This is a genomic window from Saccharopolyspora sp. NPDC049426, from assembly GCF_040676935.1.
Lineage (GTDB): Bacteria > Actinomycetota > Actinomycetes > Mycobacteriales > Pseudonocardiaceae > Saccharopolyspora.
The window spans coordinates 1-227,909 of the sequence record NZ_JBFAPZ010000002.1 but is presented as its reverse complement, the minus strand read 5'-3'; the positions used below and the strand labels follow the sequence as shown (position 1 = coordinate 227,909).

The following is a 227,909-nucleotide window of genomic DNA, read 5'->3' as shown; positions in this document are numbered from 1 at the left end:
ACTCGTCGTAGGCCTCCAGCGAGGCGTCCAGCCGGTGTCCGACGGTCGAGCTCCAGTTCAGCCGCCGGTAGCAGTCGCCGGCTTGCATGCCGAGCAGGAACCGCTCGGCTCGCGGGATCGCGCCGTCGGCGAAGTCGCGCGGGACGGGGCCGTGCAGTTCGGTGAACGACATCCCGAGCACGAACCGGATCGACCAGTTCGACGCGAAGGTCACCACCCCGGCATCGGCGAACAGCCGCCCCTCGCGTTCGTCGAGCAGCACGATGTCGTCGGGCACCTGCGAGGCCGCGAACCGCAGCGGCGGCTCGCCCAGCGAGTCGTCGTCGCCGAAGCGGAAGCGGCGCGCAACACCGAGTCGCGCGTTCTCCCAGTGGAATTCGCGGTCGTCGCACGGTGTCAGGGTCATCGCCGGGTCGGTGGCGGCGGCTTCGGTGAGCAGGTGCAGCAGCGCGTCCCAGGACGCCGCTCGCATGTGCTCGAGCTCCACGTGCCGATTCGGGTCGCGGCCGAGGATCGCCGCGCGCTCGGCGAGCTCGGTCTCGTAGGCCTCGTTGAAGTCCAGGACCGCGCCGCCCCACTCGCCCGCCGCCGTCCGGTGGACGCGCGGTGCGGGCTCGACGTTGACGCTGTAGCGGTAGTGGTCGCCCTCCAGCGGCCACGGGAACCGCCGCACTCGCGCTGGCAGGATCATCGGAACGCCTCCACGTCGGCGCGAAAACCCAGGTAGGAACCCCGGAATCGGGACACGTGGGAGTAGATGTGCAGCAGTCGGCCGCACCCGCCGCAGGCCGTGCGCTCCCCCGCCGACGCCTTCACCTCGGTGTCGGCGGCGCAGTGCGCGCAGTGCACCACCACCCGTTCCCGGGTGGTGATCCGGCACCGGATCTCCTCGTCCACGGCACCGGCCGAGAGCGCCTGCGAGCGCAGGGCCAGCACGTCGGCTTCGGGTCCGGCCAGCATCAAACGCCACCCGACCCGCGCCTCCCGCAGCTGCGCGGCCAGGGAGTCGGCTGCGGTCGCGACGTCGCCGGCCTGGAACGTCCACACAGGATGATCGATCGAGCGGACCCAGCCGCGGGTGATCTCCAGCGCCTCGTCGCCGATTCCGAGGATCGCGAACCACCGGCCCGACGGATCGGCCTCGACCCGCTCCGGCCACGCGGGCAGGCTGGTGCGCGCACCGGCCGCCATCCGCTCGTCGGTCATCGCGTCCCCCCGCCCCCGAGTACACAAAGGCCGGGCGCGGGTGTCAACCGCGCCCGGCCCAGGTCACGGTGTCACTGGACCGCCCAGTACCCGAACGCCTTGTAATCCGGGGACGGGCCGAACGAGGTCAGCCCGGCCAGGCGGACGGTCAGCTCGCTGCTGGTCACCAGGTGCGCCGGGATCGTGATGACGGTTTCCGACCAGCCCTTCGCCTCCGGCTTGAGCCAGTGCTTGCCGAGGTCGGTGCCGTCGACCAACACCCGCACGTCCCGCGCTCCCGTGTACAGCCCGGGTTTGGGGCCGGTGGAGTCGTGCCGGGCGATGAGCCGGACCTCCTCCCCGGGAACCAGGTTGCGCAGCGTGAACTCCTCCTCGCCGACGATGTGCCTGGCGCTGTCGACGACCTCGTGCCCACCGGTTTCGAGCGTGCGGGCCTCGGTGAGCGGCTGGAAGCCCGCTCGCGAGGTGTGCACCTCGTGGTCGTGGTCGGACTCCGAGGTCATCGACCCGACGTTGACGTGGTCCCGGATGGTGCCGCGGAACGGACGCATCGGCACGTCACCGGTGTCGATCAGGCTCCAATCGGCCTTGTACACCGTCATCACCGGCAGCGAGAGAACCGGCGCCCCCAGGACGCCCGCGTCGGCGAGGTGCTCCAGCTGCACCCCGTTGGGCATGCGGTCGTAGATGGCGATGTAGTCGGGGCGGTCGTCGGGCGACATCGCGCGCAGTTCCTCGTAGAGCGCGCCCATGCCGTGCAGCGCGGGTTTGGCGAGGCCGTTGGTCGTCAGTCCCACGAGGTCCACCGTCGGGTGCCCGCCCAGGTAGGCGGCGGCGCCGACGTCGTGCACGCCCAACCGCGCGCCTTCCGGCAGGTTGCCCTTGGTCCACGCGGCCAGGGCGACGACGCGCTCCCGGATGCCGCCGGAGTCCTGCACCGCGTTGTGCACCCAGGTCGGCACCGACAGGGCCGTGAACAGCCCGGCCACCGCCAGCAGCGCCACCGGGGCCTTGTCGCCGAGCCGCAGCCGCTTGCCGACCTCGACCAGGCCGATGACGGCGGCGAGCACGAACAGCGGCAGGAACGGCTGCAGGTAGCGGACCTGCTGCCACAGCGCGGTTCCCATCATGGAGATCGCGCCGAGCGCCAGCAGCGTTCCGATGCCGATCGTCCAGCCGACCCACCGACGCGTCCCGCCGTCGCGGACCAGCACGGCCACGCCGAGCGCGGCCAGCAGCAGCGCGCCGGGGAAGGCGAAGTCCTGCCGGTTGAGCCCGGCGAGGATCTCCATGAACGCCGAGAAGTTGTCCGCGGTCTTGCCCGCGAGTTCGCCGAGGCTCAGGTTCGGCATGCTCAGGTGCGACTTGGCCTGCGAGCCGTTCGGCGAGGAGTGCCCGGTGGTGACCAGGTAGAACAGCAGCTGCGCGGCGATCACGGCAAACGGCAGAGCGCACCAGGCGACCGAGGCGATCCGGGCGGCGAGGTTCCGCCCGCGACGCGCGCTGAGGGCCATCATCAGCGGCGGCACCAGCAGCAGGAACACCAGGGCTTCCAGCCGGCACAGGGCGGCCAGCGACACCAGCACCGGGGTGAACCTGAAGGCTCCGCTCGGCGCCTCGCGCACCAGCATCAGCAGCGTCGCGACCAGCAGCAACGAGGTGATCGAGACTTCCATGCCGCTGGAGGCGCCCCACAGCAGCGGTCCGCTGAGCGCGACGAGCACGCCCGCCCACACCCCCGCGACGGGACCGGCGACGCGGCGGCCCAGCCGCACCACGCCACCTGCGGTGAGCGCGTGGCAGACCACGCCGAACAGGACGGCGGCGGGCATCAGCAGACCGCCGTGCATCCCGAGGAAGTGCAGCGCACCCAGAACCAGCACGTAGAGCAGGCTGCTGGCGCCGGTGCTGATCGGGTCGCCGTCGTTGTACCGCAGGAACTCGCCCTGCCCGATCTGCTTGCCGTACTGGAGGTGGATGTAGGTGTCGTCCAGCGGCGGGATGTAGTGGCCGCCGTTGTAGTGGACGTTCACCAGCACGAAGCCCAGTCCGGCCACCGCCGCCAGCAGCGGCACCGCCCACAGGGCGATCCGGTCCACTCGCCACCGGGGCGCGGGGATGTTCCCTCGTCGTGTCGGCTCCGATAACTCAGGTTCGACGAGGTCGTTCGTCACGCTCAACCCAACGGGTCCTTCCAGAAAAAGTGTTCCGCGCCCTGCTCACTGGCGGGCGGGCCGCGTGATCGACTATAGATGGGCGTTTTCGCCCTTTTCACCGGGCCATCTGCTCCGGTCAGCGCTCGGTGGTCGACGCCCAGGTGTCGACGGCGTCGACGAGGCTTTCCGTCCAGGCGTGAAGGATTCGGCGGCCTTCGGATCCGCTGGCGCCGAGCGGGTCACCGAGGACGCCGTTGTCGCTGACCGCGGCGGTGCCCCCGTCGCGGAGCCGGTCGATCAGCTCCGGCAGCGGTGCGGTGTTGCCGGGTTCGGCCCGTTCCAGGTGCACGGCGTGCGGCCGGAGGGCGAGCATCACCGAGGTCTCGGTGCGTCCGGCGTGGCTGTCGTCGGCCGGTCCGGTCGGTGACCAGGCCAGCGCCCGGCGGCCTTCGGAGCGCAGCGTGCGCACCGCGTTGCGCACGGGTGCGGCGTTGCCGCCGTGGCAGGAGACGAGCACCACGCCCGCGAACGCGTCGGCCGAGCGGCCGAGCTCGGTGAGCAGCATTTCGGTGGCGGTCTGCCCGATGGACAGGGTGCCGGGGAACGCAGCGTGCTCTCCGCTGGAGCCGTAGGCCACGGCGGGGGCGATGACGACGGGCCGCTGTTCGGCGAGGCGCTCGCACAGCGCGCCGGCGATGTCGGTGTCCACGGTGCACGGCAGGTGCGGGCCGTGCTGCTCGGTGGCGCCGACGGGGATGGCGAGCAACCGGGGTTCGCGCAGCTCGGGCCAGGTGGTCTCGCCGAGGTTCACGCCGGGTCCCCGTTGACCGGCACGCTGCTGCGCCCGCCTCGGTCGGTGAGCACCGGCCGCAGCGCGATCGTGCTGCGTTCGCGCAGGGCGCCGCGCAGCACACCGCAGCCGTAGGCGGCGTCGTCGGCGACGCGGGCGAGGGCGTGCCGGACCGGGTCGAGCTCGCCCTTCTCGGCGAGGTGGCGGGCGGCGACGAGGGCGAGCACGACGCGTCCGCGCTTGGTCAGCAGCAGCGGCGGGATCGCCAGCGGCGCCCAGGAGCGTCCGATGGCATCACCGAGGAGCCTTGCCGCACCGAGGTTCCCGCGCCCGGCGAGCTTGATCGAATCGGTCGCGGGAATGCCGAGGGCGCCGAGCTTGCGGCTGAGCATGACGGCCGCCGCGCCGGTGACGGCCAGGGCGGCCCCGGGTCGGCCGAGTGCGATCAGCAGCCAGGTCAGCACGCTCCACAGCGAGATCCGCACGGGCGCGACGTGTTCGCCGTGGCGGCGTCCGAGCGGCCCGGCCGAGCAGCCGTAGCCGTAGCGCTGCCGCAGCAGCGCGGGCCAGCTGGGGCGCGGGGCGTGTTCGACGATCGCGGCGGGTTCGTAGCGGGCCTGGTGCCGGGCGGTGAGCCGCCACACGAGGTCGACGTCCTCGCCGAAGCGCATGGTCTCGTCGAAACCCCCGAATTCGTCGAGGGTTTCGGTGCGGATCAGCAGCGCGGCGGTGGGGACGTAGCTGATGCGGCTGCCGGGCAGCACGGGCCCGGGTTGGGGGCCGAGGTCCAGCGGTGAGCGGGTCCGCTCGTAGCGCTCCAGCGCCGAACCACCGGGTGTGCTGCGCACTCTCGGCGCCACCGCGGCGACGTCGGGTGCTTCGAAGTGGCGCAGCAGCGGGTCCAGCCAACCAGGCTGCGGGAGGGTGTCGGCGTCGAGGAAGGCCACCAGCGGTGTCGTGACCAGGCGTCGTCCGGCGTTGCGCGCGGCGGCCGGACCGCGCGCGGTGTCGTGGCGGACGGCGGCACCCGGGATCGGTGCCGGGGAGCCGTCGTCGACGACGATGACGCGCAGGCCCTCCAGGGCCGCGAGCAGCGCGGTGGGGTTCTCGCCGCGGACGGGGATGACGACGGTGACGTCATCGGGTCCCAGGGTCGCCGTGTCGTGCTCGGGGTGCACCAGACCGGTGCGAACGAGCCGCTGCGCCAGCGACCTCCCGCTGGTCACGGGCTTACCGGCGAGCCACTCGTCGAGGAGTTCGCCGCCGCGCGCGGTCAGCCGCATGATGCGGTACGGGGAGCCGCCGGCGACGGTCAGCCCGTCGTCCCAGCGCTGCAGGCTCGGATCGGCCACCAGTCTCACGCCGTGAAGCCTCCGTCCGCGTGGACGACGGTGCCGGTGATCGCCGAGGCGCGTTCGTCGCAGAGCCAGCACACGGCGGCGGCGACCTCCTCGGGTTCCAGCAGTCGTTCGACGACCTGGTGCCCGGCGAACTCCTCCACGTCGTCGAGATCGTAGTAGGCGGCGGTCGCGGTGAGCATGTCGGTGCGGGTCGAGCCGGGCGACACCGCGGTGGCGTTGATGCCGGTTCCGCGCAGGTCGGTGGCCAGTCCGCGGATCAGCCCGACCACCGCGTGCTTGGCCGCGTTGTAGCCGGCCAGGTGGTGCAGGCCCCGGTGCGCCGCGGCCGAGGCGAGCGCGACGAACCGCCCGGCACGGGGTTCGGGGCGGCGCAGCATCGCCGGGACCGCGGCGCGGGCCAGGTTGGACACGCCCCGGACGTCGATGTCGAAGAGCAGGTCCAGCTCGGTGTCGGTGGTCTCCCACAACGGCGACCCACCGGCCATCACGGCCGCCGCGGCGACGGCGGCGTCGAGCCCGCCGAACTCGGCCTCGGCCACCTGGACGGCTTCGGCCAGCGCGGCGGCGTCGCGGACGTCGGCGACGACCTCGCGCACCGACTCCGGGTGCTCGTCGGCGAGTCGGCGCAGTTCATCGCGGGTGCCGAGCGGGTAGGCCACGCCGGGCAGGTCGGCGCACACGTCGAGCGCGACGACCCGCCAGCCCTCGCCGACGAGTTGCCGCACGACCGCGGCCCCCACTCCCCTGGCGGCGCCGGTGACGATCGCGACCCGGTTCACGGCCGCGCCCCGTATCCGTGGCGTCGCAGGTAGGCCAGCAGTTCGTCGGCGGCCTCGGCCGCGCTCAGCGGGCCGATGACGGTCGGCGGGGTGCGCTCGACCAGCGCGCCGGTCAGCTCCAGCACCCGGTGGTGGGCGCTGTCCCCGCTGGGCGCGAGGTGTTCGCGGGCTCGCGGGCGCCGGGGCCGAGTGCTGACGACGTCGGCGCAGGTGGGAGCCGGTTTCCACGGCAGGATTTCGATCTCGGCGTCCTGCGCCGCCAGCACGGCGGGCAGCGCGGCGCGTCGAAGCCGCAGTCCGCCTTCGACGGAGACCACGGCGGGACCGGGCAGGCGCAGGACCTCGCGGGCGCCTCGGTCCAGCCGGCGATGGACCAGCAGCCGGTCGCCGTCGAGTTCGAGGTGGACCGCACCGAGCGCCTGGGCGGCGCCCAGGCGCGCGGCGAGGAACGCCGGGGTCGCGCCGGTTCCGCCGTCGGAGGACCTGTCACCGCAGAGCACCAGGTCCGGCACCTCCGGCAAGGCGGCGGCCAGCGCCGCGGCGGTGGATCCGTTGTGCGCCAGCGCGTTCGGGTCCAGCGGGGTGCTGACGTCGACGCGGGTGGCGCGGTCCGCTCCGGCCGCCAGGGCCTCGCGCAGCCCCTCCTCCGCTTCCGCCGGGCCGGCGGTGATGGCGTGGACCTGGCCGCCGGTGAGCTCGGCGAGCCGCAGCGCGTGTTCCAGCGCGGCGTGTTCGGCCGCGCTCTCGCCCCGGTGCCCGCCGGCCAGGGCGCCGGTGAGCGGGTCGACCTCGACCCGCTGCCAGGATCGGCTCAGTGCCACGGCGATGCGCATGTGCTCAACCCTTCCGGAACACGACGCCGTGGCCGCCGTCGGGATAGGTCCAGCTGATGGCTCCGGCGTTGTTGCAGATCTGGTAGCAGGTGCCGCACTCGAAGCACTGCTCGTAGTTGAACAGGATGCCACCGTCGCCGGTGGGCACGAACAGCTTCGCCGGGCAGGCCGCCACGCACGCCTTGGTGGTGCAGGACCGGCAGACCTCGGTGTCGACGGTGATGTGCGCCCGCTCGCCGACGTCGAAGTCCACGGTGTCCATCCGGTCGTCGAACGAGATGTCTCGGTACATGGTCGTTTCTCCTCAGCCGAAGGTGCGCAGTCCGGTCCAGGCGTCCGCGGCCAGCTTCCGCAGTCGGACGCCGTGACGGGCGGCGGTAGCGCGGAAGAGCTTGCCCAGACCGGGTTTCGGTTCAGGGTTGCCGACGGTGAACACGCCCTGGGCGAAGTCGCACAGCAGTTTCGGGTACTGCTGCTGAACCCGGTCCGACAGCACCAGGCCGGGCGCGCGTTGCAGCCGCTTGTGGTCGGCGAGCACGAAGTTGCCCTCCAGCCGTTCGCGGTAGCCGTCGAGCCCGCCGCCGTTCTCGATGGACTCGGCGGCGGTGCGCCCGGCGGCGAGACCGGATCCGATGGCGAAGTTGACCCCCTCCAGCCAGATCCCGGCCGCCAGGCACATCGCGGCGGCGTCACCGGTGACGAGCATCCCCGGCGTGGACAGCGGCGGCATGCTGCGGTACCCGCCTTCCGGGATGAGGTGCGCGGAGTACTCCTTGAGCTCCGCGCCGCGCAGGTAGGGGGCGATCGCCGGGTGCGCCTTGAGGTCGGCGAGCACCTCCTCCGGGCGCCTGCCCGAGGCGGCGAGCCCGGTGAGCGAGAGGACGACGCCGACGCTGACGGTGTCGCGGTTGGTGTAGAGGAACCCGCCGCCGGGGATGCCCCCGGTGCAGCCGAGGATCTCGAAGTCCGCGCCGTGGTCGCCGGTGAGCGCGAAGCGCTCCTCGATGGCTTTCCGCGGCAGCGCCAGGGTTTCCTTGACGCCGAGCGTCTGGTGCTCGGGGTCGGTCGCGGGCAGCAGTCCGGCCTGCTTGGCGAGGAACGAGTTGACGCCGTCGGCGGCGATGACCACGCGCGCCCGGATGTCGCCGTCGGGGCGATCGGTGCGCACGCCGACGATCCGGCCGTCCTCGCGGATCACGTCGGTGGCCACCGTGGAGGTGACCAGCCGCGCTCCGGCGTCGACGGCCTTGCCCGCCAGCCACGAGTCGAAGTCGGCGCGGAAGGTCGTCATGCCGTTGTAGGGGGCGTTGCCCCAGTCCTCGGTGCGGAAGTCGACGGTGAGCGCCTGGCGATCGGTGAGCATCATGGTGCTGCGGCGGGTCACCCAGCGCTGCACCGGCACTTCGCGCCACCACTCAGGCAGCACCTCGTCGAGCACCCGGCCGTAGACGACTCCGCCGTAGACGTTCTTGGAGCCGGGGAACGGACCGCGTTCGAGCAGGATGACGCTGCGCCCGGCTCGGGCGAGTTCCAGTGCGGCGGCCGATCCGGCGGGACCGGCGCCGACCACGACGGTGTCGACTTCAGGCATCTCGTCTCCGGCGGTCGAGTTCGCGCAGGACTTCGGGGGCGTCGGCGATGATGCCGAGGTCGGCCATCGCGGTCATCGGGCAGGACGGGTCGGTGTTGATGCTGACCACGTGCTCGGGTCTTCCCAGGCCACCGGTGTGCTGCGCAGCGCCGGAGATGCCGAGGGCCACGTAGAGCTCGGGGTCGACGACGACGCCGGTGGTGCCGATCTGCCGGTCGTGCCCGGCCCACCCGGCGTCGGTGATCACCCGGGTCGCTCCGGCGGAGGCGCCGAGCCAGGCGGCGACCTCGGTCAGCGTGCACATCACGGCCGTGCCGTCCTCGCCTTGCCGCACCAGACCGGCTCCGCCGCCGAGGATGCGTTCGGCTTCGGTGAGCTCGACCGTCTCCGGTTCGGGCTCGCGGAGCTCGACCGGTTCGGCGTCGAGCACCTCAGCCGGTGTGACGTCGATGGTCACGGGTTCCGGTGGCGGGATCGGGTGGCCGACGCCGCGCACTCCGGGGGTCAGCGTCACCACCACGGGACCGGTGAAGCGGACCTGGACCTCCAGGGCGTCGTCCACTCTGGACAGATCGGCGGTGTCGGTGCCGCAGCGGGTCGCTCCAGCGTGCAGCGGACGGCCGGTGCCGAACGCCAGCCGGGGCGCGAGGTCGCGCCCGTCGGGCGAGGCGGGCAGCAGCACCACCCGCACCGCGTCGAGCAGCGGCCCCAGCGTCGCGGCCAGCGAACCGGGCCCGACCTGGGCGGTCTCGGCGGTCCACGTGCTGCGGGCGGTGCGGAGCCCCTTGGCGGCGCGGGCGGTTCCGGTGCCGGCGAGCAGGACCGCTCCCCCGGCCTCGGCGACGGTCTCGTCGGCCCCGCCGGGCAGTGCGCCGTCGCGGACGACGACCACGGCCAGCACCTCGGGCAGCGCGTTCAAAGTTCCACCGCCACTCGATGTCCCTCGATCACGGCCGCGTGCGCGCGCCGCGGTGCCAGGCAGTCGCCCGCGCGGTGCACCGGGAACGGCGCGTCGCGCAGCTCGTGCCACAGCTCGTCGACCGGGCTCTGGTGCACCGCGCACACCACCCAGTCGAAGGCGTGCTCGCCCATCTCACCGGTGGTGTGCTTGAGGATCTGCAGCGACACCCGCTCGCCCTCGGCGGAGGCCGCCATGACGACCTCGTCGGTGCGCTGCCCGATGCCCTTGGCGTGCGCGCGGATGTTGAAGGTCTCCATGTCCAGCGTGACGCCGAGGTCCTGGCAGACGACCATGCCCGGGGTGCTGATCTGCACCCGGCACCCCCGGTCGGCCAGCAGTTCGGCGACCGAGGCCGCCTGGTGGAAGCCGAGTTCGTCGACGATCAGCACGTCGCCCTCGGGCGCGGCGTCCCCGGCGAGCACGTCGCGGACGTCGACCACGCGCGGCAGATCGCCCGCCCACCACGGTGATTGCGGTCGGGCTCCGGTGGCCAGCACGACCGCGTCGGGGCGTTCCTCGCGGAGCAGCCGCGCGGTGGCCTCGGTCCCGGTCTTGATGTCCACGCCGTGGCGCTGGCACTCGGCGCGCAGGTTCCGCACGACGTCGAGGAATTCGGCTCGTCCCGGCACGCTCGCCGCCTGCGCGACCTGCCCGCCGGTCTCGGCCGCCCGCTCGAACAGCGTCACGTGGTGGCCGCGTTCGGCCGCCGTGGACGCGGCCTGCAAGCCGGCCGGGCCACCACCGACCACCAGCACGCGGCTGCGCCTGCGCGGCATCGGCAGGGCGGTGGACTCCTTGCCGGTGCGGGGGTTCTCGATGCAGCCCAGCCAGCGGTTGAGGCCCATCCGGCCGACGCACTCCTGGTTGCAGGACAGGCAGGTCCGGATGTCGGTGGCGTGCCCCGACCGGGCCTTGGCCGCGAAGTCGGCGTCGGCGATCTGGCCGCGCACCACGCCCACCAGGTCGCAGTGGCCCTCCTCCAGCGCGCGTTCGGCCTGCAGCGGGTCCTTGATGCGGCCGACGCCGACGACCGGCAGGTCGACGGCCTGGCGGATGGCGTTGGAGATGAACAGCGCGTACCCGGGCGGGATCGCCATCGACGCCTCGATCATGTACAGCGTCGAGGTGGCCACGCCGATCGAGGTGTTGATGTAGTCCACCTCGCCGGTCGCCTCGACCATCTTGGCGACCTCGACGGCCTCGTCGATGGTGGTGCCGCCCTCGATCAGCTCGTCGCCGCAGATCCGCACGCCCAGCGCCCGGTCGGGTCCGATGGATTCGCGGACGGCGCCGATGATCTCCAGCAGGATGCGGGCCCGGCGGGCCAGCGATCCGCCGTACTCGTCGGTGCGCTTGTTGGTGGCCGGGGACAGGAAGCCGCGCACGATCGACGAGTGCGAGCACTGCAGCTCCACGCCGTCGAACCCGCCTTCGGCGCAGTGCGCGGCGACCGTGCCGTACCCGGCGACGACCTCGGCGATCTCGCGGGTGTCGATGGCCTTGGGGACCTCGCGGAACATCGGGTCGGGCACCGCCGAGGGCGCCCACACCGGCAGCCGCGAGTACATCGACGACGCCTGTCCGCCGTTGTGGTTGAGCTGCGCGAAGATCGGGGTGCCGTGGGCGTGCACGGCCTCGGTGATGCGCCGGTAGCCGGAGATCACCGACGGGTCGAAGCCGTGGATGAGCTTCTCGTACGGCCAGTCGGTGGGGTGGGTCGAGTGCTCCTCGGTGATCACCAGACCGGCACCGCCCTCGGCGCGCGCCGCGTAGTAGGCGGCGTGCTGCTCGGTGGGGTGGCCGTCGCGCGCGTAGTTGGTCAGGTGCGCGGAGAACACGATGCGGTTGCGCACCGTCACCGGCCCCAGCCGCAGCGGGGAGAACAGGTAGCGGCTCATCGCAGATCTCCCGCCGCTCGACGGCCTTCCAGGATCGCCTCGTGCACGGTGCGGGGCGCGACGCAGTCGCCGATCCGCACGCCGTCGAGCCGCTGGTCCGGCAGCCGGTGTCCGCAGTGGACTACGGTGGTGGCCGGGCGTTCCCGGATTTCGGCGGTGTGGACGTCCTCCAGGACCACGTGATCGGCCCGCACCTCGCGCAGCAGGGACCGCTTCTCCAACGCCACCCCGGCCCGCTGCAGGCGCGCGTTGGCGTCGGCGAGGTCGCCGGTCAGCGCGAGCTGCGTGCCCACGACCTGGTCCTGCGTCACGATCGCGGTCTCCACGCCCCGGCCCGCCAGCAGTTCGGCCACCCCGACGCCGACGAAGTCCCCGACCGGGTCGTGCACCAGCACCGGCCCCTCGGGCGTCTCCCCGCTGAGAACCTCGACCACGTCGAGCACCACACCCCCGTCGACCTTGAAACCCCAGGGTCCCGGCACGGATCCGGTCGCCACCACGACCTGGCGCCCGGCCACGTCCTCCGGACCGGCCTCGACCCCGAGCCGCACCTGGACGCCGAGCCGCCGGACCTCCCCCTCCAACCACTCGACCAACCGCGCCACACGCTCCCGACCGGCGACTTCGGCCGCAGTGCGCACCATCCCGCCAACCCGGTCCTCGCGCTCGACGACCTCCACGCTCCACCCCCGCATGGCCAACACCCGAGCGGCTTCCAACCCCGCGGGCCCACCACCCACCACCAACACCGACCCCGGCTCCACCCCAGAACCAACCCGAACCCCAGTCGAGCCCAGGCCCCCGATTTCAGTGGAAATCAGGGGTTCGTCGGTCTCGTGGCCTGCGGACGGGTTGACGATGCAGGTGACGATGGGGTTGCGGTTGTCGCGGACGTTGCACTTCTGGTTGCACAGCACGCAGGGGCGGACCGGTGTGCCGTCGCGGACCTCTGCGACGAGGTCGGGATCGGCGATCTGCGCTCGGGTCATCTCGACCAAATCGGCCACGCCGTCGTCGAGGGCTCGCTGAGCCTGTTCCGGTTCGACGACGCTGCCTTGGAGGACGACCGGAGTTCCCCCGGCGGCTTCGCGGATCCCCCTGCAGAGATCGATGTTGAAGCCGGGCTCGGTGTGCAGGTCGGGGCGGGTGGCGGAGGTGCCCATCGCCGATCCGCGGACGACCGCCAGGTAGTCGACCGCGTCGCGGACCGACTCGACGACCCCGACCGCGGCCTCCGGCGTGATGCCGGCCCACGGGGCGAGCTCGTCGCAGGACAACCGCAGTCCGACCACGCCTTCCCCGACGGCCTCGCGGACCGCTGCGAGGACCTCGCGCAGCAGGCGGGTGCGGTCGGTGCCGTAGTCGTCGGAGCGCTGGTTGGTCAGCCCGGACAGGAACTGCCGCAGCAGCGAGTACTGGCCGGCGTTGAGCTCGACCCCTTGCAGTCCGCTGCGCATCGCCTCGCGCGATGCCGAGGCGAAACCCGCCACCAGCGCGTCGATCTCGTCCTGCTCCAGCTCCATCGGCATCTCGCGGCTGGCGACGTCGGGCACCCGGGAAGGTGCCCACAGCACGCGCTGCGAGAACGCCGAGGAGCCCTGCGACCCGGAGTGCCCGAGTCCGGCGAGCACCACCGTCCCGTGCGGACGGCACGCCTCGGCCACGGCGGCCCAGCCCGGCCCGCAGTTCGACGCCAGCGGAGCGCGTTCGTAGGGCCAGTCCGAGTCGTGCGCGCTCGCGATCTCGGTGACCAGCACACCGGCTCCACCGGCGGCGCGCGCCGCGTAGTAGCCGACGTGCCGGTCCGAGATGTCCCGATCACGACCGAGGTTGGTCTCGTGCGGTCCGAACAGGACCCGCGACGGTGCGGTGCTCCGGCCGAGCCGGACGGGATCGACGAGGTTCACAACCCGCTCACCAGCGGAGACGAGTCGCAGGGCTTCGCCGGAACGGCGGGCATGCCGAGCCCGACCTTGCGCCGCGAGGTGCGCGAGTGGTCCTGCGTCGCCTTCGGCAGCTCGCTCTTGTCCACGATGGATAGCGCGGACTGCCCGTACCCCTGCACGCACTCGGGATCGGGTCCGTCCAGCGGCAGCCCGGTGAAGAACTTGGCCGCCATGCAACCGCCCTGGCAGGAGTCGTAGTGCGCGCACGACGCGCACGCCCCCGCCGACTGCGGTTGCCGGAGATCGTTGAACAGCTCCGATTCCCGCCACACGCGCGCGAAACCGCCCTCGTCGCGGACGTTTCCGCCCTTGAACACGTCGTGGATGGCGAACGGGCACGCGTAGACGTCGCCGACCGGGTCGATCAGGCACACCACCCGGCCCGCGCCGCACAGGTTCAGACCCGGCAGCGGAGTCGATCCCAGCGCGTTGAGGTGGAAGAACGAGTCACCGGTGAGCACCTGGTCGCCGCGGGCGACCAACCAGCCGTAGATCTGCCGCTGCTGCGCGTCGGAGGGGTGCAGCTCGTCCCACACGTCGGCGCCGCGCCCGGACGGCCGCAGCCGGGTGATGCGCAGCTGCGCGCCGAACCCGTCGGCGATGACCTTGAAGTCGTCGAGCTGGTCGACGTTCTGGCTGGTCATCACCACGGAGATCTTGAAGTCGCGCATGCCCGCGTCGGAGAGGTTCTGCAGCGCGGTCATCGCCATGTCGAACGATCCGGGCCCGCGCACCGCGTCGTTGACCTCGCGGGTCGCGCCGTCGAGGGAGATCTGCACGTCGACGTAGTCGGTGGCGGCCAGACGGCGCGCGCGTTCGGCGTCGATGCGCAGCCCGTTGGTGGAGAACTTGACCCCGACCTGGTGATCGATGGCGTAGTCGAGGAGTTCCCAGAAGTCGGGTCGCACGGTAGGTTCACCGCCGCCGACGTTGACGTAGAAGACCTGCATGCGTTGCAGCTCGTCGATGACCGCCTTCATCTCGGCGGTGGAGAGCTCGTTCGGGTCCCGCCGCCCGGAGGACGACAGGCAGTGCTCGCAGGCGAGGTTGCAGGCGTAGGTCCATTCCCACGTCAGGCAGATGGGGGCGTCGAGTCCGCCCTTGAACTGCTCGACAAGGGCGGGAACCGGTGCTGTGGTGGTCATCCAGGCTCACTTCCAACGGGACTTCGTCGTCGGCATTGGGTGGCGACTGTTCTTCTCAACGCGGCGAAGCCGCCGTCTCAGGTGTGGGATTCGGCCCGCACCGCCCAGCAGAACGATGGACGGTCGTCACTCTTGCGGGCGGATCATGTCGGAGGCTGCGAGAGAGGCGAGTGCCGTGCGGAACTGCGGGCGGCGCGGCTCGGGGATGCCCGCCAGCGCGTCTTCGACGCTGGCGTGGTCGCCGAGCCGCTGCACGAGTTCCACCAGTTCAGGAACTTTCAGGAACGACAGCTTCCGGTTGCCGAAGTGGTACGCGAGCGCCCCGAAGGGTTCGGGGCGCAACGCGACCTGCGGATTCAACCGGTAGCCGCGGCTGATGTCGAACTCCGCGGCGGTCATGATCAGTAGACCCCGCACATCCCGTCGATGGAGACTTCCTCGACCAGGAGTTCCTCCTCGACGACGGGCTCGTTGCCGGTGCTCTGTTCGATCTGCTGGTCAGCCATGCGATGCTCCTCACAGTGTCGAGCTACCATCGACACGGTATTTGCACCGAGTGCATTTTTACAAGACCTGGAGCGAGATCCGTTGCGGCATGACACATCTGGAGTACAGCGATCCGGTGGGCGCCGAAAGGTCACCACCGCAGCGGAACTGGAACAGGTCGCCTTCGACCTCTTCGACGAGCAGGGCTTCGAACGCACCACGGTCACCGACATCGCGGCCGCCGCGGGCATCGCGCGGCGCACGTTCTTCCACTACTTCCCGTCGAAGAACGACATCCCGTGGGGCGACTTCGACGCAGGCCTGGAGCGGATGCGCGCCGAGTTCCGCGCGCTGCCGAGCGACCTCCCGCTGATGGACGCGGTGCGGCACTGCCTGGTGGAGTTCAACCGGGTCCCGGACGAGCAGGCCCCCGACCACCGCAGGCGGATGCGACTGATCCTGGGAGTGCCCGCGCTGCAAGCGCATTCGACACTGCGATTCGAGGCGTGGCGCGAGGTGGTGGCCGAATACGTCGGCCACCGCCTCGGCCAGTCGTCAACCGCGCTGACCCCGCAGACCATCGCGCACGCGACGCTGGGCGTGGCGCTGTCGGCGTATCAGCACTGGCTGGATCATCCCGAGCAGAGCCTCTCGTCCCTGCTCGACACGGCGATGCGCGAACTCGCGCTCGCGCACGCCGCTCAGTAGTCGTCAATCCATGCGGCGAAGCCGCATTCTCTTTCACCACCTGAGGCGCTGGCACCGCGGCGGGTTCTGAGCGCCTTCGTGGCGAGTAGGCCGAGACGCCGCGTATTGGACATGCACGAGGAGCGGCGCACGGAGTCCACGAAGGCGCTCAGGTTCCGCTACCCGCACCGCCGAGCAGAACAACCACTACCAGGTTTCTCAGTAGTCGGCTTCGGTGTAGCGGATCAGCCCGCGCAAGTTCTTGCCCGCCATCATGTCGGCGTAGCCGGTGTTGATGTCCTCCAGCTTGTACTCGGTGGTGATCAGCTCGTCGAGCTTGAGGGTGCCGTTGCGGTAGTGCTCCAGCAGCCGCGGGATCTGGGTGCGCGGGCTGACTCCGCCGAAGATCGCGCCCTGCAACCGCTTCTGCAGCAGGGTGAGCTCGAACAGGCTCACCTGGGCGTCGATCTGGTCGGCGCGGCCCATGCCGGTGACCACGACCTGACCGCCCTTCTTGGTCATCGACAACGCCGGCTGCAGGTGCTCACCGGTGGTCTCGCCGATGCAGATCAGCACGCTGTCGGCCAGCTGACCCCAGGTCAGCTCCCCGACCGCTTCGTGCGCTTCGGCCATCGAGGCGAAGGAGTGCGTGGCCCCGAGCTCCTCGGCCTTGGTCCGCTTGAACTCCACCGGGTCCACCGCCACGACGTAACGCGCACCCGCCGCCGCGGCTCCCTGCACGGCGTTGATGCCGACGCCGCCGCAGCCCACGACGACCACCGTGTCACCGGTGCGCGTCTCGCCGATCTCGGTGGCGGTCCCCCAGCCGGTCGACACGCCGCAGCCCAGCAGCGCGGCCTTCTCCAGCGGGATGTCCTTCTCGATGGTGAGCACCGACGCCTGGTTGACCGTCACGTACGGCGCGAAGGTGCCCAGCAGGCACATCGGGGCGGCGGGGCTTCCCTGGTAGGAGATGCGGTGACCACCGGAGATCGCCTCACCGGAGAGCAGGCCCGCGCCCGCGTCGCAGAGGTTCTGCATCCCCTTCGCGCACGCACGACATCTGCCGCAGCCCGGGATGAAGGTCAGGACCACGTGGTCGCCTTCCTCGATCCCGGTGACCCCGGCACCCACCTGGGTGACCACACCCGCACCTTCGTGCCCACCTACGGCGGGGTAGATCGCCATCGGGGTGGCGCCGGTCCGCAGGTGCTCATCCGAGTGGCACAGGCCGGAGGCCGCGAGCCTCACCTGCACTTCGCCCTCGATCGGATCGCCCAGTTCGATCTCTTCGACTTCCCAGTCCTTGCCCGGCTCGTGCAGGATCGCGGCCTTCGTCTTCATAACCACTCCTCGTCGAGTGCGGAAGCACATGCGCATCTGAGAATGAGAACTCGGTCACACCGAAGTCAATGCCGCGATCGAACGATCAGCAGCGGCGCCGGTGTGTGGTGGATCAGCTTGTGGCTGGTCGAGCCCAGGTGGGCGCCTGCGACACCACCACGTCCGTGCGCGCCCACGACCACCAGTTGTGCCTCGGTCGAGTGGTTGATCAGCGCCGCCACCGGGGAACCGCGCCCCACGATCCGCTCGACCTCGACGCCGGGGAACCGCTCCCGCCAGCCGGCCATGACCTCGGCGAGGAAGCGCTGCTCCTGCTCCGCGACCTCCTCGCTCGGCAGCCTGCTGCGCAGCCACTTCAGGTCGATTCCGACGATCTCCCAGGTGTGGACCACGTGCAGCGGTTCGCCGAGCGTGTCGGCCAGCCGGAACGCCTGCGCGAGCACCGGCGCGGCGGATTCGGCGTCGTCAACGCCGACCACGACCGGGCCGGCGGTCGGGAACGTGGGCGGATCTCCCACGTCGGGCACCACCACGACCGAGCCGACAGCGTGCGCGGCGACCTTGACCGCGACCGCACCCGCCAGCAGGCCGGTGAACCCGCCGAAGCCCCGGTCACCCACCACTACCAACTCGGCGGCGGCCGACTCGGCGAGGAGCACCCGCTCGGGTGAACCCGGGATTGCTGCGGTAGTCACCTTTGCGTCCGGCTGCTTGGCCTCAACGTATTCGGCTGCGTCAGCGAGCCAGTGCGCCACCTGGGTACGGACGTGGTCCGCGCCAGCGTGAGCCATGGGGTCCGCGTAGACGATCCGCAGCTCGCAGCCCCTTCGCACAGCTTCTCGCGCCGCCCACGCGGCGGCGTTGCGCGCGACGGCCGAACCGTCGACTCCCACCACGACGTTCATCATGGCCTCCTTGGTCGTCCCCTCCCAGGGTCGTCGACCGGGGCCCGGCGCGCCTCCCGGATCAGATCGGCAGGCGGCCCGGCACGAGCAGTTCGGTGTTGCGGTCGGTGTGGGCGCCGAGCTGGCTCAGGTCGGTGTGCGGGTCGTTGAACGACAGCTCCCGGTACAGCGCGGCGAGCCCGGCGGGAGAGCGGTCGTCGTAGTCGGCCTGGTACGGGCTGTCGGCCTCGATCAAGGTCGTGAACAGCGACAACGTGCCGTCGCGGTTGTCGGCGATCTCGATGGTCCTGGCCAGCTGCGGGAAGTCGACGTGCGACGCGGTGTTGATCTCCCAGAAGCCGCGTTCGGGCTCGTCGGCGGCGTGCGGGGTGATGGTGTTGCGGTGGGTGTGGCCGTTGACCCAGGCCAGCACGTTGGGGAACCGCTGGAGCAGCCGGACCACGCGGTCCCCGCCCACGCGGGCCTCGCCGGGCGAGCGGAAGTCGGGCCACAGGGCGGTCATCGTGTCCGAGGTGTGGTGGCTGAACAGCACGAACAGCTCGTCGGTGCCGTGCCGGGACTGCTTGCGGCCGAGCTCGTCGTAGTGGGTGGAGCTGCCCCGGGTCAGCACGTCCTGCAGCCACCGGTACTGGGTCAGCCCGAGCGAGCCCTCGGCCAGACCGGCGGTGTTGGTGCTGTCCATGGCGATTCCGGTGATGCCCGGGGCGATGCGGAAGGTGTAGTACGGCTTGGGGTCCGCGGCGTCGAACCCGTGGCCGATCGGGCCCGGCCCGGTGTTGGCCTCGTCGAGGTGGGCGGTGATGAACTGCTCGGTGGTGAAGGGGTGCCGCCGCTCGTCGGGCGTCACGGTCTGCACGACGGTGTTGCCGCCGAGCACCATCTGGCCCGATGCCTCGCGCGTGCCGTGCAGCATCTGGGCGACGGCGGCCGCCTCCCGCTCATCCCGCCCGATGATCTTGCGGTCGCCGGTGTACCAGTCGTTGACGCGCGGGATGACCTGGTCGGCGAGGGTTCCCATGACGCTGTTGTCGTGGTTGCCGAACACCGCGTACCAGGGGATGTCCAGACCGGGACTGGCGAAGGGCCGGAGCGCGTCGGTGAGCAGCCCGGGAAGCACGGGGAACCCGGCTTCGCGGAAGCGGTCCTCGACGCCGCCCTCGGGGTGCCAGTACAGCGGGTCGCCCGAGTCCTGGACCCCTTCGTAGTGGGCGGCGCCGGTGTTCTGCGCGATCCGCCCTCCGTTGAGGACGGCGAAGTACCAGTCGAGCTCCGCGAACTCGTGGTTGTCGGTGCTGTCACCGGTGGTGATCATGAAGGCCATCGGCGCCCCGGTGACCGGGCCGGTGCGCAGCTCGTTGACCCGCTGCACCAGGTGCGCGGCGGCCAGCGCGCCCAGCGTCTCCTGTGGCCGGAAAGCCCCACCGGCCAGCGGGTGCAGGTACTCGAAGCGAGCCGGGCTCTGCGCGTCGGTGACGTGCATGTCGGTGAACTGGGTGAACGCGGTGATCGGAACCCGCCGGTCGATCCGGCCCGGGTCGGCCACGGCGAGTTCGGTGCGCACGACCTGCGGCCAGCCCGGTCCGGCGATCAGCCGCCGGTAGCCCTCGCCGGCAGCGGGTTGCGCGGCCACCTCCAAGGTCGTTCGAGCTGGTCGGGCGCTCGCGGAAGCGGAGCCGATGCCCAGTGCCATGCCCGTGATGCCCGCGGCCAGCATGAAGCCGCGTCTGTTCAAGTCCGCCATACCCAGTCCTCTGATCGCGCCGGAACTGATCAGAAAATCTTTCATGTTTAGCGGATGTGGAACACCTCAGTTCAGGTGAAAGCCCGGGAAACACCACTCGAACGGCCCAACCGAGATCGCAGAAACGAGCCGACGCAGCCGCGAGCCGTCAACGGGTTTCCGACACGTCTTCGGCGACCACGCCGCGCGGACGTGTCGGAGTCGTGCCGCACCGCCGGGCGAACGGAGCCCGGCCTCCTACCCCAAGACGCCGGTCGGCAGCACGGCGTGGACGCCCCAGGTCTGGTTGGCGATCTGGGTGATGCGCATGTCGACCGTCGCGCTCGCCAGCGCCAGCGCCGCGCCCCGGTCGAGGGCCTGCTCGATCTGCAGCCAGTCGACCATCGCGCTCAACGCGGTGGCGGTGGCCTCGTTGAGGTCGGCGTCGAAACCGAACGTGACCAGACCGGAGGGGGTTTCGGCGTGGATGCCGGGAACCGGGCGGTCCACGACCAGATCGAGCCGCACCCGGGTCGTCATGCCGCACTCGATGGCCGTGCCCCCGACCTCGCCGTCGCCCTGCCGGGCGTGGCCGTCGCCGAGCAGCAGCATCGCGTCCGGAACCGTGACCGGCAGGTACAGGGTCGAGCCGGCGACGAGCTCGCGGCAGTCGATGTTGCCACCGCCTTCGGGGCGCGGCGGGATGGTCGAGTGCTCACCGGGCTCCTCCGGCGGCATGCCGACCACGCCGAGGAACGGCGCGAGCCGCACGGTGTGCCCGTGCTGGTCGGTGCCGGTCCGGCCGTCGAGCTCCCACAGCAACCAGGTCCGCTCGGCGTCGTCCACGCGCAGCCGGCGCATCAGCCAGTCGTCCTTGCCCGCGGTCGCCGTCCACCCCCACTCGACCGGGGTGAGCTCCTCGAAGTGCACGGCCAGCACCATCCCGGGCTTGGCGCCGCGCACGGCGATCGGGCCGGTCAGGCAATGCCCCCGCCGCTCGGCGAACATGACGGGCTGCTGCTCCCCCGGCACCTCGTGGCGCCGCAGGAACCCGCTGGAATCCAGCGACTCCACCGTCACGACGTCCCCGGCCTCCACGGTGAGCACCGGCGCGGTGTCCCGGCTGAACACGTCGACGACGCTGCCCGCCTCGGCCCGAACCTCGAAAGAACCCACCACGACCTCCGCCCCTGGAACTCCCATCACCCAACCAGGACGGACGCTCCTGGCCAAGTGAGGGAACCCACGTCAGCGATGCGTCACGTCGAGGGCGGCCCGGATGATGGTGCTGGTGTCGAGACCGTGGTGGCGGTAGACGTCTTCGAGAGATCCGGACTGGCCGAAGCCGGTCACGCCCAAGTGGACTGCCTGAATCCGGTTGACACCGGCCAGGAACGCCAGCGCGTGCGGGTGTCCATCCAGGACGGTGACCATCGGACGCGCCCGATCCGCCGGGAAGACCTGGTCCAGCACGCCCCGGTCCGCATCGCCCCGATGAGCCCGGAACAGCAGGTCCGCGCTGGTCACGCACACGACGTCGGCGCCGACCCCCTGGTCGGCCAGCCGGTCGGCCGCGGCCAACGTCTCGGTCATCAGCGCACCCATGCCCACCAGCGTCACCTGCGGGTCGGGGTCGCGCCGCAGCGCGTAGGCGCCTCCGACGACCTGCCTGCGGCGGCGTTCGCGGGCCGCCGGATCGGAGGGCACCGACGCCAGCGACTGATCCACCGGACGCGTCGACAACCGCAGGTAGGACGAGGACCCACCGGTCTTGCCGAGCTGCGACATGGCCTCCAGCAGGCACCACTCGGCGTCGACGGCGAACGCGGGTTCGTAGCTCGTCACGCCGGGCTGCTCCAACCCGATCGAGGGCGTGCCGACCGACTGGTGCGCCCCGCCCTCGGGCGCCAGGCTCACCCCGGACGGCGTCCCGACCAGGATCGACTGCCCGCCGCCGTACACGCCGAACGACCACGGCTCCAGCGCGCGCCCCAGGAAGCAGTCGTAGACCACGCCGATCGGCAGCAGCGGCTGACCCCACCGGCTCCAGGTCGAGCCGAGCTCGCCGAGCAGGCTGACTAGGTTGGTCTCGGCGATGCCCAGTTCGATGTGCTGGCCAGCGGGCCGTTCCCGCCAGTGCAGGATGGTCTCGGCGTCGTCGGCGAACCAGTCGACGCGCTCGGACGGGGACCACACGCCGACCTTGTTCAGCCAGCCCCCGAGGTTGGTGGTCGAGCTGACGTCGGGTGCCAGCGTCACGATCCGCTCGGCCGCCTCCGGCGACTCGCGGGTCAGGTCCAGCAGCGTGCGCCCCAGCGCCGCCTGCGTCGTGGTCGTCCCGCTCGGCGTGCGCCCGATGTCGGTGGGCAGCTTCGGCGGCTTGACGCGGGCGCGTTCGCGGCGGCTCAACCGGGAAGCCGTTTCCGCGCAGCGCTTCCCGGCCGGGCTGTCGTCGGCGAAGCGGTGCCACGGGTCGTCGAGGTCGGCGCCGACCTGACCGGCCAGCTGCCGCATCTGCTCCTCGCCGAGCAGCGAACCGTGGTTCTGCGGGTGCCCCTCGGTCGCCAGGCCGTAGCCCTTGATGGTGTAGGCGAAGATGACCGTGGGCCGGGTGTCGTCGATGGACTTGAACGCCGAGTCCAGCGCGTCCAGGTCGTGCCCGCCCAGGTTGCGGATGGCCACCGCCAGCGTCTCGTCGTCCACATCGGACAGCAGTCGCTCGATCGCGTCGTCGCCGGAGGGAATTCGCTCCCGCAGCTGCTGCGGGGTGCAGCGCAGCAGGCGCTGGTACTCGGGGTTGCTCATGCCGTCGATGCGTTCGCGCAGCGCCGCGCCGCCGGGACGGGTGAACAGCTCCTCCAGCACCTGGCCGTACTTGAGGGTGATGACCTGCCAGCCCGCCGCGGTGAACATGCCCTGCAGCCGGTTCGCGGCGATGTTGGGCACGACGCGGTCCAGCGACTGCCGGTTGAGGTCGACGATCCAGACCACCTCGCCCAGGTCGGCGACGGTCGGGTCGAGGATCGCCTCCCAGCAGGCGCCCTCGTCGAGCTCGGCGTCGCCGAGCAGCGAGTACTGGCGTCCGGTGCCCGCCCCTCCGCCGTGGGTGTCGACGTAGCGGCGGGCCACCGCGCCCCAGATCGGCGCGGTGGCACCGATGCCGACCGAGCCGGTGGAGTAGTCGGCCGGGTCGGGGTCCTTGGTGCGGCTCGGGTAGCTCTGCACCCCGCCGTACTCGCGCAGCGTGGTCAGGTGCTCCTCGTCGAGCGAGCCGAGCAGGTAGTTGATCGCGTGCAGCACCGGCGAGGCGTGCGGTTTGACCGACACGCGGTCGGCGGCGGTGAGGTGTTCGAAGTACAGCGCGGTCATGATCGAGACCATCGAGGCGCAGGACGCCTGGTGCCCGCCGACCTTGAGCCCGGAGCTGTTCGGTCGCACCCTGTTGGCGTGGTCGATCATCGCGGTCGCCAGCCACAGCACCCGCTGCTCGACCTCACGCAGATCCGCCGTCTCGGCGCGCACCGGTACCAGGCTCGTCATCACGCCTCCTCGCGTTGCCACATTGCACTGAGAAGAACACCAAGACAAGAATCACTGCACAAGACCCGGTCGGCGAATCGAGCAATCTGCTCACCGAGCCGGGCCGGAACGACCGACGAGGTGAACAGATTGCCCACCGCCGAGCCGCTCGACGACATCGACATCCGGCTGCTGCTGGCCCTGCGCGAGGAACCGCGGGCGACCGTGGTCGCGCTGGCCGAGCGAGTCGGGCTGTCCCGCAACACGGTTCAGGCGAGGCTGGCGAAGCTGGAACCGAAACTCGGTTCGTTCGAACGCCGCATCGACCCGGCGACCCTGGGCTACCCGCTGACCGCGTTCATCACCGTCCAGGTCACCCAGCAGCACCTCGACCGGCTGGCCGGTGCGCTGGCCGAGATCCCGGAGGTGGTGGAGGTTTTCGGGCTCACCGGCGACTCGGACCTGCTGGTGCGCGTGGTCGCCACCGACGCCGACCAGCTGTACCGCATCGCGGGGCGCGTCCTCGACACCCCGGGCGTGGAGCGCACCAGCTTCTCGCTGGCCATGCGCACCCTCGTCGACTTTCGCCTGACCCCGCTACTCGCGGACAAGCTCCGCCCGGACGCCCAGTAGCCGGACCGGGCGGTCCAGCGGGAAGCGGTCCAGCGCCTGCTGGGCCGCGACGTCGATGGGCTCGAAGGCCCTGGTGGGTTCGGCGAGCGTGACGCCGTGGGTGTGGGTGGCGAAGCGGGAGTCGCGGACCTTGACCACCACCCGGCGGGCCAGCGTGTCGTCGGCGGCCAGGTCCTCGGAGACCTGGCGGGACAGGCGGGTGATCTCGGCGCGCATCGGCTCGACCTCGCGCAGGTCGCGCTGGAAGGTGACCTCGCGACCGTGCGAGCGGGCGCGGAACGGCTCGTCGCTGACCGGCGTGGAGTCGTAGCCGTGCGCGAGCGCCACCAGCCATGGCCCGATGTTGGGGCCGAACTCGCCCGCCAGGTCCGCCATCGGCGTGCGGGCCAGCTCGGACACGGTGGCGATGCCCCGGGCGGCGAGCTTCTTGGCGGTCTTGGCGCCCACCCCTTGCAGCGCGTCGGTGGGCTTGTCGGCCATCACCTCGACCCAGTTGGTCACGTCCAGCCGGAACACCCCGGCGGGTTTTCCCATGCCGGAGGCCAGTTTCGCGCGCAGCTTGTTGTCACCGATGCCGATCGAGCAGTTCAGCGCGGTGCGCTCGCGGACGTAGCGCTGGACGTAGCGGGCGGTGGCGACGGCGTCCTCGGTGTCGACGAGCATGAACGCCTCGTCCCACCCGATGACCTCCAGGACTCCGCCCAGCTCGCCGAGCGCGGTCATCACGTCGGCGGAGGCGGCCAGGTAGGTCTCGCGGTCGGCGGGCAGGAACACCGCCTCCGGGCATCGCGCCGCCGCCGTGCGCAGCGGCGTTCCCGACTTCACGCCCTGGGCGCGGGCCTCGTAGGAGGCGCCCGCGACCACGCCGCGTTCGGTCGGGTCACCCGAGCCCCCGACCAGCACCGGCTTGCCGACCAGGTCGGGATGCCGCAGCAGCTCCACGGCGACGATGAACTGGTCGAGATCGATGTGCAGCACCACCCGTTCCACGCCGGTCAGCATCGTCGGAAACGCCCGCTCGCGCCAGGTCCCGCGCCGATGCGCGAGACTGTCGCGGTGAGCAAGCGAAGCGCCGGAATCCTGCTGTACCGCCCCGACGGCCCGAAGCTGCTGATCGTCCACCCCGGCGGTCCGTTCTTCAAGAACAAGGACGAGGGCGCCTGGAGCCTGCCCAAGGGCGAGTACGAACCCGGCGAGGACCCGAAGGCCGCGGCCCTGCGCGAGTTCACCGAGGAGACCGGCATGGCCCTGCCGGACCACGACCTGGTCGCCCTGGGCGAGGTGAAGCTGCGCAGCGGCAAGGTCATCCAGGCGTGGGCCGCCGAGGGCGACTTCGACGTGGAAGCCTTGCGCAGCAACACCTTCGACCTCGAATGGCCACCCCGCTCCGGCCGCCGCCAAACCTTCCCGGAGGTCGACCGAGCCCTCTGGTGCGACGCCGACACGGCCCGCACCAAGCTCAACCCCGCCCAAACCCCCTTCGTCGACCGCCTCCTCGCCCACCTCACCCCGTAACCCCGAGCCCTCGGCGACCCCACTGGCCCCGCCCCGAAACCCGGATTACTCCGGTAATCAGGCCCCCGATTACGGCGGTATTCCGCGTCCCGATTACGGCGGTAATCCGCGTCCCGATTACGGCGGTATTCGGCGTCCCGATTACGGCGGTAATCCGCGTCCGGTCTTCGGGTCGGGTCTCAAGCACGAGGCCCCGCCCGGAAGATCCGGACGGGGCCTCACGAGCCGAGGCTCACGCTTCCAGCGACTTGTCCCGCGTCTCGCGGCTGGCCAGCAGGGCGAGCAGGGTGACCGCGCCGGCCACCGCCAGGTAGACGCCGACCCAGCCCAGTCCGTAGGAACCGGCCAGCCAGGTGGCGATGTAGGGCGCGACCGAGGCGCCCAGCAGGCTGGCCAGGTTGTAGGACACCGAGGCGCCGGTGTAGCGCACCGCGGTCGGGAACAGCTCGGGCAGCAGCGCGCCCATCGGGCCGAAGGTCATGCCCATCAGACCGAGGCCGACCACCAGGAACAGCACCGTGGCCGTGGTCGAGTGGGTGCCGAACCACGGGCCCATGAGCAGGCCGAACACGATGATCGCGATGGTGGTGATCACCAGCGTGGGACGCCGGCCGTAGCGGTCGGCCAGCAGCCCGGCCACCGGCACCGTCAGGCCGAAGAACACCACGCCGACCAGCAGCATCACCAGGAACGTCGAGCGCTCGTAGCCCAGGCCGGAGGCGGAGGTGCCGTAGGACAGCGAGAAGACGGTCATCAGGTAGAACAGCACGTAGGTCGCCAGCATGATGAGCGTGCCCAGCACCAGCGCCTTGAGGTCGGTGCGGAAGACCTGCACGAACGGCACCTTGGCCCGCTCGTTGTTCTCCAGCACCTTCGCGAACGCCGGGGTCTCGTTCAGGCTCAGCCGCACCCACAGGCCGACGATCACCAGCACCGCCGACACCAGGAACGGGATCCGCCAGCCCCACGAGGCGAACGCGGCGTCGGACATGACGCCGGAGAGGATCAGGAACAGGCCGTTGGCGAAGAAGAACCCGATCGGCGCGCCCAGCTGCGGGAACGTCCCGAACAGCGCCCGCTTGCGCGGCGGCGCGTTCTCGGTGGCCAGCAACGCCGCGCCACCCCACTCGCCGCCCAGGCCCAGGCCCTGCCCGAACCGGCACAGCGCCAGCAGCAGCGGCGCCACGATGCCGATCTGCGCATAACCGGGCAGCAGACCGATCAGGACCGTCGAGATGCCCATGGTCAGCAGCGACGCCACCAGCGTCGCCTTGCGGCCGATGCGGTCGCCGAAGTGGCCGAACAGCGCCGAGCCCACCGGCCGGGCGACGAAGGCGATGCCGAAGGTCGCCAGCGAGTTCAGCGTGGCCGCCGTCTCGTCACCCGCGGGGAAGAACAGCTTCGGGAAGATCAGCACCGCGGCCGTGGCGTAGACGTAGAAGTCGTAGAACTCGATCGAGGTGCCTACGAGGCTGGCGAGCACGACCTGTCGGGTCGAATTGCGTGGGGTTTTGGACCCCGGGTCCCCAGAACCCCGCACCTGCGGGGTGTGGCCGACAGCCATTGCGCCGAACCTCCTGATTAACACGAACGGACGAACGACACCCTAAACCTTCGGCGACCACGTCCCGAGACGGGGTTCCCGCATGCTGGACGTTCAGGAGGCGAGGAACTCCATGATCAGCGCGGTCACCCGCGCCGGGTTGTCCTCCTGCACGAGGTGTCCGGCCTGTGGGATCCACTCCAGCCGGGCGTGCGGGATGCGCCGCGCCAGCTCACCGGCCCGATCCGCCGGGAGCCAGGAGTCCTGCTCGCCCCAGCCGATGAGCACCGGGCACTCCAGGTCGCCGTAGCGGTCCTCGACCTCGCGGGTGTAGCGCTCATCGGCCTGGGCGATCTGCCGGTAGAAGGCGGGCTGCCCGTCCTCGCCGAGCCACGGCGCCACCATCCGGTCCACCACGTCGGGCCTCAGCTCGCGGTGCGCGGCGGTGGCCAGGTAACCGCGCACCAACGACTCGTGCAGGTGCGGCGGCAGCGCGGCGAAGACCTCGGCGTTGGCGTTGACCAGGCGGAAGAACTCCGAGCCCCAGGGCCGGACGCTCACCGCGTCCAGCAGCGCCAGCCGCCGGTACCTCACCCCGTCCAGCAGGGCGCTGCGCAGCGACACCGCGCCGCCGAAGTCGTGGGCGATCACCGAAGGCTCGTTGAGCCCGCAGTGCCGCAGCCACCCGGTGAACACCTCCTGCTGAGCGGCCAGCGACACGTCCTGCCCCTCGAACTTCGCCGAGCTCCCGTAGCCGGGCATGTCCCACAGGTACACCCGGTACCGAGCGCTCAGCGCGTTGGCCACGTCCCGCCACACGAAGGAGGAGAAGGGAGTTCCGTGCATGAGCACGACGGTCTCCCCCTCCCCGAAGCTGTCCCACCGCACCTTCCCGTGCGGCGACTCGTACACCTCGGCGAGTTCCCAGCTCATCAAGACCTCCGCAGTCATCGCACTGCACGCCCAGGGCTATTCGAATTTCGCGCGAAATTCGAGTCCGAACTTCGCCGTTCGAATTTCGCGCGAAATTCGAATCCGGGCCTCGACCCACGCCTCAGACGACCGCTTCCTCTTCGTCAGGTGTGTCGTCCCCGCGGACCGGCAGGGTCCCGAAGGCCGCCGGCGGCTCCTGCCAGTACGTCGCCGCGGCGCCCTCTCGGATGGCCTGCCACACGCGTTCGGGCGTGGTCGGCATGTCGATGTGGCGCACGCCCAGGTGCTTGACGGCGTCCACCACCGCGTTCTGCACCGCAGGGGTGGAGCCGACCGTCGCCGACTCACCGATCCCCTTGGCGCCCAGCGGGTTCAGCGGTGTCGGCGTCTCGGTGTTGGACACCTCGAAGGACGGCAGGTCCGCCGCCGAGGGGATCGCGTAATCGGCCAGGGTCGCGGTCTCCGGGTTGCCGTCGGCGTCGAAGGTGACCTCCTCCCACAGCGCCTGGGCGATGCCCTGCGCGGCGCCGCCGTGCTGCTGGCCGCGCACCAGCATCGGATTGAGGACCCGGCCGCAGTCGTCGACGGCGATGTGCCGCAGCGGCGTGACCTGCCCGGTCTCCACGTCGACCTCGACGACCGAGACGTGCCCGCCGAACGGGAACGTCGCCCCGCCCGGGGCGAAGTCGACGTTGGCCGCCAGCCGCTCGCCCTCCTGCGCTGCGGCCTCGACCAGCTCGGCCCAGGCCACGGTCGCGCTCGGCACGCCGACCACGCCCAGGCCACCGCCATCGGTCACCTCGATGTCGTCCACGTCGGCCTCCAGCTTCGAGGCCGCGATCTCCTTGGCCCGCCGCAGCACCTCCGTGCCCGCCTCGCGCACGGCGCTCCCGCCGATCTGCAGCGAGCGGGAGCCGCCGGTGCCACCGCCGCGCGGCACCTCGGCCGTGTCGGACTGCACGAACTCGATCTCGTCCATCGGGATGCCGAGCGTGTCGTTGACGATCATCGCGAACGCCGTCGCGTGCCCCTGTCCGTGCGCGGAGGTGCCGACACGGATGCGGGCACCGTCGGCGTGCACCTCGACCTCGGCGTACTCACCGGCACCGCCACCGGTGATCTCGACGTAGGCGCTGACGCCGATGCCCAGCAGCCTGTGCTCCCCGGCCTCGATGCGGCGGGCCTGCTCGGCGCGCAGCTCCTCGTAACCGGCCAGCCGCAACGCCTCGTCGAACGGCACCGCGTACTCGCCGCTGTCGTAGGTGGCCCCGGTCAGCGTCTTGTAGGGGAAGCTCTCCGGCACCAGGAAGTTCTTGCGCCGCAACGCGACCGGGTCCACGCCCAGTTCCGCGGCGGCGAGGTCCATCATCCGCTCCACCATCGCCGCCGCCTCGGGCCTCCCGGCGCCGCGGAAGGCCCCGACGGGCGTGGTGTTGGTCAACGAGGCGATGCCGTCGTAGCTGATCTTCGGGATGTCGTAGACGGCCTGCGCCATGGTCCGCGTCGGGCCCAGCGCCAGCGATCCGCCGAAACCGGCGTAGGCGCCGCAGTCCCCGACGACCCGGCAGCGCATCCCGACGATCGAGCCGTCGCGGCGCAGTCCCAGCTCCGCGTACTGCACCTGGCCGCGTCCGTGCGGCATGCCCTGCATGTTCTCCGAACGGCCCTCGACCCAGCGGACCGGGCGACCCAGCTTCAGGGCGAGCCCGACGGCCACCACGTGCTCGGAGATCGCCCCGGCCTTGCCGCCGAAACCGCCGCCGACGTGCGGCGAGATCACCCGCACGCGGTCGGCGTCGAACCCGAACGCCTTGGCCAGACCACCGCGCACGCCGTGCGGCATCTGGGTCGAGACGTGCACGGTGATGTCGTGGTCCGCGTCGGGCCCGCCCGGTTCCACCGCCACGGCGTTGCCCTCCAGCGGGACGACGGCGACGCGCTGGTTCTCGATGCGGGCGCGCACCACCACGTCCGCGCCGTCGAGCACCGAGTCCCCCGCTCCGTCGCGGTATCCGGCGGCGATGTTCGATCCGAGGTCGGGGAACTGCCGCTCGGCGTCGTCGTCCAACGCGCGTTCCAGGTCGGCGACCACCGGCAGTTCGCGGTAGTCGACGTCGACGAGCTCGATCGCGTCGGCGACGGCCGCGGCCGACTCGCCCACGATGACCACGACCGGTTCTCCGACGAAGCGCACCCGGTCGGTGGCCAGCGGCGGCCGAACGACCTTCGGGTTCACCTCCACGAACGGCGCCGGCACCGGGAGGTCCAGGTCGGCAGCGGTGTAGGCACCGACGATGCCCGGCGCCTCGGCGGCGGCGGACGTGTCGATCTCGGCGATCTCGGCGTGCGCGACGTGGGAGCGCACGAAACCGATGTGCAGCAGCCCTTCCACCCCGAGGTTGCCGATGTAGGTGCCCCGGCCGCGCAGCAGATCCGGATCTTCGACGCGCTGAACCTCGGTCCCCAGCAATGAACCCACCATGCGAAAAACCCTATCCCTCCGGACGAACACCGGCAGCGGTCGAAAACCGCGGCGCCGACAGGTGATCAACCGAGCAAGCGGAAGGAAAATTCCCGACTCGCAACATCGATTGACCAGCCTTGTTCGCGTGGGTAGCTTTTCACAACCTCACAAAAACTTTCACACACGTGAAAACTTCCGCCTCTTGCATCACCTCTAGGCACAAGGGAGTGCCCGATGGGAACCAAGGTCGCGAGCGCCAACGCCGACCCCTACCTCCTCACCGCAGACGGCATCAAGGAGCCGCCCACCGGATGGGCCGGTAGCCTGCGCTATCTCGGCCCCGGACTGATCGTCAGCGCCTCGATCGTCGGATCAGGCGAACTCATCGCCACCACCGCCCTCGGCGCGAAGGTGGGATTCGTCCTGCTGTGGATGGTGATCCTGTCCACCGCCGTGAAGGTCGCCGTGCAGGCCGAACTCGCCCGCTGGACCATCCTCACCGGCAAACCGGCGCTGACCGGTTTCAACGAAGTACCGCCCAAGATCGGCCGGATCGGCTGGATCAACGTGCTGTGGATCCTCATGGCGCTGTCGAAGTTCCTGCAGATCGGGGGCATCGTCGGCGGCACCGCCTCGGCCCTGAGCATGCTGATCCCGGTCGGCGGCGAACCGCTGAGCGCCACCTCGCTGGGCGTGTGGACGGTCATCGTCGTGGCCGGCAGCATCGCGCTGCTGTACTCCAACAGCTACAACCTGATCGAACGCGGCGCGTTCGCGCTGGTCGTGGTGTTCTCGATCGCCACCGTGGTCATCGCGCTGGGACTGCCGTTCACGCCGTTCAGCTACGGCGGCGACGACGTGCTCAGCGGCCTGACCTTCACCATCCCGGCAGGCGCCATCGGAGCCGCGGTGGCGATGTTCGGCATCACCGGCGTCGGCGCCGACGAGATCACCTTCTACACCTACTGGTGCGTGGAGAAGGGCTACGCCCGCTGGGTCGGCCCGAACGACGGCAGCCCGGAGTGGAAGGCGCGCGCGCAGGGCTGGATCCGCGTGATGTACAAGGACGTCTTCGTCTCCTGGATCATCTACACGGTCGGCACGCTGGCGTTCTTCATCATGGGCGCGGCAGTGCTCAACCCGCAGGGCCTGGTGCTCGAGGGCAACGAGATGATCACCACCCTGTCGCAGATGTACACCGACGTGATCGGCGAGTGGGCGGCCATCGGCTTCCTGATCGGCGCGATCGCGGTGCTCGGTTCCACCCTGTGGGCGTCGATCCCCAGCTGGTCGCGGATGTACACCAACGTGCTGGCCACGCTCGGCGTGCTCGACTGGAACAACCCGGTGGCCCGCGAGAAGTGGGTCCGCGGGTTCATCGTGGTGCTGCCGATCCTGTGGGGCGCGACGTACCTGTCGATCTCCTCCCCGGTGGTGATGGTGCAGATCGGCGGCGTGGCCACCGGCATCTTCCTGCCCGCGGTGGTGATCGCGACCTTGTACCTGCGCAAGACCCAGGTCGACCCGGAACTGCACGGCGGGCGCTGGTTCAACCTCGTCCTGCTGGTCAGCAGCATCGCCATCACGCTGCTGGGCATCTACAGCCTGCTCAACGTCTTCGGCGTCGAGTTCGGCTGACGAATTCGCTGGACACGGCGGTGACAATGATCGGGTGTCCACGGATGTGAAGGTCGTTCGCGTGGCGGTGGACGAACCGTTCGTCCGAGCTCTGCTGCGCGAGTACACCGACGAGATGGCCAGCCGCTACTACGACCGCCCGGCCACCGAGGCCGAAGTGGACGAGGCGATCGCCGAGGACCCCAACGACGGGTTGCACCCGCCGACCGGGGTCTTCCTGGTCGCCCGCGAGGGACCGGACGTCCTCGGGTGCGCGGGGATCCGCGAGCTGACGCCCGGCGTCGCCGAGCTCAAGCGGATGTACGTCCGGCCGGGGCTCCGGGCACGAGGGCTGGGTGGCGTGCTGCTCGACGCGGTCGAGGAGCACGCCACCGCTCTCGGTTACCACGCGATCCGGCTGGACACCCGCTCCGATCTGGTCGAAGCCCGTCGGCTGTACGCCAAGCGCGGTTACGTCGAAATCCCGGCTTACAACGACGCCCCCTACGCCTCACACTGGTTCGAGAAGCACCTGTGGAGAGGATGAGTGTTGGGCAACGCTTTCGACGCCGTGACCATCGATGACCTGCGCGCGCGGGGTGGTCTCAAATGGACGCTGCACGGCGACGCGATCGGGGCGTTCGTCGCGGAGATGGACTTCGGCACGGCACCGGCCGTGCTGGACGCCCTGCACTCCGGCGTCGATTCGCTCAACTTCGGCTACCAGCCGCCCCGCCTGGCCGCCGAGATGTCCCGGGCCTGCGCCGAGTACCAGGCCGCGCACCACGACTGGCGGCCGTCCCCCGACCGCGTGCACGCGATCCCCGACGTGATCCGCGCGCTGAGGCTCACCATCGAGCACTTCAGCACCCCCGGCAGCAAGGTCATCCTGCCCACGCCGGCCTACATGCCGTTCCTGAAGGTCCCCGGCGGGATGGACCGCGAGCTGATCACCGTTCCGATGGCCCGGGACGGGGACGGGTTCGTGTTCGACCTCGACGCGCTGGACGCCGCGTTCGAGGCGGGAGGGAACCTGCTGATCCTGTGCAATCCGTACAACCCGCTGGGCAGGGTGTTCACCCAGGACGAGCTGACGGCGGTCTGCGAGGTCGTGGACCGCAACGGCGGCCGGGTGTTCTCCGACGAGATCCACGCCCCGCTGGTCTACCGGGGACATCGGCACGTCCCGTACGCGTCCCTGTCGGACACCGCCGCCGACCACACGATCACCGCGACCTCGGCGTCCAAGGCGTGGAACCTGCCGGGCCTGAAGTGCGCGCAGCTGATCGTCTCCAACGACGCCGACGCGGCAGTGCTGGACGCGTTGGGCGCGCACGTCACCGACGGGGCCTCCAACCTCGGGCTCATCGCCAACACCGCCGCCTACGACTCGGGGCAGCCGTGGCTCGACGAGGTGCTGGACTACCTCGACGGCAACCGACGGGCCATCACCTCCCTGCTGGCCGAACACCTGCCGGAGGTTGGCTACCTGCACCCCGAGGGCACCTACCTGGCGTGGCTGGACTTCCGCGCGCTCGAACTCGGCGACCACCCCGGTGAGTTCTTCCGCGAGAACGCGGGCGTCGTGCTCACCGACGGCCCCGCGTGCGGTGAGGAGGGACGCGGTCACGCGCGCCTCAACTTCGCCACCCCGCGCCCGATCCTCGAACGCATCGTCCTGAACCTCGCCGAAGCCGTGCGGAACCGCTGACCACGGGGCACCGGGTGGCTCTGGTCTGAACCGACCGGACGAATCGGACATCGGCCCGGCGCCACCGGAGTTTTCGCCGAAGGGTCGTTCCGGCTTCACCCTCGCCTTACCCCGCGAGGAACCGCCGGGCTCACGATGATCAGGTGCACAACGCGATGACCACCGGGCTCCCCGGCTCGCGACGAGTACGCAGCCTCGCGGTCCTCGGCGACTCCGTCGCCGCGGGCATGGGAGACCCGGTTCCGGGCGGCCGGTGGCGGGGTTTCGCGCCGCTGCTCGCCGACGCGGTCGAGGCCACCCGCTTCACCAACCTGGCCACCAGCGGTGCCCGCGTCGCCGAGGTCTGGCACACCCAGCTGCCCGACGCGCTGCGCGCGGCACCCGACGCGGCGATCGTGATGATCGGCATGAACGACACGATGCGCTCGGATTTCAACGCCCAGCTGCTGTGGCAGCAGCTCAACCACGTGATGTGCTCGCTGGTCGCAGCGGGCGCGGCGGTGGTGACCATCCGGTACCACGATCACGCCAGGGTGTTCCGGCTGCCGGGGCCGCTGCGGCGGTTGCTGAACCGGCGCATCGACGCCCTCAACCGCATCCTCACCTCGGTGGCCGAAGCCCACGGAGCGGCGATCGTGGACCTGGACCGGTTGCCCGGCGCCTACCACCCCACCGCGTGGAGCGTGGACCGGCTGCACCCCTCCGAACTGGGGCACCGGATGCTGGCGGCGGCCTTCGCGGCGGGCCTGGCCGAGCAGGGCGTGCCCGTGCCCGCGGAGGTGTCGCTGACCTGCTCGGGCGGTGTGCCGGTGACGCGCCTGGACCACGTCCGGTGGCTGCTGATCAAGGGAGTGCCGTGGGTGGCGAGCAGGACCCGGGACCTGACCCGGTATTCCCTGGTCTCGCTGCTGCGGGCGATCTTCCGCAGGTCCCCGCGAACCGACGTCGCGGGCGTGCCCGCCCACATCTGCCCGCCTACCGACCCGCCTCGGGCGTGGCCGGCCGGGTGAGCCCGTGACGCCCGGCCGTCAGCCGGGCGGGCGGCTGTCCCGGCAGCCGCAGCGTGGCGACGCTGCCCTCCGGAACCTCCACCTCGAACTCCCAGCTGTCATCACGCCGCCGCCAGGCCACCCCGGCGTGCCCTGCGGGGTGACGTGGCGGACGTCGGCCCAGGTGACGCGTTCGTCCTGCACCGGGGCGATGTCGAAGGTCAGCCTGGGCTGGTGGAGCGCAACCCGCCGACGCGCTGCTGGATCCAGGCAGAGGCCGCGCCGAGGAAGTGGTGGTTGTGCGAGCGAGCGGTGTCGTCCCACGCCTCCATCAGGGTTTCCATTCCCAGCCGGTGCCAGATCCCCCAGTCGGGGCGGTCGGGCCGGGTCGCCACGGTCACCGCGAGGTCGGCGCGGCCCACGTCGGCCAGCACCCCGAGCAGGTGCTTGGCGGCCACGGCCCCGCAGTCGAGGTGCCCGTGGGTGCGCCCCTCGATGTCGTCGACGAGACCGGCGCCCACGGCTCCGGCGACGTAGGCCGGAACGGCGCCGAAGGCGAGCGGCAGCACGTTCATCGACTGCCGGAACCCGGCCTCGGGTGAGCGGTCCGATCAGCGCGCACGGATCGCTGAACCGATCCTTCGAATCTCATGCTAACGATCTACGGCCCGCTCCGGTTCGGAATATCAGGTGACTGTCCACGTCCGGCGACCCGGCCCCGAAACACCCTGGCGACCTGTGGATTCGTCCATCGTGGCCACTCAATGGTGCTGCATTTCAAGTGGTTTCGCGGAGTGACGATCGAACTCGCCCGATCGTGCGTCGATTTTCGGTCGCTTTTTCGTTCGACCGCACGGCACAATGGGTACACCAGTTCGAAATGAACTTGTTCCTTGAGAACTTCACAGTGGGAAACCAACGCCCGGACCGCTCCGGGGTCGAGCGAGGACGACCGTCCCACCGCTCATCGCACACCGCTCAACGAGAGGAGCGCAGCCGTGTCTTCTTCACCTTCCCAGAACCCGTCTTCGGCAATCCGTCCACGACGCGGAGTTCGCGCGGGATCTTGTACTTCGCCAGCCGCGTGGCCAGGAACTCCCGCAGTTCGTCCAACGTCGGCTCACCACCCGATTCGCACACCACGTACGCGCACCCGACCTCGCCCCACGTGGGGTCGGGCACTCCGATCACCGCCACCTCGATCACCGAGGGATGGGCGAAGATCGCGTTCTCCACCTCGGCGGGATACACGTTCTCGCCACCGGAGATGAACATGTCCTTGACCCTGTCCACGACGTAGAGGTGGCCTTCTTCGTCCAGCTTCGCCACGTCCCCGGAGCGGAACCACCCGTCATCGGTGCGCGATGCCGCGGTGGCCTCGGGCTTGCGCCAGTAACCCGGACTCACGTTGGGCCCCTTGATCAGCACCTCGCCCGGTTCACCGGGTGCCGTGTCGCTGCCGTCGTCGCGCACGACCCGGACGCTGGTGAACATGGTCGGCACGCCTGCCGACCCGACCTTGCGCGTGCTCTCGCTCGCCTCCAGAAAGGTTGCGCCCGGGGCTGTTTCGGTCATCCCGTAGCCCTGGCAGAACACCAGGCCGCGTTCCTGGAAGGTGCGGATGAGCGCATCCGGCACGGCCGCGCCACCGGTCATCACCGTCCGCACCGACGACAGGTCCGCCTCCGCCCACCGGGGAGACCCGGCCATCCCGGCGAACATGGTGGTCACGCCGAACAGCAGGGTGATCCGCCTCCGCTCGATCAGGTCGAAGGCCCGGTCCACGTCCCAACCCGGCGTGATCACCGCGCACCCGCCCTTGAGCAGCGTCGGCAGCAGGCACTGGTCCAGCGCGGCCACGTGGAACAGCGGAGCGCTGACCAGGGTTCGCTCCTCGCTGGTGATGTCCACGCACACCAGCAGGTTGTAGGCGTTCCACACCAGGTTGGCGTGGCTGAGCATGGCACCCTTGGGCTGCCCGGTGGTGCCGGAGGTGTAGAGGATCAGCGCGACCGCATCGCCGCTGACCGGCACGTCCGCGGGCGCGGTGTCGCCCTCGCTCAGCCACGTCTCGTAATCGAGCTCTCCGCGCTCGGGATCCTCCAGCGCGACGACCACGCCCGGCGGGTCGGCGATCGACCGCACGACCTCGCGCGATCCGGGGCCGTAGACCAGCACCTCGGCTCCGGAATCGTCGAGCATGTAGGCGATCTCGGGTGGTGCGAGCCGGAAGTTCAGGGGCACGAAGATCGCGCCGAGCTGGTGGGTCGCGAACATCGTCTCGACGAACGAGGGGTGGTTGGTGCCGAGGTAGGCGACCCGGCTCCCGGGACGCACCCCGGCGGCGCGCAACCGGTCCGCCACCCGGGCGACCCGGTCAGCCAGCTCCGCGTAGGTCAGGGACCGCTCGCCGAACACCACGGCGGTGCGGCCCGGTGTCATCCGGGCGCGACGGGTGATCCAGCTGCCGATGCCTTCGTGCTCGCTCACGTCGTCCCCTCCGCAGCGGTTCCGGCCTCGGGTCCCGCCCGAGCGTCACCCGGGGAGAACGGCCTGGCGGAGCCAACATAGGTCGGCGTTCGAGCCCGGTCAAAGCACGGTTTTCGCCCCTCGGAAGCTCCCGGACGAGCTCATCGGCGGCGGTTCGTGCCGCGCGTCGGTGTCGCGTCGGTCGGATCTTCGGGCCACGGGTGCTTCGGGTAGCGGCCGCGAAGCTCTGCCCGCACCTGCGGATAACCGTTCTGCCAGAACGACTCGAGGTCGCCGGTGACCGCGGCCGGGCGTCCAGCGGGCGACAGCAGGTGCAGCACCACCGGAACCGCCCCGTCGGCGATGCGCGGCGCCTGCCGCCAGCCGAAGACCTCCTGCAGCTTGACGGGCAGAGCGGGTTGCTCGGCGCTGTAGTCGACCCGGATGTGCGATCCGGTGGGCACTTCGATGCGGTCGGGAGCCAACTCGTCCAAGCGGCCGGCCTGCGACCACGGGATCAGCCGCCGCAGCGCCTCCGCTGCGGGAAGCCGCAGGTCCGCACGTCGGCGCGCCTGGGACAGCTCCGGCTCCAGCCACTGGTCGGCCACGGCGAGCAGGGATTCGTCGTCGGTGGCCGGCCAGGGCTCGCCGAGAGCCCCGTGCAGGAAGGCCAGGCGCTGCCGCAACCGGTGGGCGTCGTCGCTCCAGCGGAGGAGACCGAGGGATTCCGCTCGCAGCCCGTCGAGCAGCGCTTCGCGGACCCGCGCCGGATCGGGGTCGCGCAGCGGGCGGGTGGCCAACGCGATCGCGCCGAGCCGGTCCACGCGGACCGCGCGCACGTCCCCGTCCACCCATGCGATCTCGTCGTCGCTGGTGAGCAGTGCCGGCGCGGCGCGGCGGGCGAGTTCCTCGTCCGCGCTCGCGGCGAGCCGGATGACCCCGGCGGAACGCCCGGGCGAGCGGTCGGCGACGGCCACCGCGAGCCATTCCGATCCGCGCAGCCCGGAGCCCGCCGGTAGTTCGACGGCCGTGCCCGAGGCCATCAGGTAGGTGGCCGAGTCCTCCCCGCGACGCCGCGCCAACCGCTCCGGCTGGGCCAGCGCCACCACCAACGCCTCGTCCCCACCACGACGAGGTGTGCCGGGCACTTGGGACGCGAGCCTGCGGGCCTCCTCGCGCCACCGCTTCGCGCCGGGCCCACCGCCGCGCAGCGTCGACAGCGCGCCGGCCACGTCGGTCTCGCCGGTCAGGCTGTCGTTGTCGAGCAGCGCGACGACTTCCGCCGCGAGTTCGCCGCCCGCGCTGTCGGCGCCGTCGAGCAGCGCTCGGGCCAGCCGCGGGTGCAGGCCGAACCCGGCCATCTTCCGGCCCCGTTCGGTGACGGTTCCGGTCTCGTCGAGCGCCCCGAGCCCCCGCAGCACCTCACGACCGGCGGCCAGGGCCCCGCTCGGGGGCGTGTCCCACCACGCCAGCGCCGAGCCGTCGGGAGTGCCCCAGCAGGCCAGTTCCAGCGCCAGTCGGGTGAGCTCGGCGGTGCGGATCTCCGGTTCGGGATAGGCGGGAAGCGTCGAGTGCTCGTGCTCCGGCCAGCAGCGGTACACCAGGCCGGGGCCCTGCCTGCCGGCCCGACCCGCGCGCTGCTCGGCGACAGCGGCTGACACGCGCACGGTCGCCAGGCCGGACAAGCCGCGCCGGGTGTCCATCCGGGAGACCCGGGCGAGCCCGGAATCGACCACGGCGCGCACTCCCGGCACGGTCAGGCTGGATTCGGCCACCGCGGTGGCCAGCACGACTCGTCGCCGCTCTCCCCGCCGCAGTGCGCTGTCCTGCTGGGCGTGCGCCAACCGGCCGTGCAGCGGCATCAAGTCCACATCGGACAGGTCGGCGAGCTGGTCGGCGACGCGGCGGATCTCCCCGGCACCCGGCAGGAAAACGAGCACGTCACCGTCCTGTTCGGACAGAGCCGTGCGGGTCGCGCGGGACACCACCGACTCGGTCCGCTCCCCGCGCCGCGGCGGCAGGTACGTCACCTCAACCGGGTGCGTGCGGGCACGGGCGTGCAGCACCGGTGCACCGTCGAGCAGGTCGGCCACGCGCTCGGCGGCCACGGTCGCCGAGGTGGCCAGCACCTTCAGATCCGGACGCAGCCCTTCGCGGGCGTCCAGCAGCAGCGCGAGCAGCAGGTCCGCGTCCAGGTGGCGTTCGTGGCACTCGTCGAGCACCACCACGTCCACCCCGGACAGCTCCGGGTCGGCCTGCAGGCGACGCACAAGCAGTCCCGAGGTCACCACCTCGACGACCGTGTCCTTGCCGCGCCGCCTGTCACCGCGCACCGAGTAGCCGACGCGTCGGCCCACCTGCTCGCCCAGGAGTTCGGCCATCCTCCCGGCCGCGGCGCGAGTGGCGAGCCTGCGCGGTTCGGCGACGACGACCCGCAGCCCGGCCTCGGCCAGCGCCAACGGCACGAGCGTGGTCTTGCCGGTTCCGGGCGGTGCGACGAGAACGGCGGTGCCGTGCCCGGTCAGCGCGGAGGTGACCTCACCCAGGACCGGGCGGACCGGGAGATCGGGGAACTCCATCAACGCGCCGGTCTCAGACGAGTTCGTCGTCTTCGGGGTTGTGCTTGAAGATCGTCTTACCTCGCAGCACCGTGCGCAGGCAGCGCGGCATCGTCGCCTGCGGCGAGAGGTCCGGCAGCGGCGGCACACCGGAACGCGGATCGGTCGACCAGCGCTGGACGCGTGAATCGGTCCCTGCCACCACGAGCTCACCGGCGTCCCACACCGCGTAGGTGGCGGGCGCACCGGGCACCAGCGTGCCGGTCACGCCGTCGTCCACACCGGCGGCGCGCCAGCCGCCCCGCGTGTGGGCGGTGAACGCGGCGCGCGGCGAGATGCCGAAACCATCGGTGCGGTGGTTGACCGCGGCCTGCACCGAACGCCACGGGTCCACCGGGGTCACCGGTGCGTCCGAGCCCAGCGCCAGCAGCACGCCGTTGGCGGCCAGCTGGGAGAACGGGTTCAGCTGAGCGCCCCGGGGAAGCCCGAGCCTGCGGGCGTACATGTCGCCGGTGCCGCCCCAGGAGGCGTCGAAACCGGGCTGCACCGACGCGACGACGCCGAACGAACCGAGCTCGGCGGCCTGGCCCTCGTCGATCATCTCCAGGTGCTCCAGCCGGTGCCGCATGCTCGCCAGCGCGGGCACGCCGACGATCTCGGCGGCCTTGCGGAACCCGGCGCACACCTCGGCGACCCCGGCGTCACCGATGACGTGGAACCCGGCCTGCAGGCCGGCCCGCGTGCAGGTCACCAGGTGCTCGGCGACCGCATCGGCATCGAGGTAGAGCACACCGGCGGTGCTCGGGTCGTCGGTGTAGGCCTCGCGCAGCGCGGCGGTGCGAGAACCGACGGCGCCGTCGACGAACAGGTCACCGGCCAGGCCCCGAGCACCGAGGCCGCGAGCGCGTTCGACGGCACCGAGCTCGCCCCAGTACCCGACGACCTCCGGCACACCGCCCTGCTCGGACAGCGCCAGCAGTTCGACCAGATCGTCCGCCCCGGAGATGTCCGGTCCCGCGCATTCGTGGACGCAGGCGACACCTCGGGCGGCGGCCTGCTGCAGGAACGCCAACTGCGCTTCCTTGCGCTGCCCCGAACCGAGCGCGTCACGGGCGGCGCGACGCACGTGGTGGTGGGCGACGCGGGTCAGCGGCCCTTCGTCGCTCCAGCCCTCGGCACTGCGCGCCAGCGGCGCGAGGTTGACCAGCGCGTTGGACACCAACGCGGAATGCACGTCGATGCGGGAGAGGTACACCGGGGCACCACCGGAAGCGGTGTCGATCTCCTCGCGTGTCGGAGGTCGGCGCTCGGGCCACCAGGTCTCGTCCCACCCGTGGCCCCACACCAGCGCGCCCGGGTATTCGGCCACGTGGTCGCGCAACGCGTGCAGGAACTCGGTCAGCGAGGCACAACCGGTCAGGTCCAGCCCGCGCAGCAGCAGTCCGGTGGAGGTGGCGTGCACGTGGGCGTCGACGAAGGCGGGCGCGACGAACGCGCCTTCGAGGTCGATGACCTCGGCATCGGAGTGCAGCGCACGGCCGACCTCGTCGGCGCCGAGCCACGAGATGACGCCATCGGTGACGGCCATCGCGGTGGCGGCGGCGTCGGCGGGCGAGTGGATTCGGCCGCCGAGCAACAACGTGGTCTCGGGCATGTCCTTCGTGCTTTCCGCGTTCCGGGGGCTCAACTGCGCAGTTCGCTCTCGTCCGGGCGGCTCAAAGGCACCCGATCCCGTGATCGAACTCAGCCCCCGATCCGCCCCGGCAACGATCGTTCTGACGAGCTTACCCGCACTAAACACCCGGCCTTGAACCTGTCGCGCTTAGCGCGAACGCGAAGCTCAGGCTCACCGCGGCCGATCGGCGCTCGCACAGCGCGTCAGCGCTGCGGGGGCTCGTCGAGGCGTTCCGCGCGCGCCGACTGCGGCGGCAGGATGATCGGCGTGCCCGCGGCGGGCCCGGAAGACGCGGAACCGTCGTCCTCGTCGATGACCTCGCCGTCGATGAAGTCGCCCGGACGGCCACCGGAGCGGTTGAACCGCTGCTGGTGCAGCCACACCTGGTCCTGCATCTGCTTGGCCCGCTTCTCGGCCGCGCGCATCATGCGCTTGCGCACCAGCGCCCTGGTCGGCGGCAGGAGCAGCAGGAGACCCGCGACGTCGCTGAGGAATCCGGGCAGCACGATCAGCAGCCCACCGGCGGCGATGAGCATGCCGTCGGAGATCTCGCGGTCGGCGGGCCTGCGCATCCGGGCCGCCTCGCGGACCTCGCCCAGGGTGCGGCGCCCTTCCCTGCGCAGCAACCAGCTGCCCAGGACCGCGGCCAGCACCAGCAGGCCGATGGTGGGCAGCAGCCCGATCGCCTGACCCAACGCGACCAGCACGGCGAGTTCGGCGACTCCGGCGACGAGGAGCAGCACGAGGATGGGCACCCAGGACCTCCAGTGGTAAAGCCTTCTCCCCCGCCCAACGAACGGGGGGCTGAAAATTCTCCCATCCCGCATCGGAACATTTCGGGCGAACCTCGGATCCTGCGCGGTAGCTCCGATGGCGACCGTCGCAACACCGTGTAATGGGCCACAGGCTGCGGCTCCGGGGGCTCGCGAACCCCGTCGCCCTCCCTGTTCGAAGGCCGCCGCCGCGCATGACGTGCGACACGAGCGTGGGAACCGGCGCTCAACACGGCGGTGCTGATCAGCCGTCGTCGACAACTTCGTAGACTGCCTGGTGATGCGGGCGCACAAGTCGAAATCGCTCATCCTCCTGCTCGCGGGCTGCCTGGTGGCACTCGTGGTGTTGATCAGCGATCAGTACCTCCCGGGTCTGCCGATGCAGCCCAAGCAACTACCGGCCGCCGTGGTGACGGTCGGTGACTCAACGCTGTCCGGGGAGGGCGGCGGCAACTACGTCGCGGGCACCAACGGCGAGGACGACAACTGGTGCCACCGCTCCACCGCCGCTCCGGTGAACCAGCTGCGACTGCCACCGGACGTGACGCGGATCAACCTGGCCTGCTCGGGCGCCCGCACCGAATCGCTGCGGGCCGAGCCCGAGTACGTGGGCGTGGAGAAGTCGCAGACGGCGCACCTGGCGGAGTTGGCGCAGCGCTACCGCATCACCGACGTGGTGGTGCAGATCGGCGCGAACGACGATCCGGGCTTCTCCGAGGTCGTCAACCAGTGCGTGGAGGCGTGGGCGCGCCGTGCCCCGGAGGGGTGCTCGACTCGGCTGGACGACGGCCTGTGGGAGAAGCGCATCGACCTGATGCAGCCGAAGGCGCTGGCGGTGGTGGGCGACATCCGCGCGGCGATGGACCGCGCCGGCTACACGCCCGGCAGCTACCAGCTGATCCTGCAGTCCTACGCCTCGCCGGTCGCGCCGGAGGTGCGGCCGGAGCTGCAGGGCCTGTCCGGCTGCCCGTTCCAGACCAGCGACCTCGCGTGGATCCGGGACGTCGGTGTGCCGCAGCTCTCCGCCGGGCTGGCCGAGGTGGCTCGCGAGGCGAACGCCCGGTTCCTGGACCTCTCCCGCGCCGGCGCGGGCCACGAGGCGTGCACCGGTGATCCGAAGGCCGCGAACGGCGAGTGGTTCACCCGGCTCACGGTCGACTGGGAGGCGCTGAAGGACGAGCAGCGCGCACCGCACGCGATGCAGGAGTCCTTCCACGCCAACGCGACCGGTCACGCCCAGCTGGCCCGCTGCCTCGGCCAGTTCATGGCCACCACCGAGCCCGGCGCCACCTGCCTGCCGGACGAACGCGGAAACCTCAACGCCGTCCCGCTGTCCGACGCCCACCGCTGACGGCTCAGATCGCGGGCGGCCGGTTCTCAAACGGCGTCGACAGCACGACCGTGGTGCGCGTGGAGACCTTGGCGGCTTCGCGGATCTGGCGCAGCAGTTCCTCCAGCCCCAGCGGCGAGGCCACCCGGACCTGGAGGATGTAGGACTCGTCGCCGGCGACCGAGTAGCAGGACTCGATCTCCGGCAGGTGCTGCAGCCGCTGCGGGTAGTCGTCCGGCGCGGCCGGATCGATCGGCGTCAGCGAGATGAACGCGGTCAGCGGCAGACCGATCTGCTCACCGTCCACTTTGGCCGTGTAGCCCTGCAGCGCGCCGCGCTGCTCCAAGCGCCGGACGCGCTGGTGCACGGCCGAGACGCTCAGCCCGACGCGCTCGGCCAGTTCGGTGAAGCTGCACCTGCCGTCGCGCGCGAGCTCTCGCAGAATCGCCCGGTCGGTGGCTTCCAGAGCGCCCGGGCCGGTTGTCCTCTCGCTCACGCCGGCAGCACCACCAGCTCGTGCGGCTGGTTGTTCACGCTCTCCACGCCGTCGTCGGTGACGATCACGATGTCCTCGATCCGCGCGCCCCAGTGGCCCTGCTGGTAGATGCCGGGTTCGACGCTGAATGCCATTCCCGCTTCGAGGACCAGCTGGTTGCCGCCGACGATGTAGGGCTCCTCGTGCACGTCGAGCCCGATGCCGTGACCGGTGCGGTGCACGAAGTTCTCACCGAACCCGGCCGCGGCGATCGGCTCGCGGGCGGCGGCGTCGATGGACTCGGCGGTGACGCCGGGACGGACGGCTTCGACGGCGGCCCGCTGCGCGGCCTGCAGCACCGCGTAGGTCTCGCGCACGCCCGGTTGCGTCGGCTCGCCGATGGAGTAGGTGCGGGTGCAGTCGGAGTTGTAGCCGCTGGCGATCGGCCCGCCGATGTCGATGACGACCACGTCGCCGCGCTCGATGACCCGGTCCGACACCGAGTGGTGCGGGCTGGCGCCGTTGGCGGCGGAACCGACGATGATGAAGGCGGCCTCGGTGTGGCCCTCGGCGAGGATGGCCTCGCCGATGTCGGCGCCGACCTCGGCTTCGGTTCGGCCGGGCTTGAGGAACTCGGCCATCCGCGCGTGCACGCGGTCGATCGCCGCGCCGGCGTCGCGCAGCGCCTGAAGTTCGGCGGCGTCCTTGCGCATCCGCAGCTCGCGCAGCACCGGGGAGGCCAGCACCTGCTCGGCGCCGGGCAGCTTGGCGCGCAGCGGGAGGGTGTGCAGCGCGGGCATCCCGTCGGCCAGCGCGACCCGCGAGGGCGTGCCCAACAGGTCGGCCACCATGCCGTGCGAGTCCTGCCCGTCGACCCAGGTCACGACCTCGATGCCGAGGTCGTCCAGCGGGACGTCGGCGTATCCGGGCGCTTCGAGCTTGGGCACCACCAGGGCGGGTGAGCCCTGGGCCGGCAGCACCAGGCAGGTCAGCCGCTCGTGCGACTCTCCCCCTGCACCCAGCAGGTACTGCAGGTCGGATCCGGGCGTGATCAGCAGCGCGTCCAGGTCGGACGCTGCTGCGGTCTGCGCGGCACGGGTCAGGCGAGCCGCGAGCACGGCGGGATCCTGCTTCAGCGAGACAGTGGCCATGGTCCAAGCCTAATCCCGCAGCAAGACGGCACCGACCGCACGGTCCAGGCGTGCCGCGCCCGCGGGGAACCGCCGAGCCGTGCCCGGCGGTTCCCCCGGCGGCCGTCACGGGGCGAGATCGAAGACCTCCAGCTCGACCTGCGCTCCGGCACCGTCGGCGAAGGCCGAGATCCGGTCGCTTCCCTCGTCGGGGAACACGAGGTCGGTCAGCACGGCGCGGCCACCGGCGGCGAACACCTCGACGCAGCTGCGGTCGGCGATGATCCGCAGCTCGACGGCGTCACCGCCGACGGCCAGCGGTGTGCTGTGGCGGGCCGGGAACTCGGCGCTGACCTGCGCGCTCCCGGATCCGGTCCGGTCGACGAACAGCTCCCCGGCCGCGACGTCGTAGCCGACCCGGGTCCGCCCGCCCGGCCCGGCGAAGACGTCCAGGCCCACGGTCGACGCCGCGCCGAGCTGGAACCGGGCGACGACGTCGACCGCGCTCCCCCGGAACTCAGCGCCGCCGCTCTCGGTGAGCGGACCGCTCCAGAACCGCCGGTTCGCGCGCACTCCCGCGATTTCCTCGACGGGCTGCTGCACGAGCAGCACCTCACCGCCGGCACCGGTGGTGAGGCTCAGCTCGCGCGGCGTGCTCATCGTTCCCCGCCACGGGTCGGTGGGGATCTTGTCGGCGTAGGCCCAGTTGCTGGTCCAGCCCAGCCACAACCGGCGGCCGTCGGGCACGTCGGAGAACGACTGCGGGGCGTAGAAGTCCGCGCCCCGGTCGACCCAGCGAACCTCCTCGGGCGAGCCGTCCGCGGTGAACCGGGCGCCGTCGAAATCGCCGGTGAAGTACTGGGTCGCCGATCCACCGGCGGGTCCGCCCGGGTTGATGCTGACGACGAGGACCCACCTGGTGCGGGCGGGATCGCCGTCAACGGGCAGTTCGAACAGGTCGGGGCACTCCCACACACCGCCGTGCGAGCCGTGTTCGACGCCGAACTCGCTGCGCTGCTCCCAGTCCCGGAGGTTCGCCGACCCGTAGATCTGGATGCGGTCGCCCGCGGCGACCAGCAGCACCCAGCGGCCGGTGCCCTCGTGCCAGAAGACCTTGGGATCGCGGAAGTCCGCGATGCCGGGGTTCGGGATCACCGGGTTGTCGGCGTGCTTGGTCCAGGTGCGGCCGCGATCGGTGCTGTAGGCGATGCTCTGCTGCTGGCTCTCACCGGCGCTGGTGTAGATCGCCACCAGACCTGGCCGTCCGCCGAAGAACCCGCTGGTGTCGTGGTGGTCGACCACGGCGCTGCCGGAGTAGGCGGCGCCGAGCTCATCGGGTTCCAGCGCGACGGGTAACTCCTCCCAGCGCACCAGATCGGTGCTCACCGCATGCGCCCAGGACATGTTGCCCCACTGGTCGCCGTGCGGGTTGTGCTGGCAGAACAGGTGGTACTCGCCCTCGAAGAACACCAGGCCGTTGGGATCGTTGATCCAGTTGCGGGCGGGTGCGAAGCGCACCGCCGGGCGCCAGTGCGGAGTCCCCTCGGCACTGGCCCGGCCGGGCGTGGTCAGGCCTCCGAGCGCACCCAAGCCCAGCAGGGCTCCGGTACCGGCGAGGAATCGGCGACGTGGCGATGCGGTTCGGATGTGCTGGCGTGGCTGCACTGGCGCTCCTTTGCTCCCAGTTTCCGGTGACCTTCGAAAGCCGCGGACCGATGAGCCGGTCAGGCCGGGGTCTTGTCCAGGTCCTGCTCCAGCAGCGCGGCGAGCTCGTCGAGCGAGGTCTGGTCGGCGCAGGTCAGCTCGACCTCTTCGCCGTGGTGCGCGCCGAGGCCCATCACGCCCAGGACGCTGGCGGCGTCAACGGGTTCACCGGCCACGCCGTCGACGACCTTCGCGATCCGCACGGATTCGGTCTGGGCGGCAGCGGTTTGGGCGAACAGGGCGGCAGGGCGGGCGTGCAGGCCGACGGAGGCGGCGATGCGGACGCGGCGTTGCATGCGGGGTTCCTCTCGGAAGTGGTTGCGGTGAGGTGTTCTTCGCGGGTTCAGGCGGCGACTGCTGCGCCCTGACCGGTGGTCGGCCCGGCAGCGGGTTCGCCCGACGGTCGGCCGATCTGCTTGGCCACCAGCACCGCGGCGGCGGAGACCACGACGCCGACCACGATCGCCGCGAGGTACGGCAGCGGGTTGCCCACCAGCGGCGTCACGAAGATGCCGCCGTGCGGGGCGCGCAGCGTGGCGCCGAAGCTCATCGACAGCGCGCCCGTGGTGGCCGCGCCGATCACGGTGGAGGGGATGATCCGCAGCGGGTCGGCCGCGGCGAAGGGGATCGCGCCTTCGGTGATGAACGAGGCGCCGAGCAGCCACGCGGTGCGCCCGTTGGCCCGCTCCGCCGGGGTGAACAGACGGCCGCGCACGGCCGAGGCCAGCGCGAGCGCCAGCGGCGGAACCATGCCGGCCGCCATCACCGCGGCCATGATCTCCAGCGACGTCGTGCCGCCGATGCTCAGACCGCCGACGGCGAAGGTGTAGGCGACCTTGTTGATCGGCCCGCCCATGTCGAAGGCGATCATCGCGCCGAGCAGTGCGCCCAGCAGTGCCGCGTTGGCCCCGGAGAGCCCGGTGAGCCAGCCGGTGAGCGCCGTCATGGCCAGCGCGATCGGCTTGCCGACGACCACGAACATCAGCGCACCGACCACCAGCGTGCCCACCAGCGGCAGCACCACGACGGGCATGATCCCGGCGAGGCCGCGCGGGACCTTGATCGCCTTGAGCCCGGCGATCACGGCACCGGCGAGAAGTCCGGCGACCAGTCCGCCGAGGAATCCGGCGCCGACGGTCACGGCGATCGCTCCGCCGACGAATCCGGGTGCGATGGCGGGCCGGTCGGCGATGGCGAAGGCGATGAACCCGGCCAGCACCGGAACCAGGAACTCGAAGGCCGCGGACCCGATCTGGTTGGCCAGCGCCGCCCAGGAGATCAGGCTCGCCGGGTCGAACTGGTCGGTGACCGGTGGCGCGTCGGTGATCTGGTACCCGCCGAGCGCGAAGCTCAGCGCGATCAGCAGACCGCCTGCGGCGACGAACGGGATCATGTAGCTGACGCCGGTCATCAACCACTGCCGCAACCGGCTGCCGAATCCGGCGCTCGCGGTGACCTTGCTGTCCAGCGCGGGTTCGGTGTCGGCAGGTCGCCCCGGCTCGGCGACGTGCCGCCGGGCGGCGTCCGCGGCTCGTTCCAGCAGCGCGGAGGCGTCGTTGATGGCCTGCTTGACGGGGACCTCGATGACGGGTTTGCCCGCGAAGCGCTCCCGGTCCTGCACGCCGACGTCAACGGCGAAGATCACCGCGTCGGCGGCCTGGATGTCCTCTGCGGACAGCGGGGTCGACCCGGCCGAGCCCTGGGTCTCGACCTTCAGCTCGTCGCCTGCGTCCGCGGCGGCCTGTTCGAGCGCCTCGGCCGCCATGTAGGTGTGCGCGATCCCGGTCGGGCAGGCGGTGATGGCCACGTACTTCATGGCGAGACCTCCTCGCGGATGTAGGCGGCCAGTTCCGCCGGATCGGTGGCTTCGGTCAGCGTCTTCTTGAACTCCGCGCGCACCAGTCGCCGGGCGAGTGCGGCGAGCACGGTCATGTGCTGCTCGCCGCCGCCCTCCGGTGCGGCGATCAGGAAGATCAGCTTGGCGGGGCCGTCCTCGGCCCCGAAGTCGACACCGGCGCTGCTGCGGCCGAAGGCCAGCGACGGCGTGGTCACCGCCGCCGAGCGGCAGTGCGGGATGCCGATGCCGCCTTCCAGCCCGGTGGGCATCTGCGCCTCGCGGGCGTCGATGTCGGCCAGGAAGGTGTCCAGGTCGGTGACCCGGCCGGCCTCGACCAGGCGTTGCGCCAGTTCGCGGACCACGGCTTTCCGGTCCGCGCCGGGCACTTCCAGCTCGACGAGGTTCTGGGTGATCAGTTCGGTAGTCATGCGGCCACTCCGCTGAGGCTCACTGTTGCGTCCACTGTGCCCACCCGCACCCGCTGCGGGTGGATGTCGTCCAGGCCGGGCATGCGGCTTCCCGCGAGCCCGACCGCGGCCGTGCCGTAGGCGACGGCGCTGCGCAGCGCCGCGGCCCCGGTTGCGCTCGCGCGCAGGAATCCGGCGAGCATTGCGTCTCCGGCTCCGACGGTGCTGCGCACCTCGGCGGCGTCGCTCGTCGCGTGCCAAGCGCCGGCTCCGCTCACCAGCACCGCGCCGAGCCCGCCGAGGCTGACCAGCACGGTGCCCACCCCACCGGCCCGCAACCGGTGGGCGACGTCGAGCACGTCCCCTAGGTCGCGCAGCGGGTCACCCGCCAGTTCGGCGAGTTCGGCGAGGTTGGGTTTGATCAGGTCGGGTGCCGCCTGGCAGGCCAGTTCCAGGGGAAGCCCGGAGGCGTCCACGGCGACCCGGGTGCCCGCGGCCCGAGCCGAGCCGACGATGCGGGCGTGCAGGTCCTGCGGGCATCCGTCGGGCAGGCTTCCGCAGGTCACCAGCCATTCGGCCCGCCCGGCGAGCTCGATCACCGAGGTTTCCAGCGCAGCCAGCTCGGACTCGCTGAGCCGCGGGCCGGGCTCGTTGAACTTGCTGGTGGTCCCGTCGGCTTCCACGACCGCGATGTTGCTGCGGGTGGGCGCGTGCACCGGGACCTCGACCACCGGGACCGCTTCGGGTGCGAGCAGTTCGGCGAGCCGCGCCCCTTCGGCGCCGCCGGAGGGCAGCACCGCCAGGGTGGGCACTCCTGCCGCGGCCAACGCGCGGGCGACGTTCACGCCCTTGCCGCCGGGGTCCAAGTGCACCTGCTTCGCGCGGTGCACGGCGCCGGGCACGACCTGATCGACCTGAACGGTGCGGTCGAGGCTGGGGTTGGGGGTCACGGTCACGATCACGCCAGCACCACCTCCGCCTCGGTGGCCTTGAGCTCGTCGACGGCGGCGACGTCCAGGCCATCGTCGGTGATGACCAGGTCGATCTCGGAGAGCTCGGCGAAGCGGCTGAACTGGTCGTCGCCGTACTTGCTGTGGTCGGCCAGCAGCACCCGCTTGCGGCTGGCGGCGACCATCGCCGACTTCACCGCAGACTCGGCGGGGTCCGGCGTGGTGCAGCCCCGCGCCGCGGAGAAGCCGTTGGTGCCGAAGAACCCGACGTCCACCGTCAGCAGCCGCAGCACGTCCAGGGCCCAGGATTCGACGGTGGCCAGGGTCGTGCCGCGCACCCGACCGCCGAGCAGGTGCACGTTGAAACCGTTCCTGGTGGCCAGCTGGTTCGCCGCGGGCAGCGAGTTGGTCACCACGGTCAGCTCGCGATCGGTGGGCAGCAGCCCGGCGAGCCTGGCGGTGGTGGTCCCGGCGTCGAGCAGCACGGTTCCGCGTGCGGGCACCTGGTCCAGGGCCGCCTTGGCGATGCGCTCCTTCTTCTCCGCGTTGGTCTGGTCCCGCAGCGAGACCTCGGGTTCGAAGTCGAGCCGGTCGATGGCGATGGCCCCGCCGTAGACGCGTCGCAGCAGTCCCTGCCGTTCCAGCGCGGCGAGGTCGCGGCGGATCGTTTCGGGTGCCACCTCGAACTCGGCCGCCGCGACGGTGACGTCGATGCGTCCGTCGCGTCGTGCCTGCTGCGCCAGCAGCTGCTGGCGCTCCGCCCCGTACATGCCCGTTTTCCTCCGGTTGTTGTTTGGTGTTGCCTGATTGTGCCTCTTGTTGTCATATTGTCAAGGCTTCGAGAAACACGAGGGAAACCTCGGCACGGTAGGGAGTGGTGCATGTCCACGCTGCGGGGAGTCGGTGTCAGCCCCGGCCGAGCGGCCGGCCCGGTCTTGTTTGTTCATGACCGGTTGCCCGAGCCCGATCGCGGGCCCGAGCCCGCCGACGCGACGGCTGAGGCCGCGCGGATCCGTCCCGCCGCGCAGGCGGTCGCCCGGCATCTGCAGAAGCGGGCGGCGGCGACCGACGGCGAGGGCCGGTCCGTCCTGGAGGTGACGGCCGCGATGGCCACCGACCCAGGTCTGATCTCGGCCGCCGAGCAGGCCGCCACCAGTCGGCGGCTGCCCGCCGCCCGCGCGGTTTTCGAAGCCGCCGAGCAGTTCTCGGACGCACTGGCGGCGGCGGGCGGCTACCTGGCCGAACGCGTCCGGGACGTCCAGGACGTGCGGGACCGGATCGTCGCGGAGCTGTCCGGGACCGCCGCGCCAGGAGTGCCCGAACCCACCGCGCCGAGCGTGCTGATCTCGCGAGACCTGGCCCCGGCCGACACCGCCGATCTCGATCCCTCGATGGTGCTGGCCCTGGTGACCGAGGAGGGCGGCCCGACCAGCCACACCGCGATCCTGGCCAGGGCGCTGGGAATCCCCGCCGTGGTCGCCGCGCGCGGTGCGCTGGCGTCGGGGGCCGCCGGTGCGCGCGTGGACGGAGCGGCAGGCACGGTCGAGCTCGTCGCCGAGACCGTCACCGCCGAGGCGGCCACCCGATCCGAAACCCGGTGGCGCGGATCGGGCAGGACCGCCGACGGCCATCCGGTGAAGCTGCTGGCCAACGTCGGCTCTCCGGCCGATGCCACGAACGCGGTCGAAGCGGGCGCGGAGGGCTCGGGGCTGTTCCGCACCGAGTTCTGCTTCCTGGACGCCACGACCGAACCATCCGCCGAGGCCCAACGCGAGTCCTACGCCGAGGTGCTGCGCCCCTTCGCCGGAAAGCCCGTCGTGGTGCGCACTCTCGACGCGGGCGCGGACAAACCGCTGCCGTTCCTCGACATCGCCGCCGAACCCAATCCCGCGCTGGGCGTGCGGGGACTCCGCGTCGCCTTCGACCGCCAGGGCGTGCTGGACCGGCAGCTCGCCGCGATCGTGGCCGCCACCGAGGACACCGGCGCCGAGGTGTCGGTGATGGCGCCCATGGTGGCGACCCCTGCCGAGGCGGCGTGGTTCGCCGAGCGCGCCCGCGCCGCCGGGGCCGGTCGCATCGGGGTCATGGTGGAAACCCCGGCCGCCGCGCTGTGCGCCGAGGAGCTGCTGGCCGAAGTGGACTTCGCCAGCATCGGCACCAACGACCTCACCCAGTACACCTGCGCCGCGGATCGCATGACCGGCGCGCTGGCCGCTCTCAACGACCCGTGGCAGCCCGCGCTGCTCCGGCTGATCGCCCTGCTGGGCGACGCATCCGCGTCGCAGGGCAAGCCGGTGGGCGTGTGCGGCGAGGCGGCGGCCGACCCGCTGCTGGCGGGTGTCCTGGTCGGTCTGGGGGTCAGCAGCCTGTCGATGACCTCGGCGGCGCTGCCCGCGGTGGGCGAAGCGCTGGCCGGGCGTTCGCTGCCGGAGTGGCGCGCCGCCGCCGAGCGCGCGGTGTCCGCGCCCGACCGCGTCCAGGCCCGCGAACGAGCCCGAGCCGCCCTGGAGGGCTGAGCGGATCGGCAGGTCGGGCGCGTGGTGCGGGCCGGACATGACAAGCTGGGCGCGTGACCGGACCTCTCATGCTCGTCGATTCGGCCGGGTTGTGGTTTCGCTCGTTCTACGCGCTGCCCGACTCGCTGACCGCCCCTGATGGCACGCCGGTGAACTCGGTGCGCGGCTTCTGCGACATGCTGGCGAAGCTGATCACCGATCGCCGGCCGTCACGGCTGGTGGCCTGCTTGGACAACGATTGGCGCCCGCAGTTCCGGGTCGACGCGCTGCCGTCGTACAAGACGCACCGGGTGGCCGTGGAGGACCCGGAGGCGGAGGAGGTGCCCGACACGCTCTCGCCGCAGATCCCGGTGATCCTGGAGGTCCTCGACGCTGCGGGCATCACCACCGCCGAGGCGGAGGGCTTCGAGGCCGACGACGTCATCGGCGCGCTGGCCGACCGCGAGCGCACCGACCCGGTGGAGGTCGTCACCGGCGACCGGGACCTGTTCCAGCTGGTCCGCGCCGAACCGCAGGTGCGGGTGATCTACATCGGAGCGGGCCTGGCCAAGGCCCAGGACTTCGGCCCCGGCGAACTCGCCGAGAAGTACGCGCTGTCCGAGGAGCGGGCCGGTGCGGACTACGCGGAGATGGCGGTGCTGCGCGGAGACCCCTCCGACGGGCTGCCCGGCGTGGCGGGCATCGGCGAGAAGACCGCGGCGAAGCTGATCACCCAGTTCGGGTCCCTCGACGACCTGCTGCGTGCCGCCGCCGACGGCGACGCCCGGCTGACCTCGCGGATCCGCACCAAGCTCGCCGAGTCCGCCGAGTACCTGGCGGCGGCCCCGGCCGTGGTCAACGTGGTCAGGAACGCGCCGGTCGTCATGGACCGCGAGTCCGACGTCGTGCCCGCCGACCCGGACCTCGACCGGCTGCGCGCGCTCCAGTCCACCTGGGGTCTCGGAGCCAGCATCGACCGCCTCATCGCAGCCCTCGAACGCTAGGCACGGCACCGGGTTTGACGAGCGCGGTAGGGGAATCCTCGCCGAACCCGCCGCGTCCAGCGCGTCAGACTCAGAACCGGTTGCGCCCCGGTCGTTTCCACTCCGCTCGAAGCTCGAAACCGGACTAGAAGCCGGTGCCGCACCACGGTGGGCGCTGCAGCGCGAACAGCAGGTCGGCGTTGGTCAACGCCTGCGGATCGTGGACCTGGACGAGTCCGGCCGTGGCGAGGGTCGAGGCCGGCTGATCACCCAGGTGCAGCGTCGCCAGCACCGCGGCGTCCAGCGTCAGCTGGGGAGCGTCGTCGCAGGTCGTGGCCCCGTCCGGGCTGATGCGGTAGCAGCCGGTGTTGGCGGGCCGGAACTCGTCGAGAACCTCCAGGACCACCGGCTCCCCGCGACCGTAGGTGCGGGCCTGGAGAGCGGCGAGGACGTCGACGAGGCGGACCCACAGGTCGTCGCGCACTCCCGTGGTGCGGCAGGCGCGGCGGTCGGTCAGCCACCACTCGACCGGCTCGTCCACCGGGCGGTCGAAACCCGCGACGGTCGTCACGAGGTCGATGTCGAGCAGGAAGCGCCACAACTCGGTCGCCGCGAGATCGTCGGCCGCCACCAGGTCCCACACGTCCACTGTGGAGGACTCACCGCGCGGCTGGAACACGACGAAGCCGTCATCCGTCCCGGAATCGTCGGCGTGCACCGCGACCGCCTGGCTCTTGTTCATCAAAGCGCTCCGGCCCGGCCACCAGCCGTCGGGGCGGTGCATCCAGCCCGCCCGATCCCGCGCGCACCTCCGGTAGAGGGCAGGCATCAGCTGCGCCGCCTGCTCCTGCGAGACCAGGCGGACCCGGCCGCCCCGCGGAACCGAGCGGCGCATCCGCGCCCGCGAGCGGTCGATCTCGACGTTCCGAACCCGGGTGGCGACGCCGTAACCGAAGCGCTCGTAGATCCCGGCCTCGCTGGCGTGCAACATCGCCACGACCTCACCGCGCCGGGCCGCGTCGTCGAGCTGGAACCGCATCATCCCGGTCAGCAGGCCACGCCGGGTCGAATCCGCTCGCACCGCCGCCCCGGTCACCGCCGCCGCAGGCAGCTCGGCACCGCCGGGAACCGTCAGCGAACTGGTCATCGACAAGGCCGTGCCCGCCAGCTCGCCGTCGAGGAACGCGCCGAGCACCCGGCCCGGTTCCATGCACTCCGAGGTCGACGCCCACTGCTCGTCATCGGCCAGCGGGAACAGCAGAGCCCGCCGGAACAGCTCGTTGGCGTCGCGGTACTCCGACTCGGACAGCACCCGAACTTCGGTTTCACCCACGTCAGGATCGTCCCCGACCCCGACCGAGCAGTCCACCGATTACTTCGGGTGCCCGACCTCGTAGACGCCCTCGTCGTTCTTCACCGCGACCGTGACGACCTTGTCGGCGCCGTTGATCTGAACCTGGCAGTCGAACCGGTGCCCGAGTTCGACCGGTTCACCGTCCGGGCAGGACACCGCGCCGACGCCGGCGATGTTGTAGGAGCCCTTGAGCGTCTGCGTGACGCCCTTCTCCACGCTGGCCGCGTCGAACACCGAGCGCACGAAGAACCCGGGAGCGGCGAAACCCAGCACCAGCACCACGGCGAGCACCACCAGCACGCCCGAGCCGCCGAGGATCCACGGCAGCACCGACCGCTTCTGCTTCTGCGGCACCTGCGGGAAGCCGAAACCGCTCGGCGACGGGTAGTACGGCTGCGGCTGGCCGTAGCCGTAGCCGTACGGCTGCGCGTACTGGGGCTGCTGGATCGGCTGCTGCTGCACCGGTTGCGCGGGGTACGGCTGACCCGCGTAGCCACCCGGCTGCGGATGGCCCGGCTGCATCCCAGGCCCCTGCGGTTGCCCCCACTGGGGGTAACCCCCTGGTGGGCCGTAGGGGGACGACATCTACACCTCCGGATGAACTCAGCTGGCGCGGCCGACTTCCAGTGATCCAACCACAGCCGGGTCACACACCACCGGCGGCCACCACGCCCCGGCGGATCGCGGTGACGGCCTTCGCCGCCGAGGCACCGACCTGCTCCTTGGTGCCCACCACGTCGCGGATCTGGTCCAGCAGGTCGATCACCTGGCGGCACCAGCGCACGAAGTCACCGGCGGAGAGCTCGTGGCCGCTGGACTCGGCGGCGGTGAGCACCTTCTCCAGCGACTCGCCGCGCGCCCACCGGAACACCGGCCACGCGAACCCCGCATCGGGCTCGCGGGTGCGGTCGAGCTTGTGACGACGTTCGTCGTCCTCCAGCTCCGCCCACAACTGCCAGGTCGAGGTCAGCGCATCGGTGATCGGCCCGGCCGGGACCTGCGGAGCGGGCCCTTCCCGCCGCGACTCGTAGACCAGCGAGGACACCACGGCCGCCAGCTCGGCCGGGCCGAGCCCCTTCCAGGTCCCCACCCGCAGGCACTCGGCAGCCAGCAGATCGGACTCGCTGTAGAGCCGGGACAGCCGCCGACCGTGCTCGGTGACCTGCCCCGCCTGCGTCTCCACCGCGTCCTCGTCGTCACCGGGCTTGCCGTCCGGGGCGGGCAGGTAGTCGCGCTCGGTCAGCAGCGCCACGATCCGGTCGAACGAGCGGGCCAGCGAGTGCGTGGTGCTGTTGACCTTCCGACGCAGGTTCTCGTTCTCGCCGCGCAACCGCTCGTAGCGCTCCGCCCAGCGGGCGTGCGCCTCCCGCTCGTCGCAGCCGTGGCACGGGTGCGCCTTCAACGCGCGCCGCAGGCTCGCCAGCTCGGCGTCGTCGGTGGCGTCCGAACGCTTCCGGCCGCGACCGCCCGAGGAGCTCAACCCCGTGCTGCGCAGCGACGACGCCAGATCCCGGCGGGACTTCGGCGAGCGGGTGTCGACGTGCTTGGGCAGCTTGAGCTTGCCCAGCGCCTCCACCGGCGAGGTGAAGTCGGCGACCGACAGGCGGCCCGACCAGCGATCCTCGGTCACCACCAGCGGACGCGGCTCGCCCATCGGCTCCAGACCGGGGTCGATCACCACCGCCAGCCCGGACCGGCGCCCCGCGGGCACCGAGATCACATCGCCCTTGCGCAGCTTCTCCAGCGACTTGGCCGCCTCGGCGCGCCGCGACTGCCGGTTCTGCCTGGCCAGCGCCTTCTCCCGCTCCGAGATCCGGCGCCGCAGGTCGAAGTACTCGGCGAAGTCGCCCAGGTGGCACTCCATCGCGTCGGTGTAGCCCGTCAGGGCCTCCGCGTTGCGATCGACCCGACGCGAGAGGCCCACCACCGACCGGTCGGCCTGGAACTGCGCGAACGACTGCTCCAGCAGGTCCCGCGCCGAGTCCTGACCGACGCGCTGCACCAGGTTGACCGCCATGTTGTAGCCGGGCCGGAACGACGAGCGCAGCGGATACGTGCGCGTCGAGGCCAGACCCGCCACCTGCTTGGGATCCACGCCGGGCTGCCAGACCACCACCGCGTGGCCCTCGATGTCGATGCCCCGCCGCCCGGCACGGCCGGTGAGCTGCGTGTACTCCCCCGGGCTGAGATCCACGTGCGACTCGCCGTTGAACTTCACCAGCCGTTCCAGCACGACCGTGCGGGCAGGCATGTTGATGCCCAGCGCCAGCGTCTCGGTCGCGAACACGGCCTTGACCAGGCCGCGCACGAACAGCTCCTCGACGGTCTCCTTGAACGCGGGCAGCAGCCCGGCGTGGTGCGCGGCCACGCCCCGCTCCAACGCCTCCCGCCACTCCCAGAAGCCCAGCACGCCCAGGTCGGCGTCGGGCAGGTTCGCGGTCCGCGCGTCGATGACCTCGCGGATCTCCTCGACCTCGGACTCGGAGGTCAGGCGCAACCCGGCCCGCACGCACTGGGCCACCGCCTGATCGCAGCCGTTGCGGCTGAAGATGAACACGATCGCCGGCAGCAGCCCCGCGGCGTCGAGGCTGGTCAGCATCTCCAGCCGGGACGGGGGCGAGAACCGGGGTGGACGCGGTCCCTTGCGCTTGTTCGGCGGGCCACCGCGGCGGCCCCCGTAAGGCATGTGGGTGCGCGCCAGCTGCTGGGTGTGCCGCAGCAGCTGCGGGTTCATCGTCAGCTCGTGGTCATCGGTCTCACCGCCGAACAGGTCGAACATCCGGGGCCCGACCTGCATGTGCTGCCACAGCGGCACCGGCCGGTGCTCGTCGACCACGACCGTGGTCTCACCGCGCACCTCCTGCAGCCACTCGCCGAACTCCTCGGCGTTGCTGACCGTCGCCGACAGGCTCGCGAGCTGCACGTAGTCCGGCAGGTGCAGGATCACCTCTTCCCACACCGCGCCCCGGAACCGGTCGGCCAGGTAGTGGACCTCGTCCATCACCACGTAGCCGAGCTGGTCCAGCCCCCGCGAACCCGCGTAGAGCATGTTGCGCAGCACCTCGGTGGTCATCACGACCACCTGCGCGTCACCGTTGATCGAGGTGTCGCCGGTCAGCAGCCCCACCGCGTCGTTGCCGTACCGCTCGCACAGATCGGCGAACTTCTGGTTGGACAACGCCTTGATCGGCGTGGTGTAGAAGCAGCGGCGCCCCTCCGACAGCGCCAGGTGCACGGCGAACTCGCCCACCACGGTCTTGCCCGCACCGGTCGGCGCGCACACCAGCACGCTTCTCCCGGTCTCCAGCGCCTGACATCCGGTCAGCTGGAAGGGGTCTAGTTCGAAGGACAGCTCCGCGACGAAATCGGCCAGTTTCGGATGGGCACTGCGGCGGGAATGCGCCGCGTACGCGTCGGCCGGCGAGAGCTTGGTCGGGTTGGAACGGCTGGCAGCCACGCACCAAGGTTTTCACATCACCCCGACCGGTGTCTCACAACGCTCGCTTCGGAGCCCCCGCGAGCCGCGCTGCCGCGAGCCGCCGGACCACCATCGACGCTCAGACCGCGGCACCGCCCCGCGCGGGGGAGCCTGGCACGTCCTCCGGCGAGGGCCCCGCGACGCCGCTCAACGACGCGCTCGAGGCGTGGCGCGCGGAGTCCAGGGGCCTGCCACCCGCACCGCCGGGCAAGACGGAGTGAGCCAGATGTTCACACGTGCTGTGCGACACACGCCACGCTGAGCGCACCCGGCGCGCAGCGGATCGTCAGGGGCAACCGGGCCTGGGGTTCGCCGTCGGCGTAGGCCAGCCAGCCGTTGTCCCCGCCCAACCGGACCGACTTGGCGCGCAGCGTCGTCACCGCAGGGTGGTCGACGTGGCGCCCGGTGCGCAGCCTCGGCAGGATCCGCACCAGCTCCCGGCGCGGCACCCTGCCGACCACGGTCACGTCGAACAGACCGTCGTCATCGACGGCGTCGGGGCAGATCGGGATACCACCGCCGTACCAGCCGGTGTTGCCCACCGCGATCAGCGTGGCCTCGACGTCGAGCACTCCGCGCTCCGTCTCCAACCGCACCGGCCGGGCCCGCAACCCCAGCAGCTCCCGCACCAGCGCGAGGTCGTAGCGGCGTTGTCCGCGCGGCCAGCGCATCCGGTTCGCCCTGGCGTTGACCTGCGCGTCGAAGCCGGCGCACAGCACCGTCGCGAACCACCCGGTGCCCGCGACCTTGCCGAGGTCGACGCGCCGCCGCGCGCCGGCGGAGATGGCCTTGGCCGCAGCGCGCGCGGCCGCCACCGGCTCGCGCGGGATGCCCAGGCTCCGAGCGAGGTCGTTGCCGGTGCCCGCCGGGATGATCGCCAGCGAGGTCGACGACTCCGCGCACGCTTGCACGGCCAGGTGCGCGATGCCGTCCCCGCCGACCACGGCCAGCACGTCGGCCCGGTCCTCCACCGCGCGCCGCACGGCGGATTCGGTTCCCCGCGCGTCGGTGGCGATGACGGTCCGCACCTCGCACACAGCACGAAGGTGGTCGGTGAGTTCACCGACCACCTTCGCGGAAAGACCACCACCGGCCGCGGGGTTGATCACCAGGACGCAACGCATGAGGATTCATCTAATCCCACTCGCGTCCCCGTTGGCCAGCGTTCGACGGGTTGTGACCGTCAGGTGATGTCGTCGTGCTTCTGCGGCGCCGACGGTGTCGTGTCCAGCTTGGACGCGAACGGATCGATCTCGGACGCCTCGTCGAGGCCGACGCCGGCCAGGCCCTCGGCCTCCATCTTCTTGGCCTTGCGCCGGTCGTGCGAACGGCAGATCAGCGCAGCGAACAAGAACAGCAGCGACAGCGCCGCCGACAGCGCCAGCATCGAGAACGGATCCTGCCCGGGCGTGGCGATCGCGGCGAACACGAACAGCGCGAACACCAGCCCCCGCCACCACCTGCGCAGCTTCTCGTAGGTGACGACACCCGCGCGGTTGAGCATCACCAGGATCAGCGGGAGCTCGAAGCTCACACCGAAGATCACCAGCAGCAGCAGCATGAAGTTGATGTACTTGCCACCGGTGAGCGCGGTGAAGAACGCCTCGCCGCCGAAGCCCGCCATGAAGCTCAGCGCCTCGGGAACAATGAAGTACGCCAGAACCGCGCCCGCGACGAACAGGATCGTCGCGAAGAACACGAAGGTCCGGGCGAACTTGCGCTCCTGGGTGTAGAGCCCGGGCGTGATGAACGCCCACAGCTGGTACAGCCACACCGGGCTGAACAGGATCGCGCCGACCGACAGACCCACCTTCATGCGCAGCATGAAGATCTCGAACGGCTCGGTCTGCAACAGCTGGCAGGTCCCGTTCGGGCTCAGCCGCTGCTCCACGGGAAGCGCGCAGTACGGCCCGAGCAAGACGTCACCGAGCGTCGGCCAGCCGAACGGCGCGGTGGAAAACCAGATGAACCCGAGGATGGCTCCGATGACCACTGCCGTCATCGCCACCCCGAGCCGGTAACGCAGCTCGAAGAGGTGATCGATGATCGTCATGGTGCCGTCGGGGTTGTGCCTGCGTCCCCACCGACGGCGATCATTGCGGAACGGGTTCAGGCGACGCAGTGGACTGTCACCCACTTCGCTAGCCCCGTCCTCAGTCAGTTCTTCTGTTCGTTCTGCTGCTTGTCCTCGGCCGGCGAGGTCGCCGGCGGAGCGCTCGGCTCACCGGCGGTCAGCTCCGGCTTCTGCTCCTTCTCCGCCTGGGTCTTCTTCGCGGCCTCTTCATCGGCCTTCATGCCTCGTGCCTCAGCCTTGAACACCCGAGCGGACTGCCCCAGAGAACGGGCCATCTGCGGGAGCTTGGTGGCGCCGAAGAGCAGCACCAGAACCAAGACGATGAGGACCAGCTCCCAGCCACCTGGCAAACCCATCCGTACACAACCTTTCGTGATGTCCCTGCTAGGCGTTAATGGTACGCGGGGCAGGGGTCGGCAAATAGGGCCGTTTCTGCTTCTCGTCAACCGCGACGGCGCTGCGAGAGCGCCACCTTGAGGCCCGCTACCCGCGCTTTGACCATTCCGCTGCGGTCAGCGAGATCGTGGGCCGCCCCCCGCTGCACGCGCCGAAAGCGACGCACCTCCATCAAGGTCCTGACCAGCAGGAACACCAGCAGGACGAGGCCAACGGCCAGCAGCACGAGAGTCCACACGAACGGCACGTTGTTCACCGTATCGGGCTCAGGTGGACGGAAGGTGACGGGTCCGCCTCAACGCGGCGTGGGCTCGTTGACGCACGTCATCTCCCAGCTCCCCGGGGCTGAGCACCGCGACCTGGCCACCGAGTCCGAGCAGCAGCCTGGTCATCCACGCGCTGTCGGCGTAGCGCATCCGCACCCGAGCCCGGCCGCCTGGGAGTTCTTCGACCTCGTCGACCTGGTAGTACTCGGCGACCCACCGGGCGTCCGGTTCCAGTTCGATCTCGGCCACCCGCTGGTCGGGCGCGGGTTGGAACAGACCTGCGGAAACGTCCATCGGCTCGGCTTCGGACGGCGGCACGGCGGGCTCGTCGAGCAGCTGGGCGGCATCGATGCGGTCCAGCCGGAACATCCGGACGCCGTGCGCGTTGCGGCACCACGCCTCCAGGTAGCTGCGGCCGTCGACCAGCAGCAACCGCATCGGGTCGACCGTTCGCTCGCTGATCTCGTCGCGCGATGCCGTGTAGTAACGGATGCGCAACGCTTTGCCGCCGGTGACGGCGGATTGGACCGTTCGGCGCACCTGCGAGTCGACCGACTCCTCCGCGCCGAGTCCGATCACCACTCCGGACGGGCGGGCCTGGCCGACCGCGTTCTCCACCTTCGCCAGCGTGCGCTGCACCGCGGCGGAGTCGGGGACGCCCGGGGTGTCGGCGAGCGCCCGCAGCGCCACCAGCAGCGACGTCGCCTCGGAGGCGGTCAGCCGCAGCGGCCGCCGCATGCCGGCGTCGTAGGTGACGGTGATCGAGTCGCTCTCGAAGGACAGGTCGATCAGATCACCGGGCCCGTAGCCGGGCAGCCCGCACATCCACAGCAGCTCCAGGTCCTTGCGGAGCTGCTGCGGGGTGACCCCGAAGTCGGCGGCGGCGTCGGCGATGGGGATGCCGGGGCGGCTGAGCAGGTAGGGAACCAGGGCCAGCAGCCTGGGCAGGCGTTGCGTCGCGCTGGTCATCGCCGCCCCTCCCCCGCCGCGTCCAGGTGGATCTCGTTGACCGCCTTGCGCAGGGTGTCCGGCTGCAGGACGACGACGTCGGGCCCGTACCCGGCGAGCCAGCTCGCCGCGGACTCCGGGTACTTCACGTCCAGCTCCAGCACCTCGCCGGGGTCGCCGTCGAGTTCCCTGCGCTCGACCACCTTCCCGATGCGCCGCACGCCGTGCGCGCGACCGTCGGCGACCCACACGCGGGACGGAGTCGGCGGCGGTGGCTCCCGCTGCTCGCCTGCGACCATCCGCAGCAGGTCGACCTCCTGCGGCCGCTGCACGACTCCGCTCTTGCCGACCGCGCTGACCTGGCCCTGGATGCGGGAGAGCCGGAAGCAGCGCGGCGCCTGCCGGTCGCGGTCGTGGCCGACGACGTACCAGCGCCCGCGCCAGGACACCACGCCCCACGGCTCGACGGTGCGGTGCCGGACCTCGGCGCTGCTGGGCCGCCGGTAGTCGAACTCCACGACGCGGCCGGACTGCACCGCCGAGTGCAGCGTGCCGAAGGCGGGTTCGCTGGTGCGCACCTTCGGTTCGACCGCGGCCGAGGCGCGTTCGTCCACGTCGACGCCGGCGGCGCGGAGCTTGAGCAGCGCGCCCTGGGCCGCGGAGGTGAACTCCGGGGAGTCCCACAGCCGGACGGCCAGCGCGACGGCGGCGGCTTCGTCGGGTTCGAGGTCGATGTCGCCCAGCTCGTAGTCGCGCCGGGCGATGCGGTACCCGTCGGCGCCGTCGAACGCCGAGTTCCGGCCGGTCTCCAGCGGGATCCCCAGGTCTCGCAGCTCGGCCTTGTCCCGCTCGAAGGTCCGGAAGAACGCCTCGTCGGAGGGCGCGTCCGCGTACCCCGCGACGATATGACGGATCCGCTCTGCGGTGAGGTACTGGCGGGTCGACAGCAGGCAGAGCACCAAGTTCACCAAGCGTTCAGCACGCACAGTGGCCACCCCGAAACTCTAGCGCCAAAGTATTCGATCATGAGTTCGGGTATCGGCGTGTCTTCGCAGAACACCCATTCGATCGACGATCGGTTTCGGCCGGAACTGAACCCATCGCTGATGCGAAAGCCGTTCACCAACCGTTCGCGTTCCTACCCTGAGGACATGCCTGCTCTGATGATCACCGGTGCCTCGCGCGGCATCGGCGCCGCCACCGCCCGCCTCGCCGCCGCCGAGGGCCACCGGCTGGCCCTGCTGGCCCGCGACACCGACGCCCTGTCCGACCTGGTCGAGGAACTGGGCTCGGACACGGCCGTGGCGCTGCCCTGCGACGTCACCGACTACACGAGCCTGACCGACGCCGTCGCCACGACCGAGCAGCGCTACGGCGCCGTGGACGCGGTCCTGGCCAACGCCGGGATGAGCGTGCCGACCTCGTTCCTCGGCAACGACGGCGCCGAGCCCGAGCAGTGGCGCGACATGGTGCTCACCAACGTCTACGGCGCGGCCATCACCGCCCGCGCCGCCCTCCCCGCTCTGGTGCGCAGCAGGGGCCACCTCGTGCTCACCGGCTCCAACGCAGGTCGAGGGATCCGGCCGGGCAACCTCTACTCCGCCACCAAGTGGGCGGTCACCGGCATGGCGCAGAACATCCGAGCGGAGTGCGTGGGCACCGGGGTCAGGGTCACCCTCGTGCAACCGGGCATGGTCGAGACGGACATGACCGCTGACCGCACGGACGTCCCGAAGCTGATCCCGGAGGACATCGCCAGGGGCGTCCTCTACGCCCTGGCCCAACCCGGCACGGTCGACGTCAACGAGCTGACGATCCGCCCGACGGGCCAAGCGCCCCACAGCTGAAGCCGGGACGGCGCTGCGGCCGAGCACGCGCCCGCAGCGCCGTCCAGCTCCTGCTGAAGTTCTGGGGCCGAACGGCCTACAGCGAGTTGATCAGCCGCTCGACCCGCTCGTCGACAGCCCTGAACGGGTCCTTGCACAGGACGGTCCGCTGGGCCTGATCGTTGAGCTTCAGGTGCACCCAGTCGACGGTGAAGTCCCGCCCCGCGGCCTGAGCAGCGGCGATGAAGTCACCGCGCAGCTTGGCCCGGGTGCTCTGCGGCGGAGTGTCCTTGGCGGCCTCGATCTCGCCGTCCTCGGTCGCCCGATCCACCAGGTCCTTGCGCTGCAGCATGTCGAACAGCCCGCGTCCGCGCCGGATGTCGTGGTAGGCGAGGTCGAGCTGCGCGATGCGCGGGCTGGACAGCTCCAGACCGTGCTTGTTGCGGTAGCGCTCCAGCAGGCGGAGCTTGATCGCCCAGTCGACCTCGCGGTCGATCAGCGAGTAGTCCTCCTGCTCGACGGCGTCGAGCGTGCGGCCCCACAGCTCCAGGATGCGCTCGGACATCGGGTCCGAGCCTCGCCGCGCGACGTGGTCGACGGCCCGGCTGTGGTACTCGCGCTGGATGTCCAGCGCCGAGGCCTCCCGGCCGCCCGCCAGCCGCACCGTGCGGCGTCCGGTGAGGTCGTGGCTGATCTCGCGGATCGCCCGGATCGGGTTGTCCAGGCTGAAGTCCCGGAACTGCACCCCCTGCTCGACCATCTCCAGCACCAGGTTGGCCGCCCCGACCTTGAGCAGGGTGGTCACCTCGGACATGTTGGAGTCGCCGACGATGACGTGCAGCCGCCGGTAGCGCTCGGCGTCGGCGTGCGGTTCGTCGCGGGTGTTGATGATCGGACGGGACCGCGTGGTGGCGCTGGAGACGCCCTCCCAGATGTGCTCGGCTCGCTGGGAGAGGCAGTACACGGCGCCGCGCGGGGTCTGCAGGACCTTCCCGGCACCGCAGATGAGCTGGCGCGTCACCAGGAACGGCAGCAGCACGTCGGCGATGCGGGAGAACTCGCCGGAACGTCCGACCAGGTAGTTCTCGTGGCAGCCGTAGGAGTTGCCCGCTGAGTCGGTGTTGTTCTTGAACAGGAAGATGTCCCCGCCGATGCCCTCGTCGGAGAGCCGGCGTTCGGCATCGATGAGCAGGTCTTCGAGGATGCGCTCACCGGCCTTGTCGTGCGTGACCAGCTGGGTGAGGTCGTCGCACTCGGCGGTGGCGTACTCGGGGTGGGAACCCACGTCGAGGTAGAGGCGGGCACCGTTGCGCAGGAAGACGTTCGACGACCTTCCCCACGACACGACCCGCCGGAACAGGTACCTGGCCACCTCGTCCGGGGACAGTCTGCGCTGCCCGTGGAACGTGCAGGTGACCCCGAACTCGGTTTCGATGCCGAAGATCCGCCTCTGCATGACTCCACACTAGGCGCAAAACCGCCCCCGCGGCGGTCCGCCGTTCGGGCAAGTGTCGAAATGAGTTCGGCTGATTTTGGTAGCAGGCGGTCACCCACCCCGTTGCGCACGCACCCGCACGGAGCAGCCCGAATCGCCGTACGTCCGTACGATTTTCCCGGGATGTGGGCCAGTTGTCCCACCGCGAACGACATCGCTCCCGCACCCGAGGCGGGTGCGGGAGCGATTGAGCTCTCGGGCGGTCACTTGCCCGGCGGGGTTTCCTCGCCGTCCTCGGACTTGGCGGAGTCCTCGGTCGCCGCCGGCAGCAGGGCCGTGAGCGCGGCGCCCTGGATGCGGCGGAACGTCCGGTTGGGACGGGCGCGGTCGAGGACCGCGACCTCCAGGGCCTTGGTGCCCAGTTCCCGCGCGGCGTCCCCACTGGACGAAAGTCCCTTGACGGCGACCCGGATGGCGTCGCCCAATTCCATTCCATCGCTGAAGGAATCCTTCAGCGAGCTGGTGATCGTGTCCGCCTGACCGCCCATCACCACGTACTGCGGCTCGTCCACGATGGACCCGTCGTAGGTGAGCCGGTACAGCTGGTCGGACTCGGCGGTCGCGCCGACCTCCGCCACGCAGATCTCGACCTCGAACGGCTTGATCTGCTCGGTGAAGATCGCGCCCAGGTGCTGGGCGTAGGTGTTGGCCAGCGATCGCCCGGTCACGTCGCGCCGGTCGTAGGAGTAACCGCGCACGTCGGCGATGCGCACGCCGGCGACCCGCAGCGCCTCGAACTCGCTGTAGCGGCCCACCGCGGCGAAACCGATGCGGTCGTAGATCTCGGAGACCTTGTGCAAGGTCGGAGACGGGTTCTCGGCGACGAACAGCACCCCACCGGCGTACTTGAGCACCACCACGCTGCGGCCCCGGGCGATGCCCTTGCGGGCCAGCTCGGAACGCTCCCGCATCAACTGCTCGGGGGAGGTGTAGAACGGCATCGTCACGGCTTCTGCACTCCTGAATCTGCTCGCTGTGGCAGGCGGGATCGTGGGGACGGCGCTGGTCAGCCGCCCGGGTTCTCCAGACGTCCGTTGACCACGGCGGTGGCGATCTCGGAGGTCCGCTCCTCGGTCAGCCGCACCGCGCCCTCGGCCGCGGTGATGGTGATGACCGACGGGTAGATCCGCCGGGACACGTCCGGACCACCGGTGGCGCTGTCGTCGTCCGCCGCGTCGTAGAGCGCTTCCACCGCGGCGCGCGCGGCGGTGTCCAGGTCGGCGTCCGGGTCGAAGCGCTTCTTCAGCGCCGACTTGGCGAACTGCGAGCCGGAACCGACCGCGTGGTAGCCGCCGGCCTCGTTGTAACGACCGCCGACGACGTCGTAGGACACGATCCGGCCTGCGCGGTCGGGGTCTTCGGCGTCGGTGTCATAGCCGGCGAACAGCGGCACGACCGCCAGGCCCTGCATCGCCGCGGACAGGTTGCCGCGCAGCATCGTGGCCAGCTTGTTGGACTTGCCGTCCAGCGACAGCGAGATGCCTTCGAGCTTCTCGTAGTGCTCCAGCTCGACCGCGTAGAGCTTCACGAGTTCCTGCGCGACACCGGCCGTTCCGGCGATGCCCACCGCCGAGTAGGCGTCGGTGACGAAGAGCTTCTCCATGTCCCGCTGCGCGATGACGTTGCCCATCGTCGCCCGGCGGTCACCGGCCAGCAGCACCCCGCCGCGGAAGGTCACCGCGACGATCGTGGTGCCGTGCGGCGCCTGCACCGCGCCCTCGGGCGTCTTGCGCCCGCCCGGCAGCAGTTCCGGTGCGGCGGCTTGGAGGAAGTCGGTGAACGACGAGGATCCGGGGGTCAAGTAGGCGGCGGGAAGCGCCTGCCCGGGGAACTGGGCCGAGCTCTGGTCCATCAGCGACATCGTCTCCGTTCTCACAGGAGTCCTGCGACAAGGTGCACTTTAGTCATGATCGAGTGCGCAGCGAGCGGCACCGGGCCGGTGTTTCTCCGACCCGGTGGCCGGTTCTCGCAGGATCACCGCCAGGGCGCACCGGCGGCCGGGGGCCTACTGGCCGCCCTTCTGCACGTAGGCGCGCACGAAGTCCTCGGCGTTCTCCTCCAGGACGTCGTCGATCTCGTCCAGGATGGCGTCGACGTCCTCGCCGAGCTTTTCGCGACGTTCCTGACCGGCGGCCTCCGGTTCGTTCTCTTCTTCGCCGTCGCCGCCGCCCTGCCGCTGAGCCTTCTCCTGAGACATCTCGCCTCCCGGTGGGTTGAAGTCCCGAACTCCCCCGGAATCGGGGGCGTCCTGCCTTGAACACTACCTATCCGACCACTCGTTCGCCCACGCCCAGCCGGGCGTCTTTGACGATCTTTCCGACTACCTGACGTGCGCGGAACGAGGTCGTAGCGGGTCACCCCTTCGTCAGCGAGTCGACCAGTTCCTCGGCGCTGTTGCTGGCTTCCAGCAGGGCGCCGACGTGGGCCTTGGTGCCGCGCAGCGGTTCCAACGTCGGGATGCGCACCAGGGATTCCCGGCCGAGGTCGAAGATGACCGAGTCCCAGGACGCGGCGGCGACCTCCGACGGGTAGCGCTCCAGGCAGCGGCCGCGGAAGTAGGCGCGGGTGTCCTCCGGCGGAGCGGCGACGGCTTCCTGCACCTCTTCCTCGCTGATCAGGCGTTTCATCGAACCCCGGGTGACCAGCCGGTTGTAGAGGCCCTTGTCCAGCCGCACGTCGGAGTACTGCAGGTCGATCATGTGCAGCCGGGGCGAGGCCCAGCCCAGGCCGTCGCGGCTGCGGTAGCTCTCCATCAGCCGCAGCTTGGCCGGCCAGTCGAGCCTGTCGGCGCAGGACATGGGGTCGTTGCCGAGCATGTCGAGCACCTCGCCCCAGGTGTTGAGCACGTCGCGCGAGGCCCGCTCGGCGCCGTGGGCGTCGAGGAACTCCGAGGCCCGCTCGTGGTAGGCGCGCTGGAGGTCCACACCGGTGAACCGGCGACCGTCGGCGAGCTCCACGGACTGCTTGAGGGTGGGGTCGTGGCTGATCAGGTGCACCGCCTGCACCGGGTCGGCCAGCTTGAGGTCGTCGAACCGCACCCCGCCCTCGATCATGTCCAGCACCAGCGCAGCGGTGCCGAGCTTGAGGTAGGTCGAGGTCTCGGCGAGGTTGGCGTCGCCGATGATGACGTGCAGCCGCCGGTACTTGTCGGCGTCGGCGTGCGGTTCGTCGCGGGTGTTGATGATGCCGCGCTTGAGGGTGGTCTCCAGCCCGACCTCGACCTCGATGTAGTCGGAGCGCTGGGAGAGCTGGAAACCGGCCTTCTCACCCGACTGGCCGATGCCGACCCGGCCGGACCCGCACATCACCTGCCGGGAGGCGAAGAACGGCGTCAGGCCGCCGATCACCGAGGTGAACGGGGTGTTGCGGGCCATCAGGTAGTTCTCGTGGGTGCCGTAGCTGGCGCCCTTGCCGTCGACGTTGTTCTTGTAGAGCTGTATGGGCGCGGTGCCGGGGACGCTGGCCGCGCGCAACGCGGCCTCCTCCATCACGCGTTCGCCGGCCTTGTCCCAGATGACCGCGTCGCGCGGGTTGGTGACCTCGGGCGCGGAGTACTCGGGGTGCGCGTGGTCGACGTAGAGCCGCGCGCCGTTGGTGAGGATGACGTTGGCCGCGCCGAGGTCGTCGCCGTCCGAACCGTTGGACTGCTGCGCCGCCGAGCTCAGGTCGAACCCGCGCGCATCGCGCAGCGGCGACTCGACCTCGTAGTCCCAGCGAGCCCGTCTGGCTCTCGGGATCTCCGCCGCCGCCGCGTACGCAAGCACGATGTGGGTGGAGGTCAGCACCGGATTGGCGCTGGAATCGCCAGGTACGACGATGCCGTACTCCACCTCGGTTCCCATGATCCGCCGCATACCTCGCAGAGTACGGGGTATCGGCGGCGGAGCAGAGTGCTTGAAGCCACAGGTTCGCCAATCGTGCCTTCCCGCGCTGCGCCGACCGGGTGGCACGATCGTGGTGTGGGCACAGGTGAGGAGCAGGTCGCGCTGTACGACGCGGCCGGGCGTGTCGTGGGCCGAGCGTCGAGGAGCGAGATGCGCGAGAGGGGACTGCGGCACGCGGCGACGGCCGTGCTGCTGCTCTCGGGCGATGAGCAGCGCATCTACGTGCACCGCCGCACCGACACCAAGGACGTCTACCCCGGCCTGCACGACTGCACCTCCGGAGGCGTGGTCGTCGCCGGCGAGGACCCGTTCGACGCCGCCCGCCGGGAGCTGGCCGAGGAGCTCGGCGTTCGCACCGAACCGGAGTTCCTGTTCCGCGAGGTCTTCGAGCAGAGCACCGTCCGCTACCACGGTTTCGTGTTCCAGGCGCGCTGGGACGGACCCGTGGTGCACCAGCCCGAGGAGGTCGCCGAGGGCTGGTGGATGCCCGTCACCGAGCTGCGCGAGCGCCTCGAGGACCCGCTGTGGCCCTTCGTGCCGGACGGCCGTCAGTTAACCCGGCGATGGCTGCGGGAGCGCGCTGCGCGCTCCTGAGCGGCTCTCAGTGCCACGGCAGCTGGGAGCGCTCGCCCCAGTAGGTCGCCGCGTCCGTGGCCAGCGACTTGAGGGTGGCCAGGTCCTGGTCGCCGAGCTCGACGCGCAGGGCCGCGAGGTTGGTCTCCAGCTGTTCGACGCTGGCCGGGCCGAGCAGCACCACGTCCGCCCACGGCTGGGCCAGGGCGTGGGCGACGGCGATGGCGTCCGGCCCGACGGAGTGGCGCGAGGCGATGGCGGCGAACTCGTCCGGCGGTTTCAGCGCCAGCCGGCCGTTGGCCATGGTCTCCTTGAGCAGCACCCGCCACCCGCCGGTGTGCACCTCGTTGAGAGTGCGGCCGACCGAGGGCTCGGCCGTGTTCCAGGTGGACTGCACGGCGCTGAACAGCTGCGTCCCGCCGATCTCCAGCTCCCAGGCCCGTTCGATGGTCTCGGGCTGCGCGGCGCCGCTGGTGGAGAAGCCGAGCCGCACTCCGGCGTCGCGGATGCGCGCCAGCTCGTGCTGCAGCTCCAGGTCCTCGAACAGCGGGCTGTCACCGGTCAGCGAGTGCACCTGGTAGAGGTCGATGCGATCGCCCAGCAGCGTGCGGGTCTCCGCCCACTGGGCGCGCAACCGCTCCAGCGAGTGCTCCTTGACCTCGTGGACCTCGGTCTCGATGCGCCACTCGGCGACGTAGGCGTAGCCCCACTTGCTGGAGACGGTGACGTCCTCGTGGCCCCGCTCCCCCAGCCAGTCGGCCAGGAACTGCTCGGCGCTGCCGTAGGAGCGGGCGGTGTCGACCCATCGGATGCCGTGGGCGTAGGCGGCGTCCAGGACGGAGCGGGTGCGCTCCTTCATGGCCTGGGCCGTGCGCTGCTGGGGCAGCACGTCGGCGCGGCCGACGTTGATGTAGGCGGGCCGGCCCAGCGCGGCCAGCCCGAGTCCCAGCCGCTGCACCGGGTTCTGCGCGGGGATCATGTCCAGCAACGTATCCCGCCGCGAAGTCGCCCGCACGAGCTCGGGGCCGCCATCCCGGAAGGAGGGATGGCGGCCCCGGATCACCGTCGTCTCGACGACCGTTCGACCACGCGTGCGAGCGCGGCGCCTGTTCTACAGGTACTGGCCGGTGTTGGTGGCGGTGTCGATCGCTCGGCCGGATTCCTGGTTCTTGCCGCTGACCAGGGTGCGGATGTAGACGATCCGCTCGCCCTTCTTGCCGGAGATGCGGGCCCAGTCGTCCGGGTTGGTGGTGTTGGGCAGGTCCTCGTTCTCGGCGAACTCGTCGATGATGGCGTCCTGCAGGTGCTGCACCCGCAGGCCCGGCTGGTTGGTCTCCAGCACCGACTTGATCGCCGCCTTCTTGGCCCTGTCCACGATGTTCTGGATCATCGCGCCGGAGTTGAAGTCCTTGAAGTACAGGACTTCCTTGTCCCCGTTGGCGTAGGTGACCTCCAGGAACCGGTTCTCGTCGGTTTCGGCGTACATCCGCTCCACCGTGGCCTGGATCATCGCGTCCAGGCACGCGGCGTTGTCGCCGCCGAACTCCTTGAGGTCCTCCTCGTGGATCGGCAGTTCGGTGGTGAGGTACTTGGAGAAGATGTCCTTGGCCGATTCGGCGTCCGGACGCTCGATCTTGATCTTCACGTCGAGCCGGCCGGGGCGCAGGATCGCCGGGTCGATCATGTCCTCGCGGTTGGAGGCACCGATGACGATGACGTTCTCCAGGCCTTCCACACCATCGATCTCGCTCAGCAGCTGCGGGACGATGGTGGTCTCCACGTCGGAGGACACACCGCTGCCGCGGGTCCGGAAGATCGAGTCCATCTCGTCGAAGAACACGATCACCGGCGTGCCCTCGGAGGCCTTCTCCCGAGCGCGCTGGAAGATCATCCGGATGTGCCGTTCGGTCTCGCCGACGAACTTGTTGAGCAGCTCGGGGCCCTTGATGTTCAGGAAGTAGGACTTCGCCTGACCATCCTCGTCGCCTCGCGCCGCGGCCACCTTCTTGGCCAGGGAGTTCGCCACCGCCTTGGCGATGAGCGTCTTCCCGCAGCCCGGTGGCCCGTAGAGCAGGACGCCCTTCGGCGGGCGCAGCTGGTACTGCACGTAGAGCTCGGAGTGCAGGAACGGCAGCTCCACGGCGTCGCGGATCTGCTCGATCTGCCCGGCCAGGCCACCGATGTCGCGGTAGCCGACGTCCGGCACCTCCTCGAGGGTGAGGTCCTCGACCTCGGCCTTGGGCACCACGTCGTAGGCGTAGCCGGCCTTGCTGTCGACCAGCAGCGAATCGCCGGACTTCAGCCCGGAATCGGCCAGGGGCTCGGTCAGCCACACGACGCGTTCCTCGTCGGTGTGCCCCATCACCAGCGCGCGCGGGCTCTCGCCCTCGGCGTAGGACAGGACCTCCCGGAAGGTGCACACCTCACCGGTCTGCTCGAACGCACCCGCCTCGACCACCGTCAGGGCCTCGTTGAGGCGCACCGACTGCCCCAACCGCAGGTCCCCGGTCTCGACGTTCGGCGACACCGCCACCCGCATCTTGCGACCGGAGGTGAATACGTCGACCGTGCTGTCCTCGTAGGCGTGCAAGAACACGCCGTACCCGCTCGGGGGCTGGGCGAGGCGGTCGACCTCCTCGCGCAGTGCCATCAGCTGGCCCCGCGCTTCCTTCAGGGTCTCGGTGAGTTTGGCGTTCCGTTCGGTGAGCTGGCTCACTCTCTCGGATGCCTCGGCCAGCCGCTTTTCCAGCAAGCGGGCCTGCTGAGGGGACTCGTTGAGCCTGCGGCGAAGCAGTGCGACCTCGTCTTCGAGAAGACGGATCTGGCTGCGGAGCTCCGCGGAGCCCGCACCCTGCTCGCCGTCGCCCTCCTCAGGCCGGCTGCCGGGACGGTCGTGCTGCATATCGGCACCCTCCTCCCGTGCTCGTACCACCACGGTACCGGCGATCACCGACGACGGCGGCGTCGTGAGGTGTCCGCCGGATCGCCCAGCGTGCCACAGAAATCTCCGAATACACACGGTCTAAAGACGTTTGTCCCCGGCGCGTTGCATCCTGGCTGGTCGAGGCGGATACGGTGGGTTGTCGATCATGGTCCGTTCGATACTCCCGGACGACCTTCCGACACCCCTGCGGAATCGCCGCGACCACGGGTTTTTCCGTTGCGCCACAGCGGTCGTGTGCGCTCTGCGATCATTCGGGTCAACGACTCCGGCAACCGGGTGGCATTTTCGTCGGGAGCCGCCGCACTTCTCCCATCATTTGGAACAACCTCGGGTGTCCGGACATTCCGGACTCCGTCGAAGCGGTCACCGAGGTTGTAATCCGGATACTCCGCACCCGCGGGTCCAAAGGCTCTGGTCTACTTACCGCCGCTAGCGCACAACCGGCGTCGAATGCCGCAAGAGCACTCCTGGGAGGAGTCCATGACCTATCCGCCGCAGCAGCCTGGACAGGGCGGGTGGGGGCAACAACCCACGGGGAACGGATTCCCACCTCAGCCTTCCGGCGCCCCGCAGCAGCAGCCCAACTGGTACGGCAACCAGCACACCGGTTGGGGCCAGCAGGGCCCGGAGCAGGGACAACCCGGCCAGATGCACCCGGGTCAGCCGCAGCCCGCGCAGCCGCAGCAGGCCGGTCAGCCGATGCCACCGCAGTGGGGCAGCGAGTACGGCCCCGGCTCGTGGTTGAAGGAGCCCGGGGGCTTCGGCGACGTCGAACCGCCGGCACCGCAGAAGTCGAAGCTGCCGGTGGTCCTCGGGATCGTCGCGGCCGTGCTGGTGCTCGCCGGAGCGGGCGTCGGCGTCTACTTCTGGCTCGGCAGCGGGCCGGGCGAACCGCGTCCGGTGGCCCAAGAGGTCGTGGCCAAGGTCAACGCGGGCGACTTCGGCACCGTCGGCGAGCTGTTCTGCGAGTCCAACAAGACCCAGCTCGACACCGCCATCGGCCAGCTCAAGCAGTGGAAGTTCGACGTCCGGCTCGGCGAGGTCACCCGCAACGGCGACAAGGCTTCGGCGGATCTCACCGGAACCTACGAGGCCGACGGGGCGTCCCAGCCGGTGGATCAGACGATGGGCCTGGTCGTCGAGAACGGCGAGTGGAAGGTCTGCGACCTCGGCCAGTAGCCGGGGCGCATCGAGGGGAACAACAGAAAAGATTCAGGGGGAGCACCAGTGACGTACCCACCGCAGCAGCCGCCCGGCCAGGGCGGATGGGGGCAGCAGCCCGGTGGCCAGTACCCGCAGCAGCCCGGCGGGCAGTTCCCGCCGAGCGGCGGGCAGCAGTACCCGCAGCAGCCCGGCGGGCAGTTCCCGCCGAGCGGCGGGCAGCAGTACCCGCAGCAGCCGCAGCCCGGCTACCAGCAGCAGCCGTACCCGAGCCCGTACGGCCAGCCCGGCTACGGGCCGCCGCCGAAGAAGAAGTCCCCGCTGCCCTGGGTCCTGGGCGGCGTCGGCGGCCTCGTCGTCATCGGCGTGATCATCGCGCTCGTCCTCGCCTTCACCGGCGGACCGGGCGATCCTCGCCCGGTCGCGCAGCAGGCCGTGGACATGATGAACGCCAAGGACTTCTCCGGGGTGCAGAGCCTCACCTGCGACAAGTCGAGCAAGAAGCTGCAGGACATGGTCGACATGATGGAGGGCAAGGGATCCCAGTTCGAGGAGCTCAAGGGCTTGGGCGTTCCGGACGCCGAGATCCAGAAGTTGATCGAGGACCTCGAGGTGAAGTTCGCCCTGGGCGCGGTCACCGACAACGGCGATGACACCGCCACCGCGCACTTCAACGGCACCATGTCCCTCCACGTGGAGGTCATGGGCCAGCAGATGAATCAGGACGTGCCGATCAACGAGACGAACCAGATGATCGTCGAGGACGGCGAGTGGAAGCTCTGCTGACCGCGCGCTCGATGGTGATCACCGTCCGCTGACCGAGGACAGGAGAACGGGCCCGTACCGGAAGTTCGGTGCGGGCCCGTTCTCCTGTCGTGTCAGCCCTTGCTGGGGCGGCGCTGGACGCGCGGTGGGGTGACGCCGTCGGCGAGGCGGCGGCTGGTGAGCAGGAACGCCGTGTGGGCGACCATGCGGTGTTCGGGGCGGACGGCCATGCCCACCACGTGCCACGGGCGCAGCAGCGTCTCCCACGCCTGCGGCTCGGTCCAGTTCTGCTGCTCGCGGATCGCCTCGGTGACGCGGGAGAGCTGGGTCGTGGTGGCCACGTAGACGATCAGCACGCCGCCGGGGTTGAGCTTCTCCTTGACCAGCTCCAGCACGTCCCAGGGCGCCAGCATGTCCAGCACGATGCGGTCGACGGGCTCGCCGTCGTACTCCAGCAGGTCGCCGAGCCGCAGGTCCCAGTTCTCCGGGATCTCGCCGAAGAAGCGCTTGACGTTGCGCTCGGCGTGCTCGTGGTGGTCCTCGCGCACCTCGTAGGAGGTGACGCTGCCCTCCGGGCCGACCGCGCGCAGCAGCGAGCAGCTCAGCGCGCCGGATCCGGCACCGGCCTCCAGCACCTTCGCGCCGGGCCGGATGTCGCCCCACATCAGGATCTGGGCGGCGTCCTTCGGGTAGATGACCTGGGCGCCGCGCGGCATGGACAGCACGTAGTCGGCCAGCAGCGGGCGCAGCGCCAGGAACGAGGTTCCGCCCGCGGAGACCACCACCGAGCCCTCCGGCTGCCCGATCAGGTCGTCGTGCGCGAGCGCGCCGCGGTGGGTGTGGTACTCCCCTCCCTTTTCCAGCACGACCGTGTACTTGCGCCCCTTGGGGTCGGTCAACTGGACCCGGTCGCCGGGCTGGAACTCACCGCTGACGGTGCTGCTCAACTGCTGCCTACCTTCTCCACGCTCGCCTGACGTGCTCGATGCACGGCGAACCATCGTCGCAGATGGGCAGGCCTCTACCCCCGGCGGGAGCGCAGTGCCGAGCGCAGGTCCTCGCGGCGGAGGACTCCGCTGGGCCTGCCCTCCTCGTCGATGACCAGGAACTGCCAGGCGAGCACCGCCTGGACCCGCTCCAGCACGGCGTCCGGGGACTCGCTGTCCAGCAGGATCGTGTCCGCCTCGACCGGTTCCGCAGCGCGCTCGGCGGGTTCGTGTGGCGCGTGCGTGGCCAGCCGCTCGGCGGCGGTCTGGTCGAGCAGGCCGACCGCGATGCCGTCGGCGCGGACCAGCACGACGCCACGTCCGGCTGCGGCCATCAGCGCGTCGGCGACCGGGCTCTCGGCGGGCAGTTGCAGCACCGGGCGCACCAGGTCCGACAGCTCCAGGCCGCTCGGCCACCGGCGGCGCTGCTCGGCCTGGTGCTCGGCGCTGGCCCCGGCCACGACGAACCAGGCCATCAGCACGCACACGCCGAGCCGCAACCACTGGTCATCGGCTCCGCTGAACAACCCGATCAAGGCGTAGACCAGCAGTGCGACGGCGACGGCTCCGGCACCCACGACACCGGCGGTGGTGCCCGCGACGCGACGACCGGTGATCCGCCACAGCAGCGCGCGCAGCATCCGCCCGCCGTCCAGCGGCAGGCCCGGCAGCAGGTTGAACACGCCGACGGCCAGGTTGGCCACGCAGGTCTGGGCGACCAGCAGCCAGACCGCGCCGCCCGGCGTCATGGCGTACCAGGCGATGCCGGTCGCGCCCGCCAGCACCAGCGACACCGCCGGCCCTGCGGCGGCGATCAGCCCTTCCTGCGCGGGCTTGGGCGGCGTGCGGGAGATCTCGGAGAGCCCGCCGAGCAGGAACAGCCGCACCCGGCGCACCGGCAGGCCCATCCGCAGCGCGACGATGCAGTGGCCGAGTTCGTGCAGCAGCACCGAGGCCGCCAGCAGCACCGTGAACACCGCCGCCAGCACCGCGCTCTCCCACACCCCGGCGCCGGGCAGGATGCGGCCGACCATCGGCGTGTAGAGCAGCACGATGAGCGCGGCGCCGAGCCACCACGAGGTGGACAGCAGCACCGGAACTCCGGCCACCCGGCACAACAGAAGCCCCCCGTCGTTGAGCCTGGGCCGGACGGGCGAGGAAGCGGGCGGCGGCATGTGCGAAGGGTAGTAGGTCGGAGGTAAGAGAGCTGTTACGCCCGGGTGCGAGAGCGGAGTTCTCGCGGATTTCGCGACCACGCCCCTCCCGTGCCGATCTCCTGTCAGGGGGTTTCGTTAGGGTCAGTGCTCATGGCTGAGACCGCGCAGCAGGAACCCGAGCAGGCGACCCGCCGGCGTCCGGCGCTTTCGCCGTCGCGGGCCGGGGATTTCAAGCAGTGCCCGCTGCTCTACCGCTTCCGCGCGGTGGACCGGCTGCCGGAGAAGGCCACTCGCGCGCAGGTGCGCGGCACGGTGGTGCACTCGGTGCTGGAACGCCTCTACGGCCTGCCCACCGAGCAGCGCGACAGGCAGAAGGCCGGAGACCTGCTGGCGCCGGCGTGGGAGGAGATCCTCGCCGAGCAGCCGGAGCTGGCCGAGCTCTTCGAGGGCCCGGACGATCCGGAGCTGGCCAAGTGGCTGAAGTCGGCGAGCGGGCTGCTCGACGCCTACTTCGAGATGGAGGACCCGCAGCGCTTGCAGCCGGAGGCGTGCGAGCTGCGGGTGGAGACCGAGCTCCCCTCCGGCGTGCTGCTGCGCGGCTTCATCGACCGGGTGGACGTCGCACCGACCGGTGAAATCCGCTTGGTGGACTACAAGACCGGCAACGCGCCGCGCGAGATCGGCGAAGCCAAGGCGATGTTCCAGATGAAGTTCTACGCCTTGGTGCTGTGGCGGTTGCGCGGCGAGATCCCCCGCCAGCTGCTGCTGATGTACCTGGCGAACAAGCAGAAGCTCGCCTACGCCCCCGACGAGGACGAATTGCGCCGCTTCGAGCGGACTCTCGAAGCGATCTGGCAGGCGATCCTGCGCGCGGGCAAGACCGGGGACTTCCGGCCGAATCCGAGCAAGCTCTGCGACTACTGCGATCACAAAGCCCTCTGCCCGGCCTTCGGCGGAACCCCGCCGCCCTACCCGGGCTGGCCGGAAGACCCCGCGACGAACGAAGAGTCCATCCTGGACCGCACCGACTGAGGGCAACGGAGAAACGCCTGCGACCCACCGTCAGGCAAGCGCCGCAGGCGCTTTCTCCTCACCTCACCTGAGCAACTCGCACCTCCGCGGGTTCTCAGACGTCTTCTCGGGAGGACAGCCGTAGCGCCGTGTATTGGTTCATACACAAGTCTCGGATCCCGGAGCGAGAAGGCGTCTGAGGTTCCGCTTCTGGCACCGCCAAGCAGGAAGATCACGGAGTGATCAGTCCTCATACGGGTCGTAGTTCGCCGCGGTGCCGAAGTCACCGGCCTGGCTCGGGTCGATCACCGCGAAGCGAGCGCCGGTGGGGTCCCGCAGGACCGCCATGCGGCCGATGCTGGAGTCGTACGGATCGACCCGGACGCGACCGCCGTTGGCGATGGCGGTGCGGACCAGCTCGTCCGTGCCGATCTCGTCGTCCACGCCCAGGTACAGCAGCCAGTGCGGCTGCGTGGACTCGGTGATGAAGTCGCGGATCATGCTGACCCGCGCCAGCACCGACTCCTCGCCCAGGTACCAGACCGAGTAGTCCGAGCGGTGCTCGGTTCCGAACTGCTCCGCGGTGTAGCCGAAGAGCTCCTGGAAGAAGTTGTCGGCGGTCTGCGCCTTGATGGTGACCAGCTCGGCCCACATCAGGGTGCCCGGCAGGCCGACGTCGAACTGCCAGGACTCCTCCGGCTCCAGCAGGCCGAACTCCGCGTCGGAGGGGCCGACCAGCACGGCCTTGCGGCCCACCTTGGGCACCGAGTTCAGCGGAACGGTCTGCACCGCGCCGTGCTCCTCGGCCTCGGCGACCTTCTCGGCGCAGTCCGCTGCCGCGAGGTAGATCCGCCACATCGACTGGTCACCGGAGGCCGCGCGCAGGCTGGCCACCGGGAACCCGTCGCGCAGGGCGATGATGTGCTCCCCGGAAGCCGGGTCGGAGTGGGTCTCGTACTCCCAGTCGAACAGGTTCGCGTAGAACTCCCGCGCCTTGTCCAGGTTGGTGGTGATCAGCTCGATCCAGCAGGGCATGCCTGCGTAGAGCTGCCACTGCGGAGGCGTCTTCCCCGGGACCACTACTGCCATGTGCGTGCCAACCCCCATCGGCGTCGTCCAAGATCGTCACGTTCGAAACTACGCCTCAGGTGTGACAACCGCGGAGGCGCCGGACCAACTCGCCCTCACCTCGCCCAGCCTCTCTCGGCGAGGGCGAGGTGAACACGATCGGGAGAGCGGTTCGCCCGAATGGAGCACCACGAGGCGGTTCTGGTCCGAACGATCACCGTCGGTTCGGACCAGAACCGCCCGTCAGAGTCGGCAGGCCCGGATGTCCGAGGACAGGATCGCCTTCGCCCCCACGGCCGCGAGGCGGTCCATGATCGCCGGGGCCTCCTTGCGGGAGACCATGGCGCGGACCGCGACCCACCGCTCATCGGCCAGCGGTGCCATGGTCGGCGACTCCAGACCCGGGGTCATCTTCGTGGCGTCGTCGAGCAGGTCCTTCGGGCAGTTGTAGTCCAGCATCACGTACTGCTGCGCGAACACCACGCCCTGCAGCCGCGCGATCAGCTGGTTCTTCGCCTGCTCCTGGTCGGAGTCGCGGCGCTCGAGGACCACGGCCTCGGACTTGCAGATCGGGTCGCCGAAGGCCACCAGACCGTGCTGGCGCAGGGTGCGGCCCGAGCCGACGACGTCGGCGATCGCGTCGGCGACGCCGAGCTGGATGGAGATCTCCACCGCGCCGTCCAGCCGGATCACCTCGGCCGTCACCCCGTACCGGGCCAGGTCGTCGGAGACCAGCCGCGGGTAGGAGGTGGCGATCCGCTTGCCCTGCAGGTCGGCCACGTTCCACTCACCGGCACTGGCGGGCGCCGCGTAGCGGAAGGTCGATCCGCCGAAGCCCAGCGCCAGCCGCTCGTCGACCGGAGCCCCGGAGTCCAGCGCCAGATCGCGGCCGGTCAGGCCGAGGTCGAGCTCGCCGGAGCCGACGTAGATGGCGATGTCCTTCGGCCGGAGGAAGAAGAACTCGACCTCGTTGGCGTTGTCGATCACGGTCAGGTCCCGCTGCTCATGGCGCTGCCGGTACCCGGCTTCCGCGAGCATCTCGGACGCGGGACCGGCAAGCGTGCCCTTGTTGGGCACTGCAACGCGCAGCATTGAACCTGTTCTCCTCGTGTTCGGTGTTGATCTACAGGTAGCGGTAGACGTCCTCTAGGGACAGTCCGCGACCCAGCATGATGACCTGCAGCCGGTAGAGCAGCTGCGAGATCTCCTCGGCGAGTTCCTCGTCGGACTCGTGCTCAGCGGCCAGCCAGACTTCGCCGGCCTCCTCCAGGACCTTCTTGCCCTGGGCGTGCACACCGGATTCGAGCGCGGCCACCGTCGAGGAGCCCTCGGGGCGGGTCCGGGCACGTTCCTGCAGCTCGGCGAACAACTCGTCGAAGGTCTTCACAGTCCTCGATCCTTGCATCCGTCCTGGGCGGGTTCACACCGGACCCGTCCGTTTGCGGGCTCGATCACGGCCGATCAGCGGAAGCCGGTGGTGGCTTCCAGGACCGCGCCGAGCGTGTCCTTGATCATCGCAAGCGCGGCCCCGTGCGGGCCGGAGCGGCCTCCGGAGACCGCGATCTGGCCGGCGTCACCGCAGTCGTAGCGCACCGCCTTCTCCGGTCCGCGCAGCGCGCCGAGCGCGGAGGCCTCCGGCTCGGCCGACAACGCCACCCGGACCACGCCGGGCTCGTCGCGCACCGCATCGGCGACCTGCCGCAGCCGATGACCTGCGGGAACGGCTGGCAGCGGAGGTGCGATCGGCTCGGCGGAGACCCGGGTCTCCGCCGGGTCCCAGCCCCACAGCAGCGCGCTGAGCAGCCGGAGCTTGGTCGCCGCATCGCCTCCGGAGAGGTCGTTGCTCGGGTCGGCCTCGGCGATGCCCGCGCGCTGCGCTTCGGCGACGGCGCCGTCCAGGTCCGCGCCGTCGGCGAGCCGGTCGAGGACGAAGGTGGCGGTGCCGTTCACGCAGCCGGAGACCGCGCGCACGTCGAAGCCCCGCAGCACCGATCGGGCCAGGTCACCGGCGGGCATCGCGGCGCCCGTGGCGCCCGAGACGCGCACCGACCGGCCGGCGGCGTCCGCCGCCTCGGTGAGCTCCTTCCAGTGCGTGAGCAGGTGCGACTTGGTCGCGGTGACCACGTGGGCACCCGCGTTGAGCGCCTGCAGCGCCTCCCGTGCCGCACGGCCGTCGCCGTCGGAAGGAACCGCCTGGGCGAACACCCGCGCACCGGTGCGCTCCAGCAGCTCGGGCAGATCGGTGAGCGGACCCCACTCCCCCGCTTCGCGTTGGCGTTCCCGGCCGCGCACGGCCACCACCCGCAGGTCCAGGCCGTGCTGCCGACCGCGTTCGGCGACGAGGTCGGCGTAGGCCCGGCCGACCGGCCCGTGACCGGCCAGCACGATCGGGACCGGCTCGCTCACGCGGCCGGTGCGAGCAGCTCGCCCAGCGCCGCGACGTCGACCTCGGCCAGCGAGTCGCGCAGCGTGCGGCGGGGGCCAGGCGACAGCGGCACCTCGCACGGGATCGCCAGCACCGCGCAGCCCGCGGCTTCGGCGGAGGCCACGCCGGTGGGCGAGTCCTCGACCGCGACGCAGTCCGCGGGGTCGACGCCGAGCAGGCGAGCGGCCTTGAGGTAGGGCTCGGGATCGGGCTTGTTCTTGCCGTCGACCTCGTCGCCGCAGACGGTGACGTCGAAGGAGTCGTGACCCAGGGTGTCCAGCGCCAGGTCGGTGAGCGGGCGGATCGTGGAGGTCACCAGCGCCGTGCGCAGCCCCAGCTCCTTGGCGCGGAGCAGCGCCTCCTCGGCTCCCGGCCGCCACGGCAGGCCCTCGCCGAACAGCTCGGTCATGCGGCGCGCGACCCAGCTGGCGGCACCCGCGATCTCGGAGTTCCCGTCGGGCAGGCCCAGGTCGACGAGCAGCAGGCGCATGCTGCGGGTCATGTTGGAGCCGACCATGTCCTCGCGGGTCCGCTGCGAGAGTCGTCCGCCTCGATGCGCCGCGTAGTCGTCGAGCGCGATGGTCCAGAGCTTCTCGGAATCGACGAGCGTGCCGTCCATGTCGAACAGCACGGCGGCGGGCTGAGCCACGCGAACACTCCGTTCAATGAGGTGGAAGGACCACCTTCAGTACACACGACCATCTGTACCGATTCCTACCCAAAGTGTCCGAAGACTCCTCAGATGACGTTGCGGTGTTGCAGGTAGCGGAACATGAGGATGCCGGGCAGCACCGGGATCCAGTAGGTGAGCAGCCGCGACAGCAGCACGGCGGCGACGGCCGCGGTGGGCGGGACGCCCATGGCGCCCAGGCCGGCGAACAGGACGGCCTCGACCGCGCCGATCCCACCGGGCGAGGGCACCAGGTGGCCCAGGGTGTTGCCGACGACGAACACGATGGTCACCGCTGTCCAGGAGAAGTTCGGGTGCAGCGCGGCCAACGACGTCGCCAGCCCGAGCCCGGACACCACCAGGTAGCCGAGCGCCCCGCCGAACAGCTGCAGCGCGCGCACCGGGTGCCGCAGCGTCTCCAGCAGCTCCCGGCTCACCTCCCGCACCGACGGCATGATCCGGCGCCGCCCCGGCGGCGACAGCAGCACCAGCACCGCCACCAGCACCGCGGCCGCGACGCCGACCATCAGCTGCCAGCCGGGCAGCGACAGGTTCGTGAAGGTGCCCGACAGCCCGACCGCGAACACCCCGATCACCGACACCACGAACGCCACCGCCCCGGTCCCGGCCTGGTTGAGCAGCGTCACCCCCACGGCCAGCGGCCTGCGCAGCCCGAGTCGTTCCAGGTAGACGACGTTGATCCCGAAGAACCCGGCACCGCCCGGGGTGGTGCGCCCGGTGAACGCGGCGGCGATCTGGACCTGCAGGGTCAGCCAGAACGGCAGCGGGATCCGGCTGGAGCCCTGCACCGAGATCGACGAGAGCACCACGGCGGCGAAGCCGGTCACGACCGCCACCGCCAGCCAGCCCCAGTTCGCGTGGCGCAGCGCCCCGATCACGTCCCGGGTGTTCGACAGCTCGGGGATCAGCAGGTAGACGGCCGCACCGACCAGCAGCAGGCTCAGCACGGTGGTCGGTCGCACGGGTGAGCGGAAACCGGGGATGGGCAGGCCGAGCCGGTCGGCGAGGGTCTCGCGCAGCTCGGCGAGGAAGTACCGGCCGCGCTGGGCCTGCGCGCGGATCCGGCGCGGCAGCGCCAGCGGCACCACGCTGCCCAGCGCCGTGGCCAGCGATTCGACGGGTAGTGCGGCGATCGCGCTGGTCACAGCCCTTTCGGTGCCGACGGTGGCGGCCACCGACACCAGCGCTTCGGCCAGGTCCTGAGCGCAGCGGGCGTCGTCGGCGCCGGGATGGCTGAAGGTGAACGACAGCAGCCACGGCCGTCCGCGCTCGTCCACCAGGATGTTCTTGGCCCGCAGGTCGTGGTGCGCGATGCGGGCCTCGGCCAGCAGCGCGACCTGCTCCCACACGCCCGCCAGCAGCTCGTCGTCGATCTCCTCCGGCGACAGCTCCGTCAGCCGCCGCCCGGGAACCTCCCGCATCACCAGCAGCGCAGGTGCGTAGGGGACGTCACCGGCCAGGACGACCTCGGGAGTGCGCACTCCGGCGCGGGCGGCGAGCAACGCCGCGTACGCCTCGTGCTCGACCTCGTGGTGCGGGGTGGACAGGCTCGGTTCGTCCTGCACGTCGAGCAGCATCAGCAGGCGCTTGAGCTTGTACCAGGCGCCGGCTCGGCGGCTGAGCCTGCGCACCACCTTGACCCGCAGCGGCGGCCCGTCCACGGTGTCCACCGCGAACTCGCGCGGTTGCAGCAGCCGGTGCCGGAGCGCGCTGATCGACACCGGCGCCAGCCCCGCCTGTTCGAGCTCGTCGAAGATGACCAGCTCCGAGACCTTCCGCCCCGGAGCGCCCCACACCAGGTGGCACAGCAGCCCGACGCCCCAGCCGAGCAGCGCCCCGCCGACCGCGCCCAGCGGCAGTTGCAGGTCCAGGTGCACGACCGCGACCCCGGTCAGCACGACCAGGCCCCAGCCCAGGTAGCGCGCGAACCGGCCGAAGTACGGGGTGGCGACCACGGCCAGCACGGTCACCACCGCGACCTGCTCGGACGGGAAGGGGCGACCGCCGGGCCCCTCCAGCAGCTGGTGCATGAGCATCGCGATCAGCCAGGTCAGCGCACCGGAGCCGCCGCACAGCAGCGCCACCCGGATCCAGCCCACGTAGGAGGTCGCCACGACCACGCCGACGATGCCCGCCCAGGAGCCGATCCAGGTCAACACCACCCAAAAGGGGTCGGCGACGCGCGGGAGGGCGATCAGCTGTTGGTGAACAGCGATCTCCACCGGGTTCGCCGGGATCAGCACCAGCAGCGCGCTCAGCACGAGCAGACCTGCGACCAGGCTGAGTTTGCCCAGGTCACCGGGGTGGCGGCCGATGGACAGCCGCAGACGCGAACGCGGGGACACACCGGTTCCCCCACTAGGCGCTGACGGACTCCGCTCCACGGGCACCTGCTCCACACAGACTGGTCAGACAAGCCTCGGACCAGCAGGAGGAACCGTCAAACCGGCACCTCCGCACAGGCCGGGCACGTGATCATGAAATAGGCGAGGAGGTAGCGCTCGGGGAGGGCGTAGGTCGTAGGCTTGCGCAGTGACCGATCGCGAACAGACGCCCGAACCGAACGCCGACCTGCCGCGGTTGACGGACCCGATCGTGGTCTGCGCGTTCGAAGGATGGAACGACGCCGGGGACGCAGCCAGCTCCGCGATCGAGCACCTGCAGCTCATCTGGGACGCCGAGTCGCTCAGCGAGCTCGACCCGGACCCGTACTACGACTTCCAGGTCACGCGGCCGACGGTCAAGCTCGTCGACGGCGTCACCCGGCAGGTCACCTGGCCGACGACCCGGCTGACGGTGTGCCGCCCGCCGGGTGCCGAGCACGACGTGATCCTGGTGCACGGCATCGAGCCGAACATGCGGTGGCGGGCCTTCTCCGCAGAGCTGGTCGAGAAGATCGAGAAGCTCGGGGCGCGCACGGTGGTGACCTTGGGGGCGCTGCTCGCCGACGCGCCGCACACGCGACCGGTCCCGGTCAGCGGCACGGCCTACGACGAGGACTCGGCGGCGACGTTCGGCCTGGAGCGCACCCGCTACGAGGGTCCGACCGGGATCGTGGGGATCTTCCAGGACGCGTGCGTGCAAGCGGGCATCCCGGCGATCTCGTTCTGGGCGGCGGTGCCCCACTACGTCTCGCAGCCGCCCTCGCCGAAGGCGACGCTGGCGCTGCTGCACCGCGTCGAGGAGGCGCTGGACGTGGAGGTTCCGCTGGGCAACCTGCCGGACCAGGCCGAGGAGTGGGAGGAAACGGTCAGCGAGATGGCCGAGGAGGACGAGGACGTGCGCAACTACGTCCGCGCCCTCGAGGAGCGCGGTGACGCCGAGGTCCGGCTGACCGAGGCCAGCGGCGACGCGATCGCCGCCGAGTTCGAGCGCTACCTGCGCCGCCGGGGACCGGGAGGCAAGGGCCCGCTCGGGCCCGGACCGGGCTGAGCGACTGATTCACGGACGGTCGACCGCGATCACCCCGATCGCGGTCGACCGTTCCATCTCAGGCGGCGGAGCACTCGGCGATGAAGGCGTCGGCGGCGTTCGGGTCCAGGAACCACGAGGCCATGTCGTCGGGGTTGGCGAAGCCGTCGGCGAAGCGCTCGCCGACCGCGGGCAGCTTCGCGGCCGCCCCGAAGATGTCGAGCACGTGCGGGGGCGGCGGCTGCAGGGCGGCGTTGGCCCAGAACGTGACGTGCTGGGCGAAGTCCCAGTAGCTGTCGAACGTGCGCTGCATCCAGCCCCGGTCGAAAGCGCCGTCACCGCGGGCGAGGATGCTCTCCAGGTAGATCTGCGCGCTCTGGCAGGCGGCGTTGGAGCCCTGCCCGGTGACCGGGTCGTTGAGCACCACGCTGTCGCCGAGACCGAGCACCAGGCGACCCGAGGGCAGCTGCCCGATCGGCTTGCTGACGGTCGGCGTCACCGCGCCGGCCAGGGTGCCGCCCTCGTCGGTGAGTTCGGCGTCGGCGAACCGCTCGTGCTCCCACGGGCAGTGCTCGCGCAGCAGGCCGAGCATCCGCTCCCACTGCCGCTGCGGCTCGGGCCGGTCGCCGAAGGCGTCCAGCGGACCACCGGGAACGCCTTCCAGCAGCAGGATTTCGCAGGCGCCGTCGAGCGTGTGCCCGGGGTAGCTGATGACCTCGCCGATGCCGGCGAGCGCGTTGAAGCGGGCGGCGGAGGAGTCGTCCGGGTCGCTGGAGTTGTGCGCGCCGCGCACGTAGGCGACCGAGAGCTCGCGCTGCGGTGCGGTGTAGGGCGAGCGCCGCGCGTCGCGCTCGAACAGCGAACCGAGCTCGCCCTGGCCGGCCGCGACCACGACGAGGTCGAAGTCGGGCGCCATCTCGTCCAGGTCGGCCACCGAGAGCCGACGGTGGTCGATCGTGCCACCGCGCTCGGCGAACAGTTCGAGCCAGGCGGGCATCTTCACGCGCTGGTCGATCGACAGCGCGTAGTCCTTCAGGGGCGCCATCCAATCGATGACCCGATCCCCTCCCGGGTTCACGACCGACACGCGCAGACCGGTGAGCCGGGGCGCGGTGTCGTCCCACAGGCCCAGTCCGTGCCGCCTCTCGATCTCCAGCGTCCGGTAGTACATCGACTGCGTCGACATGACGCGTCCGCTCCGGATCTGCTCCGGCGTCCGAGCCGAGATCAACGTGACGTCGTAGCGCTCGGCCTGCAGCGTGAGCGCCAGCTGCAGCCCCGCCTGCCCGGCTCCGACGATCAGGACTCTCCGCATGCGTCCCCGGCCACCTCTCGAGTGCCCCCACCTTCGGAAACTTGGGCCCACGGCGACATTTGGGACGAACGTCGTCGCTCCCCGTGATGACGCGACGATCAAATCAAACCCGTTCAGACCCTGTCCACGGACGCCGGAACCTCGTGCTGCTCAAGCGCAGATCAGCGCTCCCGCGCTGTTCAATTTCCGTTTTTTGCCAGAGCGGCGCCGGAACGCGAAGAAGGGTGACCGGGAGCCCTCGACGGACTTCCCGATCACCCTTCGCTGATGTCGCAGGAGGTTAGAGCTCAACTCCGAGCAGGGCGTCCACCGCCGTGCGGATCAGGGCCGGTGCGCCCTGATCATCACCGCCGGTCACCAGCGCCGACTCCACCCAGGCGTCGACCGCGCGGAGCGCGCCCGAGGTGTCCAGGTCGTCGGACAGCGCGGCGCGCAACCCCGCGATCGCCTCGGCCGCCGCCGGACCCGAGGTCAGCGCGACAGCGTCCCGCCAGCGGGCCAACCGCGCGGCGCCGGCCGTGAGCGCATCCGCGGTCCAGGAGCGGTCCTGGCGGTAGTGGCCGTCCAGCAGCGCCAGCCGGATCGCCATCGGATCCACCCGGTCCCCGCGCAGCCGCGAGACGAACACCAGGTTCCCGCGCGACTTGGACATCTTCTCGCCGTCCAGCCCGATCATGCCGGAGTGCACGTAGTGTTTGGCGAACGGGAAGTCGCCGGAGAGCGCCTCGGCGTGCGCGGCGCTGAACTCGTGGTGCGGGAAGATCAGGTCCGAGCCACCGCCCTGCACGTCGAACCCGAGCCCGAGGCGGTTCAGCGCGATCACCGAGCACTCCAGGTGCCACCCGGGACGACCCGCGCCCAGCTCGGAGTCCCAGGACGGCTCGCCCGGCCGGGCCATCCGCCACAGCAGCGCGTCCAGCGGGTGTTCCTTGCCCGGCCGGTCCGGGTCTCCGCCGCGCTCGGCGAAGAAGGTGTTCATGGTGGCCTCGTCGTAGTTCGACTCGGAGCCGAACCTGCCGGTGGCCTGGTGCCGGAAGTAGATGTCCGGGTACTCGCCGTCATCGGCCCGGTAGGCGGCACCGGAGGCCAGCAGCTTCCCCACGGCCTCGACGATCTCCGGGATGGACTCCACGGCGCCGATGAAGTCCGCGGGAGGCAGCACCCGCAGTGCCTCCATGTCCTCCCGGAACAGCGCGGTCTCGCGCATCGCCAGGACGACCCAGTCCTCGTTGTCCCGCTCGGCCCGCTCCAGCAGCGGGTCGTCGATGTCGGTGACGTTCTGCACGTAGTGGACCTGGTGACCGTTGTCCAGCCACACCCGGTGGATCAGGTCGAACGCCAGGTAGGTCGCGGCGTGGCCGAGGTGCGTGGCGTCGTACGGGGTGATGCCGCAGACGTACATCCGCGCTTCGGGCCCGGGTTCGGTGGGCCTGACCTCACCGGCGGAGGTGTCGAACAGCTGAAGTGGACGTGGGGTGCCTTCCACCTCGGGGACGGAAACCGATGACCAGGGTTGCATGCATCCGACCTTAAACGTCCCCGTCGACCCGGTGCCGCCATGTGGACCATCGCCCGTATCACATCCTGGGATGGTCAAGACCTTTTCGGGAGTCACCCCGAACTTCCCGCCTTCGGAAATCAAATTCCGATTCACGTCGAATATCCCGATTTCTTGATCAATTTCACCCGGTGGACAAACGGACTTTGGCGGCCTAAAAATCGATACACCAAGTCGGAGGTAAAAGTGGATCAGACTCCTCCGAAAATGGGGTTCTTCCAGGTGAAGGCCAGCCCGGAAGATCAAAAAAGCGCTGCGTCGACCACGTCGAGCCCGTAAATCGCAATCGGATCTTCACCTGAACGGGTGGACACCAGAAAAACGGCTCGTATGATCGATCTTCGTCGAACGGGAGCTGAACGAATTCCCAAAAGAATCGGTGGACCGGAACCCGGCCATTTCGAGCCATTCGTCGAACCCAGTTCGATCCAAGCCGGTTTCGACCCATCCGGATCCGCGCAGCAGGTGGAGGCGATCGGTGACTTCAGTACGCGTGGAACGGCTCTACAAGATCTTCGGTCCGCAGCCGGCCGAGCAGGTCCGCCGACTGGAGGGCGGCGCCGACGCGGCAGACCTCCCCGCCGGGACCACGGCGGCGGTCGTCGACGCCTCCTTCTCCGTTCAGGAGGGTGAGACCTTCGTCGTGATGGGCCTGTCCGGTTCGGGCAAGTCGACCCTGATCCGGATGCTCAACGGGCTGCTCACGCCCACGTCCGGCCAGGTGTTCGTCGACGACACCGGCATCACCGGGATGTCGCCCCGGGACGTGCGAACCATGCGCCAGGAGAAGATGAGCATGGTCTTCCAGCACTTCGCGCTGTTCCCGCACCGCACCGTGCTGGACAACGCCGGCTACGGGCTCAAGATCCGCGGGGCGAGTGCGGACGAGATCTCCAAGCGAGCCCGCGAGGCGCTGGGCATGGTCGGGCTCGACGGCTGGGAGGAGCGCTACCCGGCCCAGCTCTCCGGGGGCATGCGGCAGCGCGTCGGACTGGCACGCGCGCTGGCCGCGCAGACCGACGTGCTGCTGATGGACGAGGCATTTAGCGCGCTGGACCCGCTGATCAAGCGCGAGATGCAGGACCAGCTGCTCGACCTCAACGCCGAGCTCGGCAAGACCATCATCTTCATCACCCACGACCTCAACGAGGCGATGCGCCTCGGCGACCGCATCGCGGTGATGCGGGCGGGCCGGATCGTGCAGATCGGCGATTCGGAGCAGATCCTGCGCGAACCCGCGGATGACTACGTGGCCAAGTTCGTGCAGGACGTCGACCGGAGCCGGGTGCTCACCGCCGCTTCGGTGGCCGATCCCAACGTCAACGCCCCGGACGGCGTCCAACCCGTCGAAGCGAACACCCCGTTGAAGGACCTGTTCGCCAGGATCGGCGAGAGCGGACCGCTGCCCGTGGTGGACGCGAAGCGACAGGTGATCGGGGCGGTGACACCGCAGGCGGTGTTCGCCGCGCTGAGCCACCAGGCCGATCTCGAGGAGGCCTGAGATGACCGCGCTGTTCCCGACCCAGTTCCAGCTGCCGCGGGTGCCCATCGGTGACTGGTTCAGCACCGCCGTCGAGTGGCTCAACGACAACATCGGGCCGTTGTTCGACTTCATCGACCTGCTGGTCAAGTCCGCGGTCGCGGGCCTGAGCTTCGCGCTGACCTGGCTGCCGGACCTGGTGATGGTGCTGGTGTTCACCGCCCTGGCGCTGTGGCTGCGCAGCTGGCGCTTCGCCCTGTTCAGCCTCATCGGGTTCGGGCTGATGGTCAGCATCGAGGAGTTCGAACCGGCGATGGAGACGCTGAGCCTGGTGCTGGTCTCCAGCGTGCTGGCGGTGCTCATCGGCATCCCGGTCGGGATCCTGGCCGCGCGCAACCGGCACGTGAGCAACGTGGTGCGGCCGGTGCTGGACCTGATGCAGACCTTGCCCGCGTTCGTCTACCTGGTCCCGGTGATCGTGTTCTTCAACATCGGCGTGGTGCCCGGCGTGGTCGCCACGGTGATCTTCTCGCTGCCGCCCGGTGTGCGGCTCACCGAGCTGGGCATCCGGCAGGTCGACACCGAGGTGGTCGAGGCCGGTGAGGCCTTCGGCGCACCCACCCGGCAGATCCTCACCGGGATCCAGTTGCCCCTGGCCATGCCGTCGATCATGGCCGGCATCAACCAGGTGATCATGCTGTCGCTGTCGATGGTGGTCATCGCCGGCATGGTCGGCGCTCCTGGACTGGGCACCAACATCTACGAGGCGGTGACCCGCGTCCAGCTCGGCCAGGGCTTCGAGGCCGGGCTGGCGGTGGTGATCCTCGCGGTCTACTTGGACCGGATCACCGCGGTGCTGTCGGACCGCTCGCCGGTCGCGCGAGCGGAACGCAAAGCGGCGAAGACCGGTTGAGCCGGTCGCCGCGGAAAGGCAGGTTGTCAATGTTGCGCACGAGATCGAGACGGCTGGTGGCGATTCTGGCCGCGCTCGCCGCGCTGATGATGGTCGCCGCCGGATGCGGTGGCCGGGAGGCGCAGACCGGTCAGGAAGCCAAGCAGATCAACATCGGCTACATCGCGTGGGACGAGGACATCGCCGTCACCTACCTCTACAAGGAGCTGCTGGAACGGCGCGGCTACAAGGTCAACGCGACCGAGCTGGAGGCGGGGCCGATCTACGCCGGGCTGGCCCAGGGCAACCCGGACCTGTTCCTCGACGCGTGGCTGCCGGCCACCCACGAGGACTACTGGAAGCAGTACGGACCGCAGCTGGAAGACCTGGGCGTCTGGTACAACCAGGCCACGCTCAACATCGCCGTCCCCAACTACATGACCGATGTCAACTCCATCGCCGACCTCAAGGGGAAGGGCGCTGAGCTCAACGGCACGATCACCGGCATCGACCCGGGCGCCGGGCTGAGCCGAACCACCAAGGAAGCGCTGCCCGCCTACGGGCTCCAGGGCGAGTTCAACCTGCAGACCTCCTCGACGACCGCGATGCTCGCCGCGCTGCAGAAGGCGACCGACGAGAAGCAGCCGATCGTCGTGACGCTGTGGCACCCGCACTGGGCCTACGCCCGCTACCCCATCAAGGACCTGCAGGACCCGCAGGGCGCGATGGGCCAGGCCGAGGAGATCCACGCCATCGGGCGCAAGAACTTCAGCCAGGACTTCCCCGAGGTCACCGAGATGGTCAAGAAGTTCAAGCTGACCGACCAGCAGCTGGCCAGCTTGGAGAACGAGATCAACAACGCGGCCAAGGGCCAGGAGCAGCAGGCCGCCAAGAAGTGGGCCGACGCCAACCCGGACGTGATCAAGTCGTTCGCCGGCTGATTGCCTCCGCGCGAAGTGGGACGCCTCAGCGTGGAGGCGTCCCACTTCGCGGATTACTCATCGGACGCGACGCTCAACGACGGCGCTTGGTCCGGAGGTAGTCACCGACGACCGCCGCACCGAGCCCGTCGGAATCCGGGGCGAGGACCCGGCCTCCGCCGCGCTTGGCGACGACGTCGACGAACGCGGCGAGGCTGGGGTCCTCCCCCAGCATGAACACGCTCAGGGTGGTGCCCAACCGCTGCAACGCGTCCACTTCGGACAACGTGACGCTGAGCGTGTGCGCACTGGGCGGGTACTGGAAGACCGCTTCACCATCCGGTTCCAGGTGCGCGGTGGGTTCGCCGTCGGTGATCACCAGCACCACCGGCTGCGCGTCCGAGTTCCTGCGCAGGTGCCGGCCCGCCAGCAGCAGCGCGTGGTGCAGGTTCGTGCCCTGCTCCCACACGCCTTCCAACGCAGCGAGCTCGCCGACGTCCACAGTGGACGCGTAGCGGCCGAAGGTGACCAGCTGCAGGGCGTCCGAGCGGAACCGCGTCGCGACCAGGTGGTGCAGCGCCAGGGCGGTGCGCTTCATCGGCACCCACCGGCCGTCCTGCACCATCGACCACGAGGTGTCCACGCACAGCACCACCGCCGAGCGGGACCGCTGCTCGGTCTCGGAGACCTCCAGGTCGGAGATGTCGAGCATCGGCGAGGTCTCGCGCTCGGCCGCGCGGCGCAGCACCGCGTTGCGGACCGTGCGGACCGCGTCCCAGGGCTCCGCGTCGCCGTAGGTCCACGGCCGAGTCGTGCCGGTCAGCTCACCGGCAGCGCCCGCGCGGTCGGTGTCGCGCTCTCCCCTGCGGGTCCGCAGCTGCGAGACCACCGACCGCAGCGCGTTCTCGCCGAGCCTGCGCATCGCGCGGGGGCTCAGCCGCAGGCTGCCGTCCGGTGCGCGCTGCAGCAGCCCCTGGTCGCGCAGCTGACGCTCGATGTCGGACAGGCGCTGGGCGTCGACCACGGCCTGCGGGCCGAGCTGGCGCTGGAGGGCCTCCAGGTCGATGTCCTCCAGGCTCGCGCCCGGGTAGGACTGACCCAGCTGCTCGGCCAGTCGGTCCATCTCGCCCAGTTCGGCCATCGCCGCGGTGGCCTCGGCCATGCCCATCGGCTGGTCGCCGCGGAAGCGCGCTCGGCCGTTCCAGTCCTCGCCGGGCCGCAGTCCCTGCAGCTGGCGGTCGATCTGCTGCAACGCCTGCGCGACGCGGGGATCGCCGAAAGCCTGCTGGGACAACGCCATCAGCTCGTTGCGCTGCTGCTCGCTCATCGAGTTGAGCATCCGCTGCGCGGCCGCCGACCGCGCTGCCAAAGCGTCGATCAGCTCGTCGACGTTGCGCGGGTTCTCCGGGAAGAACTCGCCGTGCCGGCCCATGAACTCGTCGAACTTCGACTGGATGTCCTCATCACCGCGGGCGTGCGCGGCGAGCAGGTTCGACAGGTCGTCGAGCATCTCGCGCACCCGCTCGACGTCCTCCGGTGAGACCTGCTGCATGGCCTCCTTCATGCCCGCGAAGCGCTGTTCGAGGACTTCGGTGCCCAGCATCTGCCGGATCTCCTCGAACGTCTCGCGGGCTTCGGAGGAACGCCAGTCGTACTCCGACAGCTCGTTGACCTGACCTGCCACGTCGGGCGGCAGGGCGCTCAGCTGCAGTTCGCGGAACCGGGCGTCCTCGCTCGTATCTGCCGCCAGCGCCAATCGCTCCTGTTCCAGGGCGCTCTCCAGCAGCCTGCGAACTTCGGAGATCGTGCCGTCCAGCCGGTGCCTGCGCTGCATCTCGCTGCGGCGCTGCCACAACCGCCGGGTCAGCTCGTCCAGGCCCGCCGAATCCCGGGTGCCGGTGCGCAGCAGCTCCTCCAGCGCCGAGCGCGGAGAGGCCCCCTCCATCACGTCACGGCCGATCTGGTCGAGCGCCTCGCGCAGGTCGACCGGTGGCTGCAGCGGGTCCGGCCCGCCGTGCCACGCCGAGTACCGGTAGCGGGGACTCATCAGCTGTACACCGAGCGGTCGTCGTCGGAGTCCTTGCCCAGCCGCTTGGCCAGGTACAACGACTCCAGGGCCAGCTCCACCGCGCTGGCGATGCGACCCGGCGGATCCTCCGCGCGCACCCCGGCGCGTTCGGCGACCTGGTGCAGCACCGGGAGTTCCGGGAGCGCGGTGAGCACGTCCTTGCCCGCGATCTGCTCGCCGGTGGCGACCGGGTGGCCGTCCACCACGGCATCGGCCAGCGACTGGAGGTCCAGGCCCGCGAACAGGCCCCGCGCGGTGTCGGCGACGGACCGGCGCAGCAGGTAGCCGAGCAGCTCGTCCTCGCGGCCCTCCTCACCGGCCTCGAACTCGATCTTGCCGCGCAGCACGGCGGGCACCGCCGTGAGGTCGACCGGTCGCGCCACCGCCGGTTCCTCCCCGGTCAGCGCCGACCGGTGCAGCGCAGCGGCGGCGACGGTCTCGGCGGCGGCGATGGCGAACCGGGCGGACACGCCCGAGCGCTGGTCCACAGCACTGGATTCGCGCAGGTGGTCCACGAACCGGGCCAGCACCTCCAGCAGGTGGTCACCGACCTCGGCGGGCAAGTCCGCTTCCTGGCGCATCAACGACACCTCGTCGTCGATCTCCATCGGGTAGTGCGTGCGGATCTCGGCACCGAAGCGGTCCTTGAGCGGGGTGATGATGCGCCCGCGGTTGGTGTAGTCCTCGGGGTTCGCCGTGGCGACCAGCAGCACGTCCAGCGGCAGCCGCAGGCTGTACCCGCGGATCTGGATGTCGCGCTCCTCCATCACGTTCAGCAGCGCGACCTGGATCCGCTCCGCCAGGTCAGGGAGCTCGTTGATCGTCACGATGCCGCGGTGCGCGCGCGGAACGAGTCCATAGTGGATGGTCTCGGGGTCGCCCAGCGAACGCCCCTCGGCGACCTTGACCGGATCGACGTCGCCGACCAGGTCACCGACCGAGGTGTCCGGGGTGGCCAGCTTCTCGACGTAGCGATCATCGCGGTGCCGCCAGGTCACCGGCAGATCGTCGCCCAGTTCGGCGGCGCGGCGCAGCGAGGCGGGCGTGATCGGCTGCAGCGGGTGCTCGCCCAGTTCGGAACCCTCGATGACCGGGGTCCATTCGTCCAGCAACGCGTGCAGACCGCGCAGCAGCCGGGTCTTGCCCTGGCCGCGCTCACCGAGCAGCACCACGTCGTGCCCTGCGATCAGGGCGCGTTCCAGCTGCGGCAGCACGGTCCGGTCGAAACCGACGATGCCAGGCCAAAGCGCTTGCCCGGAGCGCAGCGAGGTCAGCAGGTTCGCGCGCATCTCCGCCTTGATGCTGCGAGGTTCGTGGCCGCTGTTCCGCAGCTCCCCCGCCGTGCGGGGAAGCCCTGGAGGTGGGGTCGGATTCGTCACGCCTACGACGCTACTCCGCAGGAAACGTGAACGCCGCCACTGCGGCCAGGATTTCCAATGCTGGACCGGAGGAGTAGAAAACTCCAGGTAACGTCATGTCGCACAACGCGGTAGGAGGCCCTGGTGGCTCTGGAAATCGAGGTGGATCCCGGCGAGGTCGGCTTCGACGCGGCCCGGCTGCAGCGGATCGATCAGCACTTCGAGAACTACGTCACGACGGGCAAGCTGCCCGGCTGGCTGGCGCTCGTCGCGCGCCGGGGCAAGATCGCGCACCTGTCCACGCACGGCATGCGGGACGTCGAAAGCGGCAAACCGGTTGAGACGGACACGCTCTTCCGCATCTACTCGATGACCAAGCCGATCACCTCGGTCGCGGCCATGATGCTCTACGAGGAAGGCGCTTTCGAGCTCACCGACCCGGTCAGCGACTTCATCCCGTCGTACGCCGATCTGAGCGTCTACACCGGAGGTCCGGCGCGCAATCCGCAGACCCGGCCGGCCATCGAGCCGATGCGGATCTGGCACCTGCTCACCCACACCGCAGGGCTCACCTACGCGTTCAACTACCTGCACCCGCTCGACGAGCTGCACCGCCAAGCCGGATTCGAGTTCGGCATGGCACCGGACCTCGACCTGGCGGCGTGCTGCGACGCCTGGGCCGAGATCCCGCTGCTGTTCGACCCGGGCACCCGCTGGAACTACTCGGTGGCCACAGACGTGCTGGGCCGGGTCGTGGAGGTCGCCTCCGGGCAGCCCCTCGACGAGTTCTTCCGCACCCGCATCCTGGACCCGCTGGGCATGACCGACACCGGCTTCCAGGTCGCCGCTTCCGACGCCGACCGGCTCGCCTCGCTGTACGCGGCGGACCCGCAGGGCAAGGCGCGACTGCACCCCAAGCACGAGCAGATGTACGACACCGCGTTCCAGCCGCCCAAGGCCCCTTCCGGCGGCGGCGGGCTGTTCTCCTCGGCCCGCGACTACCACCGCTTCACGCAGATGCTGCTGCGTCGCGGGGAGCTGGACGGCGTGCGACTGCTCGGCGCGCGCACGGTCGACTTCATGACCCGCAATCACCTGCCCGGCGGCGCCGACCTGGAGACCCTGGCCATGGGCGCGTTCTCCGAGGTCGCCAACGCGGGCAAGGGCTTCGGCCTGGGGTTCTCGGTGGTCGACGACCCGCTCGCGGCCAAGGTGCTCAGCTCGAAGGGCGAGTTCGCCTGGGGAGGCCTGGCCAGCACGGCCTTCTGGGTCGACCCCGCCGAAGACCTCACGGTCCTGTTCCTGACCCAGCTGATGCCCTCCAGCACCCACCCGATCAGGCCCTACCTACACCAACTCGTCTACCAGGCATTGGTGGACTGAGGATCATCATCTTCCAGTGGTTGCTTTGCCCGGCGGTGCGGGTAGCGGAACCTGACACGCCTTCTGGACTCCGTGCGCCACTCCTGATGTATGCCAATACACGGCGTCGCGGCGTACTCGCCAGAAGACGTGTCAGAGTCCCCCAGAGGGGAAGGCACAGCGGTGCCGGCTGAGTCCCACACTTGGAACAGCGGCTACCGCCACGCAAGGCCACGGAGCTCTAAAAGGCAGGCCAAGGGATCGCGGGCCAGTCGCCGGAGGGTTCCGGGAAGACTCCGGCGTCGAGCAGGCGGTCGATGCGGGTGCTGACCGCGTGCACTTCCTTGATCGTGAGGTGCTCGGACAGCTGTTCGGCGAGGTCGCCCTCCATGAGGGCCCGGACCTCGCCGAGCCGCTCGAGCTCCGCTTCCGCAACGGCCTCGCCGATCCAGCCCCACAGCACGGTGCGCAGCTTGTCGTCGGTGTTGAGGCTGATGCCGTGGTCGACGCCCAGCACGCGGCCGTCGGGGGCGCGCAGGATGTGCCCGCCCTTGCGGTCGGCGTTGTTGATCACGATGTCGAGCACCGCCAGCCGTCGCAGCTGCTCGTGGTCGGCGTGGGCGAGCACCACCGGATCACCGTCGGGGTCCTGCGCCCGCAGCACCTGCCGCCAGCCATCGCGCACCTCGCTGGGGTGCGTGATGTCGACCAGCTGCGCGTCCTCGTCGGCGACCTCGTCGATCCACAGCTGCACCATGCCCGGCCCGAACGGCCCGTTGCGCAGCAGCGTCGGCGGGATCAGGTTCCAGCCGGTGGCCTCCGACAGCAGGTAGGCCGACACCTCGCGGCCGGCCAGCGTGCCGTCCGGGAAGTCCCACAGCGGGCGCTCGCCGCGAACCGGCTTGTAGACGCACTCACCCGAGACGCCGTCGAGCTCGACCGAGCAGAACAGCGTCGCGTTCGACGCCTCCACGAGGCGGCCCTGGATCTCCAGATGCCCGTGCCGCAGCAGCTCGCAGTTCGCGGGCTCCTCGACGGCCACGTGCCTCAGACCTCTTCCGAGCGGCGGTAGCCGTTCTGGCGGGGGCAGATGTGCCCGGCCGGGTCGAGCGGTTCGCTGCACAGCGGGCAGGGCTTGCGGCCGGCGTTGATGACCCGTTCGGCGCGTTCGGCGAAGGCCCGGGCGTGCACCGGGCTGAGGAACACGCGCAGCGCGTCGGGCCCCTCCTCGGTGTCGTCGAGCACCACGGACTCGTCGATCTCCTCTTCGGTGACCGCGAGCAGCTCGACGACGACGGCCTCGGACTCGGCGTCCCAGCCCAGCCCCATGGTGCCGACGCGGAACTCCTCGTCGACCGGCACCGTGAGCGGTTCGCTGTCGACGAGGTCCTCGGGCGTGTGGCCGGGCAGGTCAGCGTCGAACCGGCGCTGCACCTCGTCCAGGAGCGCGCCGATTCGCTCGGCGAGGACCGAGACCTGTTGCTTTTCCAATTGCACGCTCACCGTGCGGACGTCCTCGGACGCCTGCAGGTAGAAGGTGCGCTCACCGGGTTCCCCGACCGTTCCGGCGACGAATCGGTCGGGTTGGCGGAAGACGTGGATGACACGAGCCATGACCCCTCCGACATTAGGCCACCGAGTGCTCGCCCTGCGCGGCTGGCCCCCGTTTTGTACATCACCTTTCCGCACAACGCGGTGACCTGCGACGAACAGTCCCCTCAGGACGACGCTCCAGCCGTGTTCGCTGTAGGTGAACTGCGGCGCGGTGCGCTGACTGCCGATACCCTCGCGACAAGATCAGGGGTGTTCGAACGGACTCGGATGGAGCACGCCGATGAGCATGCGCGAACTGACCCGGCCGCCGAGGCTGCAGCGAGGCGACACGGTGGCGCTGGTCGCCCCGGCCGGGCCGGTGCCCGAAGAGCTGCTGGAGGCCGGGCTCGCCCAGCTGCGCGCCTGGGAGCTCGACGTCCGCGTCGGCAAGCACGTCCTGGACCGCCATCCCCGCCTGGACTACCTGGCGGGCACCGACGCGGACCGCGCGGCCGACCTGCAGGAGGCGTGGTGCGACCCGCAGGTCTCGGCGGTGTTCTGCGCCCGCGGCGGCTACGGCTGCCTGCGCATGATCGACCACCTGGACTTCGCCGAGCTGGTCGAGGCGGGCCCGAAGATCCTGGTCGGCTCCAGCGACGTCACCGCGCTGCACGAGGTCTTCGCCGCCGAGCTCGGGCTGGCCACGATCTTCGCCCCGATGGTGGCGACCAGGGCGTTCGCCCACGACGAGAAGGCGCGCGGCCACCTGCGACGCACCCTGTTCGAGCCGCAGGGCGTGACCATACTGACCGGTCGCAGCGCGCGGACCATGGTGCCCGGGCGCGCGCTGGGCGTGACCTACGGCGGCAACCTGAGCCTGCTCGCGGGTTCGCTGGGAGCGGGCGTGGCGGCGCGGCCGCCGGATCGCGGCATCGCACTGCTGGAGGACGTCACCGAGGAGCCCTACCGCCTGGACCGCTTCCTGATCCAGCTGATCCGGGCCGGTTTCTTCCAAGGCGCCACCGGGATCGCGCTGGGCTCGTGGACCGACTGCGGCCCGGTGGACGAGGTGTACGCGATGCTGGAGAACCTGCTGGGCGGCCTCGGCGTACCGATCCTCTGGGACCTGGGCTTCGGGCACTGCGAAGCCCAGCGCACGGTTCCCCTCGGCGTCGCGGCGGAGCTCGACGCCGACGCCCAACGCCTCTCCATCCTCCAGCCGGCGCTGCGCTGAGCACGAGTGCGGGACCGCGCTTGATAGCTTCGAGAGGTGCGTGTCCGCCCGATCTCCCCGCAAGCCCTGGTCGACGAGGTGGTGGAGCGCGTTGACGCCATCGCGGGACGGTGGGCCCGGGTGGCCGTCGACGGTGCTCCGGCCGCGGGCACCGGGGATCTCGCCGACCGCCTGGTCTCGCCGCTGAGGGAACGCGGTCGCGAAGCGGTCCGGGTGCGTGCGACGGACTACCTGCGCCCGGCCTCGGTGCGCCTGGAGCACGGGCACCACGACCCGGATGCCTACTACCTGTCCTGGTTCGACACCACGGGGCTGGCCCGCGAGGTCCTCACCCCGCTGGCCGCGAACGGCACCGGGCAGGTGCTGCCGGCGCTGTGGGACCCGGAGGCGGACCGCTCCCCTCGCCTGGACCGCGTGGCGCTGCCGGAACGGGGTGCGGCCATCGTGGACGGACCGCTGCTGCAGGGCGTCGGACTCGACTTCGACCTCGTCGTGCACCTGTGGCTCTCCGACGGCGCGCTCCACCGCAACACACCGGAGGACCAGCGCTGGACGCTGCCCGCGTTCAAGCGCTACGCCGAGGAGGTCGACCCCACCGCGCTGGCCGACCTCGTGGTCCGCGTCGATCACCCCGACCGGCCCGCGATCATCGACAGCTTCGACCAGGAGCGGCGGTAGCTGCTGCATCAAGTGCGGACCGCTTCGGGTTCCGCCACGCAGAGCCCGGGGAGTTCTCAGGCCACGCGCCGGGTCGTGGTCGGCACCGCCGCCAGGAGCGTCTTGGTGTAGTCGTGCTGCGGATCGAGCAGGACCTGCTCGACGGTGCCGAGCTCGACGATCTCGCCCTGGTACATGACCGCGACGCGGTCGGCGATGTTCCAGGCGAGACCGAGGTCGTGGCTGATGACCAGCGTCGACAAGCCCTTGTCCACGCGCAGCCGGAGCAGCAGCGAGAGGATCTCGCCGCGCACCGTGGCGTCGAGCGAGGCGACCGGCTCGTCGGCGATGAGGACCTCCGGCTCCAGCACCAGGGCACCCGCGATGACGACGCGCTGGCGCTGACCGCCCGAGAGCTCCTGCGGGAAGCGGGAGAAGAACTTCTCCGCCGGTCGCAGTTCCGCGGCTTCCAGGGCGGCGGTCACCCGGCCGACCTCGTCGTCGGTGATGCCGTGGATCCGCAAGCCCTCGGCGACCGCCTCGTAGACGGTGTGCCGCGGGTTGAGGGCACCGGTGGGGTCTTGCAGGACCAGCTGGACCTTGCTGCGGTAGTCGCGCAGCGCCGCAGCTCCGGTGGGCAGCGGAACACCGTCGAACCGGACCGCACCGGAGGTGGGGCGTTGCAGGCCGAGCAGCGTGCGCGCCAGCGTGGTCTTGCCGGAGCCGGACTGCCCGACCAGCGCCACGATCTCGTTGGCGCCGACCGCGAGGTCCACCCCGCGCACCGCGCGCACGGCCTGACCGGATCGGCTGCGGAAGGTCACCGCGACGCGGTCGGCGGACAGCAGCGCCTCACCAGCGGACCCGCCCCCGGTGAGGCGGAAGCTCGGATCGCCCACCGTGGGGAAGGCATCGGCCAAGGCCCTGCTGTGCTCGTGCTGCGGCCGACTCATGACCTGCTCGGCCGGCCCGTGCTCGACGATCTCGCCCCGGTACATCACCGCCAGCCGGGAGCAGGTCGCGGACAGCACCGACAGGTCGTGGCTGATCATGACCAGCGCGATGCCGCGTTCGGCGACCAGGCGCTTGAGCAGGTCCAGCACCTGCGCCTGCACCACCACGTCCAGCGCCGTGGTGGGTTCGTCGGCGATGACCAGGCGGGGTTCGCAGGCCAGCGCCATGGCGATCATGACGCGCTGCTTCTGCCCGCCGGAGAGCTCGTGCGGGTAGGCCCCGGCGCGGTCGGCGGGCAGCTCGACCTGGGCCAGCAGCTCGCCGACCCGCTCGCTCAGGTCGCCCTTGCCGCCGTGCAGCCGGATCGGCTCGGCGATCTGATCGCCGATGGTGCGCACCGGGTTCAGCGCGTGCATCGCCCCCTGGAACACCACCGAGGCACCGGCCCAGCGGACCGCGCGCAACCGGCCGAAGCTCATCTCGCGGACGTCCTCGCTGTCGAGCAGCACCTCGCCGTCGACGCGCGTGGTGCGCGGCAGCAGCCGCAGCACCGACATCGCCAGGCTCGTCTTGCCGCAGCCCGACTCCCCGGCCAGGCCGAGGGTTTCGCCCGGTTCCAGGCTCAGGTTCACCCCGGACACGGCGGGCTCGTCGGCGCCGCCGTAGGTGATCGACACGTCGCGCAGTTGCAGAATCGGACTCAACGTCGCCCCCGCAGCCTCGGGTTGAACACCGCTTCCAGCGCCCGGCCGCACAGCGTGAAACCGAGCACCACCAACACGATTCCCAGGCCGGGCGGCAGCAGGTACCACCACGCGCCGCCGGTGACCGCGCCGGTGTCCATCGCCGACTTCAGCATCGTGCCCCACGAGACCCGGCTGGGATCGCCCAGACCGAGGAAGGACAGCGTGGATTCGGAGATGATCGAGCTGGCCACCGACAGGGTGGTGTTCGCGAACACCAGCGGCAGCACGGCGGGCAGCACGTGCTTGAAGATGACGTGCCCGTGCCCGGCTCCGAGCGCGCGGGAGCGTTCGATGTAGGGACGGGCCTCGATGGTCAGCGTCTGGGCGCGCACGACCCGGGCCGTGTGCGGCCACGAGGTGACGCCGATGGCGAGCACGATCGTCCACAGCCCGCGTTCGAGCACCGTGGACAGCGCGATGGCCAGCACCAGCGAGGGCAGCACCAGGAAGAAGTCGGTGATCCGCAGCAGGATTCGCGAGGTCCAGCCACCGAAGTGCGCTGCGGCCACCCCGACCAGCGCACCGATCAGCACCGACAGGATCGCCGCCGACAACCCGACGACCAGCGAGACGCGAGCGCCCCACCAGGTCAGCAGCAGCACGGATCGGCCGGATTCGTCGGTGCCCAAGGGGTATTCGGCGCTGGGTGCCTGCAGCGCGGCGCCGGTCGCGCGGGTGACGTCCAGCCCGGTGGAGTCGGTGAGCAGCGGCGCCAGCAGTGCCAGCAGCACGATCGCTGCCAGCAGCACCAGGCCCACCAGCCCGGCGCGGTCGGCGCGGAAGACCCGCCAGCCCTCGACGAGGCTCGCCTTCCGCCGGGCGCGCACGACCTGGGACGCGGTGGGGGCGGTCATGATTCACGCACCCGCGGATCGATGACTCGGTAGAGCAGGTCTGCCAGCACGTTCATGACCACCACGCTTCCCGCCAGCACGATGAAGATCCCCTGCAGCAGGGGCAGGTCGGGCACCCGCAGGGCTTCGTAGGTCAGCAGCCCCAGGCCGGGCCAGGAGAACACCGTCTCCACCGTGATGGCACCGGCGACCACCAGCCCCAGCCGCAGGAAGATCAGCGTCACCGTGGGCAGCAGCGCGTTGGGCACGGCGTGCCTGCTGCGGACCAGGTCCTCGCGAAGCCCCTTGGCGCGGGCGGTGGTCAGGTAGTCCTCGCCCATCTCCTCCAGCAGCGAGGAGCGCATCACCATCAGGTACTCGGCGTAGATGACCGCGAGCATCGTCAGCACCGGGAGCACCATGTGGTGCGCGACGTCGAGGATCTGCGGCAGGAGTTCCGGGGGCGTGTCGGGGTCGGAGATGCCGCCGACCGGGAACAGTCCGGGGATCGGGCCGACTCCGACGCCGAAGGCCATCAGCACGATCAGGCCCAGCCAGAACGTCGGCACCGACCACAGCGCCAGCGCCACCGAGCTGGTGGCCTTGTCGAAAGCGCCACCGTGCTTCCACGCCGCGCGCGAACCCATCCACAGGCCCAGCACGATGGCCAGCACCGTGGCCGTTCCGACCAGCAGCACGGTCGGCCCGATGCGCTGCAGGATCAGTTCGCCGACCGGTCGGCTGTAGGTGTAGGAGGTGCCGAGTTCACCGCGCAGCAGGTTGCCGAGGAAGTCCAGGAACTGCTTCCACAGCGGCTGATCGAGACCGAGCCGTTCGCGCAGGTCCGCGATCTGCTGCGCCGTCATCGGAGCGCCGCGGGTCATGGTGCGCACCGGGTCTCCGGGCATCACGCGAAACAGGAAGAAGCCGAGGACGGCGACCAGCAGCAGGCTCACCAGCCCACCGCCGATCTTGCCGCCGACGTAGCGCAGGAGCCGGCCACCGTTGCCGGTGGCCGGTTCCTGGTCGTCCACAGTGGTCAGCAGGTCCGACACGCGGTCACTCCCGGTCGTCCGCTGTGGCGCGGCGCCGCACGGCGACCCCCACTCCGACCAGCACGATCACCACGACGAGCCCGCCGAGTCCCCAGGCGACGGCGGTGTAGTCGGTGCCGTCGGAGCCGTTGATCGCCTTGTCGGTGGGCTCGGCGCCGTAGTAGCCCCAGTAGCCCTGCTGGCCGGTGATCACGCCTTCTGCCGCCGGCTGCGTCGTGAAGCCGCTGTACCGGTCGGTGCGGTACGCCTCCAGCGAGTTGGCGTAGTACAGCACCAGCCCTGTCGCCTGGTCGTAGAACCGGGACTGCAGCTGCTTGACCAGGTCGACCCGCTTCGCCGGGTCGAACTCGGCGAGCTGCTTGCCGTACAGGTCGTCGTAGGCCGGGTCGCACTGCAGCGTGTCCGGGGTTCCGTTGCCGTCGGGCGTCGGACGGGCGCCGCAGGTCTGCAGGCGCAGCACGTAGTCCGGGTCGGGGTTGGCCGACCAGCCGCTGATGACCATGTCGAAGTCACCGGCGGTGGTGCGGTCGTTGAGCTGGTTGTCCGACACGGGCTGCAGCTCGACGTTGATGCCCACGTCGGCGAGCCAGCGCTTGACGAACTCGCCGACCTGCGAGTCGGCGGCTTCGTCCCCGTGCAGCACGAAGTCGAAGTTCAGCGGTTCGCCCTGCGGCGTGCGGCGGGTGCCGTCGGGACCGCGGACGTACCCGGCCTCGTCGAGCCTCCGGTTGGCTGCGGCCGGGTCGAATCCGCGCGGCTGCGGCGGTGTCCAGTGGTAGTCGCCGAAGATCGGCGGCAGGTATCCCCCGCCCACCTGCCCGTAACCGCCGAGAACCCGGTCGACGAGGGCCTTGCGGTCGATGGCGAGATCGATGGCCTGCCGGACCCGGACGTCCTTGAGCGCGGGGTGCCCGCTGCCGATCGGCTGGTTCTCGCTGTTGGTGGCGCCGGGGTTGAGGATCATCTCGAAGAACCGGCGGCCTTGGCCCTTGACCTGCTTGATGTCGGCTTCGCCCTCCAGCGCGTCGAACTGCGCGGGGGTGAGCTTCTGGACGACGTCGAGGTCGCCCTTGCGCAGCGCCTGCACGGCGGCGTCGCTGTTCTTGAACTGGGTGAACTGCACCTCGGCGACCTTCGGCGCGCCCCGCCAGAAGTTCGGGTTGGCGGTGAGCGTGACGTCCTGCTCCGGCCGGTAACCGGTGAGCACGTAGGGGCCGCTGCCGACGACCGGCATCTGGTCGTTGGCGAAGTTCTCCACGTCGGCGACCTTGGACCACACGTGTTCGGGCACGATCGGGGCGTCGATGGCCAGCATCGTGGCCTGCGGCGTCTTGGTGCGGATGACCAGCGTGGAGTCGTCCGGGGCGGAGACCTGGTCGAAGTTCTCCACGAAGTTGCCGTTGGCGGTCGCCGCGGCCGGGTCGGTCATCATCCGGTTGTAGGTGTAGGCGGCGTCGCGCGCGGTCACCGGCCGACCGTCGGACCACGTGACCCCGGGCCGGATGTGGAAGGTCCAGGTGAGCTTGTCCGGTGTGGACTCCCACCGCTCCGCGAGCTCCGGTTCCACGCCGAAGTCGTTGGTGCTGTAGGTGGTCAGCGTCGGGTAGATCGCCCGGAAGATGTCCGTGGCGGCCAACGTGTAACCGAGGAACGGGTTGAGCGAGTCGATCTGCTGCTGCAGTCCGACGCGCAGCGTGGCGCCCTGCGGGCGGTCCCCGTTCTCCTGTGCCGACGCCGGTGCGGGCAGCAACGAGCCGACCAGCAACGCGACCCCCAGCGCGACGAGTCGTCTGCGCACGTGTGGCCCCCTTCGTCCTCGCGCGAATGGAAAGAAGGAACCACCTTTTCCTGCTGTTAGTCAATGCTTAACCGCGGGTTGTCGCGAACCCGCGTCACGCTCGAGCACGAATCAGTCACCCGAACGCCGCGGATCGGGCAAGGCGACCGAGCAGGCGAACCCGGCAGGGCGGCACCGCCGCGCGTTCGGACACGTCGCGACGTGCGAGTTCCGCTACGGCGCGCGAAACGACCGCAGGCGCTCGCTTTACAGGTCACCCCAGCGGGCCGGTTGCCACTGCACGCATTCGGGCTTGGCTCCGGTTCGGGTGAATTCGTCCAGGGCAGCGCGAAGTTCGCGGAACGACAGCACGGCGTTGCGCGGGAACTTCAGCGTGCTGCCCGCGTCGAAGGGCAGCGCGGGCGCGTCCCCCGACGGCTGCGGGTTGCAGGTGTGCCACGAGAGCATGTCGCCTTCGACGTCCTCTTCGGTGAAGTTGAGGACCCCGAGCTCGTTCTCGGCATCGGTGACGATCCGGATCTGCTCGTACGGACCGGGCGCTTCGGGATCGGCGTGCGGCCTGTCCCAGACGTAGATGTGCCCGGCGCCCTCACCGGGCGAGCGCAGCAGCTTGTCGACGAGTTCGGCCTTGTCGTCCTCGTTCTGGGCGAAGTGCCGTTCGCCGTCGATGACCGCGGTGGTGACGGTGACGCCGAGTTCGGTGTTGCGGGCACCGACGGCCTCGGCACGCAGACCTTCCAGGCAGGTCTTGGCCTCGGTCAACGCCCTCATCGCCGCCCCCTGGTGGTACACCAGATCACCCCAGTACGGGTGGCCGAGGACCTTGTTGAGGTCGTCGTAGACGGCGCGGGTGTCTTCGATCAGCTTGTCCAGGGCGTCGACCGGTACATCGGTCAGACGCGCGAAAACCACCGCGGGCGGTTCCAGCGGTGCGTGCGGGTCGGGCTCGTCCTGTGCTGGATTCGACATGCCTTCCCTGCATCCACTTCGATCACGGGTACCAGCGGGGGCACCCCAGGCGCAGCTCGTTCACAGTGAGGCTACCGCGAGTCATCTCTCGGTCCCGCAGCGCATCCGGTTGATCTCCGGACGGATCAACCAGCCCAGTCGCGCAGCACTTCCAGCGCCGGTTCGTCGCGGGTGCCACCGAGGGTCAGCAGCGCGCGGGTGAGCCCCTCGGTGTCGTCGAGCCCGAGCTCGCCGACGAGTTCGCCGGGCAGGCTGAGGGTCGACAAGGCCACGCCGAGCATGCCCGCGTCGAGCAAACCCGCACCGCGCCTGCCGATCCGGCGCCCGACCGCGGCGTGCAGCTGGACGGCGGTGTCGACGCTGGCCCGGCTGATCTCGCCGAGCACGGTGCGCACCTCGGGGTTGCGGACGGCTTCCAGGTGCAGCTCGAACAGCGCGAGGAACTGGGAACGCGCGTTGCCCGACATGCGGCTCAGCATCGCCGCGTACAGCGCGGTGATGTCGTCGGGGCAGACGTCCTCGGGGATGTGGGCGCAGAGCGCTTCGAGCGCGGCGACGTGCCGTTCGGCGAGGTAGTGCGCAATGGCCTCGAACAGGGCGTTGCGCGTCGGGTAATAATTCTTGGTGGTGCCCTCCGGGACACGCGCCTCGCGGTCGATCGCGCGATGGGTCAGCCCGCGGCCGCCGTCACGCGCGAGCACCTCGATGGCGGCGTCGGCGAGCAGTTCCCGACGGTTTCCTCGCTGCGTCATGCATCCCCTAGATCTCGCTCGAGTTGACCAAGATCGTATCCCCGACACCACAGCGGTGGTGCGAGGGCACGCGGGGGTGTTGCAGCGCAGAGCGCTATTACGAGCCGATGGTCAGCAACGGGTGATCATCGGACCACGCCGAGCTGCCGGGCGAGCTCGGTGATGCGGCGCAGCTGCGCGGCGCGCTCGGCCGCGAGCTGCTGCTCGGGATCGACGGCCTCGTCGGCCAGGGCCAGCAGCGACAGCGTCTCGCGGACCGCGCCCGCCGGCGGAGCCGAGACGGACTCGACCAGGGCGTCGACCGCGGCGTCCAGCCCGTCCGGGTCGACGACCTGGTTTGCCAGGCCGATCCGCATCGCTTCCTCGGCGGTGACCTCACGCCCGGTCACGCAGATCTCCACCGCGCGAGCGTAGCCGACCGCGCGCACCAGCGGCAGCGTTCCGCCGAGATCGGGCACCAGCCCGAGCCCGGTCTCAGCCATCCGCAGTCGCGCGTCGGTGGCCAGCACCCGCATGTCGCAGGCGAGCGCCAGCTGGAACCCGGCTCCGATCGCGTGACCCCGCACGGCAGCGATCGTGACCCGTTCCGGTTCTCGCAACCAGCTGAACGCCTGCTGGTAGCCGGCCATCTCGGCGTCGGACTGCTCGGTGGGGCGCTCGGCCAACGCCGCCAGGCCCGGAGCGCCGTCCACCCCTTCGGGGCTGAACATCCTCCGGTCCAGTCCGGCCGAGAAGGCCCGGCCGGCTCCGCGCAGCACGACGACCCGGATCTCCGCGCTCAACGACCGGCCGATTTCCCGCAGCGCCTGCCAGGTGTGCGGGGTTTGCGCGTTGAGCTTGTCCGGGCGGTCCAGCGTGATGGTGGCACGCCGCCCGTGGATCGTGAGCCCCACACCGCCACGATCCAACAGGTCGGCGTCCACTACCGACTCCGCCAAGCGGACCTCCAGGCTTGACGGCACGACCGGGAACGGCCGGCCGACTAGTTCACTTCTTCTTGGACCGCGTCGCGCCCCCACGACCACGCAACTGCACGCCTGATTCGCTCAGAACCCGGTGCACGAAGCCGTAGGACCGACCGGTCGACTCCGCCAGTGCGCGGATGCTCGCCCCCTTCTCGTACTTCTTTCTCAGATCACTGGCCAGCTTGTCGCGCGCGCTTCCCGTAATGCGCGCGCCCTTCTTCAGCTCAGCCACGGTGTCCCCGCCTTCCCTCTGAGCAGGTCGGGCCTCGCGACCCCTGTCAGCGCAATGATCGAACAGGAAAGGCCCGAACGCCAGGCGATCATGGAAAAAAGATCGGCCATCGGTCGAGATGGGCACGCGGCGATCACCGGAATGCACTAATCCATACGTAGTAGCCCGCCGTCGTGGTATACGGAGCGCTACGCCAACTGGACCAGATCCAGGTATTCGGCTGACCAGTGGTCCTCGGTGCCGTCCGGCAGCAGGATGACCCGTTCGGGCTCGAGCGCTTCCACCGCGCCCGGATCGTGCGTGACCAGCACAACCGCGCCGCTGAAGCTGCGCAGCGCGTCGAGCACCTGCTCGCGGCTGGCGGGGTCGAGGTTGTTCGTCGGCTCGTCGAGCAGCAGCACGTTGGCCTGGCTGGAGACGAGCCCGGCCAGCGCCAGCCGGGTCTTCTCACCGCCGGAGAGGGTGCCCGCAGGCTGCTGCAGCTGCTCGCCCTGGAAGAGGAACGTGCCCAGCAGGTTGCGCAGCTGCTGCTCGGGGGCGTCGGGCGCGGCCGAACGCACGTTCTCCCAGACCGTGGCGTCGTGATCGAGGGTTTCGTGCTCCTGGGCGAAGTAGCCGATGCGCAGGCCATGACCTGGTACGACGGCACCGGAGTCGGCTTCTTCCTGGCCGCCGAGCAGCCGCAGCAGCGTGGTCTTGCCCGCACCGTTGAGACCGAGCACCACGACCTTGGACCCGCGGTCCACGGCCAGATCCACCCCGCTGAAGATCTCCAGCGAGCCGTAGGACTTGGACAGGCCGTCCGCGGTCAGCGGCGTCTTGCCGCACGAGGCGGGATCCGGGAAGCGGATCTTGGCGACCTTCTCCTGGGCCTGCTCGGCCTCGGCGGAGGCCAGCAGCTTCTCGGCGCGCTTGGCCATGTTCTGCGCGGCGACGGCCTTCGTGGCCTTGGCCCGCATCTTGTCGGCCTGGGTCATCAGCGCGGACGCCTTCTTCTCGGCGTTGGCCCGCTCCCGGCGGCGCCGCTTCTCGTCGGCGGCGCGGGCGTCCTGGTAGCGGGTCCAGTCCATGTTGTAGACGTCGGCCTCGCCTCGGATGGCGTCGAGGAACCAGACCTTGTTGACCACGGCCGACAGCAGGTCGATGTCGTGGCTGATGACGACCAGTCCGCCGTCGTGGTTCTTCAGGAAGTCGCGCAGCCAGTTGATCGAGTCGGCGTCGAGGTGGTTCGTGGGCTCGTCGAGCAGCAGCGTCGTGGCCGAACGGCCACCGGGTCCGGCCTCGGACGCGGCGAACAGGATGCGCGCGAGCTCGACGCGGCGGCGCTGACCACCGGAGAGCGTGCTCAGCGGCTGGTTGAGGACCCTGCCGGGAAGCCCCAGGTTGCTGCAGATGCGGCCGGCTTCGCTCTCGGCCGCGTACCCGCCGCGGGCGCCGAAGCGCTCCTCCAGGCGGCCGTACCGGTTGATGGCCTTGTCGCGCTCCTTCTCGTCGACGAGCTCGGCCATCGCGGTCTGCGCCTTCTCCATGTCGCGCAGCAGCTTGTCGAGGCCGCGCGCCGAGAGCACCCGGTCCTGGGCGGTCACGGTCAGATCGCCTTCGCGCGGGTCCTGCGGCAGGTACCCGATCTCGCCCCGGCGGATGAGGTCACCGGCGTGCGGCTGCCCCTCACCGGCGAGGACCTTCAACGTCGTGGTCTTGCCCGCTCCGTTGCGGCCCACCAGGCCGACCCGGTCGCCGGGCTGGACGCGCAGGGTGGCGTCGGAGAGCAGGATGCGGGAACCGGCGCGCAGTTCCAGGCCAGTGGCTGAGATCAAGGAGAACTCCGGGTAATAGGTGGTCTGCGTGGCATGAGTGCGCCCACCGGCGACGAACGGGTGGGCGTGCGGGGCGCGGAGCTAATCGACGCGCGGAGTGGCGCGGGAACGCACCAGGATTCGCTTGCTGACCACGGAGGCGAGTCTACCGGTCGGGATCCAGCGGATTTCGCCTGCGTTCAACCTCACCGCGGGTCGCGGACCTCGATCTCGACCGCGACCGCCCGCTTGGCGGCGTCGTCGAGGATCGCGCGACGCGGTTCGGGCACGTCGAGGACGCGCTGCTCAGCGCGGTCGAACAGGGTGCTCAGCCGGGTGTCCTCGCGCAACGCCTGCAGCGCCTGCCGGTCACCGCCGAGGACGAGCCCGTCGAGCTCGGCGGCCACCGGCAGCAGGGCCTTGGCGACCGCGTCAGCGGCCGAGGCCAGCGAGCGAGCCGACTGCCCCTCGCGGCGGCGCGCGAAGCGCTGCTGGGACCAGCCGCCGGCCTTGTTCCGGCCGTGCACCAGGTGCCGGTCGGTGGTGGAGGTCTGCACGACCCCGTCGACGGCGACGCCGATGCTGTGCGCACCGAGCCGCACCAGCACCAGTCCGATCCGCCGGGACACCGACACGTGCTCCACCAGCGACGACACCGCCAAGCCGGGGTGTTCGCCGTGCGGTGCCGGCAGCGGGCCGAAGGGCACCCGCACCGTCGCCGTGGCGCCATCGGTGGCGTTGACCAGCACCGTTCGCGGTTCCAGCAGCGTGCTCGCGGCACCGCCGTGGGAGGCGGCGAAGCGCTCGAACCACCCGGCGACTCGCCCCGGCGCCACCTCCACCGCGCGGCCACCGCCGGCCAGTTCGCGAACCCTGCTCAACTCAGCTCCGTTCCACATCGACCGCAAGCGGCGAAGCCGCGAGCTGTCCCGACCATCCTCGCAGCCGGCACCACCGCGGGTTCTGACGCGTCGTCCGGCGAGGACAGCCGTTGCGCCGTGCATTGGACGTACATCAGCAACGGATCGCAGCCAGACGACGTGTCAGGTTCCGCCACCCGCACCGCCAAGCGAACCGAGCCTGGAACTCTCTACAGGACGAAGGTGTCGTTCCACAGCTGCGTGGTGCGTCCCGACAGCGCTTCCAGCAGCGCAGCGGCCTGGTCGTCGGTGAGCGAGGCGATGAAGTCGATCACCGCGCGGCCCCGCGCCAGCGTCGTGAGGTCGGCATCCGCGGGCAGCATCTCGCGCGGCAGCTCGTCGAACTCCTCGCGTGCCAGGCCGAACAGGTCGCGCAGCCGGTGCGGAGCGACCTCGACCTCGTCGATCAGCCACTCGTCGAGGGCTTCGACGAGGTTGCTGATCAGCCTGTCCTGGCCGCGCTGGTGCAGGGCGAGGTCCGGGCGTTGCAGCACGAAGTGCCGGTGCACGAACTTGAGCACCTGCACCTCGTGCCACTGCTCGGGTGCGAGCGCCACGTGGCCGGAGCGGGGCTGGACGGCCCGGTCCACGCGGATGCCCTCGACCAGTCGACGGGTCCAGTCCGCGGAGAACCTGGCCACGGCCTGCTCCGCCTGCTGGGACCGGTCGAAGGGCACCTCCAGCAGGTCCACCGCCAATTCGGTGCGCACCTTCTTCACGGCGTCGTTGAACGCCTCGTCGTCGGCGATCCAGCCGTCCTTGGCGTGCAGGCGGCGGCGCAGCAGTTCCAGCGAGGCGCCGGGCCGCGAGTCGCCGGAGGCGACGTGCTCCTCGGCCGCGAACTCCACGCTGTGGCCGAGCCACTCCTGCAGCTCGTGGTGCACGGAGGTGAACTGCAGGATGCCGACGCGGTGGAAGTCCTCCAGGTCGTGGATCGCGTAGGCGATGTCGTCGGCGGTGTCCATGATCGACGCCTCGACGGTCTGCTGCCAGTCCGGCACGACCTTCTCGAACGGGAGGCGCGCGTCGAGCAGGTCGTCGAGCTCGGTGCTGTAGGCGGAGAACTTCGCCGCCCCGGTGCCCGGTGCCCCGGCGGGCTCCGACGCACCGCGAGGCAGTTCGGCCGCCTGCCGGGGAACCGGCGAGTTCCTGGTCCACGGGTACTTCAGCAGCGCCGAGCGCACGGCGGCGGTCAGGTCCAGGCCCTTGCCCTCCACGCCGCGCACGTCGATGCGGGTGACCACGCGGTAGGTCTGGGCGTTGCCCTCGAAGCCGTCGGGCAGCGCGAAGCGTTCGCGCGCCAGCCGGTCCAGCACGCTCTCCCCGAGGTGCCCGAACGGCGGGTGCCCGAGGTCGTGGCCGAGCCCGGCGGCCTCGACGACGTCCAGATCGCATCCGCCGAGCTCGTCGAGCTCGGCCCGGGTGACGGGGTCGGCCAGCAGGCGTTCGGCGATGGCGCGGGCGACCTGGGCGACCTTGAGGCTGTGGGTGAGCCGGTTGTGCAGCAGCAGGCCGGAGCCGGACGGGCTGACGACCTGGGTGACGCCGCCGAGCCGCGCGAAGAAGGCAGAGGCGGAGATCCTGTCGCGGTCCGCGCGGAACGGGCTCGCGGCCAGGTCACCCGGCACGGTGTGCCCGGTGCGATCGCTGCGGCGGGCGGCGCGTGGTTGCACTTCCTCCATGCGGTCAAGGTATAGGCGGCCACCACGCACGTCCCAGGGCGGTCGTGATCTGATGATCGGGTGGCGGATGTCGTGGTGGTCGGAGGCGGGCCTGCTGGTCGGGCCGCCGCCTCGGCCTGCAGCGACGCCGGTTTGGCGGTGACGCTGGTCGATCCGGCGCCGCGCAGCGGCTGGGCGAGCACCTTCGGTTCCTGGGCCGATGAGCTGCCGCCCGAGGTCGCCGCGCTGTCGACGGTGATGGATCGCGTTCACCTGCACGGCACGAGCTCCCACGTGTGGCGGCGGCCCTACGCGGTGCTGGACAACACGGCGCTGTGGAAGCACCTGTGGCGCGCCGACGTCACCGAGGTGACCGGCCGCGCGGTCGCCGCCGAGCACGGCCCGACGGGCTCCACGCTGATGCTCAAGGACGGCAGGCGGCTCGCGGCCGGCGTGGTCGTCGACGCCACCGGACCTGCGCGAACGCTGTCCGGCGGACGGCCGGCGCACCCGCCTGCGCAGCAGACCGCGGTGGGCTGGATCGTCGACTCGGCCACGGCCGAGGCGTTCTGCGGCCCTGGCGAGGGCGTGTTCATGGACTGGCGTTCGGCGCCGCGGACCCGGGGCGGCTGGCCGACGTTCCTGTACGCGGTGCGGGTGGGGCCCGACCAGGTGCTGCTGGAGGAGACCTCCCTCGCCCGCCGTCCCGCGCTGCCGCTGGCCCTGCTGCGGCGCAGGCTCGCCGGGCGCCTGGCCGACGCCGGGATCGACCCCGAGTCGCGGTTCACCGAGGAGCGGGTGCGGTTCCCGGTCGACGATCCGCTGCCCCGGCCCGGCCGCGTCGTGCCGTTCGGCGCGGCGGCCGGGTTCGTGCACCCGGCCAGCGGTTTCAGCGTCGCGCGGGCGCTGCGCCGCGCCCCGTGGCTGGCGGCGGCGCTCTCCGGCGGCCTGGCGGGCGGGACGCCGGGTCCTGCCACCGCCGCGCGGGCGGGCTGGCAGGTGCTGTGGCCGCCGGACGTGCTGGCCGCGCACGTGCTGCGGCAGCGGTCGCTGCGCGCCCTGCTGTCGTTGCCGCCGGAGCTGGTGCCGGAGTTCTTCGAGGCGTTCTTCGCGCTGCCCGAGGCGCACCGGGTCGAGTTCCTGTCGGGTGAGGGCACCTCGGCGGGCACGGCGAGCGCCATGTCGGCGCTGTTCGCCCGGGTTCCGTGGAGCGTCCGCCGTAGGATCGTGCTGGGCGGGATGTCGTTCGGGCACCCCGCTGCCAAACACGGTCTCGGCGGAAGTTGATCTGCGTCAATTCTTCGATGAATAAGCGGTGAAATGACATCCGCTTTTGCGCCGATCGCGGGAAGCGCAAATCACATTGCTGTTTTTCGAGTCACCCTATTCACAGAACGTTCACGCTGCGTGCAGGCCTTTACCCGATAGGCTCTGGCCGTTGTCTACGCAGTGTGATCGGGCAGACTCGGAATGAGGTGCCAGGTGCCACGCACCGTTCGTCCGGCTGATGTTACGTGCTGCTCAAGCACGCTAAGTTGGTCGGCGGGAATGGCGGCGCTCCGCCGACGAGGAGGAGCTGAGATGTCGGTGAACAGATCGTGAACACGGTCGCTGGAGAAGTATGAGTCGAGGCAATATCGACTCCGTGCTCGCGCTGGTGGACGAAGTGCGCTTCGCGTTCCAGCCATTGATCAACATCAAGACCGGTGCCATCGTCGCCATCGAGGCGTTGGCCCGGCCGGCGGGCGCGCACGTCCAAGACCTGTTCCGGGAAGCGGCGCGCCTTCGTCGGCTCACCGAGCTCGATGTGGACTTGGCCGTGAACGCCGTCCAGGCAGCGGCGGAGCACGAATCATTGCTCCCGCTGCATGTGAACCTCTTCGGGGGCACCGTGGTCCACGACCACGACCGGCTGACCCTGCTGCGCGAGAAGCTGCGCGAGGTCGGCAGGCGCGAGCAGGAGATCACCCTCGAGATCGGACCGCCGTTCGCCCGCATCGACCCCGAGCAGCTGCTGGAGGGCATCGGCAAGCTGCGTTCGGACGGCTTCCAGATCGCCCTCGACGGAGTCGGCGAGGGCGACATCCCGCTGACGCTGATCGGCGACATCGGCCCGGCGACCATCAAGCTCGACCGGGAGGTCGTGCAGGGCCTGCCCGACGATCCGGCCCGGGTCGCCGTCGTCGAGTCGGTGCGGCACCTGTGCGAGGCCACCGAGAGCCAGCTGGTCGCCGAAGGCGTCGAGAGCGACCGCCAGCTCAACGCGCTGCGGCGCAACGGCGTGCGCCTGGTGCAGGGCAACCTGCTCGCACCGGCCGGCCGCAGGCCACCGACGACGAGCACCGTTCCGGGCGTGGCCGCCGAGGTCACCGACCCGCACTCGCCGTCGGTCAACACGCTCGCCAGCGGCCCGCGCGTCACCGAGTTCCTCTCGCCCGCGACGGTGCTGTCCATGGACGTCACCTCCGACAAGGTGCGCGAGGTGCTGGCCGACCACACCGAGATCAGCGGTGTCGTGCTGGTCGACGAGTACAACCGGCCGAGGCACACCATCGACCGCAACCGCTTCCTGCTGGCGGTGACCGGCCCGTACGGGCACGCGCTGCACGCCAAGCGCCCGGCCTCGCGGCTGGCCGACGAGCCGCGGGTGGTCAACACCGCCACCACCGCGATGGAAGCGTTGAGCATGGTCACCCGCTCCGACCAGTACCGGATGTACGACGACGCGATCGTGGTCGACGAGGCCGGCCGCTGCCTGGGGGCGGTCCGGGCCGGTGACCTGATCCGCGGCATGGCGGAGATGAAGGTCGAGGAGGCCGCCGCGCTGAACCCGCTGACCCGCCTGCCGGGCAGCGACGCGATCGCCCGCGACGTAGCCCGGCGGATCGCCGCCGGAGAGGTCTTCGCGGTGAGCTGGCTGGACATAGACGGCTTCAAGGCGGTCAACGACACGGCCGGCTTCTCCGCCGGTGACGACGTGATCCGCTCGATCGGGCGCAGCCTCACCGACGCGGCGGCATCGCTGACGTCGGTGCAGGTCGGTCACGTGGGCGGCGACGACTTCCTGCTGGTCGCCGACCTGGACGACCTGGTCACGCTGGCCGACTCTGTGCTGGGCACGTCCCGCACCGCAGGGGAAGTGGAGATCACCGTCTCGCTGGCCACGCTGGTGTGCACGACGCAGACGGTCTCCGACTACGACGAGGCGTCCAGCAAGCTCGCCCCGCTGAAGCACTACGCCAAGCAGCTCGCCGGATCGAGCTGGGTCATGTCCCGACCGGGCTCGGAGCGGATCGAGGTCCTCAGGGGACAGGGCCCCGGAGCACCCCTGGCCCAGGCACCGCCCCTGACCAGCACCCCGCCCCCGCCGGTGCCACCACCCGCGCAGGGACCCCCGCCGTCACCGCCCATGGGCTTCCCCACCCAGGACCCCGAGCAGATGCACTACGGCTACTGAGGAAGAAGAGGCCCCCGGCACGAAAGCCAGGGGCCTCTCAAATCAGGCAAGCCGCAACGTCAGGCAAGCGGCGAAGCCGCTTCCTCCTTCACCACCCGAGCAACCCGCACCGCCGCGGGTTCTCAGACGTCTTCTGGGGAGGACAGCCGAAGCGCCGTGTATTGGACATACACAAGCCTCGGATCCCGGAGCCAGAAGGCGTCTGAGGTTCCGCTACCCGCACCGCCACGCAAGCGGACCGCGGGATTCAATAAGGATCAGACCGTGAAGCCGAGGGCTCGTAGTTGCTCGCGCCCCTCTTCGGTGATCTTCTCCGGTCCCCACGGCGGCATCCAGACCCAGTTGATCCGGAAGTCCGAGACGAGGCCGCCGCCCGGTCCGCCGCACAGGGCGGCGCGGGCCTGGTCCTCGATGACGTCGGTCAGCGGGCAGGCCGCCGAGGTCAGCGTCATGTCCACGGTCGCGGAGTTGTCCTGCTCGACGCGCACGTCGTAGACCAGCCCGAGGTCGACGACATTGATGCCCAGCTCGGGGTCGACCACGTCGCGGAGGGCCTCTTCGACGTCCTCCAGCTTGGCGACCTCGGCCGCCGGGGCGGCTTGCTCAGGCAGGGCGTCGGCAGTGCGCGCCACGTCGTCCTGCACTTGGGTCTCGTCGCTCACATTGCCTCCTGAAAGTCTGTTGGCACCGTTCTCACGCGCGGGCGACCGCGTCCTTGAAGGCCATCCAGCCGAGGAGCGCGCACTTCACGCGCATCGGGTACTTGGCCACGCCGGCGAAGGCGATGCCGTCTTCCAGCACGTCCTCGTCCGGTTCGATCTTGCCTCGGCCGTGCATCAGCTCGCTGAACGCGGCCTCGGTTTCCAGGGCTTCCTTCAACGGCCTGCCGACGACCAGGTCGGTCAGCACCGACACCGCCGCCTGGCTGATCGAGCAGCCCTGTCCCGCGTAGGAGACGTCCTCGACGATGGCGTTCTCGTCCTCACCGGTCAACCGCACCCGCAGCGTCACCTCGTCCCCGCAGGTCGGGTTGACCTGGAAGGACTCGGCGTCGAACGGCTCCCGCAGCCCGTGCCGGTGCGGGTTGCGGTAGTGGTCCAGGATGATCTCCTGGTACATCTGCTCAAGCTGCATGTCGCGATCCTCGGTCGAAAGTCAGGCAACCCCGAAGAAGCGCTGCGACTCGCGCACCGCATCCACCAACGCCTTGACCTCATCCAGTTCGTTGTACAGGTAGAACGACGCCCGGACGGTCGCGGGAATTCCCATCCGGCGGTGCAGCGGCCAGGCGCAGTGGTGGCCCACCCGGACCTCCACGCCCTGGTCGTCGAGCACCTGGCCGGCGTCGTGCGGGTGCACGCCCTCGATCACGAAGGACACGGCGCCACCGCGGTTCTCGGTGCTGGTGGGGCCGATGATCCGCACGCCCTCGATCGCGCTGAGCTCGCGCAGCGCGGTCTCGGTGAGCGCGTGCTCGTGCGCGGCCACCCGGTCCATGCCCACCGCGTTGAGGTAGTCCACGGCCGCACCGAGCCCGACGACCTGCGAGGTCATCGGCACGCCCGCCTCGAAGCGCTGCGGCGGCGGGGCGAACGTGGAGCGCTCCATGTGGACCAGCTCGATCATCGAGCCACCGCTGATGAACGGCGGCATCGCGTCGAGCAGCTCGCGGCGCCCGTAGAGCACGCCGACCCCGGATGGGCCGAGCATCTTGTGCCCGGAGAACACCGCGAAGTCCACGCCCATGGCCTTGAAGTCCACGGGCGCGTGCGGCACCGACTGGCACGCGTCGAGCACGACCAGCGCGCCGACCTCGTGGGCGCGGCGGATGATCTCCTCGCCGGTGTTGACGGTGCCCAGCACGTTGGACTGGTGCGTGAAGGCCACGACCTTGGCCCGCTCGGAGATCACCGAGGCGACGTCCGAGGTGTTGAGCCGGCCTTCTTCGGTGACCCCGAACCAGCGCAGCGTGGCGCCGGTGCGCTCGCACAGCTGCTGCCACGGCACCAGGTTGGCGTGGTGCTCCATCTCGGTCACCACGACCTCGTCGCCGGGGCCGAGGCGGAAGCGCTCGGCTTCCGCCCCGGCCGTCGCGGCGTTGCTCATGGCGTAGGCGACGAGGTTCACGCCCTCGGTGGCGTTCTTGGTGAACACCACCTCGTCATCCCCGACGCCGATGAAGTTCGCGATGCGTTCTCGCGCGCCTTCATAGGCGTCCGTGGCCTCCTCGGCCAGCTGGTGCGCGCCGCGGTGCACGGCGGCGTTGGAGGTCTCCAGGAAGGAGCGCTCCGCGTCGAGCACCTGGCGCGGACGCTGCGAGGTCGCCCCGGAGTCCAGGTAGACCATGCGCTTGCCGTCGCGGATGGTGCGCCCGAGGATCGGGAAGTCCGCGCGGATCTCCCGGACGTCCAGGGGCACCACGTCCGCTGAAGTACTCACACCAGTGGTGCGAAGAGGCTGTTGGGTCATGACTGGGCGGCCGCCTCCTTCTTGCCGGTGAACCGCACGTAACCGCTGTTCTCCAGCTCGTCGGCGAGCTCGGCGCCGCCGGACTCGACGACCTTGCCGTCGGAGAACACGTGCACGCGGTCGGGGGTGATGTGCTTGAGGATCCGGGTGTAGTGGGTGATCAGCAGAACGCCCTTGTCACCCTTCCCCTTGAAGCGGTTGACGCCGTCGGAGACGACGCGCAGGGCGTCGACGTCCAGACCGGAGTCGGTCTCGTCGAGCACCGCGAACTTCGGGTTGAGCAGGTCCAGCTGCAGGATCTCGTGCCGCTTCTTCTCACCGCCGGAGAAGCCCTCGTTGACGCTGCGCTCGGAGAAGGACGGGTCGATGTCCAGGTCGGACATCGCCTGCTTGACCTCCTTGACCCAGTGCCGGACCTGCGGGGCCTCACCGCGGACGGCGGTGGCGGCGGTGCGCAGGAAGTTCGACATCGACACGCCCGGCACCTCGACCGGGTACTGCATCGCGAGGAACAGGCCCGCGCGGGCGCGCTCGTCGACGGACATCTCCAGGACGTCCTCGCCGTCGAGCAGCACCGTGCCGGAGTCGATCTGGTACTTGGGGTGACCGGCCAGCGCGTAGGCCAGGGTCGACTTGCCGGAGCCGTTGGGCCCCATGATGGCGTGGATCTGACCGGAGTCGATGGTCAGGTTGACGCCCTTGAGGATCGGCTTCGGGCCGTCCTCGGTGAGGACCGAACCGTGCAGGTCCTTGATCTCCAGGGTGGCCATTTCTTCTCGTTCTCCTGGTGTGTGGTGCCGAAAGTCTGAAATCGATCGTGGCGCTCAGGCGCCGACGACTGCGAGCTCTTCCTCGATCTCGGCCTCGAGGCGCTCGCGCACCTCGGGCACGTTGATCTTCTGCAGGAGCTCGCCGAAGAAGCCGCGCACGACCAGGCGGCGGGCCTGGTCCTGCGGGATGCCCCGGGCCTGCAGGTAGAACAGCTGCTCGTCGTCGAACCGGCCGGTGGCGCTGGCGTGGCCGGCTCCCTCGATCTCGCCGGTCTCGATCTCCAGGTTCGGGACCGAGTCGGCCCGCGCACCTTCGGTCAGCACCAGGTTGCGGTTGAGCTCGTAGGTGTCGGTGCCCTCGGCGGCGGCCTGGATGAGCACGTCGCCGATCCACACCGAGTGCGCCGAATTGCCCTGCAGCGCGCCCTTGTAGAGCACGTTGCTGCGGCAGTTGGCCACGCTGTGGTCGACCAGCATGCGGTGTTCCAGGTGCTGGCCCGCGTCGGCGAAGTAGATGCCCAGCAGCTCGGCGTCGCCGCCCTTGTCGGCGTAGTTGACGGTGGTGTTCACGCGCACCAGGTCGCCGCCGAGGGTGACGGCGAAGTGGCGGAACACCGAGTCGCGGCCGAGGGTGGCGTGCTCGGAGCTGACCTGCGTGGCGTCGCCGGCGAAGTCGTGGATGGACACGACCCGCAGCTGGGCGCCGTCGGCGACGACGAACTCGACGTTGTCGCCGATGGTGCCCGAGCCCCGGTAGTCGATGACGACCACGGCTTCGGCGAACTGCTCGGCGTGGATCTGCAGGTGGCCGTAGGCGACCTGGTCCGCGCCGGGGCCGTCGATCGTGACGGTGATCGGCCCGTCGGGCTTGGTCTCCTTGGGCACCGTGACCACGGTGGCCTCGGTGAAGGCGCTCCAGGCCTGGGCGGCGACGCGGTCGGCGGGCACGCCGCCCTTGCCGATGCGCGCGTCGTCGCGGCCCACGGTCTCCACGTTCGCCTCACCGGTGACCTCGATCTTGAGGTTGCCGGTGGCGGTGGCGGAGCCGTCGTGCAGGCCCTTGAGCCGCTTCAGCGGGGTGAACCGCCAGTCCTCCTCGCGACCGCCCGGGACCTCGAAGGCCTCGACGTCGTAGGAGCGGAAGCGCTCCCCGCGGGAGGCCTGCGGAACCACAGGCCCCCCGTGGGAGTGCTCGGCGAGGCCGTGCTGAGCGGCGTCGTCGGTCTTGGTGGTGCTCATCTCAGCCGACGGCCCCTTCCATCTGCAGCTCGATCAGTCGGTTCAGTTCCAGCGCGTACTCCATCGGCAGCTCGCGCGCGATGGGCTCGACGAAGCCGCGGACGATCATCGCCATGGCCTCGTCCTCGGTCAGACCGCGCTGCATCAGGTAGAACAGCTGGTCATCGCTGACCTTGGACACCGTCGCCTCGTGACCCATGGTCACGTCGTCGACGCGGACGTCGACGTACGGGTACGTGTCGGAGCGGCTGATGGTGTCGACCAGCAGCGCGTCGCACTTGACGTTCGACGAGGAGTGGTGGGCGCGCTTGGCGACCTTGACCAGACCCCGGTAGGACGTGCGGCCACCACCGCGGGCGATCGACTTGGAGACGATCGTCGAGGAGGTGTGCGGCGCCAGGTGCTCCATCTTCGCGCCGGCGTCCTGGTGCTGGCCCTCGCCCGCGAAGGCGACGGACAGGACCTCGCCCTTGGCGTGCTCGCCCATCAGGAACACCGAGGGGTACTTCATGGTGACCTTGGAGCCGAGGTTGCCGTCGACCCACTCCATGGTCGCGCCCTCTTCGGCCTTGGCGCGCTTGGTCACCAGGTTGTAGACGTTGTTCGACCAGTTCTGGATCGTCGTGTAGCGGCAGCGGCCGCCCTTCTTGACGATGATCTCCACGACCGCCGAGTGCAGCGAGTCGCTGGAGTAGATCGGAGCGGTGCAGCCCTCGACGTAGTGCACGTAGGCGCCCTCGTCGACGATGATCAGCGTCCGCTCGAACTGGCCCATGTTCTCGGTGTTGATCCGGAAGTAGGCCTGCAGCGGGATGTCGACGTGCACGCCCGGCGGCACGTAGATGAAGGAGCCACCCGACCACACGGCGGTGTTCAGCGCGGAGAACTTGTTGTCACCGGCCGGGATGACCGAGCCGAAGTACTCCTTGAAGATCTCCGGGTGCTCGCGCAGGGCCGTGTCGGTGTCCAGGAACAGCACGCCCTGGGCCTCCAGGTCCTCGCGGATCTGGTGGTAGACGACCTCGGACTCGTACTGCGCGGCGACACCGGCGACCAGCCGCTGCTTCTCCGCTTCCGGGATGCCCAGCTTGTCGTAGGTGTTCTTGATGTCCTCGGGCAGGTCTTCCCAGGTCTGGGCCTGCTGCTCGGTGGACCGCACGAAGTACTTGATGTTGTCGAAGTCGATGCCCGACAGGTCCGCGCCCCAGTTCGGCATGGGCTTGCGGTCGAACAGCTTCAGGGCCTTCATGCGAGTCTCGAGCATCCACTCGGGCTCGCTCTTCTTGTCCGAGATGTCGCGGACGACGTCCTCGGACAGACCTCGCTTGGCGGTTGCGCCCGCGACGTCGTTGTCGGCCCAGCCGTATTCGTAGCTGCCCAGCGTCGCCAGGGTTTCTTCCTGGGTGAGCTGACCAGAACCGTCGGTGGTGGGATTGCGCTGCTCCGCAGCGGCAGTCATACGGACTCCCCTCCAGCAGGAATCGGGGCGGTGTTCTGCCGGTCCTTCGGGACCGAACCGGCAGAGGTCTGTTCGGCGTCCGGGCTCTGGCCCGGATCCGTCAACCGCGCGGTTGGTACGTGCGTGGTGCAGGCCGCATCACCGTTCGCGATCGTGGCCAGCCGCTGCACGTGGGTGCCGAGTACTTCGGCGAACGCCGCCGTCTCGGCTTCGCACAGCTGCGGGAAGTCCGCAGCCACGTGCGCCACCGGGCAGTGGTGTTGGCAGAGCTGCTCGCCGCTTCCGACGCTGCGCGCCGAGGCAGCGTAGCCCTCCCGGGTGAGCGCGTCGGCCAGTACCTCCGCGCGCTCGGCCGGGGTCCGAGCGGCAACGAGAGCGTCGCGGTGATGGGCAACGAGAGCTGCCATCCTCCGCTCGGCGAACTCGCGCACCGCTTGTTCCCCTTCGTGTTCGGCGATGAACCGCAGTGCCGCCACCGCCAGGTCGTCGTAGGCGTGCCCGAACCTCGCCCTGCCCGACTCGGTGAGCAGGTAGAGCTTGGCGGGCCGGCCACGACCCCGACGGCCGCGCGGAGAGGACTCCCGGGTGTAGGCCTCACCCTCGGCGACCAGCACGTCCAAGTGCCGGCGCACCGCGGTGGGGCTGACCCCGAGTTCTTCGGCCACCGCCGCAGCGGTGATCGGCCCCCGTTCCAGCAGCAACCGCGCAACCGTGTGACGGGTCCGGCCGTCGCCTTGCGCAGCCGTGCCGAGCTGGCCCGCAGGCCCCGTCTCGGTGGCGGCTGCGGTCGGCTTCGACGTCCCGACCTTTTTCACAACACGAATGTTACCTATTTCGATGGCAGGCACCAGGGCGCGGGGCGAGCACGTGACCTGACTCACGCTATTAGGCTTCGTCCTCGTGGCTGCAGGCGAAACGACGAACCAGGTGGCGTTGCTCCCCGGATCGGACTCCTCCGAACGGACCAGCACGTTGCCGATCGACCATGCCGAACGGAGGCAGCTCGACCACATCCGCCGCTTCGGCACCACCGGATCTCTGATCCTGGCCGCCGGAGCGTTCGGCGCAGGCGCCAACCCGGTCATCAACCCGCTCTACGGCGCCCGCCTGCTCGGCCTGCTCACCCGGATGCCCACGGTGGCGATGGCCATCTGCTGGCTCGGGATGCTGATGATCGTCGCCGCCTGGCTGTGGCTGGGACGGCTGTGCCTGCCAGGACGCGAGCGCATCCTCACCGTCGGCCAGCTGGCGCGCACCGCCGCGATGTGGGCGCTGCCGCTGGCGCTGTGCCCACCGCTGTTCAGCACCGACATGTACAGCTACCTCGCGCAGAGCGAGGTGGCCGCGCGCGGCCTGAACCCGTACCTGGTCAGCCCGGCCATCGGGCTGGGCGTGGACCACCCGTTCACCAGCAACGTGCCCAACATCTGGCGCGACACCCCATCGCCCTACGGGCCGCTGTTCCTGATGTTCGGGCAGGTCATCTCGCGGATCATCGGTGACAACGTGATCTTCGGCGTGCTGCTCTGGCGCGTGGTGATGCTGTGCGGCCTGGCGCTGGCGATCTGGGCGATCCCCCGGCTGGCACGCCGCTGCGGCGTGCACCCGGCCGCCGCTCTGTGGCTCAGCGTGGCCAACCCGATCGTGCTGTTCCACGTGATCAGCGGCATGCACAACGAGGCGCTCATGGTCGGCATCATGCTGACCGCCATCGAGCTGGGCCTGCGTTTCCAGTCGCTCCCGGGAACCGTCGCCGCCGGCGTGCTGCTGACCATCGCCGGGGCGATCAAACCACCGGGCTGGATCGCGCTCGGCTTCTTCGGCATCTGCCTGGTGCTGCTGCAGGGCGGCCGATGGCGCGACCTGTTCCGGATCGGCGGGCTGCTCGGCGCGGTGTTCCTCACGACCATGACCGTGATCACCGTGGGCAGCGGCTGGGGCCTGGGCTGGATCGACACCTTCGACGTGCCCAACCGGGTCAAGACCTTCATGGCCCCGCTGACCGCGTTCGGCATGACCGGCGGCGGGGTGTCCACACTGCTGGGACTGGGCAACCAGACCGACGCGATGCTGGCCATCACCAAGATCATCGGCTACCTGATAGTGGCCGCCGCGTGCCTGTGGATGCTGTGGCTGTCCTTCCGCGGTCGCATCCAGCCGCTGGTGGCCATGGGCGCGACGTTCCTCACGCTGGCGCTGGCGGTCCCGGTGCTGTGGCCCTGGTACCTGCTGTGGTCGGTGGTGCCGCTGGCGCTGTCGACCAACAGCTCCCGCTTCCGGGTCACCGCGACCGTGATCTGCGCCGCGGTGTCGCTGCTGATCCCGCCCACCGGCGCCGGATTCGTGCTGCGCGCCTACCAGATCCCGCTCGCCGTGATCGCCGCGCTGATCGCCTTCGCGATCACGGTCGTGCTGGTGAGGAAGCGCATGCCCGTCCTCTGGCCCACCCTCGGCCGTGTTCGGCCCGTCACGCAATAGGCTGTGAATCCGTGAGCAACGAGAGTCCGGCCGTCCTGCTGCGCGGGCTGGAGAAGCGCTTCGGGGACACCACCGCGGTCGCCGGGCTCGACCTGTGCCTGCCGCGAGGCAGCGTGCTCGCGCTGCTGGGTCCCAACGGCGCGGGCAAGACCACCACGGTGGAGATCTGCGAGGGCTTCCAGCGCCCGGATCGCGGCGAGGTCCGCGTCCTGGGCCTCGATCCGCGCACCCAGGGCGAGCAGCTGCGACCCCGCATCGGCGTGATGCCGCAGGGCGGCGGCGCCTACCCCGGCGTGCGCACCGAGGAGATGCTGCACCTCGTCGCCGCGTGCACTGCCGACCCGCTCGACCCGGCCTGGCTGCTGGAGGTGCTCGGGCTGGAATCGGTGCGCCGCACCTCCTACAAGCGGCTCTCCGGTGGCCAGCAGCAGCGCCTGTCGCTGGCCTGCGCGCTCATCGGCAGGCCCGAGCTGGTGTTCCTCGACGAGCCCACCGCCGGACTGGACCCGCAGGCCCGCCGCATGGTGTGGGACCTGGTCGCGGCGCTGCGCCGGGACGGCGTGAGCGTGCTGCTGACCACGCATCTGATGGACGAAGCCGAGGCGCTGGCCGACCGGGTGGTGATCGTCGATCACGGCCGCGCGGTCGCCGACGGCACCGCCGAAGAGCTCACCGCACCCGCCGACGGCAAGCAGGAGCTGCGGTTCCGCTCGCAGTCCGCGCTCGACCTGGAACTGCTGCTGGCCGCGCTGCCCGAGGGCTACAACGCCGAGGAGCTGCGCCCCGGCGACTACGTGGTGCGCGGCGAGATCAACCCGCAGGTGGTCTCCACGGTGACCGCCTGGTGCGCCCGGCACAGCGTGCTGGCCCAGGAACTGCGGGTGACCCGCCGCAGCCTGGAGGACGTCTTCCTGGACCTGACCGGACGGGAGCTTCGATCGTGACCGCCGCCGAGCTCGGTGACCGGTTCCCCGCCGGAACCTTCGCCCCCTCCCCCGGCCGCGGCAGGCCGCTGCGGATGCTGGCCGCCCAGACCCGCATCGAGACCCTGCTGATCGTCCGGCACGGCGAGCAGGCCCTGCTGACGCTGATCATCCCGATCGCCCTGCTCATCGGCATGAGCACGATCCACATCGGGGACCTGCCCGAACCCCGGGTCAACTCGGTGATGCCGAGGATCCTGGCGCTGGCGGTGATGTCCACGGCGTTCACCGGCCAGGCCATCGCGCTGGGCTTCGACCGCCGCTACGGCGTGCTCAAGCGCCTCTCCGCGACGGCGCTGCCGCGCTGGACGCTCATCTCCGGCAGGGTGCTGGCCACCTTGCTGGTCGTGGCGCTGCAGGCCGTGGTGCTGAGCGTGACCGCGCTGCTGCTGGGCTGGTCACCGGCCCTGACCGGGCTGCTGCCCGGCATCGGGCTGCTGGTGCTGGGCACGCTCGCCTTCGGCGCGGCCGGTGTTCTGGTCGGCGGCGCGCTGCGCCCGGAGATCGTGTTGGCGCTGGCCAACGCGATCTGGTTCGTGCTGCTGCTGGCCGGAGGCCTGGCGCTGCCCGCCGACGACCTGCCCGGCCCGCTCGCCGTCATCGCCGGGTTCCTGCCCTCGGGCGCGCTCGCCGAGGCGCTCGACGCCGTCCTGGTCGACAGCGCCCTGCCGGGCGCGCAGCCGATCCTGGTCCTGCTCGCCTGGGGCCTCGCCTGCGGTGCGACGGCGCTCCGCACGACCCGGCTGACCTGACCGAACCCGCGCGAGCGCCGGAGGCGCTCTCCCCTCCGGCGAGGACGGCGGCACTGGCGATCCCGGAGCCGGAAGGCGTCCGGGGTTCCCCCACTGGCACCGCTGAGCGGAAAGACCCGATGTTCCTTCTAAGGTGGCGGGCATGACGAAGATCGCTCGGCATGCCAAGGCATCCCTCGAACTGATCCACGCGATGATCTACTTCGCCCCGGAGGCCGAAGACCGGTTCACCAAGCTCGGTCTCAAGCCCGGCCGGATGAGCTACTACGCGGGACGTTCCGCGGCGATGGGCCCGGTCGGCGCCGGTGTGGTGGCCGCGACCTTCTACAACTTCAACCCGGTCTCGGTCGCCAAGTCGATCCCGGCCGCCTGGGACATCGTCTCTCCCGCCGAGGTGCTCGACGCCCGCCTGGACGCCGTGGACGCGGCGTACCACCGGCTGCTCGGCGACGAGGTGCTGGCCTCCGAGGACGTCGTGGAGTGCGCGGAACTGGCGCGGGTGGCCTCCGAGGCGTGCCTCCCGGACGGCAAGCCGCTCTACGCCGCGCACGCCGACCTGGACTGGCCCGAGACCCCGCACCTGAAGCTGTGGCACGCGATCACGCTGCTGCGCGAGTTCCGCGGCGACGGCCACATCGCGGCCCTGCAGCAGGCCGGCATCTCCGGCATCCAGTCGCTGGTGCTGCACAGCACCATGCGCGGCGGGTTCACCCCGGAGGCCGCCCGCACGCTGCGCGAGTGGTCGGAGCAGGAGTGGGCCGAGGCGGCCGAGCAGCTGCGGGAGCGCGGCCTGATCGACGCCGACGGCGAGCTCACCGAGGAGGGCAAGCAGTTCCGCGAGTCCGTCGAGCTCCGCACCGACGAGATGGCGCTGGCTCCCTGGCAGCACCTCGGCGAGGAGCGCACCGCGACCCTGGTCGAGAAGGGCGGCAAGCTCAGCAAGGCCCTCGCCGAAGCCGGAGCCCTGCCTGCCGGGCTGTTCAAGTGATCGAGCTTTCCCAGGCGTGACCTGCGGGCGGGTTGATCCGAGGCGCCGAATACCATTCGGTTGTGGCGCTACCTACTTGGATCTCCCGCCCGTCACCGCGCACCGTGCGGATCCTCGCGATCGCCGTGCTGGTGACGCAGGCATTGATCTCGGTGACCGGTGCGACCGTCCGCGTGACGGGCTCCGGACTGGGATGTCCGACCTGGCCGCAGTGCTTCCCGGGCAGCATGGTCCCGATGCCGCACGCGGAGGTCGCCGTCCTGCACCAGGTGATCGAGTTCGGCAACCGGCTTCTCACCGGTGTCGTCGGTTTCATCGCGCTGGCCTGCCTGGTGGCCGCCTGGCGCTGCCGCCCCCACCGCAAGCGCCTGGTGCTGCTGGCGCTGATCATGCCGCTGGGCGTGGTCGCGCAGGCGATCATCGGCGGTCTGACGGTGCTGGTGAACCTGGCCTGGTGGAGCGTCTCGGTGCACTTCATGGCCTCGGCGGTCCTGATCTGGCTGGCCGCGATGCTGGTCAAGGCCACCACCGAGGGCGACCGGGCCCCGCTGGCCGTGGTCACCAGGCCGATGCGCCGGCTGCTGGTGGCGCTGATCGTGGTCACCGCCGCGGTGCTGGTGGCGGGAACGCTGGTGACCGCCGCAGGCCCGCACGCGGGTGATCCGGACACGCCTCGCCTGGGCTTCGCCGTGGCCACCCTGGTCCAGCTGCACGGCCTGCTGGTGATGGCCTACGTGCTGCTGCTGGCGGTCTTCGGCGTGTGGCTGCGCTCGGCCCGGCCCACCAAGGCGCTGATCAAGGCCTACGTGGCGGCGTGCGCGATGGTCCTCGTCCAGGGCGCGATCGGCTCGGTCCAGTACTTCCTGGGAGTCCCGGAGCTCCTGGTCGTGCTCCACGTCGCCGCCGCCACCTGCGTGATCATCACAACGGCCATCCTCTGGACCGAGTCCCGCAACCGCGGCCCCCTCCCCCACCCCGAAGTCACCGAAACCCAGCACTCCGTGGCGGTCTAGGGGCTGGTGAAGCATGCGGCGGAGCCGCATCCTCTTTCACCACCCTGGCAGTCGGCACCGCCGCGGGTTCTGAGCGGCTTCGTGGCGAGTACGCCGGGACGCCGCGTATTCACATACTCAAGGAGCGGCGCACGGAGACCACGAAGCCGCTCAGGTTCCGCCACCCGCACCGCCAAGCAGGATGACCACCCACGATCTCCTAGAACTTCAGTTTGGGCTTGCCTTCTCTTTCCCAGCGCCTCCAGAGCTCGGGCATCTCCCCGGAGAGCCACTTGTAGAACTCGTTGACGGTGCGCAGGCGGCGGGCTCGTTCGCCCTGGCCGCTGAACATGCGCAAGCCGGTGGCGGTGAGCTCTTCGAGGTCGGTGACACGCTCCATGCGCTGCCGCACCAGCGCGGGCCAGCGGTCCTCCTCCACCTGGTAGAGGGCGGCTTCGCGGCCTTGGCGGGTGGTCTTGGAGATCACGCCGAGGCGCATCAGCAGGCGGACGTTGGTGCTGATCGATCCGGTGCTGGCGGCCAGGGCGTGGGAGAGCTCGTTGGCGGTGCGCTCCGGCGGGTCGCAGATCAGCAGGAACGCCAGGATGCGGCCGGCGATGAGCGGCATGCCCTCGGTCGCTTCGAAGTGGGCCGCCATCTGCTCGATCCACTCCGACATGGCGGGCCGGTCGGTGCGCTGCAGGTATTCCTCGGCCTCGGACACGCCGCCTCCCTCTAGATCGAGTTCAGTACCCGCTGAAAACATAAACCACAGCGAACGACTCGACCAGCCGGTGGCGGCGGCGTGTCCGGAAGTGCCAGGTCAGCTGGCACGCGGACCGGCCATCTTGCGGCGGTGGGCGGCGCCGATCTTCAGGGCCGCGGTGGTCTCGGAGTCCCACTCGTGGGCGGTCAGGCCGTCAACGGCCTCCACCAGGGCCTCGCCCACGGAGGGGCTGGTGACCATGACGTCGCCGAGGCGGCCGTCCTCGCCGATCAGCACCACCCGGGCGCCGGCACGGCCGATGTTCTCCACCACCGCGCGGGCCGACCCACCGTGGTCGGCGACGAACGCCTTGGCCACGGCCAGGGCCTTCGGGGTCGGCGCGGTGCTCTGCTCGGTGTCCTTCTCGGCTGTCATGCCGGGATCCTAAACAGGTTCCGCCTCGGGGCAGAACCGGTCGTTGCGCACGACACTCGATCTCGGGCGCTTGAGCGGCTCGCACCCGAAGATGGGATGCGGTGGTCGTGGGCGGGATGATCGACGGCGGCCGTCGCGTTGCTCTTGACGGCCATGAAGCTAGCCCCTGCGAAGGAGAAGACAGATGCGCGCGATTCGGGTGGCGACCAACGGTGGTCCGGAGGTCCTCGAACTCGGTGAGGTCGAGGCGCCCGAGCCCGGCCCCGGTCAGCTGCTGGTCGACGTCGCCGCCGCCGGGGTCAACTTCATCGACACCTACCAGCGCAGCGGCCTGTACTCGATGCAGCTGCCGTTCACCCCGGGGTCCGAAGGCGCGGGCGAGATCGTCGCGGTCGGCCCGGACGTGGACGGGTTCGCGGTCGGCGAGCGGGTCGCGTGGGCGATGACCCCCGGCAGCTACGCCGAGAAGGCGCTGGTTCCGGCGAGCTCGGCGGTCAAGGTCCCCGACGGTGTGGCCGATGACATCGCCGCTGCGGCGATGCTGCAGGGCATGACCGCGCACTACCTGATCAACTCGACCCACGAGGTCACGACCGGGGAGACCGTGCTGGTCCACGCCGCTGCCGGCGGCATGGGGCTGCTGCTGACCCAGCTGATCAAGTCCAGGGGCGGGAACGTCATCGGCACCGTGTCCACCGAGGAGAAGGAGCGGCTGGCGCGCGAGGCCGGTGCGGACGAGGTCATCCGCTACACCGAAGCCGACGTGGCCGCCGAGGTCAGCGACCTCACCGACGGGCGCGGCGTCGACGTGGTCTACGACGGGGTCGGCAAGTCCACGTTCGAGGCGAGCCTGGCGAGCCTGCGCCCGCGCGGGACGCTGGCGCTCTTCGGCGCCTCCAGCGGCCCGGTGCCGCCGATCGACCCGCAGCGCCTGAACTCCGGTGGCTCGCTGTTCCTGACCCGGCCGTCGCTGGGGCACCACCTCCTCAACCGGGAGGAGCTCGACTGGCGCGCGGGCGACGTCTTCAACTGGATCACCAGCGGCACGATCAACATCCGGATCGGTGGCACCTACCCGCTGGCCGACGCCCGCAAGGCCCACAAGGACCTCGAAGGCCGCCGGACCACCGGCAAGCTCCTCATCCTCCCCTGACCAGCCCTTTTCGAATTTCGCGCGAAATTTGAACCCGAGAGTTCGGGCTCGAATTTCGCGCGAAACTCAAATCCCGCTGCCCGGCTGAGGCGGCCTACCAGGGCCAGCCGAGGACCGGGAGGCTGAGCGCCGAGTCCACCGCGAGGGCCACGAACACGATCATCAAGTACGTGTTGGACATGTGGAACAGGCGCATGGGCTTGGTGGGCACGCCGCGCTTGGTGGCCGAGTGCAGGCGGTGGGCCAGCACGATGAACCACGCACCGGAGGCCACCGCGAAGGCGGCGTAGAGCCAGCCGGTCGCCGGGACCAGCAGCAGCGTCCAGATCACCATGAGCCAGGTGAACATCACGATCTGCCGGGAGACCGCGGCCGGACGCGCCACCACCGGCAGCATCGGCACACCGGCGCGCTCGTAGTCGTCCTTGTACTTCATCGCCAGCGACCACGTGTGCGGCGGCGTCCAGAAGAACACGACGCCGAACATCACCAGCGCGGGCCAGTCGATGCGGCCGGTCACCCCGGCCCAGCCGATCACCACCGGCATGCAGCCGGCGGCGCCGCCCCACACGATGTTCTGCGCGGTTCGCCGCTTGAGGACCATCGTGTAGATGAAGACGTAGAACAGGATCGTGGCCACGGCGAGCACGCCTGCCAGCAGGTTCGTGGCCGCCCACAGCACCAGGAACGAGCCCGCGCCCAGCGCCACGCCGAAGATCAGCGCGTGCCGGTTGGACACCGTGTGCCGCACCAGCGGCCGGGCCCGCGTGCGCTTCATCACCTGATCGATATCGGCGTCGACCACGCAGTTGAGGGCGTTGGCGCTGCCCGCGGCCATGGTTCCGCCGACGAGCGTGGCCAGCACCAGGAAGGGCGAGGGAATGCCGCGCACGGCCAGCAGCATGGCGGGGATGGTGGTGACCAGCAGCAGCTCGATGACCCGCGGCTTGGTCAGTCCCAGATAGGCTTTGAGCAGGTCAGCGACCTTGCGGACGGGCTGACCGGAGAGTTGCGCGGCGGTGGTCACGACGCTGCGCTCACCGACGACATGACACTCCCCGCACTTGCCGAGCACGCTCCCACCGGTTCCCGAAGAACGGAACCGAACCGTTAAGCAATAGTAGTCGCGCTACTGAAGCCGGTCCCGCGCGGGTGCGAGTGCGCCTGTTCACAGGGGTCACGGGCTAAACTGGGGCCGTTCGGCGATCAGCCGCGTTCCGGCGGTTCATCAGCGCGAAAACCGGTACTCGTGCACGCTGGTCGACGAATCGCCGGCACCCCGTCGTCTGGGCCACGGTCCTCGCAGGTCGAGGCTGGTCAGCCGGGGGACTGCACCGTTTCTCAACGGGCCGCCGGGCGCCTGATCCGGAGAGGCTAGGCTGCCCGACGGACGAGGGATAACTGCGGTTCGAATCGGTCCAGTGGACCGTTCGCCGCGTTGAGGGAAATACCGCCGAAGGAAAACTGGAGCTGCGTCCGTGTCCGTCACCGACGACCTTGCCCGCTTGACGACCAAGCGACTGCCCAACGACTGGACCGAGCTGGATCAGCGCGCCGTCGACACCGCGCGCGTGCTCGCCGCCGACGCGGTGGAGAACTGCGGAAGTGGCCACCCGGGCACGGCGATGAGCCTCGCGCCCGCCGCCTACGCCCTGTTCCAGCGCGTCATGCGGCACGACCCCACCGACCCCGAGTGGATCGGCCGCGACCGCTTCGTGCTGTCGGCCGGGCACTCGAGCCTGACGCTGTACGTGCAGCTGTTCCTCTCCGGCTACGGCCTGGAGCTCGAGGACCTCAAGCAGCTGCGCAAGTGGGGTTCGCTGACCCCGGGTCACCCCGAGTACGGGCACACCAAGGGTGTGGAGACCACCACCGGGCCGCTGGGCCAGGGCCTGTCGACCGCGGTCGGCATGGCGATGGCCGCGCGCCGCGAGCGCGGTCTGTTCGACCCGGAGGCCGGCGCGGGTGAGAGCCCGTTCGACCACCACATCTACGTGATCGCCTCCGACGGCGACATCGAGGAGGGCGTGACCTCCGAGGCGTCCTCGCTGGCCGGCGTGCAGCAGCTGGGCAACCTCACGGTGATCTACGACGCGAACGAGATCTCCATCGAGGACAACACCGGCATCGCGCTGACCGAGGACACCGCCAAGCGCTACGAGTCCTACGGCTGGCAGGTGCTCACCGTCCACGGCGGTGAGGACGTGCAGGGTCTGCTGGAGGCCATCGAGTCCGCCAAGGCCGAGACCGCCCGCCCGACGCTGATCGTGCTGCGCACGGTGATCGGCTACCCGGCTCCGACCAAGATGAACACCGGCAAGGCCCACGGTGCCGCGCTGGGTGGCGACGAGGTCGCCGAGATCAAGAAGGCGCTGAGCTTCGACCCGGAGCAGTCCTTCGAGGTCACCGGCGAGGTCCTGTCCCACGCCCGCGAGGTCGTCGAGCGCGGCAAGCAGGCGCACGCCGAGTGGCAGATCGCCTTCGACAAGTGGGCCGCGGCCAACCCGGAGCGCAAGGCGCTGCTGGACCGGCTGGCCACCCGCGAGCTGCCGGCCGGCTGGCAGGAGAAGCTCCCGAGCTGGGAGGCCGACGGCAAGGGCGTCGCCACCCGCAAGGCCTCCGGTGAGGTCCTCAACGCGCTGGCCGACGTGCTGCCCGAGCTGTGGGGCGGTTCGGCGGACCTCGCCGAGAGCAACAACACCAGCATGAAGGGCCAGCCCTCGTTCGGTCCGGAGTCGATCTCCACCGACGCGTGGTCGGCCAACCCCTACGGCCGGACGCTGCACTTCGGCATCCGCGAGCACGCCATGGGCGCGATCCTCAACGGCATCGCGCTGCACGGCGGCACCCGCCCGTACGGCGGCACCTTCCTGGTGTTCAGCGACTACATGCGTCCGGCGGTGCGCCTGGCGGCCCTGATGAAGGTCCCGTCGATCTTCGTCTGGACGCACGACTCCATCGGTCTGGGCGAGGACGGCCCGACGCACCAGCCGATCGAGCACGTCGCCTCGCTGCGCGCGATCCCGGGCTTCTCGCTGGTCCGCCCGGCGGACGCCAACGAGACCGCCGCCGCGTGGAAGACGATCCTGGAGAACCCCACGGGCCCGGCCGGCCTGGCGCTGACCCGCCAGGGCGTTCCGACGCTGGAGGGCGTGACGGCCGACGGCGTCGCCAAGGGCGCTTACGTCCTGGCCGACGCGGCCAACGGCAAGCCGGAGCTGATCCTGATGGCCACCGGTTCCGAGGTCCAGCTGGCCGTGGAGGCCCGCCAGGCCCTGGAAGCCGAGGGCGTGGCCACCCGCGTCGTGTCGTTCCCGTGCGTCGAGTGGTTCGACGCCCAGGACGAGGCGTACCGCGAGTCGGTGCTGCCGAGCTCGGTGAAGGCCCGCGTCTCGGTCGAGGCCGGCATCGCCATGCCGTGGTACCGGTTCGTCAAGGACGCCGGCGAGTCGGTTTCGCTGGAGCACTTCGGCGCTTCGGCCGACTACAAGACCCTTTACGAGCAGTTCGGCATCACCACCGAAGCCGTTGTCGCAGCTGCTCGACGCAGCCTGAGCAACGCCAAGCAGGCGTGAGCGGAGGAATTCCTGTGACGACCAACGCGAACCTCAAGGCCCTGACCGAGGCCGGAGTTTCGATCTGGCTGGACGACCTGTCCCGCCAGCGCATCAGCTCGGGCAACCTGGCCCAGCTGATCACCGACCAGGCGGTCGTCGGGGTCACGAGCAACCCGACGATCTTCGCCAACGCGCTGTCCAACGCCGCCGACTACGCGGACAAGGTCAAGGACCTGGCCGCACGCGGTGCCGGCGTCGACGACACCATCCGCGAGCTGACCACGGCGGACGTGCGGGACGCCGCGGACATCTTCCGCAACGTCTACGAGTCCACCGGTGGTGTGGACGGGCGGGTGTCGCTGGAGGTCGACCCGCGACTGGCGCACGACACCGACAAGACGGTCGCCGAGGCGATCGATCTGTGGAAGGCCGTGGACCGGCCGAACCTGATGGTCAAGATCCCGGCCACGGTGGCGGGCCTGCCGGCGATCACGAAGGTGATCGCCGAGGGCATCAGCGTCAACGTGACCCTGATCTTCTCCGTCGAGCGCTACAAGGCCGTCATGGACGCCTACCTGGCCGGTCTGGAGCAGGCCAAGGCCAACGGCCACGACCTGGCGAGCATCGAGTCGGTGGCGTCGTTTTTCGTCTCCCGCGTGGACACCGAGATCGACAAGCGGCTGGACGCGATGCAGGAGGGCCACCCGCTGCGCGGGCAGGCCGCGATCGCCAACGCCCGCCTGGCCTACGCCGCCTACCAGGAGGTCTTCTCCTCCGAGCGGTGGAAGGCGCTGCAGGCCGAGGGCGCTCGCGCGCAGCGTCCGCTGTGGGCCTCGACCGGGGTGAAGGACAAGTCCTATTCCGACACCCGCTACGTCGACGAGCTCGCCGCGCCGAACACGGTCAACACCATGCCGGAGTCGACGCTGCAGGCCACCGCCGACCACGCCGACGTGCGCGGCGACCTGGTCAGCGGCACCGCCGAGGCCTCGCAGAAGGTCTTCGACGACCTCGCCGCGGCCGGCATCGACCTCGACGACGTGTTCAAGGCCCTGGAGACCGAAGGCGTCGACAAGTTCGAGAAATCCTGGACCGAACTCCTGGAGACGGTCGCCGCTCAGCTGGAGCAGGCCAAGTAAGTAACGCCACGTGCGTTGAGCCGGCCCGGGCCGGTGCGGCGGCATGTCGCACCGGCCCGGATCGGCGAGAATCACCCACGAACTGAAAACTCTTTCGAGCCCTGAAGGATCTTCATGGCAACCGATGTTTCTGTCGAAATTGCCGACACGGCGCTGGCGGCCGAGGCTCGCCCACTGGTCGAGCGGCTGACCGCCGACGCGGTTGCCGGCAAGCTCGCCGCCCAGGACGCCACGCTGTGGGGCACCGACGCCGAGCCCGAGGCGTCCATCCGCCTCTCCTGGACCACCCTCGCCGAGAGCTCCCGACCGCTGCTCGCCGAGATCGACGCGCTGCGCGCCGAGCTGCACGCCGAAGGGCTGGACCGAGTCGTGCTGGCCGGCATGGGCGGCTCCTCGCTGGCACCCGAGGTGATCACCGGCACCGCCGGTGTCCCGCTGACGGTGCTCGACACCACCGACCCCAGCCAGGTCGCCGACGCGCTGGCGGGTGATCTGGACCGGACCGTGCTGGTCGTCTCCTCCAAGTCGGGCACGACGGTCGAGACCGACTCGCACCGCCGGATCTTCGAGAAGGCTTTCTCGCAAAACGGAATCGATCCTGTGACCCGCATCATCGTGGTCACCGATCCCGGTTCCCCGATGGAGACCGCGTCCCGCGAGGCCGGCTACCGCAAGGTCTTCACCGCCGACCCGAACGTGGGCGGCCGCTACTCGGCGCTGACCGCGTTCGGCCTCGTCCCGGCCGGTCTGGCGGGCGCCGACATCGCCGCGCTGCTCGACGACGCCGGAAGCGCGTTCAAGGCGGTCAGCCTGGACTCGCCCGAGAACCCGGCCGTCGTCCTCGCCGCCGCCATCGGCGCTGCCCACGACAGGGGCGCCGAGAAGCTGGTCTTCGCCGACACCGGTTCCGGCATCGCCGGTTTCGGTGACTGGGTGGAGCAGCTGATCGCCGAGTCCACCGGCAAGAACGGCACCGGCGTGCTGCCGGTCGTGGTCGAGAGCCCCGACGCTCCCGGCTTCGTCGACGCCGGCGCCGACGCCACCACCGTGGCCGTGGGACCGGGCGTCGACACCGCGCGGATCAGCACCGACGGTCCGCTGGGCGGGCAGCTGCTGCTGTGGGAGTTCGCCACCGCGATCGCGGGTCGGCTGCTGGGCATCAACCCGTTCGACCAGCCCGACGTGGAGGCCGCGAAGAAGGCCGCACGCGCGCTGCTGGACGGCCCGGCGGGTGGGCCCGCGGCGACCCCGGCGGTCGTCGACGGCTCCATCGAGGTGCACACCTCCGGCGAGTGGGCCTCGGCGGGCGTCGGCAACGTGACCGAGGCGCTGCGCGCGTTCCTGGCCACCGCCCCGACCAGCGGCTACCTGGCGATCCAGGCCTACCTGGACCGCCTCGACGACGCCTCCGCCGCGGTGCTGCGCACCGAGCTGGCGCGGCGGACCGGGCTGCAGACCACCTTCGGCTGGGGTCCGCGGTTCCTGCACTCCACCGGCCAGTACCACAAGGGCGGCCACCAGAACGGCCTGTTCCTGCAGATCACCGGCAACTCCGAGGGCGACCTGGAGGTGCCGGAGCGGCCGTACACGCTGGCCGGTCTGCAGCGCGCCCAGGCGCTGGGCGACGGGCAGGTGCTGGCCGACCACGGCCGTCCGGTGCTGCGCCTGCACCTCACCGACCGCGCGGCCGGGCTCGTCGAGCTCGTCAAGGCCGTGCAGAACCTCCACCAGGGAGGACGAGCGTGAACAGCAGCGAATGGACGAACCCGCTGCGGGATCCCCGGGACAAGAGACTTCCGCGGATCGCCGGGCCCTGCGGCCTGACGATCTTCGGCGTCACCGGTGACCTCTCCCGCAAGAAGCTCATGCCGGCGATCTACGACCTGGCCAACCGCGGCCTGCTGCCGCCGGGCTTCGCGCTGACCGGCTTCGCCCGCCGCGACTGGGCCGACCAGGACTTCATGCAGGTCGTCTACGAGGCGGTCAAGGAGAACGCCCGGACCCCGTTCCACCAGACGGTCTGGGACCGGCTGGCGGAGGGCATCCGGTTCGTGCCGGGTTCCTTCGACGACGACGCGGCGTTCGACAAGCTCGCCGACACCGTCAAGGAGCTCGACGCCGACCGGGGCACCGGCGGCAACCACGCCTTCTACCTTTCGGTGCCGCCGTCGGCGTTCCCGACGGTGCTCAAGCAGCTGTCCCGGTCCGGTCTGACCGACCCGACCGACGAGAGCTGGCGCCGGGTGGTCATCGAGAAGCCGTTCGGGCACGACTCCGACAGCGCCAAGGAGCTGAACCGGATCGTCAACGACGTCTTCCCCGAGGAGTCGGTGTTCCGCATCGACCACTACCTCGGCAAGGAGACGGTGCAGAACATCCTGGCGCTGCGCTTCGCGAACCAGCTGTTCGAGCCGATCTGGAACGCGCACTACGTCGACCACGTGCAGATCACCATGGCCGAGGACATCGGTCTGGGCGGCCGCGCGGGCTACTACGACGGCATCGGCGCGGCCCGGGACGTCATCCAGAACCACCTGCTGCAGCTGATGGCGCTCACGGCGATGGAGGAGCCTGTCTCCTTCTCGCCGGACGATCTGCGCGCGGAGAAGATCAAGGTGCTCTCGGCGACCAAGCCGGTGGGCCCCTTCGACCACACCACCGCGCGCGGTCAGTACACCGGTGGCTGGCAGGGCGGTTCGCTGGTGCCGGGTCTGCACGAGGAGGGCGGTTTCGCGTCGGACTCGATCACCGAGACCTACGCGGCGATCACCCTGGAGGTGGAGAGCCGCCGCTGGGCGGGCGTGCCCTTCTACCTGCGCTCGGGCAAGCGGCTGGGCCGCCGGGTCACCGAGATCGCCGTGGTGTTCAAGCGGGCACCGCACCTGCCGTTCGACTCCACGATGACCGAGGAGCTGGGGCAGAACGCCCTGGTGATCCGGGTCCAGCCGGACGAGGGCGTGACGATGCGCTTCGGCGCGAAGGTTCCGGGCACCTCGATGGAGGTCCGGGACGTCACGATGGACTTCGGTTACGGCCACGCCTTCACCGAGTCCTCGCCGGAGGCCTACGAGCGGCTGATCCTGGACGTGCTGCTGGGTGAGCCCTCGCTGTTCCCGGTGAACGAAGAAGTCGAACTGTCCTGGAACATCCTGGACCCGGTGCTGGAGCACTGGGAATCCCGCGGCAAGCCCGAGCCGTACAAGGCCGGGACCTGGGGTCCGTCCTCCGCGGACGAGATGCTGGCCCGCACCGGACGCGTCTGGAGGCGACCGTGATCATCGACCTGCCGTCGACAACCACCTCGCAGGTCAACAAGAAGCTGGTGGAGCTGCGCGAATCCGGTGGCGCGGTGGCGCTCGGCCGGGTGCTGACGCTGGTGATCGCCACCGGTGACGGCACCGAGGTGGAGAAGGCGATCCAGGCGGCCAACGACGCGAGCCGGGAGCACCCGTGCCGCGTGATCGTGGTCGCCAGCGGTGCCCGCCAGGCGGCTCCGCGGCTGGACGCGCAGATCCGCGTGGGCGGCGACGCCGGGGCCTCCGAGGTCATCGTGCTGCGGCTGTACGGCCCGCTGGCCGACGAGGGCGCGGGTTCGGTCGTGCCGCTGCTGCTGCCGGACGCCCCGGTGGTGACCTGGTGGCCGACCGACGCGCCGGAGGCTCCGGCGAAGGACCCGCTGGGTGCGCTGTCGCACCGCCGCATCACCGACGCGGCGGCCGAGGGCGACCCGATCGAGGCCCTGCATAAGCGGGTCAAGTCCTACGTGGACGGTGACACCGACCTGGCCTGGACGCGCCTGACGTCCTGGCGGGCGATGCTGTCGGCGGCGATGGACCTGCCGCCGCACGAGCGGGTCAACTCCGCGACCGTCACCGGTGCCCCCGACTCGCCCTCCACGGATCTGCTGGCGGGCTGGCTGTCGGCCTACCTGGAGGTCCCGGTGCGCCGGTTGGAGAGCGAGCGGGCCGGTTCGGGCATCTACTCGGCCCTGCTGGAGCGCCCCTCCGGCAACGTCGAGATCGTCCGGCCGGACGGCAAGGTCGGCACGCTGACCCAGCCGGGGCAGCCGGACCGGCGGATCTCGTTGCAGCGCCGCGAGGTCCAGGACTGCCTGAGCGAGGAGCTGCGCCGCCTCGACCCGGACGAGATCTACGAGGTCACCCTGAGTGGGCTCAAGGGCATCGTGCGCGGTGAGGACGTCGAGAGCTCCGACGACGAGGAAGGGGACGAGCAGTGAGCCGTCCCGAGGCCCTGGTCCACTCCGGCGGCGACGTGCTCGCCGCCGCGGTGGCGGCCCGGCTGATCACCGCGATCGCCGACGCGCAGGCCGCTCGCGGTTCGGCGTCGGTGGTGCTCACCGGTGGCCGCACCGGCATCGGCGTGCTGGAGCAGGTCCGCCTCTCCCCCGCGCTGGGCGCGGTGGACTGGTCCGCGGTGGACGTCTTCTGGGGCGACGAGCGGTTCTTGCCCGGCGGCGACGGCGAGCGCAACGAGACGCAGGCCCGGCAGGCATTGCTGGACCACGTCGACGTCGACCCGGCGCGGGTGCACGCGATGGCGCCCTCGGACGGCGAGTTCGGCGCCGACGCGGACGCCGCCGCAGCGCGCTACGCCGAGCTGCTCGCCCAACTCGCACCCGAGGGTGCGGCGGTGCCGCGGTTCGACGTGCTGATGCTGGGAGTCGGCGAGGAGGGCCACACCGCCTCGCTGTTCCCGGACACGCCGTACGTGCGGGAGGAGTCCCGGACGGTGGTGGGCGTGCACGACTGCCCGAAGCCGCCGCCCACCCGCATCTCGCTGACGCTGCCCGCGATCGGCGCGGCCTCCGAGGTCTGGCTGATGACCACCGGCAAGGCCAAGGCCGAACCGGTGGCGTCCGCTCTGGGCGGCGCGAAGCCGGTCGACATCCCCGCTGCGGGAGCCGTCGGCCGCGACCGCACGCTCTGGCTGCTCGACACCGATGCGGCGGCCCAGCTGGGCTGAGAGTTCCGGCAAGAACGTGAACGCGCCTCCTTCTCGCTGAAGGGGGCGCGTTTTCGTTCGCCCCGATCGGTGATGACCTGTGCGGCGGGCCCGGTTGAGCAATACGCTGTGGCGCGGTCGGTGATCGCGGCGAAGGGGATCCGATGCGGAAGCTCGGTTTGCTCGGCACGGCAATGGGTTTGGCAGCGGTCCTGGTGGGGTTGCTGGGCGCGACCGGGGTCGCCGCGCCGCCGAGCACCGCGATGCGCGGCGTGTGGATCGCCAGCGTCGCCAACACCGACTGGCCCAGCCGGCGGGGGTTGTCTGCCGAGCAGCAGAAGTCCGAGTACCGGGCGATGCTGGACCAGGCCGTGGCGAACCGGATGAACGCGGTGTTCGTGCAGGTCCGGCCGACGGCGGACGCGTTCTGGCCCTCACCGCTGGAACCGTGGTCGCACTGGCTGACCGGGCAGCAGGGCCGCGATCCCGGCTACGACCCGATGCGGTTCCTGGTCGACGAGGCGCACCAGCGCGGCCTGGCGTTCCACGCCTGGTTCAACCCGTACCGGGTCAGCATGACCGACGACCCGAACTCGCTGGTCCCCACGCACCCGGCGCGGGTCCATCCGGAGTGGACGTTCTCCTACGGCGGCAAGCTGTACTACGACCCGGGCGTGCCGCAGGTCCGGCGGTTCGTCAGCGACGCGATCATGGACGCGGTGTCGCGCTACGACGTCGACGGCGTGCACCTCGACGACTACTTCTACCCCTACCCCGTCGACGGTCAGCGGATCCCGGACGAGCGGACGTTCGCGGCGCACGGCAAGGGGTTCGACAACATCGACGACTGGCGCCGCGACAACGTCAACGACCTGATCGCTGGTCTGGACGAGCGGGTGCACGCGGTCCGGCCGCGCGCCGAGTTCGGCGTCAGCCCGTTCGGCATCTGGCGCAACGCGAGCAGCGACCCGGCCGGTTCGGACACCAAGGGCATGGAGTCCTACTCGTCGATCTTCGCCGACACCCGCCGCTGGGTCCGCGAAGGCTGGGTGGACTACATCGCTCCCCAGGTCTACTGGCAGTTCGGACACCCGGCGGCCGACTACGCCAAGGTGGTCCCCTGGTGGTCCCGGACGGTCGAGGGCACCGACGTGAAGCTCTACATCGGCCAGGCCGCCTACAAGGTCGGCCAACCGAACTGGACCGACGCGGCCGAACTCACCAAGCACCTCACCTTCAACGCGGGTCAGCCCAACGTCGAGGGCGACATCTACTTCAGCGCCAAGTCCCTCAACACGGTCGCCAAAGAAGCCATGGCCCAGGTGATCCAGGACCACTACACCCCCTGAACCCGGAATACCGCCGTAATCAGGTACCGGAATACTGCGGTAATCGAGTAGCGGAATACTGCGGTAATCGTGAAACCCGGGAGGGGTCAGGCTTCGCGGTAGAGCTGGAGGCGGAGGTCTCGGGCTTTGGCCATGTGGGTTCTGGCGAGGGTGCCGGCGCGGTCCGCGTCTCGGGATTCGATGGCCTGGACGAGTTCGCGGTGTTCGGCGAGGGCTTCGGCCCAGCGGCCGGGGATCTCCAGGGTGGTCGCCGGGTAGCGGGTGAGGTGGTTGTTGAGCCTGGTCAGCAGGTCCACGACCGTGCCGTTGTGGCTCGCGGTCCAGATCGCCTCGTGGACGGCGCGGTTGGCCGACGCCATCGCAGCGGGGTCCTGCGGGGACACGGCATCCATGGCGGACTGGGCCTTGTGGATGCGGATGAGGTCGAAGTCGCTGTGCCGGGTCGCGGCGGCCGAAGCCGCGGTGGCCTCCAGGGCGATGCGGACCTCGTAAATCTCCAGGATCTCCTCGGGACTGCGGGAGCGGACGCGCATGCCGCGGTCACCGCGTTCGACGAGACCGTCCTGCTGGAGCCTGCGGAGGGCTTCGCGGATCGGCGTGCGGCTGGTGCCGTACCGCTCGGCGAGCGCGAGCTCCACCAGGTTGGCGCCGGCGTCGAAGGTGCCGTCCACGATCTCGCCGCGCAGCCGCTCGTACACCTCGGACAGGGCCGCCATCTCCTTCATTGCTGGGTTCACCTGGCAGAAGGCCAGGATACTCAGACGGTCGCGGCCCCCGCCCCGGCGAGCCTGCCGAACACCGCTCCCGAGGTCAGCCCGCTGCCTCCCGGGTAGTTCCCGGAGAACAGCCCGCCGACCATCTCGCCGCAGGCGAACAGCCCCGCGATCGGCGAACCGGAGACGTCGAGCACGCGGGCGTCGGCGTCGACGTGCAGGCCGCCGAAGGTGAAGGTGATGCCGCACCCGACCGCGAAACCCCAGTAGGGCGGGGTGTCGAGGGCGAGGGCCCAGTTCGACTTGGGCGGTTCGACGTGCGCGGCCCGGCCGTCCTTGACCGCGGGGTCGAACTCGGCGTCCACGATGGACTCGTTGAACTCCCGTGCGGTCCGAGCCAGTCGGTCGGCGTCGATGCCCAGCGCCTCGGCGAGTTCGGGAAGCGTGTCGGCCTGCGCGGCGGCGATCGGCTGCGAGTCGTACTCCTCCGCGCGCAGCAGCGGGCGGGTCTTCGCGTCGAAGAGCTGGAAGGCCCTGCCGCCGGGCTGGCGCAGGATCTCCCGGCCGTACTTGGCGTAGGTGTAGTTGCGGAAGTCGGCGCCCTCGTCGACGAAGCGCTCCCCCGCCCGGTTGACCACGATGCCGATCGGATAGCTCTGCCGGGTCAGCTGGTTGGTCAGCTCGCGGTTCCCGCCGTCGGGGTCGGCGTCGGCGTCCCACGCCGTGCTGTGGCAGGTGGTCCAGTCGCCGTGCGGGGCGGCACCGGCGGCCAGCGCGAGGTCGAGGACGTCGCCGGTGTTGGTCGGCGTGCCGCGCACGTGGGCCCTGGCCCACTCGGGACCGAGGTTGCGGGCCCTGCGTTCGGCGGAGGCCTCGAAGCCCCCGGCCGCCAGCACGATCGCCCCGGCCGACACCCGGTGCTCGGTTCCCCCGGCCCGGTAGGTGACGCCGCGGTCGTCGAGGTGCAGCGCGGTGACCTCGGCGCCGTAGCGGATCTCGACGCCCTCCTGCCGCGCGGCCGCGGTGTGCTGGGCGATCAGGCCCTTGCCGCCGTCGACGGTGCCCACGTAGAGCCCGCCGGAGAACACCCACTTGCCGCCGGAGAGGTACGCCTGCCGCTCGTACATCAGCCGCCAGGTCAGGCCCTTTCCCGCCAGCCACCGCACGGTGTCGGTGGACCGCGAGACCAGCACCTCGGTGAGCACCGGATCGCAGCGGCCCCCGGTCACCCGGTCCATGTCGGCGTGGAACGCGCTCGGCGGGTAGGCGGGCACGACCGAGTCGGCGTACCGCTCATCGGGTTCGAGCAGGTCGGCCACCTCGTCGATGTCGTCGAAGGTGAACCGGAACGCCCCGGCCGTGTAGAAGGAGTTGCCGCCCGCCTCGGCTTCCGGGGCCTTCTCCAGCAGCAACACCCGGGCACCCCGCTCGGCGGCGGAGTGCGCCGCCGAGAACCCCGCGTTGCCACCGCCGACCACCACGACGTCGAAGTCCACCACGCACCTCCTGCACACGACTGTATACAGAAGAATACCGACCGGAGGGTCGTTTGGGAACGACGTGCGAGCGCTGGAAGCTCAGGTGCGCTCGGCGAAGGCTTCGACCTGGGTGGTGGTTCCCGCGACGATCAGCGTGTCCTGCTGGCCGACGGTCGTCTCGGCCGTGGCGTAGGTGAAGTCCTCCCCCGGCCGCTTGATGCCGACTACCGTCACGCCGTACTTGGAGCGCAGCTTCAGCTCGCCCAGCGTGTTGCCGACGGCTTCGGCGGGCGCGTGGGTCTTGACCAGCGCGTAGTGCTCGGCGAGCTCGATGTAGTCGAGCATCCGGCCGTTGACCAGGTGCGCGACCCGCTCCCCCATCTCGTGCTCGGGCAGCACCACGTGGTGCGCGCCGACGCGCTCCAGGATGCGTCCGTGCTGGCGGCTGGTGGCCTTGGCCCAGATGTGCGGGATGCCGAAGTCCGCCAGCAGCGAGGTGGTGAGGATGCTGGCCTCCAGGTCCGTGCCGATGGCGACCACGGCCCGCTTGAACTGGTGCACGCCGAGCTGGCGCAGGGTCTCGGGGTCGGTGCTGTCGGCGACGGCGGTGTGGGTGAGCTCGTCGGCGTGGCGCTGCACCTCGTTCGGCCGCGAGTCCAGCGCCAGCACCTCCGAGCCGCGCCGCACGAGTTCGGCGGCCAGCGAGCTGCCGAAGCGGCCGAGCCCGATGACCACGATCTGATTGGTGTCGTCGTTCTTAGCCAACGATGGGTCGCTCCTCCGGTAGTTCGTAACGACGGACGCGTTCGCGGAGCGCGAGCGCGGAGGCCAGGGTGATCGGACCGAGCCTGCCGACGAACATGAGCATCACCAGCAGCATCTGCCCGAAGGGCGGCAGCTGTGCGGTGATCCCGGTCGACAGACCGACCGTGGCGAACGCCGACACCGCTTCGAACAGGACCTGGTCCAGCCCGAAGGGGCTGATCACCAGCAGGATCAGCACGGTCAGCATCACGAACGCGACCCCGAGCAGCACGATCGTCAGAGCCTGGCGCTGCACCGCTGCCGGCAGCTGCCTGGCCATCACGTGCACGGTGGGTTCGCCGCGGATCTCGGCGAGGATCACGTACGCCAGCAGCGCGAACGTGGTGACCTTGATGCCACCGGCCGTACCGGCGCTGCCTCCTCCGATGAACATCAGGATGTCCTGCAGCAGCAGCGTCCCGGGGTGGAAGGCGGCGACGTCGAGGCTGTTGAACCCGGCGGTGCGCGGCATGACCCCGGTGGAGAACCCGGCCAGCAGCTTGCCCGGCCACGACATCGGACCGAGGGTGCCGGGGTTGGTCCACTCGGCGGCGGTGATCCCGACCGCGCCCACGACCAGCAACAACGCGGTCGCCAGCAGGGTGACCTTGGCGTGCATCGTCCAGCGGCGGGACACCCGCAGGTGCCGGAAGATCTCCACCCACACCGGGAAGCCGAGTCCGCCGGCGATCACCGCGAGGCAGATCGGCAGGATGAAGTACGGGTCGGTGGCGAACGACATCAGGTTGTCGCTGCGCAGCGCGAACCCGGCGTTGTTGAAGGCCGAGACGGCGTGGAAGACGCCGTCGTAGATCGCCCGGCCCAGGCTCAGCTCGTAGCCGATGACCAGCCGCGCGGTCAGCAGCGCCGCCACGACCAGTTCGAACAGCAGGCTGAGGCCGATCACCCGGAAGACCGTGCGGCGCACCTCGCCCAGTCCGAGGGTCTTGGTCTCGGCCTGGGCGGTCAGCCGCATCCGCAGCCCGAACCGGCGGAACATCACCAGGCTGAGCAGCGAGGCGACGGTCATGATGCCCAGGCCACCGAGCTGGATCAGCACGAGGATGACCACTTCGCCGGCGGTGGAGAAGTGGACGGGCGTGTCCAGCACGATCAGCCCGGTCACGCAGACCGCCGAGGTGGCGGTGAACAGCGCGGGGAGCAGGTCGGTGGGCTCACCGGTCTCGGTCGAGAACGGCATCATCAACGCGACGGTGCCGACCGCGATCAGGGCTGCGAAGCCCAGCACGATCGGCACCGATGGACGCCGCACGAGGGCGGCGAACCCGCGCTCGAAGGCAGGGATGACGCTCACGCGAGCACCCTACTTCGAGCGGACGATCAAGGTTCGCTGACCACGACCACACCGTCGCTGTCGGCGTAGACGTACTCGCCGGGCACGAACTTCACGCCGCCGAGCTCGACGACCTCGTCGAGGACGCCTTCACCGGTCTTGGTGGACTTGCGCGGGTTGGTGCCCAGCGCCTTGACCCCGAACTCCATGCCGCCGATGACCGACGAGTCGCGGATCGCGCCGTTGACGATGATGCCGCTCCAGCCGTTGGACCGGCCGAGCTCGGCGATGAGATCGCCGACCAGGGCGGTGTGGATCGAGCCCGCGCCATCGATGACCAGCACGGCTCCGTCTCCGGGCTCGGAGAGGGTCTTCTTCAGCAGCGCGTTGTCCTGGAAGCAGGTGACCGTGCGAACGCGCCCCTCGAAGGCCACCACGCCACCGTAGTTGCGGAACTGCACATCGCAGCTGCGCACCTCCGACCCCTCCCGATCCGCCAGATCAGCCGTCGCCAAAGCCATGAATGCCTCCCAAGAAAACCTCAAAGACCAAACGGACCCTACCCGCCAGTAACAACACGAGCCAAGCCCAACCAACAACGTCAGGCAAGCACCGCAGGTGCTTTCTCATTACCCCACCCCAGCAACTCGCACCGCCGCGGGTTCTCAGACGTCTTCTGGGGAGGACAGCCGAAGCGCCGTGTATTGGCATACATAAGTCTCGGATCCCGGAGCCAGAAGGCGTCTGAGGTTCCGCTACCCGCACCGCCACGCAGCACGACCACTGAGTAGTTGCAGTAGAACTGACCAAAAGAAAAAGCCGGGTTCAGGAACAATATCCCGAACCCGGCTCTCCATTGTGAATCCTCTACCGCCCCTTGCGCTCCCGGAGCTTTTCCAGCGCTTCGTCGAGGATTCTCATCCCGTCCTCATCGCTGCGCCGCTCCTTCACGTACGCGAGGTGGCTCTTGTAGGGCTCGTTGCGCTTCGCCGCCGGAGGGTTCTGCTCGTCCCGGCCTGCGGGCAGTCCGCAGCGCGGGCAGTCCCACTCCTCCGGCACTTCGGCGTCGAGCGCGAACGACGGCTTGCTGTGGTGCGCGTTGGCGCACCAGTAGTCGATCCGCTTCCGCGGAGCGGCTTCCCCCCGCTCAGACTCACCTACCGTGGGGCCCGAGCCCACACGAGTGCCGCGAATGGCATTACCGCCAGTCATCCATCCTCACCCACCAAGCGGCCCGGGTTGATCGACCGTCAACAGGCCGGTCGATCAACCGATCTTGATCAACAGGCCGACGCCGATGATGGAGATGACCCAGAGCGCCATGACGAACAGCGTCATCCGGTCGAGGTTCTTCTCCGCCACGCTGGAGCCGGCCAGGTTTGACTGCATACCGCCGCCGAACAGCGAGGAGAGTCCGCCCCCCTTGGCCCGGTGCAGCAGGACAAGCAGCACCAGCAGGACACTCGTCACGATCAACATGATCTGCAGGAAAAGAGTCATATCGTCCTCGTTCGCACAGCGGTTCGCAACCTAGAGTACCGGCCCGCCAACCCCCAGTTGACCAGTCCACCCATTTACGCACCGAGGGTCCCACACGCCGACCACCGATTCTTCGGCGGGCGACAACCGGACACCGGAAATCTTGAAGTGGAATTCACCCGAAACGACGAGAGGGCGCCCCGGCGCGGACCGGGGCGCCCTCTCGCGCAGGTCACGGCAGCGGGCCGCCCGCGGCCATGGCGGAGAGCTTGGCGAACTCGTCGGCGTTGAGGCTCGCGCCACCGACCAGCGCGCCGTCGACGTCGGTCTGGCCGACCAGCTCACCGATGTTGCTGGACTTCACCGAGCCGCCGTAGAGCACGCGGATCTCGTCGGAGATCTCCTTGCCGTACTTGTCGTTGAGCGCCTGCCGCAGCGCGCCGCAGACCTCCTGGGCGTCGGCGGCGGTGGCCACCTTGCCGGTGCCGATGGCCCAGACGGGCTCGTAGGCGACGACGACCTGGCGGACCTGCTCGGCCTTGAGGCCCTTGAGCCCGTCGATGAGCTGCGTGGTGCAGTGCTCCACGTGGCCGCCGGCCTCGCGCACGTCGAGGGCCTCGCCGACGCAGAGGATCGGCGACATCTCGTTCTTGAGGACCTGGCGGACCTTCTTGTTGACGAGCTCGTCGGTCTCGCCGTGGTACTCGCGGCGCTCGGAGTGACCGACCACCACGTAGCTGCACCCGAGCTTGGCCAGCATCGGTCCGGAGACCTCACCGGTGTAGGCACCGGACTCGTGCTCGGAGACGTCCTGCGCGCCGTGCTTGATGAGCAGCTTGTCGCCGTCGATGAGCGTCTGGACGCTGCGGATGTCGGTGAACGGCGGGATGACCGCCACCTCGACCTTGGCGAAGTACTTCTCCGGCAGCGCGAAGGCGAGCTTCTGCACCAGGGCGATGGCCTCGAGGTGGTTGAGGTTCATCTTCCAGTTGCCGGCGATGAGGGGCTGACGAGCCATCAGGCTTCACCTTCCAGGACCTGAACACCCGGGAGCTCCTTGCCCTCCAGGTACTCCAGCGACGCGCCACCGCCGGTGGAGATGTGCGAGAAGCCGTCCTCGGGCAGGCCGAGGGTGCGCACGGCCGCGGCCGAGTCTCCGCCGCCGACGACGCTGAAGGAGTCGGAGTCGACGATGGCCTGCGCGATTCCCCGGGTGCCTTCGGCGAAGGCCGGGAACTCGAACACGCCAGCGGGGCCGTTCCAGAACACGGTGCCCGCACCGCGCAGGACCTCGGCGAACAGCTCGACGCTGCGGGGGCCGATGTCCAGGCCCATCCAGGCGTCCGGGATGGCGTCGGCGTCGACGGTCCGCTTCTCGGCGTCGGCGGCGAAGCGGTCGCCGGCCACGATGTCCACCGGCAGCACGATCTTGTCGGCGGCGTCTGCCAGCAGCTTCTTGGTGTTGTCGATCTGGTCTTCCTGCAGCAGCGAGGAGCCCACGCCGTGGCCCTGGGCGGCCAGGAAGGTGTAGGCCATGCCGCCGCCGATGAGCAGCTTGTCGACCTTGGGCAGCAGCGCCTTGATCACGCCGAGCTTGTCGGAGACCTTGGAGCCGCCGAGCACGACCGCGTAGGGGCGCTTGGCGTCGCCGGTGAGGGTGCGCAGCACCTCGACCTCAACGAGCACGAGGCCGCCGGCGTAGGCGGGCAGCTTCTTGGCGACGTCGTAGACCGAGGCCTGCTTGCGGTGCACGACGCCGAAGCCGTCGGAGACGAAGGCGGCGTCGTCGCCGACGAGCGCGGCGAGGTCGGCAGCCAGCGACTCGCGCTCGGCGTCGTCCTTGCTGGTCTCGCGCGCGTCGAAGCGCACGTTCTCCAGCAGCGCGACACCGCCGTCGGCCAACCCGGCGACGGTGGACTCGGCGGAGTCACCGACGAGGTCCCCGGCCAGCGAGACGTCGGCGTGCAGCAGCTCGCCGAGGCGGCGGGCGACCGGCGCCAGCGAGTACTGCGGGTCGGGCTCGCCCTTCGGGCGGCCGAGGTGCGCGGTCACGACGACCTGCGCGCCGGCCGCGCTGAGCTTGGAGATGGTCGGCAGGGAGGCGCGCACCCGGCCGTCGTCGGTGATCTTGTCGCCGTCCAGCGGCACGTTGAGGTCGGCGCGCACCAGGACGCGACGACCGCGCACGCCCTCGGACAGCAGATCGTCGAGGTTCTTCACACTCTAACTCCTCGTGAGACGGGAAGACCCGCACGAGCCGGGCGGAAGCGCTGCGGCTCGTGCGGGTCTCATCCAGTGCTTGCTCAGGCCAGCTTCGAACCGACGAGGTTGACGAGGTCGGCGAGGCGGTTGGAGTAGCCCCACTCGTTGTCGTACCAGCCGACGATCTTGACCTGGTTGCCGATGACCTTGGTCAGCGGCGCGTCGAAGATCGTCGAGTGCGGGTCGGTGACGATGTCGGAGGAGACGATCGGGTCCTCGTTGTACTTGAGGATGCCCTTGAAGCGGCCCTCGGCAGCGGCGGCCTTGAAGGCCTCGTTGACCGACTCGACGGTGGCGGCCTTCTGCACGGTGGCGGTCAGGTCGGTGACCGAACCGGTCGGCACCGGCACGCGCATCGCGTAGCCGTCGAGCTTGCCGTTGAGCTCCGGGATGACCAGGCCGATGGCCTTGGCGGCGCCGGTGCCGGTCGGCACCACGTTGACGCCGGCGGCGCGGGCACGGCGCAGGTCCGAGTGCGGGCCGTCCTGCAGGTTCTGGTCCGCGGTGTAGGCGTGCACCGTGGTCATCAGGCCCTGCTCGATGCCGAAGGTGTCGTTGAGGACCTTCACCATCGGCGCGAGGCAGTTGGTGGTGCAGGAGGCGTTGGAGATGATGGTCTGCGTGCCGTCGTACTTCTCGTCGTTGGCACCCAGCACCACGGTCAGGTCCTCGCCCTTGGCCGGGGCGGAGATGATGACCTTCTTCGCGCCACCCTCGTCGACGTGCTTGCGCGCGTCCTCGGCCTTGGTGAAGAAGCCGGTGGACTCGACGACGACGTCGACACCCAGGTCGCCCCACGGCAGCTTGCCCGGGTCGCGCTCGGCCAGGATCTTGATGAGCTTGCCGCCCACCTCGATGCCCTCACCGGTGACCTTCACCTCCTGGTCGAGACGACCGAGGATGGTGTCGTACTTGAGCAGGTGCGCCATGGTCGCGACATCGCCCAGGTCGTTGGCGGCCACGATCTCGATGTCGTGATCGCTGGCGGTCGCCGCACGCCAGAAGTTCCGCCCGATCCGACCGAAGCCGTTGATACCTACGCGAACGGTCACGCCGATCTCTCCTCGTGACTGACCCGGCCGATGACTTCGGCGGGTGAGTTGATGGTCTCGGGCTCACCCTATCTGCCGCGGCAGCCCCCGCGCGTGGGCGGTCGCGGGCTGTCACAGCGCGTTCGGGTGAGCGACGCCGAGCATACCCGCCGAACCCCCAGCGGGCGTCATCTTTGCAGTTCAGAAGCCCATCCCGGGAGGTGACGAAAAACCGCCACCGGTGATCGGAATCTCTGCACCGGTTCGGCGAAGCGGCGAAGCCGCTTTCAGCCCCGACCACCCAAAACCCACACCGCCAGGCAAGCGGCGAAGCCGCTTCCTCAGTACCCCACCAGAGCAACCGGCACCGCCGCGGGTTCTGAGCGGCTCTCTGGCGAGGACGGCCACTCCGCCGTGTATTGGACATACATCAGGAGTGGCACCCGCAGTCCAGAGAGCCGCTCAGGTTCCGCTACCTGCACCGTCGAGCAAAGTGAGCCCCGGCGGAGAGACATCAAGCCTCGGCTTCGAGCATTTCTGCTGTTACTGCTGACTCCGTGTCCGGAAGACCCAGCTCACGGGCGCGCTTGTCGGCCATGGCCAGCAGTCGCCGGATGCGGCCGGCGACCGCATCCTTGGTCATCGGCGGGTCGGCGAGCTGGCCGAGCTCCTCCAGCGACGCCTGGCGGTGGGCCAGTCGCAGCCGGCCGGCGACCGTGAGGTGGTCGGGAGCGTTCGGGCCGAGCAGGTCCAGGGCCCGCTCGACGCGGGCGGCCGAGGCGACCGCCGCGCGGGCCGACCTGCGCAGGTTCGCGTCGTCGAAGTTGGCCAGCCGGTTGGCGGTGGCGCGCACCTCGCGCCGCATCCGCCGCTCCTCCCAGGACAGCACGCTGGAGTGGGCTCCGAGCCTGGTCAGCAGGGCCCCGATGGCGTCGCCGTCGCGGACCACGACGCGGTCCGCGCCGCGCACCTCGCGCGACTTGGCCGACACCCCGATCCGCCGGGCCGAGCCGACCAGCGCGAGCGCGGCTTCCGGTCCGGGGCAGGTGACCTCCAGGGAGGACGACCTGCCGGGCTCGGTGAGCGAGCCGTGCGCCAGGAAGGCGCCGCGCCACGCGGCTTCGGAGTCGCAGGAGCCGCCGGAGACCACGTGCGCGGGCAGTCCGCGCACCGGACGTCCGCGCGGGTCGAGCAGCCCGGTCTGCCGGGCGAGGCCTTCGCCGTCCTTGACCACGCGCACCACGTAGCGGGTCCCCTTGCGCAGGCCCCCGGAGGTGATCACGTGAACGTCGGAGTGGTGTCCGAACAGCTCGTGGACCTCCTTGCGCAGCCTGCGCGCGGTGGATCCGCTGTCGAGTTCGGCCTCGACCACCACCCGGCCGGCGACGATGTGCAGTCCGCCGGCGAAGCGCAGCAACGACGAGACCTCCGCTCGTCGGCAGCACGTCTTGCTCACCGACAACCGGCTCAACTCGTCCTTGACCGCCGCGGTCATCGCCACTGGTCCGTCCTCCTCTCCAGTGCGGCCCGCAGGCTCGCCGCGAGCGCCTGCGGGTCGTGCCGTCCCGGCACGGCGGGCGCGGCGATCTTGTCCAGCAAGGTCCAGGCGCCCAGGTCCGAGGCCGCCGAGCGCAACCGGTCCGGAGTGGGCACCGAATCCGCATCGGCCAGCACGGCGTCGACCTTCAGCCGGGGCGCGTGTTGCGAGAGTACGTCCAGGTGTTGTTCGGGCGAGAAGCCCGCCGTCTCACCCGGCTGAGGGATGAGGTTGAGCACCACGAAACGCCGTGCCGCGGTGGTCACCAGAGCCTCGTGCAGCTCCGGGACCAGCAGATGTGGCAGGACGCTGGTGAACCAGGAGCCGGGTCCGAGCAGCACCAGATCGGCGCCGGTGACGGCCTCCACGGCCTGCGGGCACGCCGTTGGGGGACCATCACCGTTCGCGTGCAATCGCACTTGTTTCACACGACCGGGTGTACTGGCGAGAGCTACCTGGCCTCGGATGGTGCGCACGGCCTCCGGGTCGGAGTCCAAACCGACGACGTCGCCGATCATGTCCAGCGGTCGCGTCGACATCGGGAGCACCCGTCCCCGCACGCCGAGGAGCGCGCAGGCGTGGTCGAGAACCTCGACCGGGTCCTGCAACACCTCCAGCAGACCGGCGAGCAGCAGGTTGCCGACGGCGTGCCCGGCCAGCGCTCCCGATCCGCCGAAGCGGTGCTGGAACACCTGCGACCACAGCTGCCCCTGCTCCCCGTCGTCGGCCAGCGCCGCGAGGGCCTTGCGCAGGTCGCCGGGTGGCAGCAGGCGTAGCTCGCGGCGCAGCCGTCCCGAGGACCCGCCGTCGTCGGCGACCGTGACCACGGCCGTCACGTCGGAGGTGATCCGGCGCAGCGCCGCCAACGACGCCTGCAACCCGTGCCCGCCGCCCAGGGCGACCGCGCGGAGTGGCCGGTCCTCGCCCGTCACTCGCGCCCCAGGTCCCGGTGGACCGTCTTGACCATCATCCCGTCGTCCTCGGCGAGCCTGCGCGCCAGTTCCTCGACCAGCGCGACGCTGCGGTGCTTGCCGCCGGTGCAGCCCAGCGCCAGCGTCAGGTAGCGCTTGCCCTCCCGGTGGTAGCCGGCGCCGACCAGCCGCAGCAGCTGCTGGTAGCTGTCCATGAACTCCTCGGCGCCCTCCTGCCCGAGCACGTAGTTGCGCACCTCTTCGTCGAGGCCGTTGAACTCGCGCAGCTCGGGGATCCAGAACGGGTTGGGCAGGAAGCGGCAGTCCATGACCAGGTCGGCGTCCATCGGCAGGCCGTACTTGTAGCCGAAGGACAGCACGGTCACGCGGGTGCGGGTGCTGGCCTCGGTGCCGAAGGCGTCCTCGATCTTGCTGCGCAGCTGGTGCACGGACAGCCCGGTGGTGTCGAGCACCAGGTCGGCTTCCGAGCGCAGCCGCGACAGCAGGGAGCGCTCGGCGGCGATGCCGTCGGCCAGGCGGCCGTCGGCCTGCATCGGGTGACCGCGCCGCACCTGCTCGAAGCGGCGGATCAGCACCTCGTCGGTGGCCTCCAGGAACAGCACCTTCGGCTTGTAGCCGCGGGCGTCGAGGTCCTTGATCACCGACCCGAGGTCTTCGGTGAAGGCGCGGCTGCGCACGTCCATCACCACCGCGACGCGGGTGATCTGGCCGCTGGAGCGGGCGCCCAGCTCGACCATGGTGGCGATCAGTTCCGGCGGCAGGTTGTCCACCACGAACCAGCCGAGGTCCTCCAGGCACTTGGCCGCGGTGCTGCGGCCGGCTCCGGACAGGCCGCTGACGACCGCGACCTCGATGCCCGAATGCTCGTCACTCACTTTGTTCCCCTTGTTTTCCGGCTGTCCCTTCGGCCAGCGCCGCGTGAACGGTTTCCGCGGTGCTGCGGCCGATCCCGGGTACCGCCACGATGTCCTCGACCGATGCCTGGCGAAGTTTCTTCACCGAGCCGAAGTGCTTGAGCAGCGCCGCGCGACGAGTCTCACCCAGACCCGGGATGGCGTCCAATGTGGAGCTCGTCATCCGCTTGCCGCGCTTGGACCGGTGGTAGCTGATGGCGAAGCGGTGCGCCTCGTCGCGCACCCGCTGCAACAGGTACAGCGCTTCGCTGTTGCGCGCCAAGATCACCGGATCGGGGTCGGCGGGCAGCCACACCTCTTCGAGGCGCTTGGCCAGGCCGATCACCGCGACGTCGGTGATGCCCATCTCGGTCAGCGCGTCGGCGGCGGCGTTGGCCTGCGGCCCACCTCCGTCGATGACCAGCAGGTTCGGCGGGTAGGCGAACTTCTTGGGCCGTCCGGTGTCCGGGTCGATCCCGGACGGGGCGTCGGCTCCGTCCTCCCTCGCCTCCTCCTTCGCGGTCTCGCTGAGGTAGCGGGCGAAGCGGCGGCGCACGACCTCGTCGATCGAGCCGACGTCGCCGCCTTCGGCGCCCTCGCGGACCTCGAACCGGCGGTACTCGGACTTGCGCGGCACGCCGTCCTCGAAGACCACCAGCGAAGCCACCACGTCGCTGCCCTGCACGTGGCTGACGTCGATGCACTCGATGCGCAGCGGCGCGGTGTCCAGCGCGAGCGACTCCTGCAGCTCCTGCAGCGCCGCCGAGCGCGCGGTGAGGTCACCGGCGCGGCGCAGCTTGTACTGCTGGAACGCCTCCTTGGCGTTGCGCTCCACCGTTTCCATGAGCGCACGCTTATCACCGCGCTGCGGAACGCGCAGGCTGACGCGGCTGCCGCGCAGCTCGCCGAGCCAGCCGGCGATGGTCTCGGAGTCCTCGGGGAGGTCGGGCACCAGCACCTCGCGCGGCACCGGACTGCCGCCGGCGTCGGCCTGATCGGCCAGCGCGGCCTGCTCCCCGTAGAACTGGGTGAGGAACTGCGAGGTGAGCGCGGCGGTGTCGGTCTGCTCCAGCTTGTCGATCACCCACCCGCGCTGACCGCGCACGCGGCCGCCGCGGATGTGGAAGACCTGCACGGCTGCGGCGAGTTCGTCCTCGGCGAAGGCCACCACGTCGGCGTCGGTGCCGTCGCCTAGCACCACCGCCTGCTTCTCCATCGCGCGGCGCAGCGCTTCGAGGTCGTCGCGCAACCGGGCGGCGCGCTCGAACTCCAGCTCCGCCGAGGCCGCCTGCATCTGCTTGTCGAGCTTGCGCATCAGCTGGTCGGTCTGACCCGCCAGGAAGTCGCAGAAGTCCTCGACGATCCCGCGGTGCTCCTCGGCGCTGACCCGGTCCACGCACGGCGCCGAGCACTTGCCGATGTAGCCGAGCAGGCACGGGCGGCCGATCTGCGAGTGCCGCTTGAACACCCCGGCCGAGCAGGTGCGGGCGGGGAACACCCGCAGCAGCAGGTCGAGGGTCTCCCGGATCGCCCACGCGTGGGCGTAGGGACCGAAGTAGCGCACGCCGCGCTTGCGCGGGCCGCGGTAGACGTGCAGCCGCGGATACTCCTCGTGCAGCGTCACCGCCAGCACCGGGTAGGACTTGTCGTCGCGGTAGCGGACGTTGAACTTCGGGTCGTACTCCTTGATCCAGGAGTACTCCAGCTGCAGGGCCTCCACCTCGGTGCCCACCACGGTCCACTGCACGCCGGTCGCGGTGGTGACCATCTGCCGGGTGCGCGGATGCAACCCGGCGAGGTCGGCGAAGTACGAGGAGAGCCTGCTGCGCAGGCTCTTCGCCTTGCCGACGTAGATCACGCGCCCGGTGGCGTCGTGGAAGCGGTAGACGCCCGGGGCGTCCGGGATCGTGCCTGGTGCTGGTCGGTAGGTGGACGGGTCGGCCACGCCACCAGCCTACGTGCGAGCCCCGACGAGCCTCGTCGGCGGCCGGTCACCACACCGAGTGCGGTTGCGGGCACACTGGGTGGTCCACGATCTTCGCATGTGCCGCCGGGAGGCCACCGTGAGCTACACCCACACCAGTCGTCCCGACCGAGGCCCCGATCGATCCGCCCCCGACCGCGCCGCGCTCGCCGAGGTGGGACCGGGCGTGCACGCCTGGGTGCAGCCGGACGGGTCGTGGTGGATCAACAACGCCGGTGCGGTGATCACCGATGACGGGATCGTGCTGGTGGACACCTGCGCGACCGCGGTGCGCACCCGGCGGTTCCTCGACGCGGTCCGCGCGGTGGGCGGCGAGGCGCCGATCCGCTTCGCGGTCAACACGCACCTGCACGGCGACCACACCTACGGCAACGCGCTGCTGCCCGATTCCACCGCGGTGGTGGGGCATTTCGCGACCCGCGACGGCATCCTCGCCGACACACTGCTCACCGCGACGCCACCGGTCTGGGAACCCATGCCGCAGTGGGAGATCACCGAGCACCGCGCACCGTCGGTGGTGCTGCGGGACTCGCTGACCCTGCACGTGGGCGAGCGCGCCGTCGAGCTGCACCACCCGGGTTTCTCCGCCCACACGCCCGGGGACGTGGTCGCGTGGGTGCCGGACTCGACCGTGCTGTTCAGCGGCGACCTGCTGTTCCACGGCGTGACGCCGCTGGTGTTCATGGGTTCGGTGGAGGGCGCGCTGAAATCCCTGGAGTGGCTCGCCGGATTCCGCCCCACCGCGGTGGTTCCGGGCCACGGGCCCACGTTTCCCGGTTCCGCGCTCCCACGCGTCCTGGAGGACCACGCGCGCTACTACCGCTTCGTCCTGGACACCGCGCGCAAGGGCCGCACCGACGGCCTCAGCCCGCTGGAGGCCGCGAAGCGCTGCGACCTGGGCGAATTCGCGAACTGGCCGGACGCCGAGCGCATCGTGCTCAACCTCCACCGCGCCTACGCCGAGGCCGACGACCGCGACGTGGACCTCACCGAGGCGTTCGCCGACACCCTCACCTACAACGGCGGCCCCCTCCCGACCCACGTCTAGGGGTCACCCGGGCAGGGCGGCCATTCCAATTTCGCGCGAAATTCGACCGGCGCGCGCAGCGTTCGAATTTCGCGCGAAATTCGAATCCCCCGTTTCGGACTCGAATTTCGCGCGAAATTCGAAGAGAACTTCCCTGATCGGGTGACGGTCAGAGGGGGCGCGGGAGGCGTTCGGCGACCGGGGCGAGGGTGACCGGGAGCGCCGGGAGGGTCTGGTACCAGTAGGCCGTCGAGGAGACGTCGTCCGAGCGCTTGTTGGCGTGGCCGTGCTCGATGGTGGCCTTGATGGAGCGGTCGAAGACGATCGGGTCCTCGATGTGGAAGCGGTAGTAGGAGACCTGGCCGCTCCAGTTCTCGCCGCCGGGCATCGTGATGCCGTGGTAGGGCCCGTGGAACTCCTGGTTCGGGCACCAGGCGGTGTTGAAGTAGTCCTCGGTCCCGGTGCCGTGCAGGCGGGGCGGCCAGGGTTCTCCGTCGATGAAGAACATGTCGTCGCCCTCGCCGTACCAGTTCCACTCGGCGGTCTCGCGCAGGTTGTGCACGTTGAGGACGGTGCCGACGTAGTGACCGCGCCCTTCGGCCTCCAGCATCACGAAGTTGCCCGCGCCGTCGGTGTTGTGGCCGCCGAAGAGGAACTCCTCGTTGGTCTGGTCGCCCTGCGGCACGCCGTCGGTGGGGTTCTGCCGCCGCCACTGGGTGTGGAAGTAGGCCAGTTCGGGGTCGGCTTCGCCGTAGCTCTCGTAGTCGACGTAGAAGTAGAACGTCACGGGTTTGACGCTCATCTCGCTGATCAGCTCGACGCGGGCGCGGCCGGCGAAGGGCATCGCGAACCAGCAGTTGAAGCCCTTGCCGTCCTGCGGGCTCATCTGCAGCGGCGCGGAGCTGAAGTTGACGCTGTGCGCGTGGCCGACGCCGAAGAAGTCCCCGAGCGGCACCAGCACGGCGGGGTGCGGCTGGTCGTCCCAGGTGATGCGCAGGACGAGCCGTCGCAGGTAGTCGGCTTCCAGCTCGACGGGTTCACCGACGTGGTCGAGCGCGACGGTGCACCAGATGTGGGTGATCACCCCGGGCCCGGTGATGTCGGCGAGCAGCCGCGTCTCGCCGGGCATGACGCGCACGTTGTCCTGGTTGCCGCCGGAGGTGTCCCAGCTCGACACCCTGCCGCGGCGGGTGGCTCGCAGCCGCGGCAGGTCCCTCAGACTGCTCCCGAAATCGCCGTATCCGGCCACCAGTGGCCTCCCCCATCAGCAGACAGCAGTGCCGTTGATCACTGTCTACCATCCCGGGCGGCCTCGCAGGCCGCGTTTCACCGAGCCGGAGGCGTGTAGTTCTCGATGCGACGCAACAGGTTCCGGATCCGCGCACCGTAGACCGGCGAGAGCGCGTATCCCGGGTAGCTGGCGAACCAGCTGGCGCTGCCGAGGCTGACGGCGTCGGCACCGGCCCAGAAGTACTCGCGGCAGTCGTCGAAGCTGCGGATTCCGCCGGTGGCGATGATCGGCAGCGTCACCTCGGCGTCGCGCAGCTCCTTGACCACCCGCAGCCCGATCGGCTTGATCGCGCGGCCGGACAGCCCGCCGAAGCCGTTCTTGAGCAGCGGGGTGCCGGTTTCCGGGTCGAGGCGCAGGCCCTTGACGGTGTTGATCGCGGTCAGCGCGGACACGCCGTGCTTGGCGGCGAGGCGGGCGTGGCCGATGTAGTCGTAGTCGGGCGAGAGCTTGAGGATCACCGGGTGGTTGCTGCGCGGCACGGCCTCGGCCAGCACCGATTCGATGATCTGGTTGAAGTCGAAGTTGACGTTGTGGCAGGAGACGTTGAACTCCAGCGCCGCGATCTCGCCGACCGGCACGGCGGCGTTGACCTTGTCGACCAGGGTCACGAACTCCTCGGCGGAGAAGCCGCCGATGGACATGATCGTGTTCTGCGCGCGGGTGCGCGGGTAGTAGTCGCGCAGGTAGGCGTCGATGCCGACGTTGCACCAGCCGAAGGCGTTGAGCCAGCCGCCGTCGACCTGCCGCAGGGCCTGCCCGTAGCGCTTGAGCAGGCCGGGCAGCTCGCGCAGCTCCCAGTCGTCCTTGGTGGTGAAGTGGCCTTCGCGCGGTTCGACGGTGACCGTGCGGGTGGTGACGGCGCCGAAGCGCTCCAGCGGCACGAAGTTCGAGATGGGGCTCATGCCGTAGGCCATGACCTTGGCGTTGGCCACGCCGTAGCCGAGCAGGCTGGACGAGGTGACCAGGCGGTTGCGCAGCCTGATGTCACCGAGCCGCACACCGGGCTCGGCGCTGTCGTCTCGCACCAACCGAAGGTTGCGCTCCTGGGCCAAGCTCACGATCTCCTCCTGCGGCACCCCGGTCGGCCTCGTGGACCGACGAACGGCCGCGGCCCGTGTGCCGCCGACCGACCACCGCCCATTGTCCCCCACGACCGGTGATGCCCCCATGCGGGTTCGCACACAGTCCCTCAAGGGCGTTTGCGTTTCGAACACGAACCCTGTTCGATAGAACACGTGGAGAGTTCAGAACGAAGCCAGATCATCATCGAACGGCTTCGCCAGGCCGAACGGGTGACGGTTGCCGAGCTGGCGACGGCGACCGGCTGCTCGGAGATGACCATCCGCCGCGATCTCGACCAGCTCGCCGAGGAAGGCGTGCTGCGGCGGGTGCGCGGTGGCGCGGTGAGCTTCCTGCGCGGCCAGTCCGCCCCGTTCTCGCTGCGGGAACGCGACTCGGTGGAGGTCAAGCGCAGGCTGGCCGCCGAGGTGGAGTCGCTGATCGCCGACGGCGAGTCGGTCATCCTCGACAGCGGCTCCACGACCCGCGAGGTCGCGCGGCGGCTGGCCGAGCGCCGGGTCACCGCGATCCCGCTGGACATGCACGCGGCGAACGCCCTGGCCAACGCCGCCGAGGTCGACCTGCTGCTGCCGGGCGGCCGGGCGAAACCGGGTGAGCTCTCCTTCGTCGGCCACCTGACCGAGACATCGCTGCGCGCGCTGCGGGTCGACACCACCGTGCTCGGGGTGTGCGGCCTGTCGGCGGAGCGCGGCTTGACCGCGCACGACCTGGAGGAGGTTCCGATCAAGAACGCGGCGGCGGACGCGGCGCAACGCGTCATCGCGGTGTGCCACGGCGCCAAGTTCGCCCGCACCGGGCTGGGTTTCGTGTGCCCGGTGACGAGCCTGGACGTGGTGGTGACCGACGGCAGCGCGCCCACCGACATGCTCGGAGAGCTGGAGGCGGCCGGGGTGGAGGTCCGCGTTGTCTGAAACGCTCTCCGCGCCCGCCGTTTCCGACCGCCGCGCTCGCTGGGGAGTGATCGGCTACTTCGTGGCCACGGGTGCGGCGCTGGGCACGTGGACCTCGCGGATCCCGGCGATCAAGCAGGACCTGGGGCTCGACGACGGCCAGGTGACGGTGGCGCTGTTCGCGATCGCCGTGGGATCGGTGCTGGCGATGCAGGTCGTCGGGCACCTCGCCGACCGCTTCGGCAGCGCCCGCGTGCTCGGGCCCGCGGGGCTGGCGATGGCCGCGAGCCTGCTGGTGCCGGGTTACGCGGGGTCGCTGCCGGTGCTGGTGGGCGGCCTGGTGCTGTTCGGCGCCGGGCACGGCGTGGTGGACGTGGCGATGAACGCGCACGCGATGCAGGTGCAGCGGCGCTACTCGCGACCCATCGTGATCACCTTCCACGCGCTGTTCAGCGTCGGCGGTCTGATCGGTTCGGCCGTCGGGGCGGTGGCCGCGCAGCTGAGCACGCCGGTGTGGCTGCACTTCACGCTGGCGGCGATCGCGCTGGCGCTGCTGGTGGGGGCCTCGCGTCGGCGGTTGCTGCCCGCCGAACCGCAGGAGGCGGCCGAGCGGAGCCGTGCTCGCGGCATGTCGCCGGCGATCCTGCTGCTGGGCGTCCTGGCGTTCAGCTGCTCGCTGGGCGAGGGTTCGATGGCCGACTGGTCACCGCTGTACCTGCACGACGAGCTGCGGACGAGCCCGGCGATCGCGGCGATCGGCTACGCGGTGTTCTCCACGATGATGGCGATCTGCCGCTTCCTCGGCGACCACCTGGTGGCCCGCTTCGGCCCGGTCGTGCTGGTCCGCACCTGCGGTCTCATCGCGGGTGTCGGCATGGGCGCGGGACTGCTGTCGCACCACCCAGTGGCGGCGATCATCGGCTTCGCGCTGTTCGGCGTCGGCCTGTCCTGCATCATCCCGCAGGTCTTCAGCGCCGCCGGTTCCCGGGACCCGGCCCGAGCGGGCCGCGACCTCGCCCAGGTCAGCACCCTCGGCTACGGCGGTCTGCTGGCGGGCCCGGTCGTCATCGGCGTCATCACCCACTGGACCGACCTCACCACGGCCCTCCTCATCCCGGCCGCCTTGGCCCTCGTGGTGGCCATCACAGCCCCGATCGTCCGCCCCCGCCCCGTCGAGCGGTGACCGGATTTCAATGGAACTCGGGTCCCCGATTTCAGTGGAAATCCGGGTCCTGATTTCCACTGAAATCCGGTCACGCCGGGGGACGGGTGGGGTGGCGTGTGCTGGGCATCGGGTGCGACCACAATGGTCGATGAACGTTTCCGAACTTCTAGGAGCACTTTCGTGAGCAACGACAAGCCCGTCGTCGAGGCCCCCACCGGCGAGCCGCCGGCAGACCTGGTGATCGAGGACCTCATCGTCGGCGACGGCGCCGAGGCCAAGGTCGGCGACAAGGTGGCCGCGCACTACGTGGGCATTTCGCACAGCACCGGCAAGGAGTTCGACGCCAGCTGGAACCGCGGCACCCCGCTGGAGCTCCAGCTGGGCAGCGGCATGGTCATCGAGGGCTGGGACAAGGGCCTGCAGGGCATGAAGGTCGGCGGCCGCCGCCGTCTGTCCATCCCGCCGCACATGGGCTACGGCCCGCGCGGAGTTCCCGGCGTCATCGCCCCCAACGAGACCCTCATCTTCGTCTGCGACCTCGTCTCCGCGGGCTGAGCCCTCACCCCCCGGATTACGCCGGTATTCAGGTACCCGATTACGGCGGTAATCCGCGTCCTCCGGCACCAGAACCGGATGAGGACGTGAAAACCCCGGTGATCACCACACGATCACCGGGGTTTTCAACACCCCGAGAACCGCACGTCAACGACCGGGCACCCGAATACGGCCGTAATCGGGTAACTGATTACGGCCGTATTCGGGTCCCCGGCACCGGGACCGGAGGGGTGGACGTGAAAAACCCCGGTGTCCTTGGGGCACCGGGGTTTTCTGAGGTTCTGGGTCAGGCGTCGATCGTGCGGCGCAGTTCTCGCAGGTTGCGCATGGCGGTGACCGCGTGGTCGCCGTCGGTGGCCTGGACGGCCATGATCGGGACGTACTCGTCCTCGGGCAGTTCCACCCGCGCCCACGGGGCCCCGTCGGGGAAGGTGACGCCCTGCACCAGCTGCCACGGGATGCGCTGGGTGCCGATGATGTTGCGGACCTCCAGGCCGTCGGCGTCGGCGCGCAGCCGCGGCCTGGTCAGCAGCATGACGCCGGAGGCCAGCAGCAGGCCGAGCACACCCATGGCGATCTGGTCGGAGACGTTGAACACCACACCGGTCGGCGTGTTCCGAAGCAACGTCCCGACCAGCGCGAACACCCCGATCAGCAGGATCGCGATCGGGATCGCCACCCGGCGCACCTTGCGCGGGCGGACCACCACGGCTTCGGCGCTCACAGGAACCCCCTGTCGCCGTCCACGCCGCCGCGCAGTTCGCGCAGCACCAGCGCGGTCTCCAGCGCCGCCGCCGTGGCCTCGAAGCCCTTGTCCTCGACCGAGTCGGCGAAACCGGCGCGGGCCTCGGCCTGCTCCAGGGTGTCGCAGGTCAGCACGCCGTTGCCGACCGCCGTGGACTCGTCCAGCGACACCCGGGTCAGGCCCTGGGTGACCGAGTCGCACACGTACTCGAAGTGCGGGGTGCCGCCGCGGATGACCACGCCCAGCGCGACCACGGCGTCGTGCGAGTGCGCGAGCTGCTGGCACACCACCGGCAGCTCCACCGAGCCCGGCACGCGGACCACGGTCGGCTCGGCGATGCCGGCTTGCTTGGCCGCCTCCACCGCGCGGTCGAGCATCTGGTCCACCAGCTGCTCGTGCCAGCGGATCGCCGCGATGCCCACCGTCAGCTCGCCCGCCTCGGGCACGCTGACCCGCGGCCTTCCTTCCCCACTCATTGCCTGTTCCGCCTCTCCCTGTTCCGCCCTCTCCGCGATTTTCAGTGGTGGTCGCGTTCCGGCCCCGTCTCGCGTGCGTGGCCGGGTTGCTTCACGGTCCCCTGAGGTGCGGTTGCCGAGAGCTATGCCGTCACGCCGGTGTCACCGCTGATCGAGGAGTCCTCGCCGTCGTCCAGATTGTCCAGCACGTGGCCCATGCGGTCGCGCTTGGTCCGCAGGTAGCGGATGTTCTCCGGGTTCGGGCGGATGGGCAGCGGCACGCGGTCGACGATCCGCAGGCCGTAGCCCTCCAGACCGATCCGCTTGGCGGGGTTGTTGGTCAGCAGCCGCATCGACTTGATGCCCAGGTCGCACAGGATCTGCGCGCCCTGGCCGTAGTCGCGGCTGTCCACCGGCAGGTCCAGCGCGACGTTGGCGTCGACGGTGTCGGCGCCGTCGTCCTGCAGCTGGTACGCCTGCAGCTTGTGGATCAGCCCGATGCCACGTCCCTCGTGACCGCGCATGTAGAGCACCACACCGCGCCCGGCCTCGGCGACCTTCTCCATCGCCGCGTCGAGCTGCGGACCGCAGTCGCAGCGCAACGAGCCGATGACGTCGCCGGTCAGGCACTCGGAGTGCACCCGGACCAGGATGTTCTCGCCGTCGCCGATGTCTCCGTAGACCATCGCCAGGTGCTCGATGCCGTCGAGCGTGCTGTCGTATCCGACGGTCCGGAACGTGCCGTGCACGGTGGGGATGCGGGCCTCGGCGACGCGCACCACCTGCTTCTCGAAGCGGCGGCGGTAGGTGATCAGGTCGGCGATGGTGATCAGTGCGAGGTCGTGCTCGTCGGCGAAGACCTCCAGCTCGTCGCGGCGCGCCATGTCGCCTTCGGACTTCTGGCTGACGATCTCGCACAGCGCACCCGCCGGACGCAGCCCGGCCAGCCGCGACAGGTCCACCGACGCCTCGGTGTGCCCGGGACGACGCAGCACGCCGCCCTCGCGGGCGCGCAGCGGCACCACGTGCCCGGGACGCGTGAGGTCCTTCGCGGTGGCTTCGGCGTCGGCGAGCACCCGCAGCGTCTTGGCGCGGTCGGCCGCGGAGATGCCGGTGGTCACGCCGTCGGCGGCGTCCACCGTGACCGTGTAGGCGGTGCCCTTGCGGTCCTGGTTGGAGTGGTACATCGGCGGGAGGTCGAGGCGATCGCAGTCCTCGGCGGGCATGCCGACGCAGATGTAGCCCGACGTGTAGCGGACCATGAAGGCCACCAGCTCCGGCGTCGCCTTCTCGGCGGCGAAGATCAGGTCGCCCTCGTTCTCGCGGTCCTCGTCGTCCACGACGATCACCGGCTTGCCGGCCGCGATATCGGCCAACGCCCGCTCGATGGTGTCGAACTTCTTCGTGCTCACCGTTTCCGAAACCTCGTCCTCGGGGTTCATCGCGCCTCCCTGATGCCGCCATTGTCCCCCGTCACCGCGGGTGCACCATGGTCGTGCCCGGCCAGCTGAGCTGCGGAGAGCCGTTCCAGGTGCTTGGCCAGCACATCCACCTCGATGTTCACTTCGTCACCTGCGGCGCGTCGGCCGAGGGTGGTCAGCTCCTTGGTGGTGGGGATCAGCGCGACGGAGAACCGCGCGGGCTCGCCGTCGACGATCTCGGCGACGGTCAGGGACACGCCGTCGACGGTGATCGAACCCTTCTCCACCAGGTAGTGCGCGAGGTGCCCGGGCAGGTCGAAGGAGGTCAGCCCGGTGGCCTCGGCGGTGTCGCGCAGGACGGCGGTGCCGTCCACGTGACCCTGCACGATGTGCCCGCCCAGGCGCTCCCCCAGCGCCATGGCGCGTTCGAGGTTGACCCGCTCACCTGCGGCGATGTGCTTGAGCGAGGAACGGCGCAGCGTCTCGGAGACCACGTCGACGGTGAACGCGCCGCCCTCGGTGGTGACCACGGTGAGACAGACGCCGTTGACCGCGATCGAATCGCCGTGCTTGGCGTCCTGGGTGACCACCGGACCACTGATGGTCAGCCGCGAGCCGTCCTCAAGGGGCTCCACGGTCTCGATGGTGCCGAGTTCCTCGACGATCCCGGTGAACACTGCTGCCTCCTGCCTGCCCTTGCGGGTCGCACCGAACTCAGTCCTGCGGGACCGCGCTGATCCGGACGTCCGGGCCACTCATCGTCGTCTCTTCGATCCGCAACCGCCATGCCTGCGAGATGCTTCCCACGCCCGCACTTCCCAGCGCAGCGGGCCCGGCTCCCAGCAGGGCCGGTGCGACGTAGGCCAGCACGCGGTCGACCAGGCCGGCTTCCCAGAAGGCGCCCGCGAGCGTCGGGCCGCCTTCCAGCAGCACGTCGACCACTCCTCGTCCGGCCAGTTCGGCCAGCGCCGCGGCGGGGTCGCCGCCTGGCAGCCGGAGGGTCTCGGCGGTGTCGTCGAGGACCCGTGCCCGCGGTGGGATCTCGCGGTCGCCGATGACCACCCGCAGCGGTTGCCGTTCCTGCAGTTTTCCGTCCGGATCGCGGGCGGTGAGCTGCGCGTCGTCGGCGAGGATCGTGCCGGTGCCCGCGATGATGGCGTCCATCGCCGCGCGCACCCGGTGCACCTCGGCCCGGGACTGGGCCGAGCTGATCCACTTGCTGGTGCCGTCCGCGGCCGCCGAACGTCCGTCCAATGTGGCCGCGTACTTCCAGGTTACATGGGGCCGTCCGGTGTGGACGAAGTGCAACCAGGCCCGCAGCGGACCTTTCGCGACCTCGTCCGCGAGCAGACCACTGTGGACGTCGATCCCGGCGCTCCGCAGGACCTCGGCCCCGCCGGAGGCCGACGGGTTCGGATCGGAGGCGGCGTGCACCACGCGGACCACCCCGGCGGCCTGCAACGCGTCGGTGCACGGCGGGGTGCGGCCGGTGTGCGCGCAGGGTTCGAGGGTGACCACGGCGGTGCCGCCCTCGGCGCGGGTTCCGGCTTCGCGCAGGGCGTTGACCTCGGCGTGCGGGCCGCCTGGCGGGCTGGTGGCGCCGACCCCGGCGACCTCGCCGCGCTCGTCGAGGATCACGCAGCCGACCGGCGGGTTCGGGCTGGTGGTGCCGCGAACCCGCTCGCTGGCCTCGATCGCGGCGCGCATCGCCCGGACTTCGACCTCAGCGGCCATGGCGTTCTCCTCGGGCGATGCGCGGCGGTGGTGATCAGGCCCGGGCGTGGGTGAAGGCCGGGGCGGCGGTGGCGCGCAGCGCCTCGATGGCCTGGGCGGGGTCTTCGGCGTTGTAGACGGCAGAGCCCGCCACGAAGCAGTCCACGCCGGCTTCGGCGGCCTGCTCGATGGTCTCGGCGTTGATGCCGCCGTCGATCTCCACGAGCAGCTTCAGGTGACCGGTGTCGACCAGCTCGCGGGCCTTGCGGGCCTTGTCCAGGACCTCGGCCATGAACTTCTGGCCGCCGAAGCCCGGCTCCACCGACATCACCAGCAGGGTGTCGTAGTGCTTGAGGACCTCGACGTAGTCGTCGAAGTTCGTGCCCGGCTTGATCGCCAGACCGGCCTTGGCGCCCGCGGCGCGCAGGTCCTTGGCGAGGTTGATCGGGTCGTGGGCGGCCTCGACGTGCACGGTGACGTTGTACGCGCCGGCCTCGGCGTAACCCGGCGCCCAGCGGTCCGGGTCGTCGATCATCAGGTGGCAGTCGATCGGGATGTCGGTGGTCTTGAGGATCGACTCCACGACCGGCAGGCCCAGCGTGAGGTTCGGGACGAAGTGCGCGTCCATCACGTCGACGTGGAGCCAGTCGGCCCGCTTGCCGGGTTCTCCGCCCACGGCGGAGATCTCCTCGGCGAGCCTGGCGAAGTCTGCGGAGAGGATGGAAGGCGCGATCATCGGCTGGTTCGACACATGCGGGAGTTTAAAACCCTCGCGGCCGCGCCGAGCTCACGCCCTCCTCCGATGGCGGCATCCTCGTCACGAGTGGTCACCGGGGCCCACCTTTCTCGGTCAAGCCGCCTTCCTGCGGTTGATCGCGTAGTAGGCGATGCACAGGACGACCAGGAACGGCACGCCCGCCTTCCACGCGGTGTTGAACTGCTCGGTGAACGGGGTCGTCAGAAGCACGGCCGCGACGAACAGCATCGCCAGCACGGTGGTCACCGGGGCGCCCGGCAGGCGGACCGGCGAGGGGTCCAGGCCCTGAGCGGCGCGGCGACGGCGGAACACCAGGTGCGAGGCGAAGATCATCAGCCACACCACCAGCGCCGCGAACAGCGCCAGGCCGATGAGCAGCGGGAACGCGCTCTCCTCGGTGAACACCGCCAGCGCCGCGGCCAGCGCCAGGCCCGCCGCCGAGAGCACCAGCGCCCGGCGCGGGACGCCGTTGGCGCTGACCCCGGCGAACCACCGGGGGGCGTAGCCGTCGAGCGCGAGCGAGTGCGTCATGCGGGCGGTCAGGTACAGGTTGGTGTTCATCGCGGACAGCGCTGCGGTGAGCACCACGAAGTTCATGATCCCGGCCGCCGCGGGGATGCCGACCAGGCTGAACAGGCGCACGAACGGGCTCTGCGTGACGTCCTCGGACGAGGAGATCTGGTCCCACGGCAGGATCGAGACGACCACGAGCATGCCCATCACGTAGAACAGCGCGAGCCGCAGCACGGTGCTGCGCGCGGCGCGCGGGACGTCGCGGGCGGGGTCGCGGGACTCGGCGGCGGTCATCGACACCGCCTCGGTGCCCAGGTAGGAGAAGGTGACCACGGTCAGCGCGAGCCACACCGCGCCGAGCCCGTTGGGCAGGAAGCCACCGTGCTCGGTCAGCGCGCCGACTCCGGCGGGCGCGTGCCCCGGCAGGCCGAAGACGATGTAGACGACGCCGAGCACCACGAACACAACGATGGTGACGACCTTGATCATGGCGAACCAGTACTCGAACTCGCCGAAGAAGCGCACGGCGGCGAGGTTGATCGCCAGCATCACCACGGAGAAGCCCACGACCGGTACCCACAGCGGCAGCTGCGGGTACCAGAACTGCAGGTAGAGACCGGCGGCGATGACCTCGCTGCCGATGTTGACCACTTGCGCGGCCCAGTAGATCCAGCGGGAGATGAATCCCGGCAAGCCACCAAGGTATTCGCGGATGACCGCGCCGAAGCCACCGGCTTCGGGGTGCACCACGATCATCTCGGCGAGCGCGTAGGCCAGCGCGAGCGCGGCGAAGGCGGCCACGGCGTAGGCGATGATCACCGCGGGTCCGGCGATGGAGATCGCCAGGCCGGATCCGAGGAACAGCCCCGTTCCGATGGCGCCACCGATGGCGATCATGCCGACCTGGCGCCCGGAGAGGGCCCGGCGCAACCCGGTCATCTGGGCCGCTGCGGTGTCGTCTACCACCTGAACTGCCTCCTGCTCGTCGCCGATCTGTTCGGACGCCCGAGCACTTTACGACGCGCTCCGGATCTCGGGTCCCGAGGTTGCCGAAGCGTTGCCTCCGTCTCTCCGGAACCTCCACCCGTCCCCGGCAGGGGCGGTTTTGGGTCTGAACTGATCCGGCAGAACCGACATCGATCACGGACGGTTCGGACCAAAGCCGCCCGTTGCCAAGGCACGCGCGGGACGGCGATCAGCGCGGGAGGGTCAGGTTGATCGGGGTGGATTCCTCGACGGAGCGGCTGACGGTGCAGTACTTCTCGATGGCCCGCTGGACCGCGTCCAGGAGCTTGTCGCGGTTCTCGACGCCGTCGAGCTCCGCCTCCAGCGCGACCTGGATCTCGGCGAACTTGTGCTCGTCCTCGGGGTTCTTGGTCCGGTCGGCCCGCGCGACCAGCCGAGCGTCCTCGCCGATCCGCCGGACGAACAGGTTCTCGCTGGTCACCACCGAGCACGCGGCCACGGCGGCGAGCAGCAGCTCACCTGGCGTGAACGCGCCGGGCGCACCGTCGCGGCCCACGGCGACCTCGGCACCGCGCGAGTTGGTCGCGGTGAACGTGTGCTCGCCGGTGCGGGTCACTTCAACCGGAGTGGAGGACATTCGAACCACCTGTCGTCGGATTGCGGGGCCGCCCAACTTTCATCGAGCCCACCTGCCCCGGTCAACCGGACGGCGCTCGACGATGTTCCGCCTGAGAGGACGCTCTCACTCCTCGCCGATGTCCTCGTTCCACAGCTGCGGATGAGCGGCGATGAAGTCGGCCATCATCCGGGTGCAGGCGTCGTCGTCGAGGAGCACCACGTCCACGCCGTGCTCGGCGAGCCAGTCGTGGCCGCCGTGGAAGTTGCGGGCCTCGCCGATGACGACGCGGCCGATGCCGAACTGCCGGATCAGGCCGCTGCAGTACCAGCAGGGCGAGAGCGTGGTGACCATCGTGGTGCCGCTGTAGGAGCGCTGCCGACCGGCGTTGCGGAATGCCGCCGTCTCACCGTGCACCGACGGGTCGTCGTCCTGCACGCGCCGGTTGTGGCCGCGCCCGAGCACCTCCCCGCCGGTGCCGATCAGCGCGGCTCCGATGGGGATCCCACCGGAGGCCAGGCTCGCTTCGGCCTCCTCGACGGCGACCCGCAACCACTCCCGGTAGTCCACTTCGGACGCTCCTTCGTCAGAAACTGCTCGGTGAACCCGTTGTGCGTAGCGGCGCGAGTTGCGGAACCTGACACGCCGTCCGGACTCCGTGCGCCGCTCCTGATGCACGCCAATACACGGCCAACAGTCTCAGACCTGGAACAGGGCGCAGAACATGGCGTCCGTGCCGTGCTTGTGCGGCCACAGCTGAACGCCGGGCCCGTCTCCGAGGTCGGGCACGTCCGGGAAGTGCTCGCGCGCGTCGAGCTGGGTGACGCCGGTGCGGCGCACGACGTCGGCGACGACGCCCTCGGTCTCGGGCAGGTGCGGCGAGCACACGACGTAGCCGACGATACCGCCGGGCCGGGTGAGACCGATCGCGGAGATCAGCAGTTCGCGTTGCAGCTTGGTCAGGTCTCCGACGTCGCCGGGCTGACGCCGCCAGCGCGCCTCCGGGCGTCGCCGCAGCGCGCCCAGCCCGGTGCAGGGCGCGTCGACGAGCACGCGGTCGAAACCGGGCTCCAGCCCGGGGTCGCGGCCGTCGCCGGTGTGCACGGTGACCGACAGACCGTCGGTGGCCTTGCGCACCAGCTCGGCGCGGTGCGGTGCCTGCTCGACGGCGTCGAGCGTGCCGCCGTCGAGGGTGACCAGCGCGCCCAGCAGCGCGGCCTTGCCGCCGGGACCGGCGCACAGGTCGAGCCAGCGCAGGTCGGAGCCCTCGATCTCGGGGCGGGTGACGGCGAGGCTGGCGAGCTGGCTGCCTTCGTCCTGGACGGCGGCGAAGCCCTCCTGCACCGGTTCGAGGTCGCCGGGGTCTCCGGCGCCGGCCTCCAGCCGCACGCCGTAGGGCGAGTAGGGCGCGGGGTCGCCGCCGGTGATGGCGGCGAGCTCGTCGGCGCTGATCTCGCCGGGTCGCGCGGTCAGGTGCACGGCCGGGCGTGCGTCGTCGGCGGCCAGGGCGTCTTCGAGCTCGTCGAGCCCGAGGGCGTCGGCGAACGCCCGCGCGATCCACTTCGGGTGCGCGTGCTTCATCGCCAGGTAGCCGACGGGGTCCTCGGCCTGGTCCGGGGCGAGCTTGTCGACCCACCCCTGCTCGTCCAGCTCGGTCGCGCGCCGCAGCACGGCGTTGGCGAAACCGGACATCTTGGAACCGTTCTCGAACCGCACGATGTCCACGGTGGACGCCACGGCGGCGTGCGCGGGGATCCGGGTGCGCAGGAGCTGGTAGACCCCTACGCGCAGCGCGTCCAGCAGCTTCGGGTCCATCTCGGACAGCGGGCGGGTGCTGCACTCGCCGATCACCGCGTCCAGCAGGCCCTTCGCGCGGCAGGCGCCGTAGGTGAGCTCGGTGGCCAGCGCCGCGTCGCGTCCGGAGATGCGGCGCTGCTTGAGCAGCGGCGGCAGCGCCAGGTTCGCGTAGGCGTCGCGCTCGCGGACCGCGCGCAGCGTCTCCACCGCCACCAGCCGCACCGGGTCGACCTCCACCGGTCGCGGGTTGGGCTTGCGCTGCGGCGGGCGGGCCTTCGACGGGCGGGAGGGCCGTCCGCGGCGTTCAGTCACTGGAGCTTTTCTCCTTGCTCGATGCGTGTTCCGCGGGCCCAGTCGGTGGCGGCCATGCGCTTCTTGCCCGCGGCCTGCACCTCGCCGAGCGCGACCGCGGTGGTTCCGGTGCCGACCAGCACTCGTCGCTTCTCGGGCCTGATCTCGCCCGCCGGGAGCTGCTCGTCGGTGACGGTGACGGGGCCGAGCTTGAACCGCTCCTCCCCCAGCAGCGCCCACGCCCCGGGCTCGGGGGTGACGGCGCGGACGAGGCGGTCGACGGCTGCGGCCGGTGCGGTGAAGTCGACCCTGGCGTCGTCGACGGTGACCTTCGGCGCGTAGCTGATGCCGTCGGCGGGCTGGTCCTCGGCGCGGACGCTGCCGTCCTCGATGCCGTCGAGGGTGGCGGCCAGCAGCCCCGCACCCGAGATCGAGAGCCGTTCCAGCAGTTCACCGGAGGTGTCGGTGCCGCGGATCTGCTCGGTGACCACGCCGAAGACGGGTCCAGCGTCGAGCTCGCGGACGATGCGGAAGGTGCTGGCGCCGGTGATCTCGTCGCCGTGCCGGATCGCGGCCTGGACCGGCGCGGCACCGCGCCACGCGGGCAGCAGCGAGAAGTGCAGGTTGACCCATCCGTGCTCGGGGATCGACAGCGCTTCCTCGCGCAGCAGCGCACCGTAGGCGACGACCGGGCAGCAGTCCGGGCCGATCTCGCGCAGCCGCGCCAGGAACTCCGGTTCGGAGGCCTTCGCGGGGGTGAGCACCTCGATGCCGTGCTCGTCGGCGAGCGCCCCGACGGGCGAGCGCACGAGCTTGCGGCCCCGGCCGGCGGGAGCGTCCGGGCGGGTGACGACGGCGGCGACCTCGTGCCGGTCGGAGTCGATCAGCGCCTGCAGCGCGGGCACGGCGGGCGCGGGGGTTCCGGCGAAGACGACGCGCATCGTCAGCGGCCTCCGAACAGGGGGTGCGGGTTCTGCTTCATGACCGGGACGTCGCCGTCGAACCAGGACGCCTGGCGGATCTCGCGCATCGCCGCCTTGCGGGTCTCCTCGTCCAGGCGGTCCAGGAACAGCACGCCGTCGAGGTGGTCGGTCTCGTGCTGGATGCAGCGCGCCAGCAGGTCGGTGCCCTCGACCTCGATCGGCTCGCCGTGGGCGTTCCAGCCCCGCGCGACGACGTGCTGGGAGCGCAGGCAGTCCCAGGACATCCCGGGGATCGACAGGCAGCCCTCGGGCCCGAGCTGGCCGTCGTCGCCGACGGCGGTCCAGGTGGGGTTGATGAGGTGCCCGGCGAAGCCGTCGCAGTGGTAGGTGAACACGCGCAGGCTCACGCCCAGCTGCGGAGCGGCCAGGCCGGCACCGCCCTGGTCCTCCATGGTGTCCCAGAGGTCCTTGATGAGGGTGCGCAGCTCCTTGTCGAAGTCGACCACCTCGTCGGCCTTGGTGCGCAGAACGGGGTCGCCGAAGAGTCTGATCGGCTGGACGGTCACCTGGTCTCCCTGAAACGTCGACTACGACCTGACGAGTCTAGTCGCCGACCCCCGTCCTCGGACCCACCGCCGCACCCCGGGCCGCCCAGCACCCGAACGCACCCCACCGGCGGCCCGCGCAGGCGGGATTCGAATTTCGCGCGAAATTCGAGTCCGGAAGTTCCCGGTCAAATTTCGCGCGAAATTCGAATCCCCCACTGCGGTCCGCAGCGTTTTTACTGTTCAGGGGGTGGGTATGACGACGCCGGCTGCGCCGCCGCCTCGGCGGTCGGGTTCTGCCGCGGCGATCCAGCGTCCGTCCGGGAGGAGTTCGACGCCGGTGGCGGCGCCGATCTCCTCGCTGGTCTTGAAGCGGTGGCCGAGGGCTTCGAGCTTGGCCGCTTCGGGCTGGGCGAGGAAACCGGGCTCGGCGTCGGTGGTGGCGCTGTTGCGCTGCGAGGCGCGGGGCTCGGCGATCGCGTCGACCAGCCTCTGTCCCCGGTCCAGCCTGCCGGTGAGGGTCTGCAGCACGGTGGTGATGATCGTCGAGCCGCCGGGGCTGCCGAGGGCCAGCACGGGCTTGCCGTCCTGCAGCACGATCGTCGGGCTCATCGAGCTGCGCGGCCGCTTGCCCGGTCCCGGCAGGTTCGGGTCCGGCACACCGGGGGTGGCCGGGGTGAAGCTGAAGTCGGTGAGCTCGTTGTTGAGCAGGAATCCGCGCCCGGGCACCACGATGCCGCTGCCGCCGGTCTGCTCGATGGTCAGCGTGTAGGACACGATGTCGCCGCTGGCGTCGGCCACGGTCAGGTGCGTGGTGTTGGGGCCTTCGTAGGGCTCGCCGCCGCCCCGGCCGCCGTCGCAGCCCTGCGGCGACGCGGGATCACCCGGTGCCGCCGGGGCCGGGAGCACGGCGTCGTCGCTGATCAGGCATTCGCGGGAGGCCGCGAACTCGTCGCTGAGCAGGTCCCCGGTGGGCACGTCCGAGAAGGCCGGGTCGCCGACCCACCGGTTGCGGTCGGCGAAGCCGAGCTTGCTGGCCTCCAGGTAGCGGTGCAGGTAGCCGGTCTTGTCGGCGGCCGCGAGGTCACCGCGTTCGAGGATGTTGAGCGCTTCGCCGACGGTGGTGCCACCGGATCCGGAGGGCGCCATGCCGTAGACGTCGTAGCCGCGGTAGTCGGAGTGCGTGGGCTCGCGGTCGATGACCTGGTAGTCCTCCAGGTCGGAGGCGGTCATCGCACCCGGTCGGACCTTCAGCCCGGAGGCGGGGTCGACGGGCGGCTGGTTGACGGTGCCGACGACGTCGGCGCCGATGTCGCCGGTGTGCAGCGCCTGCGCGCCTTCGTCCCCGAGCCGCCGGTAGGTGTCGGCGAGGTCGGGGTTGCGGTGCACGCTGCCGACGGCGGGCGGCTGCCCGCCGGGCAGGAACAGCTCGCGAGTGGCGGGGAAGGCGCTGAAGCGCTCCTGGTTGTCGGCGGTCTGGGAGCGGAACGTCTCGTCGACGACGAAACCGTCGCGGGCCAGCTCCTCGGCCGGCCGCAGGACCTCGCCGAGCTCCTGACCACCCCACCGCTCCAGGGCGCGTTCCCAGGTCCGCGGCGTGCCGGGGACGCCGACGCCGAGCCCGCTGGTGACGGCCTCGTCGAACGGGATCGGCCGGCCGTTCTCCAGGAACAGGTCTTCGCGCGCCGATGCGGGAGCGGTTTCGCGGCCGTCGATGGTGTCGATCTCGCCGGTCGCGGAGTCGTAGTGCACGAAGTACCCGCCACCGCCGATGCCCGCCGAGTACGGCTCGGTGACGCCCAGCGCCGCGGCGGTGGCCACGGCCGCGTCGGCGGCCGTCCCGCCCCGGCGCAGCACGTCGAGACCGGCTCGGGTGGCGTCGGGATCGACGCTGGAGACCGCACCGCCGAAACCGACGGCCTCGGCCTGCTTGGGAGGTTCGGGCGCGGCCTGCGCCATCGGCGCCACCAGCGCGCACACCCCGAGCACGCCCAACCCGACCCGGACACTCGATCGCATCGTCCCGAACCTCCTGCTTTCCTCTGCTGTGCGAACCGCTCGCCGCCATCGGCACGCATCAAGATCGGTGCCCGGGCCGTGCTGCGCGACGACGCCGAGAGCAGTTTCCCCCGAACCTGGTGAACGGGCCGCTCGTCCGGTGAAACCGGGACGAACGGCCCGTCGCGGTCAGCCCCTCGGCACCAGGGCCGCGTCGTGGTAGCGGCAGTTCGGCGCCCACAGCAGGAACGAGTTCATGCCGTTGCTTCGCGCGGCCTCGATCTGGGCCGCGACCTCTCCTGGACCGTAGGACACCCCGAGGCTGAAGTCCTGCAACCACGGGATGATCTGCACGTCGGTTCCCTCCACGGCCTTGCCGAACGCGGCCAGCGAGCGGGCCACGATGTCGTAGGGCTGGCTGTTGGGGTTGCCGACGCCGAACTCACCGGCCGCCCAGTGCGAGGGGTAGACCATCGGCGCGATGTAGTCGACATAGTGCGACATCTGCCGGACGTCCTGGGCGATCTCGGTCGGCCGGTCGACGGCGATGCCGAACACCGATGCGCCCAGGAGCGCGCCGCGCGAGCGGACCTCGGTCTGCGTCTGGCGCAGGAACTCCGCGATGGAGGTCTCCGGGGTGCCGACCAGGTTCGGGATGCGCATCTGCTCCATGTGGCCGTCCGGCCGGCGCACGTAGTCGTAGAGCACGTCGTCGAACCCGAGCTGGGCTGCTTCGGCGGCGATGTCGACGTTGTACTGGCGCACCACCGGGTCGGCGAAGTTGGTGAAGGCGAACTGCCCGTAGCCGCTGGACCAGGGCGAACCACCCGAGGTCTGCACGACGCGTTCGGGGTGGCCGCTGTTCCAGGAGGCCGCGCCGAGCACCGGGTCCTTGAACGCCACGAGCCTGCCGACGACCCGCACGCCCATGCCGTGCAGCTGGTCGAGCGCCTGGCGCGCGTTGTAGTAGCCCTTGACGGCGCCGATCTGGTGGGCCATCGGGACCGCGGAGTCGTAGACGACCTCGCCGCTCTCGTCCTTGAGGTCGAGCTCGACGGTGTCGATCTTGCCCTGGCGGGCCAGCTCCAGGATCGGCTCGCGCAGCGAGTCGCTGGTCCAGGCCATGCCGGTGACGTGCACCGCGCGCATGCCCGGGTGTTTGATGTGGACGGTCATGACCCGTTCGGACCGGTTGCCCGCCACGTCGGTGGCGACGACCTTGACGTCGCGGTCGGGCTTGTCGACCACGACGCTGAACGCGCCCTGCGGGTCGGCCTTGACCTGCTTGCCCGCGACCTCGACGCGGTCGGCTCCGTGGGCCTTGCCGTTGACGGTCACCGGGCGGTTGGGACCTTCTGGCCGCAGCGAGTCCTCGACTTGGAGGTCCGGCGGCGTGCTGTCCACAGTGAACTCGTGACTCGTGGTGTCTGAACCGAGCCAGGAGATGCTGCGCGGTGCGTCGACGACCAACTCGTGCGGCCCATCCGGCAGACCGGCGGGTGCCAGCGCCATACCGCCCGCGACCTGCCGCGCGGCGACTTCCCGGCCGTCGATCGTGATCTTGGCGTTGCTCACTCCCCGGATACCGACTTCGGCATTGGTGTTCACCGGCTGATCCAAACCGGTGATCTTCACGTCCTCAGTGGACAGTGCGCGTAACAGGAGGAAACCGAAGACCAGCACCAGCGCGGTACCGACTCCGATCACGACGTACTTGGGCATTCCGGCGCTGATGGCCTTGATGCGGGCGCGCGCTGAAGCAGCATCCGACATCGGTTTCGCCTCCCCGACTTAGGCGAACTCGCGCGGTGCACGAATTTCCTTGCTGGACAATTGTGTTCCGGCCGCTCCCGGCGTCCGGAAACCCACTGTCGCAGTCGGATCGGGCTAGATCAATTGGCCAGTTGGAGTATCCCGCTACCGGAACCGGATCTATACCGTTGGTCCCGATGTTGCCCTCCAGAACCACGGTTCGCGCCGCCGCGCTCGCGATGTTGCTCGCGTCCGCGGCGTGCAGCGCACCCGCCGCGCCCGCTCCTCCGCCGCCTCCCGCTCCCGCCGCACCGCCCGCTCCCCCGCCGCCACCGGATCCCGCATCGGTCGGGGCCAACGAGCTCGGGGACGTCCCGGTGCTGATGTACCACCGCATCACACCCGCTCCGAGCAGCGTTTACGACCGCACTCCGGCCGATTTCCGGGCCGAGCTGGAACGGCTCGCCCGCGAGGGCTACGTTCCGGTGACGGCCACCGAGTACGCCTCCGGGAAGATCGACATCCCCGCGGGGAAGCACCCGGTGGTGCTGACCTTCGACGACGGCTCGGCCACCCAGTTCACTGTGGACCCGGCGGGGAACCCGGCGCCGGAATCGGCCGTCGGCATCCTGCTCTCGGTGGCTCAGACCAACCCGGGCTTCCGCCCAGTGGCAACGATGTACGTGTTCAATCCGCCGTTCGAGGAGCCCACCGGTCGGCGCAGCCTCACCTGGTTGCACGACAACGGTTTCGAGATCGGCAACCACACGATGAACCACCCCAACCTCGGCCGGGTCTCCTCGGCGGAGGCGCAGCAGGAGATCGCCGGGATGCAGCGCGTCATCACCGACGCCGTTCCGGGCCTGCGGGTGGACTCGATCGCGCTGCCGCTGGGCATGCACCCCGACGACGAGCGGCTGGCCTCCGACGGTTCGGGCGACGGGGTCACCTACCACCACACGAGCGTGATGCTGGTGGGCTCGAACCCGGCTCCGTCGCCGTTCACCACCGACTTCGACCCGGCCAACATCCCGCGGATCCGCTCGCAGGGCCCGGTCGGCGAGGACGCGGGTTACGGCTCGGCGGCCTGGCTCGACAAGCTCGCCGCCGACCCGGCGTCGCGCTACACCTCCGACGGAGATCCGGCCAAGACCTCGGCACCCCACTCGGCGAGCGCCCAGCCGACGCCGGGCGCACCGAACGTCCAGCGCTACTGACGCCGGTTCGCGCAGCTGCGGGCGGGACCTCGCGGCTGCGCGAAGTGGTTGCACGGTTTGTGGTTCCGCATGCTGATCGTGACCACCGCGTAGCCTGCGTTGGTATGAACGTGTCACATGCGTTGACACGACCTCCACTTCGCGACACGCAGGGTTGATCAGCTGCTAGCGTCCGTGCACTCATCATCGCCGCTGAAACCGGAGGGGGGTTTCCGCTGGTGACGTCACAGGACGCCGACACTCATCACCGGACCATCAAGAGGCGTCTTTCGCGCGCGCTCACACTGCCGATCGTGCTGCTGTCGGTCGTGCTGCTGTCCTCGACGGTGCCGCAGGGGGTCGAATCCTTCGTCGTCTGGAGGATCGGAGTCGCGGCCAAGGAGGCCGGTACGTCCGCGATGCGCGGTTTCGAGGCGCTCCAGCACGAACGCGACCTGTCTGTGCGGACCGGGATCCCGCCCGCGGAACTGACCGCCGCGCGTGCCGCGACCGACCGCAACGTCGCCGAGCTCAACGCCACGCTGGACGCTCTGACGGGATACGCGCCGGAGCCGATCGCCGAGAAGACCGCGCAGTTCCAGCGCCGCCTGGCCGAACTGCCGCAGCGCCGAACGCTCGCGCAAGGCACCGAGCTCAACCGGCGCGCGACCGTCGACTACTTCAACTCCGTGATCGACTCGGGCATCGACCTGTTCGACACCCAGTCCCGCCTCGCCCACGACATCCAGGTCACCCAGGAAGGCATCACCGCCACCGAGCTGCTGCGCGCCTCCGACCTGATGCAGCGCGCGGCCATGATCGGCGGGGCCGCGGTGGACTCGGGTCGTTTCGACGCGGGCGAGCACCTCGCGTTCGCCGAGCGGGTGTTCACCTACCGCAGCCGGATCCGGGCCGAGAGCGCCCATTCCGCGCCGCAGGTGCAGGAGCGCTACCGCGAGCTGACGCGTTCGGGGGCCTGGCAGCGGCTCACCGCTGTGGAGGACCAGCTGATCGCGGCCGGTGCGGACGCGCCGAACGCGATGTCGCCGCAGCAGCAGCGGGCCTGGCACACCGACGTCAGCACGGTGGGCAGCGAGCTCAACGCGATGTCGATGGCCCAGTCCGACCACGCGATCACGCTGGGCATGACGCAGAGCTACGCGAAGTTCGTCTGGACGATCCTGGTGGTGCTGGTCGCGGTCGCGGTGATCGCCGGCTGCTGGTGGTACTCGTGGCGCAACATCGGGGTCACCGAGCAGGTGCTGGCTCGGCTGGCCCGGCTGCGGGACGCGGTGCTGCACCGCACCAACGACCTGCTGCCGCCGATCCTGGAGCGCGCCCGGGAGGGCAAACGGGTCGACGTCGACGGCGAGCTGGGCGAGCTGGACTTCGGTCGCGACGAGATCGGCCAGGTCGCCGACGCGATGGAGGTCTCGCAGCGCGCCACCATCGACGCCACGATCAACGAGGCCGCCACGCACGCGGCGTTCCGCAGCGCCATCGCCGCGATCGCCAGCGGGCAGCAGACGCTCATCCAGCAGGCGATCGTGCTCATCGACGCCGCTGAGCACGACGAGCAGGACCCGGCCAAGCTCCGGCGGTTGCTGCAGGTCGACAGCACGGTCACGCGGCTGCGGCGCAAGATCGAGAACCTGCGGGTGCTCTCCGGTGACCGACCGGGTCGCCGCTGGCGCGACCCGGTGCCGCTGGGCAAGCTCGTGCAGTCGGCGATCGGCGAGACCGAGCACTACACGCGGATCAACGTCCGCGCGGTGCCCGCGGTGGCGGTCAAGGGACCGGCGGTCACCGACACGATCCGGGTGCTGGCGGAGCTGATGGACAACGCCACCCGCTTCTCGCCGCCGAACTCGCCGGTGGTGGTGCGGGTGGAGCGCGCCGACGACGGCGTGCTGGTGGAGATCGAGGACTGCGGTCTGGGCATGAAGGAGCCCGACCGCGAGCGGATCAACCGAACGCTCGCCGCGCCACCGGATTTCACCGCCACGTCGGTGCAGGACGACGTGCGGCTCGGCCTCGTCGTGGTCAGCCGGCTCGCGCAGCGGCGCGGCATCGCCGTCAGCCTGCACCCCGGTGAGGGTTCGGGAACGCGCGCCTCGGTGGCGCTGCCCGGCGACATCATCGCCGAGCACGTGTTCGCGCAGCGCGAGCGCAGCACCGAGACGACGATCCGGATGCGGCGCCGACCCCACAGCACGTCGACGGTGACCGAACCGGACTCGCCCGGCGGCCTGCCGCAGCGCAAGCGCGGCACCACGCTCGCGCGGCTCAAGGGCAGACCGGGCGAATCCTCCACCGAGGGAACGGTTTCCGAGGATGAAGAGCAGTCGTCCGGGGCGGTAGCGTTCATGAACAAGATCCGACGCGCCCGTGCTGAGCAGGAGGGACGTTCGTGAACAGCGACAACCTGAGCTGGTTGCTCGAAGATTTCCGCAGGCAGGTTCCCGATGTCCGGGGCCTCATCTTGTTCTCGGCCGACGGCCTGCCCACCTCGTTCTCCGGCATGTCCGAGGACGAGGCCGACGCGCTGGCCGCCCTGGGGGCCTCGATCAACAGCATGGTGTCCAGCGCGAGCGCGCACACCGGTTCCGGGGGTGTGCGGAGCACGCTGATCGAGAGCGACGAGGCGTTCCTGATGCTCGGCCAGGCCGCGGAGCGCACCGGCCTGCTGGTCGTCGTTCCGGCGAGCGCGGACCTCGAACTGGCGTCCACGGCCGTCGAGCAGCTGGTCTCGCGGGTGGGTTCGCACCTGGCCACTCCGGCGCGGCGGTGACCGGCATGGCCGAGTGGAACGACGACGAACCCGGACCGCTGGTGCGGCCCTACGTGCACACCGGCGGTCGCACCGATGTCACCAGCGACGAGCTGGACGTGTCGGCTCTGCTGCACGCCGTTCCCGACACCACCGTCGACGACGTGTCGCTGAGCGCCACGACGGTGCGGGAGTTGTGCTCGAAACCGGTTTCGCTGGCCGAGATCGCCGCGGAGCTGGAGAGCCCGATCTCGGTGGCGCGCGTGCTGGTCGGCGATCTCGTCGACCGCGGCCTGCTGCGGGTGACCGCGCCGCGCACCGACCGGCCTGACGTTTCGTTCATGGAGAGGCTTCGCAACGATGTCCGGAACCTGTGACCCGACCACGACCTCGGCGAAGATCGTGATCGCCGGGGCTTTCGGGGTCGGCAAGACCACGATGATCACCAAGCTCACCGATCGGGAGCCGCTGCGGACCGAGGAGATCCTCACCGAGGCGGGTGTCGGGATCGACGACCTGGCGGGCGTGCAGGACAAGAAGACCACGACGGTCGCCCTGGACTTCGGTCGGCTGGACCTGCCCAGCGGCCCGAAGCTCTACCTGTTCGGCACTCCAGGCCAGGACCGCTTCTGGCCGATGTGGGACAGCATCGCGCTCGGCGCGCTGGGCGCGATCGTCATCGTCGACCCGCAACGGCTGGGCCAGTGCTTCGCCATCCTCGACTTCTTCGAGGACCGCGGGATCCCGTTCGTGGTCGCGGTCAACGAGTTCGACGGCGCTCCGCACCACGAACCGGACCAGATCGCCGGGGCTCTCGACCTCGACCCGGACGTCCCGGTCCTGCACTTCGACGCCAGGAGCAAACCGGCCACCAAGGACGTCCTGGTCGCAGTCCTGGATCGAGCCATCGAGCACCGCACCGGCCGACCGGACGCGGCCCGGGCGACGAGCCCCTAGCACGCCGGACGCGGCTTTTACCCGACGGTTACAACTGACTCTTGTTCATCGGCGGATCAGCTCATACCTTTGTTTGGTATACCGTGTTGGTATACCAAACAAAGGATGATGCAGATGTCCAACACCCGTTGGCGCTTGTTCGGTCTCCTGTTGTTGTTGGTCACCGTCAACTACATCGACCGCGGATCGCTGTCCGTGGCCCTCCCGATGATCAAGACCGAGTTCGGCATCGGGCCCGAGGTCACCGGCGTCCTGCTGTCGGTCTTCTTCTGGGCCTACGCCGCCATGCAGATCCCGGCCGGTTGGCTGATCGACCGGTTCGGTCCGCGCAAGCTGATCACCGCGGCCTGCCTGGGCTGGGGCGGAGCGACCGCGATCTCGGGCCTCGCGCCCAACACCGCCACGATGGCGGTCGGCAGAGCCGCGCTCGGCGTCGCCGAAGCACCCATCATGCCCGCGGGCGGCAAGCTCAACGCCGTCTTCCTCACCGAGAAGGAGCGCGGCCGCGGCGCCACCATCCTCGACGCCGGCGCGCCGCTGGGCTCGGCGTTCGGCGGCGTCGTGATCACCGGGCTCATCGCGGCCACCGGCAGCTGGCGGTGGGCGTTCGTCGCCGCCGGTGTCGCCACGATGCTGCTCGGGTTCTGGGCGTGGCGGGCCATCCGCGACACCCCGGAAGCCCATCCCGGCGTCGACGACGCCGAACGCGCCTACCTCGCCGAGGCCCGGCGCGAGGAGAACGCGCGGCACCAGGCCACCGGCCGCCGGGCCGGCCTCCTGCACTACCTGCGCTACCGCAGCTTCTGGGCGATGTGCCTGGGATGGCTGGGTTTCAACGGCGTCTTCTACGGACTGCTGACCTGGGGTCCGCTGTTCTTGTCGGAGAGCAAGGGTTTCGACCTCAAGACCATCGGCTGGTCCACCTTCGTCATCTTCGGCGCCGGTTTCGTCGGTGAGATCCTCGGCGGGCAGCTCGCCGACCGCCTCCGCGACCGCGGCTACCGCACCAACCCGGTGATGCGGACCCTGCTGGGCTTCGCCGGGCTGTGCGTGATCGCCGGACTGGTCGGCGTCGTGCTCGTGCCGGGCCCGATCGCCGCGATCACCCTGCTGTCCACCGTGCTGTTCTTCCTGCGCTGGGTCGGCCTGTTCTGGGCCGTGCCCGCGATCCTCGGCGGCACCGAGGACGCCGGGGTGCTCGGCGGGGCCATGAACCTGGCGGGCAACATCTCCGGGTTCATCACGCCGATCGCGGTCGGGCTCATCGTCGGCGCGACCGGTGGTTACACCGGGGCGCTGCTCTACTTCGTCGGTGCCGGGGTCCTCATGACGATCTCCGTGCTGGTCCTGGACTACAGCACGCGACTGGCTCCCCGCTCCGAGTCCAGCCCGATCCGGGGAGGTGCGGCATGACCCGCATCGGCATGATCGTCCCGTCGTCGAACACCACCGTCGAGCCCGCCACCCGGCGGTTGCTGGCCGATCGGTCCGATGTCGACTTCGTGTGCACCCGAATTCCCGTGCACGCCATCGCGCGCGACGGTTCGGGCGCGTCCTTCGACGTCGAGACGATGGTCGACGCCGCGGCGCTGCTGGCCGATGCCGCGGTGGACTGCGTCGTCTGGAACGGCACCGCCGGGTCGTGGCTGGGAGCCGACCACGACCGGCGGATCGTCGAGGCGATCACCGACCGCACCGGCATCCCGACCACCACCTCGACGCTGGCGATCCTGCAGGCCTGCCGCGCCTTCGGTATCACCGAACTGGCCTGCGCCACGCCCTACACCTCCGACGTGGTGGAGGCGATCATCGCCGAGTACGGGCGGCACGGGATCGGCATCACCGGACACCGCGAGTGGGGACTGACCGACAACCGCTCCTTCGCCGCCCCCGATTCCGCCGAGGTCGCCGCGCTGCTGCGCGGTGCGATGAGCTCCGGTGGCCAGGCGGTCGGGCTGATCTGCACCAACGTGGACGGGGCCGCGGTCGCCGAGTCCGTCGAGGACGAGCTGGGCGTCCCGGTGATCGACAGCATCGCCGCGACGTCGTGGTGGGCCCTGGAAACCGTCGGCGCGCCCGCGCGCATCACCGGCGCCGGGGCGCTGCTCGACCAGGCGGACCTGCGGCACCGGGCCACCGCGCTCGTCACCGAGCTCCGCGAGCGCACCGGCTGCGACCGGACCACCCTGCGCATCGACGACCCCCGGCGGGGCCTGCACGTCGACCTGTGCGCGGCCGAGTCGCGCGCCGCGGGCGTGCGCTCCATCCAGCACGACCCGTCCCTAGACCAGCGCGGCCTCGACACCGTGCGGTGGCTGGACGAGCACCGCCGGGTCCTCGTCCAGCCCGCGTTCACCGAACCGCCCTTCCCGCCGCAAGCGCTGCGCGAGGTCTACGGCGTGAGCGCGCAGGTGCTGGGCCCGGTCGAACGGGACGGGGACGTCGTGGCGTGGCTGTCGGCGCACAGCATGGCCGAACGCGAGTGGTCCGCCTCCGATGTGGAGGCCGTGAACGCCGCGCGGGATGCGGTGGCCGCACTCCTCGACCGGTGAATCCCCGATGTGGAAAGGGAAAGAACGCATGAAGAAGATCCAGGTCTGCGTCGGCGTCGATGTGGACTCCTGCGCGGGATGGCTGGGCTCCTACGGTGGCCAGGACTCCCCCAACGACATGCAGCGCGGCGTGTTCGCCGGTCAGGTCGGCGTGCCCCGGATGCTGAAGCTGCTGGAACGACGCGGCATCACCACCACGTGGTTCTGGCCCGGCCACTCGATCGAGACCTTCCCCGAGCAGGCGCGGATGTGCGTGGAGGCCGGGCACGAGATCGGCGCGCACGGATACAGCCACGAGAACCCGCGATCGCTGTCGCCGGAGCAGGAACGCGACGTGATGGCCAAGAGCGTCGAGCTCATCGAGGACCTGTGCGGCGAGCGACCGCGGGGATACGTCGCGCCGTGGTGGGAGATGAGCGAGCACACCGCGGGCATCCTCGCCGAGTTCGGGTTCTCCTACGACCACTCGCAGAACTACCACGACTTCGTGCCGTTCTACGCGCGCGTCGGCGACCGGTGGACCCCGATCGACACCTCGCAGCCCGCGGCCCACTGGATGAAACCGCTTGCCCACGGCGAGGAAATCGATCTCGTCGAGTTCTGCGGCAACTGGTACGTCGACGACCTGCCGCCGATGATGTTCATCAAGTCGCACCCGAACTCGCACGGGTTCGTCAACCCGCGCGACATCGAAGCCCTGTGGAACGACCAGTTCGACTGGGTCCACCGCGAGCTCGACTACGCGGTCATCCCGATGACGCTGCACCCCGACGTCTCCGGGCGCCCGCAGGTGCTGCTGATGCTGGAACGCCTGCTGGACCGGTGGGCGGGCTTCGAGGGCGTCGAGTTCGTGACGATGGCCGAGTCGGCCGACGAGTACCGCCGGCGCTTCCCCTTCGAGGCGCCTGCGCGGCCCGACGGCGTGGGCCGGTGAGCAGGTGATTCGACCGAGCGCACTGCTAGGATCGGGGACGGCATGTCCCGGACAGATTCCCACCCGAACGCGACCGAGAACGTCTTGCTGCGAGGTCGGCTGATCGACACCTTGCGCAACGACGTGATCATCGGTCGCTACCCTCCCGGCTACCGGCTCGTCGAGCGGGACGTCGCCGACACCTACGGTGTCTCGCGGCTTCCCGCCCGGGAGGCGTTGCAGGCGCTGCGCGCCGAGGGCTTCCTCGAGGTCCGCAACTCGCGCGGTCTGGTCGTGCGGACCTGGACCGAGACCGACGTCAGCGAGCTGTTCGACATCCGCCAGGCGCTGGAGGCGGTCGCTTGCCGGCAGGCCGCCGAGCAGCGCACCGATGACGACCTCACCGCGCTGCGCGAGGCGGTCGACGACGCCGACGCCGCCTTCAGCTCCGGTGACACGGCCGGTGCGCACGACGCGAACGCGCTGTTCCACCAGCTCCTGGTCACCGCCGCGCGCAACCGCACGCTCAGCGAGGTCATCGCGCCCGTCCTCTACCGCGTCCAGTGGCTGGTCCGGCAGATCCCCGACCCGCACTCGGTCTCCGACGACCACCACGCCCTCGTCGACGCCATCGCCGCTGGTGATCCCCGCCGGGCCCAACACCTGGCCACCACTCACGCCGAGCGCAACCGCACCAAGACCCTCCGGGCGATGTTCCCCACCCGCTGACCCGCGGTCACCCCTGGGCGAGCCACTCGTCGCGGGTGAGGGCGTATTCGACGTCGCCGTGCTCGGAGCCCTCGATGGGCCCTTCCGGCCAGGTGGTGAAGAACGTGCGGACGTAGCGGAGCCCTGCCTTTTCCATCACCCGGCGGGATCCGGTGTTGACCGTCATGGTCTGGGCCCAGACCCGGCGCAGGTCGAGTTCGGTGAACCCCTTGCCGATGAGGGCGATCGCGCCCTCGGTGGCCAGGCCCCGGCACCAGGTGGAGCGGTGCATCCGGTAGCCGAGCTCGAAGTCGTCGGACTCGGTCGGCGTGTTCGGGTGGAACTTGAAAAGGCCCAGGAATTCACCGGTTCCGCGATCGGCGGCGACCCAGTTGCCGTGGCCGCCGAAGCGCGCGTAGCGGTCCAGGTACAGCGGCATGGTCCTGGACCGGACCTCGTCGAACGTGGTCGGCAGGCCGCCGTTGAGGTAGCGCATGACCTCGGGATCGTTGTTGAGGCGGAAGACCTCGCCGGAATCCTCCTCGGTGAGCTCCCGCAGCACCACCCGCTCGGTCTCCAGGAAGATCCGGACCACTACAGCATCTCCAACGGATCCAGGCGGACCCGGAGCTCGGTGGCCTTCCGCGCCGCGCGGATCGCCTGGGCGGCGTGCAGGGAGTCGGCCAGGGCCCGGCCTTCGGAGCGGTCGACGCGGACGATGAGGCGTTCTCGCTCGGAGTTGCCGTCCTCGTCGACCTCGCCGAGCGGTACCGGCCCGAGGACCTCGGCGCTGGCGGGGAGGTCCGCGGAGTCCAGGAGGGCTTCGATGGCGTCGGGCGTGCCGTCGACGGCCGCGACGCGGCGCGCAGGCGGGAAGCCGAGCTCGGCGCGTTCGGCGAGCTCCTGCGCGGCGTACCAGGCGGGATCCCAGCGGACTAGGGCCTGCACCGGCTGCAGCGAGGACTCGGCCATCACCACGACCCGACCGCCTTCGGAAGCGGGCCGGACGAGCGCGGCCGCGGCGAACCACTTGCGCAGCGCGGTCTCCGAAGCCCGCAGCTCCGGTCGTCCGAGCATGGTGCGTCCGTCGAGCAGCAACGCCGCGCCGTAACCGCCGTCGGCGACCGGTTCGGCGCCGGGCGTGCACACGATCAGCGCGGGCTTGCCGGGCACGTCGGCGAGGATCTCGCCCGCCCCGGAGGTGCGCACCGGGAACCCGGGGAACGCGCGCCCCAGCTCCTCGGCGGTGCGGCCGGCCCCGACGGCGACCGCGCGCAACCGGCGCGACCCGCACTGGGGGCACTTGAACGCGGCTTCGGCCGCCCCGCACCACTGGCACGCAGCGGGTTTGGGCATGCCGTCCTCGGTTCCGCCGGGCAGCGCCAGCGGCCCCGCGCACCGTCGGCACCGGGCGCGTTCGCGGCAGTCTCCGCAGGCCAGCGCAGGCACGTAGCCACGGCGGGGCACCTGGACGAGCACCGGGGCGCCGTTGTTGAGCGCGGCCCGGGCGGCCTCGAAGCCGACCGAGGGCAGCCGGGCCGCGCGGGCGGCCGGATCGCGGGCCAGCTGGGTGTCATCCTCGCCGATGGAGGTGACGCGCGGTGCGGCGCTGCGGACTTCGGTGCGGTGCGCGACGAGTTCGTGCGCCCAGCCGGATTCGACCAGCAGCGCGGCCTCGGCGGTGCGCGCGAACCCGCCGACGATCAGCGCGGCACCGGCGGTGTGGGCGCGCTGGGTGAGCACGTCGCGGGTGTGCGGGTAGGGCACCTGCGGGTAGCTGTGCAGGTCGTCGCCGTCGTCCCACACCACGGCCAGCCCCAGGTCGCGGACCGGCGCGAACATCGCCGCGCGCGTGCCGATGACGACCCGGGCGGCGCCGCGCAGCGCTGCGAGCCAGTGCTTGTACCGCTCGGCCGGGCCGCTGTCGGCGGTCAGCGTCACCACGTCGTCGCCGAGCAGCGCCGCGCACGCGGAGTGCAGGCGCTTGAGGTCGCGGTGGTCGGGGACGACGATCAGCGCGCCGCGCCCGGCCGACGCCGTGGTCGCGGCGGCCTCGGCGAGCCGGGCGGGCCAGTCCTCCCCCGGCAGCGCCTGCCACACCGCCCGCGCGGGACGACCGGCGTGCAGCGCGTCCAGAAAGGACTGGCCGTGCTGATATCGCTGCCACGCGGGCGTTTCCGGGCGTTGCGGTGGCGGGAGCGGCTCGCGGCGCGCGGACTTCTCGGCAGCCGCGCTGCGCGGCGGGATCGCCAGCCGCAGGACGTCGACGAGCATCCCGCCGTAGCGGTGGGCGACGGCCTGGGCCTGGGCGAGCATGTCGGGCGTGAGCACCGCTTCCGGCGAGGACACCCGCTCCAGCCAGGCGAGATTGCCCTTGAAGTCGGAGGTCTCGACGCGTTCCAGCAGGTAGCCGTCGACGAGCTTGCCGCGGAAGCGCACCCGCACCCGGCAGCCCGGTTGCGCGTCGGCGTCGAGCCGGTCGGGAACGCGGTAGTCGAACGGGCGGTCCAGGTGCACCGGGAGCGGGACGTCGACCAGCACGCGCGCGATGGGGCTGGTCGCCGCCGCCGTGCGCTCGGTCTCCTCCCCCTTCCGCTTCCGGGGCTGCCCTGCTGCCATGCCTCTTCTCTACCATGCACCCCCGTCGTGACCGGGCGCCGGAGTCGACCGGCGAGTTGGTCACCGCGAGCCGGCCTGGCCGAGCCGGTGGGCGAGCTGAGCCGCCGCCTCGCGCAGCTCGGGGGCATCGATGATCGTGAAGTCCCGGTCGAGCGCGGCGAGGTAGACGGCGAGGTCGTGCGGGGTGTCGGCCCCGGCTTCCACCAGGCAGCTGCCAGGCCCGAGCGCGGTGACGGGCCACGCGACCGGGAGCAGGCACGCGACCTCCTCCGCCGAGCCGTGGACCTCGACGTCGGCCCGGTAGTTCCACAGCACCTCCGCGACGCCCCGCGTGACGAACCCGGTAAAGCCCCCGTCCGGCGGCTCCCTGGGCTCGAAGCGGGGACCGCCCGGGGTGCGCAGCCGTATCCGGTCGACCCGGTAGGTGCGCCAGTCGGCCCGGTCGAGGTCCCACCCGACGAGATACCAGCGGCGGCCGGTGCTGACCAGGCGGTGCGGCTCGACATCACGGCTGGTCACGGCCTCGTCGCGGACGCGGTAGTCGAAGCGCAGCCGCTCGTGGTCGCGGCAGCTGCGGGCGATCTCGCCGAGAACGTCGGGGTCGACATCAGGGCCGGGGACCGCCGCGCTGGTGGCCTGCAACGCCCGCACGCGCGCACCCAGCCGCGGCGGGAGCACCTGCTGGAGCTTGGTGAGCGCGCTGATCGCCGCTTCGGTGCCCGCCGAGCGCAGCGCAACCGCCACGGCGACCGCCTCGTCGTCGTCGAGGAGCAGCGGCGGCAGCGCGGCACCCGCGCCCAGCCGGTAGCCGCCGCCGACACCGGACGTGGCGTGGACCGGATATCCCAAGCCCCGCAGGCGTTCCACGTCGGCGCGCACCGTGCGGGTGCTGACCTCCAAGCGCTCGGCGAGCTCGGGCCCGGGCCGGTCCGGCCGGCTCTGCAGCAACGTCAGCAGGCGCAACAACCGCGCGGCGGTGTCCATCGGTCCATTGTCGCCGACATCGCGGAAGCGGCCTTTCCGCGATTGCCGCGATGGTGGGTTCATGACGTCGCCTCCACGACGCCGATGGCGGACCTGACCGAGCAGGAGTTCGACCGCGTGCTGGCGGTCAACACCAAGGGCCCGCTCCACGCCATGCAGCGCGCGGCGGGCCTGATGTCCCGGGGCGGGCGCATCGTGAACATCTCGACGATGACCACGGTGTGGGCTTCTCCCGGCGAATCCGCCTACGCGGCCAGCAAAGCCGCGCTCGAACAGCTGACGATCGTGGCCGCGAAGGAACTCGGCGAGCGGGGCATCACCGTCAACGCCGTCTCCCCCGGCCCGACCGACACCGACTTCCTGCGCGGCGCCGTGCCGCCGTCGGCGCTGGAGGCCGCGGCGAGCATGATCCCGCTCGGTCGGCTGGGCGCGCCGGAGGACGTCGCCGACGTCGTCGCCTTCCTCGTCAGCGACCAGGCCCGGTGGGTGACGGGGCAGAACGTGCGCGTGACCGGCGGTCTCGTCTGACCCGTGGTGGGCGCTCCCTGCTGGGGTGTGAAAGCATTTTCGAGTGTTCCACGTCGTCTTCTACCACCCCGAGATTCCCGGGAACGCCGGGAACGCGATCCGGATGGCCGCCGGTTCCGGCGCCGCGCTGCACCTGATCGAGCCGCTGGGGTTCTCCGTGGAGGACGCGAAGCTGCGCCGCGCCGGGCTGGACTACCACGACCGCGCCGCGCTGCACGTCCACCGGAGCCTGGAGGCCTGCTGGGAGGAGCTGCGCCCGGAGCGCGTCATCGCGTTCACGGCCCGCACCGAGGCCTCCTACGTCGACGTGGAGTACCGGCCCGGCGACGTCCTGCTGTTCGGCCCGGAGTCCACCGGACTGCCGGACGACCTCATCGATGCGGCATCGCTGCGGGTGCGCATCCCGATGCTGCCCGGCATCCGCTCGATGAACCTCGCCAACTCCGCCGCCGTCGCCGTGTACGAGGCCTGGCGGCAGCACGACTTCAAGGCGCCGTGACCGGCTCGCGGCTGCGCGTCCAGGGCCAGGTGAGCAGCGCCCAGGCGGCCATGCCGACGGCGAGCTCCACCGCGAGGTAGGTCGGCCAGCCGCCCATCAGGTCGAGCAGCGACGGGTTCTCCGGCTTGCTGCTGACGAAGCCGTAGTTGGTGCCGGCCACCTCGTTGAACACCAGCATCGCCAAGCCCCACGCGACGGTGACCCCGACCGAGATCCAGTACCCGCGCCACGTGGGCCGGAGCCCGACCACCCAGGTCAGGAAGGCCGCCGCCCAGATCACCAGCAGGTGCTGGCCCCAGAACTCGACGAAGTTGACGTGCGGGAAGTCGGGTGCGTCCAGGGCCGGTGTGATGATGGCCTGCGGCGTCAGCGTCAGGCCCCAGAAGTAGAGCAACGCGTGCGGCGTCGCCCGCCGCGTCCACAACGCCCAGGCGGCCACCATCCAGGCGAGGTCGCACAGGTGCAGCGGCAGCGACTCGGCGACGTTCCACTCCCCCGGCATCAACCGGAACGCCAGCAGCGGAACGTTGAACCCCAGCACCACGACCGCGAACGCCCGGCACCACCGCTCCAGGGCCTGCTCGTGCAATCCCCGCCCGAGCACGACGAGGATCACCGACCCGGCCACGATGAGCACCATCAGCACCCAATGCGACGGGCCGTAAGGCTCGAACCGATCCACAACCGGCCCCACACCCCCAGAGTCACCCACCCGAGAGACCACGTCAATCGGGCCCCAGAACCACCCTTCAACCCCAACTGAAACCACCAAGAGCCTGGGCGTGAGCCGCTCCTCTCGACGCCCAGCCACGCCCAAAGCTCCCCCACCTCCACCACCCGTCCAGACCACCACGCCACACGACTCCCCGCCTCCAGCACCCAGCGGACCGTCTCGTCCCCAGCTGAGTTCCCGGATTTCAGCGGAAATCGGGACTCAGCTGGGCGACCACCACAGGTCTGGGGCAGCCCAGAGAGACTGCGGGTGTGCGCGAAATGGGAGGCGCCCCACGGGCTTTGAGACCGTGGGGCGCCTGGGTTGCTGAGTTTCCCGGGGGTTGACCGTTAGAGGCCGGCTGCGGTCTTGAGGGCGTCGGCTCGGGAGGTGGATTCCCAGGGGAGGTCGACGTCCGTGCGGCCGAAGTGGCCGTAGGCGGCGGTGGCCGAGTAGAGGGGGCGCAGGAGGTCGAGGTCGCGGATGATGGCGGCCGGACGGAGGTCGAAGACCTCGTTGACGGCCTGCTGGATCCGGTCGGGGTCGACGGTCTCGGTGCCGAAGGTCTCGATGAACAGTCCGACCGGGGCGGCCTTGCCGATGGCGTAGGCGACCTGGACCTCGATGCGCTTGGCGAGTCCGGCGGCGACGACGTTCTTGGCCACCCACCTCGTCGCGTACGCCGCGGAGCGGTCGACCTTGGACGGGTCCTTGCCGGAGAAGGCGCCGCCGCCGTGGCGGGCCATGCCGCCGTAGGTGTCGACGATGATCTTCCGCCCGGTCAGGCCGGCGTCGCCCATGGGACCGCCGACGACGAACCGGCCGGTCGGGTTGACCAGCAGCCGCGTGTCGGAGGTGCTCAGCGCCAGCGACGAGATCTCCGGCTCCACGACGTGGGCCTTGATGTCGCCGACGAGCTGCCCGTCGAGGTCGATCTCCTCGGCGTGCTGGGTGGACAGCACGACGGTGTCCAGCCGCACGGCCTTCTCGCCGTCGTACTCGATGGTGACCTGGGTCTTGCCGTCGGGCCGCAGGTAGGGCAGCACGCCGTCCTTGCGGACGCGGGTGAGCCGACGCGACAGCCGGTGAGCCAGCGCGATGGGCAGCGGCATGAGCTCGGGCGTGTCGTCGCAGGCGTAGCCGAACATGAGGCCCTGGTCTCCGGCGCCCTGCTGGGCGATCTCGTCGATGACGCCTTCGACGCGGGTTTCGTGCGCGGTGTCGACGCCCTGCGCGATGTCGGGCGACTGGGAGCCGATGGCGACGTTGACGCCGCAGGAGTTGCCGTCGAAGCCCTTGGCGGAGGAGTCGTAGCCGATCTCGAGGATCTTCTCGCGCACGATGGCGGGGATGTCGGCGTAGGCCTCGGTGGTGACCTCGCCGGCCACGTGCACCTGCCCGGTGGTCACCATGGTCTCCACCGCGACGCGGGAGCGCGGGTCCTGCGCGAGCAGCGCGTCCAGGACGGAGTCGCTGATCGCGTCGCAGATCTTGTCGGGATGCCCTTCGGTCACCGACTCACTGGTGAACAACCGCTGCTGACTCAACGACTCTCCTCTGGTGCTTGCGGCCTGTTGCCGACAAACACTACTGGTCGGAGAGCCGCCGACCGACCGAGTCCCACAATGTGGACGCCAGCAGGGACTTGGCGCCGAAGGCGATGCGCTCCTCGGTTCCGTCGTCCCCGAGCAGCCAGCCGGAGTTGTCCTCGACCTCGAAGGCCATGCCCTCGCCCACGGCGTTGACCACGAGCATGTCGCAGCCCTTGCGCGCGAGCTTGGCCCGACCGTGGTCGAGGACGGAGGAGGTGGCATCACCGGTTTCGGCGGCGAACCCGACGATCAGCGACGCCGAGAGCTTGCCGGCCGCCCGAGCTTCGACGATCTCGGCGAGGATGTCGGGATTGCGGGCCAGCGCAACGGGTTCCGGGTCCCGATCGGTCTTCTTGATCTTGTGCTCGACCCGGTTGACCGGTTTGAAGTCGGCCACGGCGGCGGCCATGACGACCGCGTCGGCGCCGTCGGCCTCGGCGAGCATCACCGACCGCATCTCCTCGGCGGTCCCGACCCTGATCAGCCGCACTCCGGCGGGCGTGATCAGGTCGGCGGTGTGCGCGGCCACCAGCGTCACGTCGGCGCCGCGGTGCGCGGCGATGCGCGCCAGCGCGTAGCCCTGCCGCCCGGAGGAACGATTTCCCAGGTAACGGACGGGGTCGAGCGATTCCCGCGTGCCACCGGCGGAGATGACCACCCGGCGACCTTCCAGGTCCCACGGCAGCGCGGTCGACGAGGTCAGCAGCAGCCGGGCCAGGTCGACGATCTCGGCCGGGTCGGGCAGCCGCCCCTTGCCGGTGTCCTTGCCGGTCAGCCGACCGCTGTCGGGCTCGGCGACGATCACGCCGCGACTGCGCAGCGTCGCCACGTTCTGCCGGGTCGCCGGGTGCTCCCACATCTCGGTGTGCATCGCCGGGACCATCAGCACGGGGCAGCGCGCGGTCAGCAGGGTGTTGGTGAGCAGGTCGGGCGCCTGCCCGTTGGCCGCACGGGCCAGCAGGTCAGCGGTGGCGGGGGCGACGACCACGAGGTCGGCTTCCTGCCCGAGCCGCACGTGCGGGACCTCGTGCACGTCCGAGAACACGCCGGTGACCACCGGCTGCCCGGACAGCGCCTCGAAGGTCGCGGCGCCGACGAAGTTCAGCGCGGCCTCGGTCGGCACGACGCGGACGCTGTGACCGGACTCGGTCAGCCGCCGCAGGACCTCGCACGCCTTGTAGGCGGCGATGCCACCGCTGACGCCGAGGACCACCCGCGGGCGGCCCTCGGTCGGTTCAGACGTCACTCGCCTTCGGTGTGCTCGAGCACGCCGGCGTGGATCTCGCGCAGCGCGATCGACAGCGGCTTCTCACGCGGGCCGGGCTCGACCAGCGGGCCGACGTACTCCAGCAGGCCCTCGCCGAGCTGCGCGTAGTAGTCGTTGATCTGCCGCGCGCGCTTGGCGGAGTAGATGGCCAGCGCGTACTTCGAGCTGACCTGCTCCAGCAGGTCGTCGATCGGCGGGTAGGTGATGCCCTCGACGGTGTTGGTCGACGGGCTGCTGTTGAGCGCAGCCAGCGCGCTAGGGGTGCTCACAGGTGTGGCTCCTGCTCAGTAGTAGGTCGCTCGGACAACGGGAAGGGAGACGTCACTTCTCGTGGCCGAGTATCAATCGTACCAATTCGCTGGTCGCGGACTGCACATCGGCGTTGACGACCGTCTCGTCGAACTCCGGTTCGGCTGCCAGCTCGTCCCGCGCGGCGGCGAGTCGCTTCTCGACGACGTCTGCCGGTTCGGTGCCGCGGCCGGTGAGCCGGTCGACCAGCTCGTCCCAGGACGGCGGCAGCAGCATGACCAGCTGCGCGTCCGGCCAGGCGCTGCGAACCTGGCGGGCGCCTTGGAGTTCGATCTCCAGCACGGCCGGTTTGCCCGCGGCGATCGCCTCTTGGACGGGCTTGCGCGGCGTCCCGTAGAAGTTGCCCGCGTAGCGGGCGTGTTCGAGCATCTCGCCGTCGGCGATCATCCGCTCGAACTCCGCGACGGAGACGAAGTGGTAGTGCACTCCGTCGATCTCACCGGGGCGCGGAGCCCTGGTGGTCGCGGACACGCTGAAGTACACCTCCGGAACCTGCCTGCGCACCTCGCTGAGCACGCTGGACTTGCCGACTCCAGAAGGCCCGGAAACGACGGTGAGCCGAGGCTCGCCCTGACGGACGATCCTCGGCTCAGCGCCGGTTTTTGCGTCGATCACTCGCCGCTGAACTCGGTGAGCAGCGCCTTGCGCTGCCGCTCGCCCAGCCCGCGCAGCCGACGGCTGTTGGCGATCTCCAGCCGCTCCATGATCTGCTGCGCACGGACCTTGCCGACGCCGGGAAGGGCCTCGAGCAGGGCGGAGACCTTCATCTTGCCCAAGACCTCGTCGTTGTCGGCGGTCTCCAGGACCTCCGCCAGCGTGGTTCCGCCTCGCTTGAGGCGCTCCTTGAGCTCAGCTCGGGCGCGACGGGCGGCAGCCGCCTTTTCCAGAGCTGCTGCCCGCTGCTCCTCAGTCAGCTGGGGAAGGGCCACCATGTCCTCCGTGATGTGGGGTTTCTCTTGATCGGTGCGGGCGACGGTACCGAGTCCCGAAAGGCGGTTGCCCACGGGGGTCCCGGTTTTGTGGAGCGGATCAGTCCGCCCCACCGCCCTGGCCCTTGAAGTTCTACCCGTACAAGGCGTGCACGAGCACGGGGCCGCTGCAAGTCCTATCAACAAAGCCGCTGAAGTGCACTAATCTCAGCAAAACTTATCGGAATGTGTCCGATTTCCGCACAGTTGAGCCACGTGAGGGTTGTCTCCGCAGGTCACAACCGCGTTAAACGGTCCCCGAACGCACGCCGTTCGAGAGCCTGTTCTATGATAGAAGTTGATCTTGTTTTCTTCCACTCAACGGAAAGGGCGGTCCCCGTGATGCGGCACCGAAGCACCCGGTGGCTCCGCCCGTCCAGACGCGGCGGGGCCCGGCCCTGACACCGTCGGGTCGGCTGCCCGAGCCGGGGTTTACGCACCCTCACTGACCGCCTGACCGGCCTCTTCAGCGCTGCGCAGGCCGCTGGGCCCTCCGAGCCCCGGTCAAGTGCTTCCGCAGCGTGCCGTGCCATCTGCGGGCGTGCCCAGGGCCTCAGAGCCCGCGAAGGCGGGACTGGCGAGCCGCGGACGAGCTGTTCCCGGACGCGAGAGAGCCCCGGGCGCTCGACCCGGGGCTCCGCTCTGGCTACAGCGTCTTGACGAGGTCGTGCACGCGGCTGGCCATGCGCTGCCGGTCGATCGGCGCGATGGTCGTCCATCCTTCGTCGCTGCGGCGGCTGTTCTCGATCATGTACCAGCCCTTGGCGTTGGCGAAGAAGTTGGTGACCGTCGGGGCCCGGTGCCGCTTGCCCTGCCCGTCCATGACGGCGTAGCCGACCTGCGCGTAGGCGTTGCGAGCCCCGCCGGCCATCTCCACCAGCGTCTTCGCCTCCTCGCGCCGGATGCCTTGCCGCACGAGCGCCTCGCCCATCTCGCGGTCGTTGCCCGCGGACTTGGCGGCGGCTTCCATCGCCGAGCTGCGCAGCGACACGCCCCGCCCGGGACCGGCCTTGACGTCGTCGGGCAGCACACTCAGGAGCGCTCGCACCATGGAGTCGGCGGGCAGCGTCTGGACGGTCACGGCTTCTTCGGTGAGCACCGCGAGCGTCGCGTGGCCCCGGGTGCACGCGACCATGCCTGCGACGATGCTCTGACCACCGTCGGGCTTGCGCTGCCGGAAGTTGATGTCGAAGGCCCGCTCGTAGCGCGTGAGCGGCAGCAGGGCCCCCTGGATGTCCTCTTCGCGCATCTCGTTGCCGAAACCGAGCGCCTGCAGCTCATCTCGCGCGCGAGCCTCCACTTGGCGCCGCTCGGTTTCGAGGATGCCTTCGGGCAGGACGTTGAGCACGAGCGGCTTGGTGCCGAGGTTGAAGTACTTCCACGCCTCGTGGAAGCCCTGCTTCGACAGCTCGATCTTCACCGGTTCTCCCCAGCCAGAAAGTGTGGACGGCACCGCCCCGAGAGCGTCCACGAATTGATCCGAGTTGTTCACTGATCCGTCCAGTTCTCAGCCGTTCGGAAGCCCACGACGCACGGCCGTCCCCCACAGTCCGAGCCCTGATCGTCCACGTTCTCGCAAGAGCCAGTGGGCGGCACCGAAGCGGTACCGCCCACTGGCTGATCTGCGTTGACGAGCAATTACCGCTGGTTGTCCCAGTCACCGAAGACCGGCGGGGCGACCTTCGGCAGGTCCTCGTCGAAGACGCCCTGGTCGCCGATCAGGTAGTCGGGAGTCTCGTGCTCGAGGTCGTCCTCGCCTTCCTGACCCCGGCCGCGCGCACCCGCGCCCGCACCAGCACCGGCACCACCGCGGCCACCGGCGGCTCCAGCACCGCCGGCCCCGGCAGCTCCACCGCCGAGACCACCCATGCCGGCACGACCACCGGCGCCCATGCCGGGCCCGCCAGCGCGACCACCGGCACCCGAGCCGGCCCCCACGCCACGGCCCGCACCAGCACCACCGCGGCCACCAGCGCCGCTACCGGCACCCGGCCGCGCACCAGTGCCCGAACCCGGGCCGGCGCCGAGACCGGGAGTGCCACCGGGGACACCAGGCCCGTTCGGCACACGACCGGTGCCACCGGGGTTCTGGTTCGAACCCGAGCCACCACCAGGCGGAGTCGCCCAAGCAGCACCGGTACCAGCAGCACCACCGCCGTAAGCACCACCGCCAGCACCACCAGCGCCGCCACCGGTGTAACCACCAGCGCCAGAACCGGCCCCACCAGCCCAAGCACTGGACGTGGAAGACGGCGAGGAGGAGCCAACACCACCGACGCCGGGGCCGGAGGAGCCCGTCACAGTGGTCTTCATACCCCCGTCTGGCGGCGGAGTGAAGACGGCACTGCCAGCAACGTTGTTCTGGCTGGTCTCCTGATACGTGCTGAAAGCCTGTACGGCTTCCTGACGCAACTTCTCGTTGTGCGCTTTGGCGTCCTCGGCGTCGGTGGACCCAGTCGTGAGGGTGTCCCACCCTTCCTCGAGCCAGCCATCATCCGGAACGGACTGCTCTTCACCCTTGCCCGGGATCGAGGTCTGAACCTTGCCGAAAGCGTCACCCTGAGCAGTCATCTGCTCGGATTGAAGCTTTGCGCTGTCCGCCGTGACCTCAGTCCACAGGACGACCGGCATGGCCTGGTTCTTCATGGCCTCGCCGGACTCGGACTGCATGACCGCGCCGACTTGCTTCAGCTTGTCCTCAACCCGGGTCTTCAGCTCACGGAGATACTCGTCCTCCTTGTTCCAGCCGGTCGAGACCTCGTAGAGCCCTTCAGCCCCAGCTCCGCTGCTGACCCACTTACGCATCTGGTCGAGCTGCGCACCTTCAAAGTCCGCAGGCTCAAGTTGCCTACCTGTCACCGCCTACCCCCTCAGTCAGGCATTCGGAAGATTCTGAACAACCGCACCTGCGATTTGCTTGCCGACATCGCACGCGTTTACCGACTGGACCCGAGAGATGGCGTTCACGAACACGGATCCCTGGTCTGAGACGTCGACGGAGACCATGCAGTTCCGTCCTTCGTTTCCGGACTGCGCCGCCGGGTAGCCTGCCACCTCAGTAGGCACAACGTCAGCCGTGGACTCCGTGAAGTCCTTCATCGTCTCGGTCGTCGTAACAGCGACGAAGACGTTCCAGCCCTGATCCGAACCGCCCTGCCCCGAGACGTAATTGCAGCCGGGAGTGCCGTTCGACTCGTTAGGTGCCGGAGGCAGCGTGACGCCGAGGGACTGCTGCTGGGCCTGCGGCAAGCTCGTGCATTGATCTGCCAGCTGCACCGACTTGGCCGGCGCGGTCCGCGACGAGCTCGGCGGAGCGGGAGACTCGGCTGGGGCGCTACTGGGAGCCTCGGTGGTGCCACCGGTCCCTGTACATCCGGCGAGCACGAAGCTAGCCAGCACCGAGCCAATAGCGAGTCCCTTACGCAAGGTTTCCTCCTCGAACCGGTCTCAAGACCGGAAACTGTCCGCCGAATCCTGGTCGTTCGTACGCGTCTGAGTTGCGCTGGCACGCAGGTTCGCAGCCGTGTCCTTGAAGACACTCGCAAGCTTCCGATAGTTGTTTAGGTATGCCTGCTCGTCTCCATCGGCAACCTGCCCGTAGGTCGATGCAGACCGAACGCTGACGGGGTCCTTACCCGCAGTGGGCACCTGCGACAGCTCGTAAACTTCCTGCTCGCGCCGCTCCATCGCGAGAGCTTCGGCCTCGAAGAAAGAGGCAAGCTCGTCGACCTTGTCAGGCTCGATGCGCATGGACCCGCCAGCGGACTGCGAAGCAGCAAGCGCCGCCTTGTCCGCCATCCGGTCGAAAGTCTCGCCGATCGTGCCCCAAAAGCTGTTCGGGAACGTCATGCCACGACCCCCTCGCTACTCACGCTGAACTCCCCTTGTCCACGTGCCGTCGCAACGAGGGCGACGGACATCCACTTGCCAGCGTGGCAAACGTTAGCGCACGGGTCTGCGCGCGTGTAGCGAAGTTGGGCAAAACAGGAACCGGCAAACGAGTGAAATGGATCTCAGAACGCCGCTAGGGGCTTCCCAGCCAGTTGATCTTGTGTTGCATCCCCTATCGACCCCTATCAACTACATGATCATCTGCAAGAAGGGCTGACGAACCGGTCCTCCCGCAGCCTCCGAAGAAAGGACGACCACGCCGGCTGCCCGAAAATCAGGTGCTGACCAGCAGGATTCTTCGAGTCACGGGTGTGCACGTCGTCGCCCGCGAAGGCGACCTCAACGCAGTTCGCGTAGTTGCTGCTCCGAGTGCTCTTGCGCCACTGAAGCGTATGCCGTTCCGGCGCAGCCACAATCCGCTCCTTGAGTTTTAAACGAGTTTGTCGGCGATGTCGTTCATGAGCGCGATTGAATCGTGAGCGGGCAACGCGGTCTCGTGCAACCGCCGAAGGGCTTCTCTCGTCGCGGCGACATGCTCGGGCTCTTCCAGGAACGCACTGCTACCGCGGTTCTCCAGGAGGACCAGGCTCGGATGCTGGTCGAAGTCGAAGAGGACGAATGGCCCGTCCAAACCGGGGTGCGCACCTGCGCGGGTTTCGACCACCCGGACCGTGATGTTGTCCTGCCTGGCCGCAGAAACAAGGTGGCGAATCTGCTGGTACATCACACCTGCCTCGCCCACTAGGCGTTCAAGCGTGCTCTGTTCGATCAACGCCTCGAAGTGCGGAGCATTAGCCCTGTTCAAGACTGTCTGACGGCTGAGACGAGAGGTGACCAACGTTTCGATCTCGGCGATGTTCAGATCAGGGTCCGTTCCGCCGACGAGCGCCGATGCGTACCCAGCTGTCTGCAACATCCCTGGTACGAGCGTCGTCTCGTAGTTGAAGATCGCCGCAGCTTCCCGCTCGAATCTGGTCGCCTCTTCCCACATCGCAGGCAGACGCCCTTCCTGCACCTGCCACCAGTTGGGCATGGCCGCGTTGCGCACCAGGCTCAACAGCTCTTCCCGGCGCCGCGCTGGAACGCGGTAGAGCCCGAGCAGCGCCGACACGTCATCGGCCTGCAGCCCGCGCTGCCCGGACTCCATCCGAGAAAGCTTGCTCATGGACATGCCAAGAGCCCCGGCAACCTCCTCGGCCCCGAGTCCGCTCCGCAGCCGAAGCTCCCGAAGCTCGCTCGACACCCGCCGAACCCGGACCGGCACACCCACACGACCGCTCATCAATCCTCCCGATCAAGACCAACAACGAGATCACGATCGGCACTTGCCCAGCGGGCACGTAAGAGCACCGCAAACGATTCAGCCAGCAGGTACAAGCAGGCGAACCCGACGGCTTGGGAGATCACTCCACGTAGCAACCCGGCGATTCCGGGGCCACTACCCGGCCGCGGGCACGGGCGCGTCAGGAAGGTTCATCACGGCCATCCCCCCGAACTGCTCCGCCAACACGCAGGGATCGACGCCATCCTCGTCCGAACCTGCCGTCTTGCCGTTGGCCACCAGGAACCCCAGGTCCGAGATGTCCGCGATCAGCGTGCAGTCCGCGCCGTTCCGGAAAGTCTTGCCCGGGTAACCCTTGAGGTCCGCGCCACCGGTTGGTTCGGCGCGCCGATTGACCTCAGCCTTGTAGCTCCGCTCCCCGCTCACGCCGACGAAGACGGACCACCCCGCATCACCGCTCAACTGGTACTCGCACCCCGGCGTCCCGTTCCAATCGCTTTGACGCGGTGGTTGGTCAACGCCGACTCCCCGCCACTGATCCTCAGCGACGAAGGCGCACTTCTCAGCCACCTCCGTCACCTTGGCCGGACCAGCTCGCGGCACGAACTCCGGCGACGCACTCTGGGGAGGCCGAGGTGAAGCCTCAGAACCCCCACCACACCCCACAGCAAGAAGACCGAGAATTGCGACAAGAACCCCAAATGTCGTACGCGTCAACTCGTACCCCCATCGAAATCACCCGCTGACAAAGTTGCGGATGAACCTCAACCGTCACGAACCTCCCCAGCAGGCGACCAACCAGGGAAGATCCCTGGACGCTAGCTCAGCCCACCCCACCTACAGGTCAGATCGAGCACAGAACCAACTCAAAAACCCAGCTCACCGACCTCCTCGAGATTGAAGCACCCGAACCCAGGGCAGCCGATTCAGCCGATAGGTCCGGAGTTGCATACCCAACACTTTCCGCAATCACTGCTGGTGACACCTTCAGCTTCCCTACGCTTTCGCCGACCGAGGACACATCTGCAAGGGGAGAGTGCGTGCCGACTCAACCGGGGTGGAACCAACAGTGGGGACCGCACGAGCAACAACGCTGGCACGGGCAGCCGGTGCAGGGCTGGCAACCACCACCGCCGCAGCCGCCGAAAAAGCGGAAGAAGTGGCCGTTCATCGTCGTACCGATCGTCGCCCTTCTGCTCGTGTTCGCGGTAGTTCGAGGGTCCTACGAACTCTCCCGTCCAGACATTGAACCGATCGCCGAAGCACCCGCCCCGACCGCCGAACAAATCGAGGAAACGACCCCCACGGCTCCGCCTCCACCCGGCGCACCCGTTCGATGCCAACCGGACCTCGTCCTGTTGTGTTTCCCAGACGACTACGACCCCGACGCCACGATGGACGCCATCGCAGCTGCGGGCTGGACCTGCTATCGGAAGGACGACAGAACCGAAGCAGGCAACCTCGTCTTCGAAGCACGCCGCTGTGAGGTTCAGGAACAGGTCGGGCAGCAGTACGGCGCCTACACCTCACACGGCTACGAGCGCGACTTCCTCAACAAGGAAACCGGCAAGCTCGAGTCCTTCACCCTGAGCGTGAACACGATTGCCGCGCTCCAGCGGGGCGAGCACACAACCCCGGAAGACTCGACGAGGAAGCTCTTTGGGTTCTTCGACTTCGCCGCCGAGCGAATCTGGTTCGACAAGCCCGACCAGCTCAGAGAAGCCAAAGAAGCCTTCGAACGCCTCAAGCCCCAGTGCGCCTCCCCCGCCGGCCGCACGATCGAAGGCGCCACGGTCACGACACCCTCAGGCTACGAACTGAACTGCAGCGCCCCAGGCGGAAGCTGGCAAGTCGGCGACCAAAGCAAAAGCTACCAACAGACCCTCACGATCAAACCAGCCACCTGACACACGCCTGTGTAGCCGCACAGGGCAGGATATTGGAGGCGACTTTCACCGACATGGACTAACCAAAACACGCCGGAAAAAATCGTGAGTATGCCACCATGATCTTCGGTCATCGCTATAGGGGGAACATGACGGATCCAGGAATGTACGGCGATTACGGCTCTATGAAATCCGCAGAAGGATGCATACGAGAAGCCGCCGAATCGCTCGGCAAGAACCTGCAAGACTTCCACACCCGCGCGCAACTGGACAGCGCAATCCCTTCCCTTTCTGGAAATAAGATTCCAATTACAACAACTGCGCCTTTCGGCCCCAACATTGACGAGATCGAAACCCTGATGGCACAGTCCGTTCAAGCAGCCTACAAGCCAACCGTAGACGCGGTCGATGAATTCCTCAAGGAAACCAGGAAGCAGGTTGACAACCTAGCTATCGGGATTTCCGAATCAATCGCCGAATACCAACGCCGCGACAATGAAGCCGCATCTGGGATGCCGAACGTGCACCCTCCCCGCTGAACAACCGCTACAAAGCAGGTGCGAAATGGCGAATCCAATGGAAATGGCAACCCCCAGCTTCTGGGACGCCTCCAGGAACTTTGATAAAATCGCCGAGACCCTTGGCGCGCCAGTCAGAAAACTTACCGATCAGTTTCAGCTGATCGGAGAGGTAGACACAAAGAAGATCAGCACGGTAGCCCAAGAGGTCTGGGGTGAGGACGAATCGACAAACGGCGTTCGCGCGGACATCGCCAACACTCTGCAAAGCTTGAACGAAGCGAAGAACTACCTTTCGCACGGATGGCAGGGCGAAGCATTTATCAACTTCAACTCCGCGACCGATAAGGCGATCAGGGCACTCGAAGACGTTGCTGACCCGTTGGCCCAGTTGTCTGAATCTTTGAAAGAAATGGCGGCGAAATTCGACGAGTCTGTCGGCGATCTGATGACGACCGTCGCTGGCGTAGGCGGAATTCTTTCTGCAATTGGCGGTGTCGTCATTGCACTCATGGCAGCCCCAGAGCCGACACTTATCACCAAGGCCCTCGGAATTATCGTCGCCGTCATTGGAGCGCTCGTCGCCGCAGTGGCGTACGTGGGCGCACAGTTCAAGGCTATCGAACAAAGAAAGAAGGCCGCCCAGGCGGTTATTGATGAGTGCAAGACTACTATGAGCTCCATCAAGCGGTAATTTGCCAGCGAAGGAGGGATTTAGGCATGGAAATCGAATCCCAGGTTGCCAATGCGATGCGACAACTTGAGAAGAACATCGAGAAGGCCAGAAAGAACCCCCAAGCCGTTCTGCAGGGGAGTTTTCCTGGAACCTCTCGAAACGTAACGGTGTGGGTTGACTCTTTGGGGAGAACAGAGCGTTATCGAATCGCACCAAACAGTGTGGCTGAAGGTGACGAGCTTCAGTTGATCCATGCATTCGACGAAGCCACCAAGAAGGCTCGCCAAAAAGCTGAGAACCTTGAATTTGAAGAGGATGGCGAATCTCCTCACGAAAGTCCGGCCGCTTGGCGCCCGAGCAACCGCGCTCCCGAAAATGCTGACTGGGACGAAGAGCCGGGCACGTGGCTGCGATGAGGAGCTTTAGGAGTTCAAGTATCAAACCCACAATTGCCTCCCCACTCGCCCTGACGCTAGGTACAGCGCTGCTGGTCGCTTCGTGCTCGCAGCCCGCGAAGGGGTATCGGGAGGACCCTGGCGCGTGCTCCGTGGTCTCGGACCCGAGCGTGGTCACGCAGCTCGGCGAGGAAGCTCTGCAGTTCCCACCGACAGCGGATGTCTCTCACACCGATTCGCAGCAGTCCAGCAAGTGTGAGTGGGAGTCGAACCATCCACCAGGTTGGGGAAGCCCAGCGAACGCCACCATCTCGGTGCTCGTCCGGCTGAAGGTGAACGAAGACGGCGACCCGGATATCGCTGCGGCGCAGGGGAGCTACCAGGCGAACAACTCCCAGGCCGCGCAACCGGACACTCCACCAACCGTGATCGGAGACTCCTCCAAACGCAGCATCCGACCTGGCAGCAAGGGCAACAGCCAAGTTGTCACGATCGATTTCCTCCGCGCGAACGCGCACGTCACCGTCGAATACCGGGGCTGGGGAAGCCAGGGTTTCAATGCCCAGTTCATCCCTCTGGAGGCCCAGCAGGAGGCCACGCTCGACTTCGCACAGCAGACGCTCGCCAGGCTCGGGGAGCCGAAGTAGATCCCTCCGCGTACGCATCCCGCGCTGCGGATGCCGCCGTAAGGAAGAACAGGGGCTAGCACCTCAGGCGAAGCGGTAGCCGAGGCTCCCTGACCACCCTGTTCACCAGTGGGTTGCCTTGGCCGGGTTGAGCAGACTCCTACCGATGATCATGTCGATCAGAGCGAGTGCGCACGGAAGCCACAGGAGAGCCAGGCAGAGCAAGGCCGCAGGGGGAAATACTCCGGCGTTGCTCGCGCTCACGGCGAGGAAGAGCGATGCGATTCCAGCCGGGAGGATCGTTGCGACCAACATGGTGATCAGCGTGCGCCGGGCTTGCCTGGCGTAGGTCGCGTTCAAGTAACCGGTGTTGACGTATGACGCGCCGGCAACCAGCGTGATCGCCGAGACCAGGGCGAACGCGCACCCGAGCCCACCGAGCACCACGGCGAATACGCCCCCAAGAGGCAGTGCGGGCAACAGCATCGCTCCGCCTGCAAAGGTGCCGATCAGTGCCGCAACCACCAAGGTGATCGACAGAAGGCCGGACCATCTGCAACGACCACGAACACGGGCAGCAAACGCGGGCGGGATCGGAACGAACTCACTGTTCACAGGCACGTTTCGACGCCGCGCCGGAGGCGGAGTAGGAATCATCCGTCAACCTGCCAATCTGATCCGTGACCGAAAGCCCACCGAGCCCCGTCAGCGCGGATGACCGGTCAGAACGCGATCGACATCCTCTTCATCAGCGTTGACCTTGCCCGCACCTCGCGTAGCCGAGCATGCCAGTCGAATTCGAGGTGCCGCTGACCACGGTGCTGCCTTGATCCCCATCGATGTCCGCCAGCACAGAGTCGCGTTCTGCGGGGTATCCAGGTGATGTCGGCCGTTTCATTGGCTCCGCGTCGGCAATCAGCCTTACCCGGCACTGGTCCGGTTCGTCGTCGAGCTCAAGTCGAAGCGCGGCTGCGGGACGACCGGTATCACCGGTGGGCCTGCTCATTCCGCTTTTGCTCCTGGACGTCGAGGTCGACGACGTAGGCTGTGAAGCCCTCGTCGTCGTCCGCGGTGATGTCGTCGTGAGCATCGGAGTCGTGGAGCCACACGAGTCGGCCGGAAAGCGGGACCGGGCGTATCTCGCGTGCCGAGGTTCGTTCGAAGCGGCTGTAGAGCGCGTGGATCCCGGTCACGACTCCGGAAGCCTTGGGGACGTCCACCACGCGCTTGCCGTGAAAGATCGCGCTGTGCGTGATCGGAGCGCCTGCGTCCTCCCCGAGCCGCTCCTGCACGAAAGCGAGGCCCTCGGTGTCCAGGTCGAGAAGCGGCCAAGTCACCGTGTCGCCCACGCGGAACGGTGTGCCGCAGCACTCCATCTCCCAAGCCGCCATCCACGCGCGAACCATCATGCACCTGCAATATCACAGCCCCCGAGAAGAATTCCGGCGCTTCTCGTTCTCAGCACCCCGAGCGCTTCGATTGGTAGCCCGCACGCGCGGGGTCAGGACGTCACTGCGTCGAGGAAGCGGTTGTGGCGGAGTCTCGTGGCGCGTTCGAGGGCTGCTAGCGCTCCTGCGGTGATCAACGTGGCGTTCGCCCAGGTGGGAAGGTGGATCGGTGAGGTGAACGTGCCGACCTGCTCGGCGATGACCGGGCTGTGGGTGAGGACCTCAACGCCGTGGAGGAGGTTCACCGCGAGCGCCACGACGAGGATGACCACCGCTGCTGCGCCGATGACCGCGCTGACGTGGGGGAAGCGCTGCCCGAACCTCGCGCGGAGGCCTTCCTGGGAACGGCGGTGCGGGCGCAGTGCTCGTTCCTCGCCGGCTTCGGAGACGAAGTGCATGCGTTTCAATCCGAACCCGGTGGTGGCGACCTCGATGACGCCGCCGGGTACTGGGAACGCCGTCGGCACGTTGGAGCGCAACACCTGCACGCCGTTCCGGTACAGCGCGGCAGGGGCCTTGCCTTCCCCGTCGTCGTGCTGCTTCCTCGTCTTCGCATCGGCGAGGTGCCGGACGTCGACCGCGTAGGAGTGGCTGATTCCGTCGTGGTCGGCGAGTTCGAGGAAGAACAGGGAGCGGGAGAAGAGCTGCCAGAGCCGGTAATCGCGAAGCGGGCTCCCGTCGCCGGATCTGACCTTGGCGAGCTGCCAGCGCCTCTTGAGCTTGTTGACCATTCAGGTGCCTCTCGTCGTCGAACCATCCCCTTCGCCAGTCAAGGGCGTGCCCTCGGGGCATGGTCAAGAGGCGCTGCGGGACCGCTTCCAGCGAGGTGAGGGCGTCAGCTCCCTCGAGAACACACCTGATCGCTCGACTTGTTCTGCGTGCGGGGCGTGACACAATCCGCACCATGAGTTACCAGCCACACGATCCCTACGACCGGAACGACCCCGGGCGGTACCCGTACGGGGACGACTACGGCGACCGACGCCCTCCTCGGCGTCCGGGGCAGGTCGGGGACACCATTGCGCGGATCGTGCGGATCGTGGTGTCGATCGTGGTGCTGGTGTTCGCGTTGCACGTGCTGTTCGTGGTGCTCGACGCGAACCAGGGCAACGGCTTCGTGTCGTTCATCTACACCCTCGCGCAGACCTTCGTGCTGGGGCTCGGTGACGTCTTCACCCCGGACGATGCGCTGCTCGGCGTCGTGCTCAACTACGCGCTGGCCGCGTTGATCTGGTTCATCGTCGGGCAGATCATCATCAAGATCATCCGCCGCTAGCCGCCGGGATCTCGTCTACGACCTCGGGCAACCGATGTCCTTTTTGCCCGGCCAGTTCGGATCAGACCTGCCCCCGCGCTAAGAGCTGTTTAGGAGTGTGGCGGAGCCGCTGTTTCATGTGTGGGACTCAACCAGCACCGCCGCAGGTTCTGAGCGGTTTCGTGGCGAGTACGCCGCGACGCCGTGTATTGGACATACATCAGGAGTGGCGCACGGAGTCCACGGAACCGCTCAGGTTCTGCTACCCGCACCGCTACGCAAAGCAATTCCTAAACAGCTTTTAGACGAGAGCGAGGGTGCGGGCGCGTAGCGTGGCCCTGGCCTCGGCGTCGTAGGCCTGGGCGTGAGCCCGAGCGGGACGGAGGCGGTCGAAGAACTGGCCGGTGACGCCTTCGAGCGACTCGTCCACCGCGAGCCTGCGCGTCGCCTCCACCCCGGTTTCCAGCGAGTCCGAACTCCTGCCGATCTCCGACAAGACGATCTTGGTCGGCATGAAGGTGGCCGGATGCAGGCAGGTCGCGGCCAGCTCGATGGGCGCGAACCGCTCGGCGAGGTCGAAGCTGTGCATGATCTGCGCGAGCTTGCTCTGGCCGTAGGCGCGGGAGCCCGAGTAGTCGCGTTCGAGCATGAGGTCGTCGAAGTCGAGCGGGTCCTGCGCCAGCGACGCCACGTGCACCACGCGAGCGGCACGTCCCTCCTCCGACGAGGAACGCAGGAGCGGCAGCAGGTTCTCGGTGAGCGCGAAGGTGGCCAGGTAGTTCACGGCGAAGCGCAGCTCGTGCCCGTCCTCGCTGGTCCGGCGGTCGCGCCCGTCCGGCTCGCCCGATCCGATGCCCGCGTTGTTGACCAGCACGTCGAGCCTGTCGACGCTGCTGCCGATGGTGTCGGCCAGCTTCGACACCTGGGCGAGCTCGGCCAGGTCGGCGGTCGCGGTGACAGGTGCGGCACCACCCGCCGCCCGCACCTCGGCTGCTACCTGCTCGACCTTGCCGGCGTCACGGCCGTGCAGCACGAGCCGGACGTCCCCGCTCGCCAGACGCAGGGCCAAGGCCCGGCCGAGCCCATCGGTGGCACCGGTGATCGCGATCGTCTGCGGCATGTGGTCCTCCCATCGTTCGGAAGCTCCGGTCAGGAGATCAGAGCGCGCGCTCGGAGGAGTCGCGCGTGACCGAGGTCGTGGCGAGCAGGGTCAGCTTCTCGGACAGCGTAGGCGCGCGGCTGTGGGCGTGCCTGGTCCTGCGAGCCCCAGGGTCGCGGGGCCTCTGGCTGAGGGCGCGGACCGACGGCGACGCGGGTCGGCGCATCGACGAAGGAGTGTCGAAACCCGGATCCCGTCCGTCACCGGGTCCCTGATTACCGCAGTATTCCGGGCCCCGACCGCGGACGAGAGCGTCCCGACGCGTGGTGGTCACCCGGCTTTCCGGATTTCAGTGGAAATCCGGGTTCCGATTTCCACTGAAACCCGACCACGGATTTCCACTGAAATCCGGAAACCCAACCCCGGGGGTGAGCGGTGGGGGCGTCCGGACCAGTTGCACTGATCGACCGGCAGTGCCCGACGGACGTGGTTGGGGCGTTGACTGGGGTTTGGGGACTGCGGTTTTGTCCCTGGTGGGGTTGGGGAAGTTGGTGAAGACGGGGTTGGGTGTCGGTGGGGTGTCGTAGGGTTCTGCGGTGACCAGGGAATTCGAAGAGCTCTTCCGGATCTCGGAGGAGAATCGTCGGCTGGCGGCCGACATGTTCGCATCGTTGACGCCGGAGCAGTGGGCGACGCCGAGCCTGTGCGCCGGGTGGACCGTGCGGGAGGTGGCGGCACACCTGCTCGCTCCCCTCGAAACCCGGTTCAGCTGGTTTCGCGTGCTGCGCACGGTCATTCGCTACCGCGGCGATCTCGACCGGTACGTCGACGAGCAGACCCGCGAATGGGCCCGGCGTCCCACGGACGAGCTCGTGGCCGGTCTGCGCCGGATGGCCGGTCGGCCGATGAACGTGCCGTTCGTCGGGCCCTTCGGTCCGATGACCGACACGTGCATCCACCTGCGCGACGCCGCTCGGCCGCTCGGTCTCGACGTCAACCCGCCGCCGAGCTCGTGGCGACCGGCGCTGGACTTCCTCGTCTCGAAGCCGGGCGCCCGCGCATTCCTGCCCGGCAGTCGCCTCAACGGACTCCGATTCATCGCCACCGACCAGGACTGGACCTGGGGCGAAGGCAGCGAGATCCACGGCCCGTCCGAGGCCCTCACCCTGGCCATCACCGGCCGCCCCGTCGCCCTCATCGACCTCGAAGGCCCCGGCGTCGAGCTCCTCCGCGAACGCATCACGGACTGACCTCACCTCGTGGTTTCGGATTTCAGTGGAAATCGGGAACCCGGTTTCAGTGGAAATCCGGTTCCCGACTTCCACTGAAATCCCGGTCCCGACTTCCATTGAAATCGGGTCACGCCAGCTGCGGGGGGTGTGAGGCGGTGAGTCCGGCGAGGGCCTCGGGGAGGGGGTCTTGGTGGAAGATTCCCAGGCGTTGGGTCGCTCGGGTGAGGGCGACGTAGAGTTCGGCGCCGCCTCGGGGGCTTTCGGTGAGGATGCGGGTGGGTTCGACCACCAGGACCGCGTCGAACTCGAGACCCTTGGTGTCCGCCGGGGACACCGCGCCGGGGATGCCGGGAGGTCCGATGACGACGCTGGTTCCTTCGCGTTGCGCTTCGTCCCGGGTGAACTCGTCCACGGCTGCGGCCATCTCGGATGCCGTGACCTGGCGGTGCCAGGGCGCGACTCCGCAGGAGCGGACCGACTCCGGGGGCACCACGTCGGGGGCGAAGTCGGCCAGCAACGACGCTGCGACCTGCATGATCTCCGCCGGAGTGCGGTAGTTGACCGTGAGCTCGCGGTACGCCCAGCGGTCGGGGACGTAGCGGTCCAGCATCGCACCCCACGCGCCTGCGCCCGCCGCTGAGCGGCGCTGCGCCAGGTCTCCTACGACCGTGAACGAGCGGCTCGGGCATCGGCGCATCAGGACTCGCCAGTCCATTTCGGACAGTTCTTGCGCCTCGTCGACGACGACGTGCCGGTAGGTCCAGTCCCGGTCGGCCGCGGCGCGTTCGGCCAGGTCGCGGGTGTCGTGCTCGACGAATCGCTCCGCCAGGTCCTCCGCGTGCAGCAGGTCCTGGGCCAGCAGGTGGTCCTCGTCGTCCATCATGTCGTGGCGCTCGGTCTGCATGATCTCCAGGACTCCGGCGGCGTACTCGGCCTCGGCCGCTCGCTCCGAGGCCACCGGGTCGGACGTCTTCACGACGCCCAGCAGGTCGACGAGCTCGTCGAGCAGCGGCACGTCGGAGACCGTCCACGCCTGGCCATCAGCGCGGTGCAGCGGCTCCGCGCCCACAGCCCGCAACCGCTCCGGCGATGAGTACAGGTCGGCCAGGAGCTGCTGCGGGGTGAGGATCGGCCACAGCTCGTCGAGGGACTCCGTGAAGGCCGGGTGCTCCCCCAGCTCGCTGAGCAGATCGGCCCGCAGGTTCTCCCAGACCTCCTCGTTGTCCCTGGTCAACCAGCCCTTTCCGATGCGGCCGATGGCGCGTTCGGTGAGCACGTAGGTGACGATGTCGGTGAACACCGCGCGAGCCTCGTTGTGCGGCAGGCCGCTGTCGCGGGCCTCCTCGCGCGCCCACTCGGCGGTCGCGGCGTCGATGCGGACCGTCACGTCCTCCAGCTCGATGTGCAGCGGCTGCGCCGGCAACCGCTGGCGGTCGGCGACCGCGGCCTTCAGCACGTCGAGGATCTTCAGCGAGCCCTTGAGCTGCGCGACCTCCGGCGCGTCCTCGGCCGTGACGTGCAGGCCGGGAACCAGGTCTCCGGTGGTGGCGAACACGACGTCGGACTCCCCCAGCGACGGCAGGACGCGGCCGATGTGGGTGAGGAACGCCGGGTTCGGGCCGACGAGCAGCACGCCGCTGCGCTCCATCCGCTCGCGCTGGGTGTAGAGCAGGTAGGCGACGCGGTGCAGCGCCACGACGGTCTTGCCGGTCCCCGGACCACCCTCGATGACCAGCACACCCGCGTGGTCGAGTCGGATGATGCGGTCCTGCTCGGTCTGGATGGTGGCGACGATGTCGCGCATCCCCTCCCCGCGCGGAGCGTTGACCGCGGCGAGCAGCGCCGCGTCACCGCCGGACTCCCCGTCCGGACGTCCGAGGACCTCGTCGGTGAAGTCGGTGACCTGGCGGCCTCGGGTGTGGAACTGGCGGCGCCGGCGCATGTTCTCCGGGCTGGCCGCGGTGGCGACGTAGAACGGACGTGCCGCCGGGGCACGCCAGTCCAGCAGCAGCGGCCGGTAGTCGTCGTCGGAGTCGAACAGCCCGATCCTGCCGATGTAGCGGCGCTCACCGTCGACCGCATCGAGCCGGCCGAAGCACAGGCCCTGGTCGGCCACGCCCAGCCGTTTGAGCTCCCTGGCCTGCGCCCGGACCTCCACGTCGCGCTCCATCGCGGACGCGCCGGTCCCCCGCAGCGCGTCCGCGTAGCGGGTCTCGACGCGCGCGCGTTCGGCGTCGAGCTGTTCGTAGAGCCCCGCGACGTAGGCGCGCTCGGACGTCAGCTCTTGTTCGTGCTGGGACACGTGTTCCTCGCAATTGATCGATTCCCCCAGCCGGGCACCGCGTTTTCGCTGGTCTCGGCCCAGACCGAGGATTGTGCGGCATACCCGGGGTCTTGCCGCAAGTCCCCCTGCCCTCTGTAAAATGAGAGCGGGAAGAGGGGATGCGTTCTCTTCCTCTCCCATTTCGCGGCAATTCTCCGGCAAGTCCGCCGTGCCTCTTGCCGATCACCGATCGCATCCGATCGTTCCCGCTGATCGCGCCGCCCCGGGTGTGCCCCGAGGTCACGCCGCTGCGGTCCCCGGAACGTGATGTTGCGTGCCCGACCGTCACGCGCGGACATTCGATCCCGTCACTGTTTCCACTGTGGAGGGACGAGAACATGTGCGCCAGTTGGCGAATTCCGGCTTGCGAGCACCGCGGCGAGGTCGTGGTGACGCTGCTGGTGCGGGACGAGATCTCCATCGCCCAGGACGGCGTGGAGGTCGTGGTCGCGCGCAGCCAGCTCACCGACGTCGCTGACAAGCTCTACTTCCTCGACCAGGCGTTCCGCGCCGAGGCCCGCGACGTGGTGGAAGCGCTGTGCGACTGATGACCTGCCTGATGCTGTGGGCGCTGCTGGCCGGCTGCGCGACCGAAGCGCCGGAGAGGCCCGAGGAGCTGTTCTGGGAGGTCTACCGGCGACAGGCCACCCAACCCGTCGTGCACACCCGCCGCGAACGCTTCGACACACCCGAGGCCGCCGCGGCGCGGAGGATGGTGCGGGTCAGCGACGAGATCTTCGACCACCGGTCGGGGCACCACGTCGGGACGAGCATCGAGCACTGGCGCGGCGAGAGCGTCGTGCGGACCAGGTGCGTCGACGGCCTCCGCCACGGCTACCTGCCCTCGCGCAAGACGTGGGACGGACCAGAGCCGAGCTCGTTGTGCCAGGTCAGCACGCGTCCGCTGCTCGGCGACGGGATCATTCCCGGGGGCTTGTCGGACGCGCAGGCCGACGCGGTGGTGGAGTCGCTGCGCGGCGAGCACCGCTTCCTCACCCCGCTGCCGCCCACTCCGGTCGACGTCGGCGGCAAGCGCTACCTGCGGATTCCAGTGCGGGCGCGTCCCACCGAGCACGACGGCACCGCGTGGGACATGCAGCACCTGTTGTTCGCGCTGCACGACGCGGGCGTGGACCCGAGGACGTACCCGTTCCAACCCGCCGACGACACCGGGGCCGGAGCGGACCTGACCTACTTCGTCGACCCGGCGACGCTGCTGCCCGCCTTCGTCCACCGCCAGATGCTGCCCGCACCGGGCCCGGTGGTGCGGGTCGAATACGTGCGTCCGGCGCGACTTCCCGCTGATCCCCTGGCGGACGTGACGCCGTGGGCACTGCGCTGGTGACCGACCCTCGCGCCGTCCCCGCCCCCGAAGGCCGGAATACCGCCGTAATCGGCACCCCGAATACTGCCGTATTCCGGTCCCCGAAAACTGCGGTAATCCTGCACCCGGAAAACCGCCGTAATCAGGCACCCGAAAACTGCGGTAATCCGTGGGTTTGAGGACTCCGGTGGGTGTGGTTAGCCGTTGCCGCCTCGGGACTTCTTGTCCTCGCTGCGGGGTTCCGGTGGGTTCACCGTCACGGTGACCGGGACCGTGCCGGGTGCCGGGATCGCGCGCACGTCCTCGGCGACCCGGTCGGCGGCGGCCATGATGGATCCGGCGCTGTCGGAGTCCAGCGCGCCGTCGGCGACCGCCTCGGCGATCTCGCGATGCAGCGCGGCCAGCGCGGTCTCGGTGTCGAGGCGGTTCTGCGCCAGGGCTGCGGCCTTCACCTCGGCGACGCGGGCGCTCAACCGGGCCCGCACGTGCGGGTCGTCACCGCAGCCGACCAGCACGAACCCGACCAGGAGCAGAACGGGCAGCAACCGGTTCATCCGCGCACCAGCCTCTCCAGGTTCTCCAGGTCCACGGGCAACCGGTCCACACCCGGACTTCCGGAAACCGGTGGTAATCCGGGTGTTTCGGATCTGTCGGGCCAGAGGGCGACGATGAGCGCGGCCAGGGTCACCACCACCAGCAGTCCGGCCGCGATCGGCGCGACCGGTGGGCGCGAGGGTTGCGGCCGGATCGGCATCGACTGCGTCGGCGGGCGATGCGCTCGCTGCTGCGGGACGCGCGGTGGCGGTGCCGGAAGCGGCGGCGGGACCGGGGCGATGACCTCCGTGGTGCGACCGCTGAGCAGGTCACCGGCCTGCTCGGCGGTGATGCGGCGCGCCGGGTCGGTGGCGAGCATCGCCAGCAGACCGCGGCGCAGGCGGGCGGGGATGCCGAACGGGATCTGCGGCGGGCGGACCAGCCGCGCCACCGCGGCGTCCGGCCCGCCCGGGTACTCCACGCGGCCCGTCACGCACTCCAGCAGCACCAGGCCCAGCGCGTACACGTCGGCCGGAAAACCCACGTCACCGCCGGAAACCTGCTCCGGAGCCATGTAGGTCGTGGTGCCGACGACCATGCGCGAGTCGGTCAGCCGGCCCGCCGCGTCGGCGAGGCGCGACACGCCGAAGTCGGCCAGGTAGGCGCGGCCGTCGTTGCCGATGAGCACGTTGGTGGGTTTGACGTCGCGGTGCACGACGTCGTTGCCGTGCACGTGGGCCAGCACGTCCGCGAGCTTGCCGCCGATGTCGGCGACGTCCTCGGGGGGCATCGGTCCGGCCTCGGTGGCGTCGGCCAGCGTGCCGCCCTCGATCAACTCCATGATCAGGAACAGCTCGTCCTCGTCGGCGCTGAAGTCGTGCACCGTCACCAGGCCCGGGTGGCTCAGTCCCGCCAGGATTCGCGCTTCCTCCGCGAAGCGCTTGCGCCCCAGCTCATCGGTCGCCGAGCGGAAGACCTTGGCCGCGACCAACCGCTGCAGGCGGGTGTCCATCGCCCGGTGCACGTCGGCCATCCCACCGCCGCCGAGGCGAGACCCCAACCGGTACCGCGCGCCCAGCAGCGGAGCATCGTCGGTCATCGAGCCAACCCTCCGAACCCCTCAACACAGCGACCCTAACGGGTGAAGATCACCCCGTGATCACCAGCTTCCACCCCTCCAACGAGCCGGCCGGGCACCAGTGATCAACGGAGGAATCCCCGCTGCTCAGGCGATTCCGGCAGCGACCGGGAGGGTCGGAGCGTCCGCCGAACGGCGCCCGGGAACGAACGCCCGAACGGAGCAGTTCATCCGAATTTCGCGCGAAATTCGAACGACCCGGCCATGCGGAGCCGAAGGCCGGCGAAGACCAGGCCCCCGGGCCACATCGGCGTGACGACAGACGCAGAACACCCGTCCCCAGCACGAGAGCGTCGTGCCGGGGACGGGTGTGTTGCGATCGGATCAGTCGTTGAGCTGGTGGCCGATCTCGTCCGCGAGGCGGGCGTGGGTGTCTCGCAGCGACTTCACCTCGGGGCCGTGGCGGAGCACGTCCCTCGACGTGGTCGGGAGGACGTGCGGCAGGGCCCGGCCGAAGACCGCCTTGAGGTCCCGGACAGTGGCGCCCTGAGCACCGAGGCCAGGGGCGAGGATGGGGCCGTTGAGGTCGGAGAAGTCCAGCTCCCCCGCGGGAATGGTGGCGCCCGCCACCACCCCCACGTGACCCATCGGTTCCTTGCCCAGGTTGGTCTCCGCCGCGGAGTCCACGATGTACTGGCCGACGGTGTCGCCGCTGCCGTGGACCGCCTGCTGCAGGCCCACGCCCTCCGGGTTGGAGGTGCGGGCCAGCACGAACACGCCCCTGCCGTTCTGCTCGGCCATGCCGATGGCCGGGGCCAGCGAGCCGTAGCCGAGGTACGGCGAGACCGTGATGGCGTCGACCGCCAGCGGGGCGCGCTCGTCGAGGTAGGCCATCGCGTAGGCCGTCATCGTCGAGCCGATGTCGCCGCGCTTGACGTCCAGCAGCACCAGCGCACCGGCCTGCTGCGACTCCGCGATCACCTTCTCCAGCACGGCCACGCCTGCCGACCCGTAGACCTCGAAGAACGCCGACTGCGGCTTGAGCAGCGCCACCCGGTCGGCCAGCGCCTCCACCACGGTCATCGCGAACCGCTCCAGGGCCTGGGGGCTCTCCCCCAGCTGCCACGCGTGCAGCAGCGACGGATGCGGGTCGATGCCCACGCACAGCGGCCCGCGCCGGCTCACCGCATCGGTGAGCCGGGCGCCGAAGCCGGCGCGCAGCGGAGCATCAGGCATCGCCGCTCACCGCCCCTGCCGCAGCGCGGCCTGCAGCGCCTGCAGCGGGCGGACGCCGATGTTGCCCTGGATCGCGGCCTCGATGCCCTGCACCGCAGCCGCAGCGCCCTGCACCGTCGTGATGCACGGGACGTCGCGGGACACCGCGGCCGTGCGGATCTCGTAGCCGTCGACCCGCGGACCCGGGTTGCCGTACGGGGTGTTGATGATCATGTCGACCTCACCCGCCTTGATCAGGTCGACGACATCGCGATCGCCCTCGACCGACTCGGTGTGCTTGGCGACCACGGTGGAGGTGATGCCGTTGCGCCGCAACACCTCGGCGGTGCCCTCCGTCGCCAGGATCTCGAACCCGAGATCGGCCAGCCGCTTGACCGGGAACACCAGCGAGCGCTTGTCCCGGTTGGCCACCGACACGAACACCTTGCCCGACGTCGGCAGCGAACCGTAGGCACCGGCCTGCGACTTGGCGAACGCCTGGCCGAAGGAGGTGTCGATGCCCATGACCTCGCCCGTCGACTTCATCTCCGGCCCCAGCAGCGAGTCGACGCCGACGCCCTCGCGGGTCCGGAAGCGGTGGAACGGCAGGACCGCTTCCTTGACCGCCACCGGCGCCTCGACCGGCAGGTCCGCGCCGTCGCCCTCTTCGGGCAGCATGCCCTCGGAGCGCAGCTCGGAGATCTTGGCGCCCAGCATGATTCGTGCGGCGGCCTTGGCCAGCGGAGCGGCCGTGGCCTTGGAGACGAACGGAACCGTCCGCGACGCGCGGGGATTGGCCTCCAGCACGTAGAGCACGTCGTCCTTGAGCGCGTACTGCACGTTGAGCAGACCGTGCACGCCCACACCGCGGGCGATCGCCTCGGTGGAGCGGCGGACCATCTCGATGTCCTGACGCCCCAACGTGATCGGCGGCAGCGCGCACGCCGAGTCGCCGGAGTGGATGCCGGCCTCCTCGATGTGCTCCATCACGCCGCCGAGGTAGATCTCGTTGCCGTCGCACAGCGCGTCGACGTCGATCTCGATCGCGTCGTCGAGGAACTTGTCCACCAGCACCGGGTGCTCCGGCGTCACCTCGGTGGCGCGGGCGATGTAGTTGGCCAGCGACGCCTCGTCGTAGACGATCTCCATGCCCCGGCCGCCGAGCACGTAGGACGGGCGCACCAGCACCGGGTAGCCGATGTCGTCGGCGATCCGCTTGGCGCCCTCGAAGGACGTCGCGGTGCCGTACTGCGGGGCGGGCAGACCGGCGGCGACCAGCACGTCGCCGAACGCGCCGCGCTCCTCGGCCAGGTGGATCGCCTCCGGCGGGGTGCCCACGACCGGGACGCCCGCGTCCGCGAGGCGCTGCGCCAGGCCCAGCGGGGTCTGGCCGCCCAGCTGCACGATCACGCCCGCGACCGTGCCCGACTGACGCTCGGAGTGCACGACCTCCAGGACGTCCTCGAAGGTCAGCGGCTCGAAGTACAGCCGGTCCGAGGTGTCGTAGTCGGTGGAGACCGTCTCCGGGTTGCAGTTGACCATCACCGTCTCGTACCCGGCCTCGCGCAGCGCCATGGCCGCGTGCACGCACGAGTAGTCGAACTCGATGCCCTGGCCGATGCGGTTCGGGCCCGAGCCGAGGATGATCACCTTCGGCTTCTCGCGCTGCTCGGCGACCTCCGACTCGGCCGCCGGGTCGGACTCGTAGGCCGAGTAGTGGTACGGCGTCTTCGCGGCGAACTCGGCGGCGCAGGTGTCGACCGTCTTGTACACCGGACGCACGCCCAGCCGGTGGCGCAGCGCGCGAACGCCGTCCTCACCGGCCAGTTCCGGCCGCAGCGCGGCGATCTGGCGGTCCGACAGGCCCGCGCGCTTGGCGACGCGCAGCAGCGAGGCGTCCAGCACCGGGGCGTCGACGAGCTCGCGGCGCAGCTCCACCCACGCCGAGATCTGGTCGACGAACCACGGGTCGATGCTCGAGGCCTCGTGCACCTGCTCGACGGTGGCGCCGAAGCGCAGCGCGCGCTCGACGGTGTAGATCCGCCCGTCGTGCGCGGTGCGCAGCTCGTCCAGAGTGGACTGGAGGGTGGCGCCTTCGGGGTCCGGCTTGGTCCAGAACCCGACGGACTTGGTCTCCATCGACCGCAGCGCCTTGCCCATCGCCTCGGAGAAGCTGCGGCCCACGGCCATCGCCTCGCCGACGCTCTTCATGGTCGTGGTCAGCTCCTGGTCAGCGCCCGGGAACTTCTCGAAGGCGAACCGCGGCACCTTCACGACCACGTAGTCCAGCGTGGGCTCGAACGACGCCGGGGTCTCGCCGGTGATGTCGTTCTGGATCTCGTCCAAGGTGTAGCCGACGGCGAGCTTCGCGGCGATCTTGGCGATCGGGAAACCCGTCGCCTTCGACGCCAGCGCCGACGACCGCGACACGCGCGGGTTCATCTCGATGACGACCATGCGGCCGTTCTTCGGGTGGATGGCGAACTGGATGTTGCAGCCACCGGTGTCCACGCCGACCTCGCGCAGCACGTCGATGCCGACGTTGCGCATGTGCTGGTACTCGCGGTCGGTCAGCGTCATCGACGGCGCCACCGTCACCGAGTCACCGGTGTGCACGCCCATCGGGTCGACGTTCTCGATGGAGCAGATGACCACCACGTTGTCGGCGTGGTCGCGCATCAGCTCCAGCTCGTACTCCTTCCAGCCGAGCACGCTCTCCTCGATGAGCACCTCGTGCACCGGGGACTCGGACAGGCCGAAGGAGGCCATCCGCTCCAGGTCCTCCTCGGTGTGCGCCATGCCCGAGCCCAGACCACCCATGGTGAAGCTGGGCCGGATGACCACCGGGAGACCGGACTCGGCGACGAACGAGCGCACGTCGTCCATCGACTTGCAGACCTTCGACGAGGGCACCTCGCCGCCGACCGAGCGCACGATGTCCTTGAACATCTGCCGGTCCTCGCCGCGCTGGATCGCGTCCACGTCGGCGCCGATGAGCTCCACGCCGTACTTGTCGAGCACACCGCGCTCGTGCAGCGCGATCGCCGTGTTCAGCGCCGTCTGCCCGCCCAGGGTCGCCAGGATCGCGTCCGGGCGCTCGGCATCGATGACCTTCTCGACGAACTCGGGCGTGATCGGCTCGATGTAGGTGGCGTCGGCGAACTCCGGGTCGGTCATGATCGTCGCCGGGTTGGAGTTCACCAGCGAGACGCGGATGCCCTCTTCGCGCAGCACCCGGCACGCCTGGGTGCCGGAGTAGTCGAACTCGCACGCCTGACCGATCACGATCGGCCCGGAACCGATGACCAGTACGTGCTTGATGTCAGTGCGTTTCGGCATCAGCGGGCCTCGCTCATCAGATCAACGAACTTGTCGAACAGCGGGGCGGCGTCGTGCGGACCGGCCGCCGCCTCGGGGTGGTACTGGACGGAGAAGGCCGGGCCGCCGAGCAGCCGCAGACCTTCGACGGCACCGTCGTTGGCGCAGTGGTGGGACACGATCGCGCGGCCGAAGTCGGTGTCGAACTCCTCGCCCGGCTCGCCTTCCACGGCGAAACCGTGGTTCTGCGCGGTGATCGCGACCCTGCCGGTCTCCTGGTCGATGACCGGGATGTTGATGCCCCGGTGGCCGTACTGCAGCTTGTAGGTGCCGCGGCCCAGAGCGCGACCGAGGACCTGGTTGCCGAAGCAGATGCCGAACAGCGGCAGCTTCCGGTCCAGGGCCTGGCGGGTCAGCTCGACCTGCGCGTCGGTGGTCGCCGGGTCACCGGGACCGTTGGACAGGAACAGCCCGTCCGGCGCGACCTCCAGGATCTCGTCCATCGTGGACGCCAGCGGCATCACGTGGATCTCGATGCCGCGCTCGGCCATCATCCGCGGCGTGTTCGCCTTGATGCCCATGTCCAGCGCGGCCACCGTGAACCGCTTCTGGCCCACGGCCGGGATCACGTAGGTCTTGCCGGTGGTGACGTCGCCCGCCAGGGACGCGCCGACCATCTCCGAGGAGTCCTTCACCGCGGCCACCATCTGCTCGTCCGAGACCAGCTCGGAGCCCGAGAAGATGCCGCCGCGCATCGCGCCCAGCTCGCGCACGTGGCGGGTCAGGGTGCGGGTGTCGATCCCGGAGATCCCGACGACGCCCTGGTTGGTCAGCTCGTCGTCCAGGCTCCGGGTGGAGCGCCAGTTCGACGGGCGACGGGCGGGGTCGCGCACGGCGTAGCCGGCGACCCAGATCTTGTCCGACTCGTCGTCCTCGTCGTTCCAGCCGGTGTTGCCGATCTGCGGCGCGGTCTGCACCACGATCTGCCGGTGGTAGGACGGGTCGGTCAGCGTCTCCTGGTAGCCGGTCATGCCCGTGGTGAACACGACCTCCCCGAGGGTGCGGCCCACCTTGCCGTAAGCCTCCCCGCGGAAGATCCGGCCGTCTTCCAGCACCAACGCGGCCGGTGTGTACGCGGTCATTTCTCCTCCTGTGCTGGCGTGGGGACGCCCCACGCCCCGGTCGGTCGGATGAACAGCTGCGAGAACGTCGTTCATCCGTCCTCCGACTCGTTCGAAGTCGTGTGAGCGGGCAGCGATCGGATCGCCTCGACCCACTCGGTCTGCGCTTGCTTGTCGTCGCCGCGGAACCCGGTGTCCAGCAGCTGATCGCCGAGACGCCAGGTCACCACCACCAGACCGGCCCCGGGCACGACCTTGTTGGCCAGCTTGTGGTCCAGCCGGGCGTCCACCACGGACGCGGCCGGGACCCACACCGCCGAAGCGCCGTCGCGCTCGATCAGCAGGCCCTGGGCGTGCAGGTGCGCGGTTCCGTTGGCGCGGTGCCCGATGTCGCCGACCGCGATGCGGTCCTGCCAGTCATCGGCGCTGGTCGTGCCGATGTACATGCCGGTGGCGGGGGTCAGGGTCTCGGCGCCGGGGTCGGCCGGCCGCTCCGGGAAGGGAGGCAGCTCGGCCGCCTGTCGTCGGGCTCGGGCCAGCCAGCCGCGCCGCATCCCGAAGAACACGAGCGCCGCCAGCGCGGCGAGCGCGAGCACCCACAACAAGCGTTCCATCAGCGCCTCACCTTGCCTTCGTGCGCGGTCACCGAACCGCGCAGCAGCGTCGCGACGACCCGACCGGGCAGCCGCATCCCCTCGAAGGGCGAGTTCTGTCCCAGGCTCGCCAGCTCGGCGGCCCGCACCGTCCACTCCGCGTCCGGGTCGACCAGCGCGAGGTTGGCGGGTTCGCCGACGGCGATCGGCCGTCCCTGGCCGGTCAGTCCGGCGATCTCGGCGGGACGCTCGGAGAGCACCCGCGCGACGCCTCGCCAGTCCAGCAGGCCCGAGCGCACCATCGTCCGCGTCACGATGCCCAGCGCGGTCTGCAGTCCGAGCATGCCCGGTTTGGCCGCGGACCACTCGCAGTCCTTGTCCTGGGCGGCGTGCGGGGCGTGGTCGGTGGCCACGCAGTCCACGGTCCCGTCGGCCAGCGCCCGGCGGAGGGCCAGGGCGTCGTCGTCGGTGCGCAGCGGCGGGTTGACCTTGTTGACCGGGTCGTAGGTCTCCAGCCGCTCGTCGGTGAGCAGCAGGTGGTGCGGCGTCACCTCGGCCGAGACGGTGCCGTCGGTCCCGCGGTCCTTGAAGAACCGCAGCAGCTCGGCGGTGCCCGCGGTGGAGACGTGGCAGACGTGCAGGGTTCCGCCGGTGTGCGCGGCCAGCAGGCAGTCGCGCGCCACGATGGACTCCTCCGCCGGGGCGGGCCAGCCGGCCAGGCCCAGCCGGGCCGCGTTCGGGCCCTCGTGCGCTTGCGCGCCGACGGTCAGCCGCGGCTCCTCGGCGTGCTGGGCGACCAGCCCGCCGAACGAGCGGGTGTACTCCAGCGCGCGGCGCATGAGCAGCGGGTCGTGCACGCACTTGCCGTCGTCGGAGAAGACCCGCACCTCGGCAGAGGAGTGCCGCATGGTGCCCAGCTCGGCGAGCTTCTCGCCCGCCAGCCCGACGGTCACCGCGCCCACCGGGTGCACGTCGACCAGGCCGACCTCGCGGCCCCGGCGCCACACGTGCTCGACGATCACGGCGTTGTCGGCGACCGGGTCGGTGTTGGCCATCGCGAACACGGCGGTGTAGCCGCCCAGCGCGGCGGCCATCGAGCCGGTCTCGATCGTCTCGGCGTCCTCGCGGCCCGGTTCGCGCAGGTGGGTGTGCAGGTCCACGAAGCCCGGTAGCACGACCGCGCCGCCGCCCTGCACGATCTCGTCGGCGTCGGCGCTCAGGTCCGCGCCGATCTCGGCGATCGTGGTGCCCTCGACGAGCACGTCGACCGGCTCGCCCTCGCCGTAGGGACGGACGTCCTTCAGCAACACGCGCACAGTTCCGCCTCTCCGCGATTCACACTTGTGGTTGCGAACAGCTCAATCTCGCGTTTCGAGGTTTCTCGTGGCTGGTTCGCGTCACGTTCCCCTGAGGTGCGGTCGAGCACGGCTGAAGTTGCAACAGGACTGCTCACGCCGCCAGCTCCTCTCCCGCCAGCAGGTGGTAGAGCACCGCCATGCGCACGTGCACGCCGTTGCCGACCTGCTGGGTGATGGCGGCGCGCGGCGAATCGGCGACCGAGGGCGCGATCTCCATGCCGCGCAGCATCGGGCCCGGGTGCAGCACGACCGCGTGCTCGGGCATCTTCGCCAGCCGCTTCTCGTTGAGGCCGTAGGCGATCGAGTACTCGCGCGCCGACGGGAAGAACCCGCCGTGCATCCGCTCGGCCTGCACCCGCAGCAGCATGACCGCGTCCAGCTTGGGCAGTTCCGGGTCGAGGTCGTGGCGCACCTCGGCGCCCCAGTGCTCGATGCCGGTGGGCACCAGCGTCGGCGGCGCGATGAGCGTCACCTCGGCCCCCAGCGTCCGCAGCAGGTGCACGTTGGACCGCGCGACCCTGCTGTGCAGCAGGTCGCCCACGATGCCGATGCGACGCCCTGAGACGTCCCCCAGGCGCTCCCGCAGGGTCGCGGCGTCCAACAGGGCCTGGGTGGGGTGCTCGTGCATCCCGTCGCCCGCGTTGACGACCTGGGTGCCGTCCTGCTCCAGCCAGCCGGCGAGCCGGTGGGCGGCGCCGGAGGCGGGGTGCCGGATGATCACGCAGTCCGCGCCGGCCGCCGCCAGCGTCAGCGCGGTGTCCCGGAGGGACTCGCCCTTGCCGACCGACGAGCTGCTGGCCGAAACGTTGATCACGTCGGCGCTCATCCACTTCCCGGCGACCTCGAAGGACACCCGGGTCCGGGTGGAGTTCTCGTAGAACAGCGTCACCACGGTGCGCCCGCGCAACGTGGGGAGCTTCTTCACCTCGCGCCCCAGCAGCGTCTGCTTGAGCGTGTCGGCGGTGTCGAGGACGGCGGTCGCGTCGGCGGCGGACAGGCCCTCGGTGGACAGCAGGTGGCGCATCACACGTCCTCCTGCGTCTGTTCCTTGTGGATCACCACGCGGTCCTCGCCGTCGGTCTCGGACAGCTGAACGGCGACGTCCTCGCTGCGGGAGGTCGGGATGTTCTTGCCCACGTAGTCGGCGCGGATCGGCAGTTCCCGGTGTCCCCGGTCCACCAGCACGGCCAGCTGCACCGAGCGGGGACGGCCCTGGTCGCGCAGGGCGTCGAGGGCGGCGCGCACGGTGCGCCCGGAGAAGAGCACGTCGTCGACGAGGACGACCAGCTTGTGGTCGATGCCCCCGGGCGGCAGGTTGGTGGGCTCCAGCGGCCGGTTGGGCTGGGAGCGCAGGTCGTCGCGGAACAGCGTGATGTCCAGGGTGCCGACGGGAACCGTCACACCGCTGAACTCGCTGATCCTGTCGGCCAAACGCCTGGCCAGCGGGGTTCCCCTGGTGGGTACGCCCAGCAGCACCACGGAACCGTCGCCGGTGTCCAGCGCGGTCTTCTCGATGATCTGGTGCGCGATTCGGGCTATCGTGCGCGCAACGTCACCGGCCGAGAGCAGCTCCCGCTGCCCTGCCGGTTCCGCCGCGCTCGCCTGATGGCGAGACGCCACGGTGCGACCTCCTTCTCCGCCTCACAGGACGGGTCCTTAAAGGATGGTGTGTGAGCTGCCCCGCAATCCGGGTTCGGGATGAACCTGCGCATCGCCGGGCTGCCCCGTACGCTATCAGCGACAACGGGTCAATCGACCGGGTGGTGTGTTGGCGCTCGCCACATCGGCATCGAAGACCAACTTGACCTGGTGACGCTCGCGAGCGAACATTACTCTCCGTATCGATCTGAGCTTTGCTCCCCGGTCGCCGTTATCGGCTGACGGGGCGAACGAACGGAGAAACGCCACATGGGCGACTACGCCAAGGCGCTGGGCAGCAAACTCCGCGCTATCCGCCAGCAGCAGGGTCTGTCGCTGCACGGCGTCGAGCAGAAGTCTGGCGGACGGTGGAAGGCCGTGGTCGTCGGGTCCTACGAGCGAGGCGACCGCGCGGTGACCGTGCAGAAGCTGGCCGAACTCGCCGATTTCTACGGCGTGCCGGTCGCGGAGCTGCTGCCCGAGGGCCGCGTGCCTTCTGGAGCCGAACCGGCCACGAAGGTCGTGATCAACCTGGAGCGCCTGCAACAACTGCCTGCCGAGAAAGTGGGACCGCTGGCCCGCTACGCGGCCACGATCCAGAGCCAGCGCGGTGACTACAACGGCAAGGTGCTGTCCATCCGCACCGAAGACCTGCGGTCCCTGGCGATCATCTACGACATGACGCCGGGCGAGCTCACCGAGCAGCTCATCGACTGGGGTGTGCTTCCCCCGGAGGCGCGCCCTGCCCGCGAGGAGTGAAACAACACCGATAGGCGGACCGGGGCACCCAGCGGCGAAGCCGCGACGGGTGCCCCTGGGCTTTCAGGGCTCTCACCCGATCGGTCGCCGATCGAGCACCCAGTGCGCTCAGCACACCGACAGCACACCGCCGTTCGGGTGAGAGCACCCCGTGAACACGAAGAGGGGCACCTGCCGACTGGCAGGTGCCCCTCTTCTGGCTAAAAAGTGCGGCGGGAGGCCGCCAGTTCCAAGTGCGGGACTCAACTCGCACCGACGCGGGTTCTCAGCGGCCCTCTGGGGAGGACGCCGCGACGCCGCGTATTGGCATACATCAGGAGTGGCGCCCGGACCCAGAGGGCCGCTGAGGTTCCGCTACCGGCACCGCCAAGCCAAGCAACCCCGAGAGCACAAGATCAGTCGACCGGGGTTTCCTCTTTGGGGAGGGTCTTGCGCAGCCTGTCGCGAATCCCCGCCAGGCGTCCGAGGACGCCGTTGACGAAGCGCGGGGAATCGTCGGTGGACAGCGCCCTGGCCAGCTCCACCGCCTCGTCCACGGCCACCACCGGCGGCACGTCGCCCTTCGGGCACCACAGCAGCTCGTAGAGGCCCAGCCGCAGCACGGCGCGGTCCACGACCGGCATCCGCGAGAGCGTCCAGCCCTCGATGTGCTGGGTGAGCAGCTCGTCGATGCGCTCCCGGTTCTCGTTCACGCCCTCGACGAGGGTGATCGTGTAATCCGGGACCGGAGCCGTCTCGGGCGCGCCGATCCGGTCCGACATGAGCGTGACGGCATCGGTCTCGCGCAGATCGGCCTCGTAGAGGAAATCGACCGCGCGCTTACGAGCCTTGCTGCGCGAGCCGCTCATTTGGAGTTGACGCGGCTGAGGTACCGGCCGTCGCGCGGGTCGACCTTGACCTTGTCACCGGTGTTCAGGAACAGCGGGACCTGGACCTCGGCGCCGGTCTCCAGCGTCGCCGGCTTGGTGCCGCCGGTCGAGCGGTCGCCCTGCACGCCGGGGTCGGTGTGCTCGACGAGGAGCTCGACCGAGGCGGGCAGCTCGACGTAGAGCGGAGCGTCCTCGTGCCGGGCGACGACGACCTGGCTGTTCTCCAGCATGAACTTCGCGGCGTCGCCGACGACGTCAGGGGTGACGTTGACCTGCTCGAAGGTCTCCGGCTCCATGAAGACGTAGTCGTTGCCGTCGTAGTACAGATAGGTCATCTCGCGGCGGTCGACGTTGGCGGTTTCCACCTTCACGCCGGCGTTGAAGGTCTTGTCGACGACCTTGCCGGAGAGCACGTTCTTGAGGGTGGTGCGGACGAAGGCGCCGCCCTTGCCGGGCTTGACGTGCTGGAAGTTGACGACGGACCACAGCTGGCCGTCGAGGTTGAGCACCAGTCCGTTCTTCAGGTCGTTCGTGGAAGCCACGTGGGGGTTCTCCTGTGGTGATGGCTTGGTGTTGCGCCGGGCCGCGACGGGGTGCCGGCGAAATTCCGCGCACTCGTCGTGCGTCAGACTTCGACGAGCTCTTTGGTCGTCAGGGTGAGGAGCTCCGGTGTGCCGGGCCGCACGACCAGCGTGTCCTCGATGCGGACCCCGCCCCGCCCGGCCAGATAGACGCCAGGCTCGACGGTGACCGCCATCCTCTCGGCGATTCTACCGTCCCCGCGCTGCGACAACGTGGGCGCCTCGTGGATCTCCAGCCCCACGCCGTGTCCCAAGCCGTGCAGGAACTGCTCGCCGTACCCCGCGTCGGCGATCACCTGGCGGGCCGCGGAGTCGACGTCGCGGACCTCGGTGTCGATCTTCACGGCCGCGCGGCCGGCCGCCTGCGAGGCGCGAACCAGCTCGTAGATCTCGCGCTGCCAGTCGGCGGCCTTGCCCAGCACGACCGTGCGGGTCATGTCCGAGTGGTAGCCGTCGACCAGCGCGCCGAAGTCCATCTTGACGAAGTCGCCGTGGGCCAGCACCGCGTCGGTGGGCCGGTGGTGCGGGATCGCGGAGTGCGCGCCCGCGGCGATGATCGTCTCGAACGACGGGCCCGCGGCACCGTTGTCCAGCATCCGGGCCTCCAGCTCGCGGGCGACCTCCAGCTCGGTGCGTCCCGGGCGGAGTCCGCCGTGCTCGATGAGGTCGGTCAGAGCGCGGTCGGCGGCGGCGCAGGCCATCCGCAGCGCCTCGATCTCGGTCGCGTCCTTGATCAACCGCAGCTGCTCGACCATGCCCGGAGCCCGGACCAGCTCGGCCTTGCCCGCGGCGTCGTCGAGCACGTCGCGGTTGTCCACGGTGACGTGCTGGGACTCGAAGCCGACCCGCCGGTGGTCGGTGGCCTCCTCGCCGAGGCGCTGGGCGATGGCCAGGTCGCTCGCCCGGTCGATGACGCGTTCCAGGTCCGCGACCTGCTCCTCGGCCTGCGTCAGGTAGCGGCCGTCGGTGCAGAACACGGTGCGGTCCTCGCCGCCGGGGCCGTCGGCGGCGTGCACCACCAGCGCGGCGTTGGAACCGGTGAAGCCGGTCAAGTAGCGGATGTTGAGCAGGTCGGTCACCAGGAGGGCGTCCAGGTCCCGCTCCCGCAGTCGGCTGCGGAGTGCGTCTCGTCGGTGGGCGTGCGTTTCGGACATGTTTCGGAGCCTAACTCGCAGGGCACGGGATTGGCCTTCGTCTGACGGCCGTTTGCTGAAAGCCGCCAGGACCTTGCGCCCCGCACCCGCTCCGTGCAACTCGGGGGCGCGGAAATCCGCAGGTGAGCGGATCTTTGCGAGCGAGGCCGGGTGTCGGTGGCGGGCGCTACGCTGAGACGGTGGAGCTGACGTGGAGCACCGTGGCGGGACCGGTCGGGGACATCACCGTGGTGGCCTCCGGGACCGGTGTGCGGCGGGTCGCCTTCGCCGGTCCGGACCTCGCGCTCGCCGAGTTCCCCTCGGCCGAGCCCGGCGGTCTCGCGGACGAGGCGACGGGTCAGCTCGGCGAGTACTTCTCCGGCGAGCGCCGGGAGTTCCGGCTCGCGATCGACTGGACCGAGCTCGACGGGCTGCGCGCGCACGTGCTGCGGACGCTGCAGGAGCTGGTGCCCTTCGGCGAGACCGTCAGCTACAAGCGCCTCGCCGAGCTCTCCGGCAGACCGGCGGCGTCCCGCGCGGTGGGGTCGATCATGGGTTCCAACCCGGTGCCGCTGATCGTGCCGTGCCACCGGGTGCTGGCCTCCGGCGGCGGGCTCGGCGGATTCGGCCCCGGCTTGGAGGCCAAGCGGAAACTGCTGGTGCTAGTGTCCTGCGTCGGAAGTTGGTTTTGTAATTGTAGGGTTCGTGGATGGGCAAGTCTGGTCGGCCGAAGAAGGCTGAGCTGAAGGTTTCTGAGGAGCAGCGTCGGGAGTTGGTGCGGGGCGCTCGGGCGGCGACGTCGAGGCAGGCGTATGCGCTGCGGTGCCGGATCGTTCTTGCGTGCGCGGAACCCGGTGCGTTCAACACGGACGTGGCTGCGGAGCTGGGTGTTTCGGTGC

216 protein-coding genes and 2 pseudogenes (1 of these 218 running past the window's edge) are annotated in these 227,909 nt (G+C 70.0%); 65 read left to right on the top strand and 153 right to left on the bottom strand.

From position 1 onward, the window contains the following. The 15 genes from AB0J78_RS04185 to mftA form a co-directional block, all read right to left on the bottom strand. A protein-coding gene (locus AB0J78_RS04185) for a DUF3445 domain-containing protein (RefSeq protein ID WP_363786779.1) crosses the window boundary here: on the bottom strand, positions 1-691 show its 5' portion. Its footprint begins 263 nt before the window's first position; 691 of the gene's 954 nt are visible here — the first part of the coding sequence; the start codon lies at positions 689-691; its stop codon lies off the left edge, out of view. Next, the gene (locus AB0J78_RS04180; RefSeq protein ID WP_363786777.1) at positions 688-1,206 is read right to left on the bottom strand and encodes a dimethylamine monooxygenase subunit DmmA family protein; all 519 of its coding nucleotides are present in this window, start codon (positions 1,204-1,206) and stop codon (positions 688-690) included. The genes AB0J78_RS04185 and AB0J78_RS04180 overlap by 4 nt, the downstream gene beginning before the upstream one ends. A gap of 71 nt (positions 1,207-1,277) precedes the next feature. Beyond that, entirely contained in the window at positions 1,278-3,305 is a 2,028-nt protein-coding gene (locus AB0J78_RS04175) for a hypothetical protein (RefSeq protein ID WP_363786775.1), read from the bottom strand. Between the two features lie 193 nt (positions 3,306-3,498). Further along, a complete protein-coding gene (gene mftE / locus AB0J78_RS04170) occupies positions 3,499-4,173 on the bottom strand; it encodes a mycofactocin biosynthesis peptidyl-dipeptidase MftE (protein WP_363786773.1) in 675 nt (224 codons plus the stop codon). Next, a complete protein-coding gene (gene mftF, locus AB0J78_RS04165; RefSeq protein ID WP_363786771.1) occupies positions 4,170-5,513 on the bottom strand; it encodes a mycofactocin biosynthesis glycosyltransferase MftF in 1,344 nt (447 codons plus the stop codon). Before mftF ends, mftE begins: the two co-directional genes overlap by 4 nt. After that, on the bottom strand, positions 5,510-6,292 hold the full coding sequence (locus tag AB0J78_RS04160; protein ID WP_363786769.1) for a mycofactocin-coupled SDR family oxidoreductase: 783 nt from the start codon (positions 6,290-6,292) through the stop codon (positions 5,510-5,512). Before AB0J78_RS04160 ends, mftF begins: the two co-directional genes overlap by 4 nt. Continuing rightward, positions 6,289-7,125, bottom strand: a complete 837-nt coding sequence (locus AB0J78_RS04155) for a mycofactocin-associated electron transfer flavoprotein beta subunit (RefSeq protein ID WP_363786767.1) — start codon at positions 7,123-7,125, stop codon at positions 6,289-6,291. Before AB0J78_RS04155 ends, AB0J78_RS04160 begins: the two co-directional genes overlap by 4 nt. 4 nt (positions 7,126-7,129) lie before the next feature. Next, on the bottom strand, positions 7,130-7,417 hold the full coding sequence (locus tag AB0J78_RS04150; RefSeq protein ID WP_363786765.1) for a 4Fe-4S dicluster domain-containing protein: 288 nt from the start codon (positions 7,415-7,417) through the stop codon (positions 7,130-7,132). A 12-nt stretch (positions 7,418-7,429) separates the two neighbouring features. Further along, positions 7,430-8,716 carry an FAD-dependent oxidoreductase gene (locus tag AB0J78_RS04145; RefSeq protein WP_363786763.1) on the bottom strand — a complete coding sequence of 429 codons (1,287 nt, stop codon included), beginning with the start codon at positions 8,714-8,716 and terminating at the stop codon, positions 7,430-7,432. Next, positions 8,709-9,635 (bottom strand): mycofactocin-associated electron transfer flavoprotein alpha subunit, encoded by a 927-nt coding sequence (locus AB0J78_RS04140; RefSeq protein WP_363786761.1) that lies wholly within the window; start codon positions 9,633-9,635, stop codon positions 8,709-8,711. Before AB0J78_RS04140 ends, AB0J78_RS04145 begins: the two co-directional genes overlap by 8 nt. Then, the gene (locus AB0J78_RS04135; protein WP_363786759.1) at positions 9,632-11,575 is read right to left on the bottom strand and encodes a mycofactocin system FadH/OYE family oxidoreductase 2; all 1,944 of its coding nucleotides are present in this window, start codon (positions 11,573-11,575) and stop codon (positions 9,632-9,634) included. The genes AB0J78_RS04140 and AB0J78_RS04135 overlap by 4 nt, the downstream gene beginning before the upstream one ends. Then, positions 11,572-13,482: a mycofactocin system FadH/OYE family oxidoreductase 1 gene (locus AB0J78_RS04130; RefSeq protein WP_363786757.1), complete on the bottom strand. Its 1,911-nt coding sequence runs from the start codon at positions 13,480-13,482 to the stop codon at positions 11,572-11,574. Before AB0J78_RS04130 ends, AB0J78_RS04135 begins: the two co-directional genes overlap by 4 nt. After that, positions 13,479-14,666: a mycofactocin radical SAM maturase gene (mftC, locus tag AB0J78_RS04125; RefSeq protein ID WP_363786755.1), complete on the bottom strand. Its 1,188-nt coding sequence runs from the start codon at positions 14,664-14,666 to the stop codon at positions 13,479-13,481. Before mftC ends, AB0J78_RS04130 begins: the two co-directional genes overlap by 4 nt. Positions 14,667-14,792: 126 nt before the next feature. Continuing rightward, the gene (gene mftB / locus AB0J78_RS04120; protein ID WP_363786753.1) at positions 14,793-15,065 is read right to left on the bottom strand and encodes a mycofactocin biosynthesis chaperone MftB; all 273 of its coding nucleotides are present in this window, start codon (positions 15,063-15,065) and stop codon (positions 14,793-14,795) included. Between the two features lie 2 nt (positions 15,066-15,067). Next, positions 15,068-15,172, bottom strand: coding sequence for a mycofactocin precursor MftA (gene mftA / locus AB0J78_RS04115; protein WP_132673720.1), 105 nt, complete (start codon positions 15,170-15,172; stop codon positions 15,068-15,070). Positions 15,173-15,254: 82 nt separating this feature from the next. Here mftA and mftR point away from each other — a divergent pair, with 82 nt between their 5' ends. Beyond that, complete coding sequence (mftR, locus tag AB0J78_RS04110) at positions 15,255-15,860, top strand: mycofactocin system transcriptional regulator (RefSeq protein WP_363786751.1); 606 nt, start codon at positions 15,255-15,257, stop codon at positions 15,858-15,860. A gap of 198 nt (positions 15,861-16,058) precedes the next feature. On the opposite strand, the gene AB0J78_RS04105 is transcribed toward mftR, so the two are convergent. The 5 genes from AB0J78_RS04105 to AB0J78_RS04085 form a co-directional block, all read right to left on the bottom strand. Continuing rightward, positions 16,059-17,183 (bottom strand): NDMA-dependent alcohol dehydrogenase, encoded by a 1,125-nt coding sequence (locus AB0J78_RS04105; protein WP_363786749.1) that lies wholly within the window; start codon positions 17,181-17,183, stop codon positions 16,059-16,061. Between the two features lie 65 nt (positions 17,184-17,248). After that, positions 17,249-18,088 carry a universal stress protein gene (locus AB0J78_RS04100; protein WP_363786747.1) on the bottom strand — a complete coding sequence of 280 codons (840 nt, stop codon included), beginning with the start codon at positions 18,086-18,088 and terminating at the stop codon, positions 17,249-17,251. A 61-nt stretch (positions 18,089-18,149) separates the two neighbouring features. Continuing rightward, positions 18,150-19,829: a TIGR03767 family metallophosphoesterase gene (locus tag AB0J78_RS04095; protein ID WP_363786745.1), complete on the bottom strand. Its 1,680-nt coding sequence runs from the start codon at positions 19,827-19,829 to the stop codon at positions 18,150-18,152. A gap of 237 nt (positions 19,830-20,066) precedes the next feature. Then, complete coding sequence (locus AB0J78_RS04090; protein WP_363786743.1) at positions 20,067-20,984, bottom strand: acetamidase/formamidase family protein; 918 nt, start codon at positions 20,982-20,984, stop codon at positions 20,067-20,069. Positions 20,985-21,056: 72 nt separating this feature from the next. Beyond that, complete coding sequence (locus AB0J78_RS04085) at positions 21,057-23,348, bottom strand: pyruvate dehydrogenase (protein ID WP_363786741.1); 2,292 nt, start codon at positions 23,346-23,348, stop codon at positions 21,057-21,059. A gap of 129 nt (positions 23,349-23,477) precedes the next feature. Here AB0J78_RS04085 and AB0J78_RS04080 point away from each other — a divergent pair, with 129 nt between their 5' ends. Further along, on the top strand, positions 23,478-23,960 hold the full coding sequence (locus AB0J78_RS04080; protein ID WP_363786739.1) for an Lrp/AsnC family transcriptional regulator: 483 nt from the start codon (positions 23,478-23,480) through the stop codon (positions 23,958-23,960). Here the strand turns inward: AB0J78_RS04080 and AB0J78_RS04075 are convergent. Further along, complete coding sequence (locus AB0J78_RS04075; RefSeq protein ID WP_363786737.1) at positions 23,925-24,950, bottom strand: DNA polymerase IV; 1,026 nt, start codon at positions 24,948-24,950, stop codon at positions 23,925-23,927. The genes AB0J78_RS04080 and AB0J78_RS04075 overlap by 36 nt on opposite strands. 48 nt (positions 24,951-24,998) lie before the next feature. Between AB0J78_RS04075 and AB0J78_RS04070 the strand changes: the two genes are divergently transcribed. Beyond that, positions 24,999-25,475: an NUDIX domain-containing protein gene (locus AB0J78_RS04070; protein WP_363786735.1), complete on the top strand. Its 477-nt coding sequence runs from the start codon at positions 24,999-25,001 to the stop codon at positions 25,473-25,475. Between the two features lie 232 nt (positions 25,476-25,707). On the opposite strand, the gene AB0J78_RS04065 is transcribed toward AB0J78_RS04070, so the two are convergent. The 3 genes from AB0J78_RS04065 to AB0J78_RS04055 all read right to left on the bottom strand — a co-directional run bounded on the left by AB0J78_RS04065 (position 25,708) and on the right by AB0J78_RS04055 (position 30,433). Then, a complete protein-coding gene (locus AB0J78_RS04065) occupies positions 25,708-27,039 on the bottom strand; it encodes an MFS transporter (protein WP_363786733.1) in 1,332 nt (443 codons plus the stop codon). A gap of 93 nt (positions 27,040-27,132) precedes the next feature. Then, positions 27,133-27,951, bottom strand: coding sequence for an alpha/beta hydrolase (locus AB0J78_RS04060; protein WP_363786731.1), 819 nt, complete (start codon positions 27,949-27,951; stop codon positions 27,133-27,135). A gap of 121 nt (positions 27,952-28,072) precedes the next feature. Then, complete coding sequence (locus AB0J78_RS04055) at positions 28,073-30,433, bottom strand: xanthine dehydrogenase family protein molybdopterin-binding subunit (RefSeq protein ID WP_363786729.1); 2,361 nt, start codon at positions 30,431-30,433, stop codon at positions 28,073-28,075. Between the two features lie 216 nt (positions 30,434-30,649). Between AB0J78_RS04055 and AB0J78_RS04050 the strand changes: the two genes are divergently transcribed. The 4 genes from AB0J78_RS04050 to AB0J78_RS04035 all read left to right on the top strand — a co-directional run bounded on the left by AB0J78_RS04050 (position 30,650) and on the right by AB0J78_RS04035 (position 34,753). After that, the gene (locus AB0J78_RS04050; protein WP_363786727.1) at positions 30,650-32,053 is read left to right on the top strand and encodes an Nramp family divalent metal transporter; all 1,404 of its coding nucleotides are present in this window, start codon (positions 30,650-30,652) and stop codon (positions 32,051-32,053) included. A gap of 34 nt (positions 32,054-32,087) precedes the next feature. Continuing rightward, complete coding sequence (locus tag AB0J78_RS04045) at positions 32,088-32,579, top strand: GNAT family N-acetyltransferase (RefSeq protein ID WP_363786725.1); 492 nt, start codon at positions 32,088-32,090, stop codon at positions 32,577-32,579. Beyond that, the gene (locus tag AB0J78_RS04040; RefSeq protein WP_363786723.1) at positions 32,580-33,743 is read left to right on the top strand and encodes an aminotransferase class I/II-fold pyridoxal phosphate-dependent enzyme; all 1,164 of its coding nucleotides are present in this window, start codon (positions 32,580-32,582) and stop codon (positions 33,741-33,743) included. It abuts the gene before it with no gap. A 143-nt stretch (positions 33,744-33,886) separates the two neighbouring features. Beyond that, positions 33,887-34,753, top strand: coding sequence for an SGNH/GDSL hydrolase family protein (locus AB0J78_RS04035; protein WP_363786721.1), 867 nt, complete (start codon positions 33,887-33,889; stop codon positions 34,751-34,753). Here the strand turns inward: AB0J78_RS04035 and AB0J78_RS04030 are convergent. The 6 genes from AB0J78_RS04030 to AB0J78_RS04005 form a co-directional block, all read right to left on the bottom strand. Then, a complete protein-coding gene (locus AB0J78_RS04030; RefSeq protein ID WP_363787536.1) occupies positions 34,719-34,916 on the bottom strand; it encodes an alpha-L-rhamnosidase C-terminal domain-containing protein in 198 nt (65 codons plus the stop codon). The genes AB0J78_RS04035 and AB0J78_RS04030 overlap by 35 nt on opposite strands. Before the next feature lie 37 nt (positions 34,917-34,953). Then, complete coding sequence (locus AB0J78_RS04025; protein WP_363786719.1) at positions 34,954-35,307, bottom strand: hypothetical protein; 354 nt, start codon at positions 35,305-35,307, stop codon at positions 34,954-34,956. A gap of 403 nt (positions 35,308-35,710) precedes the next feature. Then, on the bottom strand, positions 35,711-37,222 hold the full coding sequence (locus tag AB0J78_RS04020) for a long-chain fatty acid--CoA ligase (RefSeq protein ID WP_363786717.1): 1,512 nt from the start codon (positions 37,220-37,222) through the stop codon (positions 35,711-35,713). A gap of 140 nt (positions 37,223-37,362) precedes the next feature. After that, positions 37,363-39,780 carry an ATP-dependent helicase HrpB gene (gene hrpB, locus AB0J78_RS04015; protein ID WP_363786715.1) on the bottom strand — a complete coding sequence of 806 codons (2,418 nt, stop codon included), beginning with the start codon at positions 39,778-39,780 and terminating at the stop codon, positions 37,363-37,365. Between the two features lie 13 nt (positions 39,781-39,793). Then, positions 39,794-41,413, bottom strand: a complete 1,620-nt coding sequence (locus AB0J78_RS04010) for an amidohydrolase (protein WP_363786713.1) — start codon at positions 41,411-41,413, stop codon at positions 39,794-39,796. 224 nt (positions 41,414-41,637) lie between these two features. Then, positions 41,638-42,189 (bottom strand): FxsA family protein, encoded by a 552-nt coding sequence (locus AB0J78_RS04005; RefSeq protein WP_363786711.1) that lies wholly within the window; start codon positions 42,187-42,189, stop codon positions 41,638-41,640. 298 nt (positions 42,190-42,487) lie between these two features. On the opposite strand from AB0J78_RS04005, the gene AB0J78_RS04000 reads away from it, so the two are divergent. Next, on the top strand, positions 42,488-43,558 hold the full coding sequence (locus tag AB0J78_RS04000) for a GDSL-type esterase/lipase family protein (protein WP_363786709.1): 1,071 nt from the start codon (positions 42,488-42,490) through the stop codon (positions 43,556-43,558). Between the two features lie 4 nt (positions 43,559-43,562). Here the strand turns inward: AB0J78_RS04000 and AB0J78_RS03995 are convergent, their stop codons facing one another. From AB0J78_RS03995 to AB0J78_RS03960, 8 genes are all read right to left on the bottom strand, one after another. Beyond that, positions 43,563-44,003 carry an Lrp/AsnC family transcriptional regulator gene (locus AB0J78_RS03995; RefSeq protein WP_093418192.1) on the bottom strand — a complete coding sequence of 147 codons (441 nt, stop codon included), beginning with the start codon at positions 44,001-44,003 and terminating at the stop codon, positions 43,563-43,565. A 26-nt stretch (positions 44,004-44,029) separates the two neighbouring features. Beyond that, positions 44,030-45,163, bottom strand: a complete 1,134-nt coding sequence (locus AB0J78_RS03990) for a Xaa-Pro peptidase family protein (RefSeq protein ID WP_363786707.1) — start codon at positions 45,161-45,163, stop codon at positions 44,030-44,032. Positions 45,164-45,268: 105 nt separating this feature from the next. Then, the gene (locus AB0J78_RS03985; RefSeq protein ID WP_363786706.1) at positions 45,269-46,807 is read right to left on the bottom strand and encodes a glycoside hydrolase family 32 protein; all 1,539 of its coding nucleotides are present in this window, start codon (positions 46,805-46,807) and stop codon (positions 45,269-45,271) included. 59 nt (positions 46,808-46,866) lie between these two features. Next, positions 46,867-47,142, bottom strand: a complete 276-nt coding sequence (locus AB0J78_RS03980) for an HPr family phosphocarrier protein (RefSeq protein WP_363786704.1) — start codon at positions 47,140-47,142, stop codon at positions 46,867-46,869. 47 nt (positions 47,143-47,189) lie between these two features. Further along, a complete protein-coding gene (locus tag AB0J78_RS03975) occupies positions 47,190-48,662 on the bottom strand; it encodes a fructose-specific PTS transporter subunit EIIC (protein WP_363786702.1) in 1,473 nt (490 codons plus the stop codon). Then, entirely contained in the window at positions 48,659-49,111 is a 453-nt protein-coding gene (locus AB0J78_RS03970) for a fructose PTS transporter subunit IIA (RefSeq protein WP_363786700.1), read from the bottom strand. Before AB0J78_RS03970 ends, AB0J78_RS03975 begins: the two co-directional genes overlap by 4 nt. Further along, positions 49,108-50,052, bottom strand: coding sequence for a 1-phosphofructokinase (gene pfkB, locus AB0J78_RS03965; protein ID WP_363786698.1), 945 nt, complete (start codon positions 50,050-50,052; stop codon positions 49,108-49,110). Before pfkB ends, AB0J78_RS03970 begins: the two co-directional genes overlap by 4 nt. Continuing rightward, positions 50,049-50,810 (bottom strand): DeoR/GlpR family DNA-binding transcription regulator, encoded by a 762-nt coding sequence (locus AB0J78_RS03960; RefSeq protein WP_363786696.1) that lies wholly within the window; start codon positions 50,808-50,810, stop codon positions 50,049-50,051. The genes pfkB and AB0J78_RS03960 overlap by 4 nt, the downstream gene beginning before the upstream one ends. Before the next feature lie 111 nt (positions 50,811-50,921). Here AB0J78_RS03960 and AB0J78_RS03955 point away from each other — a divergent pair, with 111 nt between their 5' ends. Next, positions 50,922-52,556, top strand: coding sequence for a putative PEP-binding protein (locus AB0J78_RS03955; RefSeq protein WP_363786694.1), 1,635 nt, complete (start codon positions 50,922-50,924; stop codon positions 52,554-52,556). 68 nt (positions 52,557-52,624) lie between these two features. Then, positions 52,625-53,539: a 5'-3' exonuclease gene (locus AB0J78_RS03950; protein ID WP_363787535.1), complete on the top strand. Its 915-nt coding sequence runs from the start codon at positions 52,625-52,627 to the stop codon at positions 53,537-53,539. Positions 53,540-53,663: 124 nt separating this feature from the next. On the opposite strand, the gene AB0J78_RS03945 is transcribed toward AB0J78_RS03950, so the two are convergent. The 3 genes from AB0J78_RS03945 to AB0J78_RS03935 form a co-directional block, all read right to left on the bottom strand. After that, entirely contained in the window at positions 53,664-54,851 is a 1,188-nt protein-coding gene (locus AB0J78_RS03945) for a GNAT family N-acetyltransferase (RefSeq protein WP_363786692.1), read from the bottom strand. A gap of 39 nt (positions 54,852-54,890) precedes the next feature. Then, positions 54,891-55,394, bottom strand: coding sequence for a DUF4333 domain-containing protein (locus tag AB0J78_RS03940; RefSeq protein WP_363786690.1), 504 nt, complete (start codon positions 55,392-55,394; stop codon positions 54,891-54,893). 124 nt (positions 55,395-55,518) lie between these two features. After that, positions 55,519-58,329 (bottom strand): DEAD/DEAH box helicase, encoded by a 2,811-nt coding sequence (locus tag AB0J78_RS03935; RefSeq protein WP_363786688.1) that lies wholly within the window; start codon positions 58,327-58,329, stop codon positions 55,519-55,521. A gap of 29 nt (positions 58,330-58,358) precedes the next feature. On the opposite strand from AB0J78_RS03935, the gene AB0J78_RS03930 reads away from it, so the two are divergent. Next, a complete protein-coding gene (locus tag AB0J78_RS03930; RefSeq protein WP_363786686.1) occupies positions 58,359-58,571 on the top strand; it encodes a hypothetical protein in 213 nt (70 codons plus the stop codon). A gap of 9 nt (positions 58,572-58,580) precedes the next feature. Here AB0J78_RS03930 and AB0J78_RS03925 read toward each other — a convergent pair whose 3' ends face one another. The 6 genes from AB0J78_RS03925 to AB0J78_RS03900 form a co-directional block, all read right to left on the bottom strand. Further along, positions 58,581-59,474, bottom strand: a complete 894-nt coding sequence (locus tag AB0J78_RS03925) for a YegS/Rv2252/BmrU family lipid kinase (protein ID WP_363786684.1) — start codon at positions 59,472-59,474, stop codon at positions 58,581-58,583. Between the two features lie 59 nt (positions 59,475-59,533). Next, entirely contained in the window at positions 59,534-60,403 is an 870-nt protein-coding gene (gene tatC / locus AB0J78_RS03920) for a twin-arginine translocase subunit TatC (protein WP_363786682.1), read from the bottom strand. Positions 60,404-60,507: 104 nt separating this feature from the next. Then, positions 60,508-60,780 carry a Sec-independent protein translocase subunit TatA gene (gene tatA, locus AB0J78_RS03915; RefSeq protein ID WP_363786680.1) on the bottom strand — a complete coding sequence of 91 codons (273 nt, stop codon included), beginning with the start codon at positions 60,778-60,780 and terminating at the stop codon, positions 60,508-60,510. Between the two features lie 86 nt (positions 60,781-60,866). After that, on the bottom strand, positions 60,867-61,076 hold the full coding sequence (locus AB0J78_RS03910) for a bacteriophage holin (RefSeq protein ID WP_363786678.1): 210 nt from the start codon (positions 61,074-61,076) through the stop codon (positions 60,867-60,869). Between the two features lie 10 nt (positions 61,077-61,086). Then, positions 61,087-62,055 (bottom strand): YafY family protein, encoded by a 969-nt coding sequence (locus AB0J78_RS03905; RefSeq protein ID WP_363786676.1) that lies wholly within the window; start codon positions 62,053-62,055, stop codon positions 61,087-61,089. Then, the gene (locus tag AB0J78_RS03900; RefSeq protein ID WP_363786674.1) at positions 62,052-63,029 is read right to left on the bottom strand and encodes a WYL domain-containing protein; all 978 of its coding nucleotides are present in this window, start codon (positions 63,027-63,029) and stop codon (positions 62,052-62,054) included. Before AB0J78_RS03900 ends, AB0J78_RS03905 begins: the two co-directional genes overlap by 4 nt. 156 nt (positions 63,030-63,185) lie before the next feature. On the opposite strand from AB0J78_RS03900, the gene AB0J78_RS03895 reads away from it, so the two are divergent. Next, on the top strand, positions 63,186-63,881 hold the full coding sequence (locus tag AB0J78_RS03895; RefSeq protein WP_363786672.1) for an SDR family oxidoreductase: 696 nt from the start codon (positions 63,186-63,188) through the stop codon (positions 63,879-63,881). Positions 63,882-63,957: 76 nt separating this feature from the next. Here AB0J78_RS03895 and pafA read toward each other — a convergent pair whose 3' ends face one another. From pafA to dop, 5 genes are all read right to left on the bottom strand, one after another. Beyond that, the gene (pafA, locus tag AB0J78_RS03890; RefSeq protein WP_132673758.1) at positions 63,958-65,316 is read right to left on the bottom strand and encodes a Pup--protein ligase; all 1,359 of its coding nucleotides are present in this window, start codon (positions 65,314-65,316) and stop codon (positions 63,958-63,960) included. A gap of 242 nt (positions 65,317-65,558) precedes the next feature. Further along, entirely contained in the window at positions 65,559-66,302 is a 744-nt protein-coding gene (prcA, locus tag AB0J78_RS03885) for a proteasome subunit alpha (RefSeq protein ID WP_363786670.1), read from the bottom strand. 59 nt (positions 66,303-66,361) lie between these two features. Then, positions 66,362-67,207, bottom strand: coding sequence for a proteasome subunit beta (gene prcB, locus AB0J78_RS03880; RefSeq protein ID WP_363786668.1), 846 nt, complete (start codon positions 67,205-67,207; stop codon positions 66,362-66,364). Positions 67,208-67,360: 153 nt separating this feature from the next. Further along, positions 67,361-67,552 (bottom strand): ubiquitin-like protein Pup, encoded by a 192-nt coding sequence (locus tag AB0J78_RS03875; RefSeq protein ID WP_132622389.1) that lies wholly within the window; start codon positions 67,550-67,552, stop codon positions 67,361-67,363. Between the two features lie 157 nt (positions 67,553-67,709). Beyond that, positions 67,710-69,209 carry a depupylase/deamidase Dop gene (dop, locus tag AB0J78_RS03870; protein WP_363786666.1) on the bottom strand — a complete coding sequence of 500 codons (1,500 nt, stop codon included), beginning with the start codon at positions 69,207-69,209 and terminating at the stop codon, positions 67,710-67,712. A gap of 105 nt (positions 69,210-69,314) precedes the next feature. Here dop and AB0J78_RS03865 point away from each other — a divergent pair, with 105 nt between their 5' ends. Continuing rightward, positions 69,315-69,833 (top strand): NUDIX domain-containing protein, encoded by a 519-nt coding sequence (locus AB0J78_RS03865; protein WP_363786664.1) that lies wholly within the window; start codon positions 69,315-69,317, stop codon positions 69,831-69,833. 7 nt (positions 69,834-69,840) lie between these two features. Here AB0J78_RS03865 and AB0J78_RS03860 read toward each other — a convergent pair whose 3' ends face one another. Continuing rightward, entirely contained in the window at positions 69,841-70,791 is a 951-nt protein-coding gene (locus tag AB0J78_RS03860; RefSeq protein WP_363786662.1) for an aldo/keto reductase, read from the bottom strand. Positions 70,792-70,923: 132 nt separating this feature from the next. Beyond that, complete coding sequence (arc, locus tag AB0J78_RS03855; protein WP_363786660.1) at positions 70,924-72,714, bottom strand: proteasome ATPase; 1,791 nt, start codon at positions 72,712-72,714, stop codon at positions 70,924-70,926. A 522-nt stretch (positions 72,715-73,236) separates the two neighbouring features. Here arc and AB0J78_RS03850 point away from each other — a divergent pair. After that, positions 73,237-73,935 (top strand): hypothetical protein, encoded by a 699-nt coding sequence (locus tag AB0J78_RS03850; protein WP_363786658.1) that lies wholly within the window; start codon positions 73,237-73,239, stop codon positions 73,933-73,935. Positions 73,936-73,983: 48 nt separating this feature from the next. Next, the gene (locus AB0J78_RS03845) at positions 73,984-74,703 is read left to right on the top strand and encodes a hypothetical protein (protein WP_363786656.1); all 720 of its coding nucleotides are present in this window, start codon (positions 73,984-73,986) and stop codon (positions 74,701-74,703) included. 92 nt (positions 74,704-74,795) lie between these two features. Here the strand turns inward: AB0J78_RS03845 and AB0J78_RS03840 are convergent, their stop codons facing one another. Together AB0J78_RS03840 and AB0J78_RS03835 are read right to left on the bottom strand one after the other, a co-directional pair. Then, positions 74,796-75,683 carry a tRNA (adenine-N1)-methyltransferase gene (locus tag AB0J78_RS03840; RefSeq protein WP_363786654.1) on the bottom strand — a complete coding sequence of 296 codons (888 nt, stop codon included), beginning with the start codon at positions 75,681-75,683 and terminating at the stop codon, positions 74,796-74,798. A 20-nt stretch (positions 75,684-75,703) separates the two neighbouring features. After that, positions 75,704-76,843 (bottom strand): site-2 protease family protein, encoded by a 1,140-nt coding sequence (locus tag AB0J78_RS03835; protein WP_363786652.1) that lies wholly within the window; start codon positions 76,841-76,843, stop codon positions 75,704-75,706. 132 nt (positions 76,844-76,975) lie between these two features. On the opposite strand from AB0J78_RS03835, the gene AB0J78_RS03830 reads away from it, so the two are divergent. Next, positions 76,976-77,857, top strand: a complete 882-nt coding sequence (locus AB0J78_RS03830; RefSeq protein WP_132673767.1) for a RecB family exonuclease — start codon at positions 76,976-76,978, stop codon at positions 77,855-77,857. Between the two features lie 222 nt (positions 77,858-78,079). Here the strand turns inward: AB0J78_RS03830 and AB0J78_RS03825 are convergent, their stop codons facing one another. From AB0J78_RS03825 to AB0J78_RS03800, 6 genes are all read right to left on the bottom strand, one after another. Further along, positions 78,080-78,925, bottom strand: coding sequence for a VOC family protein (locus tag AB0J78_RS03825; protein WP_363786650.1), 846 nt, complete (start codon positions 78,923-78,925; stop codon positions 78,080-78,082). A gap of 222 nt (positions 78,926-79,147) precedes the next feature. Further along, complete coding sequence (hisG, locus tag AB0J78_RS03820) at positions 79,148-79,996, bottom strand: ATP phosphoribosyltransferase (protein WP_363786648.1); 849 nt, start codon at positions 79,994-79,996, stop codon at positions 79,148-79,150. 31 nt (positions 79,997-80,027) lie between these two features. After that, positions 80,028-80,291 (bottom strand): phosphoribosyl-ATP diphosphatase, encoded by a 264-nt coding sequence (locus AB0J78_RS03815; protein WP_132622409.1) that lies wholly within the window; start codon positions 80,289-80,291, stop codon positions 80,028-80,030. A gap of 74 nt (positions 80,292-80,365) precedes the next feature. Beyond that, the gene (locus AB0J78_RS03810) at positions 80,366-81,310 is read right to left on the bottom strand and encodes a homoserine dehydrogenase (RefSeq protein WP_363786646.1); all 945 of its coding nucleotides are present in this window, start codon (positions 81,308-81,310) and stop codon (positions 80,366-80,368) included. After that, a complete protein-coding gene (locus tag AB0J78_RS03805; protein WP_363786644.1) occupies positions 81,307-81,978 on the bottom strand; it encodes an HAD family phosphatase in 672 nt (223 codons plus the stop codon). Before AB0J78_RS03805 ends, AB0J78_RS03810 begins: the two co-directional genes overlap by 4 nt. Positions 81,979-82,067: 89 nt before the next feature. Then, entirely contained in the window at positions 82,068-84,365 is a 2,298-nt protein-coding gene (locus tag AB0J78_RS03800) for a lysylphosphatidylglycerol synthase transmembrane domain-containing protein (RefSeq protein WP_363786641.1), read from the bottom strand. A gap of 187 nt (positions 84,366-84,552) precedes the next feature. Between AB0J78_RS03800 and AB0J78_RS03795 the strand changes: the two genes are divergently transcribed. Further along, a complete protein-coding gene (locus AB0J78_RS03795) occupies positions 84,553-85,452 on the top strand; it encodes a PAC2 family protein (RefSeq protein WP_132673772.1) in 900 nt (299 codons plus the stop codon). Positions 85,453-85,510: 58 nt separating this feature from the next. On the opposite strand, the gene AB0J78_RS03790 is transcribed toward AB0J78_RS03795, so the two are convergent. Both AB0J78_RS03790 and mshC read right to left on the bottom strand, forming a co-directional pair. Next, positions 85,511-86,746: a styrene monooxygenase/indole monooxygenase family protein gene (locus AB0J78_RS03790; protein WP_363786639.1), complete on the bottom strand. Its 1,236-nt coding sequence runs from the start codon at positions 86,744-86,746 to the stop codon at positions 85,511-85,513. Between the two features lie 280 nt (positions 86,747-87,026). Next, the gene (gene mshC / locus AB0J78_RS03785; RefSeq protein WP_363786637.1) at positions 87,027-88,265 is read right to left on the bottom strand and encodes a cysteine--1-D-myo-inosityl 2-amino-2-deoxy-alpha-D-glucopyranoside ligase; all 1,239 of its coding nucleotides are present in this window, start codon (positions 88,263-88,265) and stop codon (positions 87,027-87,029) included. A gap of 517 nt (positions 88,266-88,782) precedes the next feature. On the opposite strand from mshC, the gene AB0J78_RS03780 reads away from it, so the two are divergent. Genes AB0J78_RS03780 through AB0J78_RS03770 form a run of 3 tightly spaced genes read left to right on the top strand, consistent with a single transcriptional unit; the run spans position 88,783 to position 91,617 of the window. Then, positions 88,783-89,805 carry a betaine/proline/choline family ABC transporter ATP-binding protein gene (locus AB0J78_RS03780; protein ID WP_363786635.1) on the top strand — a complete coding sequence of 341 codons (1,023 nt, stop codon included), beginning with the start codon at positions 88,783-88,785 and terminating at the stop codon, positions 89,803-89,805. Position 89,806: 1 nt separating this feature from the next. Further along, complete coding sequence (locus AB0J78_RS03775) at positions 89,807-90,697, top strand: ABC transporter permease subunit (RefSeq protein WP_363786633.1); 891 nt, start codon at positions 89,807-89,809, stop codon at positions 90,695-90,697. Positions 90,698-90,753: 56 nt separating this feature from the next. Beyond that, positions 90,754-91,617 (top strand): glycine betaine ABC transporter substrate-binding protein, encoded by an 864-nt coding sequence (locus AB0J78_RS03770; RefSeq protein ID WP_363786631.1) that lies wholly within the window; start codon positions 90,754-90,756, stop codon positions 91,615-91,617. A 73-nt stretch (positions 91,618-91,690) separates the two neighbouring features. Here AB0J78_RS03770 and AB0J78_RS03765 read toward each other — a convergent pair whose 3' ends face one another. Continuing rightward, positions 91,691-93,643, bottom strand: coding sequence for a VWA domain-containing protein (locus AB0J78_RS03765; protein ID WP_363786629.1), 1,953 nt, complete (start codon positions 93,641-93,643; stop codon positions 91,691-91,693). Continuing rightward, positions 93,643-95,043 carry an ATP-binding protein gene (locus AB0J78_RS03760; protein WP_363786627.1) on the bottom strand — a complete coding sequence of 467 codons (1,401 nt, stop codon included), beginning with the start codon at positions 95,041-95,043 and terminating at the stop codon, positions 93,643-93,645. Before AB0J78_RS03760 ends, AB0J78_RS03765 begins: the two co-directional genes overlap by 1 nt. A gap of 120 nt (positions 95,044-95,163) precedes the next feature. Here AB0J78_RS03760 and AB0J78_RS03755 point away from each other — a divergent pair, with 120 nt between their 5' ends. Next, positions 95,164-96,405, top strand: a complete 1,242-nt coding sequence (locus AB0J78_RS03755; protein WP_363787534.1) for a serine hydrolase domain-containing protein — start codon at positions 95,164-95,166, stop codon at positions 96,403-96,405. Positions 96,406-96,625: 220 nt separating this feature from the next. Here the strand turns inward: AB0J78_RS03755 and AB0J78_RS03750 are convergent, their stop codons facing one another. Together AB0J78_RS03750 and AB0J78_RS03745 are read right to left on the bottom strand one after the other, a co-directional pair. Continuing rightward, positions 96,626-97,426, bottom strand: a complete 801-nt coding sequence (locus tag AB0J78_RS03750; RefSeq protein WP_363786625.1) for an SCO1664 family protein — start codon at positions 97,424-97,426, stop codon at positions 96,626-96,628. Positions 97,427-97,431: 5 nt separating this feature from the next. Next, positions 97,432-97,998, bottom strand: a complete 567-nt coding sequence (locus AB0J78_RS03745) for a DUF3090 domain-containing protein (protein WP_363786623.1) — start codon at positions 97,996-97,998, stop codon at positions 97,432-97,434. 220 nt (positions 97,999-98,218) lie between these two features. On the opposite strand from AB0J78_RS03745, the gene AB0J78_RS03740 reads away from it, so the two are divergent. Together AB0J78_RS03740 and AB0J78_RS03735 are read left to right on the top strand one after the other, a co-directional pair. Further along, positions 98,219-99,151 carry an LD-carboxypeptidase gene (locus AB0J78_RS03740; RefSeq protein ID WP_363786621.1) on the top strand — a complete coding sequence of 311 codons (933 nt, stop codon included), beginning with the start codon at positions 98,219-98,221 and terminating at the stop codon, positions 99,149-99,151. 36 nt (positions 99,152-99,187) lie between these two features. Continuing rightward, a complete protein-coding gene (locus tag AB0J78_RS03735; RefSeq protein WP_363786619.1) occupies positions 99,188-99,829 on the top strand; it encodes a uridine kinase in 642 nt (213 codons plus the stop codon). Positions 99,830-99,885: 56 nt separating this feature from the next. Here AB0J78_RS03735 and AB0J78_RS03730 read toward each other — a convergent pair whose 3' ends face one another. The 11 genes from AB0J78_RS03730 to dgt form a co-directional block, all read right to left on the bottom strand. Continuing rightward, the gene (locus AB0J78_RS03730; RefSeq protein WP_363786617.1) at positions 99,886-101,466 is read right to left on the bottom strand and encodes an ABC transporter ATP-binding protein; all 1,581 of its coding nucleotides are present in this window, start codon (positions 101,464-101,466) and stop codon (positions 99,886-99,888) included. Beyond that, complete coding sequence (locus tag AB0J78_RS03725; protein ID WP_363786615.1) at positions 101,463-102,362, bottom strand: ABC transporter permease; 900 nt, start codon at positions 102,360-102,362, stop codon at positions 101,463-101,465. Before AB0J78_RS03725 ends, AB0J78_RS03730 begins: the two co-directional genes overlap by 4 nt. Next, entirely contained in the window at positions 102,359-103,387 is a 1,029-nt protein-coding gene (locus AB0J78_RS03720) for an ABC transporter permease (protein WP_363787533.1), read from the bottom strand. Before AB0J78_RS03720 ends, AB0J78_RS03725 begins: the two co-directional genes overlap by 4 nt. 13 nt (positions 103,388-103,400) lie before the next feature. Then, the gene (locus AB0J78_RS03715; protein WP_363786613.1) at positions 103,401-105,194 is read right to left on the bottom strand and encodes an ABC transporter substrate-binding protein; all 1,794 of its coding nucleotides are present in this window, start codon (positions 105,192-105,194) and stop codon (positions 103,401-103,403) included. A 246-nt stretch (positions 105,195-105,440) separates the two neighbouring features. Continuing rightward, positions 105,441-106,163 (bottom strand): Imm1 family immunity protein, encoded by a 723-nt coding sequence (locus tag AB0J78_RS03710; RefSeq protein ID WP_363786611.1) that lies wholly within the window; start codon positions 106,161-106,163, stop codon positions 105,441-105,443. A gap of 125 nt (positions 106,164-106,288) precedes the next feature. Then, positions 106,289-106,915 (bottom strand): TetR/AcrR family transcriptional regulator, encoded by a 627-nt coding sequence (locus AB0J78_RS03705; protein WP_363786609.1) that lies wholly within the window; start codon positions 106,913-106,915, stop codon positions 106,289-106,291. A 125-nt stretch (positions 106,916-107,040) separates the two neighbouring features. Continuing rightward, positions 107,041-107,853 carry an enoyl-CoA hydratase/isomerase family protein gene (locus AB0J78_RS03700; RefSeq protein WP_363786607.1) on the bottom strand — a complete coding sequence of 271 codons (813 nt, stop codon included), beginning with the start codon at positions 107,851-107,853 and terminating at the stop codon, positions 107,041-107,043. A gap of 49 nt (positions 107,854-107,902) precedes the next feature. Beyond that, a complete protein-coding gene (locus tag AB0J78_RS03695) occupies positions 107,903-108,112 on the bottom strand; it encodes a helix-turn-helix domain-containing protein (protein WP_093260265.1) in 210 nt (69 codons plus the stop codon). Positions 108,113-108,300: 188 nt separating this feature from the next. Then, positions 108,301-109,929, bottom strand: a complete 1,629-nt coding sequence (locus AB0J78_RS03690) for an ABC-F family ATP-binding cassette domain-containing protein (protein ID WP_363786605.1) — start codon at positions 109,927-109,929, stop codon at positions 108,301-108,303. 185 nt (positions 109,930-110,114) lie between these two features. Beyond that, on the bottom strand, positions 110,115-110,789 hold the full coding sequence (locus tag AB0J78_RS03685; protein WP_363786603.1) for an acVLRF1 family peptidyl-tRNA hydrolase: 675 nt from the start codon (positions 110,787-110,789) through the stop codon (positions 110,115-110,117). 209 nt (positions 110,790-110,998) lie between these two features. After that, positions 110,999-112,510 carry a dGTP triphosphohydrolase gene (gene dgt / locus AB0J78_RS03680; protein ID WP_363786601.1) on the bottom strand — a complete coding sequence of 504 codons (1,512 nt, stop codon included), beginning with the start codon at positions 112,508-112,510 and terminating at the stop codon, positions 110,999-111,001. Between the two features lie 60 nt (positions 112,511-112,570). Between dgt and AB0J78_RS03675 the strand changes: the two genes are divergently transcribed. Both AB0J78_RS03675 and AB0J78_RS03670 read left to right on the top strand, forming a co-directional pair. Next, positions 112,571-113,776: a lycopene cyclase family protein gene (locus AB0J78_RS03675; protein WP_363786599.1), complete on the top strand. Its 1,206-nt coding sequence runs from the start codon at positions 112,571-112,573 to the stop codon at positions 113,774-113,776. Positions 113,777-114,110: 334 nt separating this feature from the next. Next, entirely contained in the window at positions 114,111-115,946 is a 1,836-nt protein-coding gene (locus AB0J78_RS03670; RefSeq protein ID WP_363786597.1) for a GGDEF domain-containing protein, read from the top strand. 257 nt (positions 115,947-116,203) lie between these two features. Here AB0J78_RS03670 and AB0J78_RS03665 read toward each other — a convergent pair whose 3' ends face one another. Genes AB0J78_RS03665 through AB0J78_RS03635 form a run of 7 tightly spaced genes read right to left on the bottom strand, consistent with a single transcriptional unit; the run spans position 116,204 to position 122,698 of the window. After that, positions 116,204-116,608, bottom strand: a complete 405-nt coding sequence (locus tag AB0J78_RS03665; protein ID WP_132685186.1) for a metal-sulfur cluster assembly factor — start codon at positions 116,606-116,608, stop codon at positions 116,204-116,206. A gap of 31 nt (positions 116,609-116,639) precedes the next feature. After that, a complete protein-coding gene (gene sufU, locus AB0J78_RS03660; protein ID WP_363786594.1) occupies positions 116,640-117,080 on the bottom strand; it encodes a Fe-S cluster assembly sulfur transfer protein SufU in 441 nt (146 codons plus the stop codon). Positions 117,081-117,101: 21 nt separating this feature from the next. Further along, positions 117,102-118,415 (bottom strand): cysteine desulfurase, encoded by a 1,314-nt coding sequence (locus AB0J78_RS03655; RefSeq protein ID WP_363786592.1) that lies wholly within the window; start codon positions 118,413-118,415, stop codon positions 117,102-117,104. Beyond that, positions 118,412-119,185: a Fe-S cluster assembly ATPase SufC gene (sufC, locus tag AB0J78_RS03650; RefSeq protein WP_363786590.1), complete on the bottom strand. Its 774-nt coding sequence runs from the start codon at positions 119,183-119,185 to the stop codon at positions 118,412-118,414. Before sufC ends, AB0J78_RS03655 begins: the two co-directional genes overlap by 4 nt. A gap of 54 nt (positions 119,186-119,239) precedes the next feature. Continuing rightward, on the bottom strand, positions 119,240-120,424 hold the full coding sequence (gene sufD / locus AB0J78_RS03645; RefSeq protein WP_363786588.1) for a Fe-S cluster assembly protein SufD: 1,185 nt from the start codon (positions 120,422-120,424) through the stop codon (positions 119,240-119,242). Between the two features lies 1 nt (position 120,425). Then, a complete protein-coding gene (sufB, locus tag AB0J78_RS03640) occupies positions 120,426-121,883 on the bottom strand; it encodes a Fe-S cluster assembly protein SufB (RefSeq protein ID WP_132678068.1) in 1,458 nt (485 codons plus the stop codon). Next, the gene (locus AB0J78_RS03635; protein WP_363786586.1) at positions 121,880-122,698 is read right to left on the bottom strand and encodes a metalloregulator ArsR/SmtB family transcription factor; all 819 of its coding nucleotides are present in this window, start codon (positions 122,696-122,698) and stop codon (positions 121,880-121,882) included. Before AB0J78_RS03635 ends, sufB begins: the two co-directional genes overlap by 4 nt. An 85-nt stretch (positions 122,699-122,783) precedes the next feature. On the opposite strand from AB0J78_RS03635, the gene mptB reads away from it, so the two are divergent. The 5 genes from mptB to AB0J78_RS03610 all read left to right on the top strand — a co-directional run bounded on the left by mptB (position 122,784) and on the right by AB0J78_RS03610 (position 128,097). Continuing rightward, on the top strand, positions 122,784-124,361 hold the full coding sequence (gene mptB, locus AB0J78_RS03630; protein ID WP_363786584.1) for a polyprenol phosphomannose-dependent alpha 1,6 mannosyltransferase MptB: 1,578 nt from the start codon (positions 122,784-122,786) through the stop codon (positions 124,359-124,361). A gap of 11 nt (positions 124,362-124,372) precedes the next feature. Then, positions 124,373-125,305, top strand: coding sequence for an ABC transporter ATP-binding protein (locus tag AB0J78_RS03625; protein WP_363786582.1), 933 nt, complete (start codon positions 124,373-124,375; stop codon positions 125,303-125,305). Between the two features lie 74 nt (positions 125,306-125,379). Continuing rightward, positions 125,380-126,096 carry an ABC transporter permease gene (locus tag AB0J78_RS03620; protein ID WP_363787532.1) on the top strand — a complete coding sequence of 239 codons (717 nt, stop codon included), beginning with the start codon at positions 125,380-125,382 and terminating at the stop codon, positions 126,094-126,096. A 142-nt stretch (positions 126,097-126,238) separates the two neighbouring features. Next, on the top strand, positions 126,239-127,084 hold the full coding sequence (locus AB0J78_RS03615; RefSeq protein WP_363786580.1) for a hypothetical protein: 846 nt from the start codon (positions 126,239-126,241) through the stop codon (positions 127,082-127,084). Positions 127,085-127,146: 62 nt separating this feature from the next. After that, positions 127,147-128,097 (top strand): heme A synthase, encoded by a 951-nt coding sequence (locus AB0J78_RS03610; protein WP_363786578.1) that lies wholly within the window; start codon positions 127,147-127,149, stop codon positions 128,095-128,097. A 199-nt stretch (positions 128,098-128,296) separates the two neighbouring features. On the opposite strand, the gene AB0J78_RS03605 is transcribed toward AB0J78_RS03610, so the two are convergent. Continuing rightward, the gene (locus AB0J78_RS03605; protein WP_235876999.1) at positions 128,297-128,800 is read right to left on the bottom strand and encodes a transcriptional regulator; all 504 of its coding nucleotides are present in this window, start codon (positions 128,798-128,800) and stop codon (positions 128,297-128,299) included. Positions 128,801-128,899: 99 nt separating this feature from the next. After that, positions 128,900-129,217 (bottom strand): hypothetical protein, encoded by a 318-nt coding sequence (locus AB0J78_RS03600; RefSeq protein WP_363786576.1) that lies wholly within the window; start codon positions 129,215-129,217, stop codon positions 128,900-128,902. A 184-nt stretch (positions 129,218-129,401) separates the two neighbouring features. Here AB0J78_RS03600 and AB0J78_RS03595 point away from each other — a divergent pair, with 184 nt between their 5' ends. Beyond that, on the top strand, positions 129,402-130,370 hold the full coding sequence (locus tag AB0J78_RS03595; RefSeq protein ID WP_363786574.1) for a quinone oxidoreductase: 969 nt from the start codon (positions 129,402-129,404) through the stop codon (positions 130,368-130,370). Positions 130,371-130,464: 94 nt separating this feature from the next. On the opposite strand, the gene AB0J78_RS03590 is transcribed toward AB0J78_RS03595, so the two are convergent. After that, positions 130,465-131,397: a heme o synthase gene (locus AB0J78_RS03590; RefSeq protein ID WP_363787531.1), complete on the bottom strand. Its 933-nt coding sequence runs from the start codon at positions 131,395-131,397 to the stop codon at positions 130,465-130,467. A gap of 451 nt (positions 131,398-131,848) precedes the next feature. On the opposite strand from AB0J78_RS03590, the gene tkt reads away from it, so the two are divergent. The 7 genes from tkt to AB0J78_RS03555 all read left to right on the top strand — a co-directional run bounded on the left by tkt (position 131,849) and on the right by AB0J78_RS03555 (position 141,377). Beyond that, positions 131,849-133,945: a transketolase gene (tkt, locus tag AB0J78_RS03585; RefSeq protein WP_363786572.1), complete on the top strand. Its 2,097-nt coding sequence runs from the start codon at positions 131,849-131,851 to the stop codon at positions 133,943-133,945. A 14-nt stretch (positions 133,946-133,959) separates the two neighbouring features. Beyond that, a complete protein-coding gene (tal, locus tag AB0J78_RS03580) occupies positions 133,960-135,066 on the top strand; it encodes a transaldolase (protein ID WP_363786570.1) in 1,107 nt (368 codons plus the stop codon). A gap of 114 nt (positions 135,067-135,180) precedes the next feature. Continuing rightward, the gene (locus AB0J78_RS03575; RefSeq protein ID WP_363786568.1) at positions 135,181-136,812 is read left to right on the top strand and encodes a glucose-6-phosphate isomerase; all 1,632 of its coding nucleotides are present in this window, start codon (positions 135,181-135,183) and stop codon (positions 136,810-136,812) included. Continuing rightward, positions 136,809-138,341, top strand: a complete 1,533-nt coding sequence (gene zwf, locus AB0J78_RS03570; RefSeq protein ID WP_363786566.1) for a glucose-6-phosphate dehydrogenase — start codon at positions 136,809-136,811, stop codon at positions 138,339-138,341. The genes AB0J78_RS03575 and zwf overlap by 4 nt, the downstream gene beginning before the upstream one ends. After that, positions 138,338-139,303: a glucose-6-phosphate dehydrogenase assembly protein OpcA gene (gene opcA / locus AB0J78_RS03565; protein WP_363786564.1), complete on the top strand. Its 966-nt coding sequence runs from the start codon at positions 138,338-138,340 to the stop codon at positions 139,301-139,303. Before zwf ends, opcA begins: the two co-directional genes overlap by 4 nt. Beyond that, on the top strand, positions 139,300-140,049 hold the full coding sequence (gene pgl, locus AB0J78_RS03560; protein WP_363786562.1) for a 6-phosphogluconolactonase: 750 nt from the start codon (positions 139,300-139,302) through the stop codon (positions 140,047-140,049). Before opcA ends, pgl begins: the two co-directional genes overlap by 4 nt. A 143-nt stretch (positions 140,050-140,192) precedes the next feature. Beyond that, the gene (locus AB0J78_RS03555; protein ID WP_363786560.1) at positions 140,193-141,377 is read left to right on the top strand and encodes a family 10 glycosylhydrolase; all 1,185 of its coding nucleotides are present in this window, start codon (positions 140,193-140,195) and stop codon (positions 141,375-141,377) included. Positions 141,378-141,463: 86 nt separating this feature from the next. On the opposite strand, the gene AB0J78_RS03550 is transcribed toward AB0J78_RS03555, so the two are convergent. The 14 genes from AB0J78_RS03550 to uvrC form a co-directional block, all read right to left on the bottom strand. Beyond that, complete coding sequence (locus AB0J78_RS03550) at positions 141,464-142,102, bottom strand: GntR family transcriptional regulator (RefSeq protein ID WP_363786558.1); 639 nt, start codon at positions 142,100-142,102, stop codon at positions 141,464-141,466. 32 nt (positions 142,103-142,134) lie between these two features. Further along, positions 142,135-143,586, bottom strand: a complete 1,452-nt coding sequence (gene tcuA, locus AB0J78_RS03545; protein WP_363786556.1) for an FAD-dependent tricarballylate dehydrogenase TcuA — start codon at positions 143,584-143,586, stop codon at positions 142,135-142,137. Between the two features lie 81 nt (positions 143,587-143,667). Next, a complete protein-coding gene (locus AB0J78_RS03540; protein WP_363786554.1) occupies positions 143,668-144,333 on the bottom strand; it encodes a TrkA family potassium uptake protein in 666 nt (221 codons plus the stop codon). Next, on the bottom strand, positions 144,326-145,678 hold the full coding sequence (locus AB0J78_RS03535; RefSeq protein ID WP_363787530.1) for a potassium transporter TrkG: 1,353 nt from the start codon (positions 145,676-145,678) through the stop codon (positions 144,326-144,328). Before AB0J78_RS03535 ends, AB0J78_RS03540 begins: the two co-directional genes overlap by 8 nt. A 35-nt stretch (positions 145,679-145,713) precedes the next feature. Continuing rightward, positions 145,714-146,187 carry a ribonuclease E activity regulator RraA gene (gene rraA, locus AB0J78_RS03530; protein WP_363786552.1) on the bottom strand — a complete coding sequence of 158 codons (474 nt, stop codon included), beginning with the start codon at positions 146,185-146,187 and terminating at the stop codon, positions 145,714-145,716. Positions 146,188-146,533: 346 nt separating this feature from the next. Then, positions 146,534-146,878 (bottom strand): RNA polymerase-binding protein RbpA, encoded by a 345-nt coding sequence (locus AB0J78_RS03525; protein WP_363786550.1) that lies wholly within the window; start codon positions 146,876-146,878, stop codon positions 146,534-146,536. A 54-nt stretch (positions 146,879-146,932) separates the two neighbouring features. Then, on the bottom strand, positions 146,933-147,166 hold the full coding sequence (gene secG / locus AB0J78_RS03520) for a preprotein translocase subunit SecG (protein ID WP_010310736.1): 234 nt from the start codon (positions 147,164-147,166) through the stop codon (positions 146,933-146,935). Between the two features lie 211 nt (positions 147,167-147,377). Then, positions 147,378-148,163, bottom strand: a complete 786-nt coding sequence (gene tpiA / locus AB0J78_RS03515; protein ID WP_363786548.1) for a triose-phosphate isomerase — start codon at positions 148,161-148,163, stop codon at positions 147,378-147,380. Beyond that, positions 148,163-149,365, bottom strand: a complete 1,203-nt coding sequence (locus AB0J78_RS03510) for a phosphoglycerate kinase (protein WP_363786546.1) — start codon at positions 149,363-149,365, stop codon at positions 148,163-148,165. The genes tpiA and AB0J78_RS03510 overlap by 1 nt, the downstream gene beginning before the upstream one ends. 83 nt (positions 149,366-149,448) lie before the next feature. Further along, positions 149,449-150,459 carry a type I glyceraldehyde-3-phosphate dehydrogenase gene (gene gap / locus AB0J78_RS03505; protein WP_363786544.1) on the bottom strand — a complete coding sequence of 337 codons (1,011 nt, stop codon included), beginning with the start codon at positions 150,457-150,459 and terminating at the stop codon, positions 149,449-149,451. A 493-nt stretch (positions 150,460-150,952) separates the two neighbouring features. Next, the gene (gene whiA / locus AB0J78_RS03500; protein ID WP_363786542.1) at positions 150,953-151,939 is read right to left on the bottom strand and encodes a DNA-binding protein WhiA; all 987 of its coding nucleotides are present in this window, start codon (positions 151,937-151,939) and stop codon (positions 150,953-150,955) included. Then, a complete protein-coding gene (yvcK, locus tag AB0J78_RS03495; protein ID WP_363786540.1) occupies positions 151,930-152,907 on the bottom strand; it encodes a uridine diphosphate-N-acetylglucosamine-binding protein YvcK in 978 nt (325 codons plus the stop codon). The genes whiA and yvcK overlap by 10 nt, the downstream gene beginning before the upstream one ends. Then, complete coding sequence (gene rapZ / locus AB0J78_RS03490; RefSeq protein WP_132678106.1) at positions 152,904-153,782, bottom strand: RNase adapter RapZ; 879 nt, start codon at positions 153,780-153,782, stop codon at positions 152,904-152,906. Before rapZ ends, yvcK begins: the two co-directional genes overlap by 4 nt. After that, a complete protein-coding gene (gene uvrC / locus AB0J78_RS03485) occupies positions 153,775-155,745 on the bottom strand; it encodes an excinuclease ABC subunit UvrC (protein ID WP_363786538.1) in 1,971 nt (656 codons plus the stop codon). The genes rapZ and uvrC overlap by 8 nt, the downstream gene beginning before the upstream one ends. Before the next feature lie 118 nt (positions 155,746-155,863). On the opposite strand from uvrC, the gene AB0J78_RS03480 reads away from it, so the two are divergent. Next, positions 155,864-156,832: an MBL fold metallo-hydrolase gene (locus tag AB0J78_RS03480; protein WP_363786536.1), complete on the top strand. Its 969-nt coding sequence runs from the start codon at positions 155,864-155,866 to the stop codon at positions 156,830-156,832. Positions 156,833-156,980: 148 nt separating this feature from the next. On the opposite strand, the gene AB0J78_RS03475 is transcribed toward AB0J78_RS03480, so the two are convergent. After that, positions 156,981-158,060, bottom strand: coding sequence for a glycoside hydrolase family 172 protein (locus tag AB0J78_RS03475; RefSeq protein ID WP_363786534.1), 1,080 nt, complete (start codon positions 158,058-158,060; stop codon positions 156,981-156,983). Positions 158,061-158,137: 77 nt separating this feature from the next. Continuing rightward, on the bottom strand, positions 158,138-159,160 hold the full coding sequence (locus AB0J78_RS03470) for a dihydroorotate dehydrogenase (RefSeq protein WP_363786532.1): 1,023 nt from the start codon (positions 159,158-159,160) through the stop codon (positions 158,138-158,140). Between the two features lie 177 nt (positions 159,161-159,337). Between AB0J78_RS03470 and AB0J78_RS03465 the strand changes: the two genes are divergently transcribed. The 3 genes from AB0J78_RS03465 (at position 159,338) to AB0J78_RS03455 (ending at position 161,792) form a co-directional block, all read left to right on the top strand. Further along, positions 159,338-160,093 (top strand): DeoR/GlpR family DNA-binding transcription regulator, encoded by a 756-nt coding sequence (locus AB0J78_RS03465; RefSeq protein ID WP_363786530.1) that lies wholly within the window; start codon positions 159,338-159,340, stop codon positions 160,091-160,093. Continuing rightward, positions 160,086-161,255 carry an MFS transporter gene (locus AB0J78_RS03460; RefSeq protein WP_363786528.1) on the top strand — a complete coding sequence of 390 codons (1,170 nt, stop codon included), beginning with the start codon at positions 160,086-160,088 and terminating at the stop codon, positions 161,253-161,255. Before AB0J78_RS03465 ends, AB0J78_RS03460 begins: the two co-directional genes overlap by 8 nt. Before the next feature lie 162 nt (positions 161,256-161,417). Continuing rightward, a complete protein-coding gene (locus AB0J78_RS03455; protein WP_363786526.1) occupies positions 161,418-161,792 on the top strand; it encodes an FKBP-type peptidyl-prolyl cis-trans isomerase in 375 nt (124 codons plus the stop codon). A 286-nt stretch (positions 161,793-162,078) separates the two neighbouring features. On the opposite strand, the gene AB0J78_RS03450 is transcribed toward AB0J78_RS03455, so the two are convergent. The 14 genes from AB0J78_RS03450 to AB0J78_RS03385 all read right to left on the bottom strand — a co-directional run bounded on the left by AB0J78_RS03450 (position 162,079) and on the right by AB0J78_RS03385 (position 176,305). Further along, the gene (locus AB0J78_RS03450) at positions 162,079-162,516 is read right to left on the bottom strand and encodes a PH domain-containing protein (protein ID WP_363786524.1); all 438 of its coding nucleotides are present in this window, start codon (positions 162,514-162,516) and stop codon (positions 162,079-162,081) included. Continuing rightward, on the bottom strand, positions 162,513-163,013 hold the full coding sequence (gene ribH, locus AB0J78_RS03445) for a 6,7-dimethyl-8-ribityllumazine synthase (protein WP_363786522.1): 501 nt from the start codon (positions 163,011-163,013) through the stop codon (positions 162,513-162,515). The genes AB0J78_RS03450 and ribH overlap by 4 nt, the downstream gene beginning before the upstream one ends. Positions 163,014-163,135: 122 nt before the next feature. Continuing rightward, a complete protein-coding gene (locus tag AB0J78_RS03440; protein WP_363786520.1) occupies positions 163,136-164,434 on the bottom strand; it encodes a bifunctional 3,4-dihydroxy-2-butanone-4-phosphate synthase/GTP cyclohydrolase II in 1,299 nt (432 codons plus the stop codon). Beyond that, complete coding sequence (locus tag AB0J78_RS03435; RefSeq protein ID WP_363786518.1) at positions 164,431-165,090, bottom strand: riboflavin synthase; 660 nt, start codon at positions 165,088-165,090, stop codon at positions 164,431-164,433. Before AB0J78_RS03435 ends, AB0J78_RS03440 begins: the two co-directional genes overlap by 4 nt. A gap of 37 nt (positions 165,091-165,127) precedes the next feature. Then, positions 165,128-166,147 carry a bifunctional diaminohydroxyphosphoribosylaminopyrimidine deaminase/5-amino-6-(5-phosphoribosylamino)uracil reductase RibD gene (gene ribD, locus AB0J78_RS03430; protein ID WP_363786516.1) on the bottom strand — a complete coding sequence of 340 codons (1,020 nt, stop codon included), beginning with the start codon at positions 166,145-166,147 and terminating at the stop codon, positions 165,128-165,130. Positions 166,148-166,181: 34 nt separating this feature from the next. After that, positions 166,182-166,862 carry a ribulose-phosphate 3-epimerase gene (rpe, locus tag AB0J78_RS03425; protein WP_363787529.1) on the bottom strand — a complete coding sequence of 227 codons (681 nt, stop codon included), beginning with the start codon at positions 166,860-166,862 and terminating at the stop codon, positions 166,182-166,184. Between the two features lie 114 nt (positions 166,863-166,976). After that, positions 166,977-168,335, bottom strand: coding sequence for an amino acid permease (locus tag AB0J78_RS03420; RefSeq protein ID WP_363787528.1), 1,359 nt, complete (start codon positions 168,333-168,335; stop codon positions 166,977-166,979). Between the two features lie 256 nt (positions 168,336-168,591). Further along, positions 168,592-168,999 (bottom strand): OsmC family protein, encoded by a 408-nt coding sequence (locus AB0J78_RS03415; RefSeq protein ID WP_210971659.1) that lies wholly within the window; start codon positions 168,997-168,999, stop codon positions 168,592-168,594. 105 nt (positions 169,000-169,104) lie between these two features. Beyond that, positions 169,105-169,548 carry a nucleoside deaminase gene (locus AB0J78_RS03410; protein ID WP_363786511.1) on the bottom strand — a complete coding sequence of 148 codons (444 nt, stop codon included), beginning with the start codon at positions 169,546-169,548 and terminating at the stop codon, positions 169,105-169,107. 129 nt (positions 169,549-169,677) lie between these two features. Then, positions 169,678-171,087, bottom strand: a complete 1,410-nt coding sequence (locus tag AB0J78_RS03405) for an RsmB/NOP family class I SAM-dependent RNA methyltransferase (protein WP_363786509.1) — start codon at positions 171,085-171,087, stop codon at positions 169,678-169,680. Further along, positions 171,084-172,007, bottom strand: a complete 924-nt coding sequence (gene fmt, locus AB0J78_RS03400; protein WP_363786507.1) for a methionyl-tRNA formyltransferase — start codon at positions 172,005-172,007, stop codon at positions 171,084-171,086. Before fmt ends, AB0J78_RS03405 begins: the two co-directional genes overlap by 4 nt. Positions 172,008-172,009: 2 nt before the next feature. Beyond that, a complete protein-coding gene (def, locus tag AB0J78_RS03395) occupies positions 172,010-172,555 on the bottom strand; it encodes a peptide deformylase (protein WP_132622537.1) in 546 nt (181 codons plus the stop codon). Positions 172,556-172,777: 222 nt separating this feature from the next. Continuing rightward, a complete protein-coding gene (ggt, locus tag AB0J78_RS03390; RefSeq protein WP_363786505.1) occupies positions 172,778-174,553 on the bottom strand; it encodes a gamma-glutamyltransferase in 1,776 nt (591 codons plus the stop codon). A gap of 168 nt (positions 174,554-174,721) precedes the next feature. After that, on the bottom strand, positions 174,722-176,305 hold the full coding sequence (locus AB0J78_RS03385) for a putative glycoside hydrolase (protein WP_363786503.1): 1,584 nt from the start codon (positions 176,303-176,305) through the stop codon (positions 174,722-174,724). A 176-nt stretch (positions 176,306-176,481) separates the two neighbouring features. Between AB0J78_RS03385 and AB0J78_RS03380 the strand changes: the two genes are divergently transcribed. The 9 genes from AB0J78_RS03380 to AB0J78_RS03340 all read left to right on the top strand — a co-directional run bounded on the left by AB0J78_RS03380 (position 176,482) and on the right by AB0J78_RS03340 (position 185,401). Then, positions 176,482-177,501, top strand: a complete 1,020-nt coding sequence (locus AB0J78_RS03380; RefSeq protein ID WP_363786501.1) for a polysaccharide deacetylase family protein — start codon at positions 176,482-176,484, stop codon at positions 177,499-177,501. Between the two features lie 293 nt (positions 177,502-177,794). Continuing rightward, positions 177,795-179,894, top strand: a complete 2,100-nt coding sequence (locus AB0J78_RS03375) for a sensor histidine kinase (RefSeq protein ID WP_363786499.1) — start codon at positions 177,795-177,797, stop codon at positions 179,892-179,894. Further along, entirely contained in the window at positions 179,891-180,271 is a 381-nt protein-coding gene (locus AB0J78_RS03370) for a roadblock/LC7 domain-containing protein (protein WP_363786497.1), read from the top strand. The genes AB0J78_RS03375 and AB0J78_RS03370 overlap by 4 nt, the downstream gene beginning before the upstream one ends. 5 nt (positions 180,272-180,276) lie before the next feature. After that, complete coding sequence (locus tag AB0J78_RS03365) at positions 180,277-180,627, top strand: DUF742 domain-containing protein (RefSeq protein WP_363786495.1); 351 nt, start codon at positions 180,277-180,279, stop codon at positions 180,625-180,627. Further along, positions 180,611-181,207 (top strand): ATP/GTP-binding protein, encoded by a 597-nt coding sequence (locus AB0J78_RS03360; RefSeq protein ID WP_363786493.1) that lies wholly within the window; start codon positions 180,611-180,613, stop codon positions 181,205-181,207. The genes AB0J78_RS03365 and AB0J78_RS03360 overlap by 17 nt, the downstream gene beginning before the upstream one ends. A gap of 114 nt (positions 181,208-181,321) precedes the next feature. Beyond that, a complete protein-coding gene (locus tag AB0J78_RS03355; protein WP_363786491.1) occupies positions 181,322-182,620 on the top strand; it encodes an MFS transporter in 1,299 nt (432 codons plus the stop codon). Continuing rightward, a complete protein-coding gene (locus tag AB0J78_RS03350) occupies positions 182,617-183,759 on the top strand; it encodes an aspartate/glutamate racemase family protein (protein ID WP_363786489.1) in 1,143 nt (380 codons plus the stop codon). The genes AB0J78_RS03355 and AB0J78_RS03350 overlap by 4 nt, the downstream gene beginning before the upstream one ends. Before the next feature lie 28 nt (positions 183,760-183,787). Further along, complete coding sequence (locus AB0J78_RS03345) at positions 183,788-184,693, top strand: polysaccharide deacetylase (RefSeq protein ID WP_363786487.1); 906 nt, start codon at positions 183,788-183,790, stop codon at positions 184,691-184,693. A 42-nt stretch (positions 184,694-184,735) separates the two neighbouring features. Continuing rightward, positions 184,736-185,401 (top strand): GntR family transcriptional regulator, encoded by a 666-nt coding sequence (locus AB0J78_RS03340; protein WP_363786485.1) that lies wholly within the window; start codon positions 184,736-184,738, stop codon positions 185,399-185,401. A gap of 7 nt (positions 185,402-185,408) precedes the next feature. On the opposite strand, the gene AB0J78_RS03335 is transcribed toward AB0J78_RS03340, so the two are convergent. The 3 genes from AB0J78_RS03335 to AB0J78_RS03325 are packed head-to-tail and all read right to left on the bottom strand — an operon-like array spanning position 185,409 to position 188,983. After that, positions 185,409-185,975, bottom strand: coding sequence for a GNAT family N-acetyltransferase (locus tag AB0J78_RS03335; protein ID WP_363786483.1), 567 nt, complete (start codon positions 185,973-185,975; stop codon positions 185,409-185,411). After that, positions 185,975-187,999 (bottom strand): primosomal protein N', encoded by a 2,025-nt coding sequence (locus tag AB0J78_RS03330; RefSeq protein ID WP_363786481.1) that lies wholly within the window; start codon positions 187,997-187,999, stop codon positions 185,975-185,977. Before AB0J78_RS03330 ends, AB0J78_RS03335 begins: the two co-directional genes overlap by 1 nt. Positions 188,000-188,059: 60 nt before the next feature. Beyond that, the gene (locus AB0J78_RS03325) at positions 188,060-188,983 is read right to left on the bottom strand and encodes a YafY family protein (RefSeq protein WP_363786479.1); all 924 of its coding nucleotides are present in this window, start codon (positions 188,981-188,983) and stop codon (positions 188,060-188,062) included. Between the two features lie 84 nt (positions 188,984-189,067). Here AB0J78_RS03325 and AB0J78_RS03320 point away from each other — a divergent pair, with 84 nt between their 5' ends. Together AB0J78_RS03320 and AB0J78_RS03315 are read left to right on the top strand one after the other, a co-directional pair. After that, positions 189,068-189,511: an SDR family oxidoreductase gene (locus AB0J78_RS03320; RefSeq protein WP_363786477.1), complete on the top strand. Its 444-nt coding sequence runs from the start codon at positions 189,068-189,070 to the stop codon at positions 189,509-189,511. A gap of 43 nt (positions 189,512-189,554) precedes the next feature. Continuing rightward, entirely contained in the window at positions 189,555-190,010 is a 456-nt protein-coding gene (locus AB0J78_RS03315) for a tRNA (cytidine(34)-2'-O)-methyltransferase (protein ID WP_363786475.1), read from the top strand. On the opposite strand, the gene AB0J78_RS03310 is transcribed toward AB0J78_RS03315, so the two are convergent. The 14 genes and pseudogenes from AB0J78_RS03310 to AB0J78_RS03245 all read right to left on the bottom strand — a co-directional run bounded on the left by AB0J78_RS03310 (position 189,997) and on the right by AB0J78_RS03245 (position 200,697). Beyond that, entirely contained in the window at positions 189,997-190,692 is a 696-nt protein-coding gene (locus AB0J78_RS03310; protein WP_363786473.1) for a TIGR02206 family membrane protein, read from the bottom strand. The genes AB0J78_RS03315 and AB0J78_RS03310 overlap by 14 nt on opposite strands. Before the next feature lie 380 nt (positions 190,693-191,072). Further along, positions 191,073-192,269, bottom strand: coding sequence for a methionine adenosyltransferase (metK, locus tag AB0J78_RS03305; RefSeq protein WP_363786471.1), 1,197 nt, complete (start codon positions 192,267-192,269; stop codon positions 191,073-191,075). 40 nt (positions 192,270-192,309) lie between these two features. Continuing rightward, positions 192,310-193,560, bottom strand: coding sequence for a bifunctional phosphopantothenoylcysteine decarboxylase/phosphopantothenate--cysteine ligase CoaBC (gene coaBC, locus AB0J78_RS03300; protein ID WP_363786469.1), 1,251 nt, complete (start codon positions 193,558-193,560; stop codon positions 192,310-192,312). Then, entirely contained in the window at positions 193,557-193,850 is a 294-nt protein-coding gene (gene rpoZ / locus AB0J78_RS03295; protein WP_132627363.1) for a DNA-directed RNA polymerase subunit omega, read from the bottom strand. Before rpoZ ends, coaBC begins: the two co-directional genes overlap by 4 nt. A gap of 52 nt (positions 193,851-193,902) precedes the next feature. Beyond that, on the bottom strand, positions 193,903-194,505 hold the full coding sequence (gmk, locus tag AB0J78_RS03290; RefSeq protein WP_363786466.1) for a guanylate kinase: 603 nt from the start codon (positions 194,503-194,505) through the stop codon (positions 193,903-193,905). Further along, positions 194,502-194,819 (bottom strand): integration host factor, actinobacterial type, encoded by a 318-nt coding sequence (gene mihF, locus AB0J78_RS03285; RefSeq protein ID WP_093154362.1) that lies wholly within the window; start codon positions 194,817-194,819, stop codon positions 194,502-194,504. The genes gmk and mihF overlap by 4 nt, the downstream gene beginning before the upstream one ends. Positions 194,820-195,504: 685 nt before the next feature. After that, positions 195,505-196,278 (bottom strand): ESX secretion-associated protein EspG, encoded by a 774-nt coding sequence (locus AB0J78_RS03280; RefSeq protein ID WP_363786464.1) that lies wholly within the window; start codon positions 196,276-196,278, stop codon positions 195,505-195,507. A 298-nt stretch (positions 196,279-196,576) separates the two neighbouring features. Next, positions 196,577-197,083 (bottom strand): hypothetical protein, encoded by a 507-nt coding sequence (locus AB0J78_RS03275; RefSeq protein WP_363787550.1) that lies wholly within the window; start codon positions 197,081-197,083, stop codon positions 196,577-196,579. 313 nt (positions 197,084-197,396) lie between these two features. Next, positions 197,397-197,663 (bottom strand): annotated as a pseudogene (locus tag AB0J78_RS03270) (PPE domain-containing protein); the annotation flags it as partial. Positions 197,664-197,732: 69 nt separating this feature from the next. Next, on the bottom strand, positions 197,733-198,284 hold the full coding sequence (locus tag AB0J78_RS03265; protein WP_363786462.1) for a DUF3558 domain-containing protein: 552 nt from the start codon (positions 198,282-198,284) through the stop codon (positions 197,733-197,735). 21 nt (positions 198,285-198,305) lie between these two features. Continuing rightward, positions 198,306-198,707, bottom strand: coding sequence for a hypothetical protein (locus tag AB0J78_RS03260; RefSeq protein WP_363786460.1), 402 nt, complete (start codon positions 198,705-198,707; stop codon positions 198,306-198,308). Between the two features lie 239 nt (positions 198,708-198,946). Next, positions 198,947-199,162: a DUF397 domain-containing protein gene (locus tag AB0J78_RS03255; protein ID WP_363786458.1), complete on the bottom strand. Its 216-nt coding sequence runs from the start codon at positions 199,160-199,162 to the stop codon at positions 198,947-198,949. Positions 199,163-199,179: 17 nt separating this feature from the next. Further along, positions 199,180-200,031, bottom strand: coding sequence for a helix-turn-helix transcriptional regulator (locus tag AB0J78_RS03250; protein WP_363786456.1), 852 nt, complete (start codon positions 200,029-200,031; stop codon positions 199,180-199,182). Positions 200,032-200,187: 156 nt separating this feature from the next. Further along, the gene (locus tag AB0J78_RS03245; protein ID WP_363787527.1) at positions 200,188-200,697 is read right to left on the bottom strand and encodes a DUF3558 family protein; all 510 of its coding nucleotides are present in this window, start codon (positions 200,695-200,697) and stop codon (positions 200,188-200,190) included. A 374-nt stretch (positions 200,698-201,071) separates the two neighbouring features. Here AB0J78_RS03245 and AB0J78_RS03240 point away from each other — a divergent pair, with 374 nt between their 5' ends. The 5 genes from AB0J78_RS03240 (at position 201,072) to AB0J78_RS03220 (ending at position 204,153) form a co-directional block, all read left to right on the top strand. Continuing rightward, positions 201,072-201,938 carry a hypothetical protein gene (locus AB0J78_RS03240; RefSeq protein ID WP_363786454.1) on the top strand — a complete coding sequence of 289 codons (867 nt, stop codon included), beginning with the start codon at positions 201,072-201,074 and terminating at the stop codon, positions 201,936-201,938. 128 nt (positions 201,939-202,066) lie between these two features. Next, a complete protein-coding gene (locus AB0J78_RS03235) occupies positions 202,067-202,456 on the top strand; it encodes a hypothetical protein (RefSeq protein WP_363786452.1) in 390 nt (129 codons plus the stop codon). 25 nt (positions 202,457-202,481) lie between these two features. Beyond that, positions 202,482-203,129, top strand: a complete 648-nt coding sequence (locus AB0J78_RS03230) for a WXG100 family type VII secretion target (protein ID WP_363786450.1) — start codon at positions 202,482-202,484, stop codon at positions 203,127-203,129. 26 nt (positions 203,130-203,155) lie between these two features. Continuing rightward, a complete protein-coding gene (locus AB0J78_RS03225; protein WP_363786448.1) occupies positions 203,156-203,527 on the top strand; it encodes a hypothetical protein in 372 nt (123 codons plus the stop codon). 149 nt (positions 203,528-203,676) lie between these two features. After that, complete coding sequence (locus AB0J78_RS03220) at positions 203,677-204,153, top strand: hypothetical protein (RefSeq protein WP_363786446.1); 477 nt, start codon at positions 203,677-203,679, stop codon at positions 204,151-204,153. Between the two features lie 102 nt (positions 204,154-204,255). Here the strand turns inward: AB0J78_RS03220 and AB0J78_RS03215 are convergent, their stop codons facing one another. The 3 genes from AB0J78_RS03215 to AB0J78_RS03205 form a co-directional block, all read right to left on the bottom strand. Next, positions 204,256-204,747, bottom strand: coding sequence for a hypothetical protein (locus tag AB0J78_RS03215; RefSeq protein WP_363786444.1), 492 nt, complete (start codon positions 204,745-204,747; stop codon positions 204,256-204,258). Positions 204,748-205,118: 371 nt separating this feature from the next. Beyond that, complete coding sequence (locus AB0J78_RS03210) at positions 205,119-205,538, bottom strand: DUF6578 domain-containing protein (protein WP_363787526.1); 420 nt, start codon at positions 205,536-205,538, stop codon at positions 205,119-205,121. 95 nt (positions 205,539-205,633) lie between these two features. Beyond that, positions 205,634-206,311 carry a hypothetical protein gene (locus AB0J78_RS03205; protein ID WP_363786442.1) on the bottom strand — a complete coding sequence of 226 codons (678 nt, stop codon included), beginning with the start codon at positions 206,309-206,311 and terminating at the stop codon, positions 205,634-205,636. A gap of 173 nt (positions 206,312-206,484) precedes the next feature. Here AB0J78_RS03205 and AB0J78_RS03200 point away from each other — a divergent pair, with 173 nt between their 5' ends. Then, a complete protein-coding gene (locus tag AB0J78_RS03200) occupies positions 206,485-206,856 on the top strand; it encodes a hypothetical protein (RefSeq protein WP_235875311.1) in 372 nt (123 codons plus the stop codon). A 280-nt stretch (positions 206,857-207,136) separates the two neighbouring features. Here AB0J78_RS03200 and AB0J78_RS03195 read toward each other — a convergent pair whose 3' ends face one another. After that, the gene (locus AB0J78_RS03195; protein ID WP_363786440.1) at positions 207,137-207,955 is read right to left on the bottom strand and encodes an SDR family NAD(P)-dependent oxidoreductase; all 819 of its coding nucleotides are present in this window, start codon (positions 207,953-207,955) and stop codon (positions 207,137-207,139) included. A gap of 575 nt (positions 207,956-208,530) precedes the next feature. Between AB0J78_RS03195 and AB0J78_RS03190 the strand changes: the two genes are divergently transcribed. Further along, positions 208,531-209,184: a maleylpyruvate isomerase family mycothiol-dependent enzyme gene (locus AB0J78_RS03190; RefSeq protein WP_363786438.1), complete on the top strand. Its 654-nt coding sequence runs from the start codon at positions 208,531-208,533 to the stop codon at positions 209,182-209,184. 109 nt (positions 209,185-209,293) lie between these two features. Here AB0J78_RS03190 and helR read toward each other — a convergent pair whose 3' ends face one another. Continuing rightward, positions 209,294-211,468 (bottom strand): RNA polymerase recycling motor ATPase HelR, encoded by a 2,175-nt coding sequence (gene helR, locus AB0J78_RS03185; protein ID WP_363786436.1) that lies wholly within the window; start codon positions 211,466-211,468, stop codon positions 209,294-209,296. A 359-nt stretch (positions 211,469-211,827) separates the two neighbouring features. On the opposite strand from helR, the gene AB0J78_RS03180 reads away from it, so the two are divergent. Together AB0J78_RS03180 and AB0J78_RS03175 are read left to right on the top strand one after the other, a co-directional pair. Further along, on the top strand, positions 211,828-212,037 hold the full coding sequence (locus tag AB0J78_RS03180; RefSeq protein ID WP_363786434.1) for a hypothetical protein: 210 nt from the start codon (positions 211,828-211,830) through the stop codon (positions 212,035-212,037). Continuing rightward, positions 212,028-212,834, top strand: coding sequence for a hypothetical protein (locus tag AB0J78_RS03175; RefSeq protein ID WP_363786432.1), 807 nt, complete (start codon positions 212,028-212,030; stop codon positions 212,832-212,834). The genes AB0J78_RS03180 and AB0J78_RS03175 overlap by 10 nt, the downstream gene beginning before the upstream one ends. 176 nt (positions 212,835-213,010) lie before the next feature. On the opposite strand, the gene AB0J78_RS03170 is transcribed toward AB0J78_RS03175, so the two are convergent. The 9 genes from AB0J78_RS03170 to pyrR all read right to left on the bottom strand — a co-directional run bounded on the left by AB0J78_RS03170 (position 213,011) and on the right by pyrR (position 223,650). Further along, positions 213,011-213,367 carry a hypothetical protein gene (locus AB0J78_RS03170; protein WP_363786430.1) on the bottom strand — a complete coding sequence of 119 codons (357 nt, stop codon included), beginning with the start codon at positions 213,365-213,367 and terminating at the stop codon, positions 213,011-213,013. Then, a complete protein-coding gene (locus AB0J78_RS03165; protein WP_363786428.1) occupies positions 213,364-214,446 on the bottom strand; it encodes a serine/threonine-protein kinase in 1,083 nt (360 codons plus the stop codon). Before AB0J78_RS03165 ends, AB0J78_RS03170 begins: the two co-directional genes overlap by 4 nt. A gap of 363 nt (positions 214,447-214,809) precedes the next feature. Continuing rightward, positions 214,810-215,661 (bottom strand): orotidine-5'-phosphate decarboxylase, encoded by an 852-nt coding sequence (gene pyrF, locus AB0J78_RS03160; protein WP_363786427.1) that lies wholly within the window; start codon positions 215,659-215,661, stop codon positions 214,810-214,812. A gap of 6 nt (positions 215,662-215,667) precedes the next feature. After that, on the bottom strand, positions 215,668-218,979 hold the full coding sequence (gene carB, locus AB0J78_RS03155) for a carbamoyl-phosphate synthase large subunit (RefSeq protein ID WP_363786425.1): 3,312 nt from the start codon (positions 218,977-218,979) through the stop codon (positions 215,668-215,670). Next, positions 218,979-220,100: a glutamine-hydrolyzing carbamoyl-phosphate synthase small subunit gene (gene carA, locus AB0J78_RS03150; protein ID WP_363786423.1), complete on the bottom strand. Its 1,122-nt coding sequence runs from the start codon at positions 220,098-220,100 to the stop codon at positions 218,979-218,981. The genes carB and carA overlap by 1 nt, the downstream gene beginning before the upstream one ends. Before the next feature lie 71 nt (positions 220,101-220,171). Then, positions 220,172-220,693 (bottom strand): transporter, encoded by a 522-nt coding sequence (locus AB0J78_RS03145; protein WP_363786421.1) that lies wholly within the window; start codon positions 220,691-220,693, stop codon positions 220,172-220,174. Beyond that, the gene (locus AB0J78_RS03140; RefSeq protein WP_363786419.1) at positions 220,693-221,988 is read right to left on the bottom strand and encodes a dihydroorotase; all 1,296 of its coding nucleotides are present in this window, start codon (positions 221,986-221,988) and stop codon (positions 220,693-220,695) included. Before AB0J78_RS03140 ends, AB0J78_RS03145 begins: the two co-directional genes overlap by 1 nt. A gap of 133 nt (positions 221,989-222,121) precedes the next feature. Continuing rightward, entirely contained in the window at positions 222,122-223,054 is a 933-nt protein-coding gene (locus AB0J78_RS03135) for an aspartate carbamoyltransferase catalytic subunit (protein WP_363786417.1), read from the bottom strand. Beyond that, positions 223,054-223,650, bottom strand: a complete 597-nt coding sequence (pyrR, locus tag AB0J78_RS03130) for a bifunctional pyr operon transcriptional regulator/uracil phosphoribosyltransferase PyrR (protein WP_363786415.1) — start codon at positions 223,648-223,650, stop codon at positions 223,054-223,056. The genes AB0J78_RS03135 and pyrR overlap by 1 nt, the downstream gene beginning before the upstream one ends. A 288-nt stretch (positions 223,651-223,938) precedes the next feature. On the opposite strand from pyrR, the gene AB0J78_RS03125 reads away from it, so the two are divergent. Continuing rightward, entirely contained in the window at positions 223,939-224,427 is a 489-nt protein-coding gene (locus AB0J78_RS03125) for a transcriptional regulator (protein ID WP_010311046.1), read from the top strand. Between the two features lie 395 nt (positions 224,428-224,822). On the opposite strand, the gene nusB is transcribed toward AB0J78_RS03125, so the two are convergent. The 3 genes from nusB to AB0J78_RS03110 all read right to left on the bottom strand — a co-directional run bounded on the left by nusB (position 224,823) and on the right by AB0J78_RS03110 (position 227,031). Next, positions 224,823-225,275 (bottom strand): transcription antitermination factor NusB, encoded by a 453-nt coding sequence (gene nusB / locus AB0J78_RS03120; RefSeq protein ID WP_363786413.1) that lies wholly within the window; start codon positions 225,273-225,275, stop codon positions 224,823-224,825. Next, positions 225,272-225,838, bottom strand: coding sequence for an elongation factor P (efp, locus tag AB0J78_RS03115; RefSeq protein ID WP_363786411.1), 567 nt, complete (start codon positions 225,836-225,838; stop codon positions 225,272-225,274). Before efp ends, nusB begins: the two co-directional genes overlap by 4 nt. 83 nt (positions 225,839-225,921) lie before the next feature. Continuing rightward, complete coding sequence (locus AB0J78_RS03110) at positions 225,922-227,031, bottom strand: Xaa-Pro peptidase family protein (RefSeq protein WP_363786409.1); 1,110 nt, start codon at positions 227,029-227,031, stop codon at positions 225,922-225,924. A gap of 179 nt (positions 227,032-227,210) precedes the next feature. Here AB0J78_RS03110 and AB0J78_RS03105 point away from each other — a divergent pair, with 179 nt between their 5' ends. After that, positions 227,211-227,756, top strand: a complete 546-nt coding sequence (locus tag AB0J78_RS03105) for a methylated-DNA--[protein]-cysteine S-methyltransferase (protein ID WP_363786407.1) — start codon at positions 227,211-227,213, stop codon at positions 227,754-227,756. Beyond that, a pseudogene (locus AB0J78_RS03100) lies at positions 227,720-227,909 on the top strand (IS630 family transposase); the annotation flags it as partial. The gene AB0J78_RS03105 and the pseudogene AB0J78_RS03100, both read left to right, overlap by 37 nt.

Bases quoted from the DNA above. Each gene is read 5' to 3' on its own strand.
- AB0J78_RS04180 (WP_363786777.1), bottom strand. From the start codon at position 1,206: ATGACCGACGAGCGGATGGCGGCCGGTGCGCGCACCAGCCTGCCCGCG.
- AB0J78_RS04155 (WP_363786767.1), bottom strand. From the start codon at position 7,125: ATGCGCATCGCCGTGGCACTGAGCCGATCCTGGCAGCGGGTCGAGGTC.
- AB0J78_RS04150 (WP_363786765.1), bottom strand. From the start codon at position 7,417: ATGTACCGAGACATCTCGTTCGACGACCGGATGGACACCGTGGACTTC.
- AB0J78_RS04145 (WP_363786763.1), bottom strand. From the start codon at position 8,716: ATGCCTGAAGTCGACACCGTCGTGGTCGGCGCCGGTCCCGCCGGATCG.
- AB0J78_RS04135 (WP_363786759.1), bottom strand. From the start codon at position 11,575: ATGAGCCGCTACCTGTTCTCCCCGCTGCGGCTGGGGCCGGTGACGGTG.
- mftC (WP_363786755.1), bottom strand. From the start codon at position 14,666: ATGACCACCACAGCACCGGTTCCCGCCCTTGTCGAGCAGTTCAAGGGC.
- mftB (WP_363786753.1), bottom strand. From the start codon at position 15,065: ATGACCGCCGCGGAGTTCGACATCAGCCGCGGCTACCGGTTGAATCCG.
- mftA (WP_132673720.1), bottom strand. From the start codon at position 15,172: ATGGCTGACCAGCAGATCGAACAGAGCACCGGCAACGAGCCCGTCGTC.
- AB0J78_RS04105 (WP_363786749.1), bottom strand. From the start codon at position 17,183: ATGAAGACGAAGGCCGCGATCCTGCACGAGCCGGGCAAGGACTGGGAA.
- AB0J78_RS04100 (WP_363786747.1), bottom strand. From the start codon at position 18,088: ATGAACGTCGTGGTGGGAGTCGACGGTTCGGCCGTCGCGCGCAACGCC.
- AB0J78_RS04095 (WP_363786745.1), bottom strand. From the start codon at position 19,829: ATGGCGGACTTGAACAGACGCGGCTTCATGCTGGCCGCGGGCATCACG.
- AB0J78_RS04085 (WP_363786741.1), bottom strand. From the start codon at position 23,348: ATGACGAGCCTGGTACCGGTGCGCGCCGAGACGGCGGATCTGCGTGAG.
- AB0J78_RS04070 (WP_363786735.1), top strand. From the start codon at position 24,999: ATGCGCGAGACTGTCGCGGTGAGCAAGCGAAGCGCCGGAATCCTGCTG.
- AB0J78_RS04065 (WP_363786733.1), bottom strand. From the start codon at position 27,039: ATGGCTGTCGGCCACACCCCGCAGGTGCGGGGTTCTGGGGACCCGGGG.
- AB0J78_RS04060 (WP_363786731.1), bottom strand. From the start codon at position 27,951: ATGAGCTGGGAACTCGCCGAGGTGTACGAGTCGCCGCACGGGAAGGTG.
- AB0J78_RS04055 (WP_363786729.1), bottom strand. From the start codon at position 30,433: ATGGTGGGTTCATTGCTGGGGACCGAGGTTCAGCGCGTCGAAGATCCG.
- AB0J78_RS04050 (WP_363786727.1), top strand. From the start codon at position 30,650: ATGGGAACCAAGGTCGCGAGCGCCAACGCCGACCCCTACCTCCTCACC.
- AB0J78_RS04025 (WP_363786719.1), bottom strand. From the start codon at position 35,307: ATGAACGTGCTGCCGCTCGCCTTCGGCGCCGTTCCGGCCTACGTCGCC.
- hrpB (WP_363786715.1), bottom strand. From the start codon at position 39,780: ATGGAGTTCCCCGATCTCCCGGTCCGCCCGGTCCTGGGTGAGGTCACC.
- AB0J78_RS04010 (WP_363786713.1), bottom strand. From the start codon at position 41,413: ATGCCCGAGACCACGTTGTTGCTCGGCGGCCGAATCCACTCGCCCGCC.
- AB0J78_RS04000 (WP_363786709.1), top strand. From the start codon at position 42,488: ATGCGGGCGCACAAGTCGAAATCGCTCATCCTCCTGCTCGCGGGCTGC.
- AB0J78_RS03990 (WP_363786707.1), bottom strand. From the start codon at position 45,163: ATGGCCACTGTCTCGCTGAAGCAGGATCCCGCCGTGCTCGCGGCTCGC.
- AB0J78_RS03980 (WP_363786704.1), bottom strand. From the start codon at position 47,142: ATGCAACGCCGCGTCCGCATCGCCGCCTCCGTCGGCCTGCACGCCCGC.
- AB0J78_RS03975 (WP_363786702.1), bottom strand. From the start codon at position 48,662: ATGAAGTACGTGGCCATCACCGCCTGCCCGACCGGGATCGCGCACACC.
- AB0J78_RS03970 (WP_363786700.1), bottom strand. From the start codon at position 49,111: ATGACTACCGAACTGATCACCCAGAACCTCGTCGAGCTGGAAGTGCCC.
- AB0J78_RS03960 (WP_363786696.1), bottom strand. From the start codon at position 50,810: ATGTACGGGGCGGAGCGCCAGCAGCTGCTGGCGCAGCAGGCACGACGC.
- AB0J78_RS03955 (WP_363786694.1), top strand. From the start codon at position 50,922: ATGTCCACGCTGCGGGGAGTCGGTGTCAGCCCCGGCCGAGCGGCCGGC.
- AB0J78_RS03950 (WP_363787535.1), top strand. From the start codon at position 52,625: ATGCTCGTCGATTCGGCCGGGTTGTGGTTTCGCTCGTTCTACGCGCTG.
- AB0J78_RS03940 (WP_363786690.1), bottom strand. From the start codon at position 55,394: ATGCAGCCGGGCCATCCGCAGCCGGGTGGCTACGCGGGTCAGCCGTAC.
- AB0J78_RS03925 (WP_363786684.1), bottom strand. From the start codon at position 59,474: ATGCGTTGCGTCCTGGTGATCAACCCCGCGGCCGGTGGTGGTCTTTCC.
- tatC (WP_363786682.1), bottom strand. From the start codon at position 60,403: ATGACGATCATCGATCACCTCTTCGAGCTGCGTTACCGGCTCGGGGTG.
- tatA (WP_363786680.1), bottom strand. From the start codon at position 60,780: ATGGGTTTGCCAGGTGGCTGGGAGCTGGTCCTCATCGTCTTGGTTCTG.
- AB0J78_RS03905 (WP_363786676.1), bottom strand. From the start codon at position 62,055: ATGACCAGCGCGACGCAACGCCTGCCCAGGCTGCTGGCCCTGGTTCCC.
- AB0J78_RS03895 (WP_363786672.1), top strand. From the start codon at position 63,186: ATGCCTGCTCTGATGATCACCGGTGCCTCGCGCGGCATCGGCGCCGCC.
- pafA (WP_132673758.1), bottom strand. From the start codon at position 65,316: ATGCAGAGGCGGATCTTCGGCATCGAAACCGAGTTCGGGGTCACCTGC.
- prcB (WP_363786668.1), bottom strand. From the start codon at position 67,207: ATGGACCAGAGCTCGGCCCAGTTCCCCGGGCAGGCGCTTCCCGCCGCC.
- AB0J78_RS03875 (WP_132622389.1), bottom strand. From the start codon at position 67,552: ATGTCTCAGGAGAAGGCTCAGCGGCAGGGCGGCGGCGACGGCGAAGAA.
- dop (WP_363786666.1), bottom strand. From the start codon at position 69,209: ATGCGGCGGATCATGGGAACCGAGGTGGAGTACGGCATCGTCGTACCT.
- AB0J78_RS03860 (WP_363786662.1), bottom strand. From the start codon at position 70,791: ATGATCCCCGCGCAGAACCCGGTGCAGCGGCTGGGACTCGGGCTGGCC.
- arc (WP_363786660.1), bottom strand. From the start codon at position 72,714: ATGCAGCACGACCGTCCCGGCAGCCGGCCTGAGGAGGGCGACGGCGAG.
- AB0J78_RS03850 (WP_363786658.1), top strand. From the start codon at position 73,237: ATGACCTATCCGCCGCAGCAGCCTGGACAGGGCGGGTGGGGGCAACAA.
- AB0J78_RS03840 (WP_363786654.1), bottom strand. From the start codon at position 75,683: ATGGTTCGCCGTGCATCGAGCACGTCAGGCGAGCGTGGAGAAGGTAGG.
- AB0J78_RS03835 (WP_363786652.1), bottom strand. From the start codon at position 76,843: ATGCCGCCGCCCGCTTCCTCGCCCGTCCGGCCCAGGCTCAACGACGGG.
- AB0J78_RS03830 (WP_132673767.1), top strand. From the start codon at position 76,976: ATGGCTGAGACCGCGCAGCAGGAACCCGAGCAGGCGACCCGCCGGCGT.
- AB0J78_RS03825 (WP_363786650.1), bottom strand. From the start codon at position 78,925: ATGGCAGTAGTGGTCCCGGGGAAGACGCCTCCGCAGTGGCAGCTCTAC.
- hisG (WP_363786648.1), bottom strand. From the start codon at position 79,996: ATGCTGCGCGTTGCAGTGCCCAACAAGGGCACGCTTGCCGGTCCCGCG.
- AB0J78_RS03790 (WP_363786639.1), bottom strand. From the start codon at position 86,746: ATGCGGAGAGTCCTGATCGTCGGAGCCGGGCAGGCGGGGCTGCAGCTG.
- mshC (WP_363786637.1), bottom strand. From the start codon at position 88,265: ATGCAACCCTGGTCATCGGTTTCCGTCCCCGAGGTGGAAGGCACCCCA.
- AB0J78_RS03775 (WP_363786633.1), top strand. From the start codon at position 89,807: ATGACCGCGCTGTTCCCGACCCAGTTCCAGCTGCCGCGGGTGCCCATC.
- AB0J78_RS03765 (WP_363786629.1), bottom strand. From the start codon at position 93,643: ATGAGTCCCCGCTACCGGTACTCGGCGTGGCACGGCGGGCCGGACCCG.
- AB0J78_RS03745 (WP_363786623.1), bottom strand. From the start codon at position 97,998: ATGGCTCGTGTCATCCACGTCTTCCGCCAACCCGACCGATTCGTCGCC.
- AB0J78_RS03740 (WP_363786621.1), top strand. From the start codon at position 98,219: ATGAGCATGCGCGAACTGACCCGGCCGCCGAGGCTGCAGCGAGGCGAC.
- AB0J78_RS03725 (WP_363786615.1), bottom strand. From the start codon at position 102,362: ATGACCGCCCCCACCGCGTCCCAGGTCGTGCGCGCCCGGCGGAAGGCG.
- AB0J78_RS03710 (WP_363786611.1), bottom strand. From the start codon at position 106,163: ATGTCGAATCCAGCACAGGACGAGCCCGACCCGCACGCACCGCTGGAA.
- AB0J78_RS03705 (WP_363786609.1), bottom strand. From the start codon at position 106,915: ATGACGCAGCGAGGAAACCGTCGGGAACTGCTCGCCGACGCCGCCATC.
- dgt (WP_363786601.1), bottom strand. From the start codon at position 112,510: ATGGAGGAAGTGCAACCACGCGCCGCCCGCCGCAGCGATCGCACCGGG.
- AB0J78_RS03670 (WP_363786597.1), top strand. From the start codon at position 114,111: ATGAGTCGAGGCAATATCGACTCCGTGCTCGCGCTGGTGGACGAAGTG.
- sufU (WP_363786594.1), bottom strand. From the start codon at position 117,080: ATGCAGCTTGAGCAGATGTACCAGGAGATCATCCTGGACCACTACCGC.
- AB0J78_RS03655 (WP_363786592.1), bottom strand. From the start codon at position 118,415: ATGACCCAACAGCCTCTTCGCACCACTGGTGTGAGTACTTCAGCGGAC.
- sufC (WP_363786590.1), bottom strand. From the start codon at position 119,185: ATGGCCACCCTGGAGATCAAGGACCTGCACGGTTCGGTCCTCACCGAG.
- sufD (WP_363786588.1), bottom strand. From the start codon at position 120,424: ATGAGCACCACCAAGACCGACGACGCCGCTCAGCACGGCCTCGCCGAG.
- sufB (WP_132678068.1), bottom strand. From the start codon at position 121,883: ATGACTGCCGCTGCGGAGCAGCGCAATCCCACCACCGACGGTTCTGGT.
- AB0J78_RS03620 (WP_363787532.1), top strand. From the start codon at position 125,380: ATGCTGGCCGCCCAGACCCGCATCGAGACCCTGCTGATCGTCCGGCAC.
- AB0J78_RS03615 (WP_363786580.1), top strand. From the start codon at position 126,239: ATGACGAAGATCGCTCGGCATGCCAAGGCATCCCTCGAACTGATCCAC.
- AB0J78_RS03600 (WP_363786576.1), bottom strand. From the start codon at position 129,217: ATGACAGCCGAGAAGGACACCGAGCAGAGCACCGCGCCGACCCCGAAG.
- AB0J78_RS03595 (WP_363786574.1), top strand. From the start codon at position 129,402: ATGCGCGCGATTCGGGTGGCGACCAACGGTGGTCCGGAGGTCCTCGAA.
- AB0J78_RS03575 (WP_363786568.1), top strand. From the start codon at position 135,181: ATGGCAACCGATGTTTCTGTCGAAATTGCCGACACGGCGCTGGCGGCC.
- AB0J78_RS03555 (WP_363786560.1), top strand. From the start codon at position 140,193: ATGCGGAAGCTCGGTTTGCTCGGCACGGCAATGGGTTTGGCAGCGGTC.
- AB0J78_RS03550 (WP_363786558.1), bottom strand. From the start codon at position 142,102: ATGAAGGAGATGGCGGCCCTGTCCGAGGTGTACGAGCGGCTGCGCGGC.
- rraA (WP_363786552.1), bottom strand. From the start codon at position 146,187: ATGGCTTTGGCGACGGCTGATCTGGCGGATCGGGAGGGGTCGGAGGTG.
- AB0J78_RS03525 (WP_363786550.1), bottom strand. From the start codon at position 146,878: ATGACTGGCGGTAATGCCATTCGCGGCACTCGTGTGGGCTCGGGCCCC.
- secG (WP_010310736.1), bottom strand. From the start codon at position 147,166: ATGACTCTTTTCCTGCAGATCATGTTGATCGTGACGAGTGTCCTGCTG.
- tpiA (WP_363786548.1), bottom strand. From the start codon at position 148,163: ATGGCTCGTCAGCCCCTCATCGCCGGCAACTGGAAGATGAACCTCAAC.
- ribH (WP_363786522.1), bottom strand. From the start codon at position 163,013: ATGAGTGGGGAAGGAAGGCCGCGGGTCAGCGTGCCCGAGGCGGGCGAG.
- AB0J78_RS03440 (WP_363786520.1), bottom strand. From the start codon at position 164,434: ATGAACCCCGAGGACGAGGTTTCGGAAACGGTGAGCACGAAGAAGTTC.
- ribD (WP_363786516.1), bottom strand. From the start codon at position 166,147: ATGGCCGCTGAGGTCGAAGTCCGGGCGATGCGCGCCGCGATCGAGGCC.
- rpe (WP_363787529.1), bottom strand. From the start codon at position 166,862: ATGATCGCGCCTTCCATCCTCTCCGCAGACTTCGCCAGGCTCGCCGAG.
- AB0J78_RS03420 (WP_363787528.1), bottom strand. From the start codon at position 168,335: ATGACCGGGTTGCGCCGGGCCCTCTCCGGGCGCCAGGTCGGCATGATC.
- AB0J78_RS03415 (WP_210971659.1), bottom strand. From the start codon at position 168,999: ATGTCCTCCACTCCGGTTGAAGTGACCCGCACCGGCGAGCACACGTTC.
- fmt (WP_363786507.1), bottom strand. From the start codon at position 172,007: ATGCGCGTCGTCTTCGCCGGAACCCCCGCGCCCGCCGTGCCCGCGCTG.
- ggt (WP_363786505.1), bottom strand. From the start codon at position 174,553: ATGCGATCGAGTGTCCGGGTCGGGTTGGGCGTGCTCGGGGTGTGCGCG.
- AB0J78_RS03385 (WP_363786503.1), bottom strand. From the start codon at position 176,305: ATGTCGGATGCTGCTTCAGCGCGCGCCCGCATCAAGGCCATCAGCGCC.
- AB0J78_RS03380 (WP_363786501.1), top strand. From the start codon at position 176,482: ATGTTGCCCTCCAGAACCACGGTTCGCGCCGCCGCGCTCGCGATGTTG.
- AB0J78_RS03365 (WP_363786495.1), top strand. From the start codon at position 180,277: ATGGCCGAGTGGAACGACGACGAACCCGGACCGCTGGTGCGGCCCTAC.
- AB0J78_RS03360 (WP_363786493.1), top strand. From the start codon at position 180,611: ATGTCCGGAACCTGTGACCCGACCACGACCTCGGCGAAGATCGTGATC.
- AB0J78_RS03355 (WP_363786491.1), top strand. From the start codon at position 181,322: ATGTCCAACACCCGTTGGCGCTTGTTCGGTCTCCTGTTGTTGTTGGTC.
- AB0J78_RS03350 (WP_363786489.1), top strand. From the start codon at position 182,617: ATGACCCGCATCGGCATGATCGTCCCGTCGTCGAACACCACCGTCGAG.
- AB0J78_RS03345 (WP_363786487.1), top strand. From the start codon at position 183,788: ATGAAGAAGATCCAGGTCTGCGTCGGCGTCGATGTGGACTCCTGCGCG.
- AB0J78_RS03340 (WP_363786485.1), top strand. From the start codon at position 184,736: ATGTCCCGGACAGATTCCCACCCGAACGCGACCGAGAACGTCTTGCTG.
- AB0J78_RS03330 (WP_363786481.1), bottom strand. From the start codon at position 187,999: ATGGCAGCAGGGCAGCCCCGGAAGCGGAAGGGGGAGGAGACCGAGCGC.
- AB0J78_RS03325 (WP_363786479.1), bottom strand. From the start codon at position 188,983: ATGGACACCGCCGCGCGGTTGTTGCGCCTGCTGACGTTGCTGCAGAGC.
- AB0J78_RS03320 (WP_363786477.1), top strand. From the start codon at position 189,068: ATGGCGGACCTGACCGAGCAGGAGTTCGACCGCGTGCTGGCGGTCAAC.
- AB0J78_RS03260 (WP_363786460.1), bottom strand. From the start codon at position 198,707: ATGACGTTCCCGAACAGCTTTTGGGGCACGATCGGCGAGACTTTCGAC.
- AB0J78_RS03250 (WP_363786456.1), bottom strand. From the start codon at position 200,031: ATGAGCGGTCGTGTGGGTGTGCCGGTCCGGGTTCGGCGGGTGTCGAGC.
- AB0J78_RS03235 (WP_363786452.1), top strand. From the start codon at position 202,067: ATGACGGATCCAGGAATGTACGGCGATTACGGCTCTATGAAATCCGCA.
- AB0J78_RS03230 (WP_363786450.1), top strand. From the start codon at position 202,482: ATGGCGAATCCAATGGAAATGGCAACCCCCAGCTTCTGGGACGCCTCC.
- AB0J78_RS03225 (WP_363786448.1), top strand. From the start codon at position 203,156: ATGGAAATCGAATCCCAGGTTGCCAATGCGATGCGACAACTTGAGAAG.
- AB0J78_RS03210 (WP_363787526.1), bottom strand. From the start codon at position 205,538: ATGGTTCGCGCGTGGATGGCGGCTTGGGAGATGGAGTGCTGCGGCACA.
- AB0J78_RS03205 (WP_363786442.1), bottom strand. From the start codon at position 206,311: ATGGTCAACAAGCTCAAGAGGCGCTGGCAGCTCGCCAAGGTCAGATCC.
- AB0J78_RS03200 (WP_235875311.1), top strand. From the start codon at position 206,485: ATGAGTTACCAGCCACACGATCCCTACGACCGGAACGACCCCGGGCGG.
- AB0J78_RS03195 (WP_363786440.1), bottom strand. From the start codon at position 207,955: ATGCCGCAGACGATCGCGATCACCGGTGCCACCGATGGGCTCGGCCGG.
- AB0J78_RS03180 (WP_363786434.1), top strand. From the start codon at position 211,828: ATGTGCGCCAGTTGGCGAATTCCGGCTTGCGAGCACCGCGGCGAGGTC.
- AB0J78_RS03170 (WP_363786430.1), bottom strand. From the start codon at position 213,367: ATGAACCGGTTGCTGCCCGTTCTGCTCCTGGTCGGGTTCGTGCTGGTC.
- AB0J78_RS03165 (WP_363786428.1), bottom strand. From the start codon at position 214,446: ATGACCGACGATGCTCCGCTGCTGGGCGCGCGGTACCGGTTGGGGTCT.
- pyrF (WP_363786427.1), bottom strand. From the start codon at position 215,661: ATGCCTGATGCTCCGCTGCGCGCCGGCTTCGGCGCCCGGCTCACCGAT.
- carB (WP_363786425.1), bottom strand. From the start codon at position 218,979: ATGCCGAAACGCACTGACATCAAGCACGTACTGGTCATCGGTTCCGGG.
- carA (WP_363786423.1), bottom strand. From the start codon at position 220,100: ATGACCGCGTACACACCGGCCGCGTTGGTGCTGGAAGACGGCCGGATC.
- AB0J78_RS03145 (WP_363786421.1), bottom strand. From the start codon at position 220,693: ATGGAACGCTTGTTGTGGGTGCTCGCGCTCGCCGCGCTGGCGGCGCTC.
- AB0J78_RS03135 (WP_363786417.1), bottom strand. From the start codon at position 223,054: ATGCGCCACCTGCTGTCCACCGAGGGCCTGTCCGCCGCCGACGCGACC.
- AB0J78_RS03125 (WP_010311046.1), top strand. From the start codon at position 223,939: ATGGGCGACTACGCCAAGGCGCTGGGCAGCAAACTCCGCGCTATCCGC.
- nusB (WP_363786413.1), bottom strand. From the start codon at position 225,275: ATGAGCGGCTCGCGCAGCAAGGCTCGTAAGCGCGCGGTCGATTTCCTC.
- AB0J78_RS03110 (WP_363786409.1), bottom strand. From the start codon at position 227,031: ATGTCCGAAACGCACGCCCACCGACGAGACGCACTCCGCAGCCGACTG.